119 protein-coding genes and 2 tRNA genes (2 of these 121 running past the window's edge) are annotated in these 230686 nt (G+C 61.9%); 53 read left to right on the plus strand and 68 right to left on the minus strand.

Annotated elements, in window-relative coordinates:
* Positions 1–466, plus strand: partial view of a DUF547 domain-containing protein gene (locus J3U87_RS07730; protein WP_237382461.1) — the 3' portion only. Its footprint begins 302 nt before the window's first position; the window shows 466 of its 768 coding nt (coding positions 303–768); the start codon falls outside the window, past its left edge; its stop codon occupies positions 464–466.
* 39 nt (positions 467–505) lie between these two features.
* Here J3U87_RS07730 and J3U87_RS07735 read toward each other — a convergent pair whose 3' ends face one another.
* The 11 genes from J3U87_RS07735 to J3U87_RS07785 form a co-directional block, all read right to left on the minus strand.
* Entirely contained in the window at positions 506–901 is a 396-nt protein-coding gene (locus tag J3U87_RS07735; protein ID WP_237382462.1) for a VOC family protein, read from the minus strand.
* Positions 902–1121: 220 nt separating this feature from the next.
* On the minus strand, positions 1122–2321 hold the full coding sequence (locus J3U87_RS07740) for an ABC transporter permease (RefSeq protein ID WP_237382463.1): 1200 nt from the start codon (positions 2319–2321) through the stop codon (positions 1122–1124).
* Between the two features lie 298 nt (positions 2322–2619).
* Entirely contained in the window at positions 2620–3603 is a 984-nt protein-coding gene (locus tag J3U87_RS07745; RefSeq protein ID WP_237382464.1) for an ABC transporter ATP-binding protein, read from the minus strand.
* 71 nt (positions 3604–3674) lie between these two features.
* Positions 3675–4919, minus strand: coding sequence for an NHL repeat-containing protein (locus J3U87_RS07750; protein WP_237382465.1), 1245 nt, complete (start codon positions 4917–4919; stop codon positions 3675–3677).
* A gap of 94 nt (positions 4920–5013) precedes the next feature.
* Positions 5014–6642 (minus strand): radical SAM protein, encoded by a 1629-nt coding sequence (locus J3U87_RS07755; RefSeq protein ID WP_237382466.1) that lies wholly within the window; start codon positions 6640–6642, stop codon positions 5014–5016.
* A gap of 83 nt (positions 6643–6725) precedes the next feature.
* A complete protein-coding gene (locus J3U87_RS07760) occupies positions 6726–7367 on the minus strand; it encodes a Coq4 family protein (protein WP_237382467.1) in 642 nt (213 codons plus the stop codon).
* A 139-nt stretch (positions 7368–7506) separates the two neighbouring features.
* Positions 7507–18525: a non-ribosomal peptide synthetase gene (locus tag J3U87_RS07765; RefSeq protein WP_237382468.1), complete on the minus strand. Its 11019-nt coding sequence runs from the start codon at positions 18523–18525 to the stop codon at positions 7507–7509.
* Positions 18526–18527: 2 nt separating this feature from the next.
* Positions 18528–44756, minus strand: a complete 26229-nt coding sequence (locus J3U87_RS07770; RefSeq protein ID WP_237382469.1) for a non-ribosomal peptide synthase/polyketide synthase — start codon at positions 44754–44756, stop codon at positions 18528–18530.
* Positions 44753–57799 carry a non-ribosomal peptide synthetase gene (locus J3U87_RS07775; protein WP_237382470.1) on the minus strand — a complete coding sequence of 4349 codons (13047 nt, stop codon included), beginning with the start codon at positions 57797–57799 and terminating at the stop codon, positions 44753–44755. The genes J3U87_RS07770 and J3U87_RS07775 overlap by 4 nt, the downstream gene beginning before the upstream one ends.
* Positions 57796–61179, minus strand: a complete 3384-nt coding sequence (locus J3U87_RS07780) for a non-ribosomal peptide synthetase (RefSeq protein ID WP_237382471.1) — start codon at positions 61177–61179, stop codon at positions 57796–57798. Before J3U87_RS07780 ends, J3U87_RS07775 begins: the two co-directional genes overlap by 4 nt.
* A complete protein-coding gene (locus J3U87_RS07785; RefSeq protein ID WP_237382472.1) occupies positions 61176–74552 on the minus strand; it encodes a non-ribosomal peptide synthetase/type I polyketide synthase in 13377 nt (4458 codons plus the stop codon). The genes J3U87_RS07780 and J3U87_RS07785 overlap by 4 nt, the downstream gene beginning before the upstream one ends.
* A gap of 457 nt (positions 74553–75009) precedes the next feature.
* Here J3U87_RS07785 and J3U87_RS07790 point away from each other — a divergent pair, with 457 nt between their 5' ends.
* From J3U87_RS07790 to J3U87_RS07810, 5 genes are all read left to right on the plus strand, one after another.
* The gene (locus J3U87_RS07790) at positions 75010–76662 is read left to right on the plus strand and encodes an MBL fold metallo-hydrolase (protein WP_237382473.1); all 1653 of its coding nucleotides are present in this window, start codon (positions 75010–75012) and stop codon (positions 76660–76662) included.
* Between the two features lie 499 nt (positions 76663–77161).
* Positions 77162–77383, plus strand: coding sequence for an MbtH family protein (locus tag J3U87_RS07795; protein WP_237382474.1), 222 nt, complete (start codon positions 77162–77164; stop codon positions 77381–77383).
* Positions 77384–77673: 290 nt separating this feature from the next.
* Positions 77674–78099 (plus strand): hypothetical protein, encoded by a 426-nt coding sequence (locus J3U87_RS07800; protein ID WP_237382475.1) that lies wholly within the window; start codon positions 77674–77676, stop codon positions 78097–78099.
* Between the two features lie 168 nt (positions 78100–78267).
* Entirely contained in the window at positions 78268–85311 is a 7044-nt protein-coding gene (locus J3U87_RS07805) for a DUF6531 domain-containing protein (RefSeq protein WP_237382476.1), read from the plus strand.
* Positions 85308–87899: an Ig-like domain-containing protein gene (locus tag J3U87_RS07810; protein WP_237382477.1), complete on the plus strand. Its 2592-nt coding sequence runs from the start codon at positions 85308–85310 to the stop codon at positions 87897–87899. The genes J3U87_RS07805 and J3U87_RS07810 overlap by 4 nt, the downstream gene beginning before the upstream one ends.
* A gap of 117 nt (positions 87900–88016) precedes the next feature.
* On the opposite strand, the gene J3U87_RS07815 is transcribed toward J3U87_RS07810, so the two are convergent.
* From J3U87_RS07815 to J3U87_RS07830, 4 genes are all read right to left on the minus strand, one after another.
* Positions 88017–90077, minus strand: coding sequence for an AMP-binding protein (locus J3U87_RS07815; protein ID WP_237382478.1), 2061 nt, complete (start codon positions 90075–90077; stop codon positions 88017–88019).
* A 145-nt stretch (positions 90078–90222) separates the two neighbouring features.
* Positions 90223–91377 carry a homogentisate 1,2-dioxygenase gene (locus J3U87_RS07820; protein WP_237382479.1) on the minus strand — a complete coding sequence of 385 codons (1155 nt, stop codon included), beginning with the start codon at positions 91375–91377 and terminating at the stop codon, positions 90223–90225.
* Positions 91378–91391: 14 nt separating this feature from the next.
* Positions 91392–92486: a 4-hydroxyphenylpyruvate dioxygenase gene (gene hppD, locus J3U87_RS07825; protein ID WP_237382480.1), complete on the minus strand. Its 1095-nt coding sequence runs from the start codon at positions 92484–92486 to the stop codon at positions 91392–91394.
* Between the two features lie 11 nt (positions 92487–92497).
* Positions 92498–92998, minus strand: coding sequence for an Lrp/AsnC family transcriptional regulator (locus J3U87_RS07830; RefSeq protein ID WP_237382481.1), 501 nt, complete (start codon positions 92996–92998; stop codon positions 92498–92500).
* A gap of 531 nt (positions 92999–93529) precedes the next feature.
* On the opposite strand from J3U87_RS07830, the gene J3U87_RS07835 reads away from it, so the two are divergent.
* The gene (locus tag J3U87_RS07835) at positions 93530–93982 is read left to right on the plus strand and encodes a response regulator (protein ID WP_237382482.1); all 453 of its coding nucleotides are present in this window, start codon (positions 93530–93532) and stop codon (positions 93980–93982) included.
* Between the two features lie 33 nt (positions 93983–94015).
* On the opposite strand, the gene J3U87_RS07840 is transcribed toward J3U87_RS07835, so the two are convergent.
* Positions 94016–94795 (minus strand): lysophospholipid acyltransferase family protein, encoded by a 780-nt coding sequence (locus tag J3U87_RS07840; RefSeq protein ID WP_237382483.1) that lies wholly within the window; start codon positions 94793–94795, stop codon positions 94016–94018.
* 319 nt (positions 94796–95114) lie between these two features.
* Here J3U87_RS07840 and J3U87_RS07845 point away from each other — a divergent pair, with 319 nt between their 5' ends.
* The 5 genes from J3U87_RS07845 (at position 95115) to J3U87_RS07865 (ending at position 101030) form a co-directional block, all read left to right on the plus strand.
* Positions 95115–96878 (plus strand): ApeI family dehydratase, encoded by a 1764-nt coding sequence (locus J3U87_RS07845; protein ID WP_237382484.1) that lies wholly within the window; start codon positions 95115–95117, stop codon positions 96876–96878.
* 172 nt (positions 96879–97050) lie between these two features.
* On the plus strand, positions 97051–98607 hold the full coding sequence (locus J3U87_RS07850) for an HAL/PAL/TAL family ammonia-lyase (RefSeq protein ID WP_237382485.1): 1557 nt from the start codon (positions 97051–97053) through the stop codon (positions 98605–98607).
* Positions 98604–99008, plus strand: coding sequence for an acyl-CoA thioesterase (locus J3U87_RS07855; RefSeq protein WP_237382486.1), 405 nt, complete (start codon positions 98604–98606; stop codon positions 99006–99008). The genes J3U87_RS07850 and J3U87_RS07855 overlap by 4 nt, the downstream gene beginning before the upstream one ends.
* Positions 99009–99072: 64 nt before the next feature.
* Positions 99073–99798: a 3-oxoacyl-ACP reductase FabG gene (fabG, locus tag J3U87_RS07860; protein WP_237382487.1), complete on the plus strand. Its 726-nt coding sequence runs from the start codon at positions 99073–99075 to the stop codon at positions 99796–99798.
* A complete protein-coding gene (locus tag J3U87_RS07865; RefSeq protein ID WP_237382488.1) occupies positions 99795–101030 on the plus strand; it encodes a beta-ketoacyl-ACP synthase in 1236 nt (411 codons plus the stop codon). The genes fabG and J3U87_RS07865 overlap by 4 nt, the downstream gene beginning before the upstream one ends.
* Positions 101031–101964: 934 nt before the next feature.
* Here J3U87_RS07865 and J3U87_RS07870 read toward each other — a convergent pair.
* Positions 101965–102801, minus strand: a complete 837-nt coding sequence (locus J3U87_RS07870) for a class I SAM-dependent methyltransferase (RefSeq protein ID WP_237382489.1) — start codon at positions 102799–102801, stop codon at positions 101965–101967.
* 812 nt (positions 102802–103613) lie between these two features.
* A complete protein-coding gene (locus J3U87_RS07875; protein WP_237382490.1) occupies positions 103614–104117 on the minus strand; it encodes a hypothetical protein in 504 nt (167 codons plus the stop codon).
* A gap of 296 nt (positions 104118–104413) precedes the next feature.
* Here J3U87_RS07875 and J3U87_RS07880 point away from each other — a divergent pair, with 296 nt between their 5' ends.
* On the plus strand, positions 104414–104683 hold the full coding sequence (locus J3U87_RS07880) for a hypothetical protein (RefSeq protein ID WP_237382491.1): 270 nt from the start codon (positions 104414–104416) through the stop codon (positions 104681–104683).
* Between the two features lie 19 nt (positions 104684–104702).
* On the opposite strand, the gene J3U87_RS07885 is transcribed toward J3U87_RS07880, so the two are convergent.
* Positions 104703–105107, minus strand: a complete 405-nt coding sequence (locus J3U87_RS07885; RefSeq protein WP_237382492.1) for a hypothetical protein — start codon at positions 105105–105107, stop codon at positions 104703–104705.
* 200 nt (positions 105108–105307) lie between these two features.
* Between J3U87_RS07885 and J3U87_RS07890 the strand changes: the two genes are divergently transcribed.
* The 3 genes from J3U87_RS07890 to J3U87_RS07900 all read left to right on the plus strand — a co-directional run bounded on the left by J3U87_RS07890 (position 105308) and on the right by J3U87_RS07900 (position 107973).
* The gene (locus J3U87_RS07890) at positions 105308–105490 is read left to right on the plus strand and encodes a hypothetical protein (protein WP_237382493.1); all 183 of its coding nucleotides are present in this window, start codon (positions 105308–105310) and stop codon (positions 105488–105490) included.
* A 414-nt stretch (positions 105491–105904) separates the two neighbouring features.
* A complete protein-coding gene (locus J3U87_RS07895; RefSeq protein ID WP_237382494.1) occupies positions 105905–106624 on the plus strand; it encodes a response regulator transcription factor in 720 nt (239 codons plus the stop codon).
* Positions 106621–107973: an ATP-binding protein gene (locus J3U87_RS07900; RefSeq protein ID WP_237382495.1), complete on the plus strand. Its 1353-nt coding sequence runs from the start codon at positions 106621–106623 to the stop codon at positions 107971–107973. The genes J3U87_RS07895 and J3U87_RS07900 overlap by 4 nt, the downstream gene beginning before the upstream one ends.
* Here J3U87_RS07900 and J3U87_RS07905 read toward each other — a convergent pair.
* From J3U87_RS07905 to cobT, 4 genes are all read right to left on the minus strand, one after another.
* Entirely contained in the window at positions 107962–110865 is a 2904-nt protein-coding gene (locus J3U87_RS07905) for a DEAD/DEAH box helicase (RefSeq protein ID WP_237382496.1), read from the minus strand. The two genes, J3U87_RS07900 and J3U87_RS07905, sit on opposite strands and share 12 nt — an antisense overlap.
* A 222-nt stretch (positions 110866–111087) precedes the next feature.
* A complete protein-coding gene (locus J3U87_RS07910) occupies positions 111088–111705 on the minus strand; it encodes a histidine phosphatase family protein (protein ID WP_237382497.1) in 618 nt (205 codons plus the stop codon).
* Positions 111706–112514: 809 nt separating this feature from the next.
* Positions 112515–113342 (minus strand): adenosylcobinamide-GDP ribazoletransferase, encoded by an 828-nt coding sequence (locus tag J3U87_RS07915; RefSeq protein WP_237382498.1) that lies wholly within the window; start codon positions 113340–113342, stop codon positions 112515–112517.
* Complete coding sequence (gene cobT / locus J3U87_RS07920) at positions 113335–114372, minus strand: nicotinate-nucleotide--dimethylbenzimidazole phosphoribosyltransferase (protein ID WP_237382499.1); 1038 nt, start codon at positions 114370–114372, stop codon at positions 113335–113337. Before cobT ends, J3U87_RS07915 begins: the two co-directional genes overlap by 8 nt.
* A gap of 474 nt (positions 114373–114846) precedes the next feature.
* Here cobT and J3U87_RS07925 point away from each other — a divergent pair, with 474 nt between their 5' ends.
* From J3U87_RS07925 to J3U87_RS07945, 5 genes are all read left to right on the plus strand, one after another.
* A complete protein-coding gene (locus tag J3U87_RS07925; protein ID WP_237382500.1) occupies positions 114847–116196 on the plus strand; it encodes a sulfatase in 1350 nt (449 codons plus the stop codon).
* Positions 116197–116446: 250 nt separating this feature from the next.
* On the plus strand, positions 116447–116776 hold the full coding sequence (cutA, locus tag J3U87_RS07930; protein WP_237382501.1) for a divalent-cation tolerance protein CutA: 330 nt from the start codon (positions 116447–116449) through the stop codon (positions 116774–116776).
* A 203-nt stretch (positions 116777–116979) separates the two neighbouring features.
* Positions 116980–117567, plus strand: coding sequence for a CDP-diacylglycerol--glycerol-3-phosphate 3-phosphatidyltransferase (gene pgsA / locus J3U87_RS07935; protein ID WP_237382502.1), 588 nt, complete (start codon positions 116980–116982; stop codon positions 117565–117567).
* Entirely contained in the window at positions 117548–118342 is a 795-nt protein-coding gene (locus tag J3U87_RS07940) for a DUF502 domain-containing protein (protein ID WP_237382503.1), read from the plus strand. Before pgsA ends, J3U87_RS07940 begins: the two co-directional genes overlap by 20 nt.
* Positions 118343–118385: 43 nt before the next feature.
* The gene (locus J3U87_RS07945) at positions 118386–119465 is read left to right on the plus strand and encodes a lysylphosphatidylglycerol synthase transmembrane domain-containing protein (RefSeq protein WP_237382504.1); all 1080 of its coding nucleotides are present in this window, start codon (positions 118386–118388) and stop codon (positions 119463–119465) included.
* Positions 119466–120647: 1182 nt separating this feature from the next.
* Here J3U87_RS07945 and J3U87_RS07950 read toward each other — a convergent pair.
* From J3U87_RS07950 to J3U87_RS07960, 3 genes are all read right to left on the minus strand, one after another.
* Positions 120648–121811 carry a LysM peptidoglycan-binding domain-containing protein gene (locus J3U87_RS07950; protein WP_237382505.1) on the minus strand — a complete coding sequence of 388 codons (1164 nt, stop codon included), beginning with the start codon at positions 121809–121811 and terminating at the stop codon, positions 120648–120650.
* 353 nt (positions 121812–122164) lie between these two features.
* Positions 122165–123313: an acyl-CoA dehydrogenase family protein gene (locus J3U87_RS07955; protein ID WP_237382506.1), complete on the minus strand. Its 1149-nt coding sequence runs from the start codon at positions 123311–123313 to the stop codon at positions 122165–122167.
* A 596-nt stretch (positions 123314–123909) separates the two neighbouring features.
* Positions 123910–124674 (minus strand): hypothetical protein, encoded by a 765-nt coding sequence (locus J3U87_RS07960; protein WP_237382507.1) that lies wholly within the window; start codon positions 124672–124674, stop codon positions 123910–123912.
* Positions 124675–125068: 394 nt separating this feature from the next.
* Between J3U87_RS07960 and J3U87_RS07965 the strand changes: the two genes are divergently transcribed.
* The 6 genes from J3U87_RS07965 (at position 125069) to J3U87_RS07990 (ending at position 135512) form a co-directional block, all read left to right on the plus strand.
* Positions 125069–126334 (plus strand): amidohydrolase family protein, encoded by a 1266-nt coding sequence (locus J3U87_RS07965; protein ID WP_237382508.1) that lies wholly within the window; start codon positions 125069–125071, stop codon positions 126332–126334.
* A 216-nt stretch (positions 126335–126550) separates the two neighbouring features.
* Positions 126551–128290 (plus strand): DNA polymerase, encoded by a 1740-nt coding sequence (locus J3U87_RS07970; protein WP_237382509.1) that lies wholly within the window; start codon positions 126551–126553, stop codon positions 128288–128290.
* A 228-nt stretch (positions 128291–128518) separates the two neighbouring features.
* On the plus strand, positions 128519–129727 hold the full coding sequence (locus tag J3U87_RS07975; RefSeq protein WP_237382510.1) for a hypothetical protein: 1209 nt from the start codon (positions 128519–128521) through the stop codon (positions 129725–129727).
* 451 nt (positions 129728–130178) lie between these two features.
* Positions 130179–131366 (plus strand): Ig-like domain-containing domain, encoded by a 1188-nt coding sequence (locus J3U87_RS07980; protein ID WP_237382511.1) that lies wholly within the window; start codon positions 130179–130181, stop codon positions 131364–131366.
* 220 nt (positions 131367–131586) lie between these two features.
* Positions 131587–134811: a diguanylate cyclase gene (locus tag J3U87_RS07985; RefSeq protein ID WP_237382512.1), complete on the plus strand. Its 3225-nt coding sequence runs from the start codon at positions 131587–131589 to the stop codon at positions 134809–134811.
* A 287-nt stretch (positions 134812–135098) separates the two neighbouring features.
* Positions 135099–135512 (plus strand): hypothetical protein, encoded by a 414-nt coding sequence (locus J3U87_RS07990; RefSeq protein ID WP_237382513.1) that lies wholly within the window; start codon positions 135099–135101, stop codon positions 135510–135512.
* Between the two features lie 154 nt (positions 135513–135666).
* On the opposite strand, the gene J3U87_RS07995 is transcribed toward J3U87_RS07990, so the two are convergent.
* The 13 genes from J3U87_RS07995 to J3U87_RS08055 form a co-directional block, all read right to left on the minus strand.
* Positions 135667–138537, minus strand: coding sequence for a TonB-dependent receptor (locus J3U87_RS07995; RefSeq protein ID WP_237382514.1), 2871 nt, complete (start codon positions 138535–138537; stop codon positions 135667–135669).
* A gap of 907 nt (positions 138538–139444) precedes the next feature.
* The gene (locus J3U87_RS08000; RefSeq protein WP_237382515.1) at positions 139445–140668 is read right to left on the minus strand and encodes an ATP-grasp domain-containing protein; all 1224 of its coding nucleotides are present in this window, start codon (positions 140666–140668) and stop codon (positions 139445–139447) included.
* Positions 140669–140825: 157 nt separating this feature from the next.
* A complete protein-coding gene (locus tag J3U87_RS08005) occupies positions 140826–142616 on the minus strand; it encodes an alkaline phosphatase family protein (protein WP_237382516.1) in 1791 nt (596 codons plus the stop codon).
* A 972-nt stretch (positions 142617–143588) separates the two neighbouring features.
* A complete protein-coding gene (locus J3U87_RS08010) occupies positions 143589–145139 on the minus strand; it encodes a S8 family peptidase (protein ID WP_237382517.1) in 1551 nt (516 codons plus the stop codon).
* Between the two features lie 434 nt (positions 145140–145573).
* Complete coding sequence (locus J3U87_RS08015) at positions 145574–147637, minus strand: serine/threonine-protein kinase (protein WP_237382518.1); 2064 nt, start codon at positions 147635–147637, stop codon at positions 145574–145576.
* Positions 147638–147701: 64 nt separating this feature from the next.
* Complete coding sequence (locus J3U87_RS08020; RefSeq protein ID WP_237382519.1) at positions 147702–148565, minus strand: hypothetical protein; 864 nt, start codon at positions 148563–148565, stop codon at positions 147702–147704.
* Positions 148566–149002: 437 nt separating this feature from the next.
* The gene (locus J3U87_RS08025; RefSeq protein ID WP_237382520.1) at positions 149003–150592 is read right to left on the minus strand and encodes a sensor histidine kinase; all 1590 of its coding nucleotides are present in this window, start codon (positions 150590–150592) and stop codon (positions 149003–149005) included.
* 41 nt (positions 150593–150633) lie between these two features.
* Positions 150634–151005: a hypothetical protein gene (locus J3U87_RS08030; protein WP_237382521.1), complete on the minus strand. Its 372-nt coding sequence runs from the start codon at positions 151003–151005 to the stop codon at positions 150634–150636.
* Between the two features lie 151 nt (positions 151006–151156).
* Positions 151157–151606: a hypothetical protein gene (locus J3U87_RS08035; RefSeq protein WP_237382522.1), complete on the minus strand. Its 450-nt coding sequence runs from the start codon at positions 151604–151606 to the stop codon at positions 151157–151159.
* Positions 151603–153702, minus strand: coding sequence for a GAS domain-containing protein (locus J3U87_RS08040; protein ID WP_237382523.1), 2100 nt, complete (start codon positions 153700–153702; stop codon positions 151603–151605). Before J3U87_RS08040 ends, J3U87_RS08035 begins: the two co-directional genes overlap by 4 nt.
* Entirely contained in the window at positions 153695–155455 is a 1761-nt protein-coding gene (locus J3U87_RS08045) for a hypothetical protein (RefSeq protein ID WP_237382524.1), read from the minus strand. Before J3U87_RS08045 ends, J3U87_RS08040 begins: the two co-directional genes overlap by 8 nt.
* A complete protein-coding gene (locus J3U87_RS08050) occupies positions 155452–156474 on the minus strand; it encodes an AAA family ATPase (RefSeq protein ID WP_237382525.1) in 1023 nt (340 codons plus the stop codon). Before J3U87_RS08050 ends, J3U87_RS08045 begins: the two co-directional genes overlap by 4 nt.
* Entirely contained in the window at positions 156467–157549 is a 1083-nt protein-coding gene (locus J3U87_RS08055; RefSeq protein ID WP_237382526.1) for a hypothetical protein, read from the minus strand. The genes J3U87_RS08050 and J3U87_RS08055 overlap by 8 nt, the downstream gene beginning before the upstream one ends.
* A 308-nt stretch (positions 157550–157857) precedes the next feature.
* Here J3U87_RS08055 and J3U87_RS08060 point away from each other — a divergent pair, with 308 nt between their 5' ends.
* The gene (locus J3U87_RS08060; protein WP_237382527.1) at positions 157858–159519 is read left to right on the plus strand and encodes a serine hydrolase; all 1662 of its coding nucleotides are present in this window, start codon (positions 157858–157860) and stop codon (positions 159517–159519) included.
* A 79-nt stretch (positions 159520–159598) separates the two neighbouring features.
* Here J3U87_RS08060 and J3U87_RS08065 read toward each other — a convergent pair whose 3' ends face one another.
* On the minus strand, positions 159599–160486 hold the full coding sequence (locus J3U87_RS08065; protein ID WP_237382528.1) for a TIGR04086 family membrane protein: 888 nt from the start codon (positions 160484–160486) through the stop codon (positions 159599–159601).
* Between the two features lie 122 nt (positions 160487–160608).
* Complete coding sequence (locus J3U87_RS08070; protein ID WP_237382529.1) at positions 160609–160932, minus strand: hypothetical protein; 324 nt, start codon at positions 160930–160932, stop codon at positions 160609–160611.
* A 411-nt stretch (positions 160933–161343) separates the two neighbouring features.
* Here J3U87_RS08070 and J3U87_RS08075 point away from each other — a divergent pair, with 411 nt between their 5' ends.
* Positions 161344–161628 (plus strand): FmdB family zinc ribbon protein, encoded by a 285-nt coding sequence (locus tag J3U87_RS08075; RefSeq protein WP_237382530.1) that lies wholly within the window; start codon positions 161344–161346, stop codon positions 161626–161628.
* Between the two features lie 907 nt (positions 161629–162535).
* Here J3U87_RS08075 and fliN (J3U87_RS08080) read toward each other — a convergent pair.
* The 16 genes from fliN (J3U87_RS08080) to J3U87_RS08155 form a co-directional block, all read right to left on the minus strand.
* A complete protein-coding gene (gene fliN, locus J3U87_RS08080; RefSeq protein WP_237382531.1) occupies positions 162536–163564 on the minus strand; it encodes a flagellar motor switch protein FliN in 1029 nt (342 codons plus the stop codon).
* A 66-nt stretch (positions 163565–163630) separates the two neighbouring features.
* Entirely contained in the window at positions 163631–164656 is a 1026-nt protein-coding gene (fliM, locus tag J3U87_RS08085) for a flagellar motor switch protein FliM (protein ID WP_237382532.1), read from the minus strand.
* Between the two features lie 55 nt (positions 164657–164711).
* Entirely contained in the window at positions 164712–165476 is a 765-nt protein-coding gene (locus tag J3U87_RS08090; protein ID WP_237382533.1) for a FliA/WhiG family RNA polymerase sigma factor, read from the minus strand.
* Between the two features lie 10 nt (positions 165477–165486).
* The gene (locus J3U87_RS08095) at positions 165487–166350 is read right to left on the minus strand and encodes a MinD/ParA family protein (protein ID WP_237382534.1); all 864 of its coding nucleotides are present in this window, start codon (positions 166348–166350) and stop codon (positions 165487–165489) included.
* Positions 166350–167834, minus strand: a complete 1485-nt coding sequence (flhF, locus tag J3U87_RS08100) for a flagellar biosynthesis GTPase FlhF (protein WP_237382535.1) — start codon at positions 167832–167834, stop codon at positions 166350–166352. The genes J3U87_RS08095 and flhF overlap by 1 nt, the downstream gene beginning before the upstream one ends.
* On the minus strand, positions 167831–169951 hold the full coding sequence (gene flhA, locus J3U87_RS08105) for a flagellar biosynthesis protein FlhA (protein ID WP_237382536.1): 2121 nt from the start codon (positions 169949–169951) through the stop codon (positions 167831–167833). The genes flhF and flhA overlap by 4 nt, the downstream gene beginning before the upstream one ends.
* Positions 169948–171018 (minus strand): flagellar biosynthesis protein FlhB, encoded by a 1071-nt coding sequence (gene flhB / locus J3U87_RS08110; protein WP_237382537.1) that lies wholly within the window; start codon positions 171016–171018, stop codon positions 169948–169950. The genes flhA and flhB overlap by 4 nt, the downstream gene beginning before the upstream one ends.
* 12 nt (positions 171019–171030) lie before the next feature.
* The gene (gene fliR / locus J3U87_RS08115; RefSeq protein WP_237382538.1) at positions 171031–171816 is read right to left on the minus strand and encodes a flagellar biosynthetic protein FliR; all 786 of its coding nucleotides are present in this window, start codon (positions 171814–171816) and stop codon (positions 171031–171033) included.
* A gap of 56 nt (positions 171817–171872) precedes the next feature.
* Positions 171873–172142 (minus strand): flagellar biosynthesis protein FliQ, encoded by a 270-nt coding sequence (gene fliQ, locus J3U87_RS08120; protein WP_237382539.1) that lies wholly within the window; start codon positions 172140–172142, stop codon positions 171873–171875.
* 45 nt (positions 172143–172187) lie between these two features.
* Complete coding sequence (gene fliP / locus J3U87_RS08125) at positions 172188–172883, minus strand: flagellar type III secretion system pore protein FliP (protein ID WP_420038291.1); 696 nt, start codon at positions 172881–172883, stop codon at positions 172188–172190.
* Between the two features lie 44 nt (positions 172884–172927).
* Positions 172928–173497, minus strand: a complete 570-nt coding sequence (gene fliO, locus J3U87_RS08130) for a flagellar biosynthetic protein FliO (protein WP_237382541.1) — start codon at positions 173495–173497, stop codon at positions 172928–172930.
* Between the two features lie 83 nt (positions 173498–173580).
* Complete coding sequence (fliN, locus tag J3U87_RS08135) at positions 173581–173874, minus strand: flagellar motor switch protein FliN (RefSeq protein ID WP_237382542.1); 294 nt, start codon at positions 173872–173874, stop codon at positions 173581–173583.
* 91 nt (positions 173875–173965) lie between these two features.
* Positions 173966–174511, minus strand: a complete 546-nt coding sequence (locus J3U87_RS08140; protein WP_237382543.1) for a flagellar basal body-associated FliL family protein — start codon at positions 174509–174511, stop codon at positions 173966–173968.
* Positions 174512–174874: 363 nt separating this feature from the next.
* On the minus strand, positions 174875–176167 hold the full coding sequence (locus tag J3U87_RS08145) for a flagellar hook protein FlgE (protein WP_237382544.1): 1293 nt from the start codon (positions 176165–176167) through the stop codon (positions 174875–174877).
* Positions 176168–176319: 152 nt separating this feature from the next.
* On the minus strand, positions 176320–177714 hold the full coding sequence (locus J3U87_RS08150; RefSeq protein ID WP_237382545.1) for a flagellar hook protein FlgE: 1395 nt from the start codon (positions 177712–177714) through the stop codon (positions 176320–176322).
* A complete protein-coding gene (locus tag J3U87_RS08155) occupies positions 177714–178493 on the minus strand; it encodes a flagellar hook assembly protein FlgD (protein ID WP_237382546.1) in 780 nt (259 codons plus the stop codon). Before J3U87_RS08155 ends, J3U87_RS08150 begins: the two co-directional genes overlap by 1 nt.
* Before the next feature lie 512 nt (positions 178494–179005).
* Between J3U87_RS08155 and J3U87_RS08160 the strand changes: the two genes are divergently transcribed.
* The 8 genes from J3U87_RS08160 to plsY all read left to right on the plus strand — a co-directional run bounded on the left by J3U87_RS08160 (position 179006) and on the right by plsY (position 190882).
* The gene (locus J3U87_RS08160; protein ID WP_237382547.1) at positions 179006–181882 is read left to right on the plus strand and encodes a hypothetical protein; all 2877 of its coding nucleotides are present in this window, start codon (positions 179006–179008) and stop codon (positions 181880–181882) included.
* A 115-nt stretch (positions 181883–181997) separates the two neighbouring features.
* Complete coding sequence (locus J3U87_RS08165; RefSeq protein ID WP_237382548.1) at positions 181998–182741, plus strand: HAD family hydrolase; 744 nt, start codon at positions 181998–182000, stop codon at positions 182739–182741.
* Between the two features lie 109 nt (positions 182742–182850).
* Positions 182851–183774, plus strand: coding sequence for a cation diffusion facilitator family transporter (locus J3U87_RS08170; RefSeq protein WP_237382549.1), 924 nt, complete (start codon positions 182851–182853; stop codon positions 183772–183774).
* 239 nt (positions 183775–184013) lie between these two features.
* Positions 184014–184101, plus strand: a tRNA-Ser gene (locus J3U87_RS08175).
* A gap of 31 nt (positions 184102–184132) precedes the next feature.
* Positions 184133–184222 (plus strand) — tRNA-Ser (locus J3U87_RS08180).
* Positions 184223–184560: 338 nt separating this feature from the next.
* Complete coding sequence (locus J3U87_RS08185) at positions 184561–186003, plus strand: MATE family efflux transporter (RefSeq protein ID WP_237382550.1); 1443 nt, start codon at positions 184561–184563, stop codon at positions 186001–186003.
* A 273-nt stretch (positions 186004–186276) separates the two neighbouring features.
* Entirely contained in the window at positions 186277–189969 is a 3693-nt protein-coding gene (locus J3U87_RS08190) for a T9SS type A sorting domain-containing protein (RefSeq protein WP_237382551.1), read from the plus strand.
* 253 nt (positions 189970–190222) lie between these two features.
* Positions 190223–190882, plus strand: a complete 660-nt coding sequence (plsY, locus tag J3U87_RS08195) for a glycerol-3-phosphate 1-O-acyltransferase PlsY (RefSeq protein WP_237382552.1) — start codon at positions 190223–190225, stop codon at positions 190880–190882.
* Positions 190883–191189: 307 nt separating this feature from the next.
* On the opposite strand, the gene J3U87_RS08200 is transcribed toward plsY, so the two are convergent.
* Both J3U87_RS08200 and J3U87_RS08205 read right to left on the minus strand, forming a co-directional pair.
* Entirely contained in the window at positions 191190–191993 is an 804-nt protein-coding gene (locus tag J3U87_RS08200; RefSeq protein ID WP_237382553.1) for a flagellin, read from the minus strand.
* Between the two features lie 138 nt (positions 191994–192131).
* Complete coding sequence (locus J3U87_RS08205; protein ID WP_237382554.1) at positions 192132–192578, minus strand: hypothetical protein; 447 nt, start codon at positions 192576–192578, stop codon at positions 192132–192134.
* Between the two features lie 91 nt (positions 192579–192669).
* On the opposite strand from J3U87_RS08205, the gene J3U87_RS08210 reads away from it, so the two are divergent.
* The 4 genes from J3U87_RS08210 (at position 192670) to J3U87_RS08225 (ending at position 198954) form a co-directional block, all read left to right on the plus strand.
* Positions 192670–193644, plus strand: coding sequence for a class I SAM-dependent methyltransferase (locus tag J3U87_RS08210; RefSeq protein ID WP_237382555.1), 975 nt, complete (start codon positions 192670–192672; stop codon positions 193642–193644).
* Between the two features lie 532 nt (positions 193645–194176).
* Entirely contained in the window at positions 194177–195592 is a 1416-nt protein-coding gene (locus J3U87_RS08215) for an FAD binding domain-containing protein (RefSeq protein WP_237382556.1), read from the plus strand.
* The gene (locus J3U87_RS08220) at positions 195589–197895 is read left to right on the plus strand and encodes a xanthine dehydrogenase molybdopterin binding subunit (protein WP_237382557.1); all 2307 of its coding nucleotides are present in this window, start codon (positions 195589–195591) and stop codon (positions 197893–197895) included. The genes J3U87_RS08215 and J3U87_RS08220 overlap by 4 nt, the downstream gene beginning before the upstream one ends.
* A gap of 57 nt (positions 197896–197952) precedes the next feature.
* Complete coding sequence (locus J3U87_RS08225; RefSeq protein WP_237382558.1) at positions 197953–198954, plus strand: XdhC family protein; 1002 nt, start codon at positions 197953–197955, stop codon at positions 198952–198954.
* Between the two features lie 639 nt (positions 198955–199593).
* Here the strand turns inward: J3U87_RS08225 and J3U87_RS08230 are convergent.
* From J3U87_RS08230 to J3U87_RS08245, 4 genes are all read right to left on the minus strand, one after another.
* The gene (locus tag J3U87_RS08230; RefSeq protein WP_237382559.1) at positions 199594–201003 is read right to left on the minus strand and encodes a 3' terminal RNA ribose 2'-O-methyltransferase Hen1; all 1410 of its coding nucleotides are present in this window, start codon (positions 201001–201003) and stop codon (positions 199594–199596) included.
* Between the two features lie 12 nt (positions 201004–201015).
* Complete coding sequence (locus J3U87_RS08235; RefSeq protein ID WP_237382560.1) at positions 201016–203598, minus strand: polynucleotide kinase-phosphatase; 2583 nt, start codon at positions 203596–203598, stop codon at positions 201016–201018.
* Positions 203599–204091: 493 nt separating this feature from the next.
* Complete coding sequence (locus tag J3U87_RS08240) at positions 204092–205612, minus strand: hypothetical protein (RefSeq protein ID WP_237382561.1); 1521 nt, start codon at positions 205610–205612, stop codon at positions 204092–204094.
* A gap of 396 nt (positions 205613–206008) precedes the next feature.
* Positions 206009–206257, minus strand: a complete 249-nt coding sequence (locus tag J3U87_RS08245; RefSeq protein ID WP_237382562.1) for an amidohydrolase family protein — start codon at positions 206255–206257, stop codon at positions 206009–206011.
* Positions 206258–206552: 295 nt separating this feature from the next.
* Here J3U87_RS08245 and J3U87_RS08250 point away from each other — a divergent pair, with 295 nt between their 5' ends.
* Positions 206553–208619 carry a methyl-accepting chemotaxis protein gene (locus J3U87_RS08250; RefSeq protein ID WP_237382563.1) on the plus strand — a complete coding sequence of 689 codons (2067 nt, stop codon included), beginning with the start codon at positions 206553–206555 and terminating at the stop codon, positions 208617–208619.
* 176 nt (positions 208620–208795) lie between these two features.
* Positions 208796–209335, plus strand: a complete 540-nt coding sequence (locus J3U87_RS08255; protein ID WP_237382564.1) for a hypothetical protein — start codon at positions 208796–208798, stop codon at positions 209333–209335.
* A 47-nt stretch (positions 209336–209382) separates the two neighbouring features.
* On the opposite strand, the gene J3U87_RS08260 is transcribed toward J3U87_RS08255, so the two are convergent.
* From J3U87_RS08260 to J3U87_RS08270, 3 genes are all read right to left on the minus strand, one after another.
* Positions 209383–210060 carry a Crp/Fnr family transcriptional regulator gene (locus J3U87_RS08260; protein ID WP_237382565.1) on the minus strand — a complete coding sequence of 226 codons (678 nt, stop codon included), beginning with the start codon at positions 210058–210060 and terminating at the stop codon, positions 209383–209385.
* A gap of 70 nt (positions 210061–210130) precedes the next feature.
* Complete coding sequence (locus tag J3U87_RS08265) at positions 210131–211321, minus strand: radical SAM/SPASM domain-containing protein (RefSeq protein ID WP_237382566.1); 1191 nt, start codon at positions 211319–211321, stop codon at positions 210131–210133.
* A gap of 392 nt (positions 211322–211713) precedes the next feature.
* A complete protein-coding gene (locus J3U87_RS08270; RefSeq protein WP_237382567.1) occupies positions 211714–212955 on the minus strand; it encodes a cysteine desulfurase family protein in 1242 nt (413 codons plus the stop codon).
* A 319-nt stretch (positions 212956–213274) separates the two neighbouring features.
* Between J3U87_RS08270 and J3U87_RS08275 the strand changes: the two genes are divergently transcribed.
* From J3U87_RS08275 to J3U87_RS08300, 6 genes are all read left to right on the plus strand, one after another.
* A complete protein-coding gene (locus tag J3U87_RS08275) occupies positions 213275–213727 on the plus strand; it encodes a glycine cleavage system protein H (protein ID WP_237382568.1) in 453 nt (150 codons plus the stop codon).
* The gene (locus tag J3U87_RS08280; protein WP_237382569.1) at positions 213724–214851 is read left to right on the plus strand and encodes a GTP-binding protein; all 1128 of its coding nucleotides are present in this window, start codon (positions 213724–213726) and stop codon (positions 214849–214851) included. The genes J3U87_RS08275 and J3U87_RS08280 overlap by 4 nt, the downstream gene beginning before the upstream one ends.
* Before the next feature lie 99 nt (positions 214852–214950).
* Positions 214951–215895 (plus strand): 4Fe-4S dicluster domain-containing protein, encoded by a 945-nt coding sequence (locus J3U87_RS08285; RefSeq protein WP_237382570.1) that lies wholly within the window; start codon positions 214951–214953, stop codon positions 215893–215895.
* A 256-nt stretch (positions 215896–216151) separates the two neighbouring features.
* On the plus strand, positions 216152–217873 hold the full coding sequence (locus J3U87_RS08290) for a polyprenyl synthetase family protein (protein ID WP_237382571.1): 1722 nt from the start codon (positions 216152–216154) through the stop codon (positions 217871–217873).
* The gene (locus tag J3U87_RS08295; RefSeq protein ID WP_237382572.1) at positions 217815–218690 is read left to right on the plus strand and encodes a prenyltransferase/squalene oxidase repeat-containing protein; all 876 of its coding nucleotides are present in this window, start codon (positions 217815–217817) and stop codon (positions 218688–218690) included. The genes J3U87_RS08290 and J3U87_RS08295 overlap by 59 nt, the downstream gene beginning before the upstream one ends.
* Positions 218691–218828: 138 nt before the next feature.
* Positions 218829–220709 carry a prenyltransferase/squalene oxidase repeat-containing protein gene (locus J3U87_RS08300; protein WP_237382573.1) on the plus strand — a complete coding sequence of 627 codons (1881 nt, stop codon included), beginning with the start codon at positions 218829–218831 and terminating at the stop codon, positions 220707–220709.
* Positions 220710–221728: 1019 nt separating this feature from the next.
* Here the strand turns inward: J3U87_RS08300 and J3U87_RS08305 are convergent.
* Positions 221729–224287, minus strand: a complete 2559-nt coding sequence (locus J3U87_RS08305; RefSeq protein WP_237382574.1) for a pentapeptide repeat-containing protein — start codon at positions 224285–224287, stop codon at positions 221729–221731.
* A 1008-nt stretch (positions 224288–225295) separates the two neighbouring features.
* Between J3U87_RS08305 and J3U87_RS08310 the strand changes: the two genes are divergently transcribed.
* Positions 225296–226039 carry a hypothetical protein gene (locus J3U87_RS08310; RefSeq protein ID WP_237382575.1) on the plus strand — a complete coding sequence of 248 codons (744 nt, stop codon included), beginning with the start codon at positions 225296–225298 and terminating at the stop codon, positions 226037–226039.
* A 158-nt stretch (positions 226040–226197) separates the two neighbouring features.
* Complete coding sequence (locus J3U87_RS08315) at positions 226198–227115, plus strand: hypothetical protein (RefSeq protein WP_237382576.1); 918 nt, start codon at positions 226198–226200, stop codon at positions 227113–227115.
* Positions 227116–227330: 215 nt separating this feature from the next.
* On the opposite strand, the gene J3U87_RS08320 is transcribed toward J3U87_RS08315, so the two are convergent.
* Positions 227331–228206 carry a hypothetical protein gene (locus tag J3U87_RS08320; RefSeq protein WP_237382577.1) on the minus strand — a complete coding sequence of 292 codons (876 nt, stop codon included), beginning with the start codon at positions 228204–228206 and terminating at the stop codon, positions 227331–227333.
* 835 nt (positions 228207–229041) lie between these two features.
* On the opposite strand from J3U87_RS08320, the gene J3U87_RS08325 reads away from it, so the two are divergent.
* The gene (locus tag J3U87_RS08325) at positions 229042–230232 is read left to right on the plus strand and encodes a DUF5624 domain-containing protein (protein ID WP_272932473.1); all 1191 of its coding nucleotides are present in this window, start codon (positions 229042–229044) and stop codon (positions 230230–230232) included.
* A 198-nt stretch (positions 230233–230430) separates the two neighbouring features.
* On the plus strand, positions 230431–230686 hold the 5' portion of the coding sequence (locus J3U87_RS08330) for a hypothetical protein (protein ID WP_237382579.1). It continues 1181 nt past the right edge of the window; only the first 256 of its 1437 coding nucleotides appear in the window; the start codon lies at positions 230431–230433; the stop codon falls past the right edge of the window.

Consider the following 230686-nt stretch of genomic DNA (forward strand, 5'->3'; position numbering starts at 1 on the left):
CCGCGCCTGGCCGGTCCCTTCGGTGCGAAAAATTCGCCCCATGTTCGGCTTCTTCACCAAGAAGGAGTGGCGTGTCGGCGGCCGAAAGGTCTCGCTCAACAACGTGGAAAGCGATTGGCTGCGCCCCATGGACGTCCGCATCCACTTCATCATCAACTGCGCCTCGGTCTCCTGTCCGCGCCTGGACAAGCGCGTCCTGACCGCCGAAAACGTGGAAACGGTCATGGAAGAAGCCACCCTGCGTTTTCTGAACAACAAAGACAAGAACGTGTTCGACGAAACCCGCCGCGAGTGGCACCTTTCGAAGATTTTCGATTGGTACCAAAAGGATTGGGGCAAACAACCGGACGTGGTGGCCTTCGTTCACAAGTACCGGCCCGACCTGAAAGGCTGGGAACCGCAGCGCATTCGCTATCTCGAATACGACTGGGCCCTGAACGGATCGGTGAGCGGCGAAACCAACTGAGTGGCGACGAGCGGGGCGCTCTGCCGAAGCCCCGCACCTTCACGGCGTAGATTCGGACTTGCGCCAGCCTCCGGCGCCGGGATCGCGCTCGGTCAAGCCGAAAAGGGTTCCTTCGACGTCCTTGCAATAGGCCAGGTATCCCACGCCGGGGATCGTCATCTTTTCGGTCACTACCTCGCCGCCGTGATGGCGAACCTTGTCGAGGTATTCGTCGAGATCGGTGACCTCGATAGTGTTGACGGTGCCGCTGAACCATTCGTTGGGACGAAAGAACCCGCCGTCGATGCCGGGTTCGGTGTCCGGTCCGGTTTGGACGGCCCAATACTCGACCGGCCCTTCCAGCTTGGTGGTTTTCCAGCCAAAGATCTTCTCGTAGAAGGGAATGACTTTTTCCGGTTCATTGGCGCTGATTTCGAAATGGGTCACTTTCGGCATCTGCTCCTCCGAGGAGAAAGAAATGGGGCCGGCATTCGGTCGGCAACGGGTCCGAAACAGGCATGGGATATGGCTTGAAAGGGTTGCGTCGAGCCTAGCATATCGGCAACGGCCGGATCAAAACAAATCCAGATCCCAGCGGGCCTGAGCGGTGATTCCGCGGATCGGAACGACCGGTGCGTCCCCACCCGGATCACCGAATGAAGATTCTTCCACGCGCTCAAACGCGTCGCGCCGCCGCGATCATCTCCGACCAACTGGGCTCCTTGCCCTGCATGAAGATGCCCAACGCGAACACCTTGCCCGCCACCTGGCGCATCATCCAACAGGCCACCACCAGGCTAGCCAACGCCACCGCCATCTCCCAGGCCGGCACCTCCGCCAACACCAGACGAGCCGGCATCACGCCCGCACTGGTCAACGGGAACATCCCCAGCAGACGGAACCCCCAATGTTCGGGGTTCGTGAACACCAGAAAGCCGACCGCCACCGGAATCATCGGCACGAACATGAACGCGTTGCGCGCACTGTTCATGGGATCGTTGATCGTGGCCGCCACCGCCGCAAACGCGGTGAACCAGAACAGGAAGCCCAGCACCGCCAGCGACACCATCTTGAGCGCCAACCCAACATCGACCACCTCCAGGGCCAAAGGCACGTCCACCCCCAGCCGCTGGAGGATCAGGACCGCGATGAACGAACTGACCGCGTAAATCGCCACGTTCACCAACGCCAGCCCGGCCATGCCCAGGATCTTGCCGTCGATCCAAATGCGGGGCGAAATCGCCGCCACCAACTGCTCGGTCACGCGCAACTGCTTTTCACCCGTTATCGCGGAAAACAAATAGGCGTTGCCCACGAAAATCGCCATCAGCATGAATCCGATACAGACGAAACTGAGGATCATGCGCTCGCGAAAGCCACCGCCGTCATCGCGCAACGCCGACAAGGTCAAGGGAAACGGCGCCATCATTTCGGCGAACGCCTCCTGCGACACACCGCTCCGATCCAACTGTACCGAGAGTCGCGCGATCGCCAGCAGCTTTTCCAGCTCGGCGCGCCAGTGCGGCTCGCGCAGGACCACCAACTCGGCATCTTCCACGCCCCGCACGATCAACAACCCGTCCAGTTCCTTGGCGGCGACGGCCTCGCGCAGATCCGATTCCGCCTCCTCGGGCAGCGCGTCGACCACGGCCAGGCTGGAGGTCTCGGGAATCACCAGCATCAGCTCGGATTGGTTAATCAGCTTGACCTGGGCGGGCTCGCCCTGGCTGCCCGCACCACGGATCATCCAGTTCAGGCCCAACAGGAGGCCGACCGTCAATCCCAGTGAAACCATCATTTCGCGCGGCTTGAAAAAACGCATGAATTCCCAGCGCGTGACCTCGAAGGTCAAACGCCATTGACTTTGCTTGCTCATGATTGCCATCCTCTCGTTTCAGCCTTGAACCTCTCAGCACAAAACCGGGGCACAGGTTCAAAAGTGTGACCCGGGTTTGGATTCGCTCGGGAGGGTTTCGGACGGTGGAAAAGACCGCTCCACCCACAGGCTCTTCGCCTTTTCTGACAACAGGGGTCCATCCAAAGAATCCCCTTCGGCCGGTGCGTTGGGCGCGGCTCCCGACAGGTCCTAACCTGGCCGTCGCACCGACCCTGCTGTGAGGGTTCGTTCGCGTCCAAACGCTTCCTGCGCCAAAGCCGCATCACATGATGCCCACTCATCCGACACCGACCTCGAGTTCTTGGACCGCGGTGGTCGTGGAACCTTCGCCCCTCGGGTCACCCTCTTCGGCCAGCTTGACGGCGCGCAGGTAGATGCCATGCAGGCTCATCTCGCGCGACTCTAAGGTGACGATGTCCAACGCGCCACAGGCGAACTCGAGGAAGGCGCCCAGAGCCGCTTCCGGCCGCAGCATCAACTCCAAACGCCCCTCTTCGGGCCGGCTCACCAGGTCCACCGCCGGATGGCATTCGAAGGCGGCCAGGTCGGCCATCCCACGGAAGCCGATTTTGATGTTGGTGCCCACTCCGACCCGCTCGCGCAACTCCGCCATGGTGCCGTACAGGACCTGTTTCCCGCGATTCATGAGGAACAGCCGATCGGCGATGCTCTCGACCAGTTCCATCTGGTGGGCGCTCAACAGCACGGTCGTCCCCTGAGCCCGCAGCTCCTGCAGCACTTCGATCATCAGGTTTTGGTTGATGGGGTCCAGTCCGGAAAAGGGCTCGTCCAGGATCGCGAAACGCGGCCGGTGCAGCACCGACGCGATGAATTGAATCTTCTGCTGGTTGCCCTTGGACAACGAATCCAAACGCTCGCCGGCGCGGTCAACCAGATCCATTTTCTCCAACCAGAGACGCGCTTCGCGTTTGGCATCGGCGCGCGTCATCCCGCGAAGCACCCCGAAGTAAACGATGGTGGGCAGGATTGCCATGTCCTGGTAGAGCCCGCGATCCTCGGGCAGGTAGCCGAGCCGGGACAACAACGCGTCCTCGGGCACGCCCAGATCGTAGCGGATCCGACCCGCATCCGGCGCGATGATGCGCATCATCATGCGCACCATGGTCGATTTACCGGCGCCGTTGGGGCCGAGCAACGCGAAGATCTCCCCTTCATCCACGGAAAACGAAATGCGGTCCACCGCCTTGACGGTCTTGTAGTGTTTTTCGACCGCTTCCACGGTCAGGATCTGGCGGCTCATGGGCTCCTCCAAAAGGTAATGGGTCATCGCAAGCAAAGACGACCCGCCACGCGGCGGGTGCCGTTGACGGTTCAGTCGACCGCCGGCCCGGTCCAGCTCAGGCGATAGCGGACCAACACCAGCTCGCCGTCCGCGTCCTGTTCCAACGTGGTGGCCCGATCGCCGTGGACCACCATGCGCGGCGTCAAATTCGAGGTCGGGGCGAGGAAGGGTGCACCGTCACGACGCAGCGAGCCGAGATAACGGCCGTCCGCGGCAAGGACATCGACGGCCTGGGTCAAGGACAAGAACGAGAGATCGTAGACCGCGAGCAACCGATCCCCAGCAGGCAGCAACCCGAACAGGGGATTCTTGATCGGCGGTAACTCGGCCTTCTCCACCGCCTGACGGACCAGGTTCTCGGTCACGGCGCGCCCCATGCCCGGCGTGGCACGCAGCTCCTCCAGCAGCACCTCGGCCATGGCGTCTCGTTCGGCCTCGCGCAAACGAATCGGTTCGCCCTCGACCGCGACCCGCCAGCGTGTCGTCTCGCCGCCTTGATCGAGGCACGCAATTTGGCTGCGATGGGTGGCCGCGTGAATCAGGCGCCCCCTGGCATCAAACGTCACCAGCCCCTGACCGCGATAGAATCCGGCCAACACATCGGCAACCATGTCGCGCAGATTGGCGGGGTTCCGCAGCACGTCGGGGCCGGGCAACGGCAGGTCGGTTTCAACGAAGGTCCGCACGGGTTTCAGTTGGGCATCGACGAGCTGGGTTCGCATGGTCAGAATGCCGCGCCGGGTGTCCAGACCCATGAACAAACCGGCGGCGCGTTTGCCGTCGGGGGCGGCCACAATGCTCACGGGGATGGCGCTCAGAGATCGGAACACCTTCTGCTCGCTAAAGCGACCCGAAGCATCGAAAAAAAGCAATCGAGCCAGGCCCATCGGCGGCTGATCCAGGGCGACCGTGCGTCCGTCGGCCAAAACCTGCACCGACCGAAGGCCGCGCAACTCGCCGGGACCCGGTCCCTCCGCCGCCAGAACCCGTTCGAAGGTACCGTCGGGGCCCATGGCCAACAGACGGTTGGCGCCGACGTCGGCAATGAGGACGCGCCCGTCCGCGGCCACGGCCAGGTGGGTATCCGGCGAGGTCCAGAGATAGACGTCTTCCTCGCGGTCGGGACCCACCCGCCAGACCTCTTCGAAGTCGAGCGGCGCCTTGGCCGAGGTGTCGCGGCGAAAGGTCTGAACGGCACCGCCGTCGGCGCCGAGCGCAAACGACCCGAGCGTCGCAAGCAGGCCGAGCAGGACTGTGCAGATTCGAAACATCATCTATTTCTCCTTATCGTGGTCCGGGCATGGCCTGCCGAAGCGAGCCGGTGAATGTACCCGCAGGTCGAAAACGAGGGTGCACGGAACCGGGCCCTCACGCGGGCACGGCCTTGGGATGGCGGTAGTTGGCGAACAACGCCTCCAACTGGCGATCCTCCTCGGGAAAGGCCGCATTCTCTTCCTTGAATTGATCGAGCATGATGTTGCGGGTCAATTCGCCGAAGGCTTCGATCTGCTCCAGCGTGATCCCCTTGCTCAGCAGGTAGGGAATGCCCCAAAGACTGAAGCCGTACAAACTCAGCGGGATACTGTTCTCGATCTCGCGCAGGAACAGCTTGGCCATCTCGGCCGCGCCCCGCCAATCCATGCTGTTGTGACGCCAGTTGTATCCCGCACCCTCGATCCCGAACTCCTCCGAACGACGCGAGATCGGCGCCCGCGTGTCGTGGTAGTAGAGCTGCACGTTGAAGAAGGTCGGGCCGCTCTCCTCGATGAAGCGCATCGAGTTGCGCACCGTCTCCTCGGTCTCGCCCGGAAACCCGCAAATGATCGACGCGAAGGTCATGATCCCGCGCTCCTTGAGCATGCGCACGCCCCAACGGTAGCGTTCCACCTTGGCCGACTTGTTCATGTAGTTGAGAATCGTCTGGTCGCCCGACTCGATGCCCAGAAACACACCGATGCAGCCACTGGCCTTCAGCAGGTCGTAGGCTTCCTCGTCGGCGTTGGCGCACCGGAAAAACGACACCCACTTGAAGTCGAACTGGTTGTCGACCATCATCCGCAGCAGCTTCTTGAAGCGCGGCAACGGCACATTGAAGGTGTCGTCGATGAAAATCAGGTACTCGGTCCCCATTGCCTTCAACTGCCGCATCTCTTTCTCCACCACCTCGATGTCGGCCAGGACGTGTTTGCCCGCCATTGTCGGGTAGTTGCAGAAAGAGCATTTGAACGGACAGGACCTCGCGGTGCGCATGTAGGTCACGGGCGCCACCGCATCCGAATCGAAGAAACTCCAGTCGATCGAGTTCTGGTCCAGATCGTTCGTCTCGACATCGCGTTCGGTGCGGTGGCCCTTGCCGTCGGCGTAGTAGTAGAGGTTGGGTATCTCGGCCAGCGAGGCGCCCTCGCGGCGGGCCTCCAGCACGCGGTGAAGCGACTGCTCGCCCTGGGAGTCGATGATGTAGATGTTGGCGCCGATGTGGCGGTAGACCAGGTCCTGGGTCTTCTCGTCCAGGTCGGATGCGGTGTTGAAGATGTGGGGACCGCCCACGATGATGTCCACGTTCGGGTTGTGCTTGCGGACGAACTTGACGATCTCGACAATCGGCGCGTGGTCGATGTAATAGGTGGTCGTGATCACCACCGAGCGCGGGTCCTGCTTCAGGAGGGCCGCCAGCCGGGGTTTGTCGTAGTTGAAGAAGTTCACCGACTCGGCGCGCAGCCCCCGCCGCTGCAGGAAACTCTTGAGGTAACAGACGCCCAAGGCAGGCGCCTCGAACACATTGAGGCGCGGATGCTCGCCCGTGGCCCGCTCGATGTAGCGGTTCATCAGCTCCACGAAGGTCACCCGATCGCCGCGGTAGGAAATGGAATTGGTCAGGACCTCGTGATAGGCGCCGCTGAACCGCGAGCGTTTCTTCTGCGCCTCGGCAAAGGACTGGAAATCAATGTCGTTGTAACCCACGATGATGCAATCGATGGGGGCTTGGGTCTGGGACACGGGTCACCTCACTGCTCTTGAAAGGGAAAGGAATGAACGGAAAAAGGGGGAGCCGTGGCGCGACTCCCCACGGTGCGGCGGACTCAGGCGGCCGCCATGCGCGGTTTCTTGGCCATGTGGATCAGCTCCTCGCGGACCTTCTCCAACGGCCAGTCCCAGCGCTCTTCGAACTTGTAGTTCAGACAGAATCCGTACTCGCCACCTTTGCGCCAGCCAAAGGCCAGGTTCTTGAAGTAGTCGAAGAACTGGCGCGGCTTGAGGATCGGATAGCCGAGCATCATGCCGGTGAGCACGAACCATTGCGACGATTTGTAGCCCTGGCGTACGACGAAGGCCAGCACGCCCACCTCGCCGGCCGGACTGGCGTCCATACCGAGAATGGTGTGAATGAAATCGTGGCTGGCAAAGTACCGCACGTAAAACGTGTTGCGGCGTTTGACCGCCTCCAGATCGTCACTGATCTGGAAGGGTTCCAATTTTTCGTCATCCATGTAGCGGGTGAATTCGCGACCCAGCGTGCCGTCGGGCATGTGACGCAGCTTCTCCATGTCGATCTCGGGCAAGTAGCCCTCGAGATCGGCCACGGCGGCCTCCATCTTGGGAGAACCGCAGTCGCCGAGCGCATCGGTGCGGAGCAGCAGGGCGTCCCAGTCGGATTCATCTAATTTGAAGCGGGCGGTGGCTTCGCGATATTGCTCCCAGTTGGGCTTTCTTCTGCGGGCCATAACCTGTTTTCCTCCTGATGATGTGGTTGGGGGTTGAGGGTTGGTTGGTGGGGATTGTCGAGGCTTAAACCTGGGTTGGGGATTAGGACGGAGGCACCGATGCAGTGCGCACCGACGCGATGGGCATCGACCAGCGGCTTCACTCGCGCCGATCGGGCCGCGCGCGGGCGGCGAGTCCGACAGGCTCCGGCGGATCGGCGGAAACGCCGGACAGCGCGGTATCCAATGCACGCGCCAGAACCTGCACGTGGGGCGGCTTCACGAGGTCGTTGTGACCACCGGAAACCACGACCACCCGTGGGGATTGCGCGCACCAGGCGCGCCACCCGTTGCTGGCGCGATCGTAGTCGGCCGGAAAATCCGGTTGGAGATGGTCGGGCAGCGCATCACCGGCCTGCATCAGATGGAGAGGCCCGCGAAGCGTGGCCGAGGGTTGGTAATGCGTCATCAAAGCCAGCTCGTCGGCATAGGCGCGGAAGCCCTCGGCAAACTGCGCGGCATCCACTTGTGAAGGCAACAACCCGTGCTCACGCAAGAGCTGGTGAGCACCGTTCAACGCGGCCTCGGTACTGCCGTCGGCCAAGGCATCCAAGGCAGCTTCGGGCGGGGTCAGGTCGGCTTCGTGGAAACCCCGTTCGACCAAAGCGCGAATCAACCGGAGATCGGCGACACCGGCTTCTTCGCCGTAACCCGGAGCCAACGTATCGAACAGGGCGAGACAGGCGATTTCCGCGCCCTGGGCTTCCAACTGCAACGCCATCTCGAAGGCGACCAGACCGCCCATCGACCAACCGCCGAGGTGGTAGGGCCCCTGCGGCTGACGGACACGCAGGGCCGCCACATAGTCGGCGGCCATCGCTTCGATACTCGCGGCGGCCGGCAGCCCTTCATAGGCCAAGTTCTGAATGCCGATGAAGGGACGCGACCCATCCAACAGATGGGCCAGCTCGCGGTAACACAGGACCGTGCCACCGCCCGGATGGACACAGAAGAACGGGGCCGCGCCGCCCTCCTCGCGAATCGGCACCAAGGGCGAGACGAGGCGCAGGGGCTCGGCCGAGAGACGCGCGGCCAGGGCCCCCAAGGTCGGATGCGCGAACAGGGTCGCCAACGGCAACGTGACGCCGAAGGTCTCGGTGACCATGTCCGCCAAGCGCACGGCCAACAACGAGTGACCGCCCAGCTCGAAAAAGTGATCGTCCAGGCCGATCGGTCCGCGTTGGAACAGGCGTTCCCACAGGGCGGCCAGGCGTAGCTCGTCGCTGGTGCTGGGCGCTCGGTAGGGCGCCACCGCGGCGACATCGCCCAGTTGGCTGAGGGCACGGCGATCGCGCTTCCCGCTGGGCGTCGTGGGCAGGGCTTCCACCCGAGTGAAACGGGCCGGCACCGCGTAGTCGGGCAATTGACGGCTCAAGGCGGCGCGCAGCTCCGCGACGTTCGGCTCGGCCGCATCGGCCGGCACCAACCAGGCCGCCAGTACCGTCGCTCCCGAGCCGTCGCGGATGGGTACCACAGCCGCCTCCGCAACCGCGTCCAACCCCACCAAGGCGGCTTCCACTTCGCCGGGTTCCACCCGGAAACCACGCACCTTGACCTGGGTATCGGCTCGACCCAGGAACTGCAGTTCCCCCGCCTCGGACCAACGCGCCAAATCGCCGCTGTCGTAACAGCGCGTACTGGCGGTCTCCACGATGCGGAAACGCTGAGCCGTCAGTTCCTCGCGACCGTGGTACCCAAGAGCCGGTGCCACGCCGCCCAGCCAGAGCCGGCCGGGAACACCGAGCGGTACGGCTTCGTCCCAGGCTCCTCGCAACGCGAGTGACACGTTGGGAATGGCCGTACCGATCGGCGGCTGGGCCGGCCATGATTCGGGTGGGCCGGTCAGGGTGTAGGACGTGACCACGTGCGTTTCGGAAGGTCCGTATTGGTTGATCAGGCGTGCTTGCGGCAGGCGCGTGAACATGGCGCGCAGGTCCTCGGTCACGTCCAACTGCTCGCCCGCGGTGATAACCTCGCGCAGGGCGCTGGCCGCCAGATCGACACCCGCCGAGACCGACGCCAACTGCGACAGCGCCACAAACGGCAGGAACAACCGCGACACGCGTCGATCGATCAGGTGGGCCCACAGCCGATGCGGATCGCGCCGGGTCGCTTCGTCCAAAAGCACCAAGGTGCCACCACAGGTCCAGGTCGCCCACATCTCCTGGAAATGGACGTCGAAGCTGAGCGGTGCAAATTGCAGGGTGCGGCTGGCCGCGGAACCCGATTCGCGGTTCTGCCAGGCGATCAGGTTGGCCAGCGACCGATGCGGCAGCAACACGCCCTTGGGCGTTCCGGTCGAGCCGCTGGTATAGATCAGGTAGACCGGATCCTCCGGCGAAGGATGGTGCTCGGGCACCGGCAGGTCGCGACCGGACTCCTCCAGTTCGGCCAGACCGGTACAGGGTAGCCCGGCCGGGACCGCGTCGCATTCGGTGCCGATCAACAGGGGCGCGCCGCTGTCTGCCAGCATGAAGCGACGGCGCTCGGTCGGGTAGGTGGGATCGATAGGAAGGTAGGCGGTGCCGGCGCGCACCACGCCCAGCAGCGCCAGGCAGGCCTCCAGGCCACGCGGGTAGGTGATCGCCACCACCGAACCGGGCCCGATGCCGCGCGCGGCCAACCCGGCCGCGACGGCGGCGGTGCGCCGCTGAAGATCGCCGTAACTCAGACTGGCGTCGTCGGTCTCGATCGCGACGCGGGCGGGGTCCTGGTCCCACGCATCGGCCAACAGGTCCAATAGGGTCCGATGAGGCCACGTTACAGACGGGCCGCGTTCCACCTCGGCGAGGCGAGCCAGTTCCTTCGCGGGCCAGGCCCGTTCGGTGACCGCCCACCCGAACATCGGTCCGTCGGGATCCTCGGCCAAGGCCCGCAGCATGCCGCCGAAGTGGTCCAACAGCCGCCGCGCATCGGCACGGCCGTACTCGACACCGTTGGCGCTCAGTGCCACTTGCAGGACCTCGCCTGGCCACAGGGTCAGCAACAGCGGCAAACCCGTATCGCCGACGGCTTCCCCTTGGTGTACTCCGAGCACACCGCCCGAGCCGCTCTCGACGGGCTTGGCCGAACCGGCAAAGTTGACGTAGTTGAAGACCACATCGAAGTGCGCGGCACGACCCAGGTCGTGACGCAGTTGGGCGTAGGGATAGCGGCGGTGACGTTGATCTTCCCGTTCCAGGCGTGCCACCTCGCGGACAAAGGCGCGCCAGGACGTCCGGGACAGACTGGCGCGGAAGGGCAGGGTATTCAACAACAGGCCCAGCATGCGGTCGCCGCCCTCGGCTTCCAGACGGGTATTGACGATCAGGCCTGTGCTCACATCGGCCTGTCCGGTGAATAACGCCAACAGCCGCAGATGGGCTGCCAGCAACAGGGTGCGCGGATGCACGCCCTCCTCGTGGGCCAACCGCTCGAGTGCGGCCGAGGTTTCGGCCGAAAGGGTCAACATTTCGGTGGCGGGGCCTTCCGCGCGGCGCCCCTCGCCTGTGCGCAGCTCGGCCGGTTCGTAGTCGGCCAGCCGGGCGTGCCAGTAATCGCGTTCGATCGGAGCCGTCAGTGCGCCCCGCTCCAGGGCGACGTAGGCACCGAACCCGGGCGGTGGCGTTTCCGGACGCGGGGTGCGGCCCTCGACCAGGTCGCCGTACGCGCGCAACAGCCCTTCGCGCAACAGTCCGTAGCTCCAGCCGTCCAGCAAAGCGTGATGAAACGAAATCGCCAGACGCCAACGGGACGGGTCGCGGCGCATGGCGGCGAAGCGCAACGGCACGGCATCGGCCGAGTCGAAACCGGTCGCCAATTCCTCGGCGCACCAGGCGTGCCACCGTGCGGGCCAGGCCGCGTCTTCGAGACCGGACCAGTCCAGCAGGCGCAGCTCGGGCAGGCGGGCGCCGCGAACGACCTGAAGCGGCTCGGCAAATCCGGCAGCCGCGAAGGTGGTGCGCAATACCGCGTGCTCGGTGGCCAGCACCTCGATGGCCCGGCGCAAGGCGTCGGGGTCGAATACCGTCGTCAGGTCCAGATGGTAGATGTTGTGGTAGGGGTGGCGGTCCGCCTCGAGGCGGCCGTGGAACAGCATGCCCTGTTGCAGCCGTGTCATCGGCCAGGCGTCCACGGCATCGTTCGGGAGCCTGTCGCGATCCGCCGCCTCGATCAAGGCGAAGGGCGCCACATCGGGCACTTCGCTTTGGCCGACTTCGGTCTCGCGGCAATGGGAGGCCAGCGCGCGTATCGTCTGATGCTCGAAGAAATCGACGACTTCGAAGCCGATCCCCTCGCGCCTGGCCCGCGATTGGATGCGAATCGAAAGGATCGAGTCACAGCCCAAATTGAAGACGTTGTCGTCGATACCGACCCGCTCCAAACCCAACTCCTCGGCCAAAATCACGGCCAGCGCGCGTTCGGTCTCGCTACGCGGCGCGACATAGGCCGTGGTCGTGGTCAGCCGGGCACCGCGAGGGTCGGGCAACGCGGCCCGATCCAGCTTGCCGTTGGCAGTCAGCGGGAAGGCATCCAGCATCACCAGTGCAGCCGGGATGAAGTGGGCCGGCAGCGTTTCGGCCAATTCGGCGCGGAGCCCATCGGCATCGAGGACGCGACCCTCCTGCGCGATCAGGTAGGCCGCCAGAGCCGGGTGCCCGGCCTCGTCGGTGAACGTCGTCACGGCGGCCTCGCGCACGTCGCGGCACGACCGCAAGGCCTGCTCCACTTCGCCCAACTCGATCCGGAACCCGCGAATCTTGACCTGGGCGTCGCAGCGCCCCACGTAGACGAACTCGCCGGAGGGGGTCTGGCGCGCCAGGTCGCCGGTTCGGTAGAGCCGCTCGCCGGGCCGACCCCAGGGATGGGGCACGAAGCGTTGCGCACTCAGACCCGGCCGGTCCAGGTACCCCGCAGCCAGGCCCGCACCGGCCACGTACAGTTCGCCCACCAGTCCAGCCGGTACCGGTGCCATGTGCTCATCGAGGAGGTAGAGCGCCAGGTCGGGCAGCGGACGACCGATGTTGCTGGGCCGGTCGAGATCCGCCTCGGTCAGCTCCCGGAAGGTGACGTGGACCGTGGTTTCGGTAATCCCGTACATGTTGACCATGGTCGGCACCCTGACCCCGTAACGGGCGAACCAGGGCTTCAACGCCGCGGGCTGAAGCGCCTCGCCACCAAAGATCACGGTTCGAAGCGGCAAGGGCGACCACTCCGGGTGCGCGCACTCGTGGGCGATCAGCGGTGCAAAGGCCGAGGGCGTTTGGCTGAGCACCGTCACCCGCTCGGCAGCCAGCAGGCGGCGAAATGCCGACGGATCGCGACGGGCACCATCGGGCACAATGACCAGCCGGCCGCCATAGCGCAAGGCGCCCCAGATCTCCCAAACCGAGAAGTCGAAGCTGTAGTTGTGGAACAGGGTCCAGACGTCGTCGGGCCCGAATGAAAACAGGTCGTCGCATCCACGGAAGAGGCGGGCCACCTGGCGATGGCTGACGGGCACGCCCTTGGGGTTGCCGGTCGAGCCCGAGGTGTAGATCACGTAGGCAGGCATCTCCGGTTCGTCGCGCCCTTCTAGATTCTTCTCGTCGGTTGCGGAGCCGGAACGGCCCATTTCGGCCACATCCACCCACTGGCTGGCCTCCGTCAGCACTTCGCGCGCCGGGGCCGGCACTTCGGCTTCGCCCAGGACCCAACGCAGGGAGGCATCCTCGACCAGGTACCGCAGCCGCGCCGGCGGGTACTCGGGGTCCAACGGCACGTAGGTCGCGCCCGCCTTGAGCACACCCAGGATTGCCACGATCAGCTCGCTCGAACGGGTCACCGAAATACCGATCCGCTCGCCGGGCCGCACACCGCGACGAACCAAGCCGTGGGCCAGCCGGTTGGCCCGACGGTTGAGGCAATCGTAGGTGATCGAGCTGTCGCGGCACGACACCGCGACGCGGTCGGGATAGCGGCGGGCGACGTCCTCGAAGTGACGGTGCAGGGCCCGTTGCGGGCCGAGGTGTCGACGGCGACCGTGCCAACCGTGGACCAGCTCGGTCGAAGTCCGCGGCGGGATGAGCCGCAACCGCGAGATCGGGAGACGGGCGTCTTTGGCGGCGTGGGCACACAGGGTTCGGAACCGCTGCAGCATGTTCTCGGCGGTATCGCGTTCGAACAGGTCGGTGTTGTATTCAAGCGTGACCAACAACTCGTCGCCCAGTTCGCCCAGGGTCAGGGTCAGATCGAACTTGGCTACCTCGATGTCCAGGGTCAGCGGCGCCAACTCGGCCTCGGGCCAGGAGAAGGCGCGGTTCGGCATGCTTTGGAATACGAAGGCGGCCTGGAACAGCGGATGACGACTGGTGTCGCGGGCAATACCCAAACTGTCGACCAGATCTTCGAATGGGACCTCGGCCGCGGCGAAGGCGCCCAGGGTCGTCTCGCGGACCTGATCGACCAGGTGACGAAACTGGGGGTCTCCCTCGATGCGGGTCCGCAGCGGCAGGGTGTTGGCGAACATGCCGATCAGGGCGTCGAGTTGGGGATCGGGGCGGCCCGCGACGGGGGTACCGACGATCAGGTCGCGCTGATCGGTGTAGCGGACCAACAGGACCTTGAAGGCGGCCAGACCGACCATGAAAAGCGTGGCGTTGCGTTTGCGGGCCAGCTCGGCGAGACCTCGGGCCACCTCGGCGGGCAGGCGCAACGAGCAGGTCGCGCCGTGGAACGTTTGGATACGCGGTCGCGGCCGGTCGGTGGGCAGGTCCAGAGTGGGCAGGGTACCCTCGAGTTGATCGCGCCACCAGGTGCGCTGCGCTTGTAGCAGGCCGGCGCGGTGTCGCGCCGCCTGCCAAAGCGCGAAGTCGGTGTATTGGATGGGGAGCGGCGGTAAGGCCGCCTGTCGGGCGAGGTCGGCGGGGGTTTGGGTGTGTCGCGGGGGTTGCGGGGATTGCCTGGTTGGGGGCTTTGAGGGGTTGAGCTGGTGGATTGGCCTGCTCCTGGGCTCACGCTTTCCTGCTTGCGGGCACTCCTTGCTGGGAGGCTTCGTTTTGTCGGCCCAGCGCCCTGGGCGGGCCCGGCACCTGCTGTGGGGCACACTCTCTTTGGCTGGCGGGTTCTGCCCGCTTGGCGACTTCGTTTTGTCGGCCCAGCGGGCCAACCTACTTGGCATGATTCTTCTCTTGGGTGGCGGGCACTCCCCGCTGCGAGGCTTCGAGGGGTTGATCCGGCGGATCAACCTACCGGGCTTGATTCTTCTTTCGGCTGGCGGGCACTCCCCGCTGGGAAACTCCGTTTTGTCGGCCCAGCGGGCCAACCTACAAAGCTTGATTCTTCTCTCGGCTGGCGGGATCTTTTTGGCTTTTGGTTTCGATGGGGTGGTCCGGGGGTGGGTCAGCGCGGCTCGATATAGGGCACTGAGTTCGTGGAGCAGGACGGCCAACGAAAAGCCATCCGCCACGATGTGGTGCATCGACAAGATCAAGGCGTGCTTCGACGCATCCAAAAGGGCGATCACACCGCGCAGGGGACCCGCCACCGTAAGGTCGAACGGCGCGAAGACGGTATCTTGGACCAGCTCGGCCAGAGCGGGTTCGCAATCCTGCGCGTCCAATCCGCTCAGATCGCGGACTTCCAGCGGGAATGCGCCCTCCGGCATGACCACCTGCCAGCCCGCGCCGTCGCGCTCCTCGAACGCGGTGCGCAGGATTTGGTGACGGTCCACCAGCGCGTCGAGCGCGGCGCCCAAGGCAACCTCGTCCAACGCGCCTTCGATACGAAAAGCGATCGGGATGTTGTAAACCCCGCGATCGGGCAGCATCCGATCGAGGAACCAAAGCCGTTGCTGGGCTGGCGATAGCGGTGCTTCGCGCTGGTGCAAGGGCTGGAGGTGCGGTCCCTGCTCCCCTTCCCCACCCTCGAGGCGGCCGGCCCGGATCCGAGCGGCCAAACCGGCGATCGTCGGTGCCTCGAACAGGTCGGCCACCTGCATCGGTACCGAAAACAGGCCTCGAACTCGCGAGACCACCTGGGCCGCCAGCAGGCTGTGACCGCCAAGTGCGAAGAAATCGTCGTCCACTCCCAGGCCCGAGACACCCAGCACATGGCGCCAAATGTCCATCAATCCGGCTTCGATGTCGTCCCGGGGCGGACGCACCACTCGCTGAAGCGCACTGGTACGAAAGGCACCGGCGAGGGCGCGTCGATCGAGCTTTCCGCTCGGTGTTCGCGGCAGGTTGACCAGCGGTACCAGGTGGGTGGGCAGCATATGATCGGGAAGCACCCGCGCCATGCTCGCCCTGGCCGCCTCGATGCCCTCGAAACGCGCCTCGTCCACAGCGACAAAACCCACCAGAGCCGTCCGCCCTTCGAAGTCTTCCAAACGCACTACCGTTTCGCGGACGCCGGGCAACTCGCCGAGCCGGGCCTCGATCTCGCCCAATTCCAGACGAAAGCCCCGAAACTTGACTTGGTCGTCGGCTCGGCCCACGTAGATCAGTTCGCCGTAGCGATCGAAACGGGCAAGGTCGCCCGTGCGGTACATGCGCTCGCCGGGCTCGTCCGCGAAAGGATCGGGCAGCCACCGTGAAGCGGTCAGGCCCGGGCGATCCAAATAGCCGCGCGCCAAAGGACCGGCCAGGAATAGTTCACCGGTGACACCGGCCACGACCGGACGCAGGTCGACGTCCAACAGGTACACGCGTGCGCCGGCCACCGGCCGCCCGATCGGCGGCAGGTCCACCCATTCCTCGGGATTCGGTGCGAGAGCGTGGGCCGTCACCACATGGCTCTCGGAAGGTCCGTACTGGTTGATCAGTCGTGCGCCCTCCAATCGCCCGAACAGGGCGCGAATCGCCGGGGTCGTGATGAGTTGCTCTCCGGCCGTGATCACCTCGCGAAGGTGGTGCGGCATTCGTTCCTCGCCTTGGGCGACTTCGGCCAGGGCTTGCAGCGCCACAAACGGCAGAAAGAGCCGCGCGATGCGTTGCTCCTCGAGGAACGTCAACAGCCGAAAGGGATCGCGCTTGACGTGTGGGTCCAAACAGACCAGGGTTCCGCCGCTGGTCAGCGTGGCAAAAAGCTCCTGGAAATGGACGTCGAAGCTGAGCGAAGCGAATTGGAGCGTGCGCAAAGCGGCAGACTCCTGGGATTGGGCCGCCTGCCAGCGCATCAAATCGGCCAGCATGCCGTGGGTACAGACCACCGCCTTTGGCCGTCCGGTCGAACCGGAGGTATAGATCACATAGGCCGCCATGGCGCGATCGATGGGCGGCGGCGCCACGGCGAGGGCCTTGTCGGGAGCGGCGATGCGTTCGGCCACCGCCTTGGCGCTGCCGTCGACCCACCACACGGGAACCTTCCCAGCTGCCTCCTCGGCGCCCTGACCCGTCTCGATCAGGTGCAGTACGGCGCCGCTGTCGGCCAGCATGAACTGGCGCCGCTCGGCGGGATAAGCCGGATCGATGGGGACGTAGGCGGCGCCGCAGCGCAGTACTGCCAGAACAGCGATCCAAGTGGCGGCACCGCGCCCCATCGAGAGCGCGACCCGATCGCCCGGAGCCACACCGCGAAGTTTCAGGTCGGCTGCCATGGAGCGCACCGCACGGTGCAGCTCGCCGTAACGCAACGTCTGATCGAATCCGATCAGAGCGGGTTCGGCGGGACGTTCCGTGGCGACGCGCTCCCACCAGGTCACCACATCGGGACCGGTCAAGGCGGGCCCTCCCTCACAGGGCCCCCGGCGCAAATCCGCCCATGCCGCGGGCGTCAGCGGGGAGCAGGCAGTGGCGGGCCGCGTGCCGTCGCACAGGGCGCGCACCACCTCGCGCCAGTGCGCTAAAAGGATCTTCAACTCATTTGCCTCATAGCGGCCCGTCAACCCTCCCAGTCTGGCCACCAGTCGGGTTCCTGGCGACACGATCAGGGTCAGCGGCACCGAGGTCCGCTCTACCAGACGCGCATCGACGATTTGGGGCAACCCGGGTTGGAGGGCATCGCCTCCCCCCTCGCCAGGCTCGGCGACCCCGTCGAGCGGGTAGTTCTCGTAAACGAACAGCGTGTGGAACAGGGGCGTGTCGCCCTCGATCTCGCTCCAGCCACGAATGGCGACCAGCGCCTCGTGCTCGAAGGAGCGCCTTTCTGCATCCTCGCGTGTCAGCCGACCCAGCAGGTCGGCGACCGCTTCGCCGGACCGCCAGGCAACCCGCACCGGCACCGTGTTGATCAGGATACCCACCATCGATTCGGAGCCGGGCTGATCGGGACCGCGCCCGGCCACGGTGGCGCCCAGCACGACGTCGCGGCTGCCTGCATGGTGACCCAAGGTCAAGGCCCAGGCCGTGCGCAACAAGGTATTGATCGTAGTGGCCATGGCCCGCGCGGCTCGGCCGACCGCCTCGCTCTCGGCGGTCTCCAGTTCCAGTCGAACCTCGACCAGCTCACCGCTGTCGCGGCGCACGCCGTCGTCGAAGGGCAATGCCGTGGGCGTGTCGAAATCCGCCAAGGCGCCACGCCAGTAGCGTTCCCCGGCACCGCGATCACGCTGCTTCAACCACGCGATGTGACGCTTGAACGGCGTGCGCCTGGGCGGCTCGAACAGCTCGCCGGTGACGGCCGCACGCACGAAACCCAACCATTCGCCCAACACGGCGGGAATCGACCACCCGTCCAGAATCAGGTGGTGGAACGTCCACACCAACTGGAACCGGTCGTCGCCGAGCCGAGCCAGCAGCATGTGCCAAAGCGGCGCCCGTGTCACGTCGAAGCCCGATTCGCGTTGTTCTCGCTCCAGGTCGACCAGGGCGGCTTCGGGATCGGGTTCCGCGGTCAAATCGCGGAACAGCCAGGGCTGGGCCGAACCGAATGCGGCCGGGTCGCGCAGCACCATTTGCACCGGACGGCGCAGGCCCTCCGCCCGGAACGCCGTACGCAACACCGCGTGACGACGCACCACGTCGAACCAGGCGGCTTGCAGGATCTCCGGATCGAGCGTGCCCTGCAGCGTCAGACTGATCTGCTCCACGTAGACCGCGTGATGCTCGTCGGCGAGCGCGTGGTAGAGCATGCCCTCCTGCATGGGGGTCAGTTCGTAGATGTCCTCGATGCGGCCACCGCCGCGCGCGGCGCGCATGGCCGGGTTTTTGGCGCGGGTCATAGTCACTCCATTGCGTCCATGAGATCTTCGAAGTCGTCGTGGTCCAGGTCGGTCAGGTCACCGGTGTCCTCGGGCTCGTCCATGGCCGCCGGTCGCGCGTCATCCGCCGCGCCCAAGCGTCGCAACTCATCCGCGAAGCGTTCCGCAAGCGCTTGAATCGTTTCGGTTTCCCACAGTTCACCGGCAAAGGTCCAAGTCGCGTGCAGACACCCGTCGACGATCATCGCGTCGACGTCGATCAGGTGGGCCCGTACCGAGGCCGGGCTCTGGGCCGTCCCCGACGAGTGGGGTGAGAACCGCAACCAGCCGCCGCCGGGCTGATCGAACCGGCCCAGATAGTTGAAAGCGAGCTCGCCCTCGGGCATCAGGTCGCCCGGCGCCGCACCGAGGTGACGCAACACGCCGTATTCGAGGCCGTGGTGGCGCGGCGCGCGCAGGCGCTCGGCCACGGCGCGGAGTTCACCGGCCAGACCGCCCGAACGGTCGATGTCGAACACCAGTGGATAGAGCGAGGTGAACCAACCGACAGTTCGGCTCAGGTCGACGTCGTCGAACAACGGCTCGCGGCCGTGAGACTCCAGCGTGATGCGGCTCTCGGCACTGCCGGTCCAACCGCGCAGCACACGGGCAAGGGCCGTGACCATCAGCACCAGCGGTTCGTGGCCGAGCACCCGAGGTGCCTCCTCCAGTAAACGGCTGGTGCTCGCCGCGTCGAGCGAGACCGTCACCAGCCCCGCATCGGCGATCCGGTTGGCGCCACCCTCGTAATCGCGGGGCAGATGTGCCACCTCAGGTGCCTCACCCCACAACGCCAAAGCCTGGCTCAGGTCCGCCTCGGCGGAATAGGCGCGAAGCTTTTCGGCAAACGTCCGGGTCGAGGTGGTCTTGGCCGGCAACAGTGGCGGTAAATCGCGGTGGATCTGCGCCAATACGGTGACCAGGTCTTCCAACAGCACGCGCCAACTCACCCCGTCGACCACGAGGTGGTGGGCGATCAGCAACAGTTGATCCGGTTCGGGATCGTCGGTTCGCATCAGTGCCGCTCGGAAAAGCGGCCCTTCGGCGAGATTCAGGGAAGCGTGTTCGCGGGTGGCCGCCTCGTGGATGGCGCGACCCAGATCGTCGGCGCCACGCACATCGATTTCGGTCGCGATGGCGTGCGCTTCTCCGTAGCGAGCCCGCCAATCGTTCCCATCTCGGTCGAATCGAAGCCGCAGGGCATCGTGGGCGGCCAGCATCGCTTCCACCGCACGTTCCAGATCGACGATGGCCAGCGGTCGATGGACCGAGAGCAGGACCGCCTGGTTCCAATGCGATGCGTGCTCCGGCCACTGGGCCGCCTGGGTCAGGAAGCGGCGTTGGATCGGCAGCAAGGCCGTGGTCCCGCTCAGGGGTTCCTGTTCCGCAATGATGGAACGGGCCTTCTTGACGCCGGCCAGCTCGACCAGAGTCTGGTGGCGGAACACATCCTGAAGATCGAATCCGAAGCCGGCCTCCCGCGCTCGGTTGACCAATTGAATGGCCACGATCGAATCGCCGCCCAAGGTGAAGAAATTGTCCGTGAGTCCAACCTGTGCCACACCCAGCAGATCGCTCCAAATCGCGGCCAGCTCGCGTTGGCGGTCGTCCATGAGATCACTATCCTCCGCAACGACGACGCGAGGCTCGGGCAGTTGGGCCCGATCGAGCTTGCCGTTGACGGTCAGCGGGAACGCCTCCATGGGCACCATATCCTGTGGCACCATGAAGTCCGGCAGGTCGCGCGCCAGGATGCCACGGCTGGCTACCGGATCGAACCTGTCCGGCGCCTCGCATACCAGCCAGACCACCAGGCGTTCCGCGCCGTTGGCCGCCTTGCGCGCCGCCACGTGGGCCTGGCGCACGCCGGGCAGGGTCAGGCACAATCGCTCGATCTCGCCCGGCTCGATACGGAACCCGCGCAACTGGATCTGGTGATCGACCCGACCCAAGAAGGTCAGGCGACCATCGGGGCGCCAACGAGCACGGTCACCGGTGGCGTACATCCGCGCACCGGGCCGATCGGCAAACGGATCCGGTCGGAAGCGATCCGCCGTCCATGCAGGACGACCCATATAGCCCCGGGCCAACCCATGACCGCCGATCCACAGCTCGCCGGCCACGCCGCGCGGAACCAGGTTCCCTTTGGCGTCCAGCAGATAGATCCGGGCCGGATCGATCGGCGTGCCGATGTCCGGAAGACCTTGGCCTTCGGCGGTAACCGTGCCGGCAGTTGCGACCACGGTCGTCTCGGTCGGCCCGTAGTTGTTGGTCAGCGTGAACGGCAGATCGGCGGCCGGACGCCGAGTGAGCTTGTCGCCGCCGGTGAGCACATGGCGCAGCGCCAGGCCCTCGGGCCAGCGGTTGGCGAGCATGACCTCGGCCAGCGGGGTCGCCACAAAAGTATGGGTCACCTCCACCTCGCGCAACCAGGCCATGAATCGGGTCGGTTCGCCCAGCAGCGCCCGAGGGGCGATCGCGACTCTGGCACCGGCACTCAAGTAGGGCCAGAGTTCCCAGCCGCAGGCATCGAACCCGATGCCCGCCGTTTGGGCGGCCGTCGCGGTGGCGTCGACATCGTAATAGCGCTGGTGCCAGCGGCAGAGGTTCATCAGACCGCGATGCTCCACCAGAACGCCCTTGGGTTTGCCGGTCGAGCCGGAGGTGAAGATGAGATAGGCCGCCATGGCGGGATCGCGGAAGGGCACGCGCGGCGCACGGTCGACGCGGGCATCGGCCTCCACCAAGCTCGTTTCGGGGCGCGGCGATGTCTCGAAACGCGAGCCATCGCCGATCAGCAGGTTGGCGCCACTCTCCTCGAGCATGACCGCGATGCGGGCATCGGGCCAGGCCGGGTCGATCGGCAGGTAGGCCGCACCCACCTTCCAGATGGCCAACATGGCCACCGCCACATCGAGGCCGGGCCGCATGGCGATCGCCACGCGATCCCCTGGCCGCGCGCCAAGGTCTTCCAAGTGGGCGGCCAACCCGTCGGCCTCGGCATGCCAGGCCGCGTGGCTGAGGGATCGGTCCTCGAAGCTCAGGGCTGGAGCCTGCGGCGCAGCGTCGCGAACCGCATCCAGCGAATCGAGCAGGTGATCGGTGGACAAGGAAACCTTCGGGTTGAGGCGATCGAGCAAGTCGCGCCGCTCTTCGCCGTCGATCAGGTTCAGGCCATCGACCGCGACATGCGGGTTTTGAAGCACCGCCTCTGCGAGGCCCAGCAGGCGTCGGCCGAGGCGCTCTACGGTCGTGGCATCGAAGAGGTCGGTGTTGTACTCGATCTCCGCCAACAGGCCTTCGTCCGATTCAGCGAAGTTGAACGACAGCTCGAACTTGGCCGTCGTGCGCGACCACGTCATCGGTTCGAAGTCCAAATCGGCCAAGGCCAGGTTGCCCGTCGCCGCGTTCTGCAGCGAAAACACCACCTGGTAGATCGGTGTCCGACTGAGGTCGCGGGCGGCGCCGAGCGCATCCACGACGCGCTCGAACGGCAGGGCCGCATGGGCGGTGGTGTCGAGCACGGCACGGCGTACCCGAGCGAGCAGGGTTTCAAAATCGGGAGCACCGCTCAGGTCGGCACGTAGGGCGAGCGTGTTGACGAAGAACCCGATTTGATCTTCAAGCTCGGTGCGATCGCGGTTGGCGATCGGGAAGCCCAGCGCGAAATCGCGCTGCCCGCTGTGGCGGTAGAGCAGGATCTGAATCAATGCACCCAGGGTCATGAACAGCGTGGCGCCCTGGGCCTGGCCCATGCGACGCAACCCGTTGAGCATGTCACGGTCAAGGTGCATATGGTGGGCCGCACCGGAAAAGGTTTGTACGGCGGGCCGTGGCCGGTCGGTGCTCAGTTCGAGCACGGGGACTCCGTCCAAATGGCCGCGCCAAAAGTCGAGCATGCGATCGAGTGACGGTCCCGCGAGGGTTTCCCGTTGCCACACGGCATAGTCGGCGTATTGGATCGAGAGGGGCTTCCAATCGGGTTCGCGGCCTTGGGCGAACGCTTCGTAAGCCCCGACCAGCTCGCGGCCGAAAACCCCCAGCGACCAAAGGTCGGAGGCGATGTGGTGGAAGCTGACCAGCAGTGCGTGGTCGGCCTCGTCGACCTGAACAAGCAACGCACGCACCGGCCACTCGTTCGCCAGATAGAAGGGACGTTGCAGCTCGATATCGGTCAGCGCACGCAGTTCGGCTTCGACGTCGTCTCCACCGTCGCCGGTCAGTACGTGTTCGGTCCACGGCATCGGGCCGGGCGCGTCGATCACCTGAACAGCGGCGTCGCGATCGCCGTGAACCCGCGAACGCAGCACCTCGTGGTGGGCGACGACGGCGTCGAGGGCACGGCGCAAGGCGGTGCGGTCGAGCGGGCCACGTAGGCGCAATCCGAGCGGCACGTGCCAGGTCGCCGTACCCGGGACCAGCGTCTCGAAGAACCAGACGCGGGCCTGTGCGAACGACAGGGGCAGGTCACCGTCGCGATCCACCCGTCGAGGCGCGGCCGAAACCGGGACATCGGCGGCCCGAGCCAGACGTTCGGCCAGACGCGCGACCGTGGGCGCTTCGAACAGGGCTCGAACCGGCAGGGCCACACCCAGCCAATCCTGCACGCGGGCGACGAGACGGGTCGCCAACAGCGAATGACCGCCGAGTGCGAAGAAATCGTCGTCGGCGCCGACACGCTCGATCTGCAGCAACTCGGCGAACAGCCCGGCCAGCAGACGCTCCTGCTCGGTCCGTGGTGCGACGAACGCGGCACGGGCGACCGGTTGGGCGTCCGGTGCCGGCAGGGCCTTGCGATCGATCTTTCCGTTTGCCGTCAACGGCAGGTGGTCGTGGAACAGGAAATGGCTCGGTACCATGTAGTCCGGAAGCGTCTCGGCCAAGGCGCCGCGCAACGTCTCGGGCAGGCGACGGGTAAGTTCGCGAACCATCGGCTGGTTGGCCAGATCCCGAACCGGTCGCGGCGGCCGCTCGGGCCAGGCGAACAGGGCCGGAACATCGGGCCAGGTCAGATACAGATCCAGACAGGCGGGATGCGCCGGATTCGGCCGTGCCGAGGTGCGGTATCCGACCGCCCTTGCGCACGCCATCAGGGATACCCAATTCGGAGCCGAAGAGGCCTTGCGGGCGACCGTCGCCCTCAAGTCGGCCGCCGTCGGCGGAGGATTGTCCAAGCCGAGCAATTCCAGCAACACGGCTTCACGAGCCAGATGCGCGTTGGGAATCCCTTCCACCACGAGCATGGTTCGGCCGAAGTCGTCCAGGCGGGTCAGGTCCCCGTCGGCTAGCGCCGACCAGTCCACCCGAACCGGAGGCTCGGTGAAACGGGGCGCGGAACCCACGTACAGCACCACATCGGCGCGGAATCGACTCATCTCGTTGGCGAAGTCGCTTTGCTTCAGGCGAATGTCCACCGCCGCGATACGTGGGAACCGGTCCGGCAGGGCCAGGAACCAGTCCAGGTCGACGAGCAGCTCTTCCTCGTCGCGCTGGTGCTCGGCGATGCGACGGCTCAGTTGGGCGGCGGACAGGTCGGCGGGTGCACGATGCAAGGCGACGGCCGCCGCGAAGTAACGCATCCAGGGCAAGAGACGGATGTCGCCGAGGAAGATGTGACCGCCGTCGGCCACGGTATCCAGGGCGCCGGTCACGACTCGGTCGAGGTAGTCCAAGTCGGGGAAATACTGGGCAACCGAGTTCAGGATCAGGGTATCGATGGAGGCGGGCTCGATGTCGCGAACATCATCGGCCTGGCGCCGTTGCAGCACCACCTTTTCCCGCAGCTCGGCGGGCAGGCGTCGGGCGATGCCCGCCAACGCGGCGGGCGACAGGTCCGTGGCGCGATAGTGGTCGCAGGATGCCAGCAGCGGGAAGAGCAACAAGCCGGTGCCGCAACCGATCTCCCAAACGCGGCGCGGCGCCAGCTCGCGAATGCGATCGACGGTGTGGTCGACCCAGTCGCGCATTTCGGCCTCGGGAATCGGTTCCCCCGTAAAGGTGCTGTTCCAACCGGAAATATCGAAGGTCGCATCGGCTAGTTCCCCTGGCTCCTGGTGTTGGTAGGCCTCGTTCCAGATCGTCCCCCACTGATCCACGTGGGTGGCGGCCAGGCCCTCGTCCGCGTCGGCACGCACGGCCCCGAGGTCCGGCACGATGTGGGCCACCAGGCGCGGATCGTCCTCCGTCTCGTGGATCACCACGGCGGCGCGTTCCACCGACGGATGGGTCAGCAGAGATGCCTCGATCTCGCCCAGTTCGATGCGGAACCCACGCAGCTTTACCTGGAAATCGGCGCGGCCCACGAACAGCAGGCGCCCGGAGACGTCGCGGCGCACCAGGTCACCGGTGCGGTACATGCGGGCGCCGGGTCGCTTGGCGAACAGGTCGGGCAGGAAGCGTTCGGCGGTAGGGGCCGGACGGGCGGCGTAATCTCGAGCCAGTCCCGAGCCCCCGATGAAGAGTTCACCGGTCACGCCGCGCGGTACGGGGTTCCCGGCCGGATCGAGCAGGTAGAGTTCGGTCTCGTCGATGGGGCGACCGAGCGAGATCGGGGCGTCGTCGGCGACGACCTCGTCGACCGCCGACCAGATGGTGGTCTCGGTCGGTCCGTAGAGATTCCAAACCTGACCCAGGGCACAGAGTCGATCGGCCAGGGGTCGCGGCAAAGCCTCTCCCCCGCAGAAGATGCGCAACCCGGCGGCGTTGCGCCACCCGGCTTCGAGGACCATCTGCCAGGTCGCCGGCGTGGCCTGCATCACCGTGGCGCCGCTCTCGTCCATCAAAGCCGCCAGGCGTGGTCCGTCCATCGCCGTTTCGCGATCGACCAGAGTCAGGGCCGCGCCGACCGTGAGCGGCAACAGCAACTCCAGCACCGCGATGTCGAACGACAGCGAGGTCACGGCCAGCAGGTGATCGTCGGGTCCCAGGCCTGGCCGCCGCGCCATCGAGCCCAGGAAATTGACGACCGAGGCATGTGCCACACGCACGCCCTTGGGGCGGCCCGTGGAACCCGAGGTATAGATTTGATAAGCCAGCGCGTCGATACCCGTCAGCGACTCGGGCGGAGCCGCGTCGGCCTCGGGACGGCACCGATCCAGCGCCACGATGTCGACGCCGGCCGGTAGGTCGAGCGCAGGTGCCAGCTCGGAAGTGGTCAACACCCATTGAGCCCCGCTGTCGGAAAGCATGTAGGCAATGCGATCGGCGGGATAGGCCGGGTCCATCGGAATATAGCGACCGCCGGCCTCCAACACGGCCAGCAAGGCGACCAGGAGATCGCAAGTGCGCGGCAAATAGAGCGCAACCGGTGCCTCGGCATCCACGCCACGCTCGCGCAGGTGGTGTGCCAGCCCGTGGACCCGTGCCGCGAGCTGGGCGTAGGTCAGTTGGCCGTCGCGGTCCCGAACGGCGAGTCGGGCACCGTCCACCGAGGATGCCACCATTTCGGTGATGCGTGCGGGTCGGGTGATCGCGACGCAGGAGCCGCTGAGATGCCACGCCTCGCGTTCTTCCGGCGCGGTCATGTCCAGGCGGGCGATGGGTTGGGTCGGGGCATCGCAGACGGCAACCAGCAACCGGGTCAGGTGGCGGGCCATGCTCGCGATCGTGGCACGGTCGAACAGGCGGGAATTGTACTCGAAATGGCCACGCAGCATGCCTTCCTGCTCGGCCAGATTCAAGGTCAAGTCGAACTTGGCGGTACCGCTGTCGACTTCCACGGGGGTCAGGCGCAAGTCCCCAGCGCGGCCCTCACGTACGGGCGCGTTCTGCAGGATGAACATGACCTGGAACAGGGCGGTTCGGCCCAGATCGCGGGGCGGATCCAGTTCTTCGACCAGTTTCTCGAACGGCAGATCCTGGTGAGCGTAGGCTGCCAGGGTACGACGACGCACCCGCACCAGCAGCTCATCGAAGTCGGGATCGCCGTCGAGATCGGCGCGCAACGCCAAGGTATTGACGAAGAACCCGATCAGCGGCTCCATTTCGGTGGTCACGCGGTTGGCGATCGGCGTGCCCACGGCGAAGTCGCGTTGACCACTGTAGCGGCCGAGCAGGGCCTGGAACCCCGACAAAAGGGTCATGAACAGCGTGGCGCCGCGTTCGCGGCCCAGAGCCGCCAGGCGACCGGTCAGATCGGGATCCAGATGGAACGGGAACACGTCGCCCCCAAGCGACTGGACCGCGGGGCGCGGGCGATCGGTGGGCAGGTCGAGGGCCGGCACGCCGTCGAGCTGATCGCGCCAGAAATCGAGCTGGGCGTGCAGGGCACCGGCGGCAAACCAGTCGCGCTGCCAGGCGGCGAAATCGCGGTACTGCACGGCCAGCGGCTCCAAGGCGGGTGGGCGTTGGTCGGCCAAAGCGCCGTAGGCTTCGCTCCACTCGGCCAGGAAAATGCCCAGCGACCAACCGTCGGCCACGATGTGGTGCAGCGTGATCGCCAACAGGTGCTCCGTCTCGGACAGACACACCAGCATCAGCCGCAGCAGCGGGCCGTGCGCCAGATCGAAGGGCCGAGCCGCGTCCTCACGGACCAGCGCCTGGGCGCGGCGCTCGCGGGTGTCGCGGGTCAGGTCGCGCAGGTCGTGCTCGGTCAGCGCCGGCGCCAAGTGATCCAAGATCCGTTGGACCGGCTGGCCGTCGATCTCGTCGAATAGCGTGCGCAACGACTCGTGGCGTGCGACGACCGCATCGAGGGCCCGCAGCAGGCGTTCCCGATCGAGGGGACCGCTCAGACGCACGGCCATGGGAATGTTGTAGGCCGCACCACCGGGCTCTAATTGCTCCAGGAACCACAACCGCTGCTGTGCGTGGGACTGAGGTGCGGGCTCGGACCAGGTACGGGCGTGAAGTGGCGGGCGACCGGCGCCTTCGACGTCGGCTTCGTCCAGAACGTGTGCAAGCTGGGCCACCGTCGGATGTGCGAAAACCCACTGTAGAGGCACGGCGCGATCAAGGGTTCGCGTCAAGGCGGAAACCAGACGCGTGGCCAGCAACGAGTGGCCGCCCATGGCGAAGAAATCGTCGTCGATCGATACCGACTCGAGCCCCAGGACGTGGGCGAACAGATCGGCGAGCATGGCTTCGCGCGGCGTGCGCGGTTTACGACCCGTGCGACCGGTTACGGCCGTCGCTTCGGGATCGGGCAGGGCCCGGCGATCCAGCTTGCCGTTGGGAGTAAGCGGCAGGCGCGCCAGCCAGAGGATGCGCTCGGGCACCATGTAGCCGGGCAGATCGCGGTTCAGTTCGGCCCGAACGGCCGCGTCGTCGCCGGGATTCGGCGCCACCAACCAAGCCACCAGCACGCGGTCGGCACCCTCGCCACGGGCCATCACGACCGCGTCCGTGACGTCGGGCAAGCGGCGCAGGCGCGTTTCGATCTCGCCGGGTTCGATACGGAACCCACGCACTTTGACTTGGTGATCGATGCGCCCGAGGAACGCCAGACTGCCGTCCTCAAGGAAGCGGCCGCGATCACCGGTGCGGTAGAGCCGCGCGCCGGGTGTGGCGGCGAAGGGATCGGGCACGAACGAGGCGGCGGTCAGACCCGGTCGGCGCCAATAGCCGCGCGCCAGGCCGGGGCCGGCAAGGAAAATCTCGCCCACCATGCCCTGCGCCACGGGCCGCATATCCGCATCGAGCAGGTACACCCGCTTTCCTGGCAGTGCCCGCCCCACGGTCTGGGGTCCGCCGAGCAAGCGCTCGGCATGGGTGGCATAGGTGGTGTCCTCGCTGGGTCCGTAAAGGTCGCAGACGCGCGACAGGTGCGGCAAGCCGTAGAGGCGGTCCACCAGTTCGGGGCGCAGCGGCTCCCCGGCCAGATTGACGGTGCGCACCGAGGCGGGTACCGCGTCCAAGTGCAACAGTTCGTCGATGGCCGAGGGGACCGTGTTGATCAGGGTGACCCGATCGGCGGCGGGCAGATCGCGCAGGGCGAGCGCGTTGTCGGCCAGGATGACACAGCCGCCGTTGACCAGGGTGCCGAACAGCTCGAAGACCGAGAGATCGAAGCAGATCGAGGTAGCGGCCAGGACGCCGGCGAGTTCGTCGGCGGAAAAGGCGCCACCGGCCCACTGGGCCAGGTAGGCAGCGTTGGCATGGGTCATGGCCACGCCCTTGGGCCGACCGGTCGAACCGGAGGTATAGATCAGGTAGGCCGCTTGATCGGGATCGACCGTCACGGCGGGAGCCTGGATATCGACCGGCAGCGCCGCCCAGTCGAACTCGTCGACCAGCACCAGGTCGCCCTCGAACCCGGAGAACCGCTCCAGGTATCGGCGCTCGGTGATCAGAATACGGCTGTCGCTGTCGGCCAGCATGAAGTCGCGGCGCGGTGCGGGCCAGGCCGGGTCGATAGGCACGTAGGCCGCGCCGGCCTCCAGCACGCCCAGCAGGCCGACCACGAGATGGTTCCGACGCGAGAGGCTGACCGCGACGCGGTCCTCGGGCCTCGCCCCCAAGGCCATCAGGCGGTGGGCGACGCGATGGGCGCGGCGCACCAGCTCGCGATAGCTCAGGTCGCCATCGACATCCACCACGGCCGCTGTGTCGCCACAGTGGGCGGCACGGGCGGCAACCAGGCGGTGGAGCAGGTCGGGCGCGGCATCGGCAACCACCTCGGCGCCGGAAAAAGCCTGCAACAGCCGCGACGTTTCAGCCGCGCTCATCATCGAGTGGGACGCGATCGGGCGTTCCGGTTCGGCCACCAAGCGCGCCAGCAGGAGACCGAAATGCTCGGTCATGCGCGCGACTCGATGTGCGTCGAACAGGTCGGCGTCGTACTCAAGCGAGCCATACAGCGCCTCGGCGCTCTCGGTGATCGCCAAAGTCAGGTCGAAGCGCGACGCACGTACCTCGACCGGCAGCGGACGAACCCGCTCCCCTTCCCCGAGTGCCATCGCCTCAACCGGTGCATTCATGAGCGCGAACATGACTTGGAACAGCGGCGAGCGGTCCAGGTGCCGTTCCGGTTCCAGTTCCTCGACCAGGCGCTCGAACGGCAGCTCGGCGTGGGTCAAGGCGGCTTGGGTGCGGGTTTTGACGCGGTCGAGTACCTGAGCGAAACTGGGATTTCCAGTCAGATCGGCGCGCAACGCCAAGGTGCTGGCGAAGAACCCGATCAGGCCTTCCAGCTCGGCGTGGGTCCGGTTGGCGACCGGGGTACCCACGGCGAAATCGTCCTGCCCGGCGTAGCGGTGCAGCAATACCTGAAACGCGGCCAGAAGCACGTGAAACAGGGTATGGTCGCCCGTGGCGCCGCGCACGGCCTCGAGCGCCTCGCCGTCGATGCGGAACCGGACCACACCGCCGCGGTAGGTGCGAACGGAGGGACGCGGCCGATCGCTGGGCAGATCGAGCGCGGGCACGCCGGCGAGTTCGCGGCGCCAGTGATCGAGGAGACGCGCCTCACCGGCGGCGTCCAATACGCGTGCCTGCCATGCCGCCACATCGGCCACCTGGACCGGGAGCGGCTCCCAGGCCGGAGGGTGGCCGGCACGAGCGGTGTCGTAGGCCTCGGTCAATTCGCGTAGGAAGATGGTCATCGACCAGCCGTCGGTAGCGATATGGTGGATATTGATCACCACGGCATGGTCGTCCTCGGCCAGGCGCACCAACATCGCCCGCCAGGGAGGCGCCGCACTCAAGTCGAAGCCGCGATTGACCTCTTCGTCGACCAACTCGCTCAAGCGTGCCTCGCGCACCTCGGCGGGTTGGTCGCGTACATCGACTTCGTGCAGGGGCACGTGGTAGCGGTCCAAAACGTCCTGCCAGACGCCGTGTTCGTCCTCGCGGTAGCGGGTGCGCAGCACCTCGTGGCGCGCGACCAGGGCCTCCAGGGCCCGCGCCAGCGCATCGCGGTCAAAGGGACCTTCGAATCGCAGGGCTAGCGGCATGTTGTACGCCGCGCCGGTGGGAATCAAGCGGTCGAGGAACCACATGCGGCGTTGCGACCAGGTCAACGGCAGATCCCCGTCGCGCGGCACCGGTTGCAGACGCGGTGCCGCGTCGTCGACATGGGCCGCGGCCAGGTCGGCCGTCACGGCGGCCACCGTCGGTTCCTCGAAGAAACGCCGCAGCTCGGGCGCGCGACCCAGCCGCTCGCGCAGGCGGGCGATGACGCGCGTCGCCAGCAAGCTGTGCCCTCCCAATTCGAAGAAGTGCTGATGGATGCCGACCTCTTCGAGGCCCAATACCTCGGCGAAGATGGCGGCCACCTGGACCTCCAGATCGCCGCGGGGCGCCACCAACGCGGCGGCTTCCTCCGGAGCCTCGGTGGGCGCCGGCAGCGCGCGCTTGTCGACCTTGCCACTGGCTGTCAGAGGCAGCGCGTCCAGTAACACCAGATCGCCCGGTACCATGTAGCGCGGCAGGTAGTCCGACAACCAGTCCAGCAGGGCCCGCTTGTCCACGATCTCGTTGCAGGCGGCCCAAGCGACAAGGCCCAGGTCGCCACGCGCATCGGGTCGTGCGGCCACGGCGACCTGGCTCACGGCCGGATGGCTCAGCAGCCGGTTCTCGATTTCACCCAACTCGATGCGGAACCCGCGTACCTTGACCTGGCCGTCGGCCCGGCCCAGGAACTCGATCTCGCCGTTTTCCAGGCGTCGTGCCCGGTCGCCGGTAGCGTAGAGGCGCGCGCCCTCCGAACCGTGGGGATCGGGCAGGAAGGCGGCCGCGGTTAGTGTGGGCCGGTTCCAATAACCGCGCGCCAACTGCACCCCGCCGATGAAGAGCTGGCCGACCACCCCGATCGGCGCCGGTTCCAGCATCCTGTCCAACACGTGCAGTTGGGTGTTGGGTGTAGGAAGACCGATGGTCACCTTGCGTGGCGGCGCATCGGGCAGGGCGGTAAAGCGGCTGACCTCGACGGCGGCTTCGGTGGGTCCGTAGAGGTTGTGGATGGGTACCGGGATCACGTCGTGACAGCGGCGCACCAAGCTTTCGGGCAAGGCTTCGCCGCTGGCGTGAATGAATCGCAACGACGCGCAACGACCCGGTGCGACCTGTTCCAAGAAGGCGCCAAGCATGCTGGGTACAAAATGAAGGGCGGTGATCGCTTCGCGCTCGATGACCTCGACCAAATAAGACGGGTCGCCGTGGCGGCCGGGCTCGGCCAAAAACAAGTGAGCGCCGGCGATCAAAGCCGAGAAGGTGTCGGCCAGCGAGACGTCGAACGTGAACGGCGTCTTTTGCAGCACCCGATCGGTGGGCGAGAGCGGGATTTCGTCCTGAAACCACTGGAGCCGGTTGACGATGGCGCGATGGGCGACGGCCACCCCCTTGGGTACGCCGGTAGAGCCGGAGGTGTAGAGCACGTAGGCCAGGCCGTCGGGGTCGAGACGGGGCAGGTCGACCTTTGTGCTCTCCGCATGTGCAAGGTCGTTCAGATTCAGTACTTCACCCGTTTCAGCCAGAGCCTTGCGGCCGGCCTCGTCGGCCACGATCAAGGCCGGGGCCGCATCGGTCAGGGTATGGGCGATGCGGGGCTGGGGATGATCGGGGTCAAGCGGAACCCAGGCCCCGCCGGCGCGCATGATGGCCAGCAGCAGCGCCAGACGCTGCGGCGAGCGGCGGGCGCAGACAGCCACGCGGGTTTCGCGGCCCACGCCCAGTTCGACGAGTCGCCCGGCCATCGCCGCGACCCGGTCGGCCAGATCGGCATAGGTCCAGCTTCCGTCCCACCAGGTCACCGCTGGAGCATCCGGCGTGCGGGCCGCCTGAGCGACAAACAGATCGGGAAGGGTCGTCTCCGGGTAGGATCGTTCGGTGCGGTTCCAATCCTGAAGCAGGGCGCGACGGGCCGAATCGTCCAGCGGGCTTAGGCGCGACAAGGGCTTTTCGGGAGCCTCCAGAACGGAACGCAGCAGATGTTCGAACCAACTCACGAAGCGGCGGGCACTGGATGCGTCGAACAAATCGCTGTTGTATTCCATGAAGGCGGTCAGGCCCTCGTCGGCCTCGTGCAGGTGCAGGCTGAGTTCGAACTTGGCGGTGTTGGTGCCCAGCAGCAAGGGTCGCACGCGGACCCCGGCCAGCGTCAGATCGTCCATGGGCGTGTTCTGCAGGCTGAACATGACCTGGCACAACGGCGGCCGGTTGAGCACTCGCTCGGGATCCAGTTCTTCGACCACCTTTTCGAAGGGCACGTCCTGGTGGCCGTAGGCCGCCATGGTGGTGGCGCGCACGCGCTCCAGCAGCTCGACGAAGGTCGGGTCGCCGTCCAGATCGGCGTGCAGGGCCAGGGTGTTCACGAAGAAGCCGATCAACGGCTCCAGCTCGGCACGCGTCCGGTTGGCGATGGGCGTGGCCACCGCAAACCGTCGCTGCCCCGTGAGCCGCTGGAGGAATAGCTGCCACACCGCCAGCAAGGTCATGAACACCGTGGCGTTGTGCTCGCGAGCGAGGCCCCGTATGCGGTCCATCACGCGGCCATCCAGCATGAACGGAATCGAGGCACCGGCAAATGTCTGGTGACGGGGACGCACGTGGTCCACCGGCAGATCGATCATGGGCATATCGGCGAGTTGCTGCCGCCAAAAGGCCAGTTGCTCGGCCATCACGCCGCCCTCCAGCCATCCGCGCTGCCATACGGCGAAGTCGGGATACTGAATCGGCAACGGTTCCAAGGGCGCCATACGCCCGGCGGCGGCGGCCTCGTAGAGTTGGGTCATTTCGCGGACCAGCACGCCGATCGACCAACCGTCGGACACAATGTGGTGCATGTTGATCACCAGCACGTGATCGTCCTCGGCCAGGCGGACCAGCAGGGCGCGGAACAACGGGCCCGCTTCCAGATCGAAGGGCTGCACGGCCTCGGCCTCGGCCAGGCGTCGCATTTCCGTTTCCCGTTCGGCCGGGTCCAGCGAGGCAAGGTTGTGGAACGGCATTTCCAGTTTCATGTAGGCGTGAATCACCTGAACCGGATCGCCGTCGCGGGTGGCGAACGTCGTGCGCAGGGCTTGGTGACGGTCCAAGATCGTTTTCAGGGCGGAGCGCAACAGGACCGGGTTGAGATCGCCGAGCAGTCGCATCGAAATCGGCAGGTTGTAACCGGCCATGGGTCCTTCGAGCCGATCGAGGAACCACAGACGCTGCTGGGCGTGAGATTGAACCAGGGTACCGTCGTGGTCGACCGCCTCGATGGCAGGGAGCCGATGGGCACCGCCGGCCTCCAGCTCGCCCTCGACGTATTCGGTCAGGTCGGCCACCGTGGGCGCGTCGTACATGATCCCCAATGGCAGCAGCACGTCGTAGACGGCGCCGACCCGCGACACGATCTGGGTGGCCAGCAGCGAGTGCCCGCCCAGTTCGAAGAAGTTATCCTCCAGGCCAACCGTGGGCACTTCCAGGACCTGGGCGAAGATGCCGGCAAGAATCTCTTGGTTGGTGGTCAGTGTGACGGCCTCGGCCTCGGGTGTGCGTTCGGCCAGTACCAGGTCCGGATCGGGCAGGGCGCGTTTGTCCACCTTGCCGTTGGCAGTCAACGGCAGGTCGTCCAGAAACAGCACCCGCGCCGGCACCATGTACTCGGGCAGGCGCGCTTCGAGGGCTTTCCGCAGGGTCGCGCCGTCGCCTTCGCGGCCCTCGGCCGCCACGGCATAGGCCAGCAGGTGGCGCAGGTCGCCCTCGCCGCGCACGACGACGGTGGCGTGGGCCACGTCCTCGTGCTCGAGCAGTACGTTCTCGATTTCGCCCAGCTCGATGCGGTACCCGCGGATTTTGACCTGATCGTCGAGGCGTCCGCCGATCACGATCTGCCCCTCGTCGTCGAGCCAGGCCTGGTCGCCCGTGCGGTAGAGGCGTGCGCCGGGGCGGCAGGAAAAGGGATCGGGTACAAAGGCCGTCGCCGTCAGGGCCGGTCGACCGAGGTAGCCGTGAGCCAGGCCGTCGCCGCCCAGGACGATCTCACCGGCGACCCCCTTGGGCAGAGGGCGCAGGTCGGCGTCGAGGATGTAGGCGGTCGTGTTGGCGAGCGGGCCGCCGATGGGCACGGTCGCCGCGCCTTCCGGCAGGCCGTCGATCTCGTACCAGGTGGCGAAGGTCGTGCTTTCGGTGGGGCCGTAGACGTGAAGCAAGCGAGCGGGCGCGCCGTTGGCCAAAACGGTGCGCACCCAGTGGGGGTCGACCATCTGGCCACCGAAGAGCAGCGTGTTGAGGTCGGCGAAGGCGCGGGGTACAAGTTCGGCGATGCGGTTCAGCAGCGCGGTGGTGAGGAAGAGGTGGTTGACGCCCATGCGGGCCAGGTCCTCGGCGAAGAGCTGGGGCGAGAGGCTGGACTCGCGCGAGAGCAGTGCCAGAGTGCCGCCGTTCAGCAAGGGCCCCCAGATTTCGAAGGTGGCCGCATCGAAGGCGATCGTGGCGGCCTGACCGACCACCTCGCCGGGAGCGACGACCAGGTAATCGGTGTCGCGTACCAGGCGGATCACGGCACGATGGGGGATGGCGATCCCTTTGGGCGTGCCGGTGGATCCGGAGGTGTAGACCAGATAGGCCTCGCTCTGGGGAATGGCCGCGACGGGTGCAAAGGGCTCGCTCGGAGTTAGTTCGCCGATATCGTCGATCCGCACGGCAGCCAGGCCCAGGTCCTCGAATAATTCGGCTTGGAATCGGTTGCTCAGCACGATGCGGCAGCCGGCATCGGCGATCATGAAGGCCAGGCGCTCGCGCGGGTAGGCCGCGTCCAGCGGCACGTAGGCCGCACCGCAACGCAGGATCGCCAGCAGGCCCACGACCATGCTCGGCGTTCGTTCCATGCTGATGGCGACGCGGTCTCCTGGCCGCACGCCCTGCTCGTACAGCAGATGGGAAACCGCATCGGCGAAGCGATCCAACTCGCGATAGCTCAGCGTGCGGTCTTCGTGGCGCACGGCGAGCGCCTCACCGCGAATGGCCACCTGCTCGGCGAACAGCTCGTTCAAGGTGGCGGCGCGCGGGTAGACGCGGATGCGGTCGTTGAGGGCGGTCCAGGTGGCGCGATGCTCGTCGGGATCCATCAGGGTGGCTTCGCGCAGCGGTGCTTGCGGCTGTTGGGCGAAGAAGCGCAGGACCGCGGCCAGATGGCCCAGCACGCGCGTCATCGCCTCCGGCGCGAACAGGCCCGCATCGTAGCTGAGACGCAATTGGAAGGCCTGACCGGCCGGTGCGATCACGCACGACAAGGGATAGGTGGTCCGTTCGGTCGCTCCGGCTTCCACCACGCGCGGCTTCAGATCGTCCTGACGCAAGGCGGCCTCGATCGGGAAGTTCTGGAACGCGAAAATGGTGCGGAACAGCGCGCCTCGGCCGGTGACCTCGGACCAGTTCTGAATGCGTGCCAGCGGCACCGATTCGTGTTCGCGGAAACCGCGCTGACGTTCAGCGATATGGGCGATCCACTCTGTCAGACCGTCGTTCTCAGGAACCCTGACCCGCAGCGGTAGCGTGTTGATGAACAGGCCGGCCATGCGCTCTATATCGGCGACCTCGGCCGGACGACCGCTGGCCGTCACGCCGAAGACCACGTCGTCGCTGTCAGTGTAGCGCCCGAGCAGCAGCGCCCAGGCAGCCTGGAACAGGTTGTTGACGGGAACCTGATTGGTGCGGGCCAGCTCGGTGAGGGCGGCCGAGGTGTCGCCGTCCAACATGCGGCGCGCGTCGCGATAATCGTTGCCGGGTCGGGCATCCACCCGCTGTAGGGTACGGATCGGGTCGAGCGGCTCGGTGAATCCGGCCAGGTAGTCGCGCCAAAACCGCGCGGCTTCGCCCTCATCGCGGCGGTTCAACCAGTCGATGTAATCCGAGAAACGCGCGGCAGGCGCCAATCGCGGCGTGTCGCCGTTCATGCGCGCGGTGTACCAGCCAAAGGCCTCGGAGAGCAGGCGTGAGACCGACCAACCGTCCAACAGGATGTGGTGGTGGGTCCAGACGAAGGTTCCGCGGTCGTCGGCGAGCTGGAGCCACAGGAACCGCTGCGGCGGGGTGCGGAAATCGAAGGTGGTGATCAGGTCCTCGGCCAGCAGGGCTTCGGCGGCCGCGCGTGGATCGGGCTCGCCGCGCAGGTCGTGACGGATGAAGGTCGCGGTCCCTCCGGAGAAAATCGCTTGAAGCGGGCGTTCGAGGTCCTCCCAGACGAAACCGGCTCGCAGCATCTGGTGGCGAGACACCACGGTTTGCCAGGCCGCTTCCAGCAAATCCACGTCGACCTCGCCCTCGATGGTGAACCGAAGCTGCTCGTAGTGGGCCGTGCTGGTAGGGTCCATCCGGCTGTGGAACAGCATGCCCTCTTGCATCGGCGAGAGCGGCAGCAGGTCTTCCAGGTCGCGCCGATCCTCGGGCAAGGCTTCCAAAACCCGGTCGAGATCCTTTTGAACCAGCCCGGCCAACGCGAAATCCGACGGTGTGTAGCCGCGTGTTTCCCGGTCGACACAGTGTGCCGCGACCTCTGCCAACGCAACCCGGATCAGGTCCAGCAGGCGTTTGGCCTCGGCGGGCTCGATCCGGCCCGGATCGAAGACGAGATGCAGTTGGGCGCCTTCCCCATCGGCCAGCAGCGTCAGGTCCATCAAACTCGAGCGTTGGTTCTCGGCGGCTACCGGGCGACCGCTCGACTCGGGCGCGAAGCGGAAACCCTCGCTTTGGGGTCCGGCGGAGAATCGGCCCAGGTTGTTGTAGCGGACCAGCGGAGCTTCGGGTGTGAGGTCGGTGCGGTCGGCCCGGTCGCCCAGGTAGCGCAGCAGGCCGTAGCCGAGGCCACCGCGCGGCACGGCGCGAAGCTGTTCCTTGGTGGCGCGAATCAGGCCGCCCAGGTCCTGGTCATCCAGTCGACCCAGACGCACCGGGTAGAGCCGCGTGAACCAGCCCACCACCTGGCTGGGGTCGACGCCGTTCAGGCTGTCGCGGCCATGGCCCTCGAACTCGACGACCCAGTGGGCGTCGCCGGACCAGCGCCACCAGGCACGGCCCAGTGCGGCCAGTACCAGGTCGTCGATCCGGGTGTTGAAGGCACGATTTGCTTTACCGTGCAGGTCGCGCGCGAGATCTTCCGTCCATTCAATTGTCAAGGTCCGATCGGGTAACGTCGCTTCGCCGCTCGCTTGCGCCGGCAGCGCCGGGCAATCGGCCAATTGCGAACACCACCATGCCGACTCCGCCGCCGTTTCCGCGGAACGGGCCTCGTCGACCAACAGCCGCGACCAAGCGGGCAGATGGGTCTCGGGTGAGTCAAGCGATCGACCGTGGCAGGCGGCAGTCAAATCGTCGATCAAGATGCGCCAGGAAACCCCATCCACGAGAAGGTGATGAGCTACGAGCAGGAGCCGCGCACGGGCCGCCCCTTCGAGATGAAACCAGACCGCGCGGAACAAGGACCCTTCGGTCAGGTCGAAACCGGCCTGAACCGCATCGGCCTCGGCCGCCAATGCGTCGCCGTCGGAAACGGTTCGCGTATCCCAAACAAGACCGTCCTCGGCCTGGATGCGGGGACCTCCATCGGCATCCATCCGCAGACGAAGCGCCGGGTGATGAGCCACCAACCGTTGCAGCGCATCGCGCACGGTTTGGGCGTCCAGGTCCTCGGGAACCTCCAGCAGGACCGCCTGGTTGTAATGCGCCGGTCGCGCAAGCTCCTGCTCCTGGAACCAGCGCATGATCGGCGTCGCGGCAAAGGTGCCGGTGCTATCGGCCAAGGTCGCACGTGGCGCGGTCGCGGGTGTGGCGATCGCGGCCAACTCGGCGGGGGTCTGGTGGCTGAACATCTGGCGCACGGCCAGTTGGAGTCCGGCCCTTCTGGCGCGCGACACCACCTGAATACAGAGAATCGAGTCGCCACCCAGTTCGAAGAAATTGTCGTCGATGCCGACGCGTTCGAGACCCAGCAGTTCCGCCCAGATGGTGCACAACGCGGCTTCGGCCTCGTTGCGCGGTGCCTGGTAGGCGTCGCTGCTGCGTTCGGTGACCGCAACCGGATCGGGCAAGGCGCGCATGTCGATCTTGCCGTGCGGCGTCAGCGGTAGATCCGCCAGCATTGCGATGACGCGCGGCACCATGTAGGCCGGGAGGCGCTGGCCCAACTCGGCACGCAGGATCTGGGTATCCACCTCGATCTCGTCGACGGGCTGCACCCAGGCACACAGGCGATCCTCGCGCACCGCCACGACCGCACGACGCACACCGCTGCAGGCACCCAATTGGGCCTCGATCTCGCCGGCCTCCATTCGGTACCCGCTGACCTTGAGCTGGCGGTCGATGCGGCCAAGGTACCCGATATCGCCGTCGTGAAGGCGGCGACCCAGATCGCCGGATCGGTACATGCGCGCACCGGGCACACCGCTGAAGGGATCGGGCACGAACCGCTCGGCGGTCAGCGCCGGTCGGTTCAGGTAACCGCCGGCCACCCCGGCCCCAGTGATACACAGCTCGCCCGGCACCCCGACGGGAACCGGTGCCAGGCGCGCATCCAGCAGGTGCAGGCCCAGGTCGTCGATCGGCCGCCCGATGCGGCTTCCGGCGCTCGCCGTATCGCCCGCAAGTACCTCGCGCCAGGTCACATGCACTGTCGTTTCGGTAATGCCGTACATGTTGACCAGGCGGGGGCCGGTCTCGCCGTGGCGCCGGAACCAGTCGGCCAAGGCGGTAAAATCCAAGGCCTCGCCGCCAAAGATCACCCAGCGAAGCGCCAATTCAGCATCGTCCTTTTCGGCATCGACCGCCATCAAGTTGTAAAAGGCGCCTGGCGTCTGGTTGAGCACCGTCACGCGTTCACGACACAGCAAGCGGTGGAAGGCGGCCGGGTCGCGGCTGACGTCGTGGGGCACCATCACCAAGCGAGCACCGTGCAGCCAGGCACCCCAGATCTCCCAGACCGAAAAGTCGAAGGCCGCCGAGTGAAACAGGGTCCACACGTCGTCGCCGTCGAAGTCGAAATCGTTGGCGGTCGCGCCGAACAGCCGCAACACATTGGCATGGCTGACGGGCACCCCTTTCGGCCGACCGGTGGAACCGGAGGTGTAGATGATGTACGCCGGCAGGTCCCCGTGCGCGACCCTCGGCGGTGGCGCTTGGACCGATTCGGAAGCCGCAAAGGCTTTCTCCAAAGGCACTTGGCGAATGCCTTCGTGCATAGAGCATTGGGGAAAGCCCGGTCCGGTAAGCACCAGCCCGGCACCGCTGTCGGCCAACATCATGGCGATGCGCTCGGCCGGGTAGGCCGGATCGAGCGGCACGTAGGTGGCGCCGCAACGCAGGATCGCGGCCAGCGCCACCGGCATCTGCAATGTTCGCGCACCGAACAGGCCCACGCGGTCGCCGGCTTTGACGCCCTGCGTCGCCAACCATCCGGCCAACGCCTCGGCCCGAGTGCGCAGCGTGCCGTAGCTCAAGGTTTCGTCGCCCAGGGTCAGCGCGGGTCGATCGGCATCGATTTCGGCGAGTCGGGACCAGAGCGATACCGGTTCGGCAACCGCCACCGCCCGCCGGGCCAGGCCGACGGCTTCGACGCGGGCGCGGGCCACCTCGTCCATCAGGGCGACGCGCGACAAGGGCGCCTCGGGATGGGCGGTGACCGCACGCAGGATCTGAGTGAACTGGTCGGCCATGGCAGCCACCGTTTCAGGCAGGAACAGGTCGGCGTCGTACTCGAAGGCGCCGCCTAGGCCCGATGCCCCTTCGGCGAGGTTCAACAGCAGGTCGAACTTGGCCGTTTCGCCGGGCAGCGCCACCGGCTTCATGCCCAGGTCGCCAAAAGTGGCGGCGGTGGTGCGTGTATTCTGCAGCGTGAGCACCACCTGAACCAGAGGCGGACGGCTGGGGTCGCGGGCGATGGCCAGCTCGTCCAGCAGCTTCTCGAACGGCATGCTCTGGTGGGCGTATGCACCCAAAGTCACCTCGCGCACCCGATCGAGCAGGGCCCCGAACGAGGGATCGCCGCTCAAGTCGAGGCGCAAGGGCAACGTATTGACGAAGAAACCGACCAGACTCTCCAGGGCCGGATCGGGGCGGTTGGCGATCGGCATGCCCACGATCAAGTCGTCCTGATGGGTGCGACGCTGAAGCAGCAGCGAGAAGGCGCCCAACAGCACCATGTACAGGCTGGTGCCACGCGCCACGGCCAGCTTGGCCAGCCGGTCGCTCAGCTCGGCGTCCAGGGCGATGGGCCATTGGGCACCGCGATAGGCCCGGCGCGGCGGGCGCGGCATGTCCGTGGGCAGATCCACCACCGGCGGATGGCTGCCGACGCTGCCACGCCACCAATCCAGCATCTTCTCCAGTGAGGCACCTTCCAGAGCCTGGCGTTGCCACCAGGCATAGTCCCGGTAGTTCAGGCGCAGCGGTTCCAGGCGCGGCGGTTCACCCATTTGCGCGGCGGCGTAACAGGTGCCCAGTTCGTCGAACAACACCGCCATCGACCAACCGTCGGTCACGATGTGATGTAGGTTCAAGTAAAGGATGTGATCGTGATCGTCCAACACGAAGAGTTGGATCCGCATCGGCCGGCCCGCGCTCAAATCGAAGGGGCGGGCGGCGTCCTCGCGATAAGCGGCCACGGCCGTGGCTTCGCGCACGGCCAAATCGTTACCCGCCGGATGCAGGACTTCGATGCGTGGCCGGTAAGGTGCCTCCACCACACAATGGGGCCGACCGTCGCGCTCCAGGTAACGGGTGCGCAACACCTCGTGGCGTTCGACCAGATGACCCAACGCGGTTTCCATGGCCGCCACATCCAGGTGCCCGCTGAGGCGTACCGCCATGGGAATGCTGTACGCCGCCGAATCGGTCTCGTAGCGATCGATAAACCACAGGCGCTGCTCCTCGAAGGAAAGCGGGCAGGCATCCTCGGGTCGGTTGCCGACGGTCGCCATCAAGGCCGGCAAACCACTTTCCTCCTCGAGACGCTGGGCCTCGATGCGCTTGGCGAGTTCGGCCACGGTAGGAGCCTCGAACACGGTCCCCACCGGAAGTTGCACGCCGAACAGCCCGCCGAGACGACCCACCAACTGGACCGCCATCAGCGAATGACCGCCCAGTTCGAAGAAATGATCGTGAATGCCGATGCGGGGCAAAGCCAACAACTCGGACCAGAGCGCGCAAAGACTCTGTTCGATCCAGTCTCGCGGCGCGACCGGTTCCCCGGTGCGGGCCTGACCCGGCGCGGGCAGGGCCCGGTGATCGAGTTTCCCATTGGCGGTCAGCGGCAGGGCGTCGAGGCTCAGGATCGCACTGGGCACCATGTAGGCGGGCAGCAACTCGCGCAGGTCGTGCACTACCTGACGGATGTCGAGCCGGTCGTCGGCGACGACCCAGGCCACCAATTGGGCTTTGCTGCCGGAACCGTGGACTCGCACCACCGCTTCGCGTATCCCGGCGAGCCCGCGCAACGCGTGGGCCACCTCGCCGGGCTCGATCCGGAACCCGCGCAGCTTGACCTGATCGTCGGCCCGGCCGAGGAAACGCATCGAACCATCGGGGGTAATCACGGCGCGGTCGCCGCTGCGGTACAGGCGCGCCCCTGCCGGTCCGTGGGGATGCGGTACGAAGGCCTCGGCGGTCTGGGCCGGGCGGCCGAGATAACCGCGACTCAGGCCTTCACCAGCGATAAAGAGATCTCCGGGCACGCCTACCGGCACGGGCTGCATGGCTCCGTCGAGGACCCAAGCCTCGCCGTGGGCGATGGGACGGCCGATGGAGACTGAGGTCTGGTTCGCCGCAAACGCACGCGGCACGGACCAACACAGGCTGAAGGTGGTCGCCTCGGTCGGGCCGTAGCCATTGACGAGGCGGGTATTCGGCAGCAGGGCCAAGGCGCGGCGTACATGGGTCGGCGACAAAGCCTCGCCACCGGCCAGCAGGTAGCGCACCTCGGTCAGTATCTCGGGTCGCTCGTCGATGATCTGGTTGAACAACGAGGCCGTCAGCCACAGGGTCTGGATCGCGGGACGGGCGCCGGATGGCGCCAAAGCCGCGGCCAGGTCGTCGTGATCCGGCAACGGTTTGTGGAACAACGAGACCGCGCCGCCGTTGAGCAATGGGGCCCAAAGCTCGAAGGTCGACGCATCGAAACTGATCGGCGCCAGTTGCAACGTCAGCGTGTTCGCGTCCAGCGGTACGTAATCGGTGTCCCATACCAACCGCACCACGTTGCGATGGGTGACGGCCACGCCCTTGGGTCTACCGGTCGAACCGGAGGTGAACATAACGTAGGCCAATTGATCGTCACAAACCGGTAGGGCCGGATCGTGGTCGGGCAATCCGGCCAGCTCGTCGGTCAATGCGTCGATGGCGACTTCCAGCAGGTGGGCGGAGGCGGGCAAGCGCCCCAAGCCGTCGCCGTCGCCGATCGCAACCAATGCACCTACCTCATGCAGCACCTCATCGATGCGGCGCGCGGGCCAATCCAGGTCGACGGGCACGTAGGTGCCGCCGGCCTTGAGGATCGCAAGTATCGCCATCACCTGTTCCGGCGAGCGCGACATGGCCAGCAGGACCGGTTGGTCGGCGGTCACCCCGCAGGCGATCAGATGGTGGGCCAGTCGATTGGCACGCGCGTTCAGGGTCCCATAGGAAATCGGGGTGTCGTGCCACCAAAGCGCGGGGGCATCCGGGGTGGGAGTCGCCCGGGCCTCGAAGACGCGGTGGATCAGGGCCGGTTCGGGCAAAGCGGGACGCGGCCCGACGGCGGCCGCCCGCAGGGATTGAAGCGTCGATGCATCGGCGACCGGCAGATCGTCGACGGCTCGGTCGGGCGCCGCCAACACGCGACCCAGCAGGAAGCGGAACCCTTCCGCCAGGCAGGCGATCGCCTCGCTGTCGAACACATCGGTATCGTAATCGATGCGTCCCAGCCAACCGTCACCGGCGGCGCGGAAGGCGAAGGTCAGCGGGAATTTGGTGACGCCGTGGTACAGATCGAGATCGCTGATGGCGAGCCCCTGCGGGGCCTCCTCCGTGCCGGTCCCCTCCTCGACAAGAAAAAAGGCCTGAAAGAAGGGCGTGCGCTTGCGATCGCGCTCGGGCTGAAGTTCCTCGACCAGCTTCTCGAACGGCAGATCCTGGTGGTCGAAGGCGGCCAACGTAGTGGTCCGCACGCGCGCCAACAGTTCGCGAAAGCAAAGCCGGCCATCGAGTTCGGTGCGCAGAACGAGCGTGTTGACGAAAAAGCCGATCAGCGGCTCCCACTCGGTGCGGGTACGGTTGGCGATGGGGGTGCCCACACCGAAATCGTTCTGGCCGGAGAAGCGTCGCAACAGCAGCTTGAACACGGCCAGCAGGCCCATGAAAGAAGTAGTTCCCGCAGCGCGACACAGCTCGGCCAACCCTTCGGCCTGACTCGCGTCGAGTTGGAAATCGTAGAGGGCGCCGCGATGGCTGCCGCTCACCTCGCCGCGAGCCAGCGGCAACCGCAACTCGGGGATGTCGGCCAAGGTTCGCCGCCAAAAATCGACTTGACGGTCCAGCCGTGAGCCGCTCAAGTAACCCCGCTGCCAGTGGGCGTAGTCGGCGTACTGGTGGCCCAATTCGGGCAGAAGGGGTTCGGTCCCCCGCGCCAGGGCCTCGTAACAGGTGACCATCTCGCGGTTGAAAACCTGCTGGGACACCATGTCGCCGATGACGTGGTGCATGATCACGACGAGGAAGTGTTCGTCGTCGGCGACCCGAATCGACAGCAGACGCAACAGTGGACCGGTTTCGAGGTCGAAGGATTCGGCGACGTGGGCCGCGATCAGTTCGCGGGCCTTCGCTTCGCGGGTGTCGGGTTCACCGGCACCGCGCAGGTCGACCGCCTCGAACGGCACCTCCATGCGCTCGTGAACGATCTGGACCGGCATGCCCTGGCGTTGCCCGAGCGTGGTGCGCAACACTTCGTGGCGCGAAACCACGATCTGTACGGCCCGCTTGAGCAGGTCGACGCGCAAGTCCCCGCGCAGCCGCATGCCGGTGGGCATGTGGTACAGGGTACCGCCTGGCTCCAACCGATCGAGGAACCACAGACGCTGCTGGGCGAAGGATTGGACGAGGTCGCGATCGCGCGGGGCGCGCTCGGGCATTTCGTCGGCCGCATGGGACCCGGCGGCCTGTTGCGCCGCGGACAGGGTTTCGATGATCTCGGCCTTGTGGGCGCCGATTTGCCCGCGCAGCTCGGCGGTCAGAGCATCCTTGGGCGCGCGAAAGCGGAGACGCCCCTCCTCCAGCCATAAATAAATCTCGCGTTCCTGTAATCGATTGAAAAGAGCCTGGATACTCATAATTCTCCCTCGTCGAATTGGGTGGGGTTCACGGAAGGATCGACGCCCACGGGGTCGACCGCGGCGCCACGCGCCAAATAGTCACTGGCCACACGCAGGGTCTCGATGCGGGCGGCGAGCCCGGCCACATCGGGGTTTTCAAAAAGAAGGCGCTGGGGCAGGTCGAGGCTGAATCGCTCGCGAAGACGGGCGATCAACCGCACGGCCAGCAGAGATTGGCCCCCCAGCTCGAAGAAATCGTCGTGGCGACCGACGGATTCGGTGTCGTCACGACCCAGGACGCGAGCGAAGTCTTGAGCGATGACGATCTCAAGCTCGCCTTGAGGCGCGGCGTAGGCTCGGGTGGCCTCCACCTCCGGCGCGGGTAGGGCGGCTCGATCCAACTTGCCGTTGGGTAGATGGGGCAGGCTTTCCCCGATCAGGATATGGCCGGGAATCATGAAGGCCGGAAGGTGCGCCGCGAGTCGTGTCCGCAGATCGACGGCGGTCGTCTCCGAGTCCGCGGCCACATGCGCCACCAGAAGGGCTTCCGGACCCCGGCCGTGGACTACGACCGCAGCTTCGTGGACGCCCGGGCAGGTGCGCAGCGCGGATTCGATCTCGCCCAGCTCGATGCGAAACCCGCGCAGCTTGATCTGGTGGTCGCGGCGTCCGTGGAAGGTCAAGTTCCCGTCTTCGCGCCAACGCACCAGGTCGCCGGTTCGATAGAGACGCGCGCCCGGTTTCGCCGAGAACGGGTCAGGCACGAAAGAGGCCGCCGTCAGGACCGGACGGGCGTGGTAACCCAACACCACGCCGGCACCGCCCAGGTACAACTCGCCCAATGTTCCCGGCGGCACGGGCCGCAGCGCCGCATCCAGCACGTAGGCGCGGGTGTTCGCCAACGGGCGGCCGATGGTCGCCCCGGCGAGAGCCGTCCGCTCGGCGCCGGTGGCGTAGGTCGTCGCTTCGGAAGGTCCGTAGAGATCGAACACGCGCGTTTCGGGCAGGCGCGCGGCAATGGCGTCGACCAGTTCGGGGTGCAGCGGTTCACCGGCCAAATTGATGACGCGCGGGCGGATGGCCAGCCGCGGCAGTAGTGCCTGTATCGCCGAGGGTACGGTGTTGATCAGGGTGACCCGCGCCTGGTCGGGCACATCGTTCAGAGCAAGCGCGTTGTCGACCAGAATCAGGCCACCGCCGCACGACAACGGCAGGAACAACTCGAAAACCGATAAGTCGAAGCACACCGAGGTCGCCGCCAGCACCCCGTCCAGATCCTCGCGACTGTAGCGGTCACGTCCCCAGGCCAGCAGGTAGGCCGCGTTACGGTGACTGATGGCGACGCCTTTCGGCCGACCGGTAGAACCGGACGTGTAGATGATGTAGGCGGGGGCCTCGGCCGTGCTCATGCTGACGCATTCAGGGACCGCCGCGGGCGCTTCGTGATGCGGCGCCACGGGTTCGATCAACGGTACCGCCTTGGCGCCGCTGACCAACTGGCCGTCGGCGGCCCAGGCGCGCGACCCGATGAGGGCGCACAGATCGGCGTCCTCCGCGATGGCGCGCAACCGCGATTCGGGGTAGTCGGGATCCAACGGGACATAGGCCGCCCCCACCTGCATCACCGCCAACAGCGCGGCCGGCAGATGCGGCTCGCGCCCGAGACAGACGCCGACCCTTTTTCCGGGCCCTACACCGGCTGCCCGCAAACGGTCGGCGACGGCAGCAGTGGCGACCGCCAACTGGGCGTAGGTCCAAGCCTGGCCCTGGTGGCGCACGGCCACGCGTTCGGGTGTGCGCGCAGCCTGAGCCGCAAACTGGCGGTCGAGCGGGATCGGCACGAAGTCGAGGCGCGGCCCCTGCTGCCACGCGGCGAGATCGGCGAGCCGCTCCTTCGGCAGCGGCACGAACAGGTCCTGGCGACTTTGCGGGTCGGCGGTCATGGCGCGCAGCACCGCGGCGTAAACGTCGGCACAGCGGGCCGCGTCGCGCGGATGCAGCCGAGAGGGTTCGAATTCCAGATGCGCGTGCAAGCGGCCGCTGTCGGGATCGACGGCGAAATGGGCGAACAGCGGGAAATCGGCGCGGGCGTGACCTTCGCGATCCAACACTAATTCGCGGCCGCCTCCGCGCGTCAGGTCCTCGTACACGTGGAAGTGGATAAAGTTGAAAGCTGTCTCGAACAAGCGCTCGGCACCCATCATCCGCTGGATTTCCGCAAGCGGTAGGCGTCGACGGGTCAACATGGCACGCTCCAACTCGAGCGTCCGACGCAGCAGGTCGGCCCAGGTCCCGGTCCCCAGGTCGAAACGCAACGGCAGGGTATTGAGGAACAGTCCCAGGGTTTGCTCGCCGTCGAGCACTTCGGGCCGGCCGTTGGCGACGAGCCCCGTCACCAGATCGCGTCGCCCGCCGAGATAGCCGATGGCGGCGAGATGGGTGGCCAGCGCCACCGTCTTGAGCGGGACACCCATTTCGGTTGCCAACCGGCGCGCCGCGGCAGCGTCGGCGGCATTGAACGGAATCGTCACCCGGGGATCGGCATCGGCCGATCCGGGTTCAACGGCCCGTGGCAGGGACGTCGCTTCGGCATCGGCCAACAATTCGCGCCACCAACCGCGCACGGTCTCGTCGGCACAGGCTGCCTGTTCGAGGGCGATGAAGGCGCGGTAGGGCACCCGTTCGCTCGCGAGGGTCGAGGGTTCACCGGCCAAGCGGGTACGGTATTCATTCAGGAGCCGCGTGAACAGGGTCGCTTCGCTCCAGCCGTCGAGGATCGCGTGGTGGAACGAGAAGGTCAGTCGGAAGCGGTCCTCGGCCAGGTGGTGGGCGAAGATGCGCATCAGCGGGGCGCGCTCCCAGGCGAAGGGTACGCGCTTTTCGGTTTCCAGAAAGGTGTCGAAGGCCGCCTGTGGATCGGTGTGGTCGCGCCAATCGACGATCGCCAGCGGCATGTCGACCCGCGCGTGGACGAACTGCAGGGGCCGCTTGGCCAAATCGAGGTGGAACGAGGTACGCAAGATGGGATGGATGCCGGCCAGGGCCGTCAGGCTGTCGCGAAGAGCGCCCTCATCGAGCGGCAGGGCGACGCGGTAGGCGATGACGTCGTGGTAGATGGCGCTATCCTCGGCCAGACCGGCGTGAAACAGCATGCCTTCTTGGAGTCGCGACATGGGATAGGCGTCGACCACGTCGTCGGGCAACCCGGCACGCTCGTCCTCGTCCAGCAGGCTAAAGGGCGTCTCGTATCCGCGCAGCAGCTCAGCGTCCTCGTGGGTCACCCCGGCCGTTTGCGGGGTCGAAACGCCATCCGATTCGGCGGCTTCGATCGACGCAGCGATCTGCCGCACCGTGGGCCGGTCGAACAGGTGGCGCAACGGGAAGTCCATGCCGCGTTCGGCCGATTTGGCCTTGACCTGGATCGCCAACAGCGAGTCGCCACCCAGATCGAAGAAGGATTCGTCGGCGCCCACGTGGGGCCGGTGCAGGACCTCGGCCCACACCTCGGCGAGGCGTCGTTCCAAGGGCGACAGGGGTGCCGCTTCCCCGGTATCGAGGGCGACCAACGCCACCGGCTCGGGTAAACGGGCGCGGTCGATCTTGCCGTTGGCGTTGAGAGGGAACCGCGCCGTCACCGACCAGGCCACGGGAATCATATAGTCCGGCAGGCGCTCGGCCAGTACGTCGCGGGCGGTGCGGGCGTCCAGTTCGTGGGCGTCCACCTGCAGCCATGCCACCAGACGTTTGGCGCCGGTGCCATCGTCATCGCGAACCACGCTGACCAGGGCGCCGGAGACCTCGGGCATGGCCATCAGGGCGGCCTCGATCTCGGCCGGTTCGATGCGGAACCCGCGAATCTTGACCTGGTGGTCGACGCGACCCACGAACTCGAGGGCCCCGCCGGGAAGACGGCGCATCAGGTCGCCGGTTCGGTACAGACGCGCACCCGGACGCGACGCGAACGGATGGGGCACAAAACGCTCGGCGGTGAGATCGGCCCGGTCGAGATAGCCCCGAGCCAGGCCCTCGCCGCCGATGTAGAGTTCCCCGGTCACCCCGCACGGAACGGGTTCCAACTCGGGATCCAGCAACCATAAATCGGTGTTGGCGATGGGGCCGCCAAGCGGTAGATTGCGCGCGTCGGCGGGCACCTCGGTCAGAGGTTGCCAGGTTGCGAACGTGGTCGTTTCGGTAGGTCCGTAGACGTGCAGCAGGCGTTCCGGTCCCTGCGGCAGGATCGCCGCCACCGATTTGGGATCGACCAGCTCGCCGCCGAACAGCACGTAGCGCATGCCGGCGAACAGATCGGGCCGATGCAGGGCAAATTGATTGAACAGCGCCGTGGTGGTGAACAGGGCATCGATGCGGCGCTGCTCGATCACCGCGCGCAGGGCGTCGGCATCGAGTAGAAGCTGTTTGTCGAGCGCCACCAGGCGTCCCCCGTGAAGCAGGGCGGTCCAGAGTTCGAAGGTCAGCGCGTCGAAGGCGATGTTGGAGGCCAGCGCAACACCGTCGCCGGGCCGGAGCGCGACGTACTCGGTGTCGCAGACCAAGCGCTTGACGTTGTCATGGGTGATTTGTACGCCCTTGGGCCGGCCGGTCGTCCCCGAGGTATAGACGATGTAGGCCAGGTTGTCGCCGTCGATGCACGGCTCCGGCAGGTTGAGGGCGGGTTCGGTCGCCTCCTCGATGCACAGCAGGGACACGAAATTGAGTTCGAAGGCGGGCAGCCGATCTTCATGATCGCCATCGGTGAGAATCGCGGTCATGCCCGAGTCGCCGATCATGAAGGCCAGGCGTTCGGCGGGCGCGTCGGGTGGAAGCGGGACGTAGACGGCACCGAGGCGGATGACGGCCAGAACGGCGGCCACCAGGCCGGGACCGTGGGCAAGGCACAGGCCCACCGGGGTTTCCAAACCGACGCCGAGCTGAACCAATTCGGCGGCGATCGAGCGCGACCAGGCATCGAGTTCGGCATAGGTCAGCGCCTGGCTGCCATCCGCCATTTCCACGGCGACGGCATCGGGCCGATCCGCCAGCTTGGCCGCGAACATGGCAGCCAGATCCTGGGTCGGCAAGGGGATATGATGGGTGCTCTGAGTTTCGATGACGGCGCGGTCGGCCTCGGTCAGCAGCGGCAAGCGCGACAACGCGTCGGTCGGTTGAGCCAGGGCGCCTTCCAACAGAACCTGGTACCGAGTGACGAACCCGGCTGCGGTAGCCTCGTCGAAGAGATCGGCGTTGTACTCCACGACCAAATGGAGGCCGTCGGGGTCGTCGCGGAAGAGAAAGGTCAAGTCGTTGCGGGTGGCGGCCACGCCATCCCAAGCATAAGGTCCCAGTTCGAACGGTAGATCGCCGACTTGGCCGTGTCCCTCCTCGCGGGGGCTGACATAGACGCACTGGGTGCCCACCAACGGGTGGCGGCTGAGGTCGCGGGCGCCGCCCTGTTGTTCGGCCACCTTCTCGAAGGGCGCCTCGGCGTGGGTGAGCGCATCCTGAATGGCGGCCTGGGCACGGGTCGCGATTCGTCCGAAGTCGGGGTTGTCGTGCAGGTCGGTTCGCACCACCAACAGGTTGACGAAACAACCCAACAGGCGTTCCAACGCGACGCTCGGCCGCGTGGCCGTAGAAATGCCGCAGGCCACGTCGCGAGAACCGGTGAGTCGCGCCAACAGCGCATGAAAGCACCCCAACAAGACGGCATAGACGCTGACTTGGCGCTCGCGGGCGAAGTCGTGGATCCGCCGGGTCAGGTCGGCGGACATGGGTGTTTGAAGCACGGCACCGCGGTGGCTGAGCACCGCCGGACGGGGCCGATCGGCAGGCAGATCGAGCAGCGGCAGGTCGGCAAGGCGATCGGCCCACCAGGCCATGTCGTCGGCCGCCTTGCCTTGGTCCCAACGCGCCCGTTGCCAGGCGGCAAAATCGGCGACCTGAAGCCGTGGCGGATCGGCGGGCACATGGTGGCCGGCAGCCAAGGCGGCGTAGTGGGCCGTCCATGCGGTCCGGAAGCATTCCATCGACCAGCCGTCGGCCACGATATGGTGAAAGACGACGACCAGCAGGTGACGATCTTCTGCCAAGCGCAGCAGATGTGCCCGCAACAGCGGCACCTCGTCGAGACTGAAGGGCCGGTGACACAGGTCGCGAACCAACTCGGCTACCACATCCTCGGCAGTCTCGCTCAGATCGCGGTGGTCCAGGTGCCAAGCCACTTCCGATAGGATGGTTTGGCAGGGTTGGCCGTCGCGTTCCTCGAAGCGGGTACGCAGGCTTTCCTGTTCGGCGACAACCCGCAGAAATGCGCGTTCCAACAGATCGGCATCGAGCGGGCCCCGCAGTTCCAAGACCTCGGGCAACAGGAAGACCGGCGTCTCGCCGCCGTGCACCTTCTCAAAGAAGAACAATCGCTCCTGAGCGAACGAAAGCGGCAGCGCACCGTCGCGTGGGACGACCGGAATCTCGGGCTCGCGTTCGGACCGTGCGGCCTCGGCAGGCGCCGTGAGTCCACGCGCCTCCAGGGCCGATGCCAGCTCGGACAAGGTGGGATGTTCGAATACCAACCGCACGGGAACGTCCGCATCCAGTACCCGGCGCAAGCGGGCGATGAGGCGCGTGGCCGTGATCGAATGACCGCCCAGTTCCAGGAAGTGCTCGTGTCGGGAAACGCGGGCCAGGTCGAACAGATCGCACCAGGTTGCGGCCAACAGACGTTCCATGGCGCCATCCGGCGCTTCGTAGGCTTGCTCGTCGCGGATGTCCGCCACCAGGATTTTCGGGAGCGCGACCTTGTTCAACTTACCGTTGAGGGTCAGCGGGAATTGGTCCATGACCTGGATGGCGCCAGGCACCAAATGCGCCGGCAGGCGGTCGCTCAACCAGGCCCGCAGGGCGGCCCCGTCGAGGTCGACATCGCCAATCGCCACCCAGGCGGCCAGCAGGGCGCGGTCCCCGTCGCGTTCGACCGCCACGTAGGCAGCCGTCACGGCATCGTGGGCGCACAACTCGCGTTCCACTTCGCCTGGCTCCACCCGGAACCCGCGAATCTTGACCTGGCGGTCCATGCGCCCCAGGAATTGGAGCTGGCCGTCGACGAAGGCGGCGCGGTCCCCGGTCCGGTAGAGCCGCGATCCGACCTGGCCAGCGACTGCGAAGGGATTGGGTATGAAACGGTCTGCCGTGAGTGCCGGCGCGCCCCAGTAGCCGCGCGCCAACCGAGCACCGGCAATGTAGATCTGACCCGGAAGACCGGGCGCGACCGGGTTCAGGTCTTCGTCGAGTACGTAGATCGCCGTGTGGTGCAGCGGCAGGCCGAGCGGAATCGGGCCCTCGCCGGACCAAATCCGGCTCAGGTCGCCCGCGCTGGTGAACGTGGTTGTCTCGGTGGGGCCGTACATGGCCTCGAGGCACACGTCGGGCGCCTCGCGCAGCAGCCGGGCGATCGATTCGGGTGCCAGCACCTCACCGCCGGTGAGGATGTAGCGCAAACCGCGCAGGGCGTCGAGGTGATCTTCGACCAGGCTGTCGAACAGGCGCGAGGTGACGAACAGGACCGTGACACCGTGGTCGACGAGGGTCCGTGGGAGGTCGTGGCGCTCATCGGCCGTGGGCAGCACCAGGCGCGCGCCGGTGGTCAAGGGCGCCCAGATCTCGAAAGTGGTGGCATCGAAGCTGAAAGCCGCGCTTTGCACATATACCTGGTCGCTGCTGTGCTCGATGTAGTTTTGACCGTCGATCAGGGTTTCGATGTTGTCACGCGTGACGGCGACGCCCTTGGGTCGGCCCGAAGAACCCGAGGTGAATATGACGTAGGCCAATTGGTCGGGCAGGAAGGCGGCCTCGGGCGCGGTTTCGGGCTGGCCCGCCACCCATTCATCGAGTTCCAGGGTGGCGACATCCACCGGAAAACGGTCGCAGTAGGCCGGTTCGGCTACGATGTGGCGAATCCCGAGATTTTCGACCATGAAGGCCAGCCGCTCGGGCGGGTATTCGGGATCGAGCGGCACATAGAAGCCACCCGCGCCGAGAATACCCAGCACCGCGGCAACACGCGCACACCCACTGTCGAGGCACAGACCCACCGGTCGCTCGCGGCACACCCCTCGCGACTTCAGGCCATGGGCGATGCGGTTCGCGAAGGCACTTAGCTCCCGGTAGCTCATGTTTTCATCGCGGGAGATCAGGGCGGTCGCCTCCGGATTGGCGGCGACCTGGTCGCGGAACCGATCCAGCGGGTCACGCCGCACCGCGCGCGAGTCTTCCAGCCGAGTCCAAGCCGGGATCAGGGCGCGTGCGGTCGAGGCGCTGAAGGCACGTACCGAGGTTTCCGGAGCCGTCGCCATGGTGCGCAGCACCTCTTCGGTCAGGCAGCCGATCTCGTGGGCGAGCGCCGGCGCAATACGTCCGCGGTCATAGCGCAGGTGGGCCGTGATGATGCGGGACCCGGGTTCCATGCCGAAATTGGCCAGCAACGCAAAGTGCGTGTCGCCGCTACCCATCACCGGAACCACTCCTTGATCCTCGGCCTGGTTTTCGGCGTCCAGGTGGAAATGGGTGAAGTTGAACACGGCGTCGTAGAGCGGTCGATTGCCGCGGTGCCGCATGACCGCGGCCAGCGGGAAACGGCGATGGGGAGCCAGAGCCTGCTCGGCGTCGTGGGCGGCCTGGACCATCTCCAGCCAGGAGCCCCGTGGTGCGGTGAAGCGCAACGGCAGCATGTTGACGAACAATCCGATGATGCGGTCGCCGTCCCGTTCTTCCGGACGACCGTGGGTGACCAGGCCCGCGACGACCTCTTCCCCACCCTGCAATCGCCGCAGCACTTCGAGGTAGGCCGACAACAGGACGGATTTCAGCGGTGCGCCCGTGCGCCGCACCAGGCGGTGCAGGCCGGCCGAGACCTCGGTGGAAAGGTACAGATCGCGCACGCCCTCGCCGTGGTCGTCGCGATCCTCACCCAGGCGAACCGGTTCGAGGTCGGCTACCTGGCGGTGCCAGAAGAGGCGCTGGGCGCGGTCGGCCATGGCTTCCCGCTCGAGTTCCACGAAGCGGCGGTAGCTAAGGTCCGGCGGCTGCATCCCGGGTTCGAGACCCAGGCGAATCTGGCCATAGATGTCCAGCAGCTCGCGCAGCAGTGCCGCGTCGCTCCAACCGTCCATAACGGCGTGGTGAAACGTCAGGCCCAAGTGGAACGAGTCCGAGCCGTGGGTGAAGCAATGGAGCCGCGCCAGCGGTGGGCGGTCCCAGGCGAAGGGGCGCTCGCGCTCGGCGGTCATCCAGGTCGCCAGCCAGCCTTCGCGGTCGGGTTCGGCGGAAATGTCGGTGACGGCCAGGGGGAGTTCGGCTTCGCGGTAAACCAACTGCATCGGTTCCGCGAAGGTGTCGAGATCGAAGGCGGTGCGAAGCATACCGTGATTGGCGACCACGCGGCCCAGGGCGGCGCGCATCGCCGAACGATCGAAGGGCTGATCCACCCGATAGATCAACACGATTTGGTAGTGCGCCAGTCCGGGGTCCTGTTCGTAGGCACCGTGGTAGATCAGGCCCAACTGGAGCTGGCTCATGGGAAAGGCGTCCTCGAGGCCCTGCGGCAACAGCACGCGATCGAGTTCGGGAACCAAGACGAACGGTTCACTCCAAGTGTCCACGGCGGAACCGTCGGGTTGGCCGACCGAAGCTTCGGGGGTGGTGGCGCGGGTGCGAATGCCCTCGGCCAGACCCGCGACGGTTCCTCTCTCGAAGATTTCCTGAAGGGGGAAGTCGAGGCCGGCGTCGCGGGCGGCCGCCTTGATACGGATCGAGAGCAGCGAATCGCCGCCCAATTCAAAGAAGTTCTCGTGGATGCCCACTTGGGGCCGCCCCATGGCATCGGCCCAGATCTCGGTCAACAGGCGCTCGATTTCGTCGCGAGGTGCCTGATCGAGCGAATCCTTGGGAGCTTCGATCGGCTCGGGCAGCGCGGCCCGGTCGACCTTGCCGTTGGGATTGAGCGGAAACTGCGCCAAGACCACGAACAGGGCGGGCACCATATGCGGCGGCAGGTGGGCTTCGCACCAGGCGCGCAGCTCGGCCGCCGTCGGCGCGTGGTCTGCGGCATGCTGCACGTAGGCGACCAAGCGTTTGGCGCTGGCCGGTGCATTCTCGGAAGTATCGCGCGCCACAACTACGACGGCCTCGTCCACTGCGGCGTGTTTGAACAGGATCGACTCGATTTCGCCAGGCTCGATCCGGAACCCGCGAATTTTGACCTGGTGGTCGACACGGCCCAGGAACTCGATATCGCCCTGGGCGTCGCGGCGCACCAAATCGCCGGTCCGGTAGAGCCGCGAACCACGATCATCGGGTCCCGCCAGCGGGTTCGGTACGAACCGGTCGGCGGTCAAGGCCGGACGGTCCAGATACCCGCGTGCCAGCCCGGCACCGCCGATGTAGAGTTCGCCGGGCACGCCCAACGGAACGGGCCGCAGGGCCCGGTCCAGTACGAAGAGCGAGGTGTTCGCGATCGGACGGCCGATGGGCACGTTGTCCGCGTCGGGGGCCACTTCCCGAACCGGGTGCCAACTGGCGTAGGTGGTCGTCTCGGTGGGGCCGTAGACGTGCAACAAATGACGCGGCCCGTTTTGGCGCACCAACCGAACGGACTCGGGGTCCACCAGCTCGCCGCCGAACAGCACGTAGTCGAAACCGGAAAAGAACCCGTTGTCGTAGCGCGCCAGTTGGTTGAACAGCGCCGTGGTGGTGAACATGACCGCCGGCCGGTGGCGCGCCACCACGGCGGCGTAGGACTCGGGGTCGATGAAGACGTTCTTGTCGACGATCAAAAGCTCGCCGCCGTGCAGCAGGCTGGTCCAGAGTTCGAACGTCAGTGCGTCGAAGGCGATGTTGGAAGCCATGACCACGCCGTCGCCCGGCGCGACGCTCAGGTACTCGCGGTCGAAGACGAGGCGAAGCACGTTGCGGTGGGTGACCTGAACGCCTTTGGGGCGGCCGGTCGTACCGGAGGTGTAGACGACATAGGCGAGGTGGTCGAGATCGGGACGGGGGGACGGCAAGCTGGCAACCGCTTCGGACGGTTCCAGTTCGTCGAGATTGACAACGGCCAGACCGGCCAACTCGAACGCCGGCAGCTTGGCCTCGTGCGCGTCGTCGGTAATCACGGCCAACGGGGCGGCGTCGCCGATCATGAAGGCCAGGCGGTCTACCGGATATTCGGGCGCCAGCGGCACATAGGCCCCGCCGGCGAGAATCACGCCCAACAGCGCGGCCACCAGCTCAGGGCCGGGTTCGAGGCACACGCCGACGTTGATGTCCGGTTCGATGCCGGCCTCGAGCAGCTCGGCGGCGATGGCATGGGCCCGCGCCGATAGCTGGCCGTAGGTCCATTCGATGTCGCGGTGCCGAAGCGCGATCGCGTCGGGATCGGCCCCGGCCCGCGTTTGGAACAACACACCCAAATCGCAAGGGGGGTGATCGCCACCGCGCACGCTCAGCGCCATCAGCGCCGTTTCTTCCTCTTCTTCCATGAGGGTCAGTTCACTGAGAAGACGGTCGGGGCGCTCGACGATCTGGAGCAGGATGCGGCGCAGCCGCGCGAAGAGCTGATCGACGGCGGGACCGTCGAACAGATCGCGGCAGTACTCGATATCGCAGTGCAACTCGCCCTCTCGTTCCCGGAAGACGAGGCTCAGGTCCTGGCGGGCGACACGGGTTTCGCCGTCGACGTAGGGCAGGACTTCCAGGCCGGGCAATTCGAGCGGGTGGTCGACGGCATTGGTCAGGACCACCTGAGTCTGGAACAAGGGATGACGGCTGGGATCGCGCAATCCGCCAAGCCCGGCATCGACGATCTTTTCAAAGGGCAGCTCGGCGCGATCGTAAGCTTCGGTGGTGGTGCGGCGAACGCGGGCCAGCAGTTCCCGCCCACTGGGATCTCCGCCGAGGTCAACCCGCAAAGGCAGAAGGTTGACGAAAAGCCCCAGGACTTCTTCGAACCCGCGTGCGGGGCGCGCGCCGGTGGACGTGCCCAGTATCAAGTCATCGCAACCCGAAAGCCGCTGGGCGGCGGCCGCGAACCCGGTCACGAGGACCTGGAACAAGGTCGTTCGGCTCTCGGCTGCCAAACGGTGGAGGCGGGCGGTGTCTTCGGCATCGAACGCAAAACTGCGACAGGCACCGGCGTAACTCTGGCGTGGCGGACGCGGCCCCACGTGGGGCAGATCCCATTGAGGCGCATCGGCCACGCGGCGCGCCCACCAGTCCTGCAACGATTCCCATTGTTCGGCGCGGGTGCGCTGCCACCAGGCGAAATCGGTGTAGTCGTGGGCGGGTTCGTCCATCTCGTGCGGTGTCCCGGTAACCAGCGCACGGTAGACCCGCGCCAGCTCGGCGCGGAACACACTCATCGACCAGTCATCGGCGATGATGTGGTGGAAACCCAAAAAAAGCACGTGCTCGTCGGCGGCCAACCGAAGCAGACGGGCGCGAAACAACGGGGCGCAATCCAGCGGAAACGGGCGCGCAGCGAAGGCGGATGCGTCTTCCCGAACGCGTGCTTCGGCATCGGTGCGGTCACTGAGATCCAGGTGCTCCAGGTGCCAGCGCGGGCGATCGTGAATGCGCGGCACGGGCTTGCCGTCGATTTCCTCAAACGAAGTACGCAGACCGGGATGACGACGAATCAAGAAACGCAGCGCCTCGTCCAGACAGGTGGTGCTCAGATCCCCGCGCAGGCGAAAACCCTCGACCAACACGAACACGGCACTGTCGGGCTGAACCCGATCGAGAAACCACAGACGTTCCTGGGCGAAGGACAGCGACGGGGCGACCTCGGGCGGGCGCCGAATCGCGTCCTGTACGGGCGCGGTCGCGGCGCGAGCGTGCGCGAGAAAGGCCACGATCTCCTCGCGGCGCTGGCCGAGTTCGGCGCGCATCTCGGCGTCCAACGCGCCCTTGAGTGCGCGGAACCGCAACTGGTCGACCTCGTCGAGCCAGATCCGCACGCCGCGGGCGCGCAGTTCGGCCATGAGTTGGGGCGTGGTCAGGCGACTTGCGAGCTTCATAAGATGCCTTCCTCCATGTCTTGGTCCGGATCGTCGTCGGGTCCGCCGACGGGCACGGTGACCCGATCGGGAAGTGCGTGGTCCAGCCAGGCGGCCTGGTCGGCGAGCGTGTCGTAGCGAAACAGAACTTCCAGTGGTGGTTCGATGCCGTGGGTCTCGGCCAGGCGGGCGGCCAGGCGGGTCAAGGTCAAGGAATTGCCGCCGATTTGAAAAAAGGCGTCGCGGATGTCGAAGCGGCGATGACCCAGCACCTCGGCCCACAGGTCGGCCAAGATGCGCTGGCTCTCGGTAGTAGGTGGTTCACATTCGCGTTCGGTTTCGGCACCGGGCAGCGGCAATCGGGCCCGATCGAGCTTGCCGTTGGGCGTGCGCGGCAGAGTTTCGAGCCATCCCCACCAGGACGGCACCATAAAGTCAGGTACCTGACGGCGCATCGCCCGCCGCAATTCGCCCAGGTCCGGGTCCTGACCCGGTTCGGCCACCAACCAGGCGGCCAACAGCGGCTCGCCTGCTTCGCGGTGGACGTGGACCGCCACATCGGCGACCCCGGGCAGTTCGCGCAGGCGGGCCTCGATCTCGCCCAGCTCGATACGGAAACCGCGAAGCTTGACCTGGTGATCGAGGCGGCCGAGAAAGGCCAGTTGGCCATCGTTGCGAAGACGGGCCAGATCGCCGGTACGGTAGAGGCGGGCGCCTGGCTCGGTGGCGAAGGGGTCGGGAACAAAGCGTTCGGCGGTCAGGCCCGGGCGATCCAAGTAACCTCGAGCCAGGCCGCTTCCGGCCAGACACAGTTCTCCGCCGGCACCTGGCGGGACGGGGTGGCCGGCGGGGTCGAGCAGGTGGACGCGGGTACAATCGATGGGGCGGCCGATGGGAGCCGGTCGCGGATCTTCGAGATCCAACCAGGCGAAGGTACTGTAGGTCGTGTCCTCGGAGGGACCGTAGCAGTTGGCGACTCGTTCCAGACCCGCATTGCCGCGCAACCCGGCAAGAGTCTCGTGGGGGATGGGCTCACCGGCCATGACCACGGCGCGCAGGGTCGACGGCAGCGCACCGGTCATCAGCAAGGTCGCCATGGCCGAGGGCACGGTATTGATCAGCGTCACCGGGGCACGACACTCGGCAAGACCCAAGGCGTCGCGCACCAACACGACGGTGGCGCCGGTCGTCAGCGGCAGGAAGATTTCGAAGACTGAGAGATCGAAACAGACCGACGTGGCGGCCAATACGTGGCGGCGTTGTTCGGCGGGAAAAGCGCGCTCGGCCCAATCGAGCAGCGCGAGCACGGCCCGCAGGCCGATCGCGACACCCTTGGGTCGACCGGTCGAACCGGAGGTGTAGAGTACGTGGGCCAGGTTGTCGAGATCGGGGCGCTGGGCCGCGACCTCTTGGGATGCTTCCGTCCCTTCAACACTGGGATCGAGCACCTCGCCATCCCAATCGGCCACCAGTGCCTTCGAAGCGGCATCGGCCAGTAGCAGTGCGGCACCGCTGTCGTGAAGGCAGAAAATCAGGCGTTCGGTCGGGTAGGCCGGATCGAGGGGCACGTAGGCAGCACCGGCCCGTTGCACGGCGAGCAGGGCCACGATCAGGTCCGGTGTGCGCGGCAGGCAGACGGCGACCCGGGTCTCGGGACGAACCCCGCGCGCGACCAGCGCGTTGGCGAGGCCGGCCACACGGCGTTCCAGCTCGCCGTAGGTCGTGGATTGGTGCTCCCATTGGATCGCGATCGCGTTCGGGGTGCGTGCGGCCCAACGGGCCACCCGCTCGGCAGGTGTGTGGCGTTCGTCCACGGGTGCGTCCGTATCGTTCAGTTGTCGAAGAAGGATTCGCTCTCCTTCGGTCAAGGTCTCTTCGGCCGCCAAGCACAGCTCGGGTCGGCGCGCCCAGACCGTGATCAGGTGACGCAGTCGCTCGACGAATCCCCTCACCGTTTCTCGTTTGAAGCGTGCGACGTCGTAATCCAGAGCCAGCTCGAAATCGTCGCCGGAGCAGATCACCGACAGGTCCAGATCGGTCTTGGCCACTCGCAGCGGTGGTGTCACGAGCCGGGCGTGTAGGGGTCCCGCGTCGATGTCGCGAACATCGGACGTTTCAAGCGCGAACCCCACTTGAAACAGCGGGCCGCGATGAGGATCGGCGTGGCGCCGGCCCCGTTCGGAAAGGCGAGCCACCAAGTGATCGAATGGGGTTTCGGCGTGATCGAAAGCATCGCGGATCCACGCTTTGACGTCTTCCAATGCACTGGAGAAACGGGGATTGCCCGTCAAGCGCAAACGCGCAACCAGCGTGTTGACGAAGAGCCCGACGGCCCCTTCCAATTCAGGATGAAAGCGATTGGCGATGGGCAGGCCCACGGTCAGGTCGGTTTGACCGCTGACGCGGGCCAGGAACATAGCGTAGACGGTGAGGAACCAGGCGAATGGGGTGGTGTCGGCCGCACGGCAAGCGGCGCGAACGGCGGCGGAGGTTTCCGGATCAAGGGTGAGACGAACGCGATCGCCCTCATGGGTCGGTCGTTCGGGGCGCGCGTGGTCGTAAGGAAGCGCCAGTGCGGGCGGCGCGCCCTCGAGTCGATCGGTCCACCAATCCAGTTCGCGGTCCAGCCGGGCGCCGCTCATGCGGCCCCGCTGCCAGGCGGCGAAATCGGCGTAACGCAGGGTGGGGACAGGCGGTGCGGCCTCATCAGCGGGCGCCACCGTCCGACGGTAATGGTCCAAAAGCTCGCGGGCCAGAATGGCGAGCGAGGGCCCATCGGCCAAAGCATGGTGCAGTACCAACAGCAGCGCAGCGCGCCGGTCGGTCTCGCGGACGAGGAGCGCGCGAGCCAGGGCGCCGCGACTCAGATCGAACGGCTGGTGACACGCGTCGCGAAGCAGTTGCTCGCGGTGGTTATTGCGGTACTGCTCGGTCTCGGAACGCAAGTCCACCTGGCGCCGAGGCCAGGTCATGTGTTCCGCTACAAGTTGGACCAGAGCACCGCCGCGCAAGGCAAAGGTCGTACGCAACACATCGTGGCGGGCGACGAGGGCGTCGAGCGCCAACCAGAGCGCGTCCACGTCAAGCGGCCCCTCCAATTCCAAGGACAGCGGCAGGTTGTAGGCCGGTGAATCGGGATTGACCCGACCATGGAACCACAGGCGCTCCTGGGCGAACGAGGCTGGTGCCGGGTTCGGGCCGTCCCAGGAGGGAATGGTGGTTTCTTCGAGGGTTTGGCCTCGCTCGAGAAAGGCAATCAGGGCTTCGCGATGTTGGCTCAGTCGGGTGCGTAGCTCCTGAGTGACGGCTTCTCGCGGGGCGTCGCAGCGCAGCCGTCCCTCGTCCACGTAGAGGCGGATGCCTTCGGTTCTCAGTTGGGTCAGAAGTTCTTGTACGCTCATATCTCGAAATCCACCCTTGCTTCGTTCGCGGGTTCGCCGACCAGTGCGGTGGCCGCCCAATCCAGGTTGTCCAGGTACTCGGCCATGGCGGCCGGGCTATCGGCTTCGAACAACGCGCTCAGCGGCAGCGGGCGACCGGTAAGGGCCCGCAAACGCAGCACGAGGCGCGTCGCAGAGAGAGAATGGCCGCCGAGTTCGAAGAAACCGCCGTCGCGACCAACGCGCGCCAATCCCAGGATTTCGGCCCAGAGGTCGGCCAACTGTTGTTCGCGTTCGGTACGCGGCTCCAGGAAGGGGCGGCGCAGCTCGCGGCCAAGCACGGCGCCCTCCGTCAGTCGGCGACGGTCTACCTTTCCGGACGGCGTCTTGGGCAGCTCCTCGATGACCGCAAACCGGCTGGGCATCATCCAGGCTGGCAGGCGCTCGGCGAGCAGGTCGCGCAACGGTTCCAGATCGAGATCGACATCGACGGCCGGGACCAGGTAGGCCAAGAGGAATCGCTCGCCGGTATCGTCGCGGCGGGGAACCACGACCGCATGAGCGACATCTCGATGGGATTCCAGCAGGCATTCGATCTCGCCCGGCTCGATGCGGTAGCCACGCACCTTGACCTGGTGATCGGACCGACCGAGGAACTCGATGGCCCCGTCCGGCAGCATGCGTACCCGATCGCCGCTGCGATAGAGGCGGGCGCCGTCGGTGGAGAAGGGGTCCGGTACGAAGGCCTGGGCGGTGGCGGCCGGCCGGTTCCAATAGCCGCGCGCGGGAAGCGGGCCGCCGATGTAGAGTTCTCCGGGCGTGCCGATGGGTACGGGCCGCATGTGGGTGTCGAGAACCCACAGGCGGGCGTTGCTGATGGGTCGTCCAATGGGCGGGAGGTCCGGCCAGGCGTCGTCCCCCGGATGCCAGGCACTGGCTACGTGGGTTTCCGAGGGTCCGTATTGGTTGACCAACCGGCAGAGGCGCAGGCGGGTCAGCAGCGTCGCAATCGCCGGCGTGAAGCGGAGTTGCTCACCCGCAGTGATGATTTCGCGCAGGTCTTCCGGTAGCGGCTGATCCTCGTCGGAGAGTACCTGGGCCAAATGGTTGAGCGCCACGAACGGCAGGAAGAGGCGCTGGACCGAATGCTCGCGCAGGAGCTTCACCAGTTGAAGGCCATCCCCTCGAACCGATTCCGGCGCGACGATCAGTGGATCGCCACCGGCGAAGGCGGTGAACATCTCCTGATGGTGGACATCGAAACTTAGCGAGGCGAACCACAGCGTGGGCGCGGCCGGTGCACAGGCCGTGGCGCGCCGTTGGCAGGCCACCAGGTTGGCCAGCACGCGGTGCGGCATGGCGACCCCCTTGGGTGTCCCGGTCGAACCGGAAGTGTAGATCAAGTAGGCGAGATGGGACCCGCAGAGATCGGGCCTCGGGGCTTGAGCGGGTTGATGCACCAAACCCGATCGCGCTTGGTCAAGGTCCAGCAGCGGCACCCCGCCCGCGATCGAGGCGAGGGTGTCGGCCCAACCCGAACCCTTGGTCAGAATCAACCGAAGCGAGGCGTCTTCAATCATGGCCCGCAGGCGCTCGAGCGGGTAGCCGGGGTCGAGCGGCACATAGGCTGCCCCGGATTTGAGCACCGCCAGCACGGCGACGACGGTCTCCACGGAGCGATCGAGGCAAATGCCCACCCGGCGTTCAGGGCCGGCACCGCGTTCGATCAGGGCATGGGCCAGTTGGTTGGCTCGGATCTCCAGCTCGGCGAAGGTAAGCCGGGTTTTCTGCACGCCCTGACCGTCGATGACGGCGATGGCGTTGGGGTACTGGGCCGCGCTGTGCTCGAAAAAGTGATGGACCAGCTCGTAGCGCATGGGACGCTGGGTCGGCTGGACCGCCGCGATGCGTTCGTCTTCGATTTCCGGAAGCAAATGCGCCCGGCGATGGGGTGCATCGGGCTCGTCCGCCAGCAAGGCAAGCGCCCGGAGGTGCATCGCAGCGTAGGTCTCGATGCGATCTGCGGGGATTCGCTCGCGCTGATACTGGAGCGTGAAGGTCAATGCGTCGTCCCAGGGATTGCGTTCGAATTCCACCAGCAACGGGAAGTGGGTGAAGCCGTGGAAGCGCAAATCGGACAGGTTCTCGAAGGACCCGGTCAATCCGTGAAAGTGGATGTAGTTGAACACGCTTTCGAACAGGGCCGGCCCGCCGAGTTCGCGCTGCAGGCGTGCCAATGGATAGTCGCGGTGAGGTTGGCAGGCGGCCTCGTGCGCCGAAACCTGGCCGACCAGTTCGCGCCAGCTCTGGTTCGTGGGCGCCTCGGCCCGGGACCAGTCCTGGGGCACGGTGTTGACCAGCAAGCCCACCTCGTGATCTTCCCGACGGGTGGGCACGATCAGCCCGCAGATGGGGTGTTCGCTGTTGCAGATGTCGGCAAGGACGCGCAAATGCACGGCCAGGAGCAGGGACTTGAGCGGCACCGCCCACTGGCGAGCACGTTCGATCAGGGTGCGGCTCAGGGTTGCGTCCAACACCTGGGTTCGCTCCATCGGGCCCCGTTCGGCCAGCGCATAACCCGCAGCGGGACTGGGGCCCGGCAGCGCGATCGGCGCCAGAGCGGCATACCGCGCCCGCCAAAATGCCGCCGTTTCGGGTCGGGCGGCAGCGCGTCGCTCAGCCTCGACCGGCGCCGTGAGATGCCCCGTCCGGCCCTCCCCTGCCCGCTCGGTGCGAAGCTCGGGTTGGGTCTCCTCGGCAGTGCGATACCGCGCCATCAGGTCCTTGAGCAGTTCAGTGACGCTCCACCCATCCAGAATCGCGTGATGGAAACTAATCAGAAGTTGGAAGGCATCGTCGCCGAGCCGAAGGAAGGCGACGCGTACCAGCGCATGATCGGCAAGATCGGGACGATCCGATCCCAATACCGATCCACCATCCAAACGGAAGGGTCTGGCGACTTCGGCCGCCACCCTTTCGTCGATCTGCAGCCGTTGCCGCTCCGGTGCCTCACGGGTGAGATCGGAGAAATCGGGTTCCACAAGGCGCTGACGTGCCACGAGTTGTAACGCCTCATCGAAGCCCGTCAGAGCAAAGCAGGTCCGTAGAATCGGTTGGTGGCCGTTCAACTCGTCCCAAGCACGGGTCATCGCCGTTTCGTCCAAGGGCTCGTCGACGCGGAAGCTAAGCACATCGTGGTATATGGCGTTCTCTGCCGCCAATTCGGCGTGGTAGACGATGCCTGCCTGTCCCTCGCCGAGGGGAACGGCATCGATCACCAACGCATCGAAGGGTTCCAGACGCGCGCGGTCCTCGCGGGACACCAGCTCGAAGGGAGTTCGGGCCTGCTCGGGAACCGTTTCTGCAGAGGTGGCGTTTCGATCGCGTTGGCGCAACGCGCCACACAGTTCGGCAATCGTTGGATGGGTCAACAGGTCGCGAACCGTCACGGCCAAGTCCATCTCACGCAGACGGTTGGCCAACTGGAGCGCGAGCATGGAGTCGCCGCCAAGACTGTAGAAATGGTCGTCTGGACCGACGCGCTCCAGGCCGAGAACGTCGCACCAGGCCGCACCGATCCGGCGAACCAGGGGATCCGAGTCGTCGCGGTCGGCGGGTGTCGCCACCGCTGGGTGGTCCGGTACGACCGCGACCGATTTCTCCAGGACCAAACTCGCGGTGTCGACCTTGCCGTTGAGGGTCATCGGCAGGGTTTCGACCGTCGTGAACCGGGTGGGAATCATGTAATTCGGAAGCTGCTGGCTCAGGAAACGGCGCAGGCCCTCCTCTTGGAACGCCACGCCCGCTTCGCCCACCAGCCAGGAAGCCAGCAGGGGCCGCCCATCCGGGTGGCGGCGCAGGTCGACCGCGGCGGCCTTGATCGCCGGGTGCCTCATCAGCGCGGTTTCGATTTCCCCCAGCTCCACCCGGAATCCGCGTAGCTGAACCTGTTGGTCGACGCGGCCGAGGAACTCGAGATCGCCGTCCTCGGTGCGGCGCACCAGGTCACCGGTACGGTAAAGCCGCGCGCCGGGCCGATCGGCGGACGGGTCGGGCACGAAGCGCGCCGCGGTCAGGGCCGGTTGCCCGAAATAGCCGCGCGCCACGCCATTGCCGCCCACATAGCATTCGCCGGGAACGCCGGGTGGCAGCGGCTCGAGCCGGTCGTCGAGGACATGCACGGCATTGTTCGCCATGGCCGTCCCCAAAAGGATGCGGTCAATCCCCGTGTCGCCCGCCTCGATCAGCCGCCAGGTGGCGTTGACACAGTTCTCGGTCGCGCCGTAGATGTTGCGAACCACGGTGTGCGGGTAGCGCGCGAACCAGCCCTTCAAAACGGCATGGCTTAACGCTTCGCCCCCGAACACGAGGGTGTGTACGCCGTTGAGGCGTCCCGGATCGGCGGCGTCGGCGGCATCCAAGGCGGTGAAGGCGGTCGGCGTTTGGCACAATACGTTGACGCGTTCCCGCTCCAGCAGAGCCACCAGTTCCTCGGGGGTCCGGCTCACCAGATAGGGCACCATCACGACCCGGCCCCCAAAGAGCAACGGCGCGAACAGCTCCAAGACGGAGAAGTCGAAAGCCAGAGAATGGAAGCAGGCCCAGGTCTCACCGGCACCGAAGCCCCACTCCTCGCGGCATTGGAGGAAGTAGCGAACCGCCGTGGCGTGGCTCATGGCGACGCCCTTGGGTCGCCCGGTCGAACCGGAAGTGTGGATGATGTAGGCCAGGTGATCGCCGTCGATGTGGCGATCGAGATTGGCACATTCGGTCGCGGGTACCTCGTCACACCCCTGGTCGAGGATGATGCGCAAGTCCCCATGACGGTCGCTCAAGCGCTCCGCCAGCGCGGGTTCCGCCACCAGGACGCACGGACCCAAACCGTCCAGAACCTGGTCGATGCGGGCGGGCGCGTTGGTGGAGTCGAGCGGGACATAGGCCGCACCGGACTTGAGCACCGCCAGAATGGCGACCACCGCCGCCAGGCCCCGCTCATGGTAAATCGGTACGTTGTCACCCACGGCCACACCGGCCTCGACGAGACGGCGCGCCAATCGATTGGCCGCGTTGTTGAGCGCGGCACAGGTCAACTGATGGGTCCCATCGGAAAGGGCCGGCGCATCCGGGTGGGATCGCACCGTGGCCTCGAACAGGGTGACCAGGTTGGTGGCGGGCGGCAGCGCGGCGGATGTGGCGACACACCGGGCGGTGCGCTCTTCGGGTGTCAGCAGCGGCAGGTCCAGGACCGGACGAGCCGGGTCACGGGTCAAGCCATCCAGAAGGAGGAGGTACAGCCGCGCGAAGCGATGGATCAATACTTTATTATATATAGAAGCATATTCGAATTTGAGGTGGAGGTCGTGGCCGTCGTCCAACACGTCCAGGTGCAAATCGACCTTGGCGTGCGCCATCGGCAGGTCGAGCAAGGCAACATCCAGGCCCTCGAACTCGGGCAAGCCGTCGATGCGGTCCAAGTTGAACGTCAAGTTGAGCAGGCCGCCGAAGCCGGCGGGCACCTTGGCGCCCAGAGCCTCGGCCACCTGCGCGAAAGGCGCGCGCTCGTGGCTGAACGCGGCTAACAGATCGGAACGTACCTGAGCCAGCAAGTCCCTACCACTGAGCCCGGACGCGACATGTACGGCGATCGGCAGCAGATGTGCGTGGTAACCGACCGCACGGCGAGTGCCGGCGTGGCGGCGGCCGGAAACCGGAACGCCAAGGGTCGCACGCCGGCTGTTGGACAGGCGAAGCGCCCAAAGGCCATAGGCGGCGAACAACACCATGAACTCGGTGCATTTGGCACTGGCGGCCAGTTGGCGAACCCGTGCGCGGATTTCGGCGGGCACGGTCAGCGTATGACGCCCGCCTCGGTAACTGAAGCGGGTCCCGCGCGGGCGGTCCGGCGGCAGCGCGACCAGTGGGAATCCATCAGGGAATCGGGACCGCCACCAGGCCAGATCCTCTTGCCAAGCCTCGGAATGACGGTAGGTGTCAAAAGCTTCGATGTAGGTTCGCAGGGGCTCGGCCGGAGCGAGATCGGCCGGACGACCACCGCGTTCGGCGTTGTAGAGCACGCCGAGTTCCTGGAGCAAAAAGATCAGACTCAACCCGTCGACGACGATGTGGTGAAACAGCAGCAAGAGCCGATGCCGGTTTGTTCCCTGGCTGACGAGGTGAAAGCGGAATAGGGCCGGTCCGTCGAGGTTCAATGGCTGGGCAGCCAGCTCGTCGATCAGGCCGGTCGCTTCGCTCTCGAATTCGAGCCGATGATGGTCGAGCCTCACCGGTACGCTCTTCGATACCACCTGCTCGGCACCGTCGCTGGTGAAGTGCGTGCGCAGGGCATCGTGGCGCGCGACCAGCCGCATCAGGGCCCGCTCCAGGGCGAGCGGATCGAGATCGCCCGTGAACGTCAGGCCCAAACGCTCGACGTAGGCTGCGTCTGCGTCGGGTTCCATCTGAGCGAGGGCGAACAATTGACGCTGCGCCTCGCTTACGGGCAGGCACTGCTCTTCTGCGTCGCGGACATCGATTTCCGCACGCCGCTCCGCTTTGGGAAAAAATCCGCCTCGGCGCATCGCGTGGGCGGCACGGCGAATCGCGTCAAGGAGCCGCGAAAGATCCTCATCGTCGTGAGCGGTGGAGAGGAAGCAGTTGCGGACGTTGCGGACGTAGACGCCCTCGAGCATCAAGTGGTAGAAGAAAAGTTCCGGATCGGTACCCGCCAAGGGTTTGAAACGGAACAGAGACCCGAAGTTGACGAGCTCCAACGGGAAACCTTCGTGGTCGAAGAAACGGTTGACCTCGGCCACGAAACGATCGGTACGCGCCCCGAGTTCCTGCTGAAGTTGGGGTCCGGCCTCTTCCAGGTGGATCAACACGGCGCGGGCCGCCGCCATGGTCATGGCCTGCATTTGGTAGGTCCCGGCCATGAACGTGGTTTCGACGCGCGGGTAGCTGCCGTCGCCGAAGCACCATTGACCGCCGTCGATGCCGTCCATCAGGCGGGCGCAGCCGGCCACGGCCCCAATGGCCATGCCGCCGCCCAGCGCTTTGCCGTAGGTAGCCAGATCGGCTCGGATGCCCCAGAGCCCCTGACAGCCGGCTGGGTGGACGCGGAACCCGGTGATCATCTCGTCGAGGATCAAAGGTACGTCGCGGGATTCGGTCAGCCGTCGCAATTCCCGCACGAAGGCGGCAGGTTGGAGATCGGGTCGGGCGCTTTGCACCGGCTCCACCAGAACCGCAGCCAGGCTGTCGGCCTGTGCGGCGATGACCTCCAGCGCCGAAGCGTCGCCGTAGGGAAGGACCAGGGTGTCGCCGACGACCGACGGCGGGATGCCGGGCGCCACCGGCTTGATGCTGACTTCACCTTCCAACTCGGCGCGGCGGGCCAAGACGGCGTCGCCATGACCGTGGTAGGCATGTTCGAACATGACGATGCGCTGGCGTCCGCGGGCGCTGCGGGCCAGGCGGATGGCGGCCATGACGGCCTCGGTGCCGGAGGACGTGAAGGCGACGCGTTCCATGCCGGTCAACCGGCAGAACCGCTCGGCGACCTCGCCCGCCAGGCGGGAGCGCAACCCCAGTTGCGAGCCGCGCGCCAGTTCAGCGGCGATGGCGCTCTGAACCACTTCGGGATCGTGACCCAGCAGATTCACACCAAAACCCATGGTGATGTCCAGGTAACGGTTGCCGTCGATGTCGACAACTTCGGCACCGCGGGCCTCGGCGACCTCGATCTCGTACAGCATTTCTTTGGTGGAAAAACGGAAGCCCAAGTAGGCTCGGTAGTCGGCCAGGTTGGGTCGGTTGTGCTGGGCACGCCGCTTGGACTCGGCCGTGCGCTCGGTATAGGTGCGAACCAACTCGTCGAGATGGGCTTTTTGCACCGTATCCAGACCGGCTGACCGGGAACGCCCCAGTTCGGCGCCGGTCTTGCGGGCCTGTAGGTGGTTCCCACGCGGCACGGCCTGAACTCGAACCGGGGACGAAACCGAGGTCGGTTCCTCTGCGGGAGCTGTTGCACTGCGCGCTTGCGGTTGAGCCGAGTTGCGCGAAACCGGAGCCGCGGCGGCCGTCGCAGGCATTTTGTGCGCGGCCGCGGCTCCGACCGGCAAGGGTGCGGGCGCAGGAGCCGCGTTCATGTGCGCGGTAGGTGTGCCGACCCCGGCGAGGGCGGCCATCAACTGGTGGTGTTGGGCCATGACGCGCTCGTGGCTCGTCAGGATTTGGGCGAGTGCCGAAGGCTGCACTTCGGCAGCGCTGAATCCGGCCGCAATGCCGGACCCTGAATCGGAGGCCGCCATCGACGGAAGCGGTTCGTCGTCGGAATCCGGCGCCGCTGCCATGCACTCGGCCACGTGGACGGCCAACGCGCGCGGGGTGGCCAACGCTTCGAACAGATCGTGCACGCGGATACGAGCCCCGAAGTGGCGTTCGATGAGTGCAATGAAATCCACCAGTACCAGCGAATCGGCACCCATTTCGAGAAAGGGCTGATCGGGTTCTACGTCCTCGGCGGCAATTTTCAACAGAGGTGCGATCATCTCGCGCAAACGGACCAGCACGGTTTCGGAGCTGGGCGCGCTTCGGGTCGCGGTAACCGCGCCGGCGACGGGTGCGGTGCTCGTCGCTTGGGGGTCGGGCTGGGTCATGGCATCCTCCCGGTACGTGGGCGCTCGATGGGCATTGGGTCGGTACCAGTGGGGTGACCGTTCGATGGGATGGTGGGGCAGGGCGATCCGCTGGTTGCGAATGCGATCCCCGTGGAAGGCTCGCCAGTCGATGGGCAGACCGCGCGTCCATAATTCGGAAAGGGCGCGCAGCAACATGTCCCAGTCGTGTTCACCTCGCTTGAGGCAGCCGAACACTTGGGCCCCCGCCGGCAGGATATCGGCAGCGAGCCCTCGCAGCACCTGGCCGGGTCCGATTTCGAGGAAGTGGGTGAATCCGTCGCGGGACATCGCGGTCAAGGCCTGTTCGAAACGAACCGGCTCGCGCAGGTGGCGTTTCCAGTAGGTCGCGTCCGGCGCGGCGCGCAGCAGGTCGCCGGTGAGACAGGAGTAGTAGTCGGTTTGCGGTGGATGCACCGCAATACGTGCGGCGGCCTGAGCGAAGGGTTCCCAAATCCGCTCGATGGCGTTTGAATGCAGCGCCTGATCGACCTTCAATCTGCGATGACGCTTGCCCGCGCGGTCCAGACGCTCGGCCAAAACCGCCAGCTCCGGTTCGCCGCCGCTGAGCACCACGTGATGGGGCCCGTTGAACGCGGCCGGCTCCAGTGCCAGATCGGCGCTCAAACGGGAAACCGTGTCCCGCTCGGCGAACACGGACATCATGCCACCGCTGCCGCTGAGTTTCTGAACCCAGCGGGCCCGCTCGGCAACCAGGAACACGGCATCCTCGAGCGAGAGCGCACCGGCCACGTACGCCGCAGCGAACTCGCCGGCACTGTGCCCCACGACGGCTTCGGCACGCAGCCCCCAATGGGCCAACAACTCGGCCAGGGCGACCTCGACGGCGAACAGCCCAGGTTGGGTGAAGCGCGCCTCGTGTAACGGCTGATCCTCATCAACGGCGAAGAAGCGGTCCAACAGCGATGCGCCCAAATGCTCCGCGAACATCTGATCGATCCGCTGAAGGGTTTGGCGGAAAAAGGGTTCGGTGTCGAACAGTACCCGCGCCATCTGGGCGTATTGCGCACCAGAACCGGTGAACATGAAGGCGAGTCGCGGTCGTTCCAGCGGCTTGCGACGGCCAGACACACAAGCGGCATCGGGCGCGTCATCGAGGTATTCAGCCAGCACTTGGGCAGCGGCGGCCCCATCGGCAGCGGGCACTGCAAGGCGATGGTCGAAGGGGGTGCGGCGGGTTGCGGCGGCCGCACAAAGCGACTCCCAACCAACCGTGTCGGGCTCCAGGAGCAGGTGGCGATAGCGGTCCGCAAGTCGCCGCAGCGCGGTTTCGCTTTTGGCGGAAATCAACAACAGCCCGCGCCCTCTCTCAGGCGGCGGCTCGGTGTCGGCCGGCACCGCATCGGCCTCAGCCAGAATCAGGTGGGCGTTGGTACCGCCCAAGCCGAAGGAGCTGACACCGGCCAATCGCCTACCTTCGATCGGCGACCATTCGGTCGTGCGATCGGGGATTCGAAAAGCGTCGGGCATGGAAATGCGGGGATTGAGGTTGCGGAAATGGAGATGGGCGGGAATCTTTCGATGGCGCAAGGCCAGCAGGGTCTTGATCAGGCCGGCCATGCCGGCGGCAGCCTCCAGGTGACCCACATTGGTCTTGACCGATCCCAGCATGCAGGGCGTCTCGGCGTTGCGACCCTCTTCCAGAACGGCACGCAGGGCGTGACATTCGATCGGGTCGCCGAGGGGCGTCCCGGTTCCGTGGGTCTCGAGATAGCCGATGTGGCGGGCCGACACGCCGGCGTCGGCCAGCGCGCGCCGAATCACGCGCTCCTGAGCCTCGCCGTTCGGTGCGGTGATCCCGTTGCCGCGGCCGTCCTGATTGACGGCACCGCCAAGGATCTGGCCCTGAACCGGCAGACCGGCGATGCGTGCGGCGCGCAACGGCAGCAACAGAATCACACCGCATCCCTCGCCGCGCACGTACCCGTTGGCTTCGGCATCGAAGGTGCGGCAGATCCCATCCGGGGACAACATGCGGCCCTCGGCCAGGCCGCGAGTGATCGTCAGATCGTGGTAGAGCTGGACGCCGCCTGCGATCGCAACGTCGCAATCGCCGTTGCGCAGGGCACGCACCGCCTGGTGTACCGCCACCAGCGACGAAGAACAAGCCGTATCGAGCGTCATGCTCGGGCCATTCAGATCGAACACGTAGGACAGCCGGTTGGCGGCCAGGGCGGGTTGCGTGCCCAATCCGCCCTGAACGTTGAAGACCACCCCGTCGCGGACCATCAGGCGCTCGTAATCGCGGCTGGACATACCCACGAATACGCCGGTGACCTGCCCGGCCAAATCGGGGACAGTGAGTCCGGCATGCTCGATCGCCTCTTGGGTGACCTCGAGCAACAGGCGGTGTTGGGGATCCAACAGCTCGGCCTCGGCGGCGGAGATCCCGAAAAAGGCGGCATCGAAGCCCTCGACCTCTGCGAGGAACCCACCATGCGGCACCTCCCTCCCCGGCTCACGACGTCCTTCCGGTAAGGGCCCCACGCCACTGACGCCCGCTTCGAGCAGATGCCAAAAGGCGTCGATTCCATCGGCTCCCGGGAAACGGCAACCCATGCCGACCACCGCGATCGGTTCGGCAAGGTCGCGGGTATGGGCGGCCTGGGCGGCCATGACCGTTTCGTCCGGCGATTCACGTTCAAGGAAAGCTGCCAACCGCATCGGCGTGGGATGGTCGTATACGACGAGCGTATCCAGGGCGCGGCCCGTCAATTCCGACAAACGGGCGACCAGACGCGCGGCTTTCAACGAATTCATGCCCCAGGTGCCCAGGGGTTGTTCGGGATCGATGTGCTCGATCGACACTTCGAGCACCTCGGCCACGGCCTCGCACAGGGGACGCAGCCAACGCGGCTCCTGTCGATCGGCACCGGGCCGACTCAGATGCGGGGTTTGGGTCTCCGCGCTTTTCGCTGGGGCCCTTTCGGCCGCGATCGGCCGCGACCAACGCGCGATCTCGCTCAAGGTGTTTTCGGTAAAGGCGACACCGCAGGCACTGCGACGCACCTTCCCGCTGGATGTCTTGGGCAGGCTCGCCTGACGGATGAGCACGATGTGGTCCACTTCCAACTCGTGGTCGCGGGCCAGAGCCTCTCGAATCGCGGCAAACAGGTCGTCCGCGTTCAAGGTGCCGCGCTCCAAGCGGCGCAACGCGGTCCGTTCCACTTCGGCGACGATCAGCAGGCGTTCCCCGACGCTTTCGTCGTCGAAGGCATCGAGCCCCGTGGCGGCACAACCGTCCGCACGCAAGGCTTCGTGGCAATCGACCACGGTCGTCTCCAGATCCTGGGGGTACAGGTTGCGGCCGTGGTGGATGATCAAGTCCTTGTGGCGGCCGGTCACGTAGAGCAATCCGTCGCATACAAAACCCAGATCCCCGGTGCGCAGGTAGCGCGCTTCGGAGGTGCCGTCGAGCCGCCCACCAAATACCCGCTCCGTTTTCTCGGGATCTGCGAAATAACCGCGAGCGACACTGGGGCCCCGCAGCCAAATCTCGCCGACTTCGCCCTGTTCTCGGGGTTTCAGGGTGACGGGGTCGACGATGTGCATCTCGGTGGTTGGGCCTGGTGTGCCGACGGCCACCAGGATCCGTCCGCCCGCGTCGCAGCGAACCGCCCGCCCGCGTTCCAAAGCGGCCGCGTCGAAGGGCGTATAGCGCGGTCCGACTCCGTAGGTCGTGGTCACGGCTTCGAGTGTGTACTCGGCCAGGCCATAGCCGGGACAAAGCGTCTCCGGTCGCAAACCGTGGTCGGCGAAGGCTCTGGTGAATCGCTGCAGCGTGGTGGCGCGAATGGGCTCGGCCCCATTGACGGCCACCCGCCAGGAGGATAGATCCAGGCGGAGGCCCTCCTTTTCAGCCTTGGCAATCGCCGCCGCGCACAACTCGAACGCGAAATTGGGTGCAGCGCAATGGGTCCCGCGAAAGTGCTGAATGGCCTGGAGCCAATCCAACGGACGCTGAAGGAAATGGGTGGGCGCCATCAGGTAACCGGGAAAACGCTTGAACAGGGGCATCATGACGCCGTAGACGAGACCCATATCGTGAAACACGGGAAGCCAACTCACCATCACGCTGTGGGCGTCATGGCGGTAGGCACGATCCATCTCTTGCAAGTTTGCGAGTATGCTCGAATGCGTGACTTCTACGCCTTTCGGTGATCCTGTCGAACCCGAGGTATATTGCAGAAATGCCACGTTTTCAGAATTGAAGGTTAATTCACTTTCATAATATCGCTGCTCGCACGCATCGATGTCCTCCATCTCGGTATCGCATGGGAGGCTGTGAATCGTTAAATCCATGCGATGACCGGATTTGGCCATACGGGTCTGCACCTGATCGACGCGATCCGGAGAAGTCAGCGCCCATTTGGCGCCGGAATCCTCGCAAATCAACGAAAGTCGGAAAAAATGGGCCTTCGATGCCGGTGGAAACCCCGGTACGGCCACCCGGCCGGACAGCAGACAGGCGTAGAACGCGACACAGAAATCGAGGCCGGGCGGATACAGCAAGAGCACGCGATCGCCTTGCCGGGTATGCGATTCGATGTCGTGGGCCGCGGCCAGTACTTTCCGGTAAAGTGACTGATACGTTAGTACTTGTTGCGTTTCTAGAGTTTTAGAGATAAAGCCGTAGGCGATGTTCTCGCCGTGGTGAAAAGCGGCATGACGCAAACCGTCGAGCAATCTTGGTGGCACCAGACTCTCCTAAAAGGCAGATCTGACACACCGTGCTCAACCCACAACACAGAACGAGCGTATCAGAAGACGAAAAAAAGATCCAGGGCGAAAGTGCGAAAGAGAACTTACGGAAAATCACCTTGACAACAAAAGACACTGGGATGAAGAATAAAAACGCGACTTGTCGACGTTTCTTTTTGTCCTTGCCACGAAAAAATCACCAAAAATATATAAATAATGAAACCACGTATGCTTAACAACCACCTATAAAACGAACCATTGCGGTTTTTCTATTTAACTCTGTTTTCCAGTTTTTCATCAATGCACATAGGTTTTCCCGTTCAACGGTGCGTGTCTCCCAAGCGACGGCCCATCGCCCCTCCGCTCTTCTGGAGTAGGTCGGTCTGTGGGCGATTCGGTTTTGGAGAATTTTCTCGCGTCGTCATTTTTTTGAGGTTTTTAGGACCATATCACCATGCCCATTCCATCAGAGACCCTTCCCTCACTTGTTTCCAAGGCTCGCTCATCCGCAACCACGTCCCTGTACCTGAAGCCGAACGTCTACATCGAACCCATGGTCAACCAGTGGTATGCGTGGCCCATGTTGATCGCTCCGCATACCGCCGCCATGGTCACCCGCAATCTGCATTTGAAGATCATGGAGTCGTACGTCAAGTCTCCCAAACTCCACGCCAACGCCTTGAAGAACCCCAAGATGCTCGGCGGTCCCTTTATCGATCTGCCGGCCGGCAGGGTCGATCAGGTCGCCAACCTGCTGGCCGCGACAAAGGATCGGTTGTCCGATCTCTGTGCCTTTGCCGACGCCGTGCGCGCCCTCGACGACTTGCTGGCCCGCGAAGCCCAAGGCCATTCGCTGGTTCCGTTGTATGAGAAGATTCCGGCACCGCTACGCGGCTACGTGGAACTCGGCTACGACCTGAACAATCAGGCCTCGATTCGCTTCTTCGAGCGCATGCTCTACAAAAGCCCCTACTATCACCAAGAAAACCAAGGGATTGCGCTCTCGATCACACGTCGCGACGAGCGACCGTTCGTCTTGAGCACGCCGCGTTTTCCAGGCCCCGAAACGCTCCATTACGCGATGCCTTTCGCGAGCGAAGCGATCGACCGCCTGGCCGCCATGCGGCACACGCCGGCGCCCTTGGCGCAACTGGAAGCCTGGCTACCGGAAGACCGCGAGCAACGCGCCTTTTTTTCCAGTCTCTTCACCGAAGCGGAACCGCAGCGGCGCGGTAAAAACCGCGACGATTTGGGCGACGGCCTGCGCATCAAGTACTTCGGCCACGCGGTTTTGCTGTTCGAGACCAAGGATGTGACCGTCATGACGGATCCCCTGGTCAGTTACGACGTGGGCGACCAGCTCACCCCGCGCTATTGTTTCGAAGATCTTCCCGACCGCATCGACTACGTGCTGCTGACCCACGGTCACCAGGACCACGTGATGTTCGAAACCCTGCTCCAGTTGCGCCATCGCATCGGCACCATCGTGGTTCCGCGCTCCGGCGCGGGCTCGCTGCAAGACCCCAATCTCAAACTGGTCCTGGAGCACACGGGCTTCGACAACGTGATCGAGCTGGCCGAAATGGAACCCCTCGAGGTTCCCGGTGGGCGCATCCACGGGCTGCCGTTCCTGGGCGAGCACGGCGATCTCCACATCCACGCCAAGCTGGGGTTCCACCTCGACCTCGCCGGACGCACCGTCGTATGTGCCGCGGATTCGAACAACCTTTCGCCCGAGATCTTCAAGTTGGTCCGCCAGCACCTGGGTCCGGTCGACACGATGTTCCTGGGCATGGAGTGCGAGGGCGCGCCCCTCTCCTGGCTGTACGGTCCGCTGCTGACGCGAACGCTCGAACGCAAGATGGACCAATCGCGCCGCTTCGACGGTTCCGACGCCCGCAAGGGCCTGGAGATGGTCGAGGCGCTCGAATGCAACCGGGTCTTCGTGTACGCGATGGGCCAGGAACCGTGGCTGACCTTCATCTCGAGCCTGCGCTATACCAAGGAATCCAAGCCGATCGTGGAATCCGATCAATTGGTGGCGGCCTGCCGTGCGCGCGGCATCGAGAGCGAACGTCTCTACGGCAAGAAACTGATCCAACTCTAGCGGTTCTCGGTCCTTCACAGGCTTTCATCAGGAGCCCCGGCAGGTGATCGATTCTACGAGATCGATCCGGAGGGGGCCACTCGGATGGAAGGGCCGCGCTGCGCGCCGGTCAAGCAATACCACGCGGTGATTCGCCTCGAAAGAACCGCCGTGCAAAAGACACGAAACCCCCACAACACGAGTGCCACTAACCATGAGCGGGCGTTCGAGCGATGGCTGGAAACCGGACGCGGGTCATTTTCTGTCTCCATATACACACCCAACCCACACACACCGGAAAATGATTCGCGGTAAGGCAACTTCTGTCGCTCGGACGCCCTTTCTCATTGGCCAAGGTTCCCGACCTACATGTCCCCATTCTCGGTGGCGCTATCGCACCTTTTAGGTTTTTTCCCGGGACAGGTGCCCATCCTGCGTGTCGCCGCCCTCCACCTGTGGAGATGCGGCCACTGGATGTGCGCCCTACTGGGTATCTCTCACGATTCCCCTGGAGGACCCCATGAGTGAAACAGAAGCTATTGCAGAGCTTTACACGGTCGTGATCAATCACGAAGAGCAGTATTCCATTTGGCCGCAAGACCGCGAAATCCCTCTGGGATGGCGCGATGCGGGCAAGAGCGGCGACAAGCAGGCTTGTCTCGACTGGATCGACGAGGTCTGGACGGACATGCGGCCCCTGAGCCTACGACGTCGCATGGAGGAGACTGCCAAGGCGGAATGAGCCGTGAACGAGGCGCGGCGGGGCATCGAGAACGTCACACGCCCGCCTCGCATCTTGCGATTCCGTCCACGAAAACCACGAAAACACACGAAAAGAACGCCATGTGACTGACTGGTTCCACCCAGCTTGGCCGTTCTCACCTGACGGCCCCGCCAGGATCCCGACTGCGGGCATCGGATTTCATCCGCGACAGATCCTTGTTTCGGATGGATGGCCCTGCCTGATCGATCCCTGTCGTTTGCCCGCTGGTTCGCGCCTCTCTGGAACCCACGTGGGGCATCCAACCTGAGATGGGTTGGATCGTCGTCACACTTAATCAGGAAGGCAGGAACAAACGAAACCAGGAAAAGCAGGGACACAATCTGCACCCAAATGCCGTTCCTTTCTTGGTTTCCGTTCTTTCTGGATTCCTGCTCTATTTTTTGGAGGAATTACCCAGGCCCTTCGCCAGAAACCAGGCAGGGTATTTCTTTCTCGAAATCGAGCGGGTTTACCCGCAGGTCCGCGCCTCTCTGGAACCCACGTGGGGCATCCAACCTGAGATGGGTTGGATCGTCGTCACACTTAATCAGGAAGGCAGGAACAAACGAAACCAGGAAAAGCAGGGGCACAATCTGCACCAAATGCCGTTCCTTTCTTGGTTTCCGTTCTTTCTGGATTCCTGCTCTATTTTTTGGAGGAATTACCCAGGCCCTTCGCCACAAGCAAGGGTTTGACCCATTGAGGGGCTCGCGTTAGGATAACTCCACCCCTCTTATAGAGCTAAAATTTCCTATTCATTCTTTTTTTCATGCTCATTGGCCATTTACCCGATGCCGTCTTTCATAGGCAATGGCAATGGAAATGAATCTTCGCAGTCAGTTTCACTGGCTTGGAGGATGCTCATGAGTCGCATCTTGGTGCTGTTCCTTTGTTGCAACTTGCTGCATGCACGGGCCGGCAGTCCATGCGATGTGGATGGTTGTGGCGATCTCCTTTTAGGCGACATGCCGGCTCAGTTCTCCGCCTGGTTGGACTCTGCCGCGGACTGTAACGGTGATTCGCACCGTAACATTTTGGATTATGTCTGCCGCATCAACGGCTTCGCCGCAAATCGAGCCCCGGTCTTCGACCCCGTCATCGAGCCATTTCTGGCTGTTGGCGACCTGCTCCAAATTGATTTGATCGCGATCGACCCCGATGGCGATCCGGTAGCACTCAGTGCCGTTGACGTCCCCAACAATGCGGTCTTCAATGCGGTTTCCGGTTCCTTCTCGTTCTCTCCGGAGAGCAGCGATATCGGCCTGAACAGTATGGTTTTTCGCGCCACGGATGGCCTGCTAAACGACCGGTTGACACTGAATGTGACGGTGGACGAGGCGGATTGTAATCTGATCACCCCCACCGTTGCCAGTCCTTCACCCGCACATGGCAGTGCGCAGGTGGCGATCACGCGCGAAACGGTCGTGCGTTTCAGCCGACCGCTCATGGCCGAACCTCTGAGTGAGGATGCCCTTTTTGCAACATTCGGCGGCGTACGCTTGGCCGCGGTAAGGCGGCTCTCTGCCGACCGCCGCAGCGCCACCCTTTTCTACGACGCCAACTTGCCGGCCGGCGCGCGTATTCGCGTGCTCATCGACGGAGACCTGTTGGTGGACGAACTGGGCTGCCTCGTCGATGCCGATGGCGATGGCGAGCCGGGCGGTACCGGCCTGGTGGAATTTGACACGCTCGGTTTGGGGACCGTGCCCGGGACGAGTGTGTGTGGGCGCGTTTTCGCTTCCGAGCAGGTCGTCAGCGAAGGTGGTGGCGAATGGGTGAATCAGCCGCTCGCGGGCGTCCGCATCACCGTGGACGGTCTCGAGGAAAGCGTTTTCGCCGTGACCGATGCGTTCGGCGACTTTCGTTTGGATGACGCACCGGGTGGGTTGTTTTTCGTGCATATCGACGGCACGGCGGCCCTCGGTGGTCCTGAAGGCGCCTTTTATCCCGTCGTTGGCAAACCGTGGGAAAGCATTCCCGGTAGAGAAATTTCGGTTGGCGATGTGTTTTTGCCGCTGATCGCCCCGGACACCCTTCAACCGGTCAGCGATTCGGATCCGACGACCGTCACGATCCCACCTGCCGTGGTTGCCGCGGATCCCAGCCTCGAGTTGGTGGTTCTGACCGTGCCGCCAGGTGCTTTGATCGACGAAGACGGGGGCAGTGTCGGCGTGGCCCCCGTGGATCCCAGCCGGCTGCCCGGGGCTCTCCCCGCCGGCTTGGAGCTGCCGCTGGTGATTACCGTTCAAACCGATGGCGCGACCAACTTCGACGAACCGGTGCCGTTGTGTTTACCCAACCTGCCCGATCCGGTCACGAGCGAGGTGCTGCCGCCAGGTGCCGCCAGTGCACTTTGGAGTTTCAACCACGATTCAGGCGCTTGGGAGATCGCAGGCGGCATGACCGTGAGCGGCGACGGGCTGAGCGTGTGCAGCAATCCCGGGCAAGGCGTACTCGCTCCGGGTTGGCACGGCTCCCGCCCGGGGACCCAAGCTGGCGGAGGCCAACCGGGTAAGGCCAAACCAACGGATACGGAGCCGGCCTCCCATTCCAACAGCGGCAACGGCCGTACCAAAACGCCTCAAGACAATGACAATGCGCGCTCCAACGGCAAAAAGAAAAAGCCCCGCGATCCCTGCGAAACGAATATGCCCAATCAAGACCCCACCGGCACCACCGACCCCGTCCATTACTTTTCCGGTGAATTGGTGCTCCATGTGGTGGACCTTCATATCAAAGGTCGCGGATTCGACTTCATGTGGGAGCGGACCTATCGTTCGAAACACGACATTCGTTCTCCATTGGGCATTGGATGGGATCACACCTACCACCTTTTTTTGGAGGCGGACGGCCTGTTGCGGGCGGTTGCCAACGGCGAGGGCCGCCGCGATCTATACACACCCGTGCCGGGCACGGATAATGCCTGGGCCCGCAACGAAATATTTGCCGAATTGATCGAAAACCAGGACGGCACTTACAGCCTGACCCATGACGATGCCACGGTGTGGGATTTTCTCGCGCTCGATGGCACTGCCGCGGCCGGCAGGATCGCGCGAATTACCGACCGCAACGGCAATACCATGCGGTTCGCCTACGATGTGAACGGGCGTCTGATCACGGTGACCGATACGCTCGATCGAGACATTCAGGTGACCTATGACCCTTCGAACCGAATCGAAGCCATCATCGATTTCACCGGTCGCCAGGTCAAGTACAGCTACCACGAAGCGGGTTCGGTTTTCGGGAACGGAGAGATTGCGACCGTGACATCTCCAGCGGTGACCGGCACGCCCAACGCAAACGACTTTCCCGACGGCAAAACCACGACCTACGCCTACACCACCGGATTTGCCGACGAACGGCTGAACCACAACCTGCTGAACGTCACCGATCCTCTGGGCCAAACCTACCTGTCTCATACCTACGCTGCGACCACCGATCCCGACGATTTCCTCTTCGATCGGGTCGTTCGCCAGGTTTGGGGTGATCCGGACGACATCATCGATCTGAGTTATGTGGATTTGGATCCCAGTCCGCAAAACCGCCAAGCGGAAACCCTCGCCATCATCAACGACCGCAACGGCCATGTGAAGGAACACCGTTTCGACTTGGGCAACCGCCTGATCAGTTTGCGCGAGTACACGGGCCGTGCCGATCCCCAACAACCGACGACGATGACGGAGAACCGTCCAACGGGGAAAGTGCGAATCGAGGATCCGGACTTTTTCGAAACCCATTTCGAGTGGAATGCGGACAGCCAGAGAACGCGCATCATTTATCCCAAAGGCAACATCGTGGCCTACGTTTACGAGGCCGATCTCAACCCCACGGCCTCGTTGCGAACACGAGGAAACCTCCGAACGGTCCAGCGCATACCGGGAGGTCATCTCCCCGCCGGCGACCAGCAAATCATCGAGGAGCGCTACGAATACGACGACGATTTTTCGTGCGGGTCCTGCGGCTTCAACTTCGTCACCCGCCATACCGACGGCCGAGGCAACCTCACCACCCACACCTATGACGAGCGCGGCAATCGCATCCGGACGGAACATCGCATCAGCGGGATCGTCGAAGATTTCGAATACAACGAATTCGGGCAATTGACGGCGGTCATCCATCCGGACAACGGCAGCGGATCCCGTCGCCGCGACGTCTACACCTATCACACCGACGGCCATGAGCGCGGCTACCTACATCGGGAAATCATTGATTCCGAAAACCTGGCGCTGACCAAAACCCACGGGTACGATCCTCTGGGTAATTTGACGGCGCTCACCGATGCCCGCGGCCACACCGCAACCATGACCTACAACCAACTGGACCAAATGGTGCGGCAAACCTCGCGCGAAGTTACGGACGACTCGGGCATTTTCTACATCCGCGACTATGCCTTTGACGCCAACGACAACCTGGTGCGCGAGGACGTACTCAACCTCGACGAAACCGGGGCCTTGGCTGCCAACAGCCACATTAGTTACAGCTACATCTACGACATTCTCGACAATCCCCTCCGGCTGACGAATGAACTGGATCAAACCACCGATCAAGTCACCACCCTCACTTATGACGGCAACCGCAACATCGTACTCAGGGAGTACGGCGAGGCGGCGAACGGCAACCAGCCCGCCAACAGCCAGGCATTCGAATACGACGAACGAGATTTGTTGTACCGCGATATTCTGGCGCCGGGTTTTCCCGAACAGACCACCACGCAAACCGATTACGATGCCAACGCCAACGTGATCAGGCAAATGCAGGGCATCGAAAACACCCCGCGTCTGACCGAGTACGTTTACGACGGTTACGACCGCGTGGTGGAAGAGATCGACGCCATGGGAAACCGCACGGTGTTCGGCTACGATGCCAACTTCAATGCGGTATTGCAGCGAAGCTTCGGTGAAATCACCGACGTGGTCGGCGACACCGACAATCTCCTGCTCGAAGAAACCGCCTATGTTTACGACGCCTTGAACCGGCTGACCACCACGCGGAGGTCCTTCTTCGATACGGCGACCCAGAACCCGATCGGGGACGGGTCTTCCGAGCGGGTGAAGGTCTACAGCGGCTTTTCCCAACCCATCTCGGCCACCGATGACAACGGCAACGAGACCCGCTATCTCTACGACACGGCCAACCGATTGCAAACGACCATCGATGCCGCCGGAAACCAGGAAGTTTACACCTACGATGCCAACGATAACTTGATTATCCAGAGCTCGGTGGAGAAAACCGATTTGGGAGGCGACGACGAGGTTTTTGTACAGATCCTGACCTACGACAACCTGGACCGGCGCATTCGCGTGGAAGACGGCAGCGGTAATATTTCGCTCATCGGCTATGATTCGCGGAGCAATGTCACCCTGCTGACCGACGCGCTCGGCAACGAGGTTCGAGCCCTTTTTGACGGGTTGGACCGAACCGTGGAAATACGGCGCAGCCTGAGCGACGACGGAACCGGGAGCGGGAACCCGCTCGGCGAAATCGTGACCCGCAAAGTGTACGACCACGCCCACCGCATCGTGGCCAGGGAAGACGGCAACGGCAATCTCTGCAACTACACGTACGACGGGTTAGATCGGCTGCTGACCACCACTCTGGCCGACGGCACCATTCACAGCTACAGCTATGACGTCCACCACAACATCATTTCCCAAACCGATGCCAACGGCAGCCGGATCGATACCCAATACGACCTGCTCGATCGCAAAACTCGGCTGGATGTCACTCCTGGCAACGATGTCGACGATGCGACGACCTTCGAGACCTTTGCATGGGACGGGCTTTCCCGACTGGTCCGGGCTGAAAACGACCAGGTGGTGGTGACGCGTGCCTATGATTCGCTGTCCCATCGGACGGCGGAAGCGCTGGACGGGCAAACCACGTCGGCCGAATTCGACGGTGAAGGCAATATGCTGTCCTGCACTTTCCCCGGCGGCCGCAGCCTCACCTACACCTACGATGCGCTCAATCGCCGCAAAACCGCTGCCGATGGCGGCGGAACGATTTACACCCACTTTTGGGCGGGCCCGGATCGCCTCGTTGCCCGGGATCAAGGCAACGGCACGCGGCTCCTCAAGACCTACGACGGTGTTCAGGGTGTCGCCAATGGCAGCGGCGATTTCGGTTTCCGCAAGATTGCCGGAACCCAGCACCTCGTGACGGCCGGAGGCAGCCTGATCGATGATCGTCGTTATGTCTGGGACCGGGTGTTCAATAAAATCAAAGTCGAAGACCTCATCGCCGGCAGTACACGCGACATGGTGTACGATTCGGTTTACCGTCTGCTATCCGTCACGGAGGATGCGGCGTCGGTTGGTTTTGACTACGACGATGTGGGGAATCGCACGGAAGTGGTCGGCGGGGATCAACCCGGCGTTTACACCATGGACGGCACCCAACCCGACCCGGCGGATGCCCAGGTCAACCAGTACAGCCAAACCCCGTTTGACGACCGGCATTACGATGCCAACGGCAGCACACTCCAGGCCGATGGCCCGGTCACCCGCGACTTGAGCTACGACTACGCCGATCGCATGACGGGTTACGTCGGGAGCGACGGAATGACCGCGACCTATACGTACGATGCGCTTGGCCGGCGCGTGGCTCGGGTTGTCGATGACGGCGGCAGTGAAACGACCCGCTATTATTACGACGGCATCCGGGTTATCGAGGAGCGTGATGGGCAGAACCAGGTACAGGCTTCCTATGTATATGGCCATGGCTTGGACGAACCGGTCACCATGCAGCGCAACGGTCAGGACTTTTACTATCATTGCGATGATTTATACAACGTGGTGGCGCTGACCGACGATGGCGGCAATCTGGTCGAACGTTATCGGTACGGTGACTTCGGAACCCCCGCGGTCTTCGATGCGGCCGGGCTGCCCCAACAGGGAACCTCGGTGGGCAATCCCTACTTATTCAATGGCCGCAGATGGGACCCCGAAAGTGGTTTTTATTGGTTCCGCTCCCGCTATCTGGACAGCCAGGCCGGCCGGTTCCTGACCCGAGACCGGCTCGGGACCTGGGGGGATGCCCAGAACATGGGCAACGGCGCCACCTTCGTCGGCAACAATCCCTACTCACGGACCGATCCCTTGGGATTGCAACCCAACCAAGTCCAGGCCGGGACCATTTACGATTTGATCGAGGACGTGAAGGCCCATGAGCGGAATGGCTATATGCTTTTCCAGGTACTGGATAATATGACGGACGAACAGGCGGGAACCTATACCGGTTCATCGTTTCGTTATTTTTATACCGAAAAGTATGGCTGGGTGGATGCCGAACACTTTCTCAATGGCCTGAAATGGGGTTACCAACGAGCGCGCGTCCAGGTCCGCAACATGGAAAGCACCGATGGCTGGACCCAATTTGTCGTGGAATGGGAACTCTGGTGGTCTCGCATGGATGTCATCGCGGCCGGCAATGCGGTCGAATCGTTGCAAACCCTGGGAGATTACACGGTCAATCAAGCCCCTTGGTCGGTGGGTCGCATTAGGTTCGACGGTTATCACAGCGGCATGTCCTGGGAGGACCTGGCCAGCAACGAGGCCGGTGCCGATTTTGGTGTCTACTTCCTGACGCAATGGGGTCTGGATCCAAAACTGTCGCATGTGCTTCGGATTTGGGCAGCGGGTGTCGGTGCCGCCAAACAGAAGGACGATCCAAAATCCGGCTATAAATTCCTGCCGAAGCAAGACCTCTCGGACTACAAAGTCCGTCAGAAGATGGGGCTCAGCCTTTGGAAGGGCATTCCCTTTTTCGGAAGCCTGTCGCCGGATCCGCTGGACAACGGTGCTGCCACCATCGCGCGCAAAAAGGCGTTGGCCGCGGGGAAAACCAAATGGATCAAGGCCAGGGAGCATCGCAACGGGAATCCCAAAAAGAACGGAGACTGCAAATGAAGATGTCATTTCGTTTTGTGTCGATTCCTTTTGCAGCTCTTCTGTGGGTCACGACCGCCCCGTGTCAGGATCGCCTCTTCTACATGGTGGAAGATCGCGACAATGCGCGAGTCCTCCTGCGCGGCACCAGTGATCAACGGGGCATTCCATCGGGAGAGCTGATTCTCGGGGTACTGACGCAATACCGGCTCTGGCTTTACGATCCGATCACCACGCAGATCGGCACGGTCCAGTTCAGAAGCGGCGCCAGCGGCAGTGCCCTGCTGATTCCGCCAGTCAATTTTCGTCAGGCCCTGACGCGCGATACGGATCTCGACGGTCTCCACGATGAGGGCGAACTGGTGGTGGGCACCTCCGCCACCGACCCCGACAGCGATAACGACGGCCTTCTGGACGGAGCCGAACTGGCGCAAGGCCTGAACCCGCTCGACGGGTTCGTGGCCCAGACGGGCGTGATCGCCTCGGCGGATCTGGACGGCAACGCCGTGGACATCAGCGCCTTCGATGATGTGGCGGTCGTGGCTCTGGAAGAACAGGGCATCGCGATATTTAATATTTTCAACGCCATGGCCCCGGTCTTGATCGGCAGCCTCGACACACCCGGCAAGGCTTCGGCGGTGCATCATTCCGGTGGGAATGTGGTGGCCGTGGCCGATGGCGAAGCGGGTTTGGCCGTCGTGACGATGGATGATCCGCCCAACGCGGCCATTTCCCACACCGTGACGCCTGCCGAATTGGGCGCATCGCCCGTGGCAGTGGTGACCTCGAACGGCCTGGCCTATGTGGGCACGAGCCTGAATGTGGTCGCCGTGGTGGATATGGCCAGCGGCCTGGTGTTGCGGCGGTTGGACCTCCAAAACGGCGACATTCAGGACTTGACGGTGGTCGGAGATTTTCTTTATGTCCTGCGCGAGGGCAACCTGCACGCGATCAATATTTCGGGGGGTGGTTTTGACCAGACCCATGTCGTCGCCTCGCCGGGCTCCGTCGGGGCAGGTGGTCGACGTTTGCGCCTGTCCGGCGGAGGCGGTCTGCTGATCGCCAGCCATACTCGCGGCTACAATCTTTTCTCGCTTGACGATCCTGCAACGCCCGTACGTATCGCCGGCGGCAACACCGCCCAAGCCGGCTGGAAACACATGCTCGCCAACGGCAGTGGATTGGGTGTGGCGGCCGTGGGTACCAACAGCACGGATGGCGGTCCTCACGACCTTTCCCTATACGACCTATCCGACCCGTTGCTGTTCGATCAGTTTTTGGCGACCTTCCAAACGCCGGGGATCGCCGAGGCATTGACCCTGTTCAACGGCATCGCGTATGTCGCGGACGGCAGCGAGGGTCTGCAGGTGGTCAACTACCTGGCCTTCGACACCGGTACGACCCCGCCTTCGGTGACCCTGACGACATCCCCTTCCGGCACCGTCGAGGAGGGGAAGCCGCTCCTGTTGGCGGCGGCGGTCAGCGATGACGTCCAAGTTCGCAATGTAGAGTTCTCGGTCGATGGACAACGGGTCGCGACCGATGGCAGCTTTCCCTTCGAGTTCCGGCTCAATGCGCCCCGCTTGGCGACTCAGAGCAGTTTCCAAGTACAGGCTCGGGTTTCCGACACCGGCGGCAATGCCAGCTTCAGCGAGACGCTGACCCTCCAGGTTGGCCCGGATGCGACACCACCAAGCGTCGTCGCCACATCGCCGGCGGCGGGTGAGGCGATATTCGCCAGGGACACTTTGGCCGTCATTTTCGATGAACCCGTCGATCTCGCCAGTTTCGACGGGGCATGGCAGATTTTCGATGCGGGCCCGGATGGCCTGCTGGACACGCCCGATGACGTGATGCTGGCACCGGGAACCGTCGCGCTCAGCGAACTGGGAGAGACCGCGGTCATGACCTTGCCTGGCCTGATGCCGGCCGGTCTCAAGTCGGCTCGTCTGAGTACCGCGATCACCGATACCGCCGGGAACGCCCTGACCGAGGCGTTCGTTTGGCACTTTTTCGTGTTTGAGGAACGGACCACCGGCCTCACTGCCGTGTTCTATGATTTGCCCTCCGATCCTCCCGGGTTTGTCGATTCGGGGTTCGCCGGGTTGACCCCTGGCAATTTCGAAGTGAGGCTGGCGCAGGGGTCGGGTTCCGTCGGCAGCTTCGTCTATCCAAGCGTCAACATGCCGGTGACGCCGTTCGACGGAGATTCCTTCTTTTACGTGGGTGAGGATGGCGTCCTGGAGGGCACCAGTACGGTCGAAGCACCTGCCGGCGACGATATGGCGGTCCTTCCGCCAGGCGATCTGGGTTTTTACGGCGCGACCTTTGCGGGTCGTTTGGTGGTGCCGGAGGCCGGCGAGGTCACGTTTACGGTCGGGGTGGACGATGCATTCGACCTGATCGTCAACGGGCAGACGGTGGTCGAACACATCGGCACGACCAGTTTCCGAGAATTCAGTGGTGCCGTCACCCTACCGGCGGGCGAGGTGTCGCTCGTGCTTCATTGGGCCAATAGCGCGTTCAGCGCCAATTTGGTGCTCAGCGCCCAGGGCGGAGGGCTTCCGGGCGGCGTCATCGGTCCCCAATTCCTGCGGCCGCTCGATTGAGTTGCCGGCAGGGTCAGGATCATCCATACATCGGCCTCGAACGCGACGAACCCAGCCCTTCGTTCGCCCGTTCGTGCGGAACTCAGTTGGCGAGCATCGCCGAGGGAAACGTGCGGCTCAGGCGTCGTTCCGGCTGGCTTCGCGCAAGTACTCGGCGCGCAACACCCGTCGCATCACCTTGCCCGACGCCGTGCGCGGCAAAGACACCACCTGGCGCACATCCGCAATCTTGAACAGGGGATTCAAGCGACGCCGAATCGCCTGTTGCATGGCGTCGTGGAGCACCCAGCTATCGCGCGGCTTCTCCGCCGTCACGACGCAGTACACGATCAACAGGCTCGGGCCACCATCCTTGGGCGGCACGGCGATCGCCGCGGTTTCGTCCACGCCTTCGACCCCTTTCAACACCCGTTCGATCTCGGCGGAACTGACCTTGATACCGCCGAGATTCATGGTGTCGTCGGCGCGACCCAAAGCTCGATAGTAATCGCCGCCGATGCGCTGGACCTGGTCGCCATGGCGCCGCAGCGGCTCACCGTCGGGCCCGCTGGGTGCGCCGGCGTAGTAGACCTCGTGGTGGTCCTTGTTCAGCAAGGTCAGGGAAAGCCCGATGGACGGCGGCACCAGGAAGAGTTCGCCCACATCCGAGGGTTGCTGCCGCTCGTCCAGCAAGTAGAAGGACAAACCGAGGGCCGGCGTGGAGAAGGTAGCCGGCGATGCGGCCTGAACCCGCGTGCCGGTCAGGTAGCCACCGCCGATTTCGGTGCCGCCGCAGTATTCGACCACAGGCCGGTAATGGGCTTGGGCCATGAGGTACAGCATGTCGGAAACGTTCGAGCATTCGCCGGTGCTGCTGAAGGTGCGTATCGCCGTCCAATCGAGCCCCGCCACGGCGTCGCCGTTGCGCCAAGCCTTGACGATGCTGGGCACGACCCCCAACATGGTGACCTGCGCATCCTGAACGAAACGGCAAAAATCGGTACCGGTGGGCGGGCCGCAATACAGCGCCACGGTGGCGCGGTTCATGAGGGCCGCGAAAATCAGCCAGGGACCCATCATCCAGCCCAGGTTGGTGGGCCAGCACACCACGTCTCCGGGATGGATGTCGTGATGGAGATGACCGTCAACCCCGCATTTGATCGGAGTCGCATGACTCCAGGGAATGGCCTTGGGATCGCCCGTCGTCCCGGAGGAGAACAAGATGTTGGCCAGGTCGGCGGGCGTGCGGGCCACCGACGCGAATTGGTCGCGCTCGGAGAGGAACCGGTCCCAAGCCAGGTCGTCGGGCCGTAGACCGACCCCGAGATTGTGGCCGCACGGGAGCACGATGGCACGGGGCGCGTCGGCCGCCTTCACCTTTTCGAACATGGGCAACAGTTTGTCGCCACGGGGGTTGAAATCGGTCGTGAAGATTCCGACCGCCTTGGAAATGCGCAGACGGGTGGCGATCTCGTCGGGCGTGAAGCTGTCGGCGATCGATACCGCCACACATCCGGCCTTGAGAATGCCGAGGTAAATGGCGACCGACTCCGGCGTCATCGCCATGTCGATCGCGATCGCATCGCCCACTTGAAAACCCGCGTCGCCCAGGCCGTTGGCCACGCGGTTACTCAGGCGATCGAGGTCGCCGAACCGCCACGTCTCGATGGGGGCCAGTTCGCGACGACGAAAAAGGATCGCGGGGTGGTCGGGCGGGGCGAGAAAGCAACTGTCGGCGATGTTCAGTTCGGCGCCGGGAAGCCAGCTCGGCCGCGTCACCCCATCGGTCACATCGACCAGGTCGGACGCGGTTTTCTTGAAGGAAACGCCCAGATCGTCGATCATGCGGCGCCAAAAATCGGCGCGGTGCGTCACCGACCACCGGTGAAACGCAGCGTAATCGGGCAGGTCCAGGTCGCGCCGGTGGCGCGTGATGTTGGCGTGTTCCAGATCAGCGGGTTCGGGAGACCAGGCGGGAAAGGGACCCGAGGCTTCGTCCCAGCGGCTGCGCAGCCATTGGAACACCGTCTCGTGAACGGGGAACGAGGCGCCCAGACCGATCAGTTCCGTTCGCAACTCACCCCAAAGGGCCACCAGCGACGGATTGTCGGCGGCATCCCGAATGCGCTCGCTCCATCCATTCGAAGTCTCCTGATGAATGCCGAGCTCTTTCAGTCGGGACAGAAATTCCGCAGCCATTGCGAACCTCCAGATGACACCATTTGGGACGACTTCCCGATAGCCGGGAGGTAGGAGCCGGGGGGACATGCGGCGACCGCCGTTCCCCGCATCTCGTGAACACGTCGAGGGCAGGAGCCCGCCGGGCGAGGCGGACTCCGTCAGATCAGCCCAGCCAGGACCGGATGTAGTCCTCGTCCATGATCGGCTGCACCAAGCCATTGACGCGCAGCGGACGGAAGGTATCGACCATGACCGCGTACTCGTAGCAATCCTTGACGCCAACCGAGGCTTCGGTTTTCCCGGGTTGGGGACCGTGGGGCACATCGCCGGGGTGCAACGTGATCGAGCCCGACTCGATGCCCTTTCGACTCATGAAATCACCATCTACATAATACAGCACTTCATCGCTGTCCACGTTCTGGTGATAGTAAGGTGCCGGAACCGCATCCTTGTGGAAATCGAACAGGCGCGGCACGAAGTTGCAGACCACCAGGCCGGGCGCCTGGAACACCTGGTGAATCGGCGGCGGCAGGTGAATCTGGCCGACGATCGGCTGGAAGTCCTTGATGTTGAAGGCCCAGGGATAAAGGTACCCGTCCCAGCCGACGACGTCGAAGGGGTGGTAGGCCATGGTGTAGTCGAACACGCGCTGGCCGGCCTTGAGCCACAGGCGACATTCTTCCTTGGAATCGATGGGCGCGCGGAAGCGCGGACGGCGGATGTCGCGCTCGCTGAACGGCGCATCCTCGAGCAGTTGCCCGAACTCGTTGCGATACCGGTTGGGCGTCTCGACGGCGCCGTAGCACTCGGTGATGAAGAACCGGTTGTTCTCGCTGAGGTTTTCGAAGCGGTACATGACGCCGCGGGGAATCACCAGGTAATCCCATTGGCGGATGTCCAGCACGCCGTACTCGGTGTGCAGCTCGCCTTCCCCCTCGTGCACGAACAGGATCTCGTCCGCTTTGCCGTTGCGGTAGAAACTGTCGTCAAGATCGGTGAAGCTGGCGCTGGCCAGGGCGCATTCATCGTTGAAGAGCGTGTATTTGCGGGCGGTCAGGATGTCGCCGCCGTGTTCCGCCTTGTGGCTGTAGAAATGCAGCGGGACGCGCGGCGCGTCCTGCCACTCTTCCAGGAAGGTGATCTGGTGTTCGCGGACCTTGGTCACCACCGGCGGGCGGTGAATGCGGTACAACGTCGAATAGATGCCGCTGAACCCCTTGGTGCCGAACAGTTCTTCCCAATACAGGGATCCGTCTTCCTTGCGGAAGGTGACGTGTTTCTTCTGGGTCATTTCTCCGAGCTGATGATAGATAGGCATGTGGTCCCCCTCATTCAGAGATTGCCGCGCTTGGCCTGTTCGCGCTCGATGGATTCGAAAAGCGACTGGAAATTGTTCTGGCCGAAGCCTTCACAACCCTCGCGCTGGATGAATTCGAAGAACAGGGTCGGGCGATCGCCCAACGGCTGGGTGAACAACTGCAGCAGGTAGCCTTCTTCGTCGCGATCCACCAGGATGTTGAGGCGCTTCAGATCCTCGATGGCCTCGGAGATGCCCTCGGCGCGATCGCCGATGACCTCGTAGTAGGAGGCCGGCGTCTCGATGAACTGGACACCGTTGGCTTCCATGGCCTCGATGGCGTTGACGATGTCATCGGTCGCGATGGCGATGTGTTGGACGCCACCACCGTAGTTCACTTCGAGGAATTCCTCGATCTGGCTTTTCTTGAGGCCCTCGGCCGGTTCGTTGATGGGGAATTTGACCTTCGAGTTCTTGGAACGAACGACCTTGGAAACCAGGGCCGAGTACTTGGTGCTGATGTCGCCCTTGTCGAAGTGGACAAAGGTCTCCAGATCCATGGTGTCCTCGAAGAACTTGGCCCAAACGTTCATTTGACCTTCGCCTACGTTGCCGACGATGTGATCGATATGGCTAAGTCCCACCTTTCTTCCGACGAATTGCGGTCCTTCGTACGGCATATAGCCAGGAAGGACGGCCGCGTAATCATCTCGATTGACAAAGTTCATCAGCGTGTCGCCGTAGATCTGAATCGAGGCGCTCACGAAGGTACCGTGATCGTCTTCGATCTTCTCCACATCGCGAGCCTTGGTGGCACCCTTCTCCACCGCGAAGGCCAGCGCCTCGGCGGGGTCCTTTACGCGAATGCTGATCTCGCGCACCCCGTCGCCGTGCTTGCTGAGGAAATCGTGTATTTCGTGTTCCGGAACGATCGCCGAAGAAATCGCCATGACGAGGTCGTCCTGCTTGAGCAGGTAGGACACCCGATCGCGAACGCCCGTTTCGGGGCCCTGGTACCCGACGATGTCGAAACCGAACATGGCCGCGTAGAAAAAGGCGCTGTGTTTGGCGGTGCCCGAGTAGTAGTGGACGTAGTCAAATCCGTCGATATCTGTTGAAGCGTAACCCATGGAAACCCTCCCTACTTGTTTTTCTTGGAGTCATCGATGCAGAGTTCGGTGGAGTCTTTGACGGTGCTGAGGACGACCCAGGAATGAATGCGATTGATGCCGTCGATTTTTGCCAAATTCTCGATTACGAATTGCTTGTAATCTTCCTGATCCTTGACGTTGACTTTTAAAAGGAAATCGATGTCACCCGCGATGTGATGGCATTCCATGACCTCTTCCATCGCCGCCAGTTTCAGTTCGAATTGGGCCACGTTGGCCAATTCGCTGACATTGAGGTTCAAGGCCACGAACACAAAAAAGTCCTGCTCCAAGAGTTTGGCATCCAAAATGGCGCGGTAGCCCTTGATGATGCCCGAACGTTCGAGCTTCTTGACCCGTTCCAACATGGGCGGCGCGGAAAGTCCGACTTTGGCCGCTAATTTGGCATTGGTCATGCGCCCGTTGACTTGCAAATTACGCAAAATCTGCAAGTCGATATCATCGAGCTTGACTTTTTCCTTGTTGATCGTCATTGGATCACTCCTCTATGCTGCAATATAACGCTGAGGGGCCACTGTGTCAAAACAATATTCTTGTTCAATGTAAAAACCCATAACTAAATTAGGCAAAGAACAGGAAAAACATTAAAATTCACGTCCAACATCCGTTTTGATTACGGTTTCCAGACGCCTCCCGTCGTTCCTTCTCTCACCACAGCGGCGTCGACCCAAACGATCGCACATACCCAACAGCCTCTTTACAAAAGGTTTACACGCTTCCCCATATCATAGCATTCGGCCATTTCGCCGTTCTCCATTTTTGGGGCGAGCGGGCCTCCCTAGAAACCGTTCACTTTTTCTCGGTCGTTACCGAAATCCGTTGGCTGGATAGAGACGAAGGAGTTCCCGGCTCTAAATCTTGAACGCGGCGCCTGCGGCCGCAAGCTCTCTTGCGAGATTCCGGGTGATCGCCAAAAACGAAGTAAAGAAATTTTCCGATCTCACCGAAAGGCGCAGTAACACAGCAATGGTAGAAAACGCGTCCCTGCGAGGAGGTTCCAGGTTATGAGCCGCAACAGCAACATCAAGGTGCTCATCGTCGACGACAGCCGAACCGAGCGTTTCTATGAAGAAAAAGCGTTGAGTGGATTGGGATGTGACGTGGAGACGGCGGTCGACGGCACGGACGCCCTGAAGTTCCTCCTGCAGAAGGGACCGGTCGACCTGATCCTGCTGGACCTGAAAATGCCGCGAATGGACGGTCACGAATTTTTGGCCGAGCTGCGAAAAAACTGCGACCTGCGCCATATCAAGGTCATCGTGCTGTCGGCGCAAACGGAAGAGGAAGTGATGCCCGTCCTCAAGGAGGGCGCCCACGACTACTGGCTGAAAGGTTCGCACGTCGTGGTGCTCAAGTCGAAGGTATCCAACCTGATCTACATGATCCAGCTCGAAAAGAAGCTGGAGCGCATTCGCGAGATCGCCAAGCTCGTCCTCGACGACGAGGATTGCGAATAATCGGCGATATGACCCACGCCCTTCGTCAGCCGCTCAGTCGGCAGGCTCCTCCCGGAGGTCCAACTGGGTGCGGAAATGGGATTCGAACAGTCGATTGAGCGCCCGCACGCGGAGTGGGGTGTTCTCTTCGTTCCGGATTTCCTGGGGAATCTGGAGCGGTTCCTGAAACTCGAGGGTGAAATCGACGGCGCGCGGGGGCACGCGGTACCAAGGCTCGTGTTTCAACAGCGTCGGCGGGTCGCAGCGAATCACGACGGGCACGACCGGCACGTCCATTCTCGCCGCGATATGGGCCGCGCCGCGGTTGAACGATCTCAACCCGCCCCTGGGTGAGCGGGTCCCCTCGGGAAAGATCATCAGCGATCGACCGGTGTGAAAGCTTCGATCGCAGTCGCGCATCAGTTGATCGGGGTGGTTGTTGGGGATGAAGCCCGCGGCGCGCAGGCCGATACCCATGAAGGGATTGCGCCACAACGCATTTTTGACGATGCAGTTGCAATGGGGCAGCAAGCCGACCACCGTCACCACGTCGATCAGCGTCGGGTGGTTGGCGATGACCAGATAGGGCCCGCCCTGGCGCACCCGCTCCAAACCGGAAACTTCGAAGCGACGAATGACCCGAAAAAAACACATGTAGCGCACGAACAGGCGAAACCCACGCTGGATGAGGAACAGGGCCGCTTCGCGCTTCCAGCGGCGCGGGATCGGAGCCAGGTAGATCAGCGGAAACAGGGTCAGGCTCCACAGCAGGCCGGTCACCATGAAGGTGAAAAAACACCAACCGGTGGCCAGACGGCGATACTCTCGATTCATGATCCGACCTAACGTCACGACAAACCTTTCCGCCCGCCCTGGGGCGCCGGTTTCCGCCGGGACGCCGGGTCCTCGTCGCGGAAAGTCCTGAAGAGATGGTGGCGTGTTGCCTGTCTCGGGTTTCGTACGGCATTCCGTTTTAGCAGGTCGCGGACCTATCGCGCAAGCCGTGGTTGGCCGTCGAAGGGCCGGCATCGAGCGACCCTCGGAGCCGGGGGATCGCCATGCAAAAAGCGCGGATCGCCACCATTCTGTATTTGGCAGACCGATTTTTTTCCCCTAGAATTTGGCTTCGAACGAGCGGAGGATGAAACCCGACATGGCACTACGCGCGCCGCTGCACCGGCTTCTCGAAGCGGACTTCCCGGACGACCACCTGGTCTGCCGGCTACCCGATCTACGATGGTCCGATTTCCAATCGACCGTGGCCGGCTTCTACGAGGCGCTGCCGCAAACCGCCACCAAACCCTGGCTGCTCGCGCTGGAGTCGCCCTTCCATTTCGCCGCCGCACTGCTCGCCTGCTGGCACCGCGGCCACAGGGCCATGGCGGTCACCGACCACCAGGCCGGCACGCTGGCGGTGCTGCGACCCGAGCTGGCGGGCATGATCACGGACATGGACCTGGATTCCGAGGGATTGCGGCAGATCCGCCCGAAACGGGGAAGCGGACCCATCGACGCCGGGCCCCTCGACCTCTGCCATCCCGGCCTGCTGCTGTACACCTCCGGCAGCACCGGCCAACGCAAACAGGTGCCCAAAACGCTGGGTCAACTCCAAGCGGAACTGGAAGTCCTCGAGCGCCAATGGGGTACCGCGACGGACCTCCTGCCGCGCTTGTCGACCGTCTCCCACCTCCACATCTACGGATTGCTTTTCCGGCTGCTGTGGCCCCTGTGCAAGGGCGCACCGTTTTTCGATCACCAGTTTTTCTTCTGGGAAGAGCTCCTGAATCAGGTCGACGACAAGGGTGCGATCCTGGTGTCCTCGCCGACCCACCTCAACCTGTTGCCGGCCGCGGCGGGGCAGCATCTCCGCACCAGACCGGATATCACCCTGTTTTCCTCGGGCGGACCGCTCTCGGCGGAGACGGCCTGCGCCATCGCCGAGCTCAGTGGCCAGGCTCCGATCGAGGTCCTCGGGTCGACGGAGACCGGCGGGATCGCCTATCGCCAACGTACCGGTCCCCACGACCGCGAGAATCCCTGGCAGACCCTCCCGGAAGTGGCCGTTTGGGCGGAGGACGGCTTGCTGGAAGTCCGTTCGCCATTCCTCGAGGCACCCGAATCTCGCCAGAGGACCGGTGATCGAGCGCAATTGCTCTCGGAGGGCCGATTCCTCCTTTTGGGCCGAGCCGACCGCATCGTGAAGTTGTCGGAGAAGCGCATCTCCCTCGACGAAGTGGAGCGCCGCATCCAAAGCCACACCTGGGTGCACGAGTGCCGCATCTGCGTGGAGACCGCCCAAAAGGACGGCCAGGACACCCAGGCGCGCCAGTACCTGTGCGCGGCGGTGGTTCTGAGTGACACGGGCCTGGCCGAGCGCGAGCGGAGCGGCGAGCACGAGGTGCGGCGCCTGTTGCGCAAGCACCTGCATCGCTTTTTCGAACCGGCCGTGCTGCCCAAACGGTGGCGATTCCCGCGGGAACTGCCCCGCAACAGCCAGGGCAAGCTGGTCGAAGCCGATGTGCGCCGCATGTTCGCCGTGAACGGGCACACGACGGGACCGGATCGCGAGCGCCCCCGCTTTCCCGAGATTCATCGCACCTATCGCGAAGCGGACACCCACTTTTTCGAGTGCACCGTTCCCGCCGACCTGTTGTTTCTGGAAGGGCACTTTCCCCAACAAGGGGTGGTGGCGGGCGTGGTGCAGCTCCATTGGGTCCACGACATGATCGGGGCCATCACCGGCGCGCCCCTGCGCGTGCAGACGCTGGAGGCCGTCAAGTTCCACCAACTCTTGATGCCGGGCCAGCCCTTCGTCGCCGAGGTGCGCCACGCCGCCAAAAACAACAAGTGGCACTTCCGCCTGTACCACGACGGGACCAAGTTCTCGTCGGGCCGCATCATCCCCCACACCGAGTGAAGGCCGTGTCGAAAACCTTGGACATCCGGCCTTCGGGTTTGGGGTTGCCTGCGCCTACCTTTTGGCTACAATAAGGGGCTTAGCCCCCGGCTGGCAAGGCTTTGACTCCGGTTCTCACCGTGCTCCCCCCTGCCTCCGGCTTTTCTCGCAGCACCGTTTTTTTGGAGTACCCATGCCCCAGCGCGTCATTGTCGTCGGCGAGCAGCCCTTGACCATCGAAGATATCGTCGCCGTCGCACGTGGCCAGGCCCGCCTGGTCCTGAGCCAGTCACCCGAGTTCCGCGAATTGATTCAGAAAGGCGCGCGTCTCCTCGACCAAAAATGGAAGAACGGCGAGGTGGTCTACGGCGTCACCACCGGCGTCGGCGAGTCCTGTTTGCGACGCATTCCCGCCGAACTGGTCCCCCAATTCAGCCGCAATCTGTCGCGCTTCCACGGCTGCGGCCTGGGTCGAATCTTCGATCGGGAAACCTCGACGGCCATTCTCGCCGTGCGCCTGGCTTCGCTGGTGCGCGGCTTTTCGGGGATTCGCTTCGAACTGTTGGAACGCCTGGCCCGCCTGATCGAAGCCGGCGTGGCCCCGCTCATCCCGGAAGAAGGGTCGGTGGGTGCCAGCGGCGACCTGACCCCGCTCTCCTACGTCGCGGCCATGCTCATCGGTGAGCGCGACGTCTACTTCGAGGGCGACATCGTCGGCACGGCCAAAGTCCACGAGATCCTCGACCTGGAACCGCTGGAGCTGTTCCCCAAGGAAGGGCTGGCCCTCATGAACGGCACCAGCGTCATGACCGCCCTGGCCGCGTTGGCCTACGACCGCGCCGAATACCTGATGAACCTCTCCGCCCGCCTGACCGCCATGATCTCCGAGGCGCTGTTCGGCAACAAGGCCCATTTCGATCGCCGCATCTTCGAACAAAAACCCCACCCGGGCCAATTGCGCATCGCCGACAACATCGCGGCCGACCTGGGCTACGCCACCGCCTACCGTCGCCACCAGGACTCGCGCATTCAGGACACCTACGCCATTCGCTGCGCCCCGCACATCCTGGGCGTGCTGGCCGACGCCCTTCCCTGGATGCGCACCCAGATCGAAACCGAACTCAACAGCGCCAACGACAACCCGCTGGTCGATCCCTACACCGGCGAAGTCCTCCACGGAGGGAACTTTTACGGCGGACACATCGCCTTCGTGGCCGACGCCATGAAGAACGCGGTCGCCAACATCGCCGACCTACTGGACCGCCAGTTCGCCCTCCTGGTCAATATTCGCCGCAACCACGGCCTGCCCCTGAACCTCAGCGGCGCGACCGAGGACCAGATGCCCGTCAACCACGGTTTCAAAGCCCTTCAGATCGGCTGTTCCGCCTGGGCCGCCGAGGCCCTCAAACTCACCATGCCCGCCAGTGTCTTTTCGCGCTCGACCGAATCGCACAACCAGGACAAGGTCAGCATGGGCACCATTTCCGCCCGCGACGCCATTCGCGTCCTGGAGCTGACCGAACAGGTGTTCGTCGGCACCCTGCTGGCGGCCTGTCAATCGCTGGAACTGCGCGCCAAGCGCGGTGAATTGAGCTGGATGGATCTCACGCCCGGCATTCGCTCGCTGCACGAGCAGGTTCGGCGGCTCTCGCCGTTCGTCAGCGAGGATCGCCCCTTGGAACCGGAACTCCGAGCGTTGCTGCACGCCGTTCGCAACCAGGACCTGCAACTCGATGGAATCACGGCATGACCGAGCATGCGGAATTCGTCGTCGAAATCCCCTTTCACGACATCGACTTGATGCGGGTCGTCTGGCACGGCCATTACTATAAATACTTCGAGCTGGCACGCACCGAACTGTTTCGCCGCCACCACCTGGACATCGATCAAATGAAGGAACTGGGGCTGATGTTCCCCGTGATCGAAAGCCACTGTCGCTACGTCAGCTCCTTGAAATACGGCGAGACGGCCGTCATTCGCGCCCGAATGGTCGAGGTGGAATACCGACTGAAAGTGACCTACCAGGTCTTCGAGGCGACAACCGAACGGCGGGTCGCCAAGGGCTATACGATTCAGGTCGCCGTGAATGCGGAAACCGGCGAAATGCACATGGCGACACCTCCGGTAATTCGAGACCTGTTCGAGGCCTGAAGCCGGCCGGGACGGCGCAGGATCCGCGATGGATCCGTGATCAACAAGGAAAGGTAGGGACGACATGGAACAAAGGGTTTTGGTAACGGGGGCCAGCAGGGGCATCGGGCGCGCGATCGCGATCCACCTCGCGGCTCGGGGCTTCAACGTCGGGATCAATTTCCGCAGCAACGAAGAGGCCGCGCGCGAAACGCTGACCCACATCGAGACACAGGGCGGCAAGGCCTATTTGCTGCCGTTCGACATTTCCGATCGGGATAGGGCCCGCACGACCCTGGAAGCCGACATGGAGGAACACGGGGTCTACTACGGTCTGGTCCTCAATGCCGGCGTGCATGCCGATGCCCCCTTGCCCGCCCTCAAAGGCGAGGACTGGGACCGGGTGATCCACACCAATCTCGACGGCTTCTACAACCTGCTGCATCCGGTGGTCATGCCCATGATCCGCGCCAAACGCGGCGGCCGAATCGTCACCCTTTCCTCGATCGCCGGTATCACCGGCAACCGCGGCCAAACCAATTACGCGGCCGCCAAAGCCGGCTTGATCGGCGCCACCAAATCCCTGGCCCAAGAGCTGGCCAAACGGCGCATTACGGTGAACAGCGTCGCGCCGGGCTTCATCGACACCGACATGGTGGCGGAACTGCCCAAGGACGAGATCGTTCGCCACATCCCCATGCGCCGCTTCGGAACGCCCGAGGAAGTCGCCGGGCTGGTGGGCTTCCTTTTTTCGGAACACGCCGCCTACATCACGGGTCAGGCGATTTCCATCAACGGCGGCCTCGCGTGACACGAAGGGTGGTGGTGACCGGCATGGCCGGTCTTTGCCCTCTGGGGACCACATGGCCGGAGGTTCGCAGCCATCTGCGCGACGGCATCTCCGGAGTCTCGCGCGACGACGCGCTCGGCCGCATCGCCGGCATGAAGACGCGCCTGGTCGCCGTGGTTCCCCCTTTCACACCACCCGAAACCGTGCCGGAGGATCGCTTGGCCCACATGAGCCGACTCTCGCTGATGTCGGTGGTCGCCACCGAGGAAGCGTTACGCGGCGCCGGATTGCTGGGGCACGAACTGCTCGGCTCGGGTCGGTGCGGCATCAGTTTCGGATCCACCTCCGGTTCGCCGCCGTCGATGGGTCGTTGCGCCCGCGCGGTCAGTACGGAAACCGATCTCGGCGGCACCGAAGTCGCCGATTTCTATCACGCCGCGAGTCATGCCACGGCCGCAAGCCTGGCCCTGGCCTTCGAGGTGCGCGGGCGCGTGATTCCCACCAATTCGGCCTGTACTTCGGGCAGCCAAGGCATCGGCATGGCCTATGAATCCATTCGCGACGGTTTGCAGGATGCCATGATCGCCGGCGGGGCGGAGGAACTGTTCCCGGTGTGTACCGCGGTCTTCGACATTCTGTACGCCACTTCGTCCCGCAACGAGGAGCCCACCCGACAGCCCAGGCCGTTCGACAAGGATCGCGATGGCTTGGTGGTCGGTGAGGGCGCCGCGACCCTGATCCTCGAAGACTTGGGTTCCGCTCGGCGCCGCGGTGCGCCCATCCTCGCGGAACTGCGGGGATACGCCACCAATTGCGACGGGGTTCACATGGTGGCGCCGCAAGAGGAAACCATGTACGAGGTGATGGCGAACGCGGCGGCGAATGCGGGCGTCACCCCCGACGAGATCGCCTACGTGTGCGCGCACGGCACGGCCACCGAACTGGGCGACATCGCCGAAAGCCTGGCGACGGCGCGCTTTTTCGGACGGCCCGTGCCCTTCAGCTCGCTCAAGAGCTACATGGGACATACGCTCGGTGCCTGCGGCGCCCTGGAAGCCTGGTGCGCGATTCACTTTTTGAACGAAGGCTGGTTGGCGCCGACACTGAACTTGACGGAAGTGGATCCGCGTTGCGGCCACCTGGATTACCTTCGCGAGGTTCGCCCGCTGTCGGGTACGACGATCATGTCCAACAACTTCGCGTTTGGCGGGGTCAATACGTCGCTGATTCTGGAGCGGTGGACGGGGACCTGAGGGTTTTTCCAGTCGGGGCGTGAACGGCTGAAGTGCCCGTGTGTCCGCAAGCTACGTAACGCCTGTAGGTGAGGGGGCCGCCCAGGCCAGCCTGCCTTACCGGCCCTGCTCAACCAATCGAAGCTACTTGCATGCGATGGACACAACCGATCGAGAACGACCCAATCCCGGCTTTGACCCGCTCGGGAGAAGCGGTCGCTTCGCTCTTTGGCGTTATGTGCTGGATGGAGAGGGGTTACTCCGACTGGTGGAGCAGGCTGCCTACGCGGCCCGGCTCACCTACATACGCGACGTCCCTCTCTGGATACGGGAACTCCAGGGATACGCCCTTCGGTAAGGCCACCAAACTTGGAGTCGGGATCCGCATCCGGAAAATCGTTTACCCGTCGAAGCAACCTGTCCCACAGTGCCCGTGTGTCCACAAGCTATGTAACGCCTGTAGGTTGAGCAGCCTGCTCAACCAATCGAAGCTACTTGCATGCGATGGACATAACCGATCGAGAGCGACCCAATCCCGGCTTTGACCCGCTCGGGAGAAGGGGTCGCTTCGCTCTTTGGCGTTATATGCTGGATGGAGAGGGGTTACTCCGACTGGTGGAGCAGGCTGCCTACGCGGCCCGGCTCACCTACATACGCGACGTCTCTCTCTGGATACGGGAACTCTGGTCCACAGTACCTCGGTGAGAGCACCTGCTTCGCTCTTGGCCGTAACTCGTTTTTGTTACTTGGGTTGCTTCGAAGTGTCGGCCGGGCCGGCCAACCTACAGCCACGACGCCCCTCACCCCGTGCGGGCACTGCGAGCGGGAATCACTTCGACTCGTGGATCCAGCGGATCCACCTGCCTGGCACCATGGCTCTCTCGGTTTGCGGGAACTCGGGGCGCATCGCTTCGAAGGGATATAAAAAAGGCCGGCGGGTGCCGGCCTTTTCGATTCATTTCTTGGGTTTCACGAATTTGAGCGTCATGCGGTCGCTCTCGCCGATGGAGCTGTACTTGGCTTTGTCCTTCTCACCCAACGCGTAGGTGGGCGGCAGGGTCCATACACCCTTTTCGTGCTTGGCAGTGTCTTTGGGGTTGGCGTTGATTTCCGATTTGTCCACCAATTCGAAGCCGGCCTTTTTGGCCATCTCGATGACGTAGGCTTGATTCATGTAGCCGCTCGCCGCCTCGGGATCCTGTTTGTCGGTGGTGCGGTGCTCCACCAGGCCCAGGACGCCGCCGGGCTTCAGGTGGTCGTAGAAGGCTCTCATGGCCTTGTTGTAGTCCGGCGCCCAGTTGTGCAGGTTGCGGAAGGTGAGGATCATGTCGACCTCGCCCTTGGGACCCAGGCTGGCCACGTCATTGGCGGGGAAGAACTCGGTGACTTTGACCTTGCCGTAGTTCTTTTTGTCACCGTCCAGTTTGGCGGCCAGCTTTTCGTTGGCCTTGCGGAAGTACTCCGCGTACTTGTGTTGCGGTTCCTTGGAGAAACTGGCGGCAATGTAGGTTCCCTTGTCTTTGAGGTACGGAGCCAGGATTTCCAAATACCAGCCGCCGCCTCCCGGCCAAATCTCCACAACCGTCATGTCCTCTTTGACACCAAAGAAAGAAAGCGTTTCCACAGGGTGACGAAACTCGTTGCGGGCTTTGTTCTCATCGGAGCGATGATCGCCGTTCGCGATCTTTTTCAACTTGCCCTTGGAGGCCTGATGGGGATCGCCGGCAAAAGCGGCGACCATCATGAAGGCCGCACAAAGAACGAACATCGCTTTGAGTGTTTTGAAGTTCATCTCTCATTCCTACCTATATGAAAAAGTGTGGTGACCCGAGCGGAGCTCCGGAAAGATGTAAATCATGAAAGATCCGGATGCGATTCAAGTGAGGGCCACGTTTGAATCTGTTTACGGGCCCGTGCCATCAAGGTTCCCGAGGAGGTCGGCGAAAGCGAAGTCCGCCGTTCTCGCGGAAATTGGCCGCGGTCGGCCCCTTCCCACCAACAGCACAGCGTGCCCAATTATTCGGATCTCGCCTCGAAAAAGGCGGTGGAAGGACGATCCGATGGAAAAGCCAAAAATCTCGAATGCCGATGGGGGTGACCGAAGCTCATTAAAGCAGGAAAAATAGGGCGACGCCAGAACCGATCAGGGAAGAAACCAGGCCACAGGCGAAGTTCGGGTTCGCGCGTGCTTTGAACCCCAAATGGAGGGATTCGGGTGGATGCCATCGCCCATGCCGGGTTGAATCCCGGCAATGGCAAACCCGACCCAACGAGGATCACGACGTCGGCATCGCACCACGAGACGGAAACACCCACCCAAAAACGTGACAAAAAATCGCTACTTCAATCAATGACATCTCAACCATTCCGAAGCGCTTTTCTCCAAAAAAAAGATGCGACAAGCATCACTTCAAAACGTTTGAAAATTCTCATAAAACACGTGCTTTTTTTCAAATCAAACAAAAGTGATTTTGTATTCGCGAATCAACATTCGCGACACATATTTTATAGTATCTCACTGTATTCACATTAAGATCCCGTCATCTATCACTGCGCTTGGGGAGTCACATGACGGGCCGCTCCCGCCATGTGCTACTCACGACTTCAGTATTGGTCCTGATCCCGACCTTCCCAAATATGGTTGATCCAGGGTGCGAAGATCTCCATATCCACCAGATAGGTGTTCAACTCGCGATCCTTGAACACGCCGATCTCGCGCCTGGGGTTCTCGCGGCGCTTTGCCTGGTAGCGCAACTGATGCGCCGAAAAGGGAATCCGCTTGCAGACATCGGTCAGGTAGAACAACCCTCGCTGGTGCAGCAGCCGGTTGCCATCCCATTCGGACTCCGGTCGTTTCACCTTGGATACCAGGTGCTCGCGGTAAAACGGCGCGAAGATGCGCATCCGCACGACCCAGTGATTCCACAACTTGCGCGCACCCATGCGCTCCCAGGGCGAACCGCCCGAATCCGCGATCTCACGCGCCTTCCGTTTGACCTTGGCCGCATCCAGCCCCAAGATCTTGACGATATCCTTCAAAAAGAAAATCCCGTCGTAGTTCAGCACCTCTTCCCGCGACCAGCCCTTCGGCGATTGCACCAAGGACATTTCATCCTCGTGAAATACTTTGTCTTTTTCCACGGGCATCGGGCACCCCCTTACAGTTGAATAAAAAGTCGTTTAACCCCCAAAGCCTTATAAATACCACGCCAAATTAAAACACAACCCAAACGCAAATCTCAAACAAACTTGTCAATAATTTCCTGTATTTGGAACGCAAAAAATACCCCGCGGCACACTTTCTTTTTTTTATTCCCGACTAAAGTACTGTACATATTTTATCGTTGTTTTGATACTTACTTTCCACTAAGATACACATCATGCGGAGACCACATGGCCGACCAATGAAGTACAACAAAATTATCGAGAAACTGGTAGAGGACGAGTTATACACGCCCGCCACCATCGCCGCCCTGGGAGAAGCGCTCGGTATGGTCGATACCAGTGATCCCGAAAAACGCAAGCGGGACCGCCAACGAATTCGCATCGCCTTGGGCCGTTTTTCCAACAATCACAATTTTCCCGACGAGGGCGACGGCATCGTCACACTGAAGGGTCAGGCGCCCACCCCGGGTTGGTTCGGTTGGCGCTGGAAGGCCGCACTTCACGAATGAAGCGCGTACCTTCACACAATTAGGGCTCCGACTCTCCCCCGGTCTCCTCGCGCAGGGCGGCCAAGGCCTGGACGAGATTGGATTTCGGACGATGGGGGTCCACAGCCAGGAACGTCTGAATCCAGGGAGCCTTGCCCGCCTTCTGGAAAAACTTGATGTGGAACGGCATGTAATTGACCGACAACATCTTTTTGGCCATGCCTGAATCGATCATCCACAAATCCAAGCCGTTGGTGTTGATCGAGCCGGTTTTCAGCTTCTGGCGCTGGTGCTGGATCAGCACGAAGGGGCCCACCTGACACTGGGTGTGGACCAGCCCGGTTTCGGGATCGCGGTGCTGAGTCCCCACTTCGATAAGCAGGGATTTCCCTTTTTCGATCAACCGATTGACCAGGTCGCGCTCTTGTTCCTCGTTCAGCAGCACAGGCCCGCTCCGTGAAAAAAATGAAAGGACGAAGATTGGGAAGTATTGTACCGCAAGCGGCTGGTCCCCCTCAAAAAGTCCACCTGGACCGGGGGAATTGGGTTCCATGGATTGATCCTCCCCCAAAAGGTTGGTAAGTTCCTTTCACGACCGTCCCCCTCCTTGGTGCTTCCCCCAACGCTTTCCGACACGAGTGCCGTATGCCGCCGACCTTCGACCTCCAAACCCTACTCATCGCGGTCACCGTAATCGCCGTCCTGGTGCTGGCCCTGCGCTTTCTGGGGCAACTCCTGATCCGGTTCATCAAGGTCTGGCTCGGCACGCTGTTGATCGTCTCGATCCTGCTGTTGGCCTATTATTTTCTGTCGCCGGGATTGGCTTGATCGGCGCGTCTGCCACGAATGCCGGCAGGCCAACGGATTCGGCCCCCATTCCCAATCCCCGTTCGTTGGGAGCGGGTACGGTAGCGTTCATTCTAAATCAGCGGTTTTTTGAACGGGGTCCCTCGAGCCGGCAGATTCTCAAGCCAAACCGGCTTCAGCAGTCAGGCCTCAGCCAATTACCTATGAACAATCATCTTCCCGATACCTGACACCTGACGCCTGACACCCTGCCCTTCCAGCCGGATCGTTTGGGTCGTTGCGCTGATTTCGTTTCTGGATGGGCACTACATTGGGCACTATATAATGAAAGCAGTCCGCGGTCGCCCTTGGCGTTCGGCTCCGGCGCGTGCTTCGCAGGCCGGCCTTCGCGGCGTTTCCAATCACCGAACCGGGCGAGGCCCCACGGGAGGCATCATGGATGAGGCTCGACTCTACCTCGGCGCGACCATCATGTTGGTGGAAGACGACATCGAATTGGCCGAAATGATTCAATCGCGCCTCGAGCAGGAGGGCTTCAAGGTCGTCCACGAAGAAAACGGCCTGTTGGCCGCGACCCGCATCCAAACCCTGCAACCGCATCTGGTCATTCTCGACCTGATGCTGCCAGGGCTCGACGGCTTCGGCGTTTGCCGCGAGGTCCGCCCCCATTACCACGGGCCGATCCTGATGTTGACGGCGCGCGGCGACGATCCCGACCAAATCGAGGGCCTGCAGTCCGGTGCCGACGACTACGTCGCCAAACCGGTTCACCCCAAAGTGCTGATCGCCCGCATCGAGGCGCTGTTGCGCCGCTACGACCAACACGGGCCCGTGCCCTCGCGCCGCATCGAACACGGCCCGCTGGCCATGGACGCCACCCAACGAGAGGTGACCATGGGCGGCCACAAAATCGATCTGACCACCGCGGAGTTCGACCTCCTGTGGTACCTCTCCGAACGGCCAGGCCAGGTGCTGAGCCGTGATCAAATCTACCGCGAACTCTACGACACCAAATACGACGGCTACGATCGCGCGGTCGATGTCTACGTGTCGCGCATTCGGGCCAAGATCGGCGGGAAGGACGAAGAGCGCGTCGTTCTCAAGACCGTGCGCGGCGTCGGCTATCTGTTGGCGGTAAAGGAGTCCGCTTCATGACCCGCCTGTTCGTTCGGATCTACTTCGGCATCGCCCTGGTACTGCTCCTGGTGGGCCTTTCACTGACCGCCCTGGTGCGGTACGAACTCCAGGGCAAGGTTCGCCATCGCACCGAAGAACTGGTGATGCCGATGGTCGACAGAGCCCGGCACCGGCTATCCGAGCTGGGCGACGATCCGGTCGATCGCTGGATGGCCATCGAGGGATTGGGCCACCCGCGACGCTTCCCTACCGACCTGATGTCGACGGACAACCTGGAACTGAGCACCAGCGAACGGGAACGATTCGACGAAGGCGGGTTGGTGTTTCAAATCAAGGACGGCGAGCGTTGGATCCTGGCGAGGCTGTCGGACAAGGAAGTCATGGTGATCGGCCCGCTGCGCCCGCCACCCGGGCGACCGCACCTGTTGCCCTTCGATCCCGCGCTGGCGATGGCCTTGCTCCTGACCCTGGTGGGCGCGACCACCTACCTGCTGTTGCGACCGCTGGAACGCCGCATTCGCTTGCTGGCCCAAGCCGCGGAAGATTTCGGCAACGGAAAATGGGAGGCGCGGGCCCAGGCCGATGACAAGGACGCCCTGGGCGACCTGGCCCGAACCTTCAACTCGATGGCCGAACGCATCGTGGCCATGATCCTGAATCAAAAAGAATTGCTCCGCGCCGTCTCTCACGAGCTGCGCACGCCGCTCTCGCGCCTGATATTCGCTACCGACGAGGCGCTGGAAAACGAGCTGCCGGAAGACAAGAACCGTCACCTGCGACGCATCGAGCGAAACCTGGGTGAAATGAACGAATTGATCCACGAGTTGCTCACCTGGAATCGCCTCGAGAACGAAGACCTCACCGAACAACGCCAACCGGTCCACCTGGCCCCGTTGTTCTCTGAATTCGAGGCCCTGGCCCACGATCTGCGCTCCGAGGTCGACATCCATTTCGACGGCGGCGAAAGCAGGCTTCAGGCATCGCCGCGCTACTTCAAACGGGCCCTGGTCAATTTGGTGACCAATGCCGTCCGTCACACCGAACACGCCGTCTGGGTCCACTGCCACGTCAGCGACGGGCATTGGATGATTTCCGTCGACGACGACGGTCCCGGTATCCCGCCCAAGGATCGAGAACGCATCTTCGAGCCCTTCGTGCGTCTGGACACCAGCCGTACCGCACGCCTCGGCGGCACCGGCCTGGGCCTCTCGATCGTGCAGCGCATCATGATGCGCCATCACGGCACCGTTCTGGTGGAAGACAGCCCCAAGGGTGGCGCCCGATTCACGCTGATGTTGCCGATGACCCAACCGGAAGCGGAGACCGAGGCCCGCCAACCCGCCATGGCCGGCGACTCAGTCCAGTAGGGCCATCAGCGTCTCGCGATCCAGGTTCGCCATCAACTTGTCCGGATCCTCCCACAGACCGTCGGCAATCAACTTCTTGCTCTTTTGGAGGTGGAGGATTTTTTCCTCGATGGTGCCCTCGGAGATCAACTTGTAGCTGAACACCTTTTGCGTCTGGCCGATGCGGTAGGCACGGTCGGTGGCCTGGGCCTCCACCATCGGGTTCCACCAGGGATCCAGGTGGTAGACGTAGGAGGCACGCGTCAACGTCAGGCCGGTGCCGCCCGCCTTGAGGCTGATCAGAAAGATCGGGGCCTCGCCGGCCTGGAAGCGGGTCACCAACTCCTGGCGGTTGCGGGTCTGTCCATCCAGGTAGAAATGGGGAAGCTCGGCCTCCTCCAACTCGTAACGCAGCAATTTGAGCAACTTGGTGAACTGGCTGAAGACCAGGATCCCGTGGCCCCCGGCGGTCACTTCGCGCAGGTTCTCCAGGATGAAGTCGAACTTGTTGGAGGGCGTGTTCAGGTAGGTATCGTCCAAAAGGCCCGGGTGACAGCAGATCTGACGCAATCGCAGCAACCGGCTCAGCAACGACATCGCATTGATGTTCTGTTCTCGCAGGGCTTTGCGTGATTTGACCAGGACGTCGCCGTACAGCTTGGCCTGTTGCTCGTTGAGCGGAAGTTTGAGGGTGATTTCCTGTTTTTCCGGGAGGTCTTTTTCCACCTCGCTCTTGAGCCGGCGCTTGAGGAAGGGAGCGACCTTGACCTTGAGGGCGGTGTAGGCGGGTGTGCCCGGCAAGGTGATGGCCTTGACCTCGTCAACCTCGCCCAGGTAACCGGGTGCCAGGAACTGAAAGATGGACCACAGCTCCGTCAGGCGGTTTTCGACGGGGGTGCCCGTCAGGCACACGCTGTGGTCGGTCCACAGCTCGCAAATGGCCTGCGTGGTTTGGGTCTCGGGGTTTTTGATGGCCTGGGCCTCGTCGAGGACCACCACTTGAAAATGGACGTCGTAGAGCATGTCGATATCGCGGAGCACGGTGCCGTAGGTGGACACGATCAGGTCGGCCTTCTGGAGTTTTTCGGCTTGTCGGGCGCGGTTCGGGCCATGGTGGACCAGCACGCGCCGATCGGGCGAGAACCGCGCGGACTCGTTGGCCCAGTTCCAAATCACGGAGGTGGGAGCCACGACGAGTTGGGGTCGCCCTTCCTCGCGGATCGTCTCCAGGTAGGCCAGGGTCTGAATCGTCTTACCGAGACCCATGTCATCGGCGAGCAAGGAGGGCTCTCCACGCGAGCTGTTGGCCAACAGCCAGTTGACGCCCTCGACCTGATAGTCCCGCAAAGTCCGGTGCCATCGCTCGTGCAACTCGGGAATGGGTGTATCCACCTCCGCCGGACGCCGCTCGCGAGCCGCCAACAGGCGTTGAAGCAACGATTGTTGCGCCTTGGTCTCGTCGTGCATCGAGCGCACACCTTCCAAGATGCGCTCGTTTTCCAAAAGCGTGTCGGTGTCGACGTTGAGCCAACGACCGTCCATGAGCCGGATGCCGCGCCGGCCGTGGGACAGGCTTCCCATCAGGCTGCCGTGGGAGAACATTTCGTCGCCGATGCGATAACTCGGCGCCAAGGAGCCCTGACTCCACATGACTTCCATATCCGTGGGTTCCAAGCCGAACCAACGCTCGGCTTCTTGGCGCTCGACGCGAATGTGCTCGGGGAACCTGGTGTTTTCGAGAAATGCATGGGCCTGATTGTCGCGAATCCGGAAGCCGGCCTTGCGCCACGGAGCCGGAACCCGACGAAACGTTTGGCCGATCTGGGCCATGGCACCAGGACCGATCTCGAGCAAGGCCGTACCTTCCTCGTCGTGAACGATTTGGCGCGGCTTTTCCAAATCCTGCAGCGGGAAGAACCGCCCTTCGTGCCAAAACCCCGCACGACCGATGAGGTCGCCCTGTCGATGATCGAGGTGCAGACCCAGGTTCTCGATCGCATGGACGGCGATCGGTTTGGGCGTGGTCCACACCACGCCGTGCTTCATCCGAATCAAATCGGAAAAAGTTTCGGGGCTGGCCGGCAGGGACCCGCCCTCCTGGCCCATGAACCGCTGAAGGTCCGGCATGTACTCACTGAAACCGAGAATGCGGTCGCTCGCAATGAAAAACCCGGGTCGGCCCGGAATGCAGAGGTGTTCGGCCTCCGGCGCATCCAGGGAAAAACGCCACAGTATTTGCTGCTCGGCGACGGCGACCTCCACCTCGGGCGGCGGCTGGGACATGTGTTCCCGTTCGAAGGGTGTTTCGGCGCCCTCCGGAAATAGCTCGGCCTTGGCCATCGCTGCCAGAATGGGTGCCGCATCCATCCGCGCGATGCGAATCTCGCCCTCTTCGGCCTCGCCCAAATCCTCCAACAACTCGACCGTTCGTTTGTCCAGCCCGAGGACTCCGCCCTCGCGCCGAAGGAAATGGGAGGGCGCGTTCACGAACCGGCCGGTGGACAGACTCAGGATGCGAAGGCGCAGATAGGGATCGGCGGGGTCCCCGACCACCCCGAGGATCAGGCGAAAGCCGATGCGCGGCAAATCATCGCCGACGGGCTTGGCGACCGTTTTGAACACGGGTTTGTAGCCCGCGTGGTGCAGGGCCAGAATGGCGCTGTGCAGACACCACTGGTTCTTTCCGTGTTGCCGGCACTCGACCATGAAGCGCGAGCCGCGGCGGGTGATGCGGGCGAAAGACGGCCGTTCGGTACTGGGTGGCGCCGGCTTGACCACGGCCTCGATCCGACCACGGGCGTCGTACCGATAACTTTGAATCGAATCCAAATCGACCGCATTTTTGGCGGCATTCAAGATGTCGGCATCTACCAGCGTTTCCAGTTCGGATTCACTGATGATCTTGGCATTCATGGCGATCCCCTTGGAACAGGCGATGAGAGATAGAGCGGTGCGTTCGGCAGGGCGAGCGATCACCCGTGCACGAACCCAAGGCGACCCCGACCTCCTTGGAGGTGAGCGGCTCGGGCACCCCTCCTTCGATGTCGTACCGAAGGTGATGTCACGACGGCGATCCCACCCCGAAAGGGTGTGGGAGTCCGCATCATAACGCCGGCCAGGCGGCCTTGGCCAGGATCATTTGGAGGGGGGCCGGGGAAGTGGACCGAGATCACCGCCCGGCGAAAGGCCGACTCGATTGACGAAATCGACCCGAGCCCAGTCCCGCGCCACGCCGATCTTGGTCACGCTGTTGTAGTCGAGCTGAAAACGGGCCGCGATGTGGGGAGCCAAACCCGCGAGCACGGCGAGCAGGGCCTTGATCACGCCGGCGTGGGTGAAGATCACGACGGGCTGCGCAGATTCCGGCCGAAGCCGGTCGCCCCAAAACTCTCGAACGCGTTCGATCACCTCGAAAAAGGATTCTCCATCCGGAGGACGGTACGCCACGATGTCGGCGACCCATGCATCGACTTCCGCGCGCGGGATGGCACGCCACAGCCGGTTTTCCCAAGAACCGAAATCCATCTCGCGAAGCCGGGCATCGCGTGGGGCTTGGGACTCGTAGAGGTCGGCCATTTGGGTACAGCGCCCCAAGGGACTGGTCCAGACCTGCGCGTCGCCGGACTCGGGCAACAGCGAAAGCGCGGCACGCGCACCTTTCTGCCATTCGGGAATCAGCGGAACGTCGCTGCTTCCATAGCAGTGGGAACCTTTTGTATGAACCGGAGGGTGACGAACGAGGAAGATTTCCATCTTCGACTCCAGGGTGAAGGGTCACTGCGACGACCTTAATGAATTTCGGTTCGTTTTTGAAGTGGGAAGTCCCTCCCGGCGTGACGCGGAATCCGTGACCAGCACAATGCGGCTCGACGCCGTTTCCTCCGCGACCTCTCTTGAAACGACTCTGCCCGGAGTTCTCGAATGCCGAGGGATTCGTCGTGCCAGGTAGGTTCATCCGCCGGATGAACTAGTCGAAGTAATCCAGGCTTCGAAAGATCGAATCGTAAAAGAGCGAAGCAGAGAAGTCCGGCCTCTGGATCTCTCGATGATCGATTTCGATCTTTGCTCAACCTACAGGCTTTACGTCTCTTGCGCGCGTGCAGGCTCTCCGAATCGGCTCACTTCGCGTTTTTTCTTTTCCGAAATCGAGCGGGCTTGCCCCTCGTCCGCGACCTTGTTATGCAACAAACTATGTAAAACTCGAAGATAAAGCCAAAAACCTAAAAATGCGGTTGTGCGGGAAGTTCGTCAATAAATGTCGGCACAGCGGGCCAACCTACCGCCATCGCAACCCTCTCCATGAGGCGGGTACTCCTGAATTATGAGCTTCGACTACTGGTGACACAGCTTGCCGACGTCCACGCTTCGCTCTTGTGACAACTGGCTTTTTGCGGCTTGCGTCACTTCGAAATGTCGGCCCAGCGGGCCAACCTACCGGGCACGACGCCCCTTTCGTAAATGCGGGAACTCCCAAGAGATTCGCTTCGATTAGTTTCTGATCTGAAACCCAGGCCCCCGGCCTAGGCGGAGGCTCCGTAGTAAAAATCCGAAGTTACCGCCGCTCAGGATAAAAAAGCAAGCAGACCCAGGTAGGTGGCCACCTCGCCGATCTGCTGGATCGCACCGAGGCAGTCGCCGGTGTACCCACCGATCTCGCGTCGAAACCGCAGGTACAGGCAGATACTGACCAACGCGACCACCGCAAGCGGCATCACCACCAGAGGCAGAGGTAGCAGTGCGAGGGGCAGACTCCCCCAAAGCACCGCCAACCCGAGCCCGAACGTGGAAAGGCCGGTGGCCATCGGCTTGACCTTGCTGGTCAGGTCGGCGCGGGCATAGCTTCCGCGGTAGATGATCAAAACCGGCCCGAGCCGGCTTGCGGCATGAGCCACGATCAGGGCGACCGCCACCCGGCTCGGTTCGCCCAGATGGGCCAGGGCCGTCACCTTGAGTCCCAGGACCAAACCAAGCCCGAGCGCGCCGAACGTACCCAACCGCGAATCCTTCATGATCTCGAGAATACGGTCGCGCCCCCAACCGCCTCCGAAACCATCGCACACATCGGCCAAACCATCCTCGTGGAACCCGCCCGTGAGCAGCACCGTGGCGACCACCGACAGCAGGACCGCGATCCAGGTCGGCCAAACCAGGGCGGCCAGCCAGAAAACGGCCGCCCCCACCGCCCCGACCAGAATGCCCACCAGAGGGAAGTAGGCCGCGGACTGGTTGAGGAAGACCTCGGAATAGCGAACCCATCGCGGAACCGGAATTCGCGTGAAAAACATGAGGGCGTTGAAGAACACGTGGCCCTGTTCCGCCAGTCGAAACGGCGGGCAGGCGCGCGACGCGGCGAATGCTCGCTCGGTCGCGGCGGGCCGGTCCTCATTCATCGGCGCGGCTCACGCCGGCATCGTCGAACGAGGCCATGTCGCTCATGAAGGCGCAGGCCGCCCGCAAGATCGGAATCGCAAGCGCCGCCCCGGTGCCTTCACCCAGGCGCATATCCAACTGAAGCAGAGACTTGCGATCCAGAAAACGAAGCATGTCGCGGTGGCCGCGCTCGTTGGAGCAATGCCCGAAAAAGCAATAATCCAGGACAGGGGGAGATATTTTCTGGGCGACCAACAGGGCCGCGGTCACGATGAAGCCGTCGACCACGATGCTCATGCCGAGGCGGGCCGCAGCCAGCATGCCACCGCAAATCATGGCCAGTTCGAAGCCGCCGTACTGCTGCAGCGCGGCCAGCGGCGTCCGGCAGTGAGGCACGCGGGCGGCAGCCTGTTCCAAGATCGCCAATTTGCGGGCCACACCGGATTCGTCCAAGCCGGTGCCGCGCCCCACGCAGGATTCCAAGGGCAGACCCGTCATGAGGTGCATCAATACGGCCGCGGACGAGGTGTTGCCGATCCCCATTTCGCCGAAACCCACCGTGTTGCAACCGTCCTCGGCGAGCGTTTCCACCAGGTGTTCGCCAGTGGCCAGGGCCGTCTCGCACTGTTCGAGCGTCATCGCCGGCGCCACCAAAAAGTTGGCGGTACCCATGGCGATCTTGCGATCGATGAGATTTGGGTGCGACGGCACATCTCCAGCGATCCCGGCATCGACGATTTTCAGATCGATACCGTGCAGTCGGGCGAACACGTTGATCGCGGCTCCACCGGAGATGAAATTGAGCACCATCTGGCGAGTGACCGCGGAGGGATAGGAACTGACTCCTTCGGCGGTGATGCCGTGGTCTCCGGCGAAGACCAGCCAACTGGGCCGAACGATTCGGGGCTTCATCTTCCCTTGAATGAGCGCCAGTTGCAGGGCCGCGGATTCGAGCATGCCCAGTGAACCGATGGGTTTGGTTTTGTTGTCGATGAAATGCCGCACTTCGCGCTCCCGATCGCGCGAGACGGGCGGAACGGACCACCGCATGGCAGCTCCTTGAAGGGAAAAATCGGTAACGAACAAGCATCCGGAAGCGCGCCGATTCGCCGAGGCCCGAACGCCCGGGGCCCAAAAGATCGGATCCCGAATGGTCGGACTAAGCATCACGCTTCAACAATAATTCTATTTCCAGGCGCTTAGATAACAACTACCACCAGCGAACAGCTCCTGTCCAGTGGGCTCGTGTCGCAAAAACGGAGATCACCCAAAGCCGGATAAGCTCCCACGATTCCATATCAATTAGAGATCGCAAGACAGGAATCTTAACAGATCGAGCGCCGACGTATGAAAAAACTGGATCGGGTGCTTTCCCATGAAGCGCCGATCACGGCTTCGGACAGGTTCCCTCCTCTCCCGCCGAACCTTATTTCACCTCGTGAAACTTGGTAATCACGAGGAATCTGTGATTACAATTGACGTATACCTACCACTGGAAATCAGTTCAAGGAGCGTCAAAACTCATTGCAATACCGTGTGCTTGTCTACATCGCCTTTTTGATATGGACGGGTTTCTGTTTTGCCGGCAATCCACATCCAGCGGTCGAACAGGTAAAGACCCCGAACATCTTGATTCTCTCCGTCGACACCCTTCGGAGCGACCGGCTCTCGGCCTACGGCTACGAGCGCCCCACGTCGCCGAACATCGACCGCCTGTTGGCCCGCGGCCTGCGGTTCGAGCGGGCGCGCACGGTGGAGCCGCTCACGGCCCCGGCCTGCATTTCGATGCTGACGGCGCTCTATCCCCACGAGCACGGCAGCTCTCGCAACGGCGTCCCGATGTTGCCGGACCTGTCATCGCTGCCGAAACTGCTGCGAGCCCAGGGGTACGCCACCGCCGCCTTCGTCAGCAATTGGACCCTGCGCACCAAGTTGACGGGTCTGGGCGAACATTTCGACCACTACGGGGAAGTGTTCACGCGGAAACGCTGGTTCGGCATGTTGTTGAGCGAGGCCACCGCGGAAGACATCTCCGAAAACGCTGCGACCTGGCTGAACCATCGCGATCGCGAAAAGCCGTTTTTGCTGTGGGCCCATTACAGCGAGCCCCACGCGCCCTATCGTTTCCACCGCAAGTTCGCCGGCCGCCTGGGCATTCCCAAACAGGAGAAGGCCACCCAATCGGATCGCTACGATACCGAAATCGCCTTCACCGACCATCAAATCCAGTTGCTGTTGGATCGCCTGGAAGAAGAAGGTGTGATCGACGACACGTTGATCGTGTTTCTCTCCGACCACGGCGAGAGCCTCGGCGAGCATCGATACTGGGGTCACGGCCGCAACCTCTACGAACCCTGCCTGCGCATTCCCATGGGCCTGATCTGGCCGGGGGTCATCGAGCCGGGAACCGTGTATCGGGCGCCGGCGATGAACCTGGACATCCCGCCGACCCTGTTGGGTTTGATGAACATGCCCATCCCCCACCATTACCGCGGTTTCGATTGGAGCGCCGTCATTCGCGGCAACAGCCCACCGCCGACCACACGCACGACCTACCACCAGGCCCATCGCGGTGCGGTCCAGTCGCTGAAGGCGGCCGAACGCGGCAGGCGACGCGGCCTGTTGGAAGTGGGCATTCTGTCCGGCGGCGTCAAGGAAAGCCTGCGGGTCCGCAGCCAAACCCTGCGGCTGTTCGACCTCGAGAACGATGCCGCGGAGTTGGCCAATCTGGCACCACGCAAGTCCAAGCCTTCCAAAGCGTTGGAGACATGGGCCCTCGAAGTGGAGCGCGGCTTGAACCAGGCGAGTGAGAACGATCTCCACCTCGCCGACGAGGATCTGGAGATGCTGCGATCGCTGGGTTATATCGACTGATCGGCCGTGGGTCCGGCCCGACTCGATCGGGATCGCAAAGAGCGCATCCAGCAAGGATTTTTGATGCGGTCGACCACCGGTGCGGCCGGTGTCCCGCCGCCCCGCATGCCGAGACCCTTCCGCAAAGGGGTCCAAAAAGCTTTGATTTATGGCCGTTTACGTTGGGCCACCCGCGCTTGTGTAAAGCTTGACAGTCAAAAAATTCCAAACCTATAATCCTTCAGTGCAAAATGGCACGAGGTTTTCAAACATGACAGATGCCATCATGGTCATTACGACCGTCGGTTCAGAACAGCAAGCGATCACCATTGCCGAAGAGTTGATTCAACAGGAACTCGTCGCTTGCGTGAACATCTTGCCGACCATGCGCTCGATCTACCGCTTCAAGGGTAAGGTTTTCGACGATGAGGAAAACATGCTCATCCTCAAAACCACCCGCGACCTGTTTACCGATGTCTCGGCGGTCATCTCGCAGCTCCATACCTACGAAGTTCCCGAAATCGTGGCCTTTTCCGTGGAACATTGCAAAGACGAATTCCTCGACTGGATTCGCCAAAACGTTCGCAAAACCGGTCGCTAGTCCCGTCGAGAGCCATTTTGTGGCATGGCTCACCAGGCCCAGGCGCCTCCATCATTGAGTCTACATTCTCGTATGATCGTCACTGATTTCGTGTTACTCTTTCGCCAAATTTGGGTCCGCTGCCGGATGCGCTTTCCGTTCATGTTTCCCAAGCCTCGGAGGGCTTTGGTTTTGGATTACAAGATCAAAGAAGAGTTGTCGCCATGAACGGTCCTACCAAACTTACCCTGCTGCGCATCGCGCTGATCCCCTTCATCTTGATTTTCAGCTACATGGATTCCCCCTGGAATAGCTGGGTGTCCTTGGCCATTTTCCTGATCGCCTCGTTGACCGACTGGTTGGACGGCTACCTGGCCCGCAAAAACAATCAGATCACCATGCTCGGCAAACTCTTGGATCCCCTCGCCGACAAGCTCCTGGTGCTGACCGCCTTCCTGGTGATTCTCGAGCACCGGTTCGTGCCGGCCTGGTTGGTGATTTTCATGATCGGCCGCGAAATGGCCATCACCGGGTTGCGGGCCTTTCTCGCCGCCGAGCGGATCGTGCTGGCGGCCGGGCAGACGGGAAAATGGAAGATGACGTTTCAGGTCATTGCATTGTCATTTTTGTTTGTCGGTGGTGTGTCCGATATTTTCTTGAAGATCGGTTTGTATGCCGCCTATGCGGCGTTGTTACTCTCCTTGGTTTCCGCCTACCTATACGTGGCCAAATTTTGGGCACTTCTCGGTGAGAAGATCATGGCCGAACAAAACCAAAAGGGATCTCAGAAACATGGCCAAAGCGACCGATAAAACCCGACCCCACAAATTGCGCAAATTCTTTCTGACGGGACTTCTGTTTCTGTTCCCGATCGGTGTGACCTATTGGGTCCTCAGCATCCTCATCAGCAAGACCCAGGGATATGCCCGTCCCTTCGTCGAGCGGTTTCTGCAATTTTTCGTCGTGGGTTTCGAAGTGCCGAGCTGGCTCGTCACTTTCGTTTCCCTGATCCTGGTCCTGGTTTTCACCATCCTCGTGGGCTGGCTCGCCAGCTTCTATTTCGGCAAGAAATTCCTGGATCTCATCGACAAACTCATGCTCCGCCTGCCCGTGGTGCGCAGCGTCTACGGCGGCACCAAGCAAATCATCGACGCCCTCTCGTTCCAGCGGACGGCCGGATCGTTCAAGAAAGTCGTCATGCTCGAATACCCCAAGAAGGGGACCTGGGCCATGGGGTTCATCACCAACGAAAACCTGCCGGCCGCCAAGAACCTGTTCGGCCAGCCCATGGTCAGCGTCTTCATGCCCAGTACGCCCAACCCGACCACCGGCTTTCTGCTGTATTACGACCCCCGCGAGCTGTGGGTCCTGGACCTGAGTGTGGAAGAAGCCGTCAAATTGATCGTCAGTGCCGGTTTGGTCCTGCCGCAGGGACTTCGCAAAACACCCTACCCCATCGCCGAGGAACTGATCGAGCTCCATCCCGACCTGGTGAAGCCCGCAAATCCGGAGCCGGCGGTATCCGCGGATCCAGAGCGCGCGGATGCGGCGTCCGCGGACAGGGTGTCCGAGCTCACCTCGAAATGAGGGACGCACCTCCCCGCACCCCAATCAAGGACACGAAGTAGCATTGCCCGATATCCAAAGTCACACCGAGCCGAAGGCTGCCCGAAAAGCCAAACCCCGATGGGGCATTTGGCTTCAGTTCATCCTGGTGGCGCTGTGTCTCGGCTACGTCATCCGCAATGTTCTGGAACTGGGACCCATGCGCGTGTGGGAAACGGCCCGCCAGGCCGATTCGACCTGGCTGGCGCTCTCGCTGCTGCCCTTGGTGGGGCGCTTCCTGGTCTGGGCGGTCAAGTGGTTTCTCATGCTGCGGCGCGAGCACCGGTTCGTGTGGTCCGACATCTTTCACCTCATCATGGTGAACAACTTCCTGAATCTGGTGACCCCTTCGGCCAAGCTCGCCGGCGGCCTGTTCCGCGGCTTCTACCTTGCCAAGACCTGTGACTGGCCCATGCGCCGCGCCTATGGCTGGACCCTGGCCGACCAAATCTCCATGCTGCTGGGGAACCTGTTCCTGTTCGGGATCTTGGCACTGTGGTCGGGCCTGTTTTTGGATGTGAAGCTGGCGGGCGGCACCTTGCCCATCCTGGGTGGGCTGTTGCTCATGGGTCTGGCGGCGCTGGTCTGGGGACGCGCCCATTTGTGGCGCGGCATCAGCAGGCCGCACATCCAGGCGAAACTGGATCGTTGGGTGCCCAACCGGTTCCTGCTGGAGTCCAATGGTGAGACGCGCCAGTGGCTGGCTCCCCTTTTGGGCCCGTTGCTGACCTCGGGAACCCGCGGTCAATGGTTCCGAGTGGAAATCTTTCTGTCCGCCTGCTCTTTCGCGATGTTGTGTCTCTCCAACGCATTGGTGTTGAAGTCCCTGGGGATCACCAGCGCGATCCCGCTCGTCGCGGTCATTCTCATGCTGGCCTATTTCGGAGGCACCATCGTGGGTGTCATGGGCGGCATCGGGGTCACCGAAGTATTCCTGATGACCCTCTACCCCTTGGCGGGCATTCCCGAGACGGCCGCCGCCGCGGGCGCGCTGCTGCACCGCGCCTCGTTTTACCTGATCACCCTGTCGATCGGTAGCGTGTCGTTTTGGATGAAGGGCCGGGCGCTGAAGGCCGCCATCCGGAGCCAGAAGGCGGTCGCCTGAGCCCATCGAAGCGATTCGGGCAGGAATTCCCGCATGTTTTGGGAGGCGTCGTGCTGTGGGTAGGGCACGGCCGGTAGGGCACGGCCGGTAGGGCACGGCCGGTAGGGCCGCTGGCCCGACATTTCGAAGCGACTAACCCAGGAGTTCCCGCATGTAGAGAGTGCCGTGATGGCGGTAAGTTGGGCCGCTGGCCCGACCCTTCGAAGCGACTAACCCAGGAGTTCCCGCATGTAGAGAGTGCCGTGATGGCGGTAAGTTGGGCCGCTGGCCCGACATTTCGAAGCGACTCCGTGACAAGTTTGCACACACCTCGAGCGCGGAGCTCATTTTTTCCGATTCACCCGACGATCGAAGGCGAAGGTTCACAGGACCCGCATTTAGTGAGAGCCGCAGCGCTTGTAGGTGGAGCAGCTTGCTCCACCAATCGAAGCTCACCATTTTGGAGTACCCGTATCCCCCAGAGTGTCGTAGGTCAGGGCCCGCACGGTCGCTGGGCCGACTTTTTCAAGCGACTCGGCAACAATTTTGTGCCCCCCTTAGGAGCGAAGCCCCTGTATTCGCTTGGCAGACCCCCATCGAAGTGTGTCCGTAGGAAGAGCCCGTGGGAAATCAGGCCAGTCGGGTCATCAGTTCGCTTTACCGACCTTGATTAATCCGCCGACGCGGAAGCGGGCTCGCAACGATGTCGCGTACCCACCAGGGAAACACGGCTATTGAAAACGTCTCTTTCGGCATACGTGGTTCTCTGGCTCGCCATACTTCGACTAACACAGGGGACGGGCAGAACACGCTTCGCTCACCTGCGTAATCACCTGTGGCATCTTGGGTTGCTTCGATTGGTGGAGCAGGCTGCTCCACCTACAGGCCCAACGCCACCCTCGGGTTACGGGTTTTTCGTACCGCCGTCTTCGATGAACGCGGATATGCCGAGGTCCACGCTTCGCTCTTGTGACAACTGGCTTTTTGCGGCTTCCGTCACTTCGAAATGTCGGCCCAGCGGGCCAACCTACCGCCATGGCAACCCTCTCCATGAGGCGGGTACTCCAAAATGACGACCTTCGTTTGGTGGAGCAGCTTGCTCCCCCTCCTCGTAACGAGCGGGAACTCCTCGCATGAATCAGGGCATAAAAAAACCGGCTCTCGTGGGAGAGCCGGTTTTTTTGTTGGTTCGAACTGCGGTGATTACTCGCTGCCACCACCACTTTGCGAAAAGGCGTTGGTGTAGGGAACCACCCGGTCACCCACGTGGATATCGGTGACACCTTCGATGATTTTGACCACGGTCGACTTGGGACCCGTTTTCAGTGCGACAGCCTGTCCCAGGTACAACTCGGGGAGGATGATGCCGGCCCGGTTGTTGTTGGAGGGATTGTCGCGGAAAATGACGAAGAGATCGCCAGGCGCCACGTTTTCCTCGATGCCCAGGTCCACGTTGGCCAGATGACCTTTACCGAAGGACATGACGTCATCCTCGGAAATGATGATCCGACCCGAATCGTCGACGTTGATGCCCTGGTAGCGATCGATGACAGGTAATTCGGTGATCAGCGGGATGGGTTCCTGCTCGTAAGGCACCAGGAAATCACCGATCTTGGCCTCGCTACAACCGTCGATCACGATGGCCGTGCAGCTAGATCCCTGAACCGCCAGAACCTTGGCTCGACCGACCTGATCCACGGCCATGCCGAGGAACTTGCCGCCGAAGCGCTTGCCGGGATCGGTCACCGGCCGCAGAACGCGACGCAGGCTGTAGATTTGACCGGCCTTCACGCCGAAGTCCTGACCCTTGTTCAAGTAGATGATGTCATCGGTACCGTAGTAGCGGATGGTGCGGTTTTCGCCGCCCATCACCTGAAAATCGAACGGCAATTTTTCGTTACGCGATCCCATCGGGTAGAGATAGGTGGAACACTCCATGTCCGAGCGGTCACCGGCCGGGAGGATCACGAACTCGCTGGAATCGTCGAGGAAACTGGTTTCCTCGGAGCGGTCGGAAACGGAATCGCCATCGTCCTCGGAAGCCTCGGCGAATTCCTCCATTTCGGTGAACTCGCCGGACGTGCCGTCGCCATCGTCGGTGGTGTCGGAGATCGACTCATCGGTCACCACGACACCGATATCCAGGAAAACGGGATCGCCGGGGTAAATCAGATCGGGGTCTTTAATGTAGGTGTTGGCCTGATAGAGTTGGGGCCAAAGAAGCGGATCATTGAGGTAACGCGCGGCCAGATCCCACAGGGTGTCGCCATCCTGAATGATATGGTACTTGGTTCCCTCGGGGATTTGTTTGGGATAGTCATATGGAGACCAGTGGTCTTCCACCTGAATCTGAGCCCACGCGGTCATGGCTCCTAGGAAGAAGCACAACAGCATTCCTCGTCTCAAATACCCCATGATCATCCGAAGCTCCTTGAATTTGAATAAAGCTAGTAATTTTAACCACAGCATAAAATCTAGCCCTGGGGATGTCAAGTCGTTGAGAGCAAATGCCTAACGAATCATCCAAGACAACATTTTTCGCCTCGTGGGTACGCAAAAGCTAACCCTGTTATCGGTAGCATTTCCCAAAACAATATACCTATGCGATGAGAAATCTCACATGGCAGGGCTTTACCACTACTTCTTCGGTGACAACCACTTGTAAAATGAACGCCTTTGCGGGCGCGAGCGGCATCCGGGCCACCCCGCCCGCAGGCGAATCAACCCAATGCCAGCTTGGCGATGGTATTGAGCTGCATGAAGGAGGTTCCTTCGTAGATCTTGCCGATTTTGGCGTCGCGATAGAACTTCTCGGCCGGGTACTCCTTGGAGTAGCCGTATCCACCGAACAGCTCCAACGAGCGAGAGGTGATCAATTCAGCCGCTTCGGAGGCCTTCAGCTTGGCGATGGCCGCTTCGCGAAGGAAAGATTGGCCCATGTCCTTGAGACGGGCGGCGTTGTAGACCAACAGTCGGGCGGCCTCCAACTCGGCTTCCATGCGTGCGATTTCGTGCTGCACCGCCTGGAAGGTGGCGATCGGCTGACCGAACTGAACCCGTTCCTTGGCGTAGGCGACGGCCGCGTCCAGAGCGCCGCGCGCCAGACCGATCATCTGGGCACCGATGCCGATACGCCCCTCGTTCAGGGTTTCGATGGCGACCTTGTAACCCTTGCCCACTTCGCCCAACACGTTCTCCTTGGGAACCTTCATGTCCTCGAAGGAAAGTTCCATGGTCGACGAGGCGCGAATGCCCAGCTTGCTCTCCTTCTTGCCGCGACGGAACCCTTCGAAGCTGTCTTCGACGACGAAGGCGGTGATGCCGCGATAGCCGGCTTCGGGATTCACGTTGGCGAACACGATGAAGATGCTCGCTTCCAAGCCGTTGGTGATCCACAGCTTGCTACCGTTCAGCACGAAGTGGTCACCCATGTCCTTGGCGGTGGTCTTGAGGGCGAAGGCATCGGAACCGGAGGCCGGCTCCGAGAGGCAGTAGGCGCCCAGGCGCTTGGTGGCCAACTGCGGGAAATACTTGGCCTTCAACGAATCGCTGCCCCAGTTGTTGACCGCGTTGTTGACCAGCGTGTTGTGGACATCCACCAGTACGCCGCAGCTCGGATCGACGCGGCTCAGGGCTTCGATCACGAGGATTGCACTGAAAAAGCCCGACTCCAGCCCCTCGTATTGTTCGGGGATCTCGATGGCCATGTAATCGTTTTCAAAAAAATCGGCGATGAATTCGGACTCCATTTTTTCCGATTCATCCATCTCGTGTACCTTGGGTTTGATCTTTTCCAAGGCGTATTCATAAACGGAATCGTAGAGGAGCTGCTCTTCTTCACTCAATACCGTCAATGCTTGAACGCTCATAGATTTAGTCTTCCTTTTTCTGAGATTGAGCCCGGCAGCAAACGACCCCACCGGGTCTCCCTCCCCGGCCGCATTGCACACTCCTGGACGGCCAGATCACCGGGTGAGCACTTCGCTGTTGTCATTCCGTGCGGTTTTCCATTCTAGCAGAGTTTGGCATGGGAAGGCCCCGTCAGGACCCGCTTTGCGCGAGTTTCACGGCGCCGTTTCGGAAGGGGCGCGCTGAATCCGATCCGGCACGGTTTTTGGCAAAAGACCCTTTCCACCACCGAGTCGCCGCCCAGGCCGGGGGCCGGATTGCCGGACCACCGGGTTTCAGGTGGGTAACTAATCGAAGCGAATCGTTTGGGAGTTCCCGCATTTGTGAGAGGGGCGTCGTTGCAGTAAGTTGGCCCGCCGGGCCGACATTTTTCGACGAACTCCCCGCACATCCGCCTTTTTAGGTTTTTATCTTTATCTTCGAGCTTTACAGAGTTTGTTACATATAGAGTTCGCAGAGATCGCGGAGACCTGACGCCTGAAACCTGATTGCTGAAACCGCGCCCATCCGGCGATCCGTTTTCTATAAGAGCCGACGTGCGGGCCGGATGGGCGCCTCAGACGGCCGTATCCACGCGGCTTGCGGTGGGCGTGTCGAAGCCCGCCCCGAAGACGCGAACGGCCAAATGCCATTGGCACGCCAGGGTCACCATCGCCGCCCAAATGCCGGCCAACAGGCCGAACACGGCCAGGGATCCCGAGACGGCGTCCAGGCGCCCCGCTTCCCGTAGATCGCCCATCAATTTGAACCAGTCGTCGGCGATCAGCACCCCCGCCGGCCAATCGGGTCGCATCGCCTCCGCCAATTGGGTGAAGACCAGTGAAACCAATTCGTAGTAATCTCCGGTCACCGACATCAGCGGCACGAACGCCAACACCATGCCGACCGAGAAGAGCGGCGCCCAGTTTCGCCGCCGCGACAACTCCAGCAACAGGATGCCGGGCAGGCTGAGCACGTAGGGCGCGAGATCCACGAGGGCGTAAACCCAGTAGTTGGGCGTGGTGAAGCCGGTCAACTGGCCGGCGTATTCGCTCTCGGCCACCACGAATGGAAAAATCCGCGCCAGTAGATGGCCTCCGTATTGGGGTTTCAAGGCCAGCTCGGTCACCGTGCCGCCTCCGGCAAGACAGGCCCCAACGTGTAGCAGTTCATGAATCGGCGTATAGATGTGCCAAAAGATCACCAAACTGACGAGCACCACCAGCAACGTGCGGGTACCGCCCTTGTCCAGCAAACTCTCGAAGCAGGCCAAGGCGTGTAAAAACAAGGGTTTAAAAATACACCAAGGCATCAGATACCATTTCCAGATGTGCTGCTTCACGATCGGTTCACTCCCTTTCGTCGCGGGTGATCGGCCCTTGGCGACAGGGCCGGATTTCCTTGCCAAATCTAAGAAAATAGAACCTTAGCACGAGCGGCCCGGAATCCGAGGGTCAAATCCCCATCGGCAGCGCCCGGACACCGGCACCGCTGCCAAGAATCCGTGACCTCGCTCGATCGACGAGCGAATCCGGACGCTATTTCAGCTTGGGTTTCAGTCTGAACGGCGCCCTCTTCAGTTTGCTCCAAAGCCGAACTTCCGCACGTAACACCCATGATTCAATAGCTTTGTCGACTTTAAGGCAACTTTGAGAAGAAAAAGTGACGCATGCGTCGATAATCCCGCTCAATGCCGCGCCCCCTTCGACGGGGGCATGGCCAGAGGAGGAATTCACATGGTTACCACGCCCTCGATTCGTCACTTCCGATCCGCCTTGCACCGCCTGCTGGTTCTCTGGATCCCGATCCTTGCAGCACCCGCGCTGGCCCACGGCGATCCCGCCGATTTCGACCTGAACCGTTTCTTCAGTGGAGAGGAATGGGTCACCGACCAACACATCTTCGATCCCGTCTACCGGGACCAGCCGATTCAGGCGATCGACATGCACATGCACTCCGGTCGCTTCGAGAACATGGGCCCCTTGGGCCAACAATTCGTACTGGACGCGATTCCCCTGCCGCTGCCCGAAGATCTCAAGCGCGCCCTCGCCGGCACCATCGCCGCCCTGACCCGCGATCCCTACACGCCGTTCGTCGGCATCAAGAACGAGTGCCGTCGGGCCGGCGTGGTCGCGGCGGTCCTGTTCGCGGTGTACACACCCGAAGCATGGGGCATCGAGGACAACGAAACGGTGATCGACTACCTGGACGACGCCCGCAATCGCTATCTCGGCGTGCCGTATTTCTATGGGTTCGCAAGCCTGAACCAAACGGACTGGGAGACGCGCGAAGCGGACGAGTTGAGCCGGTTGCGACAGGCGCTGACACATCCCAAGATGGTGGGCATCAAATTGGCGTTCGCCCACAATGTGGAGCCCCTGGACAATCCGGCCTTCGACTCGATCTACCGGGTCGCAGCCGAATTCGACGCCCCGGTGTACCACCACATCGGCTCGAGCCCGCTGCGCAGCTTCGAGGATTTCGAGGATGATGCCGCACGTGAACGCTACTACCGCAGTTTCTATCCGTCCTTCGTGGAAGGGACGCTGCGCCGCTTCCCCCAGGTTCGCTTCATCCTGGGTCACATGGGATACGACTTCAACGACGAGGACGTGGACGGCATCGACGAAGTGTTCCGCCTGGCTCGCCAATATCCCAACGCCTACCTGGAGATATCCGCGTTGGGCACCGAAAGCCACGATCCGGACGGTTCGCAGATGGACCGAATCCTGGCCACGGCCAAGCAATCGGGCCTGATCGACCGCGTCATCTACGGATCGGACGGACCCGGTTTCCCCGGTGCGACGCAAAAATACCTGGAGCGCACCCTGGCCTCGATGGAGCGGGTCGGCTACAGCTACGAAGAGGCGCGCGCGGTTTTGTCCGGCAACTTTCTGGCCGTCACGAAACTGAACCGGCGCACCGACTTCAAGCTGGCCCCGGCTCGGATGCGGGCACCGCAAAACGATCGCCAGCCGCGAGAGGAGGCCGCGGCGAACTGAGTCCCCTTCCCGGAAGACGCACCTCACCGCCCCCGATCCGGCCGCATGCAACCGCGCCGCCGTGAGTTCGGCACCGGCGAACCCCGCATTTTTCATGGGTCACGACCCTCCAGCCAGGGACACCGTGAGAAATGCGGGTCGGCGGGTTAGAATGGTTGCCCGATCGTCCCCCACGGAACGCATCGGCGAGCACGGTACATCGGAACGGGTGGTGACATGGCGTTGATTCACATGACCAAACAAGCGCATTTGGCGGATTTCCAGCGGGTGATGCAGGCCAAGGTGGTCGCCATCGCGTTGAAGACCGCCCAGCCCGAACCGGCCAACCCATGGCGTTCGCCGATGCGCTGGATCCAGGTGGCGACCCGCGAGGACATCTTCATCATCGACGCCGGTTCGGTCGATTGTCGCGACGCCATGGTGCCCCTACTGGAAGATCCGAACATTCTCAAGGTGTTCCACCACGCCAAGTTTGCCGCACGCCACTTTCTGCAGCGGTGGAACGCGGCTCCTCGACCACTTTTCTGTACCTATCACGCCGGTCAACTGTTGGCGATGGGCCGACGCGGCTTTCAGCACCGTTTGAGAGATCTCGCCGAGCGCTTTCTGCAAAGCTCTCCCGAACCGACCTGGGAGCTGCTGTGGGAGCGCGACGAGATCGACGAGGATTTGATTCAGGCCGCCGCCGACGAGGCGGAACTGCTGCTGGACCTACACCAGGCGATGAACGCGGCGATCGCCACCCACAAACTGAAGCGCGTCACCAGCCTGGAATTTCGAACGGTGGTTCCGGTCGCGGCCATGGAACTGCGCGGCATTTTCGTGGATCGCGAGCGCTTGAAGCCCCTGACCACGAGCCTCCAAGCGGAGTTGGATGCATTGGAAACCGAGGTCAAGCAGCACCTGCGCGACCCCGAGAGCCTGTTCGAGGATGAAAGCTTCCTCAACCTACATTCGCCCAAGCAGTTACTGCCGGCGCTCCAACGGGCGGGCGTGGAGGTGCGCGACACATCGGAACACCAGCTTCGCCCCTATCTCGACAAACACCCCTGGCTGAAGTCGCTCCTGGCTTATCGCCATCGCTCGATCGTGCTCAACACGCTGCACCAACTGGAGCAGGCGATCGCTCCCGAAACCGGTCGAGTCCACGCCACCTATCACCAGATCGCCAGCCCATCGGGCCGTTTCGCCTGCAGCGACCCCAACATCCAGCAGGTGCCGCGCGAAGCCGAAGTGCGTTCCTGCATTCGACCCGAGCCCGGCTATCGCTACGTCATGGCCGATTATTCCCAGGTGGAACTGCGGGTGGCGGCGGGGCTGTCGCAGGATCCGGTCATGATGGAGGCCTACCGCAACGGCGAGGACCTACACCGGCTGACGGCGGCCCTGACGATGGGCAAACAACCCGACCAGGTCACCTCGTCGGAACGCCAGGCCGCCAAGGCCATCAATTTCGGTTTGATTTACGCGATGGGCGCGGCGGGCCTTCAGGCTTCGGCCAAAAACTCCTACGGGGTCGCACTTTCCATGGAGGAAGCCACCACCTTTCGCGACCGGTTCTTCCAGAACTACCACGGCATCGCCCGTTGGCAGCAGCGACTGGGCGAGGAAGGACGGCGCCGCGGTTACGTGCGCACGGCCGGCGGCCGCCTGCGCTCCTACCAGGGCGAGAAGATGCGCATCACCGAAATGCTCAACACCCCGGTTCAGGGCACCGCCGCGGAAGGCCTGAAAAGTGCGCTGTGCATCTTCTGGGACAAAGTGAAGGCGGCCGAACTGGACGCGGCCATCGTCGCCATCATTCACGACGAAATCATCGTCGAAGTGAGCGAGGACCAGGCCGAACAAGCCAAGGAGGTCCTGGTGGCATCGATGACCGAGGGTATCGCCTGGTTGGTGCCCGGTGTGCCCTTCGTAGCCGACGCGGCCCTGGCATCGAGCTGGGCCGAGAAATAGGTTTGGGACATCGGTCAAAAGTTCTCGTATGTTAGGGTGAGTCAATCCATTCCATTTCGCACCGACGGTCGAGATTCGGGTCCACATGAGCGGAAAACGGGCGCGCACCCGTGCTTTTTGCGCGTTCGTTCTCTCGAGTACCCACGACCCTTCGGTGATGGATCCATCCCCGAACCGCTTCTGGCTATTCATGCGGCTTTCGGACTCAAAATCCAAAGGGAGGAACCCTTGAGACACCAAGAGAACCATCTGAACCCGACTTTCGCCACTGCCAGACGTGGGGCCGGGCTTTCGGTCAAAGTGCTTCCGACATTGATTCTATTGAGCATGAGCCTATGGGCCCTGGCGGCAGCACCCGCCTACCGCGCCAATTTCGAACGAAAACCCCTTGAAGCCAAATCTTTGAGCGCCCTGGCCTTCGGCCCTGAAGGCATCCTGTTCGCCGGCGATTCGATCGCTGCCAGAGTCTACGCCATCGATACCGAAGACCGCACTCCGGCGTCCAACCAGGATCCGGTCAAACAGAACACGGATGTGGAGGGCACCATCGCCGCGCTGCTGGGCGTGCCGTCCAACGAGGTCATGATTCACGACATGGCCGTCAACCCGATTTCGCAGAACGTCTATCTCTCGGTTTCCCGCGGCAGAGCCCATTGGCAGTCGCACTTCTTCGTGCCCAACGACGTAGCCAACGCCACCATCCTGTTGCGCATGGACAAAACGGGCAAATTCGAGGAAGTCAAATTGGACAACGTGGCCCACACTTCCGCCGACATTCCCAATCCGATCGGCACCGACGCGGTCCACAGATGGAAAAAGACCAAAAAGAGATCGGACGTGATCTCCGATCTGGCGTTCCACGAGAACAAGCTCTACGTGGCCGGCCTTTCCAACGAGGAGTTCGCTTCGTCGATGCGCGTCCTACCCTTCCCCTTCGCCGGTAAATCGACCTCCACCAGCCTGGAGATCTTCCACGGCGCCCACGGAAAATGGGAAACGGCCTCCCCGGTCCGCACCTTCATCCCCTATTCCATCGACGGGAAACCCCACCTGCTCGCGGCCTACCTCTGCACTCCGCTGGTGTCGTTTCCGGTTTCCGACCTGAAAGACAAGGAACACGTGCGCGGCAAGACGTTGGCCGAGCTGGGTTCGGGCAACAATCCCCTGGACATGGTGGCCTTCGTACAGGACGGCAAACCCAAGGTCCTGTTGTCCAACAGCAACCGCACCCTGATGATTTTCGACGCGGGCGACATCGCCTCCATGAAGGACGGCATCACCAAGGAAGTGCCGCACAAGGCCGGGGTTCCCTACAAGGACCGGTCCGGTGCCGGAGTACTCCAAATGGACGTGCTCAACGACAAGTACATCGTCATGATGCAGCGCGGCGCCGGCGGCAACCTGAACATGTACAGCTACGACAAGTCCTGGCTCTAGCGCGCGCCCGTCCGGCTTCGGGATCTCTGCTTCGGCAGGGATTAACGGGCTGGATGGTCGCGAACCGAACCTGAATAGATCGGGGTCCGCCCTCGCGAGGGGCGGATTCCATCGACCCAATCAGTCGGAAGCCACCTCGGCTCAATCCGCCGGAATCCGGTCGGGCGGAGTTGGTGTGCTCCGACCTGGCCATGGAGTTGTTCCGCCGATGATACGCCATTCGTTCCGTCACGATTCATGGGTTTCGAACCACGCGATCCCTTCGAGTTCGACCGTACCTCGCCTGGCTCGTACCTGGTCCTGTGGGGGCCGCTCTCCCCGAGTTCTGCGACGCGGGCTCTGCGCGACTTTCGCCCAAATGTTCGGCGGGCCGCCGAACCTACCGGGCACCACGAACCTTTTCGGGCTGCGGGAACGCCGAGCGCATGTACTTCGTTTTTGGGTGGTCACGATGTGTTGCCTGCTGGTGACGTCCTGGTCCTTCGGCGCGGGTTCCGAACCCTCGAATCCGATTCGTTTCGACACCTCTCGCGACACCGTCGCGGTGCAGGGCCTCTCGAGCGAGGTACTCGCCCAATTGAAACAAGCCACCACCAAAGACCTGGCGGCATCGCGAGTCCTGTCGGTCTACTTCACCGATGCGACCGAACGTCCTCCGGAAAACCTGCCGGCCATCATGGGAACCTTGGTCGTGACGCGGTCGACGCTGACCTTCCAGCCCAGATTTCCGTTCACTCGGGGCCATCCCCATCTGGCGGTCTTCGACGGCGAGGCACTCGCACTTCTACTGACGCGGTTGGGTGAAACGAGCGGTTCCACGCTCGCGAACCGGACCCTTCCACCCAAGACCACCGAAACCCACCGATTCTCGTTCAGCCCAATCCCCAAGACACCGGTGACCAAGGTCGAATCGATATACCCGCGAGTCCATACCCTGCCGGCCAACCAACTCAAATTGTACGTGGGGTTCAGCCGTCCCATGACCCGCGGCAATGCCTACCGCCACATCCAGCTCCTCGATCAGGACGGCCAACCCGCCAAGGCACCGTTCGTCGTGATTCAACAGGAGTTATGGGATCCGGAAGGCAAACGACTCACGCTTTTTTTCGATCCGGGCCGCATCAAACGCGGCGTGGAGCCGCGCTTGAGCGACGGTCTCCCCTTGAAGGAAGGTACACGCTACACGTTGACCGTCGCCAAAGAGATGATCGACGGTTCGGCCGCACCGCTGGTCGCCGATCACCGGTTTTCCTTCGAGGTGGGCCCCGAGGATCACGACTCACCCGATCCCAATCGTTGGCAGGTGAGCCGACCGACTCCCGGGACCCTGGAACCGCTCACCCTCCACTTCGACGAAGCCGTCGACATTCCGCTCGCGCTTCGGCTCGTTTCGGTGGTGTCCGACGGCCGGACACCAATGCCGGGCACCACCCAACCCACGCAAAACGACCAGTCCCTGCTTTTCGTTCCCGGGCAGGCCTGGAAACCGGGGACCTACACCCTCCTGGTCGACACCCGGCTCGAGGATCTGGCCGGAAACAACCTGGTGCGCGCCTTCGACATGCCCCTTCGACAAAATGCCGTCGGGGGACCGGATCATTACCTGCACGAAATCCCTTTTCGCATCGACGACCCTTGACTTGGCGTTCCTTTCTCACCAATCGGCTGGTCAGTCGAAGGTCAGGCTCGGGTATAATGGAGTCCAATTCCCAATCAGATGAATCCGAATCCCTCACAGGAGTTCGATCGACAACGGAATGACTCCCAATCGATGTCCCTGTCTCATCATCTTGTTTTTGTCGTGGGCTGCTTTGTGGGCAGGTCTCGCGATCCCGCATGCCCGCGCACAGGACGCCCCTGTGCCTTCGCGGCAGGCGCCAACGCCGGAGGCCAAGGCAGCGGAGAAGGGTTCCGAACTCGAAGCCTTGTTGGAGGAGGCCGGCAGGCTCAAAGACAACGATCCCGAGGCGGCCATCGCCCTGTCCAAACAGGTGCTCGGGCTTCTCCAAAAGCCCGCTCCCGGTGAGCGCGACCGGAAGCAGCTCCTGTTCGAGGCCCGCATCGTCCTGAGCCAGGCGGAATCGAATCGCGGCAATTACGCCAGAGCACTCGAGCAAGCCATCAAGGCCATCGGGGAAACCCGCGCCAGTGGCAACCGGAGCGGCCTGGCCCGGGCGCTCCGTCAGGCCGGCGTCGTTCACTACCTTCAATACGACAACCAAAAGGCCCTGGAATTCTACCTGGAAAGTTATCGCGTCCAGGAAGACCTGGACGATCCCGAGGAATTTGGCGGCCTGCTCAACAACCTGGGTTTACTTCATTTGAACCAGGGCGACTTGGACAAGGCGCTCAGGTACCTCAAGGAAGCGCGGGCGCTGGACGGCCAGGTCGATGCACCGCTGTTGATGTCCAAGACCTACCACAACTTGGGCTTGGTCTATGGCGAACGGGGCGAAAAGGATCTGGCCCTGGCCTCCTACCAGAAGAGCCTGGACTTGGCGAAATCCCTGGGGAACCGCATGGGCGAATCGATTCTGCTCAACAATATCGGCCTGCTCCACCAGAAGTCCGGTGACCTGGCCGAAGCGGAAAAGGCCTACCACGCGTCTTTGGCGATCAAGCGCGAGATCGGTTACCGACCCGGTGAAGCCGCCACGCTTCGCTACCTGGGGGAACTCCAATTGGCGAATCGTCAATTGGACAAGGCCCAATCCTCCATCGAGCAATCGCTGCGCATGGCCAGGCAGATCGACAATCCGGGCCTGGTGAAGGAATGCTCGCGGATTCTCTCGCAGATTTACGAGGAGAAAGGAGACTACAAGGCGGCCCTGACCCTCCGAAAGCGCCATGAGGCCCTGACGAACAAGCTTCTGGGTGAGAAGACCCGGGCGGACATCGAGCGCCTCCAAGCGGAGTTCGAACGGGCTCGACACCAAAAGGAAATCGCCGAGTTGCGCTCCCAAAACCAATTGAGACAGATGGAAACGCGCCGCCAGCGCACCTTTTTCCTCACGCTGGCCTCGTTCCTGGCGCTGTTGGTGACCATCCTCCTGCTGCTCTACTACTGGCGCGCCCAGAAAGCCCTGCTCGCCCAGGAAAGGTTGACCGTCGACAAGCTCAAGCAGCTCGATCGTTTGAAGAACGACTTCCTGGCCAACACCAGTCACGAGTTGCGCACCCCGATCAACGGCATCGTGGGTTTGACCGAATCGCTGTTGGCGGGCGCGGCGGGCCCCTTGGATCGCGGCGTGGCCCACAACCTTTCGATGGTGGCCTACAGCGGCCGGCGCCTGGCCAACTTGATCAACGACATCCTGGATTTCTCCCAACTGCGCAACAAGGACCTGGTATTGGATCGCAAGGCCGTCGACCTGCACGCCATTACCGATCTGGTCCTGACCCTCACCCGTCCCTTGATCGACACCAAAGACCTGGTGTTGCTCAACGCCATTTCCGAAAGCACCTTTTTCGCCGACGCCGACGAAAACCGACTACAGCAGATCCTCTACAACCTCATCGGGAACGGCATCAAATTCACCGATTCGGGCCACGTCAAAGTCAGTGCGCGAATGAAAGGGAACCGTATCGCCATTCGGGTCGACGATACGGGGATCGGCATTCCGGAGGAGCACCGCGAGCGCGTGTTCCACTCGTTCGAGCAACTGGACGGCAATACCAATCGCGGCTACGGCGGCACCGGATTGGGCCTCGCGGTCACCAAACGGCTGGTGCGGCTGCACGGCGGGGACATCGAGGTCCTGCCCAAGGAAGGACCCGGTGCCACGATCGAATTCACCCTGCCGGTCTGGCGCGGAGAAATCGAGGAGCTGCCGCTGGAAGCCAAAACCGTGGTCACCGCGGTCCATCGCATCCTGCCGGACGATCAGGCCACCGAAACCCCGATCGCGAAAATCGGCGGCAAAGACCGATTCCGGATCCTGATCGTCGACGACGAACCGGTCAACCGCCAGGTACTGCTCAACCATCTGTCCCTCCACGATTACGCCCTGGCCGAAGCCGCCAACGGGCCTTCGGCATTGCGCGCCTTCGAGGAGGGCAAGGGTTACGACCTGGTCCTGCTGGACATCATGATGCCGCGCATGTCGGGTTATCAGGTGTGCCACAAACTGCGCCAAACCCACTCGATGGCCGAGCTTCCGATCATCTTCCTGACGGCCAGGAACCAGTTGACCAACCTGGAGGCCGGTTTCGAGGCCGGTGCCAACGACTACGTCATCAAACCGGTATCGAAAAACGAGATTCTGCTGCGGGTACGCACCCAACTGTTGCTTCTACAGACCAATCGCGAGTTGGAAGCCCAGGTTCGCGAACGCACCGCGCAATTGAAGGAAAAGAACGAAGCGCTTCAGGAAATGAACCGCAAGCTGGAGCACATGAGCAGCACCGATCCGCTGACCGGCATGGGGAATCGCCGCTACCTGCGCAATTTCCTGGACAAGGACGTCAGCCAGATCCTGCGTCGCTATACCCAATGGGAAAAAGAACACGACGACTCGTTGCCGCCCAAGGCGACCCTCAATTTCCTGTTGATCGACTTGGATCACTTCAAAAAGGTGAACGATACCCACGGGCACGACGCCGGCGATCGCGTGCTCACCCAAATGAAGGGATTGATGAAAAAGGCCGCCCGCGAACACGACCTCCTGATTCGATGGGGTGGCGAGGAATTCCTGATCGTGGGACGCGAAACGGAACCCGAAGGCGCGACCCTCATGGCCGAACGCATGCGCAAGATCGTGGAGGATCACGCGTTCGATATCGGCGACGGCCAAACGATCAAACGCACCTGTTCCATCGGCTTCGTCAGCTTCCCGTTCTGGCCAAAGTACCCGCGCGCCTTGACCTGGGAGCAGACGCTGCGCATCGTGGATTCGGCCATGTACGCGGCAAAGAACACCAGCCGCAATGCCTGGGTGGGCATCAAGTGTACCGATCAGGATCCACCCCAACCCATCGACAAGCTTTTGCCACGCCTGTTCGAACGACCCGATCAGCTCGTGACGGAGGGATTCCTTCAAGTGGAAACCTCGATTCCAGCGGGACGGACACTCACCTGGCATTGAACCGCGTGACAGACATCACAAATGCGGACCATTTGGGCTGGTCGCTGACCTGCCAAATCGAAAAAAACGGCTTGGTTTCACAACCGCTTCATCGATCTCGCATGCCCTGCCTCCCGAACCGTTCGATACGGCTTTGCGCGTTCGGCGCGCCCGAGATCGATCGAGGCCGGGTTTGGACGGCATCCGTTTCGGCGGTGATTCGAACCCGCTGCTTGCTTCGCGAGCGAGCGATACGGCTCGTTTCCGGAGGCACACATTGGCTCAAATAAAAACACCAGAGGTCCGCATTGAAAAAAGTATTTTTTGCATGCTTGTTCGCACTGACGTCCTTGGGTTTCGCCCAGGAAGGGCTGAACCAGACATCCCCGCTCGGAATCGCCCAAGGGTGCCGCGATTTCCCCGATTGCCTTTCCCCCGATAAGCGCGCCAACGACAACACCGCCTTTGCGTTTCAGCAGGACGGCATCGACTACTTGCTTCTGCCTGTTGATTACAAAGGAGATATCGCCATCCAAGTGATTACGCGCGAAGGCGCGCTGTGGCGCGTGGAAGGTTTGATGATTCCCGACTTCGTCGAAGAACTCGCCACCAAAAAAGGCGATTTTTCCAAATTCCGCATTTTTGTTTCCGGCACGGAGATCGAGTTCTTTCAATGTGATACCTATCCTATTTGCCTGGTATGGCTCAGCCCCAACGAATAGGTGATCGCCGGGATCTGAATCCAAGGAATAAGTGAGGCGCCGCCTCCTGCGCGGGGTAGCCCAAAAAAGGCGCAGGCCGAAGCCTGCGCCGTTCACGACCGCCCTTTTGAAGGGGTAACGCCCGAATCGGGATCGCCGAATCGAACGCGGGCGATCAGAAGCTGTACACCAGGTTGAACCGCGCCACACGCGGGCCCAGGATTTCACCGCCATCCAGGTATCGCGAAGATCCGCGGTCCAAGGAGGCGTAACTGATGATGGCGTCCTCGTCGAGGAGGTTGAACAGGTCCAACTTGGCTTCGAACTGGTGGGACCCGAACAGGCTGAACTTCTTGCCGGCACTGAGATCCACCAGGAAGTAGCTGGGCAGGGTTTCGTTCTCGATACCGTGGATCAACACCTCGGAAGTGCCGATCCCGTTGGAGGTTTTCTCGTAGCTCGTGACGTAGTTGCCCGAGTTGTAGCGAATCTTGGCACCCAGTTCCACCTCCCACCAGGGCAGCGTGTAGGAACCGTAGAGGTTCCCCTGCCACTCGGGCTGATAGGCGCCGGCCACGCGGTCACCGCGATCGCCGAAGATGTGGAACGGTTGGTTGGGATCGTCCAATTCGTCGAGGTCGTACGACACGCTGTTGTCGCCCCACGCAAGTGAGCCGCTGATCAGGTAGTTCGCACCGCGTTTGGCGAAGCTGACGTCGAGACCCACGAACTCGGTCTCGTAGCTGTCGAGATTGGTTTGCACGAAATCGGACGGCGTGCTGGGGTCGAGGAACCGGTAGAAGGGATGGCTGTTGCCGTTGCTGTCGGTCCAAGTGGTCAGCTCGTAGCGGTCCAGGCCGACGCGACCGCGATCGAGGGTGACCGCGACGTTGCTGTTGCGGCGATAGATCAAATTGGCTCCCACCACGAAACCTTCATCGATCTGGTGGGAGACGTTGAAGATCGCCTCGTCGGTGATCGGCGCGGAATAGTCCTCGTCGATCGGGGTGCCGGTGCTGACGCCGCTGCTCCAGAGGATCGTGCTGAAGTCGATTTCGCCCCAATCGGAGCCGTCACCGAGGAATTGGCCGTCCCCGTTGCGGTCGGTCCAGGCGTAGTCCTCCTCGAAGTCGGCCAGCGCCGAGGCCATCTCGAATTCGTTGGTGTTCAGGGTCCAGGCATACTGGTTCAGGCCGAGCTTGAAGACGGTTCGGCCGTCGCCGTGCAGATCGTAGGTCAGGTTGATGCGTGGCAACAGATCGTTCCATTCGGCGGCGTCGTCCAGGCGGCCGACATTGACGTCGCCGAAGCGATCGGCAAAGCCTGGCGCCACGTCCTCGGGCACGTTCTGCCAGGTACCGGCCAAGGAGCCGTCCTGAATGTGGCCGCGCTGCATCTGGTAGCGCAGGCCGAGATTGATGGTCCATTTGCCGTAGGTGATCTCGTCGGTGAGGTACAGGGCGCTGTTCTCGATTTCGGAAGTCATGTCGATGCCGCGGTAGAACCAGACCTCACCGGAGGCGACGCCGTCGGTGTAGCGCTGAATTTCCACGCGGGCGTTGCCCGCGAACTGGTTGCGGGTCAGGTTTTCGGAGGCCAATCGCTCGAATCCGAAGGTGATGTCGTGACTGGAAGCGCCCAGGGTCGCGAAATGATTGATTTTGGACATGATCGTGCGGTTTTCGCGGTTGTAGGTCGGGTAGTAGGTCGCGGAAGTGGCGCGCACGTTCACGCGGTCCACCACCACCGGGAAGCGGGTCAACACATCGTCGGGCGCCTGTGCATGGGGCGCCAGCGAAAAGGGATAGGTCTGCTGGCCGTACTTGATCGAGAAGACGGTACCGCTGCCGAAGACCCAGTCGTCGTGAATGAACCAGGCGTCTCCCGGACCCTTCTGGGCCCAGGCGGTGCCGGGCTCGAGGAAGTAGTTGGTGCCGGGAGACGTGGGCAGGCGGTTGCTCTTGCTCTTCTCGTTTTCGTTGTAGCCCACACGTAAGGTGTTGTTGGGCGTGATGGCCCACTTGATGTTGGCGTTGATCTGCTCGAGTTCGGTGACGTCCAGGGTTTCCTTGGCCGTGTCGCGGGTATTGATCGCGTAGAGCGACACGTCGTTCTTGTGGTAGGCCGCGAAGAACCAGAGGCGGTCCTTGATGATGGGCCCACTCAGGTTGAGATTCAGGTCCTCGTTGGAATCCTGGGGAGAGGAAAGGCGGTGCTGGGTGCCGTTGCTCTCGTAGGTCACGTGGTTGTCGCTCTGAAGCGAGTCGGCGCTGTAGCCGTAACTCATGCGGCCCTCGAACTGGTTGGACCCGGTCTTGGTGACCATGGATACGTTGACTCCGGGCGCCCCTACCGAGGCGTCGTGAGAGCCGGTGGAAATGCTGAACTCCTCGAAGGTGTCGAAGTCGTAGTATTGGCCCGAGGCGCCTGAAGCGCTGGTATCGGTGAGGTTGATGCCGTCCACGTAGTAGGCGTTCTGATACGGCGAGGTGCCATGGGCGGAGAAGCGGGCCTGAGTTCCCTGCTTGTTTCCGCCGACGTTGGCCAGGCTGAGCGACACGCCCGGAGTCAGTTCGATCACGCTCCAGGGGTCTTTGGTGGTGGGCATCTTTTCGACCTCCACCGCACTGAAGGCGGCCCCGGTTTGGGCATCGCTGGTGTCGATCAAGGGTTTCTCGGTGGAAACGGTCAAGATCAGCTCCATATCCGCGAGCGCCATCTTGATGTCCAGGTCGGTGGTTTTGCCCAGGTTGATGGGCACGTCGGTGTGTTTGAGCGTTTGGAAGCCGGTCATCACAAAGGTGACGGTGGCCGGACCGAGTGACAGGTTCCGCACGCTGTAGGTTCCGTTCTCGTTGGTGACGGCATTGCGTTCACTGATGATGTACTTGCCGGTCACGAGGACTTTGACATTGGCCAAGGGTGCGCCATCCATATCGGTCACGGTTCCGGAAAGATGCCCGTATTCTTGTTGGGCCCAGAGTCCGTTCACGAGGAAGAAAGCGCAACACACAAATCCCAAAAACGGGTGACGATTTTTCTTCATACTCACAAGTCTCCTAGTTCTAAATCATTGAATTGAATCTTCAATGCCTTGCTCGAAACCAGGGGCTTTCGAAGGGAGAGCAGCGCCCACCTGAGGTTCCGGCAAACCACAGCCACAAAAAAGGGCGCACCGCGAGCGCCGACGAGTGGACACACTTCGACCGGGGCCCTCGCGGGGCCTTTTTTCCTGAGCTTGTGTGGCAAGCCCGCTTCATACCGGGATCAAACCAACGATATCTTACCTATTGAGCCGTGATATTCCGACAAAAAATACCGGATTCACGAAATTTATCGAACTCGAGTTACTTTCATCATGTTTCATTGAGCGTGTTTTCAGATTGTTTCAAAAACACCAAAGCACGCCGCAGGCCTCACTCGTCGTTTCCGGGACATTTGACAAGCCGGTTTACGACACGAAACGGGCGTCCCCCGGCACACCATTCGCCGGTGGTTCACCAGATCTGGCCACGAGCCATCGCGAACGGCATCGATTCGCTGCCGCTTACGCGCACGATTGTACTTGGGTGCTTTCGAACGGGGATTGGTGCGGAATCGCGCTCCTTTCACTCACCATCCAAATGGGAACCGAGGGTTCCCGCCCGTTTCCACTACTGAAACGTCGAACGCCGCCCAAAATGGCGTTCGGGAGCGGGCCCATCCCGTCGCAACGAACAGGGGCCCTGCCCAACCGAAACCGTTTCTCACCCAACGAGAAATCACCGGCCCCGGTGTTCTGGCAGCCGTCGCAAACCATTTGAACGAAAGGATTCAACTGTCTGCGGTCGGTGCCACTTTGCACAGTGATACGAGCGATCGCCGAACTCCCCCCAAAAATAATTCGACTTATCGATGATAGAGCGCAACCTTCCCTGCACGGGTTCGTAGCCCCGTTTCGGTTTTCGGGAGGGTTAACCGGTTCCAGCGCGCAGGCGAACGTGATTTGCAACGAAGTCCGCCATTTCCAACGTTTTGTCGAGATCGGGGTGACGCAGAATGACAAAACCGTCCGACAGTAGGGTCTGCTTCCAATCGCGTCGTTTGGCACCGGGGCGCAACAATTCTTCGCGAAGAATATGGGGCCGATACCGTTTGGCCAATTCGTTGAGGCCCTCGATGGATTGGATCTTGCCTTGGCCCTGTGCCCGCTTGAACACCACGGCCACGTTGTATTTGCGACCGATGTTCTGGCTGATACGCCCCTTGGTGACGGCTTCGGCGTAGGCGTTGTAGACATCGAAGTCGCAGGTGTAGTTCATCAGTTCACCTGAATCACCACCGGGTGGGCGCCCGGCGATTTCGCCGAACACCACTTCGCCGCTGGGCGTGTGGAACCACTCCATGTGGGTGAACCCGGTTTGAAAACCGAGCGCCGTAATGACGGACTGGCTCATGCGCAAGGCGGCGTGGAAATGAGGTTGATCCAAATCGCGCAGGGAAATGGTCATGGGGCTGATCTGTTCCTGCGACCTGGCCGTCAACATGTCGGGCCGATAGAGTTCGACGTTGTAGAACAGGATCTTGCCGTTCACGGTAATGGTGTCGAAGGTGTATTCGGTGCCGGTCACGAATTCTTCGACGACGACCTCGCGAATATGGCGCAGCCGCGGCAGAATCCGTTGGAATTCATCAGGGTGATCGACGCGGTAGGTGTCGGCCGAGCCCGCCCCGGATACGGGTTTGATGATCGCGGGATAGCCGGTGTATTCCAGCGCCTGCCGGATTTGGGCGGAGGTCGTCGCGGCCGCGTGGCGCGGGTTGCGGATGCCGGCTTCGTCCAAACGACGGCGCATCAGATCCTTGTTCCGAAACAAGCGGGTGGTCTCGGGATCCAACCCCGGGATGCGAAACGCCTGGCGCACCTGGGCGGCCAAATCCATGGCCACCTCCCAGAAGCACTCCACCCGATCGAGCTTGACGGGGATGGACCAGTTCCGAAGTTGCTGAATCAGCGCCCCGGCATCCCACAGCTTCTGGACGTGGAGATAACCGGAAAGGCCTTCCTTCGCGGTCGCGGGCAAGGCATGGGGCGGTTGATCGCCGACCCCGTAAACGCGCGCACCCATGCGCGCCAAGCCACGCACGAACAAGGGGATTTCGGCCGGGAAGCCGGGTTGAATCACGAGAATGTTCATGGTTGCATGCCCTCCGAAATACGACGACACCACCCAACGCACCGGGCCGCGGAGGCACGGTGGCGGAGCTTGAAAGAAATTGGGAGAAGTCCGTCCACCTTAGCATTCCGCGCTCGTGCACGCCACCCCACAGGGGCGGGATCAGGCTGGCGAACCCTCAGCGCGCCGACTCCATGCGCTCGAATTCGAGTTGCAGGCGATCGCCGTTGCCTTCGCGGAAGGATTGCATCATGCAGCGGGAATCCTCCAAATCGAGATCGGGAAAGGCGATCATTTCCCCATCGCTGTTCTCCAAAGTCAGGTCACCCGATTTCTCGAAGGTCAAATGGCGCCCGACACCATCCCATATCCGAATGAAGGCCCGCTTCCTGCGGCTCTTCCCCAGCTCGGCAATCAGCCGATCCAGCAACACGGCCGACGGCATCTCGTAACAGTTGCCCTCGGCGTCGGCGACCCGGATGTAGGCTTCGCCGGATTTGTGGAACATGGAGCAAATGTGGCGCAGGTACTTGCGCAGCGCCTCACGAGAGGGGAAATCGGGAACCGTCGATCCGCACATGGGACCCCACCAGCGCATTTCGTTCAGGGACGGATCGGCGCCGCGCGCCTCTTCCACCAGACAGGTTTCCACCTCGCGCGCCAGCCAGACGAGATCGCGATGGAAATCGTCCATGCTCGCCAGGTCGACCGGTTCCTGGTTGGCATTGCCGGCGAGCAGGGTGAACGCCGGCCGGACGCCCGAGGGTTCGTCGGCTTCGAAAGCCAGAGGGTGGGCCAAATCGGGAAAATCGGAGCGCGGCTGCTCGAGGCTGAGGTTGTGGAGGAAGCTGCGCGAAGCGGCATCGCGCCGCGTCAAAGGGCCGAGTTCGGGCGCGAAGAGATCGCGGGCGGTCCGCACGATCGAGGCGTGGTCGTACCGGGTGTGATCCACGGTACCGCGCGGAATCCAGGGTGAAACCAGAACCGCGGGAACCCGGGGACCCAACAAATCGAATTTGAAATGGGCGTTGTACTTGTCGTCGGGCGGAACCGTGGTGGGTGGCGGTTCGTGATCGTAGAAGCCACCGTGCTGGGCATAGGTGATCACGAACAGCGTTTTCTCCCATATCTGGCGCTCGGAAATGAGAGCCCGGTAAATATCCTTGATGAGCTGCTCGCCCGCCTCGAAGTTGAGGCTGGTGCGGGTGTTGGACGCGGTGTGCTGGCTGTTTGAAGAACGCGAAGGCGGCCACAGGTTGCCGTAGTTGGGCTCGATGAAGGTGTAGTTCGCCAGGTTGTTGCGCTCGACGTCCACGTACAGGCGGTCGATGTGCTTGAAATTCTTGCGGTTCTCGCGGCGCCGCCACAACCGTGGGAAGGTCCAGGAATGGGCCGGCCCCTCGTGGTAGATCGTCCAGCTCTTCTCCGCCTCGGAGAGTTGCTCGAAAATGGTGCGGTTCTTATAGGGGCGCAGCACGGAGCCGACCTCGCCGTCGGAAGTCGCGGCATGGACGAAGTTGCGGTTTGGCCAGGAGCCTCCTGGCACGGAGCAGAACCATTGATCGCACACGGCGAAATCCCGAGCCAGGCCGGCCAGTACGGGTACCTTGGCCGGCTGGAAACAGCGCATCGCCCGCTCTCCCTGACGTGGCCGTCCGCCCTGCTGCAAGGCCGACAACTCGTAGGAGAAGGCGAATCCGCTGTTGTTGACGCGGTAGGGAGGTCGATAGGGCCCCGGTGCACCCGTCATCTGGAACATGACGCCTTCGTGGGAAGCATCGGGGGCGAAGGGCACGGTGTAATCCGCTCGATTGGAAACCTTGGCCGGGGGCAGGCCGGGATACCAAGCATTGGTTTCGTTCCCGGAAAGGCCCTTGAAACTGGAATCGGGATGGCCGAGATAGCCAAGCATATGATCGAAAGAACGGCTCTCGAGCATGAGAACCACAAGATGCTCAATGTGCGGCATGTACAACTCCCCTAAAAAAGTTCCACCGACGTTGTCGAACCGATAAGGTTAAAAAAGGTCACAAATAGAAACAGCGCGAAAAGAAAACCTCCAGAGAGAAATCGAAAAGACTCATTTTACACCAAAGCGGGCGAATGTCGTCCGAGTCTGGACATTTCATCTCGATTCTCGTGAAGCACTTGGATTCGCGGTAGTTCGGAGTGATGAACACGATTCGAAATGGCTTGAATCGGGATGGGTGAGATTCTATTTTTACCACCGAGATCGCGGAGGCCTCGGAGAAAGGGTCGGGGTTTCGCCGACTCCGGAATCTGGGATGAGAGGCCCGCGTTCCTGACCATTCGGCTCCCCTTGCCGGTTCAAACAAGAAGTTTGTCCACGAATCACACGGATTGACACGAATTCAGAGAGGGGAACCCTCACCCTCATCAAACCCAAACGGAAAGGGAAGAAACCAGCAAAAGCCTTCAGATACGCCTGCCGTCCACCCTTCGAGCCCTCTGTGAGCTCTTATGTAACAAACTCTGTAAAGCTCGAAGATAAAGATAAAAACCTAAAAAGGCGGATGTGCAGGGAGTTCGTCGAAAAATGTCGGCCCGGCGGGCCAACTTACTGCAACGACGCCCCTCTCACAAATGCGGGAACTCCCAAACGATTCGCTTCGATTAGTTACCCACCTGAAACCCGGGCCCCCGGCCTGGGCGGCGACTCCGTGGTAAAAAAAGACTTACACATGATCAACCCTGTACCCGAGAAGATTTGGCCTCCCTGGAAACCAGATCTCGATGTGTGGAGGAAACACCGGTCCTCCATGGTTGAAAAAGCCGCACCGCCGGCACGCGCGAGGCATCCGATTTGGAGAAACCGAGTCAAGCCGCCGACGGTGCGGTGAAAAGCCCGAGATCGGCGGACCCCGGGCAAGGGGTTCACACGGAACCCATACACGAAGCGATGAACCGAGACCGCTCAGCCTCAGAAACAGATGTTGATGGGTTGGGCGACGCGGTCGCCGGCCCGAAACGGACCACACGCGAAGGCATGACAGGCCCGAACCCGAAAATACCGTGAGCGCGAAACCATGAGGGTTCGATAGGTGGCGGGACCGGAATAGAAGAGTTCGGACACGGCGAAGTCGGCGGAGTCGGAAACGTAGAGTTCGTAATGGGTGGCACCGGTCACGGCCGGCCAGCGAAGGTAGAAGTGGCCGTAGCACCACATGGGCAGCACCTGGAGGTAACCGGGTTGCCCAGGCGGATCCGGGGGCGCTTCCACCTCATGGGCGTGGGCGAGGCGATTGGGTGCACCGCCCAGGTGACCGGTGATCAGGCCAGGGGTGCTGGAAACCAACAGGGTTTCCCGAACCTGGTCGACGCGCCACTCGGGAAATCGGCCCCAAAGCATGGCCGCGAGACCCGCCACGTGGGGTGCGGCCATGGAGGTACCATTCAAGATGCGGCTGGCCGAATCGCTGTGGAACCACGCCGACGGGATGTCGACTCCCGGGGCGAACAGGTCCACACAGGAGCCCAGGCTGGAAAAGCCGGCGACGCGGTCGCTGCGATCGACGGCGGCCACGGTCAGGGCGCCCTGGGCCCTCGCGGGGGTGTGCCGGCACGAATCGGCACCGTGGTCGTTGCCCGCGGAGGCCACCACCAGAAAACCGGCCTCCGCGACGCGGTTCACCGCGGCATCCACCGAGACGCCGCCATTCCCTCCCAGGCTCAGGTTCACCACAGCGGGGGGTTCGGCGTGTTGAAGCAGCCACTCCAGGCCGTCGATCAGGCCGCTCCACGCACCCGTTCCGCTGCAATCCAACACGCGGATGGCGTAGATCCGGGCTTGCCGAGCGACCCCGAATCGGGCTCCGGCGATGGTGCCCGCCACATGGGTTCCGTGGCCATTGCAATCCACACCACCGTGACGGGGATCGAACACGTCGTGGACGGCACGGGCACGACCCTCGAATTCACGGTGCCCGGCGCGAATGCCGGAATCCAGCACGTACACCGGAAAATCGCGCCCGAAGGACGGCGGTAGGTAGCGCCCGTCCAGGGGCAGCCGGCGCTGATCCAAGCGATCCAGGCCCCACGAGAGCGTTTGGTTCGATGGCTCGCCAGGATTCGTGCCCACATCGACCTCGACGCGAATGACGGCGTCGGGTTCGACCCAGGCCACCTCCGAGCGCCTGGCGAGTTGCGCGATCAGCTTGGGCCCCACCCCTTCGACCAACACCGCGTTCAACGCCGATCGCCACCGTTTCCGCAGATGAAAACCGTTCGCTTCGGCGAGCGCCTCGATCGCGATCGAGGGCGACACATCGTCCTTGAAAACAACGATGTAGGCGTCCTTGCGAAGCTCCCCTTCGACGGCGATCAACTCGCCGGCCCGAGCCGAACCCCCACGGAAACCCGCCGCCAACACCAGCAGCGTCACCAGCCAAATAGTGTGCGAGGCGCCCGCTCCGAGGGGCGCCAGGACACCCGCGAACCTGTCCAGATCGCTTGAAAAAACCCGAGTGTTCATGATGTTCCTCCCAATGGATCGGAGGAACACGGCCATGTTCCAAATCAAACCGGTTTTGCGGCTTCGAAGAAGCGCTTGCCGTCAATCTAGCGAGTTTCAGGTCGAATGAACATGTCCCGACACGACAAAGATTTGTCCCCACACGACAGCGAAGTGCAACTGCACGCGACAACGACATCCCAGGCAATCGCTCCCCGATACCCGATACCGGATCGCGTGCCCATCCGGCCAGGCTCGGTCACGGGCTCCAGGTCGCTTCTGGATGGCCACCTCGGGCATCCCCCAAAACCACGGCCGGTCGCGGCGCCGTTCCGAAAAAACCTGTCGCCGACATTCGACCCGTCTCAGGCTACCGCACGCGGACACCTGACAGCGTGCCCATCCAGCCCCATGCCCGGTCACGGGCCCGAGATCGCTCCTGGATGGGCATCCCACTAGGCTGTTGCCAGCCTCAATGCCTTGCGGAAGGCGGTCAGATCCGGGAAACGCGACTCGGGCTTCTTCGCCAGCGCTTTGCGTATCATGATTTCCAGCTCCGCCGAAATGTCCGGGTTCAGGGCACTCGGCGACGGCGGTGGTTCCGTCATGTGCTTGCTCATGACTTCCATCATGTTCTTTCCGCCAAAGGGCCGTTGGCCGGTGAACATCTCGAAGGCCATGACACCGATCGAATAGATGTCCGACTGAACCGACATATGGCCTTGGTACTGTTCCGGCGACATGTAGGCCGGCGTCCCGGTGATCCGGCTGTCCTCGTCGCCCTTGGCGATACGCGAAATCCCGAAATCCATCACCTTGACCTCACCGCGGCTGGTGTTGATCATGATGTTCTCGGGTTTGATGTCGCCGTGGATCACGCCTTCCCCGTGGGCCGCCCGCAAACCGTCGATCACCTGCGCCAGAATGCGAATGCCGATACCGAGAGGAAGCCGCTTGACCTTCTTGAGCAAACTCTTGAGCGTCTCGCCGGTGACAAACTCCATGCTGATGTACTGAACGCCATCGATATCGCCCAGGTCGTAAATGCGAATGACGTTGCGGTGGGTCACCTTGCGGGCGAGCTTGGTCTCCTTGATCATCATCTGCTGCTCGGAGGGACTGTCGACCAACAACATCTTGAAGGCGGCCACCTCGTCCAAGGTTCGGTCGCGGACCTTGTAGACGACGCCCATGCCGCCGCGCCCCAGCTCGCTCATGATCTCGTAGCGTTTGTTGAGCGGGAAGCCGGAAGGCAGGTTCTGGCCACGGGCCACCGCTTCACGCACCGCCATCTGGACCATGCTGGGACTCTGGGTCGGCAGTTCGTTCTGCGGAAGAAGCATCGTGCGGTCGGGATCATCCTCCAATTGGGTCATGGCGGACTGTTGCTGGGCGGCCTGTTCGAGGAAATGAATCAGCTCCTGCTGTTCGCGCAATTCGCGCACCATGGCCTTGAAGGCCCTCGCCATGACGCCGATTTCGTCCCTGGCCGCGCGGTCCTCCACCTTGTTCTCGTCGTATTCACCCTCGCGCACGGCCTCGATATTGGCCACCAACCGATTGACGGGCAGGGTCACGCCACGGGCCACGGCCAGACTGATGGGCGTGAAGACCAGCAGGGCGAAAAAACTGATCAATACCATACCGGCCTGGATGGTTTGAAACGGGGCCAGCTCGGCCTCCATCGATTTGAGAATGGCGATGCGGCCCAGCGAGGCACCGTCCACCGCCAGAATCTCGACCGCGGTGGCCATGTAGGGACTGCCTTTGACACTGGTTTCGAAGGGGCGCCCCGGTTCGGCGCTCCCCATTTGGGTCGCCAGGGCATCGCCCATCACGGCGGCTCCCATCTGGTGGCTGAAGTAACTGGCCGCCAGCGTCAACGACTTGTCGGGCCGACGCGCCAGAAAGGCGATGTCGCAGTTGGCGATGCCGCCGATGCGCTCGGCCGTCTCGTCGGTGATTTCGTAGCCGACGACCACGAATCCGGCGACAAAACCGTCCGGTGTGGTCAACGGCGCCAACACCACGTCGTACAGGCGACCGCTGGACTGGAGACGATCGATGACCAGCGGTTCCTGACCGTCTTCCGCACGCAACTCCAACTCGGTAATCAACGATTCGAAGGAAGCGGACATATTTTTGGCGATGGTGTCGGAGGTGTCGACGATGGTTTCACCCGCCACGTCGAGCACGATCATGAACTCGGCCCCGGAAAAACGCTGCACTTCCTGGAACTGGTCCTGGATCGACTCGGTGGATCCACTCTCGATCGATTCCACCATGTAGGCCAAGAAGGCGGAGTTCCCGGTGACATAGGCGTTGATGGCCGCCAATTTGTCGGCAATGCTGGCCTGGTAGTTCATGAACATGCGCTCCGTGAGCGCCAGGCGGTCTTCGATTTCCGCGCGGGCGATACCTTGGGTGCGCAACTTGAAGAAAAAGAGAATGCCGGCGACCAACACCATCATCAAAATCAAAATGGCCGCCAGAATTTTGTGTGAAAAAGAGATCCTCATGCGGATAGCCTCGAAACCAATCGGCTGGGGGATATGAACGATTCGGCCGCAGGGAGGCGGCGCGTCAATAACGATCGGATTTGCGTTTGCGGTAAGGTTTCCCATCCTTGTTCAGGTGGGGCTTGATGCGAAAGCTGCGAACGGACATCTTGAGTTCCAGATCGGGCGTCTCGCCGGCACGAATCACCACCTTGCGACGAACCATTCCGGCCAAATGGTGTACCGCGGCCACGGTGTACTCGCCCTCGGGCAGCGGCGGCAATTCGAAACGGCCGCGCGAATCGGCATAGGTGTACCAGGGGTTGTCGATCACGTAGAGCAGGGCGCTCATGCTGTGATGGACGTTGCAATAGATCCGCACCAACCCCTCGTGGGTGAACACGTGGGTGGCCCCTTCCCCGCGACTGTAACGGCCGGCATCGAACCGATTCTCGCCGGAGACGCTGAACACGTTGTGGATGATGGGATCGCGGTTGGGAAAACGAACCGTCGCACCGCGCGGAACGACCATCAAACGGGGGTTGAACTGTTTCTTCTTGGTCACCACGACGTAGGGTTTGTCGAGAGACTCGGGAGAAATGTCGCTTTGTCGACCTACGATGAACACGGCAACCCGCTGATCCTCATCGGCAAGATCGATTTTACGCCGGCCCACGAATCGCACGGTCCCTTTGATCGGAATCGCCACGGAAGCTTCGGATTGCTCGGTGGCCATGTCCGCCGAACCGGTCGGGTCCTTCGCCGGCTCGGTCGCGGTGGAGGGTCGTGCCGCACCATCGGTAGACGCCTCGGAAGGGTTCGCCGGGGCATCGGGCTTGGTCGCATCGGACAGTGGCGCCGCAGAAGATACCTGTCCAACGGCCTTCGGCTCGGGGTGCTCGGCGTCGGAATCGGACGCGGCCGAGAGCGGGCACCATGCTACCAACAAAACCAACACCGCGAGCAAGATACGCAAAGGCGGCCATGAGGGGAAAACACCCGGGACGGTCGTCACCGCCAATCGTCGCCTGCGCGCGGGCCCGAATGCGGGTGCCGCGGCATGCGTTGGGATCGAGGTCGATCGCGAAACAGGGATCACCACCTACCCTCCTAAGGACCGCTAACGCATGCGCAAAACCTTCCTGAGATAAACGACGAACGTCCCCTCCGCATTCCGCGCAACGTGGGTTTGGTGATTTGCGAATACCTTACCATGAAAAGACAACCCCGGGAATGCGATAAACCGCTTTGACCACGGGACTTCACACCAGGCCGAACGAGTCGGAAGTACGGCTCCGTTCAAGGTCTTTGAGCACACCGGTTACAGCCCCCGTCGGGCCATGGCGAACAGGCCCCTTCCCCATCCAGGCGAAGAGATCCGGAGCCTCAAACCCGTTTGGGAATCGGCGGAAACACGAGGGTGAAACTGCTGCCCTTGCCCAGTCCGGCACTGGTCACGCGGATTTCCCCGCGCATCTCCTCCATGGCGTTGGCACAATAGTGCAACCCGTAACCGTGCCCGTCTTCCTTGGTCGTGAACCCGTGAGTGAACATCTTTTCCAGGTCCTTGGGCTCGATGCCGATGCCGGCATCCGTCACGATCAGCAGGATCTTGCCTTCGTCGTTTTCTTCCAGATCCAAACGCAGCAGGCGCTGCTCGGGCAGGATGTTGCGCATCGCCTCCACCCCGTTTTTGATGAGATTGACCAGGATGTGGATCAATTTGGCCTTGGAAGCGCGGATCGGTTTGCCCGTTCGGTAGTGTTTCTCGATCTGCACCTGATTGCGATCCAGGTAGTCGCGCTGAATCCCGATCGCCTCGTCCACCACCTGCATCAGGGCCTGGGTATCCGAGGAACCCACCTTTGAGATCGTTTGCTGGGTCTCGATGATGTCCCGCATCAGGTTCGACTTCTCGGTGATTTTCTGAATCTCCCGCAAGACGATCTCGCGCTCGCGCTCCAACTGCTCGCCGACCCGCAGCAGAAACTGCGGCAGAATGGTGCCCTTGGTATCCTCGGTGAAAAATTCGGCCAGGCGGTGCAGGTTCTTCTCGAGCAGATGGTTGGCACGGGTCAATTGAGTCAGCTTGGACTTGCGCAATCGCTGGTCCATCAACGAGCAGGAAACCGCCACACTGTTCAGAATATTGCCGATGTTGTGCAGCACCGAAGTCGCCACCTCCGCCGTTCCGGCGGCCCGCTCCATCTCGCGCCGGCGCTCGTCGAGACGCACGCGCTCGTAGAAGATGGCCAGCATGGTCGCCACCATCTCCAGGAGGGGTAGATTCGATTGGGAAAACCGGTCGGGCACGTCGCTGACCAACTGCAGGACACCCAACATTTCACCGCCGAGGTACATGGGCGCGGCCATCAGCGATCGAATCGAAAACTTCAGTTCCCGACTGACTCCGGCACGATAGCGGCGATCCTTCTCGACATCCTCGATACACAGCGGTCGCCGGTGCTCGACGACCCAATTCGTGATCCCCACACCGGCCGGTATCTCCAACTGCGAAAGACGGCTGGTGATGACCGGATCACGGGTGTAGTTGGCCACGAACCGCAGGGCACTGCGATCCTGGTTGTAGCTCAGGACACTCACCCCGTAGGCGTCGAACTGGTCGGCCGCATGACGCAACAACTCGCCCACCATCGGCTCCGGGCGATCCTTGTCGCTCAGGGCCGCCTCGAAATGACGCACCAATCCGTGAATATCCGGCTCTCGAATGGGATCGAAGCCGGCCGATATCTCGCAGAAACGGCGAACATCCTCGGCTTTGCTGCGCGCCGGAAGGTGGCTGTAACCCGCGCGCCGATTGGGACCCAACACGAGAAAGCGCGGCCGGAGTTCAGGCGCCAGGTCGGGTTCCGGATACTTTTTCGCGACAATAAAGTGGTGCGGCGACTGCGCCAAAAACGCACGCGCTTTACTTCCCGTTTCGAACGATGAGTAATTCTTGATCATCAGTTCCATGGAAAGAGCACACCTCAAGCGCGTGGGAAGTTGAATGTTGATCAGGACATGCAAACCCGGGGTTCATACGTAGGACCGGTGCCGATTATGTGTGGGTGGGTGTGTGAATTTTTCTCTAATTTATAATGACCGAGAATAAAAGGAAAAACATTTTTGTAACGAATCGCCATCCAAGCCAAAAAAATAAACGAAAATTTCTTTCCGAGACGCACAATGATGGGATAAACCAACGAGGCACCGGGACCCCCCTCCCACCTGGCGATCACGGAATCGGCCCACTTCCAACCCGTTCGGTGGATCGGTCCATTCCCATTGAATCCAGTTACCGGCGTCGGTGCCGGCAGCGGATCGCGAAGGGCGGCATCCCATCGGCGAAAATCCGCAACTGCGGCGAGCCCGACAATCGGGCCCACGGCTCGATCTCCTTCTCGTAATATATGGCAAAGCTCGCCTGATGTGTCTCGAATGCCCACCTGGAACGTCATGGAACCCAGTACGGAAACCCCCTATCCAGTCGATTCGCGAAGCGCGAAAACACGCAAGCGTATAAAGATTCGGAACCTATCAAAAAGCGAAAAAATCCTGAAGCCAACCCAAGATTCGGTAAACGGCAAATGCCATCAAAACCAGGCCACCGAATACGACCGCGACAAAAAGCAGGCTGAGTATCAAGATCGAGGTCCCGTAAAAGGCCACGCGCGCGCGCCACACCATGCCGCGCGGGTGCCACCAGGTGATGCCGGTCAGTTTTTCAAGGCGGCGCCGGGCCCGGTGCAATTGGCGAACCTGGGCGGGGTCGATCACCGCCTTGATCTCTCGAATCCAGCCCTGGATGCGTGGAAATACCTGACGAGATATCACTTTGCGCATCATGCCCCAATCACGTGTCTCTCGCGAACCATCGCGCAGCGCGGCCCGGGTCTTGGCCAGGTTCTCGCGCCGAAGTTCCGAGGCGGCACGCAACCGCAAGCGTTGCGCCTCCCAGGGGTCGCGTTGTTCGGGTGGTCGACTCACGAGGGTTTCTCCATTTTGAGCATTTTGTGGAACCGCTCCTTGAGGTCGTCGTGTAGTTCCCGCAACGCCCGTACTTCGTCCATCACCTCGTCGCTCATGCGACGTCGGGTACGCATGGCCTGTTTGAGTTTGGTTTCCAGAAGGTGCAGCTCGCGGGAGAGCGAGACGGACTGGGCCTCCGCCTCGTGCAGGTGATCCTCGGCCTCCGCCAGCATTTCGTTCATGTCGCTCTTGACCTTGGTCAGACGGCTGAGGCCCTGCTTGAGATCGTGCAACTCACCGGCAGTGGCGTAAGCCTCCTCCAGTACGTTTTCACTTTCCTCGTCCAACAGTGCGAACAAACTTTCGAAGCGATTGACCATGCGGTTGCCGATGGTGTGCGCCAGCCGGTCGAAGTCGCGCTGGCTCTGTTTGGCGCGGACGGCCAGAAAGCGAACCAGGCGCTGGCGGCTCGTGTCCTCGGCCATGGCGCGAACCAGCGGCTCGATCCCCACCTCGCGGGCGACGATCAGGTTGTCGTTGAGCCAATCCAGCCGGGTGTGCAGCGGCGCAAAGGCCGAGCGATCCAGGACACGCACGTGCAGCCGTGTTTCCGGGCCGGGCTGGCCGTCGAAAAGGTAAATCGGCTCGGCAGGCCAATGGGTGTCGCCATCCGCGACATCCGCGAACCATCGGGACATCACCCGGCGCAGGTAGCCGGCCATATCGGCCGTGTGCCAATCGTGCATCGGTGGAAAAAGCGCACTGTGACGCGGCACGAAGACCCAGCAGGCCTCGTTTTCCTCGCTGTAATAACGGGCCCAATAGGGATCGAGCCAGAAGCACATGGCGTCCGGCGCGTCATCGCCGTACAGCATCGCCTCCTCGGGGTCGAAGCCACCGTCTTCGGCGGGAATCCAGAGAAAGTGGGAACCGGCGGGATCGAACTCGTCGGCGTGGAAGGCGTACAGGAGCCGACCCTCGCGGAGCACATCCATGGGCATGTCGCGCAGAAGACGGGCCAGGACAGGCAATTGACGTTGCCTGAAGCGCCACAGCCAGGGCTTGGCCGCGTGCATGCTGTCCAATCCGGCCAGGCGGTATTCGATCTCGGCCAGGCGGTCGCGCAGCCGGCGTCGCTCGATTTCGGCGGGTTCCCGCAACCGGGTCGGGCGCAATTCGAGCCGATAGCCGAATTGAGGCGCGGCCCGGTGCAGGGCGTGCTGCAATTCCTCGAGCCGCTCGGGGCTGTATCGCAAGGAGGGCATCTCGAAGCGTGCACCGCCGCTCAGAGCCGGCTCCAGGGCGACGCGAGCGTGGAAAGTCAGATGGGCCAGGGGCCAGAACACCCAGGTTTCTTCCGAATCCTCTGGAGAAGACACACCCGGCGAGCGAACCTCGATCGCGGCCAGCGCCTGGCTCTCGACGGCGTCCGGCGCCAACCCGAACAGGCTGGGATGGCGCAGCATCAACGCTTGAAAACGCAGAAACAGCGATGCGTCCAACGCCGCCCGCGCCAGGGGCACGTAAAGGCGGCGTTCTCCTTCGGCGATCCCCAACAGGAGGCGGCAATCGTCCAGATCCCCGCCCGCGAGCACACTTTGAAAGGTTGATTTTCGACGGGGATCGTCCTGAATCTGAAAGAACCAGATCGGCCCGGCCGCCGACTCGGCCGTCGCCACCCGCAGGGCGGTCGCGTGGCGGCGGAGTTCGTCGAAAATCTCGGCGGCGCCCGCGGCATCGCGACCCTCGGCGATCAGCAAATAGGTGTCGGGCAGGGTCGAAGCCGCCTGCCGTTCGGGTGCGGCGGCAAACAACAGGTGACACAAACCCGCGACCACGGGCAGGGCCCCTTCCGCGACCGGCGCCTGTTCGGCCGAGCGCTCGGTCGTCTCCAGGAATCGGCGAAGCAACGGTTCGTACTCCGGCGAAACGGGTACGTGCAAGTCGGCAGAAACGCCGAACGCACTGGGAGGAATGGAGATTTCCGCCGCCGTAGCCAGGGTGGCCGGCAACTCACCGGGCTCCAGGGACAGCAGCAGGTCGAACAAGGCGGCCGGCTCCAGATCCGCCAAGACCCAAGAGGACCTGGTCCCGGAAGGCGAGCGCTCAGCCACGAGCCACCTCGGTTCGCCATTGGTGCAGCCAGGCTCCCACCAGTTGACCCGCGAGGCCGCGTGGGTCGAAGCCTTCCTTGCGGGCCCCCAACACCAAACCTTCGCCGCGGGCCTGGTAGATCCAACCAGTGGGTTCATCCAAACGGTCCGGGACCCAACAAATGGAAAGCCTGCGGCGGGGGTGTCCGGCAAACCCCAGGGCACGCGCCAAGGCGGCCTGCCAGGAGATGTCGGGATGCTCGCGCCAGGACAGCGGCAGAAAAACCAATACGTGGGCGGCGGCATAGAGCGAAAGGTCGAGGCGAGAAGGGCCGGTAGGAGGGCCGGTAGGAGGGCCGCCATGACGGCCCGAAGACGCGGCGCCGGAAAGCGAACGCCCGTTACGGGGACGATCGGTGGACGAATGTTCGGCAGGCGAAACGCCGGGACCCGGAGGTCCGATCGACCTCGCACCGGCATCGAAAGCGGCGCCCTGATCGCGCTGGCTCAACCACAGACGTGCCAACCAGTTGGAAAAGCCGGTGGGATTCCCCATGGCGCGACCCAATTCCGGTGCGGGGACCGCGGCGAAGGGCTGGTGGCTATCGAACAGAAAAGAGCCCCAACCGCCGCCCGTCAGCAACTGCCGACGAAATGCCGCGAAATCGGGCGCATCGGCCCATCGCGACGATTCGTTTTCGTTCATGCCGAGATGGCGTTGGCGACAGCGGCCGAAGCGATCGCCCTCGATAAAACGGACTTCGCTTCGCCCCAGTCCATTGAGGACCAACTGGTGCACCATGCGGGCGACGGCCTCCAGCCAACAGGTCTTGATGAAATCCAGGTGGACGCGGGTACCCGCGACGGCGGGAACGACGGTCGCGAGAAACATGTGCCGCATGCGGCGCCGTTTCGGCTCGCGTCGATGGACCAGGTAGCCGGTATTGAGCAACCGATCGGCACGCAGCATTTCGTGTTGCAGGAACTCACTGAAGAGCACTTGACCCATTTCCTCGGCTCGGCGGGTGACGTAGATGCCGTTGATCCCGCCCTCCCGACGCGCCTGTGTCGCGCGCAACCGCGCACCGGGCCGCGACATGGACGATTTCGGTTCGCGTTTGACCTCCGGCAGCGGCAGAGGCGTCAGACGATGGGACAGGGTGGTGGCGATCGGATCCTGGTAGGGCAGGTGCAGCACCGGCCGCTTGCCGGAAACGGCCTCTCGATCCAGGCGGGCCAGGTTCCAGGCGCAGTCGCGCCAGAAACCGGACGTTGCCGGATCCTCGATCTCGCGTTTCACATGGCTGGCCAGGGCATGCTGATAATCTCGGAGGCGTTGCGCCCCATCGGTGTCCGGAAGCGGTTCGTCGCAGAAAAGCAGCGTGTGGCCCAAGCCGGCGGTGCACCGTCGCAACAACGGCAGAGCCAGCCGAAACAGGCTGTAGCCAGGATGGGCGGCCAACAGGACCGCGGCTCGGTGTCCGTGGGTCGATACCTGCGACCTACCTGGCAAAGCCACTCGCAATTCGCGATCGATGCGCGCCACCACGTCGTACCACGGGCTCTCACGGGGAAGCTCTCGCCCGGGCAACGCCAGCAGCGTCGCCAACTCCACGGCCATCGCCGGAGGAATACCCACCTGGCGACCGTGAAGGGTGCGCACCACCGAACGGGCAAGCCGCGCGACCGCCCCCGAGTGGCCGGCGCAGGCCTGCTCGAGCAGCGTCTCGGCGGTTTCCCGGCCGATCAGCCCCAGCCGCGGCGTTCCGCTCATGCGCGCGCCGCCACGCGCTCGAGCTTGTAGGCGATCTCCTCGTCTTCCAAATCGAGGAAGTAGCGCGGAATCAAGGTCAACTGTTCGCTGCCGAGACTCAGTGCGGCGTCGAGCGGTTCCTCCGCCCGAGTCGCCCGATAGAGTCGATGCATGACCATGATGTGAACCATCTTCACCAAACGTCGATTGGACATCTCGGAGAGATCGTATTGACGCGCCTGTTGAACCATCTGGGCCAGGCTGCGGTAGAACGGGTGATTCGATTCCGGAACCAGCAGGCCCTCGGAAGTCATGCGCGTCATGACACCGCGGAAGTTGGCCACGCGGGCGAACAGATCGGCGCAGTCGGGCAAGGCCCGATGACGGCTGTAGGTTTCGGTCCAGCCCTTGCGGAGCAGGGTTCCCAGACTTTCCGGCCGGGCCTCGATATTGCGCAGTTGACAGCGCAGGGTGAAACGATCGAAGACGGCGCGAAGCTCCGGGGCTTCCGGAATCTGGTTGGTCGCCGCCAAAAGGCATTCCAACCGCACCGGATGGCGCATGCCGCGGTCGTGGAACACCCGCTCGTTGAGAAAGGCCAGGATCGAATTGAGGATGGCGCTGGATCCGTTGAACACCTCGTCCAGGTACACCACGATGGCGTGCTGCATCATGCCGCTGTCGATGCGCACCAATTCGCCTTTCATGGCGCGGGGAATGTCGTAGAAACCGAACAATTCACTGGGCTCGGTAAAGGGCGTCAGCAGGTATTCGAAATAGTCCGGATGGTCCCTGGCCGGGTCGGTTTCGTCGAGCAGGCCGGTCAGCCCGCAGAAGGCCCGAATCAATCGGGACTTGCCGGTGCCTGGCGGGCCGATCAACAGCAGAGGTTCCCCGCTGGCCACGGCCAGCATCAGGGCCGAAACCGCATCTTCGGAATCGGCGAATCGGCGGTTGAGCTCGTCCTCGACGAGGGTGAGTTGGCGAAAGGCCTGGTCACCCGCTTGGCGCAGGGCGGTCAGAACGCGGGGATCAAACATGGGCGGCGCCTCCAGGTGTCGGGCGGGAGTCGAGAGAACACTCGCGCCACCGCGAGGGGCGCTGCGATTGCCAGTTGGGCGTGGCGAGGGAAAACGTGGGGCGGTGTCGCGGTTGTTGGGGCCGTTTCGCCATAGGCCGCGGGATCAATCGGGCGAGAAAACGGTGCACGCGCCGCTTGGGCGGCGGCTGATTGAGGCCGCGTTGCTCCAGGTAGGGCAACGCGTGAAGGGCCGCCCGAAACGCCGAAGGCAAGGCTTCGACCATGCGAGGATGCCGGCTCAGGATTTCGACCAGCAGCCACTGGTCCCACCAGCCAGCCCATTGGGTCTGAACGATCAGGTGCCGGGTGCGCCGCTGGATGGCGCGCAACACCCTACGTTTCCGGCGACGGCTGGGCTGCAGGACGTCGCGCCAACCGCGCGGGCGGGTCCCCACGAGGTGCAACAACAGCCAAAAGGTGTTCGGGTGAAAGCTGGGCAAGGGCGGGAGGCCGTCCAGAAAGAGACCGTCGTGCAAGAGCCGGCGCTGCACGAGCAGCCCGAACCGGCGGCAGAAGGTGGGTTCGGTCCACGCCAGGTAGCCCAACATGGGCCACAGCTCGTCCGGGCAACCCAGTTCCGGCGATCCGGATTGGTGCAGCCGCATCGACTCCAGGAAACGCGCCTCCCAGGTGGCCTGGTCGATCCGGCCCGCCAGGCCGGCGTGAATGGCGCGAAGGTGACGCCGCTTGCGCCAGGCCCGCACCGGCCGGAACCGCTCGAAATACGAGACAAAGGAATCCGGCGAGGTCAGCCCCAAGCGCAGCAGGGCCATGTCGGACGGAGAGAGGAGCGCGTTCGCGGTCGGCGGGGAGACGGGCGGCCCAGGCCTGCGATCGGCGGCCGCCTCGATGGCCACTTTGGTGCCCTCATCGAAGGCGGATGTGTGCAGTTGCGCGAGGTCTTCGATCAAGTGGAGCGCAGCGCGTTGGAGCCAGGCCGCGAGGGCGGCGGGCTGGAGTCCGGCGAATCCCGGGCCGGCTGAATGTCGTGGGGTCGGCGATTGCGGTGGTTGAGTGGCAGACGTCGGCGTCACGCGGGATTCCTCGCTGTGGTGGTGCCCACATTCTAGCCGGAAAGCGACACCCAGGTGGGCAAAAGTCTGGAACGAGGGCTCGCGGAGCCGGCGATCACCGCGGTTTTGCGGGTTGAGCCCTCATCGGCTGGAATCGCCCGATCCTTGTTCCAACAACTCCAAAATCTGTTTCATCGGCAGCATTAATCCATTTGCCAGAAAATCACCAAGGCACCTTTCGCCCAGGACGAACGCCGTGATGAATGACGGCAGGCGGCGCTCGATTCGAGCAGATTCCCGCCGAGGCATTCCGAAGGAGGACCTTTCTCATGATTTTTCGAAAAGCGATACGGATGGGGTTGATCTTGTTCGCGGTATCCCCCGCGGTAGGGGGCCCACCGGAGATTCCCGAAGACCTCCAGAATCTCCTGCGCCGGTCCGTGGAATCGAAAAAGATTCCGTCGATGGTGGTCGGCATCGTCAATCCCCAGGGAAAGAGCGTCCTGAGCTTCGGACGCACCCAGCCCGACGGCGCGGAAGTCGACGGCGACACCCTTTATGAAATCGGTTCGGTCACCAAAATTTTCACCAGTGCGCTCCTCGCCGATATGGTCGCCCAAGGCAAGATGGGCCTGAACGACCCGATCGATCGTTATTTGCCCGAGGGCTTTCAGGCCCCCCGCAAAGAAGACGTGGCCATCACCCTGACCCACCTCGCCACGCACCGTTCCGGACTGCCGCGCCTTCCCGAGAACATGGTGGTGACCGGGAACGATCCCTACGTCGATTACGACCGCCAAAAACTGCACGAAGCGGTTCGCGATCAGACTTTGCTGACCACGCCGGGCAAGCAGTGGGCCTATTCCAATTTCGGCATGGGGCTGCTGGGCGATCTGATCGCGCAGACGAACCGAACCACCTACGAGGACCTGGTCCTCAGCCGCATTTGCAAGCCCTTGGGCATGAACGACACGGTGATGACCCTTTCGGAGCGGCAATCACGTAGATTGGCAGCCCCCCACGACTTGAGCGGTACGCGATCCCACAGTTGGCATTTCCAGGCCCTGGCCGGCGCGGGCGCCCTGCGTTCCAGCGCCAACGACATGTTGCGTTTCCTGGAAGCCCATCTCGGCCTGGCGGACGCCCCGAACCTGCCGTTCCTCTCGGAGACCCACACCCCGCGCGCCGATATCGACGCCAAGGTCAAAACCGGCCTGGGCTGGATGATCCTGAAAACCGAAAGCGAGACCCTGTGGTTCCACGACGGCCAGACCGGCGGCTATTCGGCGTTTCTCGGCTTCAACGCCAAAACCCGCACCGGTGTGGTCGTGCTCGCGAATCAACTGACCGAACTGAATCCCCTGGGACTGCATCTGTTGAATCCCAAAAACCCGGCGCCGAGTTTCGCCGATGAAACGACCGGCATCGAACTGCCTGGCGAACTGCTGCAAGGGTACACGGGTCATTACCAACTCTCCCCCAACCGCTTTATGCACGTCACGCTTCGCAAAAACCAACTCTTCGGTCAACTGACCGGCCAACCCGCCTTGCCGATGTTCGCCGAGTCCGAGACCAAGTTCTTCAACCGCCAGGTCGCCGCGGAGCTCGTCTTCGAAAACGGCTCGGATGGATCGGTGGCGGCCCTGGTTCTCCATCAGGGGGGCGCCACCATCCGCATGGCACGCATGCCCGCCGACTTCACGCCCCCGGGCCCGCCCGAAGAAATCCAACTGGGTACCGAGGTGCTGAAGCAGTACGAAGGCCAATACAAGCTCTTCAACGGCGGGGTCTTCACGGTTCGGCTGGACGAGAGCGGCTTGGTGGTGCAGTTGACGGGGCAACCGTTCTTCCCGGTTTTCGCGCAGAAAAAGGATGTGTTCTTCTACAAGGTGGTGGACGCCCAACTGCATTTCGAACGCGACGAAAAAGGCGAAGTGGTTTCGCTGGTCCTGCACCAGAACGGCATGAAAATGCCGGCCAAACGCAAGTGAGGGTCCTTTTGGGAGAATCCAGCCAGGAGGAACGGCCCGGCTGGGTTCCATGGTGGGGGTCCCCACCTGGGAGCGGGTTTTAAAAGACCTTGAACATCACCAAAAGGACAAAGGCGTACAAGAGGACCATTCCGATGACGGGCGACAACCACAGGAAAAGGTACTTGAGTCGAGAACCGCTGCAATTCAGGAGGATGTACAGAAATACCAAGATGTTGTAGATCCAGCCGATGGCGATTCCCGCCCACATCATGCCCTGGTGACCGGTGCCGCCGAAGGCCATCATGCCGCCGAGACTGACCGCGATTTGGGTCATGAAGGAAACGATCAGGCCAAAGCCCCAAAGGCCGCTTTCCTGAAAGGCACGGAACATGAGGAACAGTTGGAAAAAAAACGACACGAACGACGAGAGAGCCAGAAGCACCAGGAGCCCCCAAAAGACGGGTGCGGTCCAGGATGGCATGTCGTCAGGGTCGCGTAGGTTGTCCATCAACCACCGAGCCCATTCGGCGTCTTTGAATTGCTCGAGAAACTCCTGGTTCTCGAAGGGGTTCTGGGCTTCTTCCACCTGGGCCGATTCTTCCTCGCTGCCGGACACCTTGACGTAGACGCTCTGCTCCGGATTGGCGTTGGGACGGCCCTTGACCTTTTTGAAGCCCTTGCGATTGGTGAGGGACTCGTCTTGGCTGAGGGTCCCCTCGGCGATCTGACGGTTGCGAGTTTCGGTCGCTTTCAGATCGACCTTGCTCAACGGCAACACCATCAATTCACCACTACCGTGGGTGAAATGCACTTCCTGGTCGAGTACCTCGTATTCCCCGCGAATGGCGATCATGCGACCGTCTTTCATGACCAACACGCCGCTCGAGTTGATGGTCGGACCCTGGTCCTGCCATGCGGCGGCGGGCGACCAGCACAGGCCGAAGCACAACAGACTCAAACCGATGAAACGTGGCAATCCGTACACCTGATCCTCCCCGAGATGGGTTTCGCGGCCGATCCCGTCGGCTCCCTGCATTTTAATGTGTTCTCGCTGCTGCAGGGCGGTTTGTGCGATCGCAAGGGGTCAACAGTTGTGAAGGATCACCTTCAGGCGGGGAGCGAATTGACCGGCTCGGCGTACTTTTCCAGCATATTCATGTTGTATTCGTAAGCGGTTCCCGAGGTGAAATTGGTGATGACCGGGAACGGAAAGAGATTGATGTTCTGACAAAGCCGGATGTAGGTGGACACGCGATAGTAGGCGCGAGGTCCCCGCTCGGTGGCGTTGCGAAGGTAGATATCCAGCAATTCATCCTGCATGTCCTGGCTCAGGTTGAACAGACCGAACTCGCGGACCATCTTGTGGTTGACGCGAGCGGATCCGTCGTGAGCACGGATGATCAAATCCTCGGGATGAATTTCTCGGAACATGGAACCTCTCATCACGGGAACAAAAGAAACCCGATGGTTTGGAAAGGCCGGTCAGGCAGGTTGGATGAATGGCAGTCTATCAATCGTAACATTATCGTAAATCGGGCCTTCTAAATCAATAAGCCATATCACCCGGTACGGATCGAAAGCTCGAGGGTCACGGCAGAATCTCAATACAAGGCCGTCTCGAATCCAGCCGGCCAGGGCTCTTTTTCCCCGTCGAGAAGGGCGACCCACAGGGCCCCAAAACCGGTGCCGCCAAGGCCCGCAAGGGAAAAAGCCAGAGCTCCCGAACGGCGGCGCGTCGCAAAAAATCCTTGCGGCCCATGGGGTTTTTCCCATATATTGCGAAACTGAAAAAGAATATGGGCGCCTGCCCCAGCGCGCTTTTGTGATTTCCGGAGGTTTTCCATGCCACTTTACGACTACCAGTGCAAATCATGTAGCCATGAGTTCGAAGCACTGCAAGCCATGAATGAGGCTCCCTTGGAGGAATGCCCCGAATGCGACGAGCCCGAGCTTCAAAAGAAAGTCGCCGCCCCCGCGTTTACCTTCAAAGGCGGCGGCTGGTACAAGGATCTCTACAGTTCGTCGGGCTCTTCCGACAACAAATCCGGAGATACCAAAAGTGACAGCGGTGCCGCCAAACCGGCGGCCAAAGAGTCGAGTTCCAAAACGACCGCCGCCGCATCCTGATTTTTTACCTGAGCAACACCCGAAAGCCGTCTCGCCCGAGGCGGCTTTTGTCGTTTTGGGGTGCGCAGTCGGCACGGATTCGACGGCTGCCGAGAGAGATCGGTCGAAGCGAGAACCCACCGGAGTTCCCGCACCCCGAAAGCGGCGTCGTGCCAGGTAGGTGCGACCGCTGGTCGCACATTCCGAACGAAGCAACCCTTCCGAAGAGTTCCCACGTGTCCATAAGAGACGTCGCGCCAGGTAGGTGCGACCGCTGGTCGCACATTCCGAACGAAGCAACCCATCCGAAGAGTTCCCGCGTGTCCATAGGAGGCGTCGTGCCAGGTAGGTGCGACCGCTGGTCGCACATTCCGAAGCTCCCGCTTCAATCGGCGGTTCACTTTTTGGTGATTCGCATCTTCGCAGTCCTGATCGCTTCGAAGTGTCGGCCGGGCCGGCTTACCGCCCCTGCCATACCGGCCGTGCCATACCGGCCGTGCCATACCGGCCGTGACCAACGTACAGCCACGCCGATCCTCAAAGCATGCGGGAACTCTGATCATGAACAGCTTCGAATGGTTCATCGGGCCGGCTTACCGCCCCTGATGAACCTACCGGGCACGACATCTCTCTCGACATTCAGACACTGCCGGCAGAGGTGGACTTCGACCGGAGAGATCTTGCCAAACAGTTTCGCTTCGCTCTTGATGCACTTGATTTGATAATCGTCGGTCGCTTCGATTGGTGGCGCAGGCTGCTCCACCTACAGGCACGACGACACTCTCCGCATGCGGGAACTCCCGGTCAATTCGCTTCGATTGGTGGCGCAGGCGGCCTTGGGCGGCTACTGTGCAAGGGCCCACCTACCCGGCACTCGATACGCGGGCACGTGTTCCGACCTGAATCGCCGTTACGTCTGGAACGAATCCTACCCCAGCGAGCGGATGCGTGCCTGTGGCGACACGATCTCGGTGATGCGAAAGGCGAAATTGCCGTCGACCACCACCACCTCACCACGGGCGACGAGCTTGTTGTTGACCAACATGTCGATCGGATCGTCCATGGCCTTGTTGAGTTCGATGATCGACCCCGGGGTCAACTTGAGGATGTCCTGCAACAACAGTTCGGTGCGACCGATTCGAATGATGACTGGCAATTCGATGTCCATCAGGAGATCGATGTTGCCGCCGATCTCGGGCATCGGCGCAGGCGGCGGCGCGTATTGATAGGCGGGCGCGGCGGCTTGGGGCGGCGGCGCGGCCGCGGGCGGCGGCATGCCGGGCATCGCTGCGGCGGCCGGAGGCGGCGCGGCAGTGGGGGCGGCGGCCTGGGGCGGCGCTGCGGCTGCGGGCGGAGGCACGGCCTGGGGCGGCGGTTCGGCTTTCTTGTGCAGGCCCTTGTCGATCGAATCCAGCAACAGCTTGCTCAGGCCCACGTAGAGTTTGGAATTGATGAGACCTTCCAGCTCGATATCGAATTCGACACCCGGAAATTCGTCACCCGCCACCTGGGTCTTGACCACTTCGGCCTCGTTTCCGGTGACGATCTCCACCTGGCCGATCGAAATGCTGTCGCCGGTTTTCTCGGTCAGGGTCTGACAACTGGCGCCCATGATCTGGTTGATCGTCTCACTCAGGGCATCCGAACTGTCCTCGTCCAATTCGGCCGAGTTCTCACCCTCGCCGCCGAGCATCAGGTCGATGATGCGGGTGGCGTCCTCGATGTTGACGATGAAATAGATGGTCCCTTCCAAGCCCTTGGTGAAGCTGGCTTGGGCGACGATGATCGTGTCCCAGTTGCGCTCTTGGACCTCGGTCACCGTGAGATAGGCCGAACGCAGCGGAATCAGGTCGATTTCGCGGCCGAGCAACATGCTCAGAACGGTAAACGCCGCGTCGGCGATCACCTCGCTGACAATGCCGAGGGTTTCGATTTGGTTGGTATTCAGTTCCGACATAAGTGCTCTTCAGCCTGTTCCGCGATCGAGGGGCGTTGTGCGGCACGGCGACGGTGCCGACCGCGATTAAAGGGGTTCGATCTTTTCGTGGACCTGAAAGGACCGAATCTCGCTGTTGATCAACACCTGTCCCTTGTACTTGGGCACCTGGTTGACGCTCAACACCATGGGGTCTTCGGGTCTACTGGTAAGCTCAATGATATCACCTCGTTCCAAATTGAGGAAATCCTGAACCGTAATCGTGGAGCCGCGAATCTCGGCCCCGACGCCGAAGTACACCCGTTTCATCAGTTCCGAAAGCATTTTCGCTTCCTCGAAGGTCTCGCTCTTCTTGTAACCGGTGTACCATTCCTGATCGAACTCTTTGGCGATCGGCTCGAGAATGATCGAGGGAATACAGAAGTTCATCATGCCCACCACTTCCTGGAACTTGACCTCGAACACGATCAGGACGACGACCTCGTTGGGGGCCACCACCTGCACCAACTGGGGCGAGGTCTCCTGGGCGTGAATGCGCATATCGAGGTTGACGATCTGTTTCCAAACCTCTTTCAAGTCTTCCAGAATCAAGCGGATGATGGCTTCGAAAATATTTTGCTCGATGGCCGTCATGGCCCGGATCTCGGTCAGTGGTTCCCCCGGACCGCCCAACATCTTGTCGATGATGGGGAACACCAGCGAGGGGTTGATCTCGAGGGCCGCATTGCCTTCCAGCGGTTTCATGGCGATCGAGCTGAAACAAGTGGGATCGGGCAAGGAGAGAAGGAATTCGGAATAGGTCAACTGCTCCACGCTGACCAGGTTGATCTCCGAAATGGTTCGCAGGTAGGCACTGAGCGAGCTGGAGAAGTTGCGGGCAAATCGATCGTGCAGGAAGTGGAGCGAGCGCATCTGCTCCTTGGAAACCCGGTCCGGTCGCTTGAAGTTGTAGACCATGACCTTTTTGTATTGCTTCTGCTTGGGTTTCTCGCGCTCGATGGTTCCCGGCGTCGTGGGCTCCGCCGTCTCCTCGGCCATCGTGGCCACGTCGCCGCCGGATTGAACCGAGTTCAACAGGGCATCGACTTCTTCCTGGGTGAGGATTTTTGCCATTTCGAGTCTCCGTCGATCGGCGTGGCTTCTCCCGAATCGGAATCAGCGGCCAGACCTACTGAAAGCGGCGCTCCACGTAGCTCTTCAGGGCTTCGCGCAGGCGAATCATGGATTTGGTGTGCAGTTGGGAAACGCGGGATTCGGTAATGTTCAGCACGGTGCCGATTTCCTTCATGGTCAGCTCGTCGAAGTAATAGAGGGAAACCACGTAGCGTTCCTTGTCCGGCAACCGGCGAATGGCCTCGGACAGGATTTCGGTGAGTTCGTGCTTCTGGAACTTGTGATAGGGATCGTCGGTACTGCGATCGGGAATGAACGCGATGGCGGACTCGCCTTCCCCACCCTGGCTGTCGTTGTTGTTCAACTCGACGAACTTGCCCAGCGACACGCCTTTCAGGTTGTCGAGGATCTTGTAGAACTCCTCGAGGCCCACACCCAGGTCGCGGCACAGTTCCTCGTCGGTGGCATGGCGCCCAAGCTGCTGCTCCAATTGGGCGTAGGATTGCTCGACCATCTTCTTCTGTTTGCGCACCGATCGGGGCACCCAATCGAGACTGCGCAGGCCGTCGAAGATGGCGCCGCGAATGCGAAACTCCGCGTACGTCTTGAATTTGATCCCGCGTCCGGGATCGAATTTCTCGATCGCATCGATCAGGCCGATGATGCCCGAGTTGACGAGATCGTCGATCTCGACGTGATTGGGTAGTTTCATGGAGATACGATGGGCCAGATACTTGACCAAGGGAATGTAGTCTTCAATCACATGTTGGCGATCTCCACTGCCATTGGTCTTTTCTGCGGTCTTCGAAGCCTGAGGCATGCCCTCCCCCCTACTTTTGCACGAGCAGTTGAAACAGTTGCAGGAACCCCTTGCCTTCGGTCCACGGGTCATCGTGGTCCAGCAGGGTCGCCAGCGCCTCGAAATTCGCGCGGGCCGGACACTCTGCCGGCGTCAGCATGAAGGGTTTCTGCAGAACCACACCACGAGCGACCACGTCGTCGTGAACGATGTAGCTCAGGTATTCCAGTTCTTTTTTTAGAAAGTGTTGGATTGCGACCTTTAGCTTACCATAAACATCCTCGGCTTCTTCCTCCCCTTCGACATCATTCACCACCAATTGCAAGCGAGCCGCGTCACATTCGCGAAACAAGACCTTGGCCAGCGCATAGGCGTCGACGATCGAGGTGGGTTCGTCGGTACAGATCATCAGGATTCGATCCGACCCCTGAAGCGTTCGGATCACCAGGTTGTTGACCCCCGCCGCGGTGTCGATGAACATGAAATCGAACATCTCCTCCAGCTTGAGCAGATCGGTGCGCAACTGATCCAGTTGTTGCACGGGCAGGTAGCCGGCGTCCATGATGCCCGAAGCACCCGGGATCAGGTAGAGGTTGTCGGTGACCTTGACGAGGATTTCGAGCAGGGTCGCCTGGCCCTCGATGACGTGCGACAGATTGCGTCGCGGATCCATGCCCAACAGGATGTCGATGTTGGCGGTGCCCATGTCGGCATCCAACATCAGCACCTTGCGCCCGCGTTTGGCCAGGGTGACCGCCAGGTTGACGGTGATGTTCGACTTGCCCACGCCGCCCTTGCCGCTGCTCACGGAAATGATCTCGCATGAACTCTTGCCGCCGGGGCCCTGGCCCCGTTTCAGGGCGGCGACGCGCCGCAGGGTTTCTGCCTGATCCATCACACCACGCCTCCTCGTGCGGCCTCGAGACCTTGCCCCGCGAAGAGTCCGGCCAGCAGGGGACGGCTGGCGAACTCGAAATCCTCGGGCACGTTCTGGCCGGTGGTCACGAAACTCACCGGCTTCTTGGTCTTGACGATCTGGGTGAACAGCGACCCGTACGCGGATGTCTCGTCCAGTTTGGTGAATATGAGGTACTCGGGGTTCAAGGGATCGAACCGGTTGATGATGTCCGCCAGGTCGGCGCTCTTGGTCGTGGCGCTCAGGACCAGATGGACCTCGATGTCGCTCTGGTCGTCAAAGAAGTTGCGCAGGTTGGCCATGCCGATCTCGTCGCGCTGGGAGTGCCCGGCGGTATCGATCAGCACCAGGCTCTTGTCCTGGTGGAACTGGATGGCTTGACGCAGCTCGTTGGTATTCAGGGCCACCTGCACCGGGATCTCCATGATCTTGGCGTAGGTCTTCAACTGCTCCACCGCGGCGATGCGGTAGGTGTCGAGCGTGATCAGCACCACCTCGGCCCCGGCCTGCAAATGGGCGTAGGCCGCCAGCTTGGCCACCGTCGTGGTCTTGCCGACGCCGGTGGGTCCCACCAGCGCCACCACGCGCGGCCGGCCTTCGCTGACCAGCTCGGGGCGGGCCACGTCCACCAATCCCGCGAACAGCGTCTTGAGGTAGGCCTTGACACGCTTGACGTTGTCCTTGTGCTCGTCCTTCATGCGCTCGTGGGCCATCTTGATCATCTTGGCGGCGATGTTCTCATCCACGCCGGTGTCCTTCATCCACTGGTAGATGGTGATCATGGCCGGCGAGAGCTTGATTCCGGCGATCGGCGACTGGTTGCGAATGACGCTGTAGAGCAGGCCCTTCATCTCCTGCAGTTCCTTCTGCAGCGGGCTCAGGTCGGTATCCTTTTCGCCCAGGTCGGCCACCATCGATTTGATCTCGTTGATTTCCTTGCGCAGCGGACGACCGTCGCGCTCCCCCTCGGACCGCTTCTTGTCGCGTTTGGGCGAAGCCGTCTTGATGGCGGCGCCGTAGATGGCGTCGAACCCCTGGGAAAAGCCGTCGCGCCCCAATGGATCCGCGTCGAACAGGCTGTCGTCCGGCAGCACCGTGTTGCCGCCGGCGGTGTAGGTGGGGACCTTGGGAAAGATGCTGTCGGGATCCGGCTCGTTTTTGGGAATCTCTTCGGGCTTGACGGCGGGCGGTCGCGGCTTGGCGTCACCACGGCTCTCGAACCCGGTCTCGGAATCCTGGCGGATGTCGATCGACGGCGCCGGGGCGCTGCCCGGACCGATGGAGGCGATCGCATCCTCCTCCACCGCGGCGGTCACCTGCAGAAAATTCCGGTCACCGAACCCGAGCGGTCCCTTTTTCTTGATGCTCTTTGTGCCAAGGATGAAGGCGTCCGGACCCATCTCCTGCTTGATCTTCTCGAGGGCCTCTTTCATGCTTGGGGCTTCGAATTTCTTGATCTTCATATATCACCCACCACACCGATCGTGACTATGTTGACGTGTGCCGGCACCTCACTTTGACTGAAAATCAACAAGTTGGGCAGGACGCGCTCCAGCAGGCGCCGCAACGGCATGCGCAAACCCGGGTTCACCAGCAGGATCGGTTGAATGGCGAAGGCCGAACTCTCGATGGACTGATGCAGGTTGTCAACGAAGCGCTGCGCTTTTTCGGGCGCGATGACGACGAAATTGCCGGAGTCTGTTTGTTGTATGGATTCGGTCAGCTTGCGTTCCAATTCGGGGTTCAGGGCGATGATGGCCAACTCTTGACGGTCGTTGAGATAGGGCGCGACGATGCCGCGACTGATGGCCTGACGCACGAGGTCGGTGAGGGCGAAGGGATCCTTGGTGATCATGCCGCCCTCGGCCAGGGCTTCCAAGATGCTGAGTAGGTCGCGAATCGACACGCGTTCGACCAGCAGGTTCTGCAATACGCGCTGCACCACACCCAACGGCATGATGTTGGGCACCAGGTCCTCGACGATCTTGGGATAGGTATCGGCCAGGTTGTCCAACAGGGCCTGGGTTTCCTGGCGCCCCAACAATTCGTCCGCGTGACGCTTGATGATCTCGCTGAGATGGGTCGTCACCACCGTCTGAAGATCGACCACCGTGTACCCCAGGTTCTGGGCCTCGTCCTTGAGCTCCTCGCGAATCCAGTAGGCGTCGAGTCCGAACGCCGGTTCGCGGGTCAGGATGCCCTCGACCTCCGCCGTCGCCGTTCCGGGGTTCATCGCCAGGAGGTGGTTGAGCATGAGTTCTCCGGTCGCCACCGACACCCCTTTGACCAAAATCGAGTACTGGTTGGGTCGCAACTGTAGGTTGTCCCTGATGCGGATGGGCGGCACCACCATCCCGAGTTCCAGCGCCAATTGGCGACGGATCGATTTGATCCGTTCCAGGATATTGCCGCCTCGCTTCGTATCTACCAGAGATATCAGTCCATAGCCTACTTCTAACCCCATCATATCCACTTTCAGGAGTTTTTCAACAGGTTCCGGTTGCGGCAACGCCGGCGCCGCCTTCTTGCCGGGTACCGCCTCCGCCGCTTTTTGATCCGGTGGCGCACCCGGTCCCAAGGCGGCGGCGACCGGTTTCTCCTCCTCGACGGTGTGTTTGTAGTAGGCGAGCCCCAGCAACGCGGTGCTCAGCGACCAGAACGCAAGGGTCGGCAGGCCCGGCACCAGCCCGAACAAAAACAGCGATCCGCCCACGAAGGCCAGCGGTTTCTTGTCGAAGAAAACCTGGCCCATGACATCTTCGCCCAGCGATTTCTTGGCCGTGGCGCGCGTGGTCAGCAGGCCGGCCGCGATCGAGATGAACAGCGAGGGCATGGCGCTGACCAGGCCGTCGCCGATGGTCAGGATGGTGAAGGTGGCCGCGGCCTCCGCGGCCGGCATGTCGTGGCGAATGACGCCGAAGGTCAACCCGCCGATGATGTTGATGACCGTGATCATCAAGCCGGCCATCGCGTCCTTGGCGACGAATTTGATGGCACCGTCCATCGAACCGTAGAAATCGGCTTCGTCCTGCAGGTCCTGGCGCTTGCTCTTCGCTTCCTGCTCGGTGATCAGGCCGGAGTTGAGATCGGCGTCGATGGACATCTGCTTGCCCGGCATGGCATCCAGGGTGAACCGGGCCGTGACCTCGGCGATCCGCGAGGAACCGGTGTTGATGACCATGATCTGAATGGTGATCAACACGATGAAGATCAGGATGCCGATCATGTATTCGCCACCGACCACGAACTGGCCGAAGGCCTGGATCACGGTTCCCGCCGCGCCGGGCCCCTCGTGACCGTGCAGCAGGATGACCCGGGTCGAGGCCACGTTGAGGCTGAGCCGAAACAGCGTGGTCAACAGCAACACCGACGGGAACGCCGAGAACGCGGTGGGTTTCGGCATGTACATCACGGTGATCAGAATGGTGAGGCCGATGGTGAAGTTGGCGGCGATCATGATGTCCAACACGATGACGGGCATCGGGATCATGAACATGACCAGCATGACCAGGATCACCAAAGGGGTGATCAAGTGCTGGTGATCGCGAAGTTTGGACGTCCACTGAAGAACTTGTTTCATGCTGTGGCCCTCTGCTTATTCAATTTATAGATAAAGGCCAGAATTTCAGCCACTGGACGGAAAAACTGATCGGGGATGTCCTCCCCGATTTCGGTACTGTAGTAGAGACCGCGCGCCAGACCGCGGTTCTCGACGATTGGAATCTGCTTCTTGCGGGCCGCCTTGCGCATGCGCAGCGCCACGTGGTCGATGCCCTTGGCGACCACCCGCGGCGCGTTCATCTGGCCGTGCTTGTATTCCAACGCCACCGCGAAGTGGGTCGGGTTGGTGATCACCACGTCGGCATTGGCGGCGTTCTGGGCCATGAGCTGCATCAGGCGCTGATAGCCCAACTGGCGCATGCGCTGTTTGACCTTGACGTCGCCCAGTGCCTGCTTCTGTTCGTCCTTGACGTCGAACTGGGTCATCTTCAGATCTTCTTCGTAGCGGTAACGCTGGTAGGCGTAGTCGATGGCGGCCAGGATGATCATGAACAGGATCATCATCATCCAAATCGAGTACACCACATCCCAAACGCGCGAAACGACCATCATCGGGGTCAGCTCGGTCATCCCGTGGAAGTCCACCAGGTGCGGGGTGGCGGCGTAGTAGATCATCAGGGTCAGCACCAGTATCTTGGCCACGGACTTGGCCAGTTCCATCAGGCTGTTGACACTCGCCAGGGTGCGCTTGAGGTTGGCGAACACGTTGAGTTTGGACAGTTTGGGTTTGACCGGGGTCCAGGTGATGTGCCAGCCCACCTGGGCGATGTTGGCGGCCAGCGCGGCCACCAGCAGGGGCAGAAAGATCGGCAGCAGGAGAATCAGGTAGCGCGCGAAGTAGAACTGGTTGATGAGGTTGGAATCGCCGACCACGTCGATGTTGGTGGCGTTGGCCAGCACGTGGCGCATGATATCGCCCAAACCGTAGGCGACCACCCCGCCCCAGGCACTGATCACCGCGAAGGCCACGATGTACTGCACCAGGTTGTTGACTTCCATCGAGCGCAGGACCTGGCCTTCGTCCCTCTGTTTCTGCCGTTTCTTGGCCGTGCCTTTTTCGGTTCTTCCCTCGTCCGCCGCGGACATGATCCTACCTCCTCACCCGGCCCCGAAGTACTTGTAGATCCAGAGCAGGGTTTCGCGATAGTCCGCCAACATTCGAATGAAAAACAGGAAGGTCGGCTTGATGACCAGGGCGATCGCGACCAATCCCACCGCGATCTTGAGCGGGAAACCCACCACCAGGATCTGGAGCTGGGGCACCGTTTTACTGATCATGCCCAACGAAAAATCGATGGTGAACATGACCAGAAAAATCGGAGCCGCGATTTGAAAGCCGGTACTGAAGATCGCGGCGGTCAAATCGAGGACGCGATCCATGGAGTTCTCGTAGAGACGAACCCCGAAGATCGGAATCAGTTCGTAACTGCGCATCATGATTTCGATGATGATGTGATGCGTATCGGTGAGCAGAAAGATGAGCAATGCCAGAAAGCTGTAGAAAAAGGCGAAAATCGAGATCGAGCTGCCGGACTGGGGGTCGACGATGTTGATGAACCCGAATCCGATCATGTAGTCGATGATGTAGCCCGCGAAGATGATGATTTCGAAGATGATCGAGGCCACGAAGCCGATCGCCGCGCCGATCGTCGCCTCGCCGGCCAGTTGCATGATCAGGCCCGCACTGGTGGGTTCCGCCTCGTACTGGAGCGGACCCAGCATGCCGGCGAACACCCACCCCAAGGCGATCGTCAGGAACACCCGCACCCGCGTCGGCAGGTTGGAGGCCCCGAACACCGGCGCAAAGGCGATGATGCCGCCGATGCGGGCCGAGACGAGGATGAAATCGTAAATCCGGGTTTCGAGCAGTTCGAAGGGCGACATGGTACTCCGCGGTGGGGTGCACGTCGGCTGCGGGCGCGGGGGAGGCGCCGGGGCCGCTAACGAATGAAGTTGTTGAGGTTGGTGAACAATTCGAGGGTGAAGTCCTTCATGACCGAAATCATCCAGGGGAAGGCCAGCAGAATCACCAGCATGACGGCCAGAATCTTGGGAATGAAACTGAGGGTCGGGTCCTGGATGGAAGTCACCGCCTGGAACAGCGAGATTGCCACCCCGACCACCAAACCCAACAACAACGCCGGTGCACTGACCAGAAACGCCGTGCGAATGGCGTTGGACGCGAGATCGAGTACGACCAGTTCATCCAATGAAAACCTCCCGGGTGCGGGCTCGCGGTGCGCGCGAAACCCGGCTCAATTGAAACTCTGGACCAGCGAGCCGACCAGCAGGTGCCAGCCGTCGACCATGATGAACAGCAGGATCTTGAACGGCATCGATATCATGACCGGCGGCAACATCATCATCCCCATCGCCAGCAGGATCGAGGCGACCACCAAGTCCACGATCAGGAAGGGAATGAAGATCAGGAACCCGATTTCGAACGCGGTCTTGAGTTCGCTGATGATGAAGGCCGGCGTGAGGATTTCCATGGGAACGTCCATGCGGGTCGCCGGCTTGGGACTCTTGCTGAGATGGACGAAGAGCGCCAGATCCTTTTCGCGCGTGTGTTTGAGCATGAACTGCTTGAGCGGAACGGTGGCGCGGTCCCAGGCATGCTCCAGGGTGATGTCACCGTTTTTCATGGGATCGTAGGCTTCGGTTTTGATGGCCCTGAAGGTGGGCGCCATGATGTAGAAGGTCATGATCATCGCCAAACCCGCCAGGATTTGGTTGGAGGGCACGTTCTGGGTGCCCAGTGCCTGGCGGGTGAAGCTCAGGACGATGGTCAGCCGCGCAAAGGACGTGAACATGACGAAGATGGCCGGTACCAGGGAGAGTACGGTCAACAACAGAAAGATCTGAATGCTGTTGGACGCCGCTTCCGCCGGCGTGTTCCCCAAGTTGATGCTGATCGACGGCGTGTTGGGATTGGGTGTCAACTGGGCCATCGCGAGCGGGGAAGCCAGCAGAAGAAGCAGACCGGCCAGGCGTTTCACGTCTCCTCCTCCATCAGCTCACGCACCGTCTTCGGCGCCTCGGCGGGACTTTCGAGCTGGTCCAACTCCCGGGTGAAGGTCAAGTCGTCCATCGACTTGATCAGGTTGATCTGTTGCTCGGTGACGCCGAGCAGGAACCGCTTTCCATCGGCCTCGATCAGCGAGACGAAACGATTGGGCCCCAGCGGCAGGGTTTGTACGAGCTTGAGATTGCCGCCGCCACCGCCGCCGCCCAACTGGCGTGGCAAAAATTTCTTGGCGAGGAAGGCCAGCACCACGATCAGGCCCAGTACCAGCAACAGCGACGTCAACGCCTCGAGCATGGTATCGCCGCGGTTCCAATCGGGAGGCGGCTGTTCGTCGGTGGGGCCCTGGTAATCGGGAACGGGCTGCGACTCGACGGGCTGGGTTTCGGCAGGCTGCGGGTCGGTGGTGGCGGGTTGGGTTTGATCGTCCTGGCCGTGGAGCGACATGGCGGCGAAGACCATCAGGATACACAGCCAGATTCGGCACGCGGAACGCCAACCGTGGCGCCCGCGGGTGGTGGATGGGAGTGACATTGACATGGAGCGGATCCGTCCTTCTCGGTTACTGAATGGAATTCGGTGATGGGCGGCATCGGAATCGGCGGCGCCAGGCGCCACCCGCATCAGATGCGTTTCCACGGATTGGTGATCTCCGTGACCCTCAAACCGAAACTGTCCTCGATGACCGTGACCTCGGCCTTCATGATGAGGTAGTTGTTGGCATAGACATCCAGCGTCTCACCGGCCGATTTGGAGAGCTCGATGATCGATCCCGATTCGAAGTCCAACAAATCGCGTATCGTGACCGTGGTGCGGCCGAGCTCGATGCTGAGGGGCACGACCAGCTCCTTGAAAAAAATGAGATCGCCGATGACGTCTTCGAATTTGGCTTGGGTCACCGTTGTTTTTCTGGCCATGGCCGCTCCCTTCAGGCTGGTTTGGAAATCGAGGGTCTCCGGATGGTGGCGGCCTTCGCGGAAAACCGCCGCGCCACCCGGCGGAAAAAACTCATTGAACCATGAATTCGGTGAAATAGACGTTCATCACCTTGCCGTCCTGGTTGTAAATGCGATTGAGCTTGAATTCGATTTCCTTGGAAACCTCCTTCAAGGTGGCGGGATCGTTGATTTCCTTGAAGGTCTTGGCTCGCAGAATGCGCAGAATGGTATCGCGAGTCTTCACCCGGTACAGCTTGGGGTCGGTCGCGTCGTCGAGTGCCGTCTTCAATTCTTCCGTGGTCACTTCCAGGGCGATCGTGGTCACCAGATAATGGGGTTTCCCCTTGTCGGCGAGGTTCAGGGTGAATTTGTCGAGGTCGACTTTCTGGCCGGTGGCGGGAACGGGTACGTCGGGGGCTTCCGCTTCCTGTCCGGTGCCCTCTTCACCTTCGGCGGTGGCCGGCTTCTCTTTGGTGAAATACTTGTAGGCGAAGAAACCGCCGGCCGCCAGGGCCAGCACGGCCACGGCCATGATGATGAGTTTGAGCGGATTGCGCTTGCCGCCGACTTCCTCGAAGTCGGCGCCGGTATCGATGCTTTCTTCTTCCCAGGCCATATGAACTCCCGGTGTATCGAAGTGAGGTGGGTTCTTATAGTGTATCTGCTGAAATTGCAAAAATCGAGCCACGGAGGCATTTTTCTAAAATCTTTACATTCAGCAAATTAACCCATTCGCGCGCGGTTCCGGGCATGTTTGTTCGACGGAGACCGGGTGATTTGGCGACGGCGACCGGTGAAGGTCACCCCGGGCGCCATGGCCGGCTCTCCACATGCCTCGGACGGCGGTGAGCCCGCGCCTTCGGAACGGGAATTCACACCGCGCGAGACACTCATCGGCTTTTCGTCCAGACAACGCAAAAAAAGCCGCTTCTGCGAAGAGGCGGCCTTCCGGACCCGATCCGGGTCTGGGCGGGCGTGATCAACGTTTGATGTTCAGTGCTTCTTGAAGCAACTGGTCGGTGGTGGTGATCGTGCGCGAATTGGATTGGTAACCGCGTTGGTGCACGATCAGCGAGGTGAACTCTTCCGAAATGTCCACATTGGAGCTTTCCAGGCTGCTGGCGATAATCGAACCACGCCCGCCGGTCCCCTCTCCGTCCACCGATGCAGGCCCCGAAGCCGCGGTCGGGAAGTAGAAACTGCCGTCGATCTGCTTCAAGCCCAGTTTGTTGTTGAAGGTGGCGAGGGCGATCCGTCCCAGCTCCAGGGTCTGCCCATTGTCGTAGAACCCGATCATGGTGCCTTCCTGGTCGAAGTCGATATCCTGCAGGATGCCGCTGCCGAACCCGGTTTGGGAGACCGTACCCGTGTTGTTGATACTGCCGAAATTGGTGACGAAGCTGGAGTTCTGGGTCGGGTCGGAGGGATCGGGAATGTCCAGCAGATCGAAGCTGAACAGAACGTCCCCGGCACCGCTGTTAATATTGGTCAGCAGGATTTGGCGGTTGGCGGTGATGGTGTTGACCGCGGCGCCGTCCACCGTGGCCAGGATGCCGTCCTGCCCGAAGACCACGGTCCCGGTGCCCTGGTTGGGCGCCGCCGGACTGACCACCCCGTCGGGGAAGAGGAAGGCGTAATCCCATTCACCCACGTTGGCGGTCTTGGTCCACTCGATGCTGAGTTGGTGGGGCACGCCCTTGGAGTCGAAGATTTCGATCGATGTCGAATAGGTATCGCCGGTCTGGGCCTCCGCGCTCAGGTTGCTGACGAAGCGAACCGAATCCGTGGCGGTAGGCGGTGACGCTTCACCGAGATCGATTTTCAAATCGGTGATGCCGCCGTCGGTATCGACCGTGCCGTCGGGGTTGGTGCCGAGGAAGCCCTGGACCCGACCGCCGTTGGCCGCCACCATGAACCCTTCCTGGTCGAACCCGAAATTGCCCGACCGGGTGTACATGGTGTTGCCGCCCTGATTGATGGCAAAGAACCCTTCGCCCTGAACCGCCAGGTGAGACTTGATCCCCGTCGTTTGGATGGAACCTTGCTCGAATTTGGCGTTGATCTCGGTCGTTCGCGTTCCCAACCCCACTTGCAGCGGGTTGCCGGAACCGTTGACGCCGGAGATGGTATTGGACATGATCTGTGCGAATTGGGCCGAACTGCGTTTGAATCCGGTCGTATTGATGTTGGCCAAGTTGTTTCCGATCACGTTCAGGGCGACCGCATTGGCGCTCAGACCGGAAAGTCCGGAATAGAATGAGCCGAGAAGCATGGAGTACCTTCCTTGAAACCCGAACCGCGAGTTTCGGCGGAGCCGACCTCCCTTCGCGCAGAAGTCGCATGATTGAGGCCGCCCCGACGAGGCGGCATGGGCGCGAGCCCGGTCGTGATCGCCACGAGCCGGAACTCACGCCGATGACCCGATTACCGTTTCAGGTTCAAGGCTTCCTGGAGTAACTGATCGGCGGTGGTGATGGTCCTCGAGTTGGACTGGTAGCCACGTTGGTGCACGATCAGCGAGGTGAATTCCTCGGCGATGTCGACGTTGGAACTCTCCAGGCTACTGGCGATGATGGATCCTCGGCCACCGGTCCCTTCCCCGTCGATCGAGGCGGGCCCGGACGCGGCCGTCGGCAGGTAGAATCCGCCGTCGACCTGCTTCAACCCCAGCTTGTTGTTGAAGGTCGCCAGCGCGATTTTGGCCAGCTCCAGGGTCAGCCCGTTGTCGTAGAAGCCGATCATGATGCCTTCCTGGTTGAAGTCGATATCCTGCAGGATGCCACTGCCGAAACCGTCCTGGAACAGGGTGCCCGTATTGAAGGTACTGCCGAAGCTGGTGACGAAGGAACTGTTGGGGCTGACGGTGGGGTCGGCCGGCGAGTCCACCGCATCCCAGGTGATGGAAAGCGGCTCGGCGCCCGTGCCCGGCGTGTTGATGAAAATCATCGGATCGCTGACCGTGGAGAGTGCCAAACCGGTCGCCGGGTCGTTGAGCAACTGGTTGTCGATCGAGAACAGCTTGCCGTCTTCACCGAAACGCACGACACCGGTACCGGTGCCGCCCGCGCCGCCCAGACCACCGGTGACCTGGGTGGCGTCACCGTCCCAGGCGAAGGTGTAGGTCCAGCCGACCTGGTTGACCGTGGTGGCCACACCGGTCGCCGGATCGACATCGCCGGCCCCCGGATCCAGGTCGAGCGTGGTGTCCCGAGTAAACGTCAGCGAAAGCTGGTGAGGGACGCCCTTGGAGTCGAAAACTTCGATCGAGGTCGAATAGGTTTCGCCGTTGGGTGCCTCGGCACTCAGGTTGGAAATGAAGCGCACGACTTCGGTCGCCCGCGGCGGCGATGCCTCACCCAGGTCGAGGCGGATATCGGTGATATCGCCGCTGGTGTCGACGGTCCCGTCGGAGCGGGTGCCGAGGAAACCCTGAACGCGGCCACCGTTGGCCGCGACCATGAAGCCCTCGTCGTCGAAACCGAAGTTTCCGGACCGGGTGTAGGAGGCGATGCCGTTCTGGGCGACCTGGAAGAAACCTTCGCCCTGGATCGCCAGGTGGGTCTTGATGCCCGTGGTTTGGATCGAACCCTGCTCGAACTTGGCCACGATTTCACTGGTGCGGACACCCAAGCCGATCTGAACCGGGTTGCCCACGCCGTTGATGCCGCGCACCGTGTTGGACATGATCTGGGCGAAATTGGTCTGGCTGCGCTTGAACCCGGTCGTGTTGATGTTCGCCAGGTTGTTGCCGATCACGTTGAGCGCAACCGCATTGGATTGAAGGCCGGAGAGGCCCGTGTAAAAGGAACCGAGTAACATTATCTACCTCCCGCGATGACCGTGAAGGGCCAATTGGTTTTGAAATCCGGGTCCGACGTGGCTTCCTCGCCACCCCCGTCCTCCGGACCTTCGGCCGTGTTCGTCCCGGCATAACCCGGTTCGTAGACCTCGACGACCTGTTCGATGGGCAGGCGGTCTCCATCCACCAGCACCATAATGGTTCCGTTCTCGTAGGAAACACCGTTGATCCGCTTGGTCTGGAAGACCGGCGTCTGGAAGTATTCGTCGTCGGCGTTCTCCAATCGGATGGTCGCTTCGTATTTGCCCGCCGGCAGAACGTTGCCGTCATCGTCGCGCCCGTTCCAGAGGAAACGCTGCTCGCCATCCTGGCCCGCGGGGAGTTGTGTGGTGTAGACGATATCGCCTGCTTCGTCACGCACTTCCAGATGTGCGCGAACGGCCTCGCTGTCGTCTTGGAAGTAAAAGGTGTGCACGTCGCCTTCTTCGTGGGTAACCGATCCGTCGAATATCTTGACGTCCTTGCCCACGATGCCCAGCGCATTGCTGTTGTTGATGGATCCTTGATAGACCTGGAGCACTTCCAGGTTGTCGTTGGTGATGCGCTGTTGTTCCAGTGACGCGAACGTGGCCATCTGCTGAATGAACTCCAGGTCGCTCGCGGGTTGAAGCGGGTCCTGATGCTGAAGCTGAACCGTCAGCAGTTGAAGAAAGGTCTCTTCGGTGATCTCGTTATTGGCCACGGGGTTGCCGGTGATGCCGTATGCGCCGTTGAGGCTAGGAACGCTAGAGGTTTCCATGATGTGCTCCCCCAAATGGTTCGAGCCGGCCCGCATTCCGCGCGTGCCCTCCGGTCCACAGGAGACCGGTACAAGGCCCACCCGGAATGCGGGCTCGCAATATGGTGCGGTGGTGTGGTGGCACCCGATCGGATTCGGGTCCCTTCGAACGGAGCCACGGGGACCCCGGTCATCGAAAATCCCGTCACCAGGGACGGGATCCAGGCGCCACGTGTCGTTCGCGTCCCTGGAACCGCATCTCTCGAGCCGGATTCACCTTGGCGGGCAGCAACAGGCTTGCCAAAAAACGACACCCGGCAGCCACCCTCTAACACTCTGCTAACTATAAAGTTGCCATCTATCCATACATATGGGATCGCGCATGGGGGTCAACCGGTGGAAATTTCTGCCGAAGGAATGGCTATCGGGGAAATTTTTTCCAGGGTCGGGCCCGGCACATGCCTCCAGGTCCGTTTTGACGTCGGGAAAGGTCGATTTCCACGCAACCACATCTGCACGGGGGCTGGTTCTCCATGGATTGGTCGGATTTGGAAAAGGTGCGCGCCCGCCCTGTCGACACGCGCCACCTGGAAGAAGTCATCGGCGCCCTTCAGTCCGAATACAGTCGTCACTCGACGCCATACAAGCAAACCATTTTGGGGTTGATCCAGGAGATCAACGGCTACCAGCGCGGCGTGCTTTCCAAGATCGACATCCTGGAGTTGCGCGACCAGATCGGCCATCTCCTCTACTACAAGATCAAGAACCTGCCGATCGAGCTGCCCTACGACGTCGAATACCTTCCGATGCTTCAGAGCCACTTCAAGAACCCCACGGTCATCGTCCTGCGCCGCATTCGCCGGTTCCTGATGGCGCCGCACCGCCGGGTCCTCACGAAGATGGAAGAGGAGCAGGCGCGCGAGCGGCACCTTCGGCTGGAGAACCTGGACATCAACCGGCGCCTGCGTGCGGCCCTCGAAGAAATGCAGCGCTACCAGACCATGGCCCGCCTCACCAAGGCCGTGACGCGCAAGCTGGATATCCTGACCAAGGCCCTGCACCTGCCTGCCGCCGCCCACAGCGAGTTCCGCATCCTCGACAACATGCTGACCGATCGCCACCACCTGCGCCATCACGAGGCCACCGACTGGGTGGGTCGTTCGCCCTTTCGCGGCAACCAGAAGGTCATGCGCAAGGTGGTCGCCGACGGCCTGAACGTGCTCGACGAAAAGAGCCAGGAAATTTTTGCCACCATGGAGGGCCTGACCGGCATTTCCTTCGATCGCGACGTGGCCCACATGGATGTCCACGTATCCTGGTACGCCCTGGGCACCCCGCAGAAACGCGGCGAAGATTTCGTCAAGATCTTCGACACCGACGAACGCGTGGAACACAAACTCAAACGCCTGACCTATTTCATGATCCGCTCGGGATGGGATGTGGCGCGTTATCGCGACACCTTCGAAAACCTGTTCCCATCGAAACGCGACCTCCAGGAAAACGTGGGCAAGCTGGCCCTGCTGTTTTTCGATATCGAAGAAAAGATCGCGGAAAGCAACCGGCCCGACGGCGAGGTCGCCAACGCCATCGAGAACGACCGCGACATGGGCCTGCTTAGCGACGCCGAGGCTCGAGACGCGCGCGCGTGGGTGGCCGAAAACAAAACCCGGCTTCAGGGACTCAAGCTGGAAATCTTCCAGACCATGATCGAACTGAAAGCCAAATACGGAGAGCTGGAACTGCCGGAGGAACTGCAGGCCCAGCTCGATGAAACCGTTTCCGACGATACCTGGGGAACGACCCCCGAAGGCGTGCCGCGCATCACCCTGATGGATCTGCATCGCGAGGTGGAATCGCTCGGCGCGGATTCGGGCGCGAGCGACGAGGAACTCCTGGCGCGCTGGCTGGCGCTGCACGGCAAGATAGGCGAGCGGTTGAAGGAAATGGCCAACATGCGGTTCCACCGACGCTTGCGGGCCGAATGCACCGATTTCAGCGAATACGAATCGAAGCTGTTGGAATTCGGCAAGGCCGAGGATCGCCTGCAGGACATGCGGGTCACCTGCGAAAAGAAGATCATCGATTGTTACCGCAACGTGTCGTACCCCGACGTGGATCCCGAGCTGCTGCAATCGGTGCTGGAGCTGATCATCGACGACATGTTGATGAAGCTCAAGAAACTCGATTTCGAGAGCATCCGGGCCGATCGCTATGCGGACCTGATCGACCAGGCCCTGGCCATGTCCCCCGACCACGGGCTCCACGCCCTGGACCAACTGCTGCACGAAATGCACGCCATCCCCCGTCAGGAACAGCTCATCCAGGCACTGGGCGATTGGGAATCGACCCTACCCAGAGAGGAATTCGAGCGAAAACAGACCTTTATCTTCGAAAACGACATGCGCCTGCAGAAACTGGTGGACGACGTGCGTGCCGAGTTGCGCGAGCGCATGGCCGACATCGATATCCGCACCCGGCGCCTGCGCTTCGAGGTCTTCTCGCTGGCCGACTGCTACACCGAGAACCTGCGCACCGTGCTCCAGGCTCTACTGCGCATGGCGCCCAAGGTGACCTCCGAGCAGGAGGGCGAGCGGCTGATCGACAACATCCAGGCCATCGAAGCCCAAGTCATCGAGGCCCAGCGCATTACCTGCAAGGGTGGCGAAGCCGACGATCGCCTGCGCGAGCTGGAACGCGCCAAACTCCTGCCGCCGGCGGTGCTGGCCGAACTGCGCGGGGACCTGGAAGAGAACTTCGGCGGACTCGACGACTTGTTGGGCGAGGCCAATCGAGCCCTGGTCCGCGTGCGCGAACTGCAGAACCGGTTCGGCGGCAGCTACGAAACGCGCCAGTTCGAAGTCACCATCAATATCCACGACCTGGATCGGCTCAAGGCCATCTACCACTTCGTGGAGAACATCACCATGATGGACATCAAGCGTTTCGGCGTGGTCTACCAGCACAAGAACACCCTGATGGCCGATCTCTACGAGCGCGCCGTCAAAAACGATCCCGAGGTGCCTCCCAAAATCACCAAGCAGATCAACCGCCGCACCCACAAACAGTTCCTGGAGAACCGTCACGTGCCGCTGGCCCTGAAGATCGACATCCTGCGCGACGTTCCGGAAATCCTGGAATCGGAGTGCGAACTGCTGATTCGCACCTTGAACTTCGTGAACAACACCCGCATCCGGGAAAAATCGATCTACAAGGCCATCCTTCAGATCATGGCCCAGGTCAAGGGCGCGAACGTCGAGAAGTTGCGCGGGCTGCGCCGCGTCTGGCTGCGGATGCGCAACCGCCTGAACGCCCACAAACCGCGCAACTTCTCCAAGAATTACCAAAACAACGTGCGCTCGTTGTTCACCGACGTCAACGAAATCGTGGGTCACCGTTTCGAGGACCTGTAGCCGAACGAACCGCGTGCCCCATTTCGAACCGGGGTGGTATGATGATCGGGCCCGGCGGCCCGCTAACTTGCGGAACGACCCGCCGCCGCACCCATTCCCCTTCCACGGTTGATCCATGGTTTCCGGTTCCGCGCCCAAGTCCTTTCCGCTTCCCGAAAACGCCTCCGAGCGATTCGACCTGATCGTTTTCGATCTGGACGACACCCTGCTGGACACCTGGGGCCAACTCGTCCGCCCGGCCGCGCGTGAGGCCTGTGTCGCCATGATCGAGGCGGGCCTCGACGGCGGCCTCGAGGACGTGATTCGCGTTCGCGAGCGACTCTTTCGCGACGATCCTCGCGGCGACCTGTACGGCCGCCTGGCCCGGCATTTCGGCATCCGCGACGCGAACAGGCATCGTGCCGAGACCGTTTCCCGCGCCGGTTCCCGCGCCTATTTCGATCGCGAAGTCGAACCCCACATTCGCCCTTTCGAGGGCGTCGTCGCGCTGCTCACCGAGTGCCACCGGAGGTTCGAACTGCACCTGGTCACTTCCGGCACCCCCAGCACACAGCGGCGAAAAGTGGAAATCCTCGAATTCGAGGCCTTCTTCCAGGAGATTCATTTCGTGAACTCGCCCGAGGGCGAAACCAAGCGAGACCGGCTCGCCGCGATTCTCGAGCGCAGCGCGGTACGACCGGAGCGCGCCTTCTGCGTGGGCGATCGTCCCGACCGCGAAATTCGCGACGGCAACCAATTGGGAATGACCACCTGCCGGGTCCACTACGGCGAATTCCAACACCTGACACCGCTGCACCCCTTGGAGCACGCCGACCACGTGGTGGACCACGTCTGCGAGATCCGTCCGATTCTGGAGTGATCCGAACCGAGGAGTTCCGCCCCCCATCTCGAAAAGGGCGGTTCCATGGTTCAGGTTCCACTCGGTTCCTGCTATCTTTTTGCTGCCGATGGGCAGATGCGGGGGTTTCATGAGCGATACGACAGCAGCGGCGCCGTTGACGTCGGAACAAACCGGCCGCCTGATTCGCAGGGCCACCTATGCCTCCGTGGCGGTCGCGAGTTCCCTGATCGGGCTGAAGGTGATGGCCTGGACGGTCACCGGCTCGGTCAGCGTTTTGTCCTCCCTGATGGATTCGCTGCTGGACGCCCTGGCCTCGGCTATCAACTTTTGGGCCGTAGGCCGTGCGCTCAAGCCACCCGATCGCAACCACCGCTACGGCCATGGCAAACTCGAAGCGGTTTCGGCCCTGATCCAGAGTGCCATCATCACCGCTTCCTCGGCGTACATCATCTACGAATCCGTGCAGCGCTTCTCCGAGCCGCGCCAGGTGGAGCAAGGAGCGGTGGGCATCCTCGTCATGGTGATCTCCATCGTCATGACCCTGGCACTGGTCACCTACCAGAAGCATGTGGTCCGGCAAACCCATTCCCTGGCCATCGATTCCGATCAACTCCACTACACCGGCGACCTGCTGATGAACGCCACCATCATCGTGTCGCTGCTGTTTTCCCACTACTTGAGAATCACCTGGGTCGACCCGCTCTTCGGGCTGCTCATCGCCGGCTATATCTTCAACGCCGCGCGTCAGATCACCACCGGCGCCCTCGACATGCTGATGGACCGCGAGCTGGCCGACGAAATTCGTCAGGACGTCCTCACGATCGCACGCTCGGTACCGCGGGTGGAAGACGTCCACGATTTGCGCACCCGCCGCAGCGGGCACCGCTACCTGGTCCAGATCCACGTGGAGGTGGATCCGCTGACGAGCCTGCGCGAAGCGCACCAGGTCAGCGAAAAGGTGCAGGAGAAGATCGTGCAGGCCTATCCCCAAATGGAAATTTTCATCCATTTGGATCCGGCCGGAGAGGGCGACCCACAGGACGATTTTTGATTCGAAGGCTTGCCCGAGCCACGCTTCCAGCCCGCTTCCTGCCAGCCTGACAACACCCGTCAATCCATTGATTTCATTAACTTTGACTTATCCTCCGACCCAGTGGCGGGACAACCGGCCGAAGCGGTACCCACCTCACTCTCCGGAGTGCGCAACCTTCATCTCGGTTACTTCCAAAAAAGCGGTTGACCCACTCCTCAAAACGCAATAGAATCACCGCTTGAACATGGGGACTACCAGGAGGAATGGCTGAGTGGTCGAAAGCGGCGGTCTTGAAAACCGTTGACTCGCAAGGGTCCGTGGGTTCGAATCCTACTTCCTCCGCCACTTACCCGGTTCGAAGACAACAAAGCGAAATGGAGAGATGCCGGAGTGGCCGAACGGGGCTGCCTGCTAAGCAGTTGTCCTGGCAACGGGACCAAGGGTTCGAATCCCTTTCTCTCCGCCACCCCCCTCCTGGGGATGGAAGTGGGTCGCCTCGGGCGGCTTTTTTCGTTTTGTAGCGATGTTCGTCACGATCTCGACGTCGAAATGTTCCTCGACCCGTCCCGATTGAAATCGTTTTCCATACAAGCCTCGGTCTGGAGGATTTAGTGTTTCAGACAATCATCACCATCGCCACCCTCGCAGAGAGGGTCAGAGACTTCGGTACCCGCTGAAGACACCTTCCCGGACATCCCGTCCGTAAGTCTTTTGTGGTACCCGGAAATTTTTCTTTTTCCGTGGTGATCACCTCAACCGACCCGGCTTTCACGCCGTGTCGCGCCTCTTGTATGGATCTAAAAAATGCAATTGAATTCTCAGTCTCCCCTGTCGGGGAAACTCGTCGTTTGGCGTGCCTTCGTGTTCCAATTCCTCCGCGACCTGGTGGATGCGGTTCGCGGTAAATCCCACGACTACACCAGCGGCAGCATCAGCCGCGCCATTACCCTTCTCGCGATTCCCATGGTCCTCGAAATGATCATGGAATCGGTTTTCACCCTGGTGGACGTGTTCTTCGTGTCGCGGCTCGGCGCCGAGCAGGTCGCCGTGGTGGGCATCACCGAATCGATGATGACCCTGGTCTACGCCGTCGCGATCGGCCTCAGCATGGCTGCGGCGGCGATGGTCTCGCGTCGCGTCGGCGAGAAGAACCCGGAACAGGCACGCAGCGCGGCGCTGCAGTCGGTGTACTTGGCTATCGCCGTGTCGGTTCCCTTTTTCCTGGTCGGTTTCTTCTTTCCCCATCGCATCCTCCAGATCATGGGCGCCACGCCCGAGATGATCGCGTTGGGCAGCAACTACATGCGGATCATGATCTCCGGCAACCTGGTCGTCATACTCCTGTTCGTCCACAACGCCGTCTTCCGCGGCGCCGGTGATGCGGCTCTGGCCATGCGCGCCCTCTGGCTGGCCAACGGTCTGAACATCATCTTGGATCCCTGTCTCATCTTCGGTCTGGGTCCCTTCCCGGAATGGGGCCTGACCGGTGCCGCCGTGGCCACCACCACCGGCCGCGGCATCGGTGTCCTGTTCCAACTGGCCGTGCTCTTTCGCGGCAGGGGCGTGATTCACTTCTCGCTCCAGGATCTGGCACCGCAATGGAACCTCATGAGACGCCTGTTCTCGCTCTCCCTCGGCGGCATCTTCCAATGGTTGATCGCCACGTCCAGTTGGATCGCGTTGGTGCGCATCGTGGCCGAATTCGGCGACGAGGCGGTCGCGGGCTACACGATCGGCATTCGATTGATCGTCTTCGCGATCCTGCCCGCCTGGGGCCTGAGCAATGCCGCGGCCACCTTGGTGGGCCAGAACCTCGGCGCACGCCAGCCAGACCGAGCCGAGCGTTCGGTGTGGCTCAGTGCGGTGTACAACATGGTCTTCCTGGGCAGCGTGGGCGTCTTGTTCATCATATTCGCAGGTCCCCTGCTGGACTTTTTCGAACCGACGGCGGCCGTTCGCAAACACGGCACCGATTGCCTGACCATCATCAGCTACGCCAACATCATGTTGGCACTGGGTCTGGTGGTGGTGCAGTCGTTCAACGGCGCCGGCGACACGCGCACGCCCACCGCGGTCAACCTGATCTGCTACTGGGTGATCCAAATCCCGGTCGCCTGGCTGTTGGCCGTGGGACTGGACTTGGGACCCCAAGGTGTGTTCATCGCGGTGGCCATCGCCGAATCGGCCCTGGCCATTCTGGGCGCCTACATCTTCCGGATCGGGCGCTGGAAAACCCGCGAAATCTAAACGACCGCCCTCCCCTCGGGGAGGGCTTTTTTCGTAGCGGCCCGCCCCCCGCCGGTGCATTGACACCCTCGCACCACTCGCGGATAACCGCGCTCATTTTGAGGTAGGGGATAGCGTTGGCTCGAACCTGCGCTTAAGATATGACTTAGGGAATCGGTCTTCTTATTTAATAGAACCCGTCGAGCATTCTGGGATCCATCGCGTTCCAGAACCAACGAAATCGGGTGCCGTCCTGTCGAACCAATATGACGGAGTATCGAGCAGAGGGTGTTCATGTCCAACGTTATGCTAGAAAAGTCCTCGAGGTCGCCGATCGTCGTGCCACCTCGCTTCCCACGAATTCCACCGGCCGGCCTGCTGGCTTTCCTCCTCTTTGCTTGGCCGCTCTGGGGACAGGCCACCCTGGTCCACGAAGAAAACTTCGAAAGCGCTTTGAGCGGTTGGGGCACCAGTGTCGGCGAAAGCGATACCCCCAACACCTCGGGTTGGGTCCAGACCTTCGGGCCCGAAGCCTACGAGGGCCGCGGTTACGCCGAAGTCAACGGGTACCAGGACGATCCCAGTACCTGTGTGGTCAAGAGCAAATTCCTGATCACCCCGCTTTTCGACCTGATCGAATTCGAGACGGCCCAATTGACCTACATGCGGTCCTGGGTCTCGCCGCTCGGCAAACAGGCCGCCGCTGAAACGGAACTCTATCTGATTCCGGCCACGGCCGACCCCAACCATCCCGATCAGTGGGTTCGCCTCCAACCCCACGCGATCGAGGGCGCCCAGGGAAAGCGGAGCTGGGCGACCTTCATCTTTTTCGTGACCAACGAGGTCATCGTCGCCAACGAAGGCGACGTGCGTTTCGCCATCGGGTACCGCTCGCAGGAAGATGCCTGCGACACCCTGCGCATCGATCTGCTTCGGCTCCTGGGTCTTCAGGAAAACCAGGCGCCCGATACCGTCATCCTCGAGCCGGCCTCGGAGACGGTGAACCTGATGGTCGACGAAATCATGCCGCTACGCGCCACGACGACCTCCGGTCAGCTCGATGGCATCACCTTTTTGTGGGATATTTTCGGCATCGAAGACAGCGATCGCCCACTGGCCACCTTCACCGGAGCCGAATCCCGGTTCGCCTTCGATTCAGAGGGTGTCTATCGCCTCACCTGCCGCGCCATCAACGCCGAGAACCTGGCCGATCCCACACCCGCGGAGCGCTTGATTCAGGTGGGCGTCATCAGTGCGCCCGATACCATCATCACCCAACCGACCGAAACGGAGCTGCGCATTTCCGCCGGAACCGAAAAAACCTTTACCGCACAGGGCGTGGAAGGCGGCACTGCCGCCGATGACTTCCAGTGGACCATTTTCAAGAGGTCGGTGGATCTCCAATCGAGAGGGTTTCGCGGCGCCAGCATCACCGTCCCCTTCACCATGCCGGGCATCTACGAGGTGCTGTGCCAGGCCGAAACCAGCTTCGGCGTGAGAGACCCGATCCCGGCCAGGCGCACGATCGTCGTCGACGAGGAAACCGTGCGCATCACGTCCCCGGAACTTCGCCAAATCACGGTCGCGTTGAACGAACGCGTCACGTTTTCGGGAACGGTGGAAGGCGGCACCAGCATCGACAACCTGCACTGGATCCTGCTCCCGGGCCCGCAACAACTGTGCACCGGGGAAACCTGCGAGATCACCTTCGACAAGGCCGGCACCTTTTCGGTCGCATTGGTCGGCACCCGGGACGGCGCCCCCGTCAGTGAGGATTTCGTGCGCGTCCATGTGGACCCGGCCTTGGATGTCACCATACTCACGCCCATTCGCGATGCCGAGATCGGCGCCGGCCAACCCATACGGCTCGCGGCTCGAATCGAGGGCCGCCTGGCCTCGGCCGACCCGCGTATTCGCTGGACCCTGAACGGCAAGTCCTATCAAGGCAACAATGTCGATGTCCAACCCATCCAGAGACCCGGTGTCTACCCGATCACCCTTACGGTCGGCGATCCCGCCCTGGGAGAAATTGCCCAACTCTCCCACAGTATCTACATCCTGTCGGGTTCCTCCAGCAGTCCCAGCGATGTCGAGGTTACCTTCACGCGGCCCAAAACCGATATCACCATCCCACTCGGCGAGCCCGTTTTCTTCGACGCTCGGGTGGACGGCCCGCCCTCCCAGCGACCGGTCCTGTTCTGGCAGGTCATCGACACGCAGGATGCCAGTGTGGTCTTTCAGCACCTCGGCCAAAGTCTCGGTCGCCGAGAATTCCCGATTACCGGATCCTTCGAAGTCAATTTGTTCCAGCGTTTCGGTGACGAGCAGGCAAAAGTGGGTTCGCGAACCATCACGGTGACCGATCAACCCGGTTTCACCCCCAACAACTCCTCCGACGAGGCCCCCGAAATCACCCCCGGCAATTACCGCGACCTGACTCTGGACGACAGCGGTTTTCTCAAAATCAACGTGCCGGAAAACGGCCTGGCGGTCCAGTTGAAAATCGAGGCCGACGGGCCCACCCGCATCGATGTGTGGAACAGTGCCGGTCAACAGATCGCCTCCACCGAAATCGTGCGCACCCGCAACCTGTACCTGCGAAACCTGCCGGCCGACACCTACCTGCTCCGCATCACCAACCTCAGCACGACCAAGCGAGCCCTTTCGTTCGGGTTCAATGTGGAGGTTCTCAATCCTGGCCTGTACTTCAGCGATGTTGCCGAAGACTCGAGCTTTACGCCGATGCTCGGTTTGGTCAATCCCAATGGGGAGGAGGTCAGCGCGGAGTTCATCGCCTACGACGCCCAAGGCAACATCTTGGCGCGAACTTCGCGCAACCTGTTTGGAAAAGGAGCGCTGCGCGACTCGCTGAGTAACCTGTTCCCGGAATCCGCCGACCAGATCGCCTGGATCCGAGTCGACAGCACCCGCGATCTGGTGGGTTACGCCCAAAAGACGGACCTCGAAAGAACCCAGAGCTACGCACTGGGCGCCATCGAAAAGTTGGATTCCGAACTCTTCGTGCCCCACATCGCCCAGGACACCGGTACCTGGTACACCGAAGCCGCGGTCCTGAACGGCCAAACCGAAGCGGTCAGCGCCAAACTGCTCGCCGGCAGCGACACGCGCGACCTGTCGACGGGCGGTAGCTACACGCGCGAGCGTTTCGACTTTCAGGACAAGTTCGGCGGCAGCCTTCCGCCCGACGCCCAATGGGGCCGCTTCCTCGAAGAAAACCAGACCGCCGGGCTCGCCGGCAGCGAGGTCTTCGGACGTGTGGACGGCCTGAAACAGGTGGCGGGCCTGTCGCTTTTCGGCTCGCCGGCCGACAACGTCAATTTCGTCAACGAAAGCAACACGCTTTACTTCACCCACATCGCCCGCGACGTCAACCGTTTCTGGACCGGTATCGCCCTGGTGAACCTGTCGACCGCCGGTCAAGGCGCCCTCATTCGGGCCTATGGAACCGGCGGCGCCCTGGTGGGTGAAAAGACGATGAACCTGGATCCGGAAGCGAAGACCGTGTTGCTCGCGGAGGACTTTCTGGCCGGCATCGGTTCGCCGGCAAACGTGGATTGGGTCGAAGTCATCGCCGACGGAGCGATCTCGGGCTACGAGCTCTTCGGTACCTGGGACGGCAAACAAATGGCCGGTTTGGAAGCGATTACGGAAATCAAGACCGAAATCTGCTTCCCGATGCTGGACACCACCGGCGATTCCCTGCACGGCTTCGCGGTGGTCAACGTGGCCAGCAGCGATGCCGCCATCGTCTTTCGCATCTACGACGAGGTCGGCGGCGTGATCTCCGAAACCTCGAGCACCACGCTGCCAGGCAAAGCCAAACAAATCTTCCTCCTGACCGAGCTCTTCGGCGAACTGCCGGAAACGGCCGTTTGGGTTCAGGCCCAGGCCGATCAACCGATCGCGGGCTTCCAGTTGCTGTTCGGCAGCAACGGCGAAACGATGTCGGGTCTGATCGCCCGCTAGGGGGCCGCCCCTGAATAAGGTCCATTCACGCCACACCGCGTTCCAAGGCTCGTCGAAATCGTCCCTTTTTGACTCATCTTTGGCAAAATGAACTGTCCACGAATCACCCTCACGAATTAAAAACCATCCTCGGATCCCGTAATCCCGATTTTTGAAGGACCGGCGATACTGTGGAGACCATGTCCGTGGCAATGCTTTGATTCGCGCCCTTCGAGGGCCGACCCCAAGAAATCCTCGAGGAGATCACGCCAAGGTGCAAACTGGATACATCGCCATGATCGGAGCCGGGTTGGCCGTCATCTTGTGCGGCTACCTGGCCGGATCGATTCCCACGGCACTCTGGCTGGGCAAGGCCCTGCGCGGCATCGATATTCGCGAGCACGGCAGCGGCAATGCCGGCGCCACCAACGCCGTTCGCGTGCTTGGCTGGAAAGCGGGCATCTTCGTCCTGATCATCGACATGGGCAAGGGCCTGCTCGCGACCACGGTGCTGTGGCGAATCGCGATTCAACTGGGAGGCAGCCAGTCATCTCAAATCCAACCGGTGGTTTGGCAGATCACGGCCGGTTGTGCCGCGGTTTTCGGACACATCTTCAGCCTGTTCGCGCGTTTTCGCGGCGGCAAGGGCGTGGGCACGGCCGCCGGCCTGTTTCTGGGGCTGGCGCCCTGGCAAACCGCCCTGAGCCTACTCGTTTTCGCGATGATCGTTTGGCGCACGCGCATCGTCTCGCTGGGCTCGATGATCGGAGCCCTATCCCTGCCGGTAGCCCTGCTCGTGACCAAGTACGGGCTCGGCCGACCGATACCCGGCATCACCCTGGCGTTCGCCGGCGCCCTGGTCCTGATCATTCTGTACACCCACCGAGCCAACCTCAAACGCCTGGTCCAAGGCGAAGAAAAAACCATCGTGTAGCGATCGCCTCGAGGATTCCCTCACTTCCAAAATTTCCGTCGTCGCAACTCCACAGCGAAAAATAGGGATTGAATCCCGCACGGCCGGCGGCACCGACATGCGGTATCCAATCCCCTCAAGGACACGCGCGCGAGTGGAGACGCGCGTTCACCATGCACTCCAGTGTGCCGCGGGAGGCGGCGGGGCATACGGCTTCGAGCGGCACGAAACCGCCGAAGTGGATCGTTCCACGAGGCACCGGGCCGGCTTGGCCGACCGGCACGACAAACCGGAATCAGCGAATGCCTCGTGGGGCGAAAAACGGACCTTACTGCAGCAGGCTGAGGACCGATTGCGTCGATTGGTTGGCCTGGGCCAACGCCGAAACGCCCGTCTGGTTCAAAACCTGGAATTTGGTCAGGTTGACGACCTCGGCGGCGACATCCGCATCGCGGATTTGGCTTTCCGCGGCCTGGATGTTCTCAATCGAGATCCCGATGCTGTTGATCAAGGTGTTCAGGCGCTGCATCTTGGCGCCCAACTGGCCGGTATTGGCCGAAACGACTTCGATCGCCGTGGTCACCTGACCGAGTACGGTGCTGGCACCGCCCGAGGTCAACAAGTTCGCGGTCAAACCCAGCGAGGCGGCATCGATGGCAACCGTGGAAATGGAAATGACTTCCGTCGCCTGCTCGCCGACACGCACGCTGTAACTGGTGCCGAAAACACTGGCACCGTCGAATCGGGTATCCGAGTCCAGGGCGTTCATGGCCTCCACGATTTCCAGCCACTCGGCGTTCAGCGCCGCGCGACCGGCCGAGGTCGTGGTTCCCGAGGCGGCCTGTTCGGAGATTTCGGCGGCCCGGGTCAGCAGGTTGATGGCCTCTTCGTGCACACCTTCGGCGGTGGCGATACGCCCGTTGGCGTCGTTGGCATTGCGTCGCGCCTGGCCGAGAATACGAATATCGGCCCGCAAGTTGTTGGCGATCTGCAAACCGGCGGCGTCGTCGAACGCCTGATTGATGCGACGACCCGTCGACAATCGCTCGATCGTGCGATTGAGACCTGTCTCGGATAACGCGAGGTTCCGAGTTGCCTTCAACGAGGCAATGTTATTGAGTATGGAAGCCATGGTGTCCTCCCTGAAAAAAAGCGTTTGCGAGGTTCAAAGGTCGGCTTGCGGGCACACTTCCACCGTCCCGGTCCGAATCGTCCGGATCGAACCGGCGGCCCAATCGGGTGCCCCCTCGCAAACCACATCCGTGTTTTGTTATTCGCTCGAGAAAGGGCACGAAAAAGCGGTGCGGCATACGATGGCACCGCGAACAACACTTGTGGATTCAAGCGTTTGACCGAAACCCTTTCTTTTTTCGGTGACCTGCGAACAGCAACGCCGGTGCCAAAAACACAAACCACTCAAAACAAGACAGTTAGATATTCCCAGCCACAATTTGGCACGAATTCGGAGCGATTGCGGCGGAATAATTTGCCCGCCAAAACGAGATTCGTCACCCATCGAGGAAAGATTTGCACAGCGGAAAAAGATGCCGCCAGGGCATGCGGAGCACGGCGGCATCGGAAAAAAACGGCCTTTTGCACCATACTTTTCGAGGATGTCGGCCTCCATCGGGAATCGAGGATGGTTGGACGGGACTGGCCCCGACCCGATTCCGCAAAAGATGGAGGAATGGTTCATGGGCGCCACCATCTTTGCCATAATCACTCCACTGAAGTCGGCCCGCCACGGGTTCGCGAGGGCCGACCCAATCGATCCCGCGTCCCATGGTGGACCACCAGGAGCAGCGACCATGTCCCCGACGATCGAAACCGCGAAGCGCTGGCACGACGAGCCCATGAGCGAACTCACGACCTGGCTTGCCGCCGCGTGTCGCCGTGCGCCCATCGGCGGCGTCATCACCTGTCAAGCCCCCGACCCGGATTTGTTTCCCGGCGCCTACACGGGTGAACGCCTCGATCACGGCGGACGGACCCTGCGCCACCGCTCGCTGCGCGCTTGGCTGGATCTCGCCGAATCCCATAACTGTCGCCTGCTCACGCCGCGGCCGCTCGACGCTAGGAACCCGGACGACCGCGATTTCGTCCAGTTTCGGTTTCAGGTCCTGAACCCTCTGGCCTCCTGGCACCGAAACGCCCCCTCGGGAACCGAGAAATACGGGGCCGACTCCCATTTCGCCCGCATCGACAAGCTCGAGGAGCCCGAGTTCCTGCAGGCCTACGACCGCGCCCTGGATCACTGCCTTCCGAAGCGGGGCGGACGGGTGCTCAACCTCGGTATCAATCGCGGTGACGAATGGCAACCGCTGCTGGAGCGCGAATCCCCGGATCAGGTGTCTCGATGGACGCTGGTGGGCGTCGACCACAGTGCCACCGCCATCGCGGCCTGTCGGCATCGCTTCGGCAACTCCCGCTTTCAATTCCATTGTCACGACATCAACGACCTCGCCGCTCTGGAATTGGGCCGTTTCGACCTGATCGTCTCCATCGGCACGCTCCACAGCCCATCCATTTCGGGTCACCGCATCCTGGAGCGTCTGGTCAAAGAACACCTGCATCCCAAAGGCGCCCTGATCGTCGGCTTTCCCAACTGCCGCTACCACGACGGCGAATGTAAGCTCGGTACGGTACCGAAGGGCGCCAGTGAACCGGAGATGTCGCCGTTGTTGAAAGAGGTGTTCTTCTACCGCCGCTACCTTCAACAACACCGGTTTCAGGTGCATATCAGCGGCAAATACTACTGGTTGCTCTACGCGCGGCGCGGTTGATCCCGAACCGCAACTCCGGATCGGGCGTTTTTGCGACCGTCGCAGACCCCGGCGGCTCGGTCGAATCGCGCCATGCCAGCCGTGCCAGTTCTGCTACTATATAATCTTAAGTATTGAACGAAATGACAAACCAGTGCCCCTCCGGAAGCGAGATAATTTCCAGGTTCGGAGATTCCCTCGGCGAACGCGCATGCGATCACCCATCTACAATCGGCTATCCGAAACGCAGGAAACCATCCGTCGCCCACACATCGCAAATTCGTCCATCATGAAAATCCGGTTAAAGATCCCTTCACTTCAGCTCCGCCGACACATATCACCCCTTATCATCCAAGATCATTTATTTCAAAGCTTTGTAGATATCAAACCCCACACCACAAGTTTAGACTCGGGAATGCGCTTCCGAGGATCCTTGCCGATTGTGAAGAATTGGTTAAAATAGGAGCCTTCCCCACCGCGCGCCATTCTTTCGAGCCGATTTCGGCATCCTTGGCGCCGCTTTTCCGACCCCGTGACAAGGAGCACCGCACCCATGACGCAACCCATTCGTTTCATTCTCAATGACCGCGACATCGAAACACGGCTTCCCGCAGGCATGGTGATGCTCGACTTCATTCGCAAGCAACGTCGTTTGACCGGAACCAAAATCGGCTGTCGGGAGGGCGATTGCGGTGCATGCACGGTGTTGGTCGGAGAGTGGAACGACGGAGCCATGGTCTACCGATCGATGACTTCATGCCTGATGCCCCTGGGCAACGCCCACGGTCGCCACATCGTGACCATCGAGGGACTGAACACCGACGACCTGACCCCCTATCAGGCCGCCATGGTCGCCGAGGCCGGGACCCAATGTGGCTTTTGCACGGTCGGTTTCATCGTCTCCTTCGCCGGCTTCTGTCTCGGCGACGCCGAACCCAACCGCAAGAACGCCATCGCGGCCGTCGACGGCAACATCTGCCGATGCACGGGTTACAAGTCCATCGAGCGTGCCGCCGAATCTATCTCGACGCAGTTGACGAACCGTCCCGAGCAAAATCGCCTCGCCTGGCTGGTGGAGAACGGCTACCTCCCCACCTATTTCGCAACCCTTCCTCAACGCCTGTCCGCGTTGGTCGCCGAACTCGCACAGCCGAAACAGGAAGCGACGCACCAGGTGGTCGCCGGTGGGACCGATCTCTTCGTGCAACGTCCCGAGGAAATGGCGGAGACGCCGCTTCGCCTGGTGTTCGATCATCCCGAATTCAACGGCATCACGGTCCAGCGCAACCGCTGCATCATCGGCGCTTCGGCCACCGCCGAAGACCTGCGCCAATCCGAGTTGATGAACCGCATGTTTCCCCACATGCAGGGCTACATGAAACTGGTCAGCTCGACGCCCATACGCAACATGGGTACCGTCGGTGGAAACCTGGTCAACGCCTCGCCCATCGGCGATCTGACCGTCTTCCTGCTGGCCAACGACGCCCACGTGACCCTCGAAAATGGAGACCAGCTCCGCGTGGTGCCGCTTCGCAACTTCTATAAAGGGTACAAGACCCTGGATCTCCAATCCGGAGAGCACCTGCGCTCCATCTCGTTTGCCATCCCCGAGAAAGGCACGCTGTTCAATTTCGAAAAAGTCAGCAAGCGCACCCACTTGGACATCGCATCGGTCAATTCGGCCATGCGCCTGGACATGAATGGGGAAACCATTCGCGAGGCCCATCTTTCGGCCGGCGGTGTCGCCCCGATTCCCTTCTTCCTCGCCAAGACGCGCGAGGTCCTGGTCGGCCAACCCATCACGCCCGAGCTCGTGCACGCGGCGGCGACCACCGCGGCCGCCGAAGTCAGTCCGATCAGCGATGCACGCGGCACCGCCGACTACAAACGACTCTTGTTGAGACAACTCATTTACGCTCATTTTTCGGTGGTGGCACCGGAGCAGGTTGAACTGGAGGCGGCCCGATGAAAAATATCGATTCGCGGAGTCACGTTCGCGGTGAAAGCATCTATGTCGACGATATTCCGGTGCGCGAGGGCACCCTGTACGGGGCCGTGTTCGGCGCGCCTCACGCCCACGGCCGCATCACCGCGCTGGATACCGCCAAGGCGGCGAATGCCACGAATGTGTTCCGGGTCCTGACCGCCGCGGACATTCCCGGCGAAAACCAGATCGGCGGCATCATTCCGGACGAGCCCCTGCTCGCGGCCGACGCCTTTCATTTTCAGGGTCAGCCGATCGCGATCGTGCTGGCGGAGAGCGAGGAGGCGGCACGCGCGGCGCTTTCGCTCATCCACCTGGAATTCGAGCCCCTTCCCGTGATCACCGACCCACGCCAAGCCCGGGCCCAGGGAGAACTCATCCAACCTCCACGCACCTTCAAGCTCGGCGATGTGGACAGTGCCTGGACGAACTGTACCCACATTTTCGAGGGCCGCGCCGAATCGGGTGGCCAGGAGCACCTGTACATCGAAGCCCAGGGCGCGTACGCCTACCTCACCGAACAGGGCGGACTGCAGATCTTTTCCTCGACCCAGGGTCCGACGGCGGTCCAGCGCACCACCACCCGGGTGCTGGCTATCGGCATGCACCAGATCGAAGTGGACGTGACCCGGTTGGGCGGCGGCTTCGGCGGGAAGGAAGATCAGGCCACGCCCTGGGCCGTCATGGCCGGGCTCGGCGCCCTGTGCACCCGTCGCCCGGTGAAAATCGTGCTGCATCGCTTGGACGACATGCGAATGACCGGCAAGCGCCATCCCTACAGCTCGGATTTCAAAATCGGTCTCGACGGCGATTTCAAGATCCTGGCCTACGAGGTCACCTTCCATCAAGACGCCGGGGCGGCGGCCGACCTCTCCCCTGCTGTCATGGAACGCACCCTCTTTCATTGCACCAACAGTTATTTCGTGCCGAACGTGCGCGCCACCGCCTACTCCTGTCGCACCCACCTGCCGCCCAATACCGCGTTCCGGGGATTCGGCGGCCCCCAGGGCATGTTCGTGATCGAGGCCGCGATCTGCAAGGCGGCGGAAGCGTTGGGTGTCAAGCCCGCGCAAATCCAAAAACGGAACCTGCTCGAAGAAGGCGACGCCTTCCCCTACGGCCAAACGACGAGCGGCTGCCGGGCACTCGCGTCCTGGAACCAGTTGGAGCGCAGTCAAGGTACCGCCGAGCTGGAAGCCGGGATTGCGGCCTTCAACGAAACCAACCGTTTCATAAAAAAGGGCCTGGCCTTCCAGCCGATTTGCTTCGGTATCTCCTTCACCAAAACGCACATGAACCAGGCATCGGCCCTGGTCCACATCTACACGGACGGCACCGTGGGCATCAGCACGGGTGCCGTGGAGATGGGCCAAGGCGTCAATACCAAGATGCTTCAGGTGGCGGCCGAGCTGTTCTCGATCGAACCCTCCCGCATCAAAATGGAGACCACCAACACGACGCGCGTGGCCAACACGTCGCCCACGGCCGCCAGCTCCAGTGCCGACCTGAACGGCAAGGCGCTGGAGAAGGCCTGTCACTGCTTGCGGGACCGGCTGTGTCACACCGCTGCGGGTATCCTGGGTCATGGTCGGGCCGATCGGATTCAACTTCGCGAAGAAAAGGTGTTCGACGGTGACATGGAAACGGATCTGAGCTGGGCCAAGCTGGTGGAGGGCGCTTATTTCCAGCGGGTCAGCCTCTCCCAACAGGCGCATTACGCCACTCCGGGCCTGCACTTCGACACCGAGACCGAAAAAGGCGAACCATTCGCCTACCACGTCTACGGTACCGCCGCACTGGTCGCGGTGGTGGACGTCATTCGCGGCACCTACCATTTCGAAACGGTGCGCCTGGTTCACGACTTCGGCCGGAGCATGAACAAGACCATCGACCTCGGCCAGGTGGAAGGCGGCCTGGTCCAGGGCATCGGCTGGATGACGATGGAGGAGCTGCTGTACAACGAAGAAGGCCGCCTGCTCTCCAACGCGCTTTCCACCTACAAGGTCCCCGACATCTACGCCGTGCCCGAGGAGATCGCGGTCGAGTTCCTCGAGACCGAGGGCTCTCCGCTGGCCCTGCTCAAGTCGAAGGCCGTCGGCGAACCCCCGCTGATGTATGGACTGGGTGCCTACTTCGCGCTGCGTGACGCGATTCGCGCGTGGCGCGACACCGCGGATTTGCCGCTCGCGGCGCCGATGACGCCCGAACGGGTGCTGATGGCCCTGCATGGTCCGCACCCGGTCAAGCCGGTACCCGAGGAATCTCCGGCAATCGCCGCTCAGGAGTGAGGTGGCCGTGACCATCCGCGACATGGAGGCATTCGAAAAGCGAGGGGGAAGGTGGCGGTGACCGACGAACGGTTCGAATTCGCACGCCGACGGCTGACCGCCGGCGAGCCGGTCGTGCTGATGCTGGTGGTGTCCGTCAAGGGCAGCACACCGGGCAAGCCGGGCTTCAAGGTGGTCGTCGACCGCCAAGGCGGTCACCGCGGTACCATCGGCGGCGGCATCATGGAGCTCAACCTGTTGGATCGGGCACGCGAGATGTTGGCGGATGGGCAACACAGGCCCGAGCTGGTGACGCAGGTTCACCACAAGAACGCTCCGCTCGAGCAGCAGTCGGGCATGATTTGCGCGGGCACGCAGTGGTTGCTGCTCGTGCCGATGACGCCGGCCGACCTCCCGAGCCTGGCGAACATCTGCACCAGCTTGTCCGAAAATCGGCCGGGTCTTCTGGAAATCGATCCCGGTGGATGGCGGTTCGTGGAGGGCGCCTCGTCCCCTGAACGCCACGTGTGGCGCGACGCGGCGGAGCAGCCGTGGCAGTGGCGCGAGATCCTGGGCATGCCCGACACCGTGCATGTCATCGGCAGCGGTCACGTGGGCCTGGCGGTGTGCCGTACCCTGTCGCTGTTGGATCTGCGGGTGGTGGCCTACGACCACCGAGCCGAAGTGGATACCTTCACGAACAACACCTGGGCCGCCAAAAAGGTCTGCCTGCCCTACGAGGCGTTGGGCGACCACATCGAGGAAGGGCCCTACTCGTACGTCGTCATCGTGACGACGGCATTCCACACCGACGCCGCGGCACTTCAAGCCGTGATCCACAAGGATTTGCGCTATCTCGGTCTGATGGGATCGGCGGCGAAGATCCGCGAGATCTATCGAACCCTGAAGGCGGCCGGTACACCGGAAGACCTGTTGGCCAAGGTGCGCGCACCGATCGGCATTCCGATCGGGCCCGAAACGCCGGCCGAGATCGCGGTCAGCATCGCGGCCGAGATCGTTCAGGAGCGCCGTCGGCCGCCGGGCGAAGCACGCACACCGGCGCGGCCTGGATCTTCGTGAATAACGATTGAAATGTCGACCCAGCGTCCTGGGCGGGGCCGACACCTATCGGGCATCACGCCGCTCTGGAATTGCGGGTACTCCCGGGGTGGATCGCTTTGAATGGTTCATCGGGCCGATGAACCTACCGGGTACCGCCACTCCCTCAATATGCGGGCACTCCCGGGATGGATCGCTTCCAACGGTTCATCGGGCCGATGAACCTACCGGGCACTGACTCGCCCTCAGTATGCGGGCACTCCCGGGATGGATCGCTTTGAATGGTTCATCGGGCCGATGAACCTACCGGGTACGGCCACTCCCTCAGTATGCGGGCACTCCCGGGATGGATCGCTTCTAACGGTTCATCGGGCCGATGAACCTACCGGGCACTTCTGGGATGGATCGCTTCTAACGGTTCATCGGGCCGATGAACCTACCGGGTACGGCCACTCCCTCAGCATACGGGCACTCCTGGGATGGATCGCTTCGACATGTGGGCCCAGCGTCCTGGCGGGCACGGCACCTACTGCAGCGCCGACCCCATGGACTTACGGGAACCCCTCGGAGGGATCACTTCGGCCAAGTCATCCGGCGGACGCAGCTACAGGCACCAGGCCCCACTTCGACTGCGGGAACGACCGGGAAACCCCGCTTCGGTCAAGAGGCGCTCCTGCGGAAGACGGCCATCTGCGTCGGCGGACCGAAGACCTCGTGCCGCTCGCCGATCGGCGCGAATTCCACCTGGTAGCCGTGGCGTTGCGCCACGCCTTCCGCCCAGGCGCGAAACTCGGCCCGCGTCCACTCGAAACGGTGATCGGCGTGGCGCAGGGTCCCCTCCGGCAAGGTTTCGAACGTGGCGTTGTACTCGACGTTGGGCGTCGTCACCAGCACCAGCCGCGGCATGGCATCGCCAAAAACGACCCCTTCCAAATGGGTCAGGCGCTCCAGCTCCATGTGCTCGATGACCTCCATCAGGCAGGCCGCATCGAAGCCCCGCAAGCGATGATCGCGGTAGAGCAGGCTTCCGTGAATCAACGTGACGCGCTCGCGATAGGCGGGCGCCAGATGCTCCAGCTTCAGTCGGCGGGCGGCGATCTCCAGGTCGCGGTGGTTGACGTCCAAACCCAGGACCCGCTTGAACTGCTTGTGGCGCAGGAGTCCCTGCAGCAACCGCCCCTCGCCGCACCCCAGATCGGCCACGCTCTGCGCCCCCTCCTGCGCCAAGGTCGCCATCACCGTTTTCATGCGCAGCTCGTTGAGGCTGATCTTGGATTCCAGTCGCTCCTCGCGGGTGGGGGTCGCCTCTTCGGAAGCGTCTTCCGGTTCGGCCTCACCCTCGCGGAGCCGGTCCAAGGCGATCCGCGTCAAACTGCGACGGTCGCTCAGGTACCGCCGGGTGATCAAGTCGCGAGCCGGGTGATCGGCCAGCCAGCAATCGCCGTGGTGAAGCAGCTTCTCGATTTCCTGACGATCCACGTAGTAGTGCTTTTCGCGGTCCAACACCGGAATCAGGACGTAGACGTGGCTCAGGAGATCCTGCAAGCGACACGTTTTGGTCAGGGTCACGGTGAAATAGGGGCTGTCACCCCACTCCGGGAAGTTCGCATCCAGCGGATGTCCTTGGGCTTCCACCCCATAGCCCAAGGGCTCGAACAGATCGCGCAGCAACGCCTCCCCGCCGCGACAGGGTATCGCCGAGAAGGTGACGGTCAGCGGCAGGGCCCGGTCCGGCAGCTCCGGCTTCGGATTGCAGGTTCCCGACAACGCGGTTCCAAAGACTCGCGAAATCGCGGTGCTCAGAAAAGACGAGGCAACGTAGGGTCGATCGTTGACATAGTGCTGCAGCGATCGAGCGGTTTGCGGCGGCGCCTTGAACGAGCGCACCAAATCGATGGGATCGATGTCCAGCAGCAAGGCGGCCGTGCACCGCTCCGGCTCGGCCACCGGATAGAAGACGTGGGCCTTGCCGAAGCTGAGTTCGAAGGTCTGGAGCCGATCCGGGTGCTTGTGCAAAAGGAATCCCAGATCGGTGGCGGGCGCAAGGGTGTTGGTTATCGTCATCAACATCTGGATCCTCCTTTACAAACGCGGGTCGACCGGCTGAGATTCAAGCGCCAGAACGCCAAGCGAACACTCGTGGACGCGCCGCAACGGCTCGCGTCGCACGAATCGGGTCAGGCCTTCGATCCCCAGCACGAACTCGCGAAGTGCGGTGCGTTGCTTGTGGTGAAGGCGCCGTTGACGCAGCCTGGCGAGGTTTTCGGGTAGGTCGTAATCGGGCCCGTAGATGATGCGCAGATAGGCCCGACCACGGCATTTCACCGCGGGTTGGATCAGGTGCTGCCCCGGTCGACGACTGACGAACGACATCGGCTTGACCACCATCCCCTCCCCGCCTGCCTCGGTCAGTTCGGTCCACCAGCGGATCAGGTCGGCCTCCGCCTCGGCATCTTCCAAATCGACGATTCGGTGACGGGTCCGGGTCAATATCGGATCTCCGGTTTCAGCCAGCCGCGCCAAGGTGCGCATGTGCCACTCGTGCGACTTGTCGGCATGGACACCGCCTTCACTGGCGAGCAGGTGGAAGGGTGCCAGCCGCAGGTCGTCCAGGTTGTCCACACGCCAACAATAGGGTTGATAGGCGTCGTGGAAGCGCTGTGCGTTCTCGGCTCGTCGAGACCAGGCCGCAGCCAACGCCTCGGCCGCCACCCCGCGGTCGAGGGCACATTTCAGGGCCTCGGCCCCCTTGGCGAGGGATACATTGGCCGCGCAGGCCACGCTGCCGTACTGGTTCTTCAGCAGATCGAGGCCTTTGGCGGACCAGGGCATCAGCTCGCAATCCAGCGAGAACCAGTCGCTGTTCAAGGATGACCACAGGTCGGCCCGCGTCATGGCCGCACCCAATCGTTCGAGCAGTTCGGTTTCCATTTCGGGACGCGCGAAGAACGATCGACCGGTGCGGGTGTAACAAACACCGATGGCGCCCGATTCGACCCCGAACCGGCGTCGCGCCGTTTCCGCATCGCGACAAATGTGGACCACCGCGCGCGAGCCCATGTGTTTTTCTTCGCAGACCACCTGGGGTACCTCGCATTTGCGGTAGTAGGCCAGCGCCTCCGCGGGGTGCTCCAGGTATCCGGGCTGTTTGCTGGTTTCGGAAGGCGCCATGGTCGGCGGCAGGTAGATCAACCAGCGGGGATCGACCGCGAATCGACTGAGCGTCTCCATCGCCGCCATCGCATGCTCCTCGCGAATCATGACGTTGTAACCCAATTCGCTGGTCACGCTGCTCACGAGTCGCTTACCCAGGACGTCTTCGATGTTCAGCAGCCGATCCTCCTGCTGTTGCACGGACAAACCGGTCTCACGCTGATCGTCCAAGGGCTTGACCGGTTCGTAATAGACCTCCTTGGCGGGCACCTCGACCAAATCCCGCTCCGGCCAACGGAGCGCGGTCAGCTTGCCGCCGAACACGCAGCCGGTATCGATGCAAATGGTGCGGTTGAGCCACTCGGCATAGCGCACCGGGGTATGACCGTAGACGACGGAGGCCTTGCCGCGATAGTCGCGGGCCCAATCGTAGCGAACCGGCAACCCGTATTCGTCGGTCTCGCCGGTGGTTTCGCCGAAGAGGGCGAAGCTCCGCACCACGCCGGACGCACGCCCGGCGTAGGCTTCCTTCATTCCCGCGTGGGCCACCACCAGGCGGCCACCGTCCAAGACCATGTGACTGACGAGCCCGTCGATGAACCGCACGACCCGCTCACGAAAGGCATCGCTTTCGGTTTCCAGTTGCTCCATGGTCGCCGCCAACCCGTGGGACATTTTGGCGTTGGCGCCGCGGAGCTTGCGCGATAATTTGGCCTCGTGGTTGCCGGGCACGCAAAAGGCGACCCCCTGATCCACCATGTCCATGGCCAGGCGCAGTACCTTGTGGCTGGCCGGCCCACGGTCCACCAGGTCGCCGAGGAACACCACGCGGCGACTCTCCGGTGGGCTCACCCGGTAGCGGGGCTCGTGGTCCGCGTCACCCGGCTCCAGGTCCACCGCGTAGCCCAGCTTCCCAAGCAGGGCGACCAGTTCGTCGAAACACCCGTGTACATCGCCGATCAGGTCGAAAGGACCGGCTTCGTGACGGTAGTCGGTCCACATCCGATCGCGAACAATGGCGACGTTCTCCACGTCTTCCGGCGTGCGCAGGACGTACACCTGGCGGAACCCCTCGCTCTTCAAACGCTTGATGGATCGACGCAAATCACTGTATTGGTTGCGGATGACGTGCGGACCAAAATCGCGATTGGGCCGGTTTTCGTTACGTGCGTAACACAGGTCACGGGGCATGTCCAAAACGATCGCGACCGGCAGGACGTGATGCTCGCGCGCCGTGCGAATCAACCGCTTGCGCCCCTCCTGTTGGACATTGGTCGCGTCGATCACCGTCAACTTTCCCAGGGACAGGCGCTTGGAAACGGTGTAATACAGCAGGTCGAAAGCGTCCGCCGAGATTTCCTGGTTCGTTTCGTCATCGCAGACGAGCGCGCGGCACCGGTCGGAAGATACGATTTCGGTTTCTAAAAAATGGGTGCGGGCAAAGGTGGATTTGCCACTGCCCGAAGTGCCGACCATGGCCACGAGCGATAATTGAGGTATATGAAGCTTCATCAGTGACTCCTGTTCGGTCCGCGATCACCACTGTCGGCCTCGGGTGAGGTTCAGGGCTAAATTTTAGCCCGCGCGGCACCCAACCCGTTCCGAGATCTGGGTCATCGTGGACTCTATGGATGGTGGCGCTCGAGGAACAGGCCTCGGGCGCGCTCCGGATTCGATCCGGACCCGATGTAGCTCGGAAGTCATCCTACGCCCACAAAAGTCTACCTGTCAACTTTTAGTAGTTTTTTATTCGTCACACCCTCCACTGCAAAAAAAAGGCCGATCACCTGAGCGTGACCGGCCTTGACGCTGTTTCGATCTGTGTTTCGATGAGTGGTGTCACCGAGGAACTTGCTTGCAGAGTTCGGTTTCGGGCGGCCGAATCCCGGGCAGCGCATGCCTGGAACTCATTCGCGAGTATCGATTCGGCGAGAGCGCGGTCACCGAAGGTTATTGATTGGCGACGGGTGACAAGAGAACGGGAGCTCGGGTGAAAAAGAACCGATCAGTCGAACTTCACGGTATCGCGCACGGCCGGTTCGTCCCAGACGCGGGCGATGATGGTGTCGCCGCTGAAGGGGATCGAGAGCAGCGAACCCCAGAAAATGTCGTCCGCGTCGGTCTCGTCTTCGACACCCTCGGTGTCGGCATCCAGGGCCACAAGATCGAGCGAGATGAAGTCGAAGATCTGTGCGTCGCTCTCGCCGAGATCGAGCTCCATCGTGGTGCTGGCGGGACGCATCCAGGAACGACGGCGGAATTGTTTCAGGCGGCTGTTGGCCGGCAGGTTGGCGTGACCCTGGACGTACTTGAGCGCGTTGAGCCGGTGGGATTCCATTCGGGTCTGGCCCAAACCGAAGCGGACGCGGAAGCTGTCGCTGGGCGCGCCCAGTGCACCTTGGTAGTCGATCCACTCGCTGGTGGACTGCTGGACTTTGAGGTAAATGGTGCGCTCACCTTCGACCCAGCGAACCACCGAAACCGCATCGGAGGCGGCCGCGAGGGTGACACCTCGGGGCGGGGTTTCCTCGAAGGCAATCGCCAGGTGAATCGGGGAGCTGCCGGGTGCGACGCGGGTTCGGCAGAGGGTCGCGCCGTGGTCGAGGGTCATGGCGATGTAGATCGGGTTCTCGGTGGATGCCGGGGCAAAGGCGTCGTCCCTGATCTGGGCCAACAGGAGACCGGCCTGTTCACAGGCACCGCCGACGAAGACGTCGGTCACGGTGGTGCGGATATCGACGGAGGAGGAGGGCGGGGTGACCTGGCTGTAGGCACGACCGATGAGGGTGTCGCTGCTGAACGCGATCGCGAGGAGTTGGCCCCAGAGGATATCGGTGTAGTCAACCTCGGTTTCGACACCTTCGGTCGAGGCGTCGAGGGCCAGGGGATCGAAGCTCAGCAGGCTGTTGGGAGAAGGCATCGGCTCCAGGTTGGTTTGGGTCAGATCCACATCGTATTCGGTGCCGACCGGCTCCGGATGGGTCACATCCTTGGTGGGGAAGGGCAGGTTGGCGCGGCCATCCAGGTAATCGGACTCGTAGTGTTCGCGATACTCCTCGCCACTCAGGCCGAGAGTGAACTGCACACGCTGGTCGGGGTGGGGCGCGGAGACTTGGCCGTTGATGCGCAGCCAGTCGGACGAGGAATCGGTGACCTTGAGCCAAATCGACGGTTCACCAGCCACCCAACGCACGATGGACACGGCGGTGGGCGCGGCGGTCAGCTCGACCGTATCGTCACTCATGAGCTCGGCTGCCAACGGCAGATAGATGGGATCGCCCCCTGGCTGAACGCGCGTGTCACACAGTTTCACGTTGTGGTCCAGACGGAAGTGGAGGTAGACCGGATTCGCTTCGGAGGCGTGAGCGAATTCATCGCCGGCCACCCCGAAAAACTGAATTCCGGCGCGATCGCAAGTTTGGGCAAGGTTGATATCTTGTACGGTGGTTCGAATTTCAATGGCGGCGAAGAGGGTGCAGGAAAGGAAGCACACCAGGCAAAGGGTCATTAACTTACGCAAGAACATATCATTTCACCTTCGACGAGTGGATTTTGCGCAAGGCGACAGCCGACGGATCCGTTCGCACCGTGGCGATGATGCGTGACGGTGGAATCGTTCACACAGAGAGAGACAACAAGACGTCCAAGCGACGCGTCAACAAGTCACCCTGCGCACCTACAAGCCTAATTCCGAGCCAATTTAGGGACAATAGACCCAAAGTCATGTTTTCCGGTCAGGAGTCACGGTGCCCGGAAGGAGGCCACCCGTTCGCCTCACGGCGTTCAGGGCCACGAGGCTACCGCGCCGGGTTGCAGCAAGGCAGGCCCGCGTCCGGCCTCGCCCAAGCGACAGCGCCGCGGCCTCTCCCAGCTACCCAGCTTCACCCGTCCGCCCCGCCCACATCCAGGCGAGGCATCGCACCTACCGCGACTTGGCGGAGAGTGCCATGGGGGCCAATGCCTTTCCGCGCAGAGTCACACGATCGATGGCGCCGTAAGCGGTCGCCGATTCGAGGGGATCGCGGTTCAGCAGCAGGAGGTTGGCCACCTTGCCCGCTTCGACGGTGCCCACGTCCTTCTCGAGACCGAAGGCGCGGGCGCTGTCGCGTGTCGGGACGGCCAACGACTTCGGCAAGGGAAGCCCGGCCTCGGCCAGCCGCTGAATTTCCAAGTAAAGGTCCAACCCTTCTGGTTGTAAATATTTTCAAAATAGATCATTGCTTTAAAAATATAGATTTTTGGTTAAAATTACGATCCATTTTTTAGTCAATTTAGTCGATTCTAGTGCGGACCTATTCGAGCTCTGCCGAACTTGTCATGCGGGAATGAACGTATCGGAATCAAGCCCATAGGGTTTAATTACTTAGGTTGTAATGGGTCCTGATTCTGGGTCTTGAGTTCGAGTGGCGGTTGGTTCAAGCCGGGTTTCTTGTTCCGAATGGGTGGGCTGGAATTCGGGAGGAACCATGCATTTGACACATTTGAACCTTCGCACCAAGTTTTTGGTGATCTTTTTTGCCCCTATTTTCCTCTTGGGCTTTTACGTCTGGGGCAGTCTCTCCTCGACGCTCAGTGTGAAACGGGATGCTGAAGCCGTTGTCAACCTGGTTTCCATCGTCAACCTAATTCAAACAGCCGTGCATTGCCTTCAAATCGAACGCGGCTTCACGGCCGCTTATGCCTCCAATCGGGATCCGGCGGTTGGCAAAAAACTTCGCCAAGCCCAAAACAATTCAAACAAAGCCTTGAGTGAAATGGAGCTATCCTTCAAGCGATTAAAAACTTATTATCATCATCACCCTGACGTGCTCGCTCATCTGAACCGGGGGATTTCGAAATTGGAAAGCTTGCAGGATTTGCGATCACGAGTCGCAAATCAGCAGGCCGACGCGGGTACGACGGTGAAGTATTACACGGCCGTCATTGGCCATTTGATCAAGTTCACCGGCCTCAGCCAGGGCGTGACCAACAACCCTGAATTTGAACGCCAGTTCAGAGCCATGTTCAACTTCAGCAATATGAAAGAAATGGCTGGCATTCAACGGGCCGTATTGGCGGCTGCCTTCAATACCGACAGCATTTCGAAAGAGGGTTACCTACGTGTCATTCGCCTCAACAATACCGAAAAGATCAATCGGGACTACTTTTTGATGTTTTCCAACACGGAGGTGGTCGACCATTTCGAGAAGACCACAAAGAGCCCTGCATTTGAATATCCCCAAACCTTCATTCAGGTGTTTGTCCAGCGGGGGGTTGACGGCGGCTTCAATCAAGATTCGGTAGCGTGGATTCGGGCGCAAACTGCCAAAATCGATTTATTGCGAGAAGTAGAAACCTTCAACGCAGAAATGATGATCAATCGTGCCAACGCCTTGGCCAACGCGTCCAAAAGCGCCTTTCTGTTCGAGGGCATCTTCGTGGCTCTGGGCATCCTTTTCCTTCTGGGCATCATCATCTTGTTTACCAGGATTTTGTCGGGCTCTCTGGGAGAAATGGTCACGTTTCTGGAAACCCTAGCGAAGGACCGCGACCTTTCCATTCGGTTCTATCGCAAGGAACAAGATGAAATCGGCCAGGTGGCGATGGCTTTGAACTCGTTGATCTCCAAATGGGACCACGTCATGAGTGAATTGTTCCAGGCCGCCCACACGTTGGAAACCGCATCAGGTGACCTCCAAGGGGTTTCGGAACGCATGAACCAGCACTCAATCGATCTCGGCCATCGGGCAACCGAGGTGGCCAGTGCGGCTGAGGAAATGAGTTTTTCCATGCAATCGGTGGCGGCGACGACCAAGGAAGCCAAAAACAATTTGGAAACGGTAACGCACAACACCAATGAAATGCAATCGACCATAAACGATATAGCGACAAGCTCTTCCAACGCCCGTGATGTGGTCATCCATGCTCGCCGCAACGTAAACGACGTCAACGATGGTTGTTCGATCCTAGCCCGCGCCGGCATCGAAATCGGTACGGTCGTCGGTATCATCTTGGAAATTGCGGAGCAGACCAAACTCCTGGCCCTCAATGCCACCATTGAAGCGGCCAGAGCCGGTGAGTCTGGCCGGGGATTTTCCGTCGTTGCTTCCGAGGTCAAGGAGCTGGCCAGGCAAACCAATGAGGCAACGGACAACATACGGGGAAAAGTGGACACGATTTCGGTGAAGACCAAAAAAACGGTCAGTGATATCCAGGCCATTAATACCATCATGGAAAAAGTGATGAACCTGGTATCCAACATTGCCTTGGCGGTCGAGGAACAGTCGGGATCGATAAACGGCATCGCCCAGAATATCCAGGGTGCCAACGATGGCTTCAGGGAGATCTCATTGAACATCGACCAAATGGCTGGAGTTTCTCTGGAAATCGCCAAAAGCACTTCCGGCGTGCGCGGCCACCTAAGTAATTTGCAGAAAGATAGTACCCAAATAGAAACCAATGCTCGAGCCTTGGAAAAACTCAGTAAATCCCTCACCACACTAATGAATGATTTCAAGTTTTCCCAAAGAGAGGTTGACAGCGTGGTTCCCTGAAAGTGGGTCACGGCCATCCTTGCATTCCCACCTTTTCCCGGTCGAGGTGGCCTCGAAATGGCGCGAATTTGCGCCCGCGCAAAGAAGAAACGCCCCGGTTCGGCCATCATGGATGCCCCCAAAGAGCCCAAAAACAGAACAAACCCGGCTCGACACCACAACCTTCGGGAGCGCCCATGCACACGAGAACCCTGTTCTTACTGATTTCGATCAACCTCTGCCTCGCGGCTACCCAAGCCCAGGACAAGTCCGAGCCGGATCACGCCCATCACCATTCCGCCAATCCGGCTGTCTCCAAAGGTCACGAAGGCGTCGGCGCCCTTTCCCCCGAGCTGCGATCCGTCTTGTCCGAGGAAATGAAAATGCTCCAGGATGCCGTGGAGAAGATCCCCGGGCTTCTGGCCCAGGGCGAGCACCATGAAGTCGCGGTGGCCGCCCACCGCATGCAGAACGGTTTCATCCTGAAACAGAAACTGACCGCGGATCAAATCGCGGAGCTGCACGCCAAACTACCCGAGGATTTCATTCGCCGCGACCAACGGTTCCACCAATTGGCCGGCAAACTTCACGACGCGGCGCACGACGACGACAGCGAATTGAGTCTCTACTACTTCAGCCGCATGCTCGAGAGTTGCGTCTCCTGCCACGCCACCCACGCGGGAGAACGGTTCCCGAAGCTGGTGCCCAAGGTCGCAACGCAGCCGCACCATCATTAGGCCGACGTCCAGCATATTCGGTTCGAACGCACCTCTCGGTCAGCCCGTCAGGGATCCTTCGACGTGCCCGCGATGGTGGCCAGGGCGTTTCGGTCCAGGATCCGCACGCGGCGCCGTCCCACCTCCACCAGGCCGTCCGCCTTCCACCCCTGCAGGATGCGGCTGACGCTGTACAGGGTGGTCCCGATCATTTCGGCCATATCCTGACGGGACAGGCCCTGGACCTCCCGTGTCAAACCCGATGCGGCGGTGGCGCTCAGGTCCAGGAGCCGCTTGGCCAAACGGCGATCGATCGAGCCCAGGGTCCAATCGCACAAGCGGTCCTGGACATCCAACAGACGCTGCGAGACAAAGCGCAACGCCGCCACCAAGACCGTCGGGTGGGCCTGCATGAAGTCGAACAGCAGCGGCCCGGGCCAGGCGTAGGCGCGACTCGGCAGAATCGCCTCGGCGGTCACGGGATAGGTGGTGCCGCTCCAGGCAGCCACCCCGCCGAACATCTGTCTCGGCTGAACCAGGCGCGGAATCACCTGTTTCCCGTCCGCAGTGATCTGAGCCAGTTTGACCTGGCCATGCAACAAGTAGAAGCAACGGTCGGCCGCGCCGCCCTGCCGGAAGAAGAGTGCGCCTCGATCCAAGGAGACGATGGTCGCCAAACGCGCCAACTCGGCCCGAGCCTCGTCGTTCAAACCGGCAAACAGGGAAAAGGTTTCGTCAGCGGTCATCGCCTGCCCACCTGCGCAAAACCAAACACCACCTCCCCGCCGTGGCGCACGGGTTCCCCCAGCGCCGACGTCAGCCCAAGGCACCCATGCCGAAAAAGACCTGCTTCTTCAGAAAGCGGTAGACCCAATAATCCTCCGGAATCTCTTCATCCGGCAAATGGTGACTGTGTCTGGGTTTGATGCTGTCGATTTCCGAGAGCGCATCGCGGGTACTGTAGTCCTTGGCGCCGTGATCCCGAATGAAGGAGGCCAACTCCTGCGGATGCTCCAAAATCACGCAACCCTTGGTGCGATCCTTGACGAAATCCTGGAAGCCGCGCAGATAGGCGCTCTCGTTGATCGATTTGAACATGTCGCGATCGTTGTCGACCACCCGCTCCTTGGCGAACGAAAGCGGTGGGCAGGGTTCGATGCTGCCTTCCGGCCCGATGTGAAAACCCAGCCCGGTGGCAGCGGGGCAAAAGGCCTCGCCCTCGGCGGTCCAGTAGGTGTCGATCAGAAGGATTGGATGTTTGCGCCGCAGACGAAGCAGGCGGCGCCGCATTTCGACGATCTGTTCCTTCTGCATGCAGTACTCGGGATGCGGCTCCTCGCCGACGGGCCGGTAGATGTAGTACCACAGGTACATGGCGCCGCGATCGATGAACATCCGCACGTACTCGTCGGACATGACCTCGTCCATGTTCTTGCCGGTGGCGGTGGTCGCGAGGCCGTAGAACAGCTTGTGCCGCTTCAACAAATCCAGCCCTTCCATGATCTTGGCAAAAACGCCTTCACCTCGGCGTAAGTCGTTCTGCTCCTCCATCCCGTCGATGCTGATGAGTGGGGTGACATTGCCCAGCCGACGCATGCGGGCCACGTTTTCTTCGGTGAAGAACATGCCGTTGGTGATGATCTGGAAATAACAGTCGGAATGGCGCTCGAGAATGTCGAACAAGCTTTTATGCAGGAAGGGTTCGCCGCCGAGCAGCGTGTAGTAGTAGGCCTTTTGGCGTTTGCCGCTTTCGATGATCGCGTCCAGGTCATCGGTGCTCATGTGGCGCGCTTTTCCGACCTTTTCGACCCAGCACCCCTGGCAACGCAGGTTACAGGTATTGGTGAGCGCCACGAACATGAACGGCGGATAGAGTACGTCGTTGGCCAGGCGTTTCTTGTAGGCGTGAATCGCCTTCATGCCCTTGAAACCATAGAGATAGGCTGCCTTGAAAGCCACGTTGGGAGCCAGGCCGGTCGCCATGCGGTAGGCGTACTTGAACAACATCGAAGATGTCCTCCGTGAAACGGATTGAAAGCCGGGGTGCCTTGGGTCGGCCCTATCTTAGCAAAGGTTGGGGACCTTTCGGTCCCAGGTGTCGGTTCGAGTGCGCCGATCCCATTCCCTGACGCCTGATACCCGACACCTGATTCCGGGCCCATCCACCCGATCACCCCGAATGAAGACCCATCGTCATCTGGATGGATCCCTCACCCTTCACACGTAGCAGACCCATCCAGAGTTTCGCGCAAACCAAAGATGGCGTTTGGGACCTCAAGTCCCAGTGTTGGGTGCCCAGCTCAAAAGCGTTGGCCACCATATCCTGACACCTGACACCGGGCCCATCCGCCCGACGACTCCGGTTGAAGGCCCTTCTATCCTCGATGGGCCCTTGCCGCTCACAATTCACAGGTCGCGGCATGATCCGGTGCATCGCGCAGCCTGCAGACCGCCTCGATCAGCAGCTCGGCTGCCGTTTCCACTTCCGCGTCGCTGGTGAAGCGCCCCAACGACAGGCGCAGGGACTCGCCCGCTTCGATCGCGCCCAAACCCATGGCCAACAGAACCTTCGATGGCGTCGGAACCGCGGAACTACACGCCGACCCGCGCGAGAAGGCCAGTCGCGGCACGGCTTGTTGCAGCGCGGCCCCATCGACCCCGACGAAACGCAGGTTCAGGCAGCCGGGCAGGCCTGCCACCGGATCGCCGTTAATCTGGAACGCCACATCGGCGGCCCGCAAACGATGCAACAAGGCCTCGCGCTGTTTTTTCAGGAGCGCGGCCTCGCGCTCGCGCTCGTTTTCGGCCAAATCCAGCGCGGCGGCGAGCCCCACGATCGCCGGCACGTTCAGGGTCCCGGAACGAAAACCCCGTTCGTGCCCGCCACCGTGCATTTGGGAAACCAGCCGCACCCGAGGCCGCGACCGCCCCGCGTAAAGCGCGCCGATGCCCTTGGGCCCGTAGATTTTGTGTCCCGAAAAGGTGAGCAGATCGATGCCCGTTTCACCGACGTCCAGCGGCAACTTGCCGGCCGCCTGCGTGGCGTCACAATGGAAAAAGACGCCGGCATCGCGGGTGATGGCACCGATCGCGGCGACGTCGTGCACCACCCCGGTCTCGTTGTTGGCGTACATCAGGCTCACGGCCAGGGTGTCCGGCCGAATGGCGCGCCGCAATTCATCCGGATCGATGTGGCCCGACCGATCCGGTTCCAGCCAGGTGACTTCCGCGCCGCGCTCGACGAGATGGGCCAATACATCCAGAACCGCCGGATGTTCGGTCCTGCAGGAGACGAAATGGCGGGCCCGGTCGCGGTGTTGCTCGAACAATCCTTTCAAGGCCAAATTGTTGGCCTCCGTGGCGCCGCTGGTGAAGACCAGGCCCAGGGGCGACCCGCCGATCATGCGGGCCACCGCCTCGCGCGCACCATTCACCGCCTCCGCCGCCTCGCGTCCGTAATCGTGACCCCGCGAGGCCGGATTCCCGAAAACGCGGGTGAAGTAGGGCTGCATCACGGTGAAGACGCGCGGATCGAGCGGCGTGGTCGCCTGGTAATCCAGATAGATCGAGGGCGCCTGGGCGGTGTGCCCGAGCGGCGCCGCACGAGGCGCATCGGATGGTGAGGTTTGGTTGGGAACCATCAAGGCCTCCGGCCGTAGAGAGAAACGGTGTTGTATCGGTACGCGGAAATGGACGCCGTGGATTCGCGCGCATCGTACCCGCGCAGCAGAAGTGGCCCCAGCGTTCCGCACGGCCCATCATAAAACCCTTTCGATGCCTTTGCCGATACCCGACTCGCGATTGCCGAAGAGGCGATTTAGGTATAATGCCTGAAGCGTTTTCCTTTTCGCCACGTACATGGTCTTAATTCTGTCGTGTTTCCCTTGCCGGAGATCAAAGGTTTCCGCTTCTCCAGGCCGGCTTTAGATTCGAAAAATCCAAGGAACCCCGTCCATTTTGATGAGTACTTCCGCGTTTCTCAATTACAAGCGTTCGCGTTTCTCCACCCGACTCCCCATCGACTTTCGCTACACCCAGTCTCACTTTTGGCTGCAGGCCATGCCCGACGACGTCTACCGCATCGGTCTCACCAAATTCGCCACGCGCATGCTGGGCGACCTGGTGGAAACGGGTGTCGAGGTGGAACCGGATACCCCGGTCGAGGTCGGTCAGGTGATCGGCTGGGTGGAATGCCTGAAAGCGGCGTCCGACCTGTATTGCATGGCGCAGGGTCGTTTCGTTCGGGCCAATCCCGAACTCAATCAAAATCCGGACTGGTTGACCCGCGATCCCTACCGAAAAGGCTGGCTGTACGAGGTGGCGGGCGAACCGGAGCCGACCGCGCTGGATGCCGAGGGTTACGCGGCGTTTCTAAATCAAACCATCGACACCATGTTAGGAGGGGCTCCATGAGCGATTCCAATCCCGCTCGCTACATCATGATCGGCGGCTTTTTGGGGGCTGGCAAATCCACCAGCATCGCCCGACTCGCCGAACACCTGGACGCACAGGGTTTACGCGTGGGACTGATCACCAACGACCAGGGCAACCGGCTCGTGGACACCCTGAACCTCGCCAGCCGCGGGTTCCAGGTCGAAGAAATCCCCGGCGGCTGTTTCTGCTGCCGTTTCCATTCGTTGCTCGAGGCCGCCGAAAACCTGAGCGCCGAAACCCGACCCGACGTCTTTATCGCCGAACCGGTCGGCAGTTGTACCGATCTCATCGCTTCCGTGTCCTACCCGTTGCGCCGCATCTACGGCGATCGCTTCCGCATCGCGCCGCTCAGCGTGGTCGTCGACCCGCGTCGCGCCCGCCGCGTCCTGGGCCTTTCGGCCGAGCCCGGCTTCTCGCAAAAAGTTACCTACATCTACCTGAAACAACTGGAAGAGGCCTCGATCATCGTCATCAACAAAAACGACTTGATCGGGATCGCCGAGCGCGAAAGTCTGGCGGCGGCGCTGCGCGATCGTTTCCCGCGGGCGCGGATCATGGATGCCTCGGCCCGCACCGGCGAAGGCCTGCCGGAATGGTTCGCGGCCGTCACGGAAACCGAGCAGGACGGTGGTGAAGCCATGGAGCTCGACTATCAGATCTACGCCGAGGGCGAGGCCCTGTTGGGTTGGCTGAACGCCACGGTCCGCCTGTCCGCCACCTCGCTGGTCGACGGCGATCGTTTCCTTTCGGAACTGGCGCGAGCCGTCCAGGACAACCTCGCCGAACGCGGCGTGGAGATCGCCCACTTCAAAATGACCCTCGAACCCAACGACGGCAGCGGTGAGTTGGCCGTCCTGAGCCTGGTAGGCACCGAGTTCGAGCCGGAATTCACCCAAACCCTGTCGGATCCGCTCAGCGATGGAGAACTGATCGTCAACCTGCGCGCCGAGGGCGAACCGGCATGGCTGGAAGACTCGCTTCGCGCCGGCCTGGCCGCCTGCTCGGACAGCTTCGGCCGGCTGGAACTGGAACACCTGGAATCGTTCAAGCCGGGCGAACCCAAGCCGGTTTACCGCATGGCCAGTGCCGATGCGGTGGTGTGAAGGTGCCCGGCGTGAACGACTCGAACGACATGGCCGCGGAACCGATGCGGGCCGCCCAGGATCGCCTGGCGGGATTCGCTTACTTTGTGGGGAGGAATTGTGAACGGTCTCGATAATGGAAAACAGGTCGCCACCGCGACACGGGAAATCCCGCGCGTCCCCGTCGCGGGGAGCGCATCGTCCAAGGTGATCTTCTGCCATTGCGCCTACACCCGAATTCTCCCGAAGGACGTCAAGAATCGCGTTCTGGCCGGCCTGGAGGCCGGCGGTGCGGAAGTCGAGGAAGTCGAAGATCTCTGTCGCATGTCCGCACATCGCGACCCCAAACTCGGCGAGCTGGCCGCGCGCGACGACGTGAAGATCGCGGCCTGCTACCCCCGCGCCGTCAAGTGGCTGTTCCATGCCGCCGACACCCCTTTGGACGAAACGACCGCCACCATCGCGAACATGCGCGAAGACGAGGCCGCCGTCGTGCTGGAAGAGCTGCTCGACGAGCCGCCCCAAGACCTGCCCGACGAGGTGCCCGACCAGACCATGGCCACGACCGATACCTGGAAACCCTGGTTCCCGGTCATCGATTTCAACCGCTGCACCAACTGTATGCAGTGCCTCAGCTTCTGCCTCTTCGACGTTTACGGCGTGTCCGAAGACAAGAAGATCCAGGTTCGGAACCCCACCAAATGCAAAACCGATTGCCCCGCCTGCTCGCGCGTCTGCCCCGAGGCCGCGATCCTCTTCCCCAAGTACCGCGCTTCGCCGATCAACGGTGCCGAAGTCAGCGAAGAGGACCTGCGCCGCGAGAAGATGAAGGTCGATATCTCGTCGCTTTTGGGCGGGGACATCTATGGTCTGCTACGCGATCGATCGCAACGAGCCAAGTCGCGCTTCTCCAAGGAACGGGACGAGGACCGCGCACTCAAGGAGCGCAAGCGCTGCCTCAAGAAGCTCCAGAAGGCCCTCGACATCCCGGAAGAACTGATGAACGCCATGCCCAGCGGCGAGGCCATTCTGGCCAAAGCGCAACGGCTGAAGAAGGACGGCTGAATGGATCTCCGACGTCGTGACACGGGGAGGCCCCATCCCCTTCTCCGCGAACCGGTTGACCATAATCGCGTATACTCGACAAAAACCGTTTCCGAAATCGGGTCATCCGCGATCGCCGCTCACCCACCCACTTTTCCAACCACCCATGTTTCATCGCTGCCACCCGTTCCTTCGATAAAATCGACCGATTTATGTGGGGCGCATCGCGTTGATTCGTTTTTGAAGACAGACAGGACATACGAGAGGGAGTTACCCAATGGTCGCCACTGAGTTCAAAATGCCCAAGCTGATCACCGCCCGGCCCCAGCGGCCACCGGAAGCCGACATTCCGTCGACCTCCGAACAACGGCGTTTCATCAAGCAGTTGGTCCGGAACTTCGTGGAAGAGTTCCGACCCGTGCCGCCCATGCCGCTGGACGAATTGCGGGAACACGCCGACGTCCTGATCGAGCAGCACAAGCTCCCCACCGATTACCGCAACTTCATCGCGGTGCTCATCAACAACCAGGCCTGGGAAGAGGACCTGGCGCGCATCCCCTACAACCGACGCTTGCTGTTGCTGCCCAAGTGCTTGCGCACCGAGGCGGTCTGTCCCGCGCCCTTCGACGAATTCGGCTTGCTGTGCAAGCAATGCGGCCAATGTTCGCTGCAGGACCTTCAGGAAGAGGCCGAGCGCCTGGGTTACGCGGTCCTGATCGCCGAAGGTTCGGCCCTGGTCATGGCGATCATCGAGACCGGCAAGATCGACGCGATCGTCGGCGTGAGTTGCCTCTCGGTGCTGGAGCGAGCCTTCCCTTTCATGGAGGCGGCGGCCATTCCCGGCGTCGCGATCCCCCTGCTGCAGGGCGACTGCCTGGACACCAACGTGGACCTGGACTGGGTTTGGGATGTGGTCCATTTGACCAGTGAGGACACGTCACGCCGCCTCAACCTGGAGGCCTTGCGATCCGAGGTTCGCGGCTGGTTCGACGAAAAGGTGCTCGAAACCGTGATGGGCCCGGCCCAGGGCGAAACGGAGCAAATCGCCCGTCGGTGGATGTCCGCCCACGGCAAGCGCTGGCGTCCCTTTCTCGCGGCCTGCGCCTACAAGGCCATGCAGGCCGAGGACACACCGATTCCCGCCGAATTCATCAAGTTGGCGGTGGGCATCGAGTGCTTTCACAAGGCCTCGTTGATTCACGACGACATCGAGGACAAGGACGACACGCGTTACGGGGAAAAGACACTGCACGCGGTTTACGGCGAGGCGATGGCCATCAACGTGGGCGATTACCTGGTGGGCGAGGGCTACCGATTGATCGCCGAGTGCGGCGCAGCGCCGGTGGCCCTGGTGGAGATGTTGCGCGTGGCCGCCATCGGTCAGAAAGACCTGTGTATAGGTCAGGGCCGCGAGATGGAGTGGATGCGCCAACCGAGCCCGCTCAAACCCACCGAGGTCCTGGAAATCTTTTCGAAGAAGACGTCACCCGCCTTCGAGGTGGCGCTCAAGCTGGGCGCGGCCTATGCCGGTGCCGAGCCGGACATCGGCGAGGCGCTTTCTCGATTCAGCCGGGCCCTGGGCATCGCCTACCAGATTCGCGACGATCTCTCGGATGCCGAGGAGAGCGAGGACCCCGACGATGTCGCGGGCCTGCGTCCCTCGGTGCTGTTGGCGTTGGCCTACCAACGCGCCAAGGGCGAGGATCGCGCCTTCCTGGAACAGGTGTGGCGACGCACGCCTCCCGAGGGCGATTGGCCCACACGCGTGGGCGAGCTCTACGCCAAGTTGGAGGTTCGCGAACGGACCACCAACCTCTTCGAGAGTTTCAAGGAAGAGGCGATCCTCTCGCTCAAGGAATTGAAGAATCCCAGCTTGAAAGGCTTGCTGCGGCGGGTGCTCGGCAAGATTTTCAACGATGTGGAGATCAAGGAATGGTGTCGTGAGTTCGAGACTCGAAATGCTGCAGGTAGCCAGGCTCGCTCCCCCTTTACTGTCTGACGCCGCCGACCTGGTTCGCGACTTCATCCTCTCCAAACAGCATCCCGACGGCGGGTTCGTGGATCGCGGCGGTGACCGCGATCTCTACTATTCCGTGTTCGGCCTGGGTACGCTGTTGGCGTTACAGGCCGAGGTGGATCGAGACGGGTTGCGATCCTGGCTGTCGTCGTTCGGCACCGGCGAAACGTTGGACCTGATCCACGCGAGTGCCCTGATTCGAACCTGGGCGGGTCTCGGCGGTGCCCCCGCCGACCTTCGCGAGGGCCTGCTGGCCCGCGTGGAAGCCTGGCGCACGCCGGACGGCGGCTTCAACGAACGTCGCGATGCGAGCCACGGCAGTGCCTACGGGGCCTTCATGGCGCTCGGCGCTTACCAGGACCTCGATCGCGACATGGCCGACGTCCATCTCGTCATGGATTCGGTGCGGGCCCTCGCCACCGACGACGGCGGTTTCGCCAACGAACGCGACCTCCCCTGCGGTACCACACCCGCACTGGCCGCGGCCGAGTCGGTCCTGCGCGCCGGCGGGATCCTTCTCGCCCCCCAAAGCCGGGACTGGCTGCTGGCTCGCTTCGGGAACGGTGGCTTTTACGCGGTGCCCGGTGCGCCCATGCCCGATCTGCTGTCCACCGCGATCGCCCTGCACGCGCTGTCCGGCATGGGTGCCGATTTGGCGAAGTACCGCGAACCCTGCCTGGACTACATCGACAGTCTGTGGGTCAATACCGGTGGTTTCTACGGAAATTGGGGCGACGAAATTCTGGACTGCGAGTACACGTTCTACGGGATGCTGGCCCTGGGTCACCTTAATTTTTAGAAAGTGACAAATTGTGATAGATCACGAATTAATTTCCACTTGAAAACGCGATAATTCAAGCAATTGTCCTAGTTGCCGATTTCAAGATGGTGCGTTTACCCGAAAGAAAGTGAGGGAAATCCCTCCAGGGAGTTGATAATGGCTGGGAATGGACCACCGAAGACATTCAAATCTTCCGATTTCTACCAAACCCGCAAGGCCCTCACCGACAGCCTGCTCGGCTGGCGTGAGCTCGACGGATTCTGGGAAGGCGAACTGTCGACCAGCGCTTTGTCCACCGCGACCGCGGTTGTCGCCCTGCACCTCGTGGACCCCGAAAAGAATCGACCCATGGTGGTCGACGGTCTGCACTGGCTGGCACGCAACGCCAACGAGGACGGCGGATGGGGCGACACGGTTCGCAGCGATTCCAATGTCAGCACGACCGCCCTGGCCTGGGGCGCACTGGGTTTGATGGACGATCCGATCATCCATCCCGCGCTTACCCGCGCCGAAGCCTGGCTGGTTCGCGAAGCCGGAGGCGTCACTCCGGACCACATCACCAAAACCATTTTGAAACGCTACGGTAAAGATCGCACCTTCTCGATCCCAATTCTGACCATGCTCGCCCTGTGTGGCCGCCTGGGCACGGGCCGCGGCGCCTGGCGCCAGGTCACCCCGCTGCCGTTCGAATTGGCGGCACTCCCCCGCAAATGGTTTCAATTCATTCGGTTACCCGTCGTCAGCTACGCCCTTCCAGCCCTCATCGCCATCGGTCAAACCATTCAACATCACCGGCCGACGTTCAACCCGGTCACCGGCGTGGCGCGCTATCTGACCAAACAGAAAACCCTACAGCTACTCGAACAGATCCAGCCCGAGGACGGCGGCTTCCTCGAGGCGGTTCCCCTGACCGCCTTCGTGGTCATGTCGTTGGCGTCCATGGACCTCCGCGACCACCCCGTAGTCACCAAAGGCGTGGCCTTCCTGTGCCGCCTCGTCCGCCACGACGGCAGTTGGCCGATCGACACCCACCTGGCGACGTGGGTGACGACGCTGTCGGTCAACGCGCTCTCCCGCCAAGAAGGGGCCCTGGAAGACGAGGACAAGGCGCGATTGCTGGAGTGGCTGCTGAACCAACAGTATCGCGAAACCCATCCGTACACGGATGCCGAGCCGGGTGGCTGGGCCTGGACCCCGTTGCCAGGCGGCGTTCCGGACGCGGACGACACCAGTGGCGCGATCATCGCCCTGGCCAACCTGGAGCGCCACCCCGGCGAGGTGGCCGATGCCGCCAAGATGGGCCTGAAATGGCTGGCTCGGTTGCAGAACCTCGACGGCGGCCTGCCCACCTTCTGCCGCGGATGGGGCACCCTGCCCTTCGACCGCTCCTGCCCCGATATCACCGCCCACGCGCTCCAAGCCTTTTCGGTCTGGTTGAAACGCGGTTACGTGGGCGGTGAATGGGACGACTTCATCAAAAGGGCCCTGCTCTACCTGGAAAGCGCCCAACGCGAAGACGGCAGTTGGGTGCCGCTCTGGTTCGGCAACCAGGCCGAGCGGCAGAACGAGAATCCGGTCTACGGCACGGCGCGGGTGTTGGTCGGCCTCCAGGCCTTGCGCGAGATCGACGGCGACGACGAAGTCCTTCAAACGATGATCCTGCGCGGGCGCGCCTGGCTGCGGGCCCAGGCCAACAGCGACGGCGGCTTCGGCGGCAGAAAGGGTTTGCCGTCGACCATCGAGGAGACCGCCCTGGCGACCGAGGCCCTGGCCTCGGGTCTACCCGAAAAGCCGATCGATCACTCGCTGGTCCAGCAGGAGTGGCGCTGCGTCAGCGACGCCATCACCTTCCTGATGGGTCGCGTTCGCGCCAAGGGCGAATTGGAAGCGGCACCGATCGGGTTCTACTTCGCGAATCTCTGGTACTTCGAACGGCTGTATCCGCTGGTCTTCGCGACCGGCGCCTTCACGGCGGTATCGGCCAAGAAGGCGTGGTTCGTGCCCAACGCCCCGGGTCGGGTCTCGATTCCGGCCTGATCGGCAACGCCTCATCACGGCAGGTCCGGCTTGGCCGGCCCTGCCTACCGGGCCTTCCACAATCCCAAGCGATCATGTGGCAAACACACCCATCTCTATAGTCGAGCCTCTGTTGAAACAAAGTTGCTCGGAGTCCCCGACCGCCGAGAGATTCGTCGTGCCAGGTAGGTTCAGCCGCCGGCTGAACTAGTCGAAGTAATCCAGGCGAGGAGTTCCAACCTAAGTTAATGTGCGGCGGGCACGGCCGGTATGGCACGGCCGGTATGGCACGGCCGGTAAGGCCGGCGCACCTACCGGGCCATACCGGCCGTGCACCACGCCCCTCTCGTGAATGCGGGAGCCCCTAACGATTCGCTTCGATTAGCTTCTGACCTGAAACCCGGGCCCCCCACCTGGGCGGCGACCCTGTTGAAACGAAGTTGCTCGGAGTCCCCGACCGCCGAGAGATTCGTCGTGCCCGGTAGGTTGGCCGGCCCGGCCGACATTTCGGAGCGATCCACGCATCGCAAGATCGAGAGGTAAAAGAGCGGAGCGCATAAGTCGATCCTCTAGATTCCTCGATAGCCGATTTCGATCTGGACAGGATCGCTTCGATGACGCGTGGCGAGGGAAAGTATCGGCTTCGCTCTTTGGCGCAAATCTCTTCCGTTACACATGTCGCTTCGACGCGTCGGCCCAGCGGGCCAACCTACAGATTCGATCCTCCCCTCAAGATGCGGGGACATTGAACTTTGCGACTTCGATGGCGGGCCGCGAGGGAAGATATCGGCTTCGCTCTTTAGCGAATCGATTGTTTTTGATTGGGTCGCATCGAGTCGTCGGCCCAGCACCCTAGGCGGGCAGGGCCGGTAAGGCCGGGCACCTACCGCAACGACGCCCCGCTCACAAATGCGGAAACGCCCTCGCAATCCACTTCGATTCGTTACCCACCTGGGCCCCAGTGGCCGGTGTGCCGGTGGTCCGGCAATCCGGTCCCCGGGGTTGAGCGGCGCCTCAGTGGTTCGCGACATTGCGCTCATCTAATCAAGGCTGTTCTCTTCCTGGCCCTCACCCCTTTTCGGGCCCGGGGACAATTCCCGATTCACGCGTCGCTGAAGCTCTTCCAACTGCTGCCAAGGGGGACGTTCGTGGTGCATGGCGCGAAGGAGATGGGTTTCGATGATTCGGCTCAGGTCTTGCCAACGTGCGTGTCGTGGTCGCGGCTTGGCGTTCTGTAACGCTTCTCTCCAGATAGCGAAATGAGGCTGGTCTGCCAACGAATCCCCTGTTTCCAGAATGGAGGTCCGCGTGGGAAGCATTCCTTGTTCCACACTGAGTGTCATCCCTTCCGGTCCCGTGGCCCAAATCAAGAAATCGAAGGCGGCCTCCCTTTGATCCAGTTCACCTTGTTGTGGTAGGGCGAGTAGGGAAGATGCAATGAGTGACGTGGTCGATGCACCGGAAATCAGGCCGATATCGATCTCCTGAACGAGTTCTTGCCCATTCAAGCCACATTGCGCCACCATCGACCGCCAAAGCGATGCCCAGTGAACGACGGCCTCGAAGCGATGATTCACCAGCCCACAACCCAATTGGGTTTCGGTATTCAATCCAGTGAGAAGGGGGGCCCGATCTTGAAGGAACACCTGAGTTTTCAATGCCTCCAGCGCTTTGACCGTGAAGAAGTTCAGCGGGTGTTCCGCCCGACCCCTGACCAAGGGCCCATCCTGGCACCACAGCAGGGTGAGAAAGTGGTCGACCATGGGACTTCCATGGGAGAAATGGGCACCATAGCCGTAGGTTCCCAGCTCGCGAGGTTTGTCGGTGCGCATGTGATTTAGGTGTTGTTCAAGTGTCACTGGTGTTTGGGTGGTTTTTCGCGTGAACAGCACCATCACGTCCCCCGTTAAGGGGAGCGCAAACAGGGAGCCGTCGCGCTCGGGCCAACGACAGAGATCCAAAAGCTCGGGCAGGAAGTCACGGCCCAGTTCTCGATCAGTTCCGAGTCGACCAGCGATTCCTCGTTCGTGTATGAGGGCCGACACGTTCTGTAAGTGGCCCTGAGCGACGTGATAGGGCAACCAAACATCGTCGATCAGCACGAGGTGAAATCCATGGTCCGGGCGACGAAGGCGCCAGTTCAATTGCTCGGGAAAGGTGAAGGATTTCAAGTGAATGCGTACTCGATCCTGCTTGGTATGGTAACGCGCGACCAGTGTTTCCAGGACTTCCGTTGCGGGGCCCTTAATGGATGCGAGCCGGAGGCTGAGGGTCCGGGATTGATCCGATTCCCGATGCGTCGCATTTCGTAGGGAAGGTTCCGAGGCGGGGGAGATGGGCGACCTGGGGGAGGCCTCCGAATCGGCACGCAAACCCAGCTTTCGCGACGGATCGATGCCTTCTCGGTCCAAAGCGGACCCGGTCACATCCGCACCCCAAAAAAAAGTGCCTTCCAATCGGGCGTTACTGAAGTTGGATTCGGCCAATACAGAACGAGATAAATTTGCCTCGGTAAAAATGGCACCGGTGAGGTCGGAGCGAACGATGTCCGCGTCATGAAGGTCGGTACCCTCGAAAACAGCCCGGTGCAAGTGGGCGTGAAACATGGTGATGTGCCCCATGTCGGCACCGGAGAAGTCAGGGGCGGCAGATTCCAACTCGCTGGGGAACCCCACCCAATTCAAAACGGCCTGGTACATCTTGGCCCCGACGAAGCGCGTTCCAATTAGCGTTGCATGGGTAAAATCCGCATAGGAGAGTTCGGCGCCATCAAACTGGGCCTGCGTGAGGTTCGCTCCCAAGAAGTTGGCGCTTTCGAGTCGGCTTCCAATCAGACGCGCTCCTGTGAGATCGGCGCCGGAGAAGTCCACCCGATCAAAGACACCACCATTCAGGTTGGCTCCGTTTAGGACGGCACGCTGAAATCGGGCTCCGGAATAGTCAAAGGGTGGCAAGGTCACATTGGCCAGGTAGGCTCTTTCTAAATGAATGGGCGTCCTGTTCAGCCGAGCGAGTGTGACCGAGAGGTAAACCAAGGCGATTTGCCTTTCAGTCAGCGCCGCAGGTGAGGGAGAAGACTCGCTTGCGCCTGTACCTGCATCGGCTGGCAAAAGACGACCACGAAGCGTCTGGATTTCACGTTCGACACCGTCGTGAATGGCCTCGAGGTAATGGATCATGTCCGGACTGGGATAATGATCGTAGGCGGCTTGAAGGAGTTCCTGGAGAACCTGCAACACGCTTGAATCCGTTTCGACGCGGAATTGGTTGGCGGCGAAGCGCCACACCTGAAGGGCCCTGTCTTCGCGTTCCAAGAAGGCCATCATACTTTCGGCAGCGCTCACGCGCTTTTTGGGATCGTCCTGACTGAATTGTTCCATGAGGCCGCTCAGCACCTGACGACGCTGGTCTTCGTGCGTTTGACGGGCCTGGTCCAAATAGGTATAGGCCGACCAGAAAGTGCCGACCACCGCCAGGAGTAGCGTGATATGGGAGGTCCATTTGTTGGCCCGCTCCCATCGCAGCCCACGTAATTCTTCAACCTGCTTCAACCGCTCCAGATCGGAGATAGGGAGCTCGCTTAGCTGCTTCTCTTTCATGGGGTCGACTTCCTGCACGACATGTTCATATTCTAAATTTTCATGATATTTAATTTTTCAATGCGAGTAGAATTTAAACGAATATTCTGTTTTTGAATAATTCATGAGGCAAAATGAATCATCGCGAGCGATTCACAGTTTGCTGCCGGCAAACAATGCATCAGACATGAAAATTTGTCACGTTTGAGATGCTCGCCTACTGAACCAATCTCGGAAAAATTCACAATAAAGAAAATTCGAATCTTCAGGTGTTCTCGCGGATGCCACACGAGCGAAAGACAAGGGCAGTTGAATCTTTTTGCCATCTTAAGTCTGCCCAAAGGTGTACGTCAATCAAGAAAATTCATTTTTTTCATTTTGAAAAATTTCTAATTTCACTTATTAATATATTATCTACAACGTGATAACATCTCATTTATCAATGGGCAAATTATCATGCAAACATCTATAAAAAAACATCTTATTCACAAATCATCAATGATTCCGAAAGCGCTCGTCCAGCGAAACCAGATTGAATCGACTTCAGAATGGATCGAAGAATTCTGAAAATTTTGCTTCGAGAAATTTTCTCTCAAACAAGTTGACAGTGTAAAAATACATGCTAGGATAACCACAATTTTTCCACACTTCGTATCGAGCCTCGAGCATTTCAGTCAAACCAGTTTTTGACTCAGCACATAATCTCGCCCTTTTCAGCATTACCCTGCGAAAATATTCCAACTTTCCTGCGAGATTAAATATATCCATGTCTTTATTTATATTTCGCATGTTCATGCTTTATCGTGAAACAGATCTATTTCAGAAAAACGATCAAGTCCTCTCTCTGATCCAACGAATCGATGAAAGGAGATGCCCATGCCCCCAATAGAAACTGAGGTTGAAATGGAAACCCGGGAAGGACGTCAAAGCGAAGAAGACGTCATGGAAGAAGTCGATGACCTAAGCGATTTCACGATTTCAACGCTCTCGGAATCCACGAGTTCTTTCATGGCTGAGGAGGGTCCTCGGTTGACCCATGCGACCGACGCGGCTCAGCAAAACCTGGACAACCAGATTGGCCTATCCCATTTAGATCGACCAGCTTATCGATTGGAAGTCCCTCAATACGAACCCATGACCGCGCTGCATTCGGATGCGGTTGAAATGAACGACAATATCCTAGGGGGAAATCGCAAGGGACGCATTTGGACACGAACCAAGTTTTGGGCGATCTTGGCCCCTACAGCAACCGCGGTTTCAAGTGCGATCATCGCGCTTGTCACCTACCTGGAAACGAAGAACTATTACGAACACCAAAAAAAGAAAAACCCCAGCGCGCCACCCAAACCCGTGCCCAATCCGGACCACCTCACCGTGGACCAAATGGCTTCTCTCGACAAGCTGGCCAAATCGTTTAACGAAGACCGCGACGAGACCGAATTTTGGTCTGTCATCAGGCACTGGGTGGAAAGCTCTTCACCTTCGATCGAAGGTCAATTTTATATGATGACCAGCATTCAAGACGTCGCCACGATGACCGATTGGCCAGAGGACAACCCGGGACAGACCACGGTGGGGGACCAAATCAACAGCCTGGTGGAGCAACTGATCACCGAAGCTTCCGACCAGGGTCGCATCGGTCCCATCTACGACAAGGTGGCCACCTTCCCATCGATCACCGATAAAGACGGCTCGAGCTTCGCGTTGACGCGCTACCTGCGTGCGGGTCTTTGCAAGTTGGCGCTGCCGCAAATCGCAAAGCTGAAGGCCTGAATCGGACAGGAAACCCATGATTATCCGGCCGTCCGACGCCCGTTCTCCCATCCCGCGAGGACGGCCTACCCGGTTTCCGTTCGCATGTTCCCCGTGGCGACACCTGTCCTCGGCACGGACTAGAACGCAATTCAGCACGACAGAAAGGATGTTGTATCATGACAGATAAAACGACATATGTGATCGATTCCTCGCTGCAAACAGCCGCCTTTCTCGGGGCCGGTTTTGGGCCGGCGGGCATGATTTTCATCAGTGCACCCGCCCTGGCGCTCGAGATGATTTTCAAGCTCACCGATGGAACGCCCAAGCCATTGAGCATTCCGGAAGTCCTGAATCAGGAACTGACGGCCAGATTCACCGAGGCGGCGGGTATCGATGCGATTACCTCGATCAACAATGTGTTCCAGTGGTTTTACACCGCACACAATGAAGACTGGGATTTTGACGAACCAAATGCCAACCAACAGGAACAATACGATTCGTTCGAGCGCACTTTGACAGCGGAACTGACACCGGACAGCTCACTTCAACACAATGTGTTGAAATTGAAAAATCCGCCCTATCATTTGACCACGCTCCCGGTGTATTTACTGGGCGGTTCCCTGTGGCTCACACTCCGAATGACCGATATCATGATGCACAGCGTGAACATCGATCCCGTGACCTATTGGAATTTTCCGCAATTGCTCAGCGATTACCGCAACCTGTTGGGTTTGAGAGAAGGACCTGTCGAAGAACAAACACCAGATACCTATACCTTCGGCGCCCACAAGACCATGCTGGATATACAGGCTGAAATCGATAAGCGCCTCGGGAAGATTACAGAGATCAGTCGAGAAGGAGATTCTTGGGTCTTTTATGATCAGGGAACGCCAGGGAAGGCCACCCCATTTCCCTACGAAAAGGAAATTCAAGCAAAATCTGCTAAAGATGCCTATTCGAAAGATGTAAAAACGCAACAGATCGATCAGTACTTTGGAAGTTCACATGGGTATATAAGCGCCGTCAAGACCATTGAAAAATGGCAGGATACCTACGAGAAATATTTAGAATACTATAACGAAGCACACGAGTGATTGAATCATGAGCTCGTAAGGATCGGCGGTCGCAAGAGAGCCGCTCCACAAAGGGAAACGACGTCTCGATCGAGATCCGTTTCAAAGGGTGAGACGCCACTTCAGCGGCTCACCCTTTTTCATGTTGGGTCGCCACTTTGAGAGAGAGCGGGCCCCCGTGAGCTTCGACTGGCCAACCCTGCCACTCAAAGGATGCCCGCCCCTTTTGAACACACTTAACTGGATTGATCCTTGATTTCGGCGATCGCATATTCGAGGACTTCGCCAGCCCAGTAACGCGGCAAGGGTTCAATACTACCTGCCGTATTCGTGGTTCCCACCAGTCGGTAGCCCTGCTCGAAGCAAAAGCCACCTACCTGAGAGGACGTGGTGAGATCGCTCGGAACCTGGGTCAACAATTCATCGGACCACATGAGCGTGTCCAAATCTGAGACTTGTCCCTGTGCGTAATCCCCACTGGTTGGTACATCGGAAATCGTCTTGACGAAACCGGCAATCAGTTCCTGTTCCGCATACGAAGGTTTGTTTGTTCGAATATAGTTTGCAATTCTCGGCCAAAATATATTGTCGGGTTCATTTTTCACAGCTTCGATCAATTGCTCGACACGATCAGCATCTTCTTGAGTGAATCCACTCGGGGTCGGAAGGTACTTATTTTTTCTCCGGATAATATACATGACGATTGCCGTGATGCCGGATCCAAGCAGACCCATCGTCACAAGAGCCGCGGTCTTTTTACTCATCCAACGCTTTTTCCTACCTGGCTCCTTGCGCAGGTCATTGACCTTTTTTCTTCTTTCGGTAACACGTTCGTCACCAGTGGGTTCGGCTTCCGTTTGTGTTTCTATCGTTTTCGAGTCGTAAATCATCTCCTGAAGATGAATATCCGAACTTTGTTCAATTGCACTGACCTGTTCAGACATTTGGGTGACCTCGGGCCCAATTTCTTCCATGATGTCTGGCGCGCGTTCCTCCATATAACGCTGATACTCTTCTTCGGAGAAATCTCTGCCTTCCTCTTCGTTTCGATACTCCTCTTCCGGACGACGGACATCGTCGCTGAATCGTGCTTCCACGGGCTCAATGGCCATTGAACTCTCCTTTGTCTCAATATGGTTGAGCGTAGTCATGTTTCGAGTGAAGGGCACATCAATCATAATAATGAAGAATTGAGATCTCAACTTATTTCCACAATTACAGAAAGGTTAATTCTGCAACACATTCATCTTCACTCAATAAAGTAACAATCCATAAAATCTCAATCTGTCCCTTTGTGGAACAACCGCAATCTAAAAATTCGGACGACTCTCAAAGGAAGATTACCAAAACGCAGAACTCCAGGTCCGAGATGCACGAGGCAGAGCCGCATAAAGAGCAATCCAATCACGAGTTCGGCAATGACGCCGCATGACAACGTGAAATTAAAATCCGGAACCAAACCAAGATTCTTAACTCATATTCATAAACGGTGGCTCGAGTAGACTCCATCTATCATCACCTGCATGGTCACGATCAACGCCAACAACAAAACGCCAGACAGACGAACCAGCTCCCCCCATACAAATTCAAAACACTAAAAAAACTCAATATTTCCATAATGAAAATCAAAAAATATTAGATATTCAGCTTGTTTTTTCAAATTCTTATGTTACGCTCTCAGCATCTACTCCCGATACTCTAAAACTATGTCTTGTTTCGATCGACGAACCAATCGCCGTTCGATTCATCCTGCTGATGCTGCAATGTCTCACACAGTAGGATTGAGGAGGATTCATGTCTTACACCTGCCCCGAGGCCTTTATTGATTTGTACCATGTCTACACAGGATCCCATGACGGAAGCGACACTATTGGAAACTTGCTGTCAGGCAGCTTTAAAAACCAAAACGAAACAGGTCCGCTCATATTGATCAACAATACACACGTCATGATTTACAACGCACAAAACAAATTAATTGCAGCTTGTGATTATCGAGCCGGAACATCCAATGGTTTTTTCGAATTGACTTCCATTTCTCACGTGGGGCCTGCGCTGATGTCCCTCGCCCTCTTGCGCGAACGCACGCCGAGCATGGATCTCAGTGTCTACTTGAATCGACTGGAAACCTGCCTCCGTCAAGTCCGCGAACTGAATCGCATCCCACTCGGCAACCAAGACCATTGGCTAGAGCGGCTCCAGGAGAATACAGCCGCTTGGGCACCCTGGATCGGCGACATCCGAAAGATGATCGACCACGCCTGTAGAATCGCCATCGCCTACATCGAAAGCGTGACGGCAGCCCAAAACCCCGTCCCCCTCGATAAACACACGCTTCAATCGGCACTCTTCGAGGATGGCGAGGCGACAGGTGGTATCGGCTACAATCAGGTCATGGTGGCGACCTTTGTACTGGATGCGCTCACCGGCGCCTACTCGGCCTATGAACAGGCGTTGAAAAAACTTACGGCGACAGATTGGCAGCGAGCAAGGGTGATCCTTCAAACCTTTGCGGGTGAAAATAACGAGATCTTCTACAAGCAGGACGGAACCCTGGATCCCAAAGCCAAATCCGACCTGGGATTCGGTTCGACGCACTACGCATTCGGCAATTTCACGGGCGGCCTGGACGCAACCTCCAACTGGTGGGTGCCCTTGCTGAAAGGTGTTTCAGGAAAACGGGAAGGTGATTCCGGTAGCGAGTTCAACCTCGGCGATGACCGCATTTTTATCGTGCCCTACGCCAACATGTTGGATACCAGCAAGCAGGTGCCCGCAAGCCTCACGCCCTTTGACTGGGAGTATTACAGCGAGGTGGTTTGGAACGGTCTGTATTTGCGCAGTCAAGTGGCCAACCAAGTCATGGGCTACATTGCGTTCCCCGAGGCATGCAAGGTCGTGAAACAGGGCTTTGCCCCCGATGGCGAAACCATCGTGGAAAACGGCCTCTGGCCAGGCGATTGGGGTATGGATTCGGTGGACGACTTCATGATGCGCATCAAGAAATCCTTTGGCGATGTGCGTCAGTTGCTGTCCAATTCGGTGGGATTTTGGGCTGGTGCCGCCTTCGCGGCCCAGGGGTTCAAAACAGAGGGCATGACGATACCCGGCCTCACCGGGGTCCCTTATCCCGAGGTATGACGAGATGAAACAACGAGCAAGGGTATTGCACACTATCGTTCAGTAGAAAACCCGTCATTTTCATATATGGATAAGTGTCCCTTCCAATCATATTCACACCCCAAAAGCATCACTCCCGTCAGTGAGCATGGTGGGGTGATGCACCAAATACCTTTGTGTGGCTAAAGCGAAGCAATTCAAAAAAGGAGGTAATCCCAAATGTTGGATCTCATCATGATTGAGGAAGTCAGTGGAGCCGAAAGTCGTCTGAGTTATCTTTGCGCGTTGACAGGTGTTCCGGAACCGAGTCCGGAGCCCCCGGCACCACTACTCGCCGAACCGGTCACTATCTGCAGTACCGAACAGCTCGCCACCCACTCGAAAACCTGGCAGAACACGACGCTGGCACAATGGGAGGCCTTTAAAGAAGAAAACACAAAACAAAATCGCCAATCCTATCCCCTTCTCGAAGGTG

Source organism: Sulfidibacter corallicola (assembly GCF_017498545.1).
In the GTDB taxonomy this organism is placed as follows: domain Bacteria; phylum Acidobacteriota; class Holophagae; order Acanthopleuribacterales; family Acanthopleuribacteraceae; genus Sulfidibacter; species Sulfidibacter corallicola.

Coding starts and splice junctions, on each gene's coding strand:
- J3U87_RS07735 (WP_237382462.1), bottom strand. CDS start 901: ATGCCGAAAGTGACCCATTTCGAAATCAGCGCCAATGAACCGGAAAAA.
- J3U87_RS07740 (WP_237382463.1), bottom strand. CDS start 2,321: ATGAGCAAGCAAAGTCAATGGCGTTTGACCTTCGAGGTCACGCGCTGG.
- J3U87_RS07745 (WP_237382464.1), bottom strand. CDS start 3,603: ATGAGCCGCCAGATCCTGACCGTGGAAGCGGTCGAAAAACACTACAAG.
- J3U87_RS07750 (WP_237382465.1), bottom strand. CDS start 4,919: ATGATGTTTCGAATCTGCACAGTCCTGCTCGGCCTGCTTGCGACGCTC.
- J3U87_RS07760 (WP_237382467.1), bottom strand. CDS start 7,367: ATGGCCCGCAGAAGAAAGCCCAACTGGGAGCAATATCGCGAAGCCACC.
- J3U87_RS07765 (WP_237382468.1), bottom strand. CDS start 18,525: ATGACCCGCGCCAAAAACCCGGCCATGCGCGCCGCGCGCGGCGGTGGC.
- J3U87_RS07770 (WP_237382469.1), bottom strand. CDS start 44,756: ATGAGTATCCAGGCTCTTTTCAATCGATTACAGGAACGCGAGATTTAT.
- J3U87_RS07775 (WP_237382470.1), bottom strand. CDS start 57,799: ATGAAGCTCGCAAGTCGCCTGACCACGCCCCAACTCATGGCCGAACTG.
- J3U87_RS07780 (WP_237382471.1), bottom strand. CDS start 61,179: ATGAGCGTACAAGAACTTCTGACCCAACTGAGAACCGAAGGCATCCGC.
- J3U87_RS07790 (WP_237382473.1), top strand. CDS start 75,010: ATGCCCATTCCATCAGAGACCCTTCCCTCACTTGTTTCCAAGGCTCGC.
- J3U87_RS07795 (WP_237382474.1), top strand. CDS start 77,162: ATGAGTGAAACAGAAGCTATTGCAGAGCTTTACACGGTCGTGATCAAT.
- J3U87_RS07800 (WP_237382475.1), top strand. CDS start 77,674: ATGGGTTGGATCGTCGTCACACTTAATCAGGAAGGCAGGAACAAACGA.
- J3U87_RS07805 (WP_237382476.1), top strand. CDS start 78,268: ATGAGTCGCATCTTGGTGCTGTTCCTTTGTTGCAACTTGCTGCATGCA.
- J3U87_RS07810 (WP_237382477.1), top strand. CDS start 85,308: ATGAAGATGTCATTTCGTTTTGTGTCGATTCCTTTTGCAGCTCTTCTG.
- J3U87_RS07815 (WP_237382478.1), bottom strand. CDS start 90,077: ATGGCTGCGGAATTTCTGTCCCGACTGAAAGAGCTCGGCATTCATCAG.
- J3U87_RS07820 (WP_237382479.1), bottom strand. CDS start 91,377: ATGCCTATCTATCATCAGCTCGGAGAAATGACCCAGAAGAAACACGTC.
- hppD (WP_237382480.1), bottom strand. CDS start 92,486: ATGGGTTACGCTTCAACAGATATCGACGGATTTGACTACGTCCACTAC.
- J3U87_RS07830 (WP_237382481.1), bottom strand. CDS start 92,998: ATGACGATCAACAAGGAAAAAGTCAAGCTCGATGATATCGACTTGCAG.
- J3U87_RS07835 (WP_237382482.1), top strand. CDS start 93,530: ATGAGCCGCAACAGCAACATCAAGGTGCTCATCGTCGACGACAGCCGA.
- J3U87_RS07840 (WP_237382483.1), bottom strand. CDS start 94,795: ATGAATCGAGAGTATCGCCGTCTGGCCACCGGTTGGTGTTTTTTCACC.
- J3U87_RS07845 (WP_237382484.1), top strand. CDS start 95,115: ATGGCACTACGCGCGCCGCTGCACCGGCTTCTCGAAGCGGACTTCCCG.
- J3U87_RS07850 (WP_237382485.1), top strand. CDS start 97,051: ATGCCCCAGCGCGTCATTGTCGTCGGCGAGCAGCCCTTGACCATCGAA.
- J3U87_RS07855 (WP_237382486.1), top strand. CDS start 98,604: ATGACCGAGCATGCGGAATTCGTCGTCGAAATCCCCTTTCACGACATC.
- fabG (WP_237382487.1), top strand. CDS start 99,073: ATGGAACAAAGGGTTTTGGTAACGGGGGCCAGCAGGGGCATCGGGCGC.
- J3U87_RS07870 (WP_237382489.1), bottom strand. CDS start 102,801: ATGAACTTCAAAACACTCAAAGCGATGTTCGTTCTTTGTGCGGCCTTC.
- J3U87_RS07875 (WP_237382490.1), bottom strand. CDS start 104,117: ATGTCCTTGGTGCAATCGCCGAAGGGCTGGTCGCGGGAAGAGGTGCTG.
- J3U87_RS07880 (WP_237382491.1), top strand. CDS start 104,414: ATGAAGTACAACAAAATTATCGAGAAACTGGTAGAGGACGAGTTATAC.
- J3U87_RS07890 (WP_237382493.1), top strand. CDS start 105,308: ATGCCGCCGACCTTCGACCTCCAAACCCTACTCATCGCGGTCACCGTA.
- J3U87_RS07895 (WP_237382494.1), top strand. CDS start 105,905: ATGGATGAGGCTCGACTCTACCTCGGCGCGACCATCATGTTGGTGGAA.
- J3U87_RS07900 (WP_237382495.1), top strand. CDS start 106,621: ATGACCCGCCTGTTCGTTCGGATCTACTTCGGCATCGCCCTGGTACTG.
- J3U87_RS07905 (WP_237382496.1), bottom strand. CDS start 110,865: ATGAATGCCAAGATCATCAGTGAATCCGAACTGGAAACGCTGGTAGAT.
- J3U87_RS07910 (WP_237382497.1), bottom strand. CDS start 111,705: ATGGAAATCTTCCTCGTTCGTCACCCTCCGGTTCATACAAAAGGTTCC.
- J3U87_RS07915 (WP_237382498.1), bottom strand. CDS start 113,342: ATGAATGAGGACCGGCCCGCCGCGACCGAGCGAGCATTCGCCGCGTCG.
- cobT (WP_237382499.1), bottom strand. CDS start 114,372: ATGCGGTGGTCCGTTCCGCCCGTCTCGCGCGATCGGGAGCGCGAAGTG.
- cutA (WP_237382501.1), top strand. CDS start 116,447: ATGACAGATGCCATCATGGTCATTACGACCGTCGGTTCAGAACAGCAA.
- pgsA (WP_237382502.1), top strand. CDS start 116,980: ATGAACGGTCCTACCAAACTTACCCTGCTGCGCATCGCGCTGATCCCC.
- J3U87_RS07940 (WP_237382503.1), top strand. CDS start 117,548: ATGGCCAAAGCGACCGATAAAACCCGACCCCACAAATTGCGCAAATTC.
- J3U87_RS07950 (WP_237382505.1), bottom strand. CDS start 121,811: ATGACCGCGTGGGCTCAGATTCAGGTGGAAGACCACTGGTCTCCATAT.
- J3U87_RS07955 (WP_237382506.1), bottom strand. CDS start 123,313: ATGAGCGTTCAAGCATTGACGGTATTGAGTGAAGAAGAGCAGCTCCTC.
- J3U87_RS07965 (WP_237382508.1), top strand. CDS start 125,069: ATGGTTACCACGCCCTCGATTCGTCACTTCCGATCCGCCTTGCACCGC.
- J3U87_RS07970 (WP_237382509.1), top strand. CDS start 126,551: ATGGCGTTGATTCACATGACCAAACAAGCGCATTTGGCGGATTTCCAG.
- J3U87_RS07980 (WP_237382511.1), top strand. CDS start 130,179: ATGTGTTGCCTGCTGGTGACGTCCTGGTCCTTCGGCGCGGGTTCCGAA.
- J3U87_RS07995 (WP_237382514.1), bottom strand. CDS start 138,537: ATGAAGAAAAATCGTCACCCGTTTTTGGGATTTGTGTGTTGCGCTTTC.
- J3U87_RS08000 (WP_237382515.1), bottom strand. CDS start 140,668: ATGAACATTCTCGTGATTCAACCCGGCTTCCCGGCCGAAATCCCCTTG.
- J3U87_RS08005 (WP_237382516.1), bottom strand. CDS start 142,616: ATGCCGCACATTGAGCATCTTGTGGTTCTCATGCTCGAGAGCCGTTCT.
- J3U87_RS08010 (WP_237382517.1), bottom strand. CDS start 145,139: ATGAACACTCGGGTTTTTTCAAGCGATCTGGACAGGTTCGCGGGTGTC.
- J3U87_RS08015 (WP_237382518.1), bottom strand. CDS start 147,637: ATGAGGATCTCTTTTTCACACAAAATTCTGGCGGCCATTTTGATTTTG.
- J3U87_RS08025 (WP_237382520.1), bottom strand. CDS start 150,592: ATGGAACTGATGATCAAGAATTACTCATCGTTCGAAACGGGAAGTAAA.
- J3U87_RS08045 (WP_237382524.1), bottom strand. CDS start 155,455: ATGAGCGGAACGCCGCGGCTGGGGCTGATCGGCCGGGAAACCGCCGAG.
- J3U87_RS08050 (WP_237382525.1), bottom strand. CDS start 156,474: ATGTTTGATCCCCGCGTTCTGACCGCCCTGCGCCAAGCGGGTGACCAG.
- J3U87_RS08060 (WP_237382527.1), top strand. CDS start 157,858: ATGATTTTTCGAAAAGCGATACGGATGGGGTTGATCTTGTTCGCGGTA.
- J3U87_RS08070 (WP_237382529.1), bottom strand. CDS start 160,932: ATGTTCCGAGAAATTCATCCCGAGGATTTGATCATCCGTGCTCACGAC.
- J3U87_RS08075 (WP_237382530.1), top strand. CDS start 161,344: ATGCCACTTTACGACTACCAGTGCAAATCATGTAGCCATGAGTTCGAA.
- fliN (WP_237382531.1), bottom strand. CDS start 163,564: ATGTCGGAACTGAATACCAACCAAATCGAAACCCTCGGCATTGTCAGC.
- fliM (WP_237382532.1), bottom strand. CDS start 164,656: ATGGCAAAAATCCTCACCCAGGAAGAAGTCGATGCCCTGTTGAACTCG.
- J3U87_RS08090 (WP_237382533.1), bottom strand. CDS start 165,476: ATGCCTCAGGCTTCGAAGACCGCAGAAAAGACCAATGGCAGTGGAGAT.
- J3U87_RS08095 (WP_237382534.1), bottom strand. CDS start 166,350: ATGGATCAGGCAGAAACCCTGCGGCGCGTCGCCGCCCTGAAACGGGGC.
- flhF (WP_237382535.1), bottom strand. CDS start 167,834: ATGAAGATCAAGAAATTCGAAGCCCCAAGCATGAAAGAGGCCCTCGAG.
- flhA (WP_237382536.1), bottom strand. CDS start 169,951: ATGAAACAAGTTCTTCAGTGGACGTCCAAACTTCGCGATCACCAGCAC.
- flhB (WP_237382537.1), bottom strand. CDS start 171,018: ATGTCCGCGGCGGACGAGGGAAGAACCGAAAAAGGCACGGCCAAGAAA.
- fliR (WP_237382538.1), bottom strand. CDS start 171,816: ATGTCGCCCTTCGAACTGCTCGAAACCCGGATTTACGATTTCATCCTC.
- fliP (WP_420038291.1), bottom strand. CDS start 172,883: ATGGCCCAGTTGACACCCAATCCCAACACGCCGTCGATCAGCATCAAC.
- fliO (WP_237382541.1), bottom strand. CDS start 173,497: ATGTCAATGTCACTCCCATCCACCACCCGCGGGCGCCACGGTTGGCGT.
- fliN (WP_237382542.1), bottom strand. CDS start 173,874: ATGGCCAGAAAAACAACGGTGACCCAAGCCAAATTCGAAGACGTCATC.
- J3U87_RS08140 (WP_237382543.1), bottom strand. CDS start 174,511: ATGGCCTGGGAAGAAGAAAGCATCGATACCGGCGCCGACTTCGAGGAA.
- J3U87_RS08145 (WP_237382544.1), bottom strand. CDS start 176,167: ATGCTTCTCGGCTCATTCTATTCCGGACTTTCCGGTCTGAGCGCCAAT.
- J3U87_RS08150 (WP_237382545.1), bottom strand. CDS start 177,714: ATGTTACTCGGTTCCTTTTACACGGGCCTCTCCGGCCTTCAATCCAAT.
- J3U87_RS08155 (WP_237382546.1), bottom strand. CDS start 178,493: ATGGAAACCTCTAGCGTTCCTAGCCTCAACGGCGCATACGGCATCACC.
- J3U87_RS08160 (WP_237382547.1), top strand. CDS start 179,006: ATGGATTGGTCGGATTTGGAAAAGGTGCGCGCCCGCCCTGTCGACACG.
- J3U87_RS08165 (WP_237382548.1), top strand. CDS start 181,998: ATGGTTTCCGGTTCCGCGCCCAAGTCCTTTCCGCTTCCCGAAAACGCC.
- J3U87_RS08170 (WP_237382549.1), top strand. CDS start 182,851: ATGAGCGATACGACAGCAGCGGCGCCGTTGACGTCGGAACAAACCGGC.
- J3U87_RS08185 (WP_237382550.1), top strand. CDS start 184,561: ATGCAATTGAATTCTCAGTCTCCCCTGTCGGGGAAACTCGTCGTTTGG.
- J3U87_RS08190 (WP_237382551.1), top strand. CDS start 186,277: ATGTCCAACGTTATGCTAGAAAAGTCCTCGAGGTCGCCGATCGTCGTG.
- J3U87_RS08200 (WP_237382553.1), bottom strand. CDS start 191,993: ATGGCTTCCATACTCAATAACATTGCCTCGTTGAAGGCAACTCGGAAC.
- J3U87_RS08205 (WP_237382554.1), bottom strand. CDS start 192,578: ATGGCAAAGATGGTGGCGCCCATGAACCATTCCTCCATCTTTTGCGGA.
- J3U87_RS08210 (WP_237382555.1), top strand. CDS start 192,670: ATGTCCCCGACGATCGAAACCGCGAAGCGCTGGCACGACGAGCCCATG.
- J3U87_RS08215 (WP_237382556.1), top strand. CDS start 194,177: ATGACGCAACCCATTCGTTTCATTCTCAATGACCGCGACATCGAAACA.
- J3U87_RS08220 (WP_237382557.1), top strand. CDS start 195,589: ATGAAAAATATCGATTCGCGGAGTCACGTTCGCGGTGAAAGCATCTAT.
- J3U87_RS08230 (WP_237382559.1), bottom strand. CDS start 201,003: ATGTTGATGACGATAACCAACACCCTTGCGCCCGCCACCGATCTGGGA.
- J3U87_RS08235 (WP_237382560.1), bottom strand. CDS start 203,598: ATGAAGCTTCATATACCTCAATTATCGCTCGTGGCCATGGTCGGCACT.
- J3U87_RS08240 (WP_237382561.1), bottom strand. CDS start 205,612: ATGTTCTTGCGTAAGTTAATGACCCTTTGCCTGGTGTGCTTCCTTTCC.
- J3U87_RS08250 (WP_237382563.1), top strand. CDS start 206,553: ATGCATTTGACACATTTGAACCTTCGCACCAAGTTTTTGGTGATCTTT.
- J3U87_RS08255 (WP_237382564.1), top strand. CDS start 208,796: ATGCACACGAGAACCCTGTTCTTACTGATTTCGATCAACCTCTGCCTC.
- J3U87_RS08260 (WP_237382565.1), bottom strand. CDS start 210,060: ATGACCGCTGACGAAACCTTTTCCCTGTTTGCCGGTTTGAACGACGAG.
- J3U87_RS08265 (WP_237382566.1), bottom strand. CDS start 211,321: ATGTTGTTCAAGTACGCCTACCGCATGGCGACCGGCCTGGCTCCCAAC.
- J3U87_RS08270 (WP_237382567.1), bottom strand. CDS start 212,955: ATGGTTCCCAACCAAACCTCACCATCCGATGCGCCTCGTGCGGCGCCG.
- J3U87_RS08275 (WP_237382568.1), top strand. CDS start 213,275: ATGAGTACTTCCGCGTTTCTCAATTACAAGCGTTCGCGTTTCTCCACC.
- J3U87_RS08280 (WP_237382569.1), top strand. CDS start 213,724: ATGAGCGATTCCAATCCCGCTCGCTACATCATGATCGGCGGCTTTTTG.
- J3U87_RS08290 (WP_237382571.1), top strand. CDS start 216,152: ATGGTCGCCACTGAGTTCAAAATGCCCAAGCTGATCACCGCCCGGCCC.
- J3U87_RS08300 (WP_237382573.1), top strand. CDS start 218,829: ATGGCTGGGAATGGACCACCGAAGACATTCAAATCTTCCGATTTCTAC.
- J3U87_RS08305 (WP_237382574.1), bottom strand. CDS start 224,287: ATGAAAGAGAAGCAGCTAAGCGAGCTCCCTATCTCCGATCTGGAGCGG.
- J3U87_RS08315 (WP_237382576.1), top strand. CDS start 226,198: ATGACAGATAAAACGACATATGTGATCGATTCCTCGCTGCAAACAGCC.
- J3U87_RS08320 (WP_237382577.1), bottom strand. CDS start 228,206: ATGGCCATTGAGCCCGTGGAAGCACGATTCAGCGACGATGTCCGTCGT.
- J3U87_RS08325 (WP_272932473.1), top strand. CDS start 229,042: ATGATTTACAACGCACAAAACAAATTAATTGCAGCTTGTGATTATCGA.